Source organism: Cohnella hashimotonis (assembly GCF_030014955.1).
GTDB lineage: Bacteria > Bacillota > Bacilli > Paenibacillales > Paenibacillaceae > Cohnella > Cohnella hashimotonis.
In genome coordinates, this window is record NZ_JAGRPV010000001.1 from 7,837,501 (window position 1) to 8,068,186 (window position 230,686).

Here is a 230,686-nt window from a genome sequence, read left to right on the forward strand (position 1 = left end):
GCATTTCACCGCTACACGTGGAATTCCGCTCTCCTCTTCTGCACTCAAGTCTCCCAGTTTCCAGTGCATCACGGGGTTGAGCCCCGCACTTAGACACCAGACTTAAAAGACCGCCTGCGCGCGCTTTACGCCCAATAATTCCGGACAACGCTTGCCCCCTACGTATTACCGCGGCTGCTGGCACGTAGTTAGCCGGGGCTTTCTTCTCAGGTACCGTCATCGAATGTGCAGTTAACACATCCTTATTCTTCCCTGGCAACAGAGCTTTACGACCCGAAAGCCTTCCTCACTCACGCGGCGTTGCTCCATCAGGCTTGCGCCCATTGTGGAAGATTCCCTACTGCTGCCTCCCGTAGGAGTCTGGGCCGTGTCTCAGTCCCAGTGTGGCCGTTCACCCTCTCAGGTCGGCTACGCATCGTCGCCTTGGTGAGCCGTTACCCCACCAACTAGCTAATGCGCCGCAGGCCCATCCCAAAGCCACAGCTTGCACCGTGTTTCTCAGCAAGATGATGCCATCTCGCTGCCTATCCGGTCTTAGCATTCGTTTCCGAATGTTATCCCGGTCTTCAGGGCAGGTTGCCTACGTGTTACTCACCCGTCCGCCGCTAACCTCTTCAGGAGCAAGCTCCATCAGAGATCCGCTCGACTTGCATGTATTAGGCACGCCGCCAGCGTTCGTCCTGAGCCAGGATCAAACTCTCCATAAAGGGTAGTTCGACTTGCTCATGATAAAGCTGGTATAACTTTTGCTTCCGCCCCGAAAGGCTTCAGCGTCCGTTTGTTTTAACGCTCGATGTTCAGTTTTCAAGGAGCAATCTTGTCTTCGCTCTCGGCCTCTTGCTCGGCGGCCTCTCAGCGGCGACTTGAATAATATATCACAGGCGCCTGGGCGATTGCAAGCATAATTTGAATAAATCTTTATCGGAATTTTGTGCCACTGTCTTTCCTTCAAACATCGCGATCCATAGGCTATGAATGACGCCTGTATAAATAGAAAGAGACCGGACGTCTCTCCTGTCCGATCTCTTCCCTTATCTAATGCCTTAGGATGAATATACCGCGGTGATAAAGAGATTGCGATCCTTGGCGAGGTTCACAATGTCACCGAAGATCGACACCATGGGCCGCGTCGGGTTCGCCCTGTCGGTGAACACGATCTCCCCGACACGATTGTCGTTCAACTGCACCAGCATGCCGTTGTAGAACTGCGTGTTGCGTTCAATAAAGCACTGGATCATCAAAGGATCCAGCTTCCCGAACGCTTCCTTCTGCAGCTGCTCGAGCACGATATACGGCGACTGGGCCGTACGGTACGCACGAGCGGACGTCATCGCATGGTACATGTCCGCAATCGCTATGATCTTCGCATACGGGTGAATTTTGTCCCCCGTCGCCTTCATCGGGTAGCCGCTGCCATCGATTCGCTCGTGATGCTGCAGCGCAGTCAGGATAATCCCCTGGTTAAGCGACGTGACGCCCTCGAGCAGCTTGTAGCCATAGACGGTATGCTGGCGCATCTCGGTCAGCTCGTCGGTCGTAAGACGTCCCGGCTTGCGCAGGATCGTAGAGTCGATACGCGTGTTTCCTATATCGTGCAGCAGCCCCGACAGCGCCACCGCTACCCAGTCCTTCTCCGGCAGCTTCATCCACTTGGCGAGCTGGTAGCCCGTGAGCGCCGTCAATACGCTGCCGCGGATCCAAGGCTCCGCAGCAGGATCGTAAGGCGGAACGAACGTGAGCACATGATATTCGTCGATATGATCGAGCAGATCCTTAAGTCCGCCGCGGATCTCGAAGATCGGCAGCTTCTGTCCCGGACCCATCATCTGAAACGTATGCTTCAGCAGCCTCTCCATCTTCAGAAAGTTCTGATGGAGCGAGGAGAGCGGCATCGATTTGTCTTCCTCCACCTCTAGCAGGTCGGACTGCTCGAGTCCCGCTCTCTTAATGTCCGCATCCGGGATGAGGTACGCCTGCAGAATCTCAAGATCGCGCGCGCTGAGCGTACGGCCCTCCGGAAACAGCATATTGCCGAATGACGTCTGCACTTCGCGCAGCAATAGATCTCCCGTCTGTACTTGCGATATCGGCAGCACAGCCACGACGTTTACCTCCCCTGAAATGCGTTCCTTATTCTGCGCCTTCCGCGCCTTCGGTATCGGAGCTTACTGCACCTTCGGTGTCGGCGCCTTCCGATTCTTCGGCATCTTCGTCTTCGTCTTCATTGCGAGGCGCCCTGGCGACCGTCGCCACCGCGTCCTCGTCCTTGATATTGATCAGCTTGACGCCTTGGGTGATCCGGCCCATCGTGTTGATCGTGGACATGCTCATCCGGATCAGCGTGCCGCCCGACGTCATGATCATCAAGTCTTCTTCGTCCTGGACGACCTTCAGGCTGACGATCGCGCCGTTCTTGTCGGTGACGTTCAGCGTCTTGATGCCCTTGCCGCCGCGCGTCTGCGTGCGGTACTCGCTCAGATGCGTCCGCTTGCCGTAGCCCTTGGAAGTGACGATGAGCACGGTCTGCTCCGGATCGACGATATCCATGTCGATGACCTCGTCGCCTTCATCCAGCTGAATCCCCTTCACGCCGGTCGAAGAACGCCCCATCGAGCGTACATCTTCTTCGGAGAAACGAATCGACATACCTTGTGCCGTGCCCATAACGACCTCTCGGCTGCCGTCGGTCAGCTTGACGCCGATCAGATCGTCGTCCTCGCGCAGCAAGATCGCGATCAGGCCGACCTTGCGGATGTTCGCATAATCGTCGAGCGGCGTCTTTTTCACGATACCGCACTTGGTCGCGAAGAACAGATATTGATTCGGCTCGAACGATTCGACCGGGATGACCGCGTTGATCGTCTCGCCCTGTTCGATCTGAATCAGGTTGATGATCGGCGTGCCCCGCGCAGTCCGGCTCAGATCCGGAATCTCGTATGCCTTGAGGCGGAATACGCGTCCCTTGTTCGTGAAGAACAAGAGGAACTGATGCGTATTGGAAACGAAGAGCCGCTCGATAAAGTCGTCGTCCTTCGTATCCATGCCCACGACCCCTCGGCCGCCGCGCCGCTGGCTGCGGTACGTGGTGACCGGCAGACGCTTGACGTAGCCCGAATGCGTCATTGAGATGATGACGTCCTCGCGCGGTATCAGATCTTCGTCGAGAATCTCCTCGTCGCTCGTCGTAATCTCCGTGCGGCGGTCGTCGCCGAACCTCTGCTTGATCTCTTCAAGTTCGTCGTGGATGATCTCAAGCACGAGTCCCTCATCGGCCAGAATCGCTTGGTACTCGGCGATCTTGACCATGAGCTCCTGATACTCCTGCTCGATCTTCTCCCGCTCGAGTCCGGTGAGACGCTGCAGGCGCATCTCGAGAATGGCTTGGGCTTGATCGTGCGACAGGCCGAAACGCGTCATCAGGCCTTCGCGTGCCTGCTCCGTCGTCTGCGAAGCGCGGATCAGCGCGATGACTTCGTCGAGATGGTCGAGCGCGATGCGCAAGCCCTCGAGAATGTGAGCGCGCGCCTGCGCCTTTTTCAGATCGTACTCGGTTCTGCGGCGTATGACTTCGATCTGGTGCTGTATATAGTAATGGAGCACGTCGCGAAGGTTAAGCACCTTCGGCTCCTTGTTCACGATCGCGAGCATGTTGATACCGAATGTCGACTGCATGGCCGTCTGCTTGTACAGATTGTTCAGGACGACGCTCGGATTGACGTCGCGGCGCAGCTCGATGACGATTCGCATGCCGTTGCGGTCGGATTCGTCGCGCAGATCGGTGATGCCCTCGATCCGCTTATCCCGCACAAGCTCTGCGATCTTTTCTACGAGACGTGCCTTGACGACCTGGTAAGGCAGCTCATGGACGATGATCCGGGCTTTGCCGCCGTTCTCCTCGATCTCGGCGCGGGCGCGCATCGTGACCGAACCGCGTCCCGTGCTGTAAGCCTGCCGGATGCCTTGGCGTCCAAGGATGAAGCCGGCGGTCGGGAAGTCGGGGCCGGTAATGTACTCCATGAGATCGAGCGCCGTCAGGTCCGGATTCTTGATCAGGGCCTGCGTCCCGTTGATGACCTCGGTTAAGTTGTGCGGCGGAATGTTGGTCGCCATGCCGACCGCGATACCCGTCGTTCCGTTGACCAGCAGGTTGGGGAACCGCGAAGGAAGTACGTCCGGTTCCTGCTCTTCTCCGTCATAGTTGGGAACGAAGTCGACTGTCTCTTTGTTGATGTCGCGCAGCATCTCCATTGCGATCTTGGACAGGCGCGATTCCGTGTAACGCATGGCTGCCGCCATGTCGCCGTCGATGGACCCGAAATTGCCGTGACCTTCAACCAACATATAGCGGAGCGAGAAATCCTGCGCCATCCGAACCATCGTCTGATAGATGGAGGAGTCGCCGTGCGGGTGATACTTACCCATGACGTCGCCGACGATACGCGCGGACTTCTTGAACGGCTTGTCCGGAGACATGCCGAGCTCCGACATCCCGTAAAGAATGCGGCGAAGTACCGGCTTGAGCCCGTCTCTGACGTCGGGCAGCGCGCGGCTGACGATGATGCTCATTGCGTAATCCATGAACGATTCCCGCATCTCCACGCCGATATCCCGGTCGCGGAGGGGGGAACGCTGTTCTTCGGCCATGCTGATCCTCCTTCAATATCCCTGCACTATTGTCAAATCGCCATGGTCACCCACGGCAGAAGCGTCATACTCTAAAAAAGGATGAATGAAAACATTATACCATATTGATGACGCGAAAGGTGACGTGAACGCCGATGCCGATCAGGCGGATCAGCAGCAAATGGGCGAAAACCGAAGCACTGCTGGCATCTGCGGAGCTGCGCGGTCTCGTGCCGAACACCAGGCCGTTCGAACGGGATACGGTCCGCGACATGCTGGGCGATTACGGCATGATCTACGTGAAGCCGGTGAACGGTACGTTCGGTAATGGCGTCATCCGTCTTGGCAGATCGGTTGATCCCGACGAAAGCTACACACTCCAGGCCGGCGAGAAGCAGCTTTCCTTTCCAAGCTTCGACGAGATGTACGACGCGCTGCTGAAGTTGAAGCGGCCTCGTCCCTACTTGTCCCAACAGGGAATCGAGCTGCTCAAGCAGGATGGCCGCCGATTCGATTTTCGCGTGATGGTCCAAGTGAATCCGGCGGGGCAGTGGGAGACGACAGGCATCATCGGCAGACTTGCCCATCCAAGAAAAATTGTAACCAACTACCACGCCGGCGGCACGCCGATGCCGATGGAGACGCTGATGAAGACGCATCTGGAAAAGGCGGGGCGAACGATCCGCGGCTTCCGGACGGAGCTGTCCAGGCTAGGGGTGAACGTCGCTTCGGCGCTCGGCAAGCGTTTTCCGGGACTGAAAGAGATCGGCATCGACATTGCGGTCGACACAGCGCTTAAGCCCTGGATTCTGGAGGTCAACACGCTGCCCGATCCTTATATCTTCATGCGGCTGCCCGATCGCACCGTATACCGCCGGATTCGCAAGTATGCCATAGCCTACGGACGATTCCGCCGCAGCGCCCGCGCTTCCGCGAAGTCCAAGCGTCGCAGCGCCGGCAGAAATTAAATGCGTTATAAAAAAGCACCCGCTGAACGCATCGCTGCGCCCGGCGGGTGCCGAAGCTTCACACGTCCAGATTCTTGACGTACCTGGCGTACTGATGGATAAAATCTCGACGCGGCTCTACGCTGTCTCCCATCAACGTATCGAAGATCAAGTCGGCTCGGATCGCATCCTCGATCCGTACTTGGAGCATCGTACGGCTGTCCGGATCCATCGTCGTATCCCATAGCTGATCGGCGTTCATCTCGCCGAGACCTTTGTACCGCTGCACGTTGACCTTGGCGCCTTCGCCGAATTCGGCGATGATCTCGTTGCGTTCAGCCTCGGACTGCGCATAGCGGACGACCTTGTTGCGTTCGATCTTGAAGAGCGGCGGCTGCGCGATGTAGACGAAGCCCTCCTCGATCAGGTTCCGCATGTAGCGATAGAAAAAGGTGAGCAGCAGCGTGCGGATGTGCGCGCCGTCGACGTCGGCGTCGGTCATGATGATGATCTTGTGATAACGCGCCTTGGCGATATCGAAGTCGTCTCCGATGCCGGTGCCGAGTGCCGTGATGATCGCCCGAATCTCCGCGTTGGACAGAATCTTGTCCAGACGTGCCTTCTCGACGTTCAGAATCTTGCCCCGCAGCGGCAGGATCGCCTGGAAGTGACGATCGCGGCCTTGCTTGGCCGATCCGCCTGCGGAGTCGCCTTCGACGATGTACAGCTCGCTGATCGAAGCGTCCTTGGACGAGCAGTCCGCCAGCTTGCCCGGCAGCGAGCTCACTTCGAGCGCACCCTTGCGGCGAGTCAGCTCACGTGCTTTGCGCGCGGCTTCGCGGGCTCGGGAAGCTTGGAGAGACTTGTCCACGACCTTGCGCGCGACGGCCGGATTTTCGCCCATGAACTCCAGCAGCTTGTCTGCGAAGAGCGACTCGACGATACCTCGCGCTTCGCTGTTGCCGAGCTTGGTCTTCGTCTGGCCTTCGAACTGCGGCTCGGGGATCTTGACCGAGATGATCGCGGTCAGTCCTTCGCGGCAGTCGTCGCCGGTGAGATTCGACTCGTTCTCCTTGACGAAACCCATCTTGCGCGCATAGTCGTTGACGATCCGGGTAAGCGCGCTCTTAAAGCCCGATTCGTGCGTGCCGCCCTCGTGGGTATTAATATTATTGGCAAACGAATAGATGTTCTCCGTATAGCCGTCGTTGTACTGCATGGCGATCTCGACCGCGATGCTTTCCTTGGTGCCCTCGACGTAGATCGGTTGCTCGTGCAGCGCCTCGCGCGTACGGTTGAGATACTGAACGAACTCCTTGATGCCGCCGTCGTACTTGAACGAATCGTGCATGCCCGACCGCTCGTCGGTGAGCGTCAGGTGAATGCCTTTGTTCAAGAAAGCGAGTTCGCGGATCCGTCCGACAAGCACGTCGTACTCGAACACCGTCGTCTCGGTGAAGATCTCCGAGTCGGGCTTGAAACGCGTCTGCGTGCCGGTATCCTCGGTCTCGCCGATGATCTTGATGTCGTATTGCGGCGCACCGCGGCGATACTCCTGCTGGTGAATCTTGCCGTCGCGCTTGACGGTAACGCTGACCCACTCGGATAGTGCATTCACGACGGATATGCCGACGCCGTGCAGGCCGCCGGACACCTTGTAGCCTTCGCCGCCGAACTTGCCGCCGGCGTGAAGAACGGTCATGACGACTTCGAGCGTCGATTTCTTCAGCTTGACGTTCTCGCCGACCGGGATGCCCCGGCCGTTGTCGATGACGGTTACGCTGTTGTCTTCATGTATAATGACGTCGACGCGGGTACAGTAGCCTGCGAGCGCTTCGTCGATACTGTTATCGACGACCTCCCAGACAAGGTGATGGAGACCCTTGCCGCTGGTCGACCCGATGTACATGCCGGGACGCTTGCGGACGGCCTCCAACCCTTCGAGTACCTGTATCTGACTCTCATCGTAAGTGTTCTGCTGAGAATTCACGGACAACTCTTCCACCGCCTTCTTAACGTTGACGCGCTGCTCCTACAAATCGACCAGATGATGCGCCCGCTTCTTGAGGGTAGAAGACGATATGGGCGAATAATACACTCTCTCCTCGGTGACGACGATTGACTTGGGATCCTCCTCGCCGATCGTCTCCACGATACGGTTTTTCCGGGCCTGCGCCACGAACTGCCTGGACAGCTTCGAGGACTGCTCGATCGAGATATCGAAGATCGCGACGAGCTGCGAAGTCCGGACGATTTTCTCCCCGCCCAGATGAATGTACATATTGAGCCCCTCCACATTCCCTGCCTTAGGGCAGCACGGTACCGCCGCGTACATGATAGATAGCGGCATCCTTGAGCCTGCTCATATTAACGCTCTCCAGGCCCGTCGTGGTAATAAAAGTCTGCACGCGGTTCTGGAACGTCTCGATGAGCTGGGTCTGCCGCTCCTGATCAAGTTCGGACAAGACGTCGTCGAGGAGAAGCAGCGGATACTCCCCGATCTCTTCGCGCATAAGCTCCAGCTCCGCCAGCTTGAGCGACAGCGCCGCCGTCCGCTGCTGGCCCTGCGAGCCGAATGTCTGCACGTCCCTGCCGTTAATGGCAAACGCCAAATCGTCCCGATGCGGACCGATGAGCGTCGTGCCGCGGCGGAATTCCTGTTCCTTGCCTTGTGTTAACTTTAACATAAATTGTTGCAATAAAGAAGATTGATCTTGGGGCGAGGTCCCTTCCTCCGCGGCAAGAGAGGGCTTGTAGGCGACGGTCAGCGATTCCTTGTCTCCGGTGATGCCGGCGTGGATCTTCTCCGCCCAGCCTTGCAGCTTATGAATAAAGTTTTGCCTTCTCTGCATCATTTTAACACCGGAGGAAGCTAATTGTTCGTTCCAAACGTCGAGCATCTCGGCGGAAGCCCTTGAGGCGTCCGTAGACTTAAGGTAATTGTTGCGCTGCTGGAGGATTCGCTGATACTGCAGGGAGTCGTGCAGGTAGGCCGGATGCACCTGGCCGATCTCCATATCCATGAACCGGCGTCTGATGCCGGGAGCGCCCTTGACGATGTCGAGGTCCTCGGGGGCGAACAGCACGACGTTGACCGTGCCGACGAACGCGCTTAGCTTGCGCTGCTCGAGACCGTTTATTTTCGCCTTTTTGCCTTGCGCGGAGAGCTGGAGCTCCAGCGTGATCTTGCCGAGCTTGCGTTCGATCTCTGCTTCAATGCGAGCCGAGGGCTCGTTCCAGCCGATCAGCTCGCGGTCCTTGGAAGTACGATGCGACTTGGTCAGGGCGAGCACGTGGATGGCTTCCAGCAGGTTCGTCTTGCCCTGCGCGTTGGGACCGATGATGATATTGACGCCTGCGGCCGTCGCAAGCGACAGTTCGCCGTAGTTGCGGTAGCCATGCAGTGCGATCTTGTTCAGCTGCATGCGGGACTTCCTCTCTGATCTGTCCGGCGGCGGCACTTGGGTTAAGCGTAAGCGGCCTGCCGGCGCAGACTACGACTTGGCGCGGACGGCGAAGCTTCCGCAGCCAGCCACTTCGATGACGTCGCCGGGTCGCAGCTTGCGTCCGCGGCGGTTTTCTTTTTCACCGTTCACGAGCACTTCGGTCTCCTGCAGGAAATGCTTCACTTCGCCGCCGGAGCCGATGCAATCGCCCAGCTTGAGCAGCTGCTGAAGCTGGATATATTCGGTCGAGATCTCGATTTCTTTCATGAGGCGCTCCTCAATTCGTCGTCCGGTAAGGGAGAATGAGATGCAGGCTGTTGTCGTGATCGCGCGGCTTGAAAATGATCGGGCTCATTGCGCCGTTGAAACCGATGTACAGCTGCTCGCTCTCTACGACCTTCAGTACGTCGAGCATGTATTTAGAGTTGAAGGCGATTCGCAGGGGCTCGCCGGTCAGATCCGTGGCGTCCAGATGCTCTTGTACGCGTCCGAGCTCGGAGGAGCTGGAGTTGATCTCGATGTTGCCGTCATCCGTTGTCAAGAGGCGGACGATGTTCGTTTTTTCTTCCCGCGAGAGCAGGTATGCGCGGTCGATCGCGTCGCTGAGCGATTTTGTGTTCAGGACGAGTTCTGTTTTGAACTGGCTCGGAATAATCTTGGAAGTGTCGGGATAAGCGCCGTCGAGCATCCGGGAAAAGAACAGCACTTCGCCGAGCTTGAACAGCACCTGATTGTCGGCGACGACGATGTCGACGAGGGTGTTCTGGTCGGGAATAATCTTCGACAGTTCGTTAAGCGTCTTGCCCGAGATGACGACGCCGCTGAATTTGAGCGCAGGATCGGTGTCGATGCTGGTCTTGCAGGTGGCCAACCGATGACGGTCGGTTGCTACAAACTTGAACACGCCTTCCTGGAGACTCCAAAGCACGCCGGTCAGAATCGGGGTCGATTCGTTCGTCGTAACGGCGAATACCGTCTGGCGAATCATGGACCGCAGCAAATCTCCGGGAATCGAAAAAACGCGGTCTTCTTCCAGTATTGGCAGAACGGGGAACTCCTCCGGATCGAGCCCGACGAGTTGGATCTCGGTTGCGCCGGAATGAATTAGCGTCTGGAAGCGTTCGCCGACTTCAAGATTTACTTCCTCGTGCGGCAGCTTCTTGACGATTTCGACGAAAAACTTGGCGGGCAGCACGACGCTCCCCGGACGTTCCACTTTTACGACCGTCTTGCTTGCGGATTCGAGTGGAATAAAGTGCTGAATGGAAATATCGGTATCGCTGGCAGTCAGCGTCACGCCGCGATCGCTCACATCTATTTTAATACCGCTCAAAATCGGTATCGTGCTGCGTGCGGATACCGCCTTGGATACGTTTTGAACCGCTTCGTTTAACTCCGTGCGCAATATCGTCAATTTCAACGGGATCACCTCGTATATTCGCCTTAATGGTATGGTCTTAAAAGATAGTCGTAGTAGTAGGGGCCCTGAATATGTGGATAAGCCCAAAAAAGCCGAAAACGACAACCTATCCACATGTGTACGAGTTGTGCATAGGTTTTTTCGTTATTCACGTTTTAATATCGTCTTTTTTGTCCACAGGTGGATATCGGGATTCTCGTCTACGACAGGTTTTTAATCTTTTCCGTCAGGTTGCCGACGATCTTGTACAGCTCGGCGTCGACCTTCAGCTGCTGCGTGATCTTCTCGTGGGCGTGGATAACCGTCGTGTGGTCTCTTCCGCCGAAGTTGTCCCCGATCTTGGGCAGCGAATAATCCGTCAGCTCGCGGGACAGATACATCGCGATCTGCCGCGGAAAGGCCACTGCCTTCGTACGCTTGCGCGCTTTGAAATCCTCGAGCTTAAGCCCATAGAATTCGCCTACGCGCTGCTGGATATCTTGAATGGTAATGAGGCGGTTGCGTCCGTTCGGCAAAATGTCCTTGAGCGCTTCGGCAGCCAGGTGCGTTGACACGTCCTGGTTCGTCAGCGACGAATAAGCGACGATTCGAATCAGGGCGCCCTCGAGCTCCCGGATGTTCGAATCGATCATGTTCGCAATATATACCATCGCTTCGTTGGGAATATCCAGGTTCTCCGCCTTCGCCTTCTTGCGGAGAATCGCGATGCGCGTCTCAAGATCGGGCGGCTGGATGTCCGTGATCAGTCCCCATTCGAAGCGCGAGCGCAGGCGCTCCTCGAGCGTCGGGATCTCCTTGGGCGTGCGGTCGCTGGAGATAATGATCTGCTTGCTCTCTTCGTGCAGCGCGTTAAAGGTATGGAAAAACTCCTCTTGCGTACCGTCCTTGCCGGCGAGGAACTGGATATCGTCGATAAGAAGCACGTCGATGTTGCGATACTTGTTGCGGAAGCTCTCGCCGCGGTTGTCCCGGATCGCATTGATGAACTCGTTCGTGAACTTCTCCGACGATATGTAGAGTACCTTCGAAGACGGATTGTGCTCCAAAATATAATGTCCGATCGCATGCATCAAGTGAGTCTTGCCTAGTCCTACGCCTCCATAGAGGAATAACGGATTGTATGCCTTGGCCGGCGCCTCCGCGACCGCAAGGGAAGCGGCATGCGCGAAGCGGTTGCCGGCGCCGATGACGAACGTATCGAAGGTGTACTTGGGATTGAGCAAATGTCCGATCGGTTCCTCGGGTCCCGCGTTCTTGACGACGGGCACGGCCGGGAACGGCGCGGGAGGCTCGGGCGACCGGAATTCCTCGATTGCGAACCTGACCTCCACCGGATGATCCAGATAGTCCGCCAACGTCGAAGAGACGAGCTTCTTGTACCTGTTCTCCAGCCATTCCGCCGCAAAGGTGGTGGGAGCGGTTACAACCACTGTCTCGTCATTAAGGAAGTTTGCTTTGGTGGCTTTGAACCACGTATCGTAACTCGGTTTGCTTAATTTTGTCTGGATGACCGACAAGACCTGTTGCCAGATCTCGTTCGTACGGCTGTCCACATGGAGTCACTCCTTTAACCCGTCAGGCGGACAAGAGGGAGGGCGGCGTGTCGAAGGATGTCCTTTGCAACAAGTTATCCACACAATTCCTCTTTATTCTTTATCGAGATGTCCATAAGAAGGGATTTTGTTCACAGATTTATACACAGGGTGTTAATAAAAAGAGGTTTAACAGCCGTTATCCACGTCGAATGGGTGAACTTATCATAGCAGATGAACCCGCTTAATTCAACGGAATTCGCCGTGTTATCCACAATTTCAATAACTTGTGGATGGATTCTGTGCACAACACAAGATATTGTTGATATTCTGTGCGAAGTTTCGACAAAATGGCGCATCAGTCTTTTTTCTCTCCCTTTTTATGCACATGTGAATATCTTCCGAAGTCGTCCAACTTCGATTTCATTGACTTCCATGCCCTCTTATGGTTTAATAAATGGACATATGAGTTCTTTTTGAGTTCGATGAATTCGTATGGGGATCGTGCAGACGAACTTCGAATTTGACCGCGAAACGTTGCATCGCCTTTCAATCGAACGGCAGTGCCGTTTACTCTATATTTAGGAGGTATCAAGAAGTGGGACCGACATTTAAGCCGAACGTAAACAAGCGCAAGAAGGTACACGGATTCCGCAGCCGGATGAGCTCGAAGAACGGACGCAAAGTTCTCGCCGCTCGCCGCCAAAAGGGCCGCAAAGTATTGTCCGCTTAAGGATAAAGACCACGTGAGGTGGTCTTTTTTCATGTATATGGGAATAACTGATGAACGGACTTGAGTCCATAATCCGGCGATGAGGGATGAGGATGGAAAGAAAACTGCGGCTCCGAAACAAGGAAGACTTCAGCCGTATCTATAGAAGCGGAAAATCGTTCGCGAACTCGCAGTTCGTCGTCTACTGGCGCCGCAAGCCGGATCCGGGGCTGTACCGGCTGGGCATTTCGGTGAGCAGCAAGCTTGGAGGCGCAGTCGTGCGCAACCGGATGCGGCGAATGATCAAGGAGATCGTGCGGCTTAACGGTTCGCGCATCGTCGAGGGCACCGACATGATCCTGATCGTGCGCAAGCCGGCGATCTCTCTTCCTTATATAGAGATGGAACGCAGCGTGCTTCACGTGCTCCGCAAAGCGGGTCTGACCAAGGGCTCCACGCCGCCGCCGGCGCAGGACCGGAGACCGTACAGGTCGGGTCCCGGCGGCGGCCGGCCGAAGACGCCGAACGGTGCCCCGCGCGCTTTCCATTGCCAATAATCTTATGGTATAGTTGACTTGTGTTTTGGGCTTTGAAAGAGACGGATCTGCCCCTCGGTTCCGGGACGGCGTATTCGTACGGATGCATGATCGGCGAGCCTTTTTTCGGGCATTCGCCTTTTCCGGAATCCCCGCAAAGTCCCGATAGTGCTTCAAAGTCACGGCTCCACCTTTGTGGGGTTATTTTAGAGGGGAGTTTTGAGGTTTGTTGTTGCGCAATCGCAAATTCTGGATGGTCTCCGGTCTCCTGGTTTCTTTAATGGTCTTCCTGTCCGGATGTACGCCGCCGACGACGCGGAAGACGACCGAAGATCTGGCCAATAGCCACGGCTGGTGGGACAGCAATGTCGTATATTGGTTCTCGCTTATGCTGGACAAGTTCGCCGAGTGGTTTAACGGCGAATACGGCCTCGCGATTCTCTTGCTCGTGATCATCGTTCGGACGATTATCCTGCCGCTCATGATCAAGCAGTACAAGAGCACGAAGGCGATGCAGAAGCTGCAGCCGCAGATGAAGGAGATCCGCGAGAAGTACAAGGACGACACCCGCAAGCAGCAAGAAGAGATGATGAAGCTCTACCAGGAGCATCAGGTCAATCCGCTCGCAGGCTGTTTCCCGCTGATCATTCAGATGCCGATTTTTATCGCGCTTTATCGTGCCATTACTGTCAATGCTAACGTTTATGAGCATACATTCCTGTGGCTTCAGCTCGGCAAGCCGGACAAGTTCTATATTCTCCCGGTTATCGCCGCATTGACCACATTCGTGCAATCGAAAATGATGCAGTCCCAGCAGCCGCAGCAGATGGGCGCGATGAAGGGTCTGATGTTGATCTTCCCCGTGCTGATCTTCGTCATGGCGCTTTCGTTCCCGGCGGCGCTTCCGCTTTACTGGATCTACAGTAATATCTACACCATCACGCAGAACTATTTCATGTATGGACGCAAAGCCGAGCCGCAAGGCAAAGGCAAGGAGGCCATCGCAGATGAAAAGGGTCGAAGCAACAGGAAAGTCGGTGGAGGAAGCGGTAAGAAAAAGCCTCGTCACTCTCGGGGCAAGTGAGGACCGCGTTAAAGTAACCGTGCTTGAGCAGCCCAGCAAGGGACTGTTCGGCTTGATCGGCGCCAAGGAAGCTCGCGTACAGGTGGAGCTGCTGCCCGACGGCGTCGATCACGCGGTCGCTTTTCTCCAGGAAGTAACCGATGCCATGCATTCGACTGTGGAGATCGAACGGGACGACGGCGCTGACGAAGTACTGATTAGCTTGTCCGGCGCTAATCTGGGTATGTTGATCGGACGCAGAGGCCAGACATTGGACGCGCTTCAGTATCTGACGAACATCGTCGCGAACCGGCATTCGGACCGTCATCTGCGCATCGTCCTCGATGCGGAGCAATTCCGAAAGAGGCGTAGAGAGACGCTTGAAGCCCTGTCCGACCGAATGGCGCTCCGCGCCGCGAAGACAAGGAAGGACATCGTGCTCGAGCCGATGAGCGCCTCCGAACGGAAGATCATCCATGCGAAACTTCAAGGCCATCCGCAAGTGCGCACCTACAGTCAAGGCGATGAACCGAACCGCTGCGTCGTCATTGCTATCAAGTGAATGAAAGTCCAACGCAATGGCTTGCAGATGCAAGCGGACCATTGCGTTTTTTGTTTATGGCAAGGGTTGGGGATTATATGAGTTTAGCGCTAAATGAGGGAACGATATGAATGAAGATACAATAGCGGCAATAGCGACGGCGCTTGGAGAGGGAAGCATCGCCGTCGTACGCGTGAGCGGCGCAGAGGCGATCGGCAAGGTAGCGCCGCTCTTCAAGTCGAAGGAGGACTTGAGAGAGGTTGAGTCGCATACCGTGCATTACGGGTGGATCAAGGATCCGGATAGCGGCAGCGTGATGGACGAAGTGCTCGTCACCGTGATGAAGGGTCCGCGCTCATTCACGGCGGAGGATGTCGTGGAGATCAGCACCCACGGAGGGATCGTTGCCGTCCAGTCGGTGCTGGAGCTGCTGCTGCGGAGCGGGATTCGCATGGCCGAGCCTGGCGAATTCACGAAGCGAGCCTTCTTAAACGGCAGGATCGACCTGGCGCAGGCGGAGGCGGTCATCGACCTGATCCGGTCCAAGTCCTCGAAGGCGTTTCAGGTGGCGCGCAAGCAGGCGGAGGGAGCGCTATCGAAGCGCCTCGTGCCGCTGAAGGAACAATTGATCGAGCTGCTCGCGCATGTCGAAGTCAACATCGATTACCCGGAGCACGATGTCGCAGAGGTAACTGGCGGTGTCATCAGAGACCACTGCGGTGCTGTGCTTCGGCAGGTGGAGACGCTGCTGAAGACCGCCGCGGAGGGGAAAATTCTGCGGGAAGGCATCGTGACGGCGATTGTTGGCCGCCCGAATGCGGGCAAGTCGTCGCTGTTGAACGCGCTGGTGAAGGAGAATCGGGCGATTGTGACCGATATTCCCGGTACGACGCGAGACATCGTGGAAGAGTCGGTCACGCTGTCAGGCATTCCGCTGCGGCTGCTCGACACGGCAGGCATCCGGGAAACGGAAGACGTCGTCGAGCGGATCGGCGTAGAACGCTCGCGGGGCGCCCTCGGCGATGCCGACCTGATTCTGCTCGTGCTAAGCCGCAGCGATGCGCTTCACGAGGAGGAGAGGCGTTTGCTGGAGGAGCTGAAGGACCGTCCGACAATCGTAATTCTGAACAAGTCGGATCTGGAGCTTCGTCTGGAGGAGGAGGAGGTTCGCTCCCTTTATCCAAGCGAGCGAATCGTTTCTCTGTCAGCGAAGGAAGGCTTGGGGATGGAGGCACTGGAGCGAGCCGTCTCCAAGCTGTTTATGAGCGGAGGCATCGAGTCGTCGGATGCCACGTATGTTAGCAACGTTCGGCATATATCGTTGCTGCATGCATCGGCGCGTTCTCTGCAGGATGCCATCGACGGCGCGGAGCAAGGGTTGCCTGTGGACTTGATCCAGATCGATATTGCCGCGGCGTGGGAGTCGCTAGGGGAGATTGTCGGCGACACCGCATCGGAGTCGCTGCTCGATCAGATATTTTCAAAATTTTGTTTAGGAAAATAAATATTTACAATATAAAAACAAAAGGAGTGTATCCACAGTGGGATATGTAGCAGGCGAGTACGACGTTATTGTCGTCGGCGCCGGGCATGCAGGCGTTGAAGCTGCGCTTGCGGCTGCGCGTATGGGCTGCGAGACGCTTTTGCTTACCATTAATCTTGATATGATCGCCTTTATGCCTTGCAATCCGTCTGTAGGCGGACCGGCCAAGGGACACGTCGTTCGCGAGATCGATGCGCTAGGCGGAGAGATGGGACGCAATATCGATAAGACTTTTATTCAGATGCGGATGCTGAATACCGGTAAAGGACCGGCTGTGCATGCGCTGCGTGCGCAAGCGGATAAATTTCTGTATCAACATGAGATGAAGGAGACGATTGAGCGGGAGGAGAAGCTGACGCTTCGCCAAGGAATGGCCGAAGAGCTGATCGTCGAAGATGGGATCTGCCGGGGCATCATTACGAAGACTGGTGCGGAGTACCATTCCAAGACGGTGGTCATTACGACGGGCACTTACTTGCGCGGCAAGGTTATCATGGGTGAGCTGATGTATGAGAGCGGTCCGAATAATCAGCAGCCGTCGGTGAAGCTGTCCGAATCGCTGCGGGAGAACGGATTGAAGCTCGTGCGATTCAAGACGGGGACGCCGCCGCGCGTTCACAAGGACACGATCGATTTCTCGAAGACGGAGATTCAACCGGGCGACGACAAGCCCAAGTATTTTTCTTACGAAACGGAATACTCCGAGCGGGCAGGCGAACAGCTGCCATGCTGGCTGACCTACACGTCCGAAGATACGCACAAGATCATTAACGATAACTTGCATCGCGCGCCGATGTTCTCCGGGGCGATCGAGGGGACAGGTCCGCGTTATTGTCCTTCAATCGAAGATAAAATCGTTCGCTTCGCGGATAAGCCCAAGCACCAGATCTTCCTGGAGCCTGAGGGTGCAAACACGAAGGAATATTACGTGCAGGGATTGTCGACGAGCATGCCTGAAGAGGTTCAACTGCAGATTCTGCGATCGATTCCTGGGCTGGAGCAAGTAGAGATGATGCGTACGGGCTATGCGATTGAGTACGATGCGGTTGTGCCGACACAGCTGTGGCCGTCCTTAGAGACAAAGGTTATATCCGGCCTGTTTACGGCAGGACAGATTAACGGCACGTCCGGTTACGAAGAGGCGGCAGGACAAGGCATCATGGCCGGTATCAACGCTGCACGCAAGGCCCAGGACAAGGAACCGGTCATTATCGATCGTTCCCAGGGATATATCGGCGTCATGATCGACGACTTGGTCACAAAAGGAACGAATGAGCCTTATCGTCTGCTCACGTCCCGCGCAGAATATCGCTTGCTTCTCCGTCACGACAACGCGGATCTGCGCCTGACCCCGCTGGGCAAGGAAATCGGCTTGATCTCCGACGCGCGGTTTGCTTTATTCGAAGAGAAGAAGCAGAAGGTAGAGGCGGAGCTCGCGAGACTAAAGGAGATCCGCATCCGACCGGACGAGGCTACGCAAGCACTATTGGCTACGATTGATTCGGCGCCGCTTCAAAACACTGTTGACGGAGTTACGCTGCTTCGCCGGCCAGAAGTCACCTATGCGCATATCGAGGGTTTTTCTCCGTCTCCCGCGATTTTGTCTGAGGATATGAAGGAGCAGGTTGAGATCCAGATCAAGTACACGGGATACATCGAAAAGCAGCTTGCGCAGGTTGAAAAGCTCGCCAAGATGGAAAAGAAGCGCATTCCCGACGATATCGACTATAGCGCGGTGCACGGACTGGCGACTGAAGCCAAGCAGAAGCTGCACCAGATTCGTCCGCTAAATATCGGGCAAGCATCGCGAATCTCCGGCGTCACGCCAGCCGACTTGTCCATTTTGCTCGTACACCTGGAGCATTATAATCGTGTGACGGCAGCCAGGAGCAGCTGATGGCGGACGAACTGCGGCATTGGTTCAGCGAGCGAGTTCAAGCCGACTTGGGGATCGAGCTGAGCGACACTCAACTCATCCAGTATGAGTCGTATTACCGCTTGCTTGTCGAGTGGAACGAGAAGATGAATTTGACGGGAATTACGGAACGAGAAGCCGTTTATGAGAAGCACTTCTACGATTCGTTGACCTTGGGCGTTTTGCCCGAGGCTGTATCGGCTACCAGTATGGCGGACATCGGAGCGGGCGCCGGCTTCCCGTCCATTCCTTTTAAAATCGCGTTTCCCCAACTGGAAGTCACGATTATCGACTCTCTCGCCAAGCGCATCCGTTTCTTACAGGCGGTAGTTGATGAGCTGCAGCTGAGTAATGTTACACTCGTACATGGCAGAGCGGAGGACATTGGTCGATTAAGCGAACACCGCGACCGGTATGACCTCGTCACAGCTCGGGCAGTAGCTCGGCTCGCGGGACTGAACGAGCTTTGCCTTCCCTTTGTTAAAATTGAAGGGCACTTCATAGCAATGAAGGGATCGGATCACACGGCTGAGCTCCAGGAGAGCGCCAGGAGCATACGTCTTCTCAATGCAAAACTTAGATATACGCGCGAGCTTAAATTACCGCTAGAGCAATCCGAGCGTCAGTTGATCGTAATCGGCAAGCTTGGAAAGACGCCAAAAGAATATCCTCGCAAGGCGGGAGTTCCTCTCAAGCAGCCACTTGTTTAATCCCATGTTCCACGTGAAACAAAATCGCCATATTTTCTTGTTTCACGTGGAACAAATCACCCTCTAAACACAGGAAACTCTTTTCAAGAGAAGGATTCAGGCGTACAATAGAGAATATAATATAGTACTGCAAAATCGTCGTGCCGCATATGCGCCTCGGAGGCGTGAAATGGCGGCGCTTTTTTCGTCACTCTGCACCTCCGGCATGGTTGAATCCTTGCCTTTTCTCCATGCAACGGTCACCTAGAAATGATTAGATCGAGCATGAGAATGTCCTGTCCGACGGCGGCTCCTGTCGAAAAATGTGTATAAACAAGTCGTTTTGAAGGCTGCATCAGGCTCTATTAATCTGCTATTGAGTTGCTAGGATTATGGCAGATTGCGTTTACCGGAACCTCATTACAGACGAACGTGGTGGGATGGAAGACATGAGAGAACCGTTATCTCGTTTGTTCGGATTGTCCGAACGGAGCGGCCAGGAAGAAGTTCGGCAGATTGCCGTAGTGGATATCGTCCCGAGCCCTTATCAACCCAGGTCCGTCTTTGATGACGACCGGATCGACGAGCTATGTCAGACGATCAAGACGCTTGGCATCATCCAGCCGATCGTAGTCCGTGTCCGGGATGGAAAATACGAGCTCATAGCGGGAGAACGCCGCTGGCGTGCGGTCACCAAGTTGGGCATGGAACACATCCCGGCGATCGTAAGAGAAATTAACGATTCCCAAGCCGCCTCGATGGCTTTGATCGAAAATCTTCAACGCGAAGGTCTGACTTCAATTGAGGAAGCCGTCGCTTACCAAAAACTGATCGATCTGCATCAGTTGACGCAAGAGAGTTTGGCGCAGCGTCTGGGCAAAAGCCAGTCGACGATCGCCAATAAGATTCGTCTGCTTCAGCTGGGAGAGAATGTTAAGCTGGCGCTGATGGAGCGCAAAATCACGGAACGCCATGCTCGTGCCATGCTGGCGCTGCCGAATGAAGAAGCGCAGGACAAGCTGCTTCAAGAAATCATCGACAAGGAACTGAATGTTAAGCAAACGGAAACTCGCGTCGCTTTTCTACTTGAGGCGAGCAAGCCTGCCAAATCGCGTCGCGTATCCTTTTCTAAGGACATTCGGCTTGCCATCAATACCATAAGACAATCTGTAGATATGGTCACAGGTTCTGGCATCCCGATTAAATCAAGCGAACGCGATATGGACGATCATATTGAAATTGTCATCAAGATACCAAAGAAAAACAACAGCAATCCAAGCTAGTTGGGATTCATGAAAATCCAGCAAGTTAGGCGGCTGACGATGAGGTGAACGGGTTGTCCAAAATTATTGCCATTGCCAATCAAAAGGGCGGTGTCGGCAAAACGACAACGGCTGTCAACCTAGGCGCCTGTCTGTCCACATTGGGACGTAAAGTGCTCATAGTGGACATCGACGCACAGGGCAATACGACAAGCGGTGTCGGCATAAATAAAGCCGATGTGGAATATTGCATCTATGATATCTTAATCAACGAGATCCACCCTAAACAGGCGATTGTGGATACGGCTCTGCCGAATCTGAAGCTCATTCCTGCGACGATTCAACTCGCAGGTGCCGAGATTGAGCTGGTGCCTACCATCTCCCGCGAAGTTCGCCTTAAGAAGGCGCTCGCTATGGTTCGCAATGAATTCGACTATATCCTGATCGACTGCCCGCCGTCATTGGGCATTCTGACGATCAACTCGCTTACAGCTTCCGATTCGGTCATCATTCCGATTCAATGCGAGTATTATGCGCTTGAAGGATTGAGTCAGCTGCTGAATACGATTCGCCTCGTACAGAAGCACCTGAACACCACACTTCAGATCGAAGGCGTACTGCTCACGATGTTCGATGCTCGTACGAATCTGGGCATCCAAGTTATCGAAGAAGTAAAAAAGTACTTTCAACAAAAAGTCTATCAGACGGTTATCCCGCGCAATGTTCGTCTCAGCGAGGCGCCATCGCACGGACAATCGATCATCACATACGATCCTAGATCCAAAGGGGCCGAGGTTTATCTCGAGCTGGCGAAGGAAGTGATTACGTATGAGCAAGCGGCTAGGTAAAGGGCTCGACGCCCTGATCACGTCTTTATCCATCAAGGAAGACGACAAGATCGTAGAGATTCCGTTGGCGCAACTCCGCGCGAATCCCTATCAACCGCGTAAGACGTTTGAAGAAGAAGCAATCAAAGAACTAGCCGAGTCGATTCGCGAGCACGGCGTCATTCAACCGATAATCGTTCGTACGGCTCTCCGCGGTTTTGAGATCATTGCTGGCGAACGTCGATTTAGAGCTTCGCAGCTCCTGGGCAATCCTACGATCCCTGCAGTCGTTCGTGCTTACAGCGATCAACAAGTGATGGAAATTGCACTTATCGAAAATGTACAGCGCGAGGATCTGAACGCGATTGAAGTTGCCATTGCCTATCAATCGATTATGAATCAATTTGCATTAACGCAAGAAGAACTCTCGCTCAAGGTCGGCAAGTCTCGTTCCCACATTGCCAACTTCCTTCGACTTCTCGCACTGCCGGATGAGATCAAAGATCATGTTTCACGTGGAACATTGTCGATGGGACACGCTAGAGCATTGGCGGGAATTAAGGAAGACGCCAAGCGCAAAGATCTGGCGAAGCAGACGCTGGCTAACAATTGGAGCGTCCGCGAGCTGGAGAACGCCGTGCAACAGATGGACGCGGTCGTGAAAGGCAAAACCGTCAAAGCAAAAGCTAAAAAGCGCGACCCATATATTGAGGAGATCGAAGAGACGCTGCGCGAACGGTTCCAGACGACGGTGCGAATCAAGCCGAACAAGGAAAAGGGACGCATCGAACTGGCCTATTTCAGCAAAGGGGATCTGGAACGCTTGCTAGAGATCCTGCAAGCAGTCAAAGCATAAGATCTGCCATCCACGATCGAAGGCTCGTGACGGAGCGGAGAATAAGACGGCTTCGCACTTGGAATGCCAAGAGCGAGGCCGTTTTTGTTCTTAGCGCCATCGCTGAATTGGAATGAACAGATCACCAAAAATAGAAGGTTAGACGAGGAGGCGCACAGATGAAAGAAAAGCCATTGATCTATCTGGACAATGCGGCGACCTCCTGGCCGAAGCCTCCCGGCGTACTGGAAGCCATGGAAAAGGCGATGCGCGAAGCCGCAGCAAATCCGGGCAGGGGCAGTCACGAGATGGCCGTGAAGGCAAGCAGGGTTCTCTTCGAAGGACGCAAGATGCTGGCACGTCTTTTCAAGATTGCGAACCCGAACGATATTGCCTTTATGCTCAATACGACACATGCACTCAATCAATCAATCCAAGGCTTGCTGAAGCCGGGGGATCACGTCGTAACGACGGCAATGGAGCACAACTCTGTCCGGCGCCCGCTTGAGGCATTGAAACGCAAGCTGGGTATTCATGTAACCTATGTATCGGTCGGCGCTGACGGTGTGTTGAATCCTAACGATGTCAGGCAAGCGATCACGCCGGCTACCAAGCTCGTGGCTGTCACACATAGCTCTAATCTTCTCGGAACGATAGCCCCCGTCGGCGACATCGGCGCCGTCACGCGAGCGGCCGGCGTACCGCTGCTTGTCGACGCGGCGCAAAGTGCGGGCGTGCTTGAGATCGATGTGGAAGCTATGAATATCGATCTGCTGGCCTTCCCGGGACATAAGGGACTCATGGGTCCACAGGGGACAGGAGGACTGTACATCCGACCTGAGCTGGATCTGGAACCCTTGATGCACGGAGGCACGGGGAGTCGCTCAGAATCGCCTGAGCAGCCTTCTACTAGGCCGGATAGATATGAGGCTGGCACGCCCAACACGGTCGGCATAGCAGGCCTTACGGAGGGCGTACGCTACGTCTTGGGAGAGACGGTGGAGCGGATACATGCCAAAGAGCTAAGTTTGACCCGGGAGCTTATGACAGGACTCTCGGTGATTCCAGGCGTGCGTATATTGGGTCCTGGTCCGGAGATTGAGCGAACGGCGATCGTCGCTTTTACGTTGGAGGGCGTCGATCCTTCCGAGATGGCATTCTTGTTGGACCGTCAGTTCGGCATCGCCGTCCGGTCCGGATTCCACTGCACGCCGCTCGGACATGAGAGCGCAGGGACAACGGAAACGGGAGCGGTAAGAGCCAGCCCGGGATATTTTACGGAGCATTCGGATATTGTATCGTTGGTAGAAGCCGTGCAAGAAATTGGACAAACGTTGCGGGCATAAGGACTGCAGAATGGCGGACGGTGGTTCTGCACCCGCGGGACCGACCCGATCCGGAGAGCGGAGGAGCAATCGAGCGTGAACGGGATGGACGAAGATGCAAGCTTGGCGGCGCTTGGCGGCGCCGGCATATTGATTATTATATTGTTGATCTGGGTCCTTATCTTAAGCATCAAACTGTCGAAGCTCGCACGGGCGCAACGGAGAATGATTGGCGAGACCGGCGTGCCGCAGCTCGAAGATGTTCTCATGAAGGTTCACGATCGAATGGCTGACGTGCAGGCCAAGCAAGCTGTGCAGGAAGCGACGATGGCGAATCAGGAAAAACGCCTGGCGACACTCAAGGGGCGCGTAGGCGTTCACCGTTTCAATGCATTCTCCGATCAAGGCGGAGAGATCAGCTTTGCGGTCGCGATCGTCAACGAAGAGCAGGATGGCGTCGTTCTGACGGGCATTCACAGCCGCGAGCAGACCTTCCTGTATGCGAAGCCGTTGTCCGGAGGAGAGTCGAGCTATCCTTTGACGCCGGAGGAGAAGGCCGCAATCAGTCAGGCAGCGCGTAAGGAATAGAGACTCCGCGAATATTGCGAATGGCGGTGGAGATGCAGCCGGCGATGATGTCGGCCATCTTCACGACCAGATTGAGTCTCGTATTTTGAAGAACGAAGTATTCCATAAATCCGCCAACGTTTACGATGCCCGTCATATGAATATCGCCGACCGGGGGCAAGTCCTTGTTCACGCCGGCGCCCGGACGTACGGGACCCGAAGCAAGATGGATACAGCCGACGCTCGCAACTTGTCCGAGACAGGCGTCGATGGCGATTACATAAGGCTGCTTGGAGTTGCGCATGATCTTGTACAGCGTCTCGCTCAAATTCATCGCGTGTACGGGTTCGTCAAGGGTCCCGTACAGATCGAACAAGCCCTGAGCATGTCTAGCGAGCGTCGTCCCTACGAGCGGGCCGAGCGCGTCGCCCGTGGACCTGTCGGTGCCGACGCAGACGACGACGATCTGCCGGTCGGAGGGAAGGTGAAGCAGCTCTCGCGTGAGCCGCTCGGACAGCCGCTGCATCACGGCAGGTTCGTTGTAGGGTATTTTCAAAGAGAGCGCGGTGGCTTCCGCCGCATAGCCGGCCCTTTTATCCCAAGCGCCATTCATTCGTCCGCTTCGCCTCCTCCGTGGAATAGTAGTAGTATATGGACGAGAGGGGCATTTTATACTTGTTCGGACAGCGTGCTAGCAACCGATGCAAGAAGAGGGAGAGGCCATGGATCCATTGTTGATCGCGTTCGACTCTACGCAGCAGGCACTTCGGGCCGAGATGCTGCTTGAATATGCGGAGGTAGAGATCGATATCCGGCCGACGCCGAAGGAGATCACGGCGGGTTGTGCGCTGTCGATCGAATTCCCCGGCGAGGCGCTGGAACAAGTCAAAGAAATCATCGCTGAAGAAAAGGTGGAGATCCGCGGCTTGTTCAGACCTTCAGGAAGCGGCTACGAACGAATCGACTAGAGAGGTGGAGAGAGGATGGCCGGATATCCACAAGCGTTTTTGCTGGAAGGTGCCGGGGAGACGATTGAAAAAAAGCTAACGCTTTGGCAGCAATTCGTAAACGATATATGGGATTCGCTAAGCGATACCCACATGTGGATGGGCGTGCTCAAGGTTGTTCTGCGGATTCTGGTTATCCTCATCGTCAGCCGGATTATTCGCATCGTAATTAATCGCCTTGTTGATAACTTTATGAATCCCAAAGCATCAAGGCGACTCAAGCTCAGAACTAGAAGGGTTCAGACAGTGGGCAAGCTGCTCAAAAACGCAGCGACCTATATTATTAATTTTATCGTTCTGCTGCTCGTGCTGAACGAATTCAATATTAATCTTGCGCCGCTGCTCGCGGGAGCGGGTGTGATCGGACTGGCGATCGGCTTTGGCGCCCAGAGCTTGGTGAAGGACGTAATTACGGGATTTTTCGTGATCCTCGAGGATCATTTCTCGGTCGGCGACGTGATCGAGGTTGGGGGCAAGTTCAAAGGGACGGTCGAAATGATCGGTCTGCGCGCGACGCGGATCCGCAGCTGGACCGGTGAGGTATACATCCTGCCGAACGGCAACATCTCGGATGTCACGAATTATTCGGTCAACAATGCGCTGGCCGTCGTGGACGTGTCCGTAGCGGCGACTGAGAACCTAGATCATATGGCGGAGATCGTCAAAAATGCTGCCGCAAAGTTCGAAGATACGAATATCGTAGGCAGGGCGGAGTTTCTCGGCATACAATCGGTAACCGCAAGCGACGTGATCCTGCGACTGACGGTGCTGTGCCGGCCCAATACACAGGCAACCGTATCCAGGCATCTGAATGCGGAGGTTAAGAAGGCATTCGAAGCCGCGGGCATTCCGCGTTATTATTCGATCGAGGCCATGGAGAGGGCGGGGAGTTAACGGATGGAAAGGAAGGAATTCGGACTCGGCGACATCGTGCAGATGAAGAAGCCGCATCCCTGCGGCGCCAACGAGATGGAGATCATCCGCATGGGCATGGACATCCGCATCAAGTGCGTCAAGTGCAAGCACAGCATCCTTCTGCCTCGGGCGAAGTTCGAGAAAAGCATGAAAAAAATGCTTCAGGCAGCGCCGCGTGAAGATACGGATGTACCCGAGAAAGAGACGGAATAAGTTTGTACAACTAGATCGGTAAATCAGCTCCAAATCAGACCGCAAAACAGGGTTGCAAGTTGTCCGAAGTTGTGATACGATATTCCTTGCTGCGGAGAGGTACCCAAGTGGTCCAAGGGGGTTGACTCGAAATCATCTAGGCGTCGCAAGGCGTGCGTGGGTTCGAATCCCACCCTCTCCGCCATACTTAACAGCTCAAGCGGTTTCCTTTCGGGAGCCGCTTTTTTGATGCATCAGAAAGCATAAGTTTGGCGACGATTATACGCGTACGCAGGCCCATTGGAAGGGCTGAGCTGGCGGACTACCCATTAAAAGGCGTTGCGCACGAATCAAGCTGCTGATGTCCGCAACCCTAAAGAGGATCATCAGCGCTAACGCCGCTGCGATAATAGGAAGAGACCCGAAATTCACCATCCGGGTCTCTTCTTATTCATACAGATTCATACAGCGCGGATCATCTTCTTCTCATCGGAATTACCTCGATCTTGCAAGCAGGGTCGATGGAGCGGGCGATCCGGGAGAGCGCGACGGCTTCGATTCGGAACACGGGATAGCCGAAAGTATCGCCGTGCGCCCATACACGTTTTAAGTTGAGCTGTGCCGAGATCGCCTCTTGAATATCCGCTGCCTGACAGCTGGTCACGCATGCCATACGGCTAAGGGACAATCCAAGCGGCGGGAATCGAGTGGCTTTGCTGGAAATATCCATCGCTTGTCCTCCTGATCGTGAAGAGATGGTAGGCTCTTAAATCGGGATTCTTAAGGATATGGCCATTACGCTAGGCTGCCTGGTTATCTGCCGATCGGTTCCACCTGAACAATTTCCCGAGCAGCTTGTGGATGTGCTTCGATTCCTTGGTGAGAAGCGGACCTAGAATAGCCAGGATGAGCACATAAAGGGCGGCAAAAGGCTGAAGAACGACGAGCAGTCCGCCGGCTTTCGCCATGTTAGCCATAATGATCGAAAATTCTCCGCGCGCAACGATCGTCAAGCCGACATTGGAGGATGCCTTGCTCGACAGGCCCGCGCTGCGGCCCGCCAGAAGGCCGGCGGCATAGTTGCCGATCAGCGTAACTACAACGGCGCCCAAGGACAGCCACAGCGCGTCTCCGAGCGTTAGCGGATCGATCGTTAAGCCGAAGCTGAAGAAGAATATCGCGCCAAAAAAATCGCGGAAGGGCAATATGAAATGCTCGATTCGCTTGATATGCTCGGTCTCCGCCAGTACCAGGCCGAACAGCAGCGCGCCGATCGCTTCTGCGACGTGGATCGTCTCGGAGAAGCCTGCGACGAGGAACAGTCCGCCGAACACGATCAGGCCGAACAATTCGTTGGACCGGACGTTCAGCGCCTTGTTCAGAAGCGGCACGCACTTTCGTCCGACGACCAGCATGAAGAGCATGAATGCGAAGGCGATGCCCGCCGAAGCGAGGACGCCCCAGACCGAGGAGGAATCGCTCAGGACGAGACCGGACAGGATGGAAATATAGACGGCGAGAAAAACGTCCTCAAACATAATGATGCCCAAGATGAGTTCGGTCTCTGCATTCGCCGTGCGTTTGAGATCGACGAGAACTTTGGCGACGATCGCGCTGGAAGAGATCGTGGTGATGCCTGCCATAACCAGCGTCTCGGCCAGAGGGAAGCCCGTCACGAAGCCATAACCCAAGCCAAGCGTGAAGTTGATCGCGATATAGATCGTGCCGCCGAACGCGATCGACTTGCCCGATTTGAGCAACCGGCCGACGGAAAACTCGAGGCCGAGATAGAAGAGGAGAAACAGCACGCCGATTCTCCCCATGAACTCGATGAGCGAAGCGCTCTCGATGAAGCGGAAGTCGAGATGCCAGAGCTTAAAAGAGTGGGGACCTACGGCCATGCCGATCAGGATGTAAAACGGAATGACGGAAAAACGCAGCTTGGCGGAGATGAGTCCAGCCAGGGCGATCAGGGCTACGGCCAAGCCGACTTCAAGCACGAGATGGTCCATATTAAGCCTCCCCGCCGGTCAGGATGCTTTTGAGCGCCTTCAGGTTTTCCCGCTCGCCGGCCGCGATAAGCATGGAGTCGGCTTTAAGCACGAAGTCCGGGCCTGGCGTAATGTGCTTGGAATGATCTCTCTCTACGATCGCGATGACCGTGGCGCCGGACCGCCGGCGAATCTCGAGGTCGCCGATCGAGACGCCTACGCAGGGGCTGCGGGGCTCTAGCTTGAACCACTCGATAACGAGGTCGTTCAGCGCGATCTCGATCGATTCGAGCATGCGAGGCTTATAGGTCATGCCGCCGACGATTGCAGCGATCGAACGGGCCTCTTCGTCGTCGAGCGTGATCATGGAGATGCTGTCTTCGGGGTCTTCATATTCGAAATGATAAAGCTCGCGACGTCCGTCGTCGTGAATGACGACAACGAGCCGGTCGCCGCTGCGGGTGAGGATTCGGTACTTTCGGCCGACGCCGGGCAGATCCGTCTCTCGGATATCCATGGACAACATCCTTTCTGCGTACAAAAATTCAATGCTATGAGGAACCGTCGCAAATGAACTGCCGAAAAATCGGCAGGCGCGGGATGGAGCGAAGAATCGTGAAAGAAAATGGAGAAAGCGCAGGTTGGCGGATCACAGGTAATGGCGGGTAGCAGAGATGGGCAGGCCACAGCGACTGGCAGGCCACAGCGACTGGCAGGCCACAGCGACAGGCAGGCCACAGCGACAGGCAGGTCTCAGAGATGGGTAGGTCTCAGAGATGAGCAGGTCTCAGATACGGGCAGGCCGCAAAGACGGGCAGATCAAAATACACGCGGCCTCGAATCGAAGCGCGAGCTATGCTGCCCGGAGGACGAACTAGGAGACGTACGTGGAGGAAAATTGAAGCGGACGCAGCAAGCGCCGGCGCAGCAGAACATGCACCGAAGCGATGTGCGCGCGGTGATGGGCAGGAAGACGGTAAGGCAATCTGGAGGTGCGGACGATAAGAGCGAACAAAAGGAACAAAAGAGGGGCACCCGGCCGCGGCTTGGCAGTGGCGGGATCAGGCGTACGGGTTTGCACATGCGTATGGAATTCGGTACCGCGAAGACCCGCAGCTGCGGATTCGCCGGCTGTGGACTCTAAGGTAGGGGTGGGCGTAGAGAAGATCATGAATACGGCTAGCAGCAGCCAAGCGATCAGATCGCCGGCAGAGCGCGTCGGATTCATTTTAGTCATCGGCAGCCCCCCTTTTAACAATAACTTAACCATAGTTTAGCACAGTTTAACCGTTGGTATCAAAACGAAAGCTTGAGGGGTTGTCCGCTGCCGTCTCCAAGACGATAAGCGCATAAATGACGAAAGACCCCTTGCGGGGTCCTCCGGGCGACGTTAATCGAAGCTGGACTTCCTGTCGTGCGTGACGTTGCCGGTTCATCCCGGCGCTTCGGCTACTTGAAGGTTCGCTAACGCGATAACGTGTATTGCAAGACCATGTCTGCGACACAACCCCTCGCTTCCTACTCCGTCTTCGACGTTCCTCCTGCGGGTTGTTGCCTGCAAAGGTTCAACGGAACCAACACCTCTCTGTTCGTCGCCGGTAATTAGAATGTCCGCCTTCGGGGTTCGATATACGCGCCGCTTTAAAATTGCTTCACCTTTTTCCACTTGCGGTTGTGATTCGTGGTCTCCGGGAACCGCTCGCCCTTCTCCAGCTTGACATGCTTCGGATCCTCGATGTTCATGTGAAAAGCGTCTTCGCCGACTTCCATGTAATGACCGTCGTTCGGCGCGCGGTCGCCCGGCTCGAACTGCGTTTGTTCACCCATCTGATGATCACCTCCAGGCCTTAGTGTTGCGGGAAAAACCTTGCGGTATGCGGGCGAATGTGATAAAGTATTCAGGTATGCGATAAAAAGGCATACTCCTTGCTCCTCAGCCGTGGACAGGTTCCGCGGTATCGAATTGGGGGGCCAAAGACCAAAAGGAGGTAACGAAGATGCGCAACTACGAGTTGATGTACATCATTCGTCCGGACGTGGACCAAGAGTCCGTTCAAGCTGTCACGGAGAAATTCCAGGGCATCATCGCGAACGGCGGCGAGCTCACGAAGCACGAGGTACAAGGCAAGAAGCGCCTCGCTTATGAGATCAACAAGCACCGCGACGGGACGTATGTGCTGGTTCACTTCACGGCCGAGCCGGCTGTGGTCACCGAACTGGAACGCGTACTCAAGATCACGGACGAAGTCATTCGTCACATCGTCGTACGCGATGTCGCTTAAGGCAGTCGCTTAAGTCAGCACAGCACGCAATACCCGGCGGTTAACGCCGTTCAAGTCGTCACTCGCAGGAGGGGACCGAAGATGTTGAACCGTGTTATTCTGATCGGACGCTTAACCAAAGATCCCGAGCTTCGCTACACGCCTGCAGGCGTGGCCGTAGCCCAATTTACGCTGGCTGTAGACCGCCCGTTCTCCCGCGATTCCGGCGGGGGCGAACGCGAACGCGAGGCGGACTTCATTCCTGTCGTCACTTGGCGCCAACTGGCGGAGACGTGCGCGAACTACCTTCGGAAGGGCCGTCTGGCCGCCGTCGAGGGGCGCATTCAAGTGCGCAACTACGAGAATAACGAAGGTCGCCGCGTCTATGTCACCGAAGTCATCGCAGACAACGTACGCTTCCTCGAATCGCCGAACCGCGAAGGCGGATCGCAAGGACGGGACGAGTACGGCGGAGGCGGTAACGGTGGTGGCGGCGGCAATAGCGGCGGAGGATACGGCGGTGGCGGCGGGTACGGCGGAGGCAACTCCGGCGGCGGCCGCAGCTCCGGCTCCAGAGGCGGCAACAACCAATCGGATCCATTCGCGGACGACGGCAAGCCGATCGATATATCGGACGATGATTTGCCATTCTAAGACAGGGAAGGACGGTACTATAAATGAGCGAACAACAAGCACCAGCCGCTCGTGAAGAGCGCACGTATACGCCCCGCGAGAACCGCGGACCGGGCGGAGGCGGCGATCGCGAACAACGCGAGCCCCGCAAGTTCCGTCGCGGACGCAACAAGCGCCGCAAAGTTTGCTACTTCACGGTTAACAAGATTACGCACGTCGACTACAAGGACCTGGACCTGCTCCGCAAGTTCATCTCCGAGCGCGGCAAGATCCTGCCTCGCCGTGTGACGGGCACGAAGGCCAAGTACCAACGCATGCTGACGGTTGCGATCAAGCGCTCCCGCCAAATGGCGCTGCTGCCTTACACCACCGACTGAGTCGGGTGACCGTATAGGCTGCGTTCAAGCCAGGGCTATGTCCTCCATAAGGGCATAGCCCTTTTTATATGCATTTTCCAGGATTAAGATAAAAATCCCCGACTTCTGCAATTGCAGCAGAATCGGGGATTTGCTTGTTTTGAGAGTAATTTACGCTGTATGGGTAAGGGCTTAATGACGTATACTGCTTATGTAAAAACGATGGTCGTACAATTATAGTTGTACGACATAGGGCCTAATTTTATACCAAAAAAAACAAAATCCTACAATACATTATAGGACAATAGACATAATCCGACAATATATATTGCAGCAAACCATAAAAAAGATTATTTCTCCTCGCTCGCCAATCCCGTTATGCTTTCCTCGACAAATTCGGTAGCTGATTTCTTAATTTGCTCGACCGTATGGAGATACCGCTGAGTCGTGTTGATATGCGTATGCCCCAAAGTCTCCTGTACTTGCTGAAGCGAAGCGCCGCCGAGCAGGGCGAGCGTCGCGCTTGTATGCCGGAGCCAATGCGGCGTAGGGGTTTTACCGTGCAGAACTGTCGAGGCAGCTTTAATAATACGTTCAATGTGCCTCGGAGACAGATTAAATAGCTTAGAAGACACGCCTTCCCCGTATATCCCGTCGGCACCCGATTTCATATATTCGGACAGGTGCTTCCATAGTTGGCTTGGCACCTTGATCTCTCTGCTTTTCCCGCCTTTTCCCGCGATAACTGTCAGCCATACCGTTGTTTCCGAGGGATTAAAGTGAAAGTGCGAATGCCGAATGGCCGCTAATTCGGAAATCCGCAGCCCGAGCGTAGCCAGGCAGAGACCGATTAAATAATTGCGGATGCTTTGAGCCCGAAGCGCGTTCAGAAGGATTTGGAGTTCTTCGAGCGTCAGAAAGTGGCGGGCGCTCGTTACTTTTACGGAAGGAAGCTTCACGGAAGTCGTTGGGTTTTTAAGAAAGACGCCGATATTGGGATCGCTTCCCCATTTGTAAAGCGATTTTAGCGGTGCAATAAGAGCAGCTACGCTTGCCGCCGATAACGGTTTTTTGGTGCGATTCAGCGTTCCTCGGGTCAAACCCAGCTTAAATAATTCAATATCCCTCCATGTAACCTTAGATAAAGAAGTTTCGCCTAAAAACTCCCGGAATTGTTGAATCGCCCTGCGGTAATTCCGCTGCGTATGGATCGATTTTTCAAAGAGAGACAAAAAAATATCAACAACAGCATGATCATCCATCGTTTGCACGCCACTCGATTCATCTTCGGTCAAGGTCGCTGAAGCGTATTCCAACATACATAGCCTTCCTTTCATGGGTCGTACAACTATAATTGTCCGACGTTTGTATCGTATCTGATAAACAAAAAGGGAGGAGAATTGAAGAACGAATATTCTTTTTTATTTCAACGGCTTTTTGCCGAAAAAATTTAAATTCGGAGGCCACATGCACAATACCGTCTTAATGCTGAACAAGCTAACGCCCGAACCCGGCATGACGATAAATTGGCTGGAAACCTTGAAGGACAAGCATATCGATACCTACAGGCATAGTTTAAGGGTGGCTTGGCTGGCGGAGAAACTGACATCGCTATTGCCGATCGCCGACAGGGACCGGCAGGAAATCGTGGGCGGGTGCCTGCTGCACGATATCGGCAAGCTGATGATCCCCAATGAAATCCTCGATTCAATGAAGCCTCTCACCAGCAAGGAGTGGGAGCTAATTAAAGAACACCCTCAGTTGGGGGCATATTTGCTTCGTCACGAAAATATCGGTCTGACGACGATGCATGTCATCCGTCACCATCACGAAAGATGGGATGGTACAGGCTACCCATCAAAGTTAAGAGGACAGCACATTCCCTATGGCGCCACTGTATGCAGCGTTCTGGATGCCTTCGATAGCATGGTCGTAGACCGGCCTTATCGTGAAGGCAAGCCGATCGAAGAAGCGATCTCGGAACTATTTGCCTATGCTGGAACGCAATTCAGCTTGCCTATCGTCGAATGTTTCGCATCGATTGCCGACCAGGTCCGCATCTTCTATGAGGCGCCTGTCCGAAGCCGGCCAGACGACCAGGGAGGAGCAGCACTGTAATGCAAAGCGCAAGAGAGCAGTACGTTGAATGCGGTCTGGCAGGACAGCGTTATGCCATTCGCATATCGGAGATCCAGGAGATTATCCGCATGCAGAATATAACGCCGATGCCGGACGCTCCTTATTATGTACAAGGCCTAACCAGCCTTCGGGGCAGTATTCTCCCGGTCATTTGCATAAGGAAGTTATTCGGCCTTCCCGAAAAAACGGAAGATAAGCTTACGAGAATCGTTGTCGTGCAGCAAGGGACGGCCGCGATCGGCATGATCGTGGATCAGGTGAGCAGCGTGCTGACCTTCGAGCACATTCAAAAAAACGAAGGATCCCTCAATCAGAAGCAATCCAGCCTAGTCGCGATAGGCAAGCATGTCGACGGCCTTGTCGGAATTATCAGCATGGAAAAAGTAATTGCGGGTCTCTACGCCTAATCAGAAGGCAACGCAGAATATAACGAGCATACGGGGTGCAGAGCATGAAATGGTTTTACGATTTGAAAACGAGCGCAAAGCTGATTGCTTCGTTTATCGTGATGGCAATGCTGATGGCGATCGTCGGTGTATACGGATTGAACGGGCTTGGAACGAGCAATGCCAACCTGAAGGATATGTATGACAATCAGCTTATGGCTGTTCAACAGCTATTGAAAGCTCAGTCGAATTTAAACGAAGTACGGTCGCAGGTGCGCAAGCTTTACATGACAAAAACCGAAACGGCGAAACAGACCGTGCGCGATAAAATAACCGATACGCAAAAGCTGGTACAAGACGGTTTGGACGCATTTCAAAAAACAAAATTGTCGGAAGCGTCCAGCAGCAAAGTCGGTCCCTTGCTGGACGGATGGGCACAATATCAAAAGTGGACGCAGAAGCTGTTGGATCTGGACCACGCCGGGGCGTACGACGAAATGATCGCGCTCATCGACGGCGATTATACAAACGCTGCCCAAGCCTTCATGGCCCAGCTGGCGGAGCTCGTCGATATCAACATAAAGGAAGCTGAAGCCGCGAGAAACAGCGGCGAGAAAAACTATAATTCGGTCAAGATCACGACGATCGTCATCATCGTGCTGGGCGTCTTGATCAGCATAGGTTTTGGCTATTGGATCGCCAGGATCATATCCGGCCCGATTGCGAAGGTCGTCGATCTGCTCAAACGCATGGCCGACGGCGATCTGAGAGATACGCTCGACATCCGCACGAAGGACGAAATAGGAATCCTGGCCGATGCCGCCAATACGACAGTGATCAAGCTCCGGGCGACCGTGCAGTCCATAGCGGACAGCGCACAGAATCTGTCGGCAGCCTCGCAAGAAATCTCGGCGAGTACGGAAGAGGTAGCCAGCGGCAGCATGAGTCAGGCGAATTCCGCCATATCGATCAGCGAGTTGTTCAAGGATCTCTCCTCCGCCATACATACGGTGGCAGGGAATACAGAAAAGGCGTACGAAATCTCTGATACGATGATGAAGAAAGCGCAGGACGGAGGAGAGATCATTCAAGCATCTGTCGACAGCATGAGCAAGGTCGAAGAAAGCATGGCGCGTCTCGAGGAAGATTCCAACCTGATCGGAGAAATTATCGAAGTCATCGACGATATCGCGGATCAGACGAATCTGCTCGCGTTGAATGCGGCGATCGAGGCAGCAAGAGCGGGAGAGCAAGGACGCGGCTTCGCGGTTGTCGCCGACGAGGTGCGGAAGCTGGCCGAGCGGAGCACGGAGGCGACCAAGCAAATCACGCAGATTATCAAAGGCATGCAGCAAAATACGAAAAGCAGCGTCGGCGCCGTGCAGGATTGCGCGGGGTATTCCAGAAGCACGGGCGAAGCGTTCGAAGGTATCAGCGGACTTGTAAACAAAACAAGTCATATGATGTCCGAGATCGCGGCCGCAAGCGAACAACAGTCTGCGCAGACGGCGAGCGTACTCGGCTCCGTAGAGAGCATCTCGAACGCAAGCCAGCAATCTGCCGCGGCCAGCGAAGAGACGGCCGCAGCAGCGCAATCGCTGGCTGTGCTGGCAGAGGATCTGCACCGCGCGGTTTCTATTTTCAAGACGGCCTGACGGATCGGTCCGCGACTCGTTCGCGGATTTTTTATGCGAGGATTCATGGCCGATACATCGGCTGGATCGATCTGGCGCGGCTGGCGTCAACGTCCTTGGAGTCACTTCAAACCGCATGGTATAATGGGGTGGATTCGAATCGCAACGCGCTAGAGGAGAGGAACAAATGAATATTGCGTTTTTCCTCCTGCCGAAGCAGGAGGTCGTATGCCTGCCTTCGAACGCCACGCTGCGTCAGACGCTCGAGCGGATGGAGCGCCATCGCTATACGGCCGTGCCTGTGCTCGGCGATGACGGGAAGTACGTCGGGACCGTTACGGAAGGCGATTTATTATGGTATCTCAAAAATCGCGAAGGGCTATCATTCGAGCAAACCGCTCGCATTCCATTATCTGAAGTGCCGCTGCGAACGACGAACAAGCCGGTACCGATCGATGCCAATATGGAAGATCTCATCTCGCTCGCCAAGGGCCAGAACTTTGTCCCCGTCGTGGACGACACCAGCGCGTTCATCGGCATCGTTCGTCGCAGCGATATCATTGACTATTGCGCCGGATCGCTGATTGGACACGGCACGGATGATAAAAAGGTAAAACGGGAAGCTTAAAGGTGGAAAAGGATGGCATCGCAAGCAGCGGGCGCCATTCGAAGCTACCTTGGAGGCATCCCGCATGAATAAAAAGAAACCATGGAAAGCGATCGGCTATTCGATCGCGGCCCTCGCGGCGGCTTCGATCGCTGTCGCGGCTGTAAAAGGAAGCGGCAGTCCGTTCGGGTATCCGGCACGGGAAGCCGCTTCTTTGAGTCGTTCGGAAAAAGCGGCACCGGCGGTCCAAAGCGTAGGGAGCAGCGCGCCAGTCGGGGCGATGCCGTCCCCCGTGCTGACCGAGCCTACCAAAGCGGAGCTGGCTCGCGTGTACGACACCGTTATCGTAGGCGGCAGGGTGATCAATCCGGAGACGGGGCTAGACCGCAGGGGCGTCAACGTCGCTGTCCAAGACGGCCGTATCGCGCTGGTAACGGACCATCCGGTCAAAGGGAGCCGGACCATCGACGCGCGCGGGCTCGTCGTCGCGCCGGGCTTTATCGACAATCTGTCCTATGACCCGAACCCGCTCGGCGTCTGGAACAAGATTGCCGACGGCGTCACGGCGAACATCGCCATGCATGGCGGCACGGATGCGCCGCGCAAATGGTATCCCTACTATGAACGCGCGGAGACGCCGCTCCACTACGGCGCTTCCTTTTTCTATACGAAGGCGCGCAACAAACAGGGCATCGGCCTGTATACGCCTGCGACCGCGGCACAGACCCGGCGCCTTGCGGCCGAGGCGGAGCAAGCGCTGCTGGACGGCGTGCTCGGCATCTCGTTCAGCCTGGAGTACGTGCCGGGCATCGGCGCGGACGAGGTGCTGCCGCTCATGCGGCTCGCTTACAAGTACAACGTGCCGGTTTATTTTCACGCCAGATACTCCGACATGACCGAGCCGGGCACGAATATCGATGCGATGAATGAGATCATTGACTACGCGCGGGAGACAGGCGCCTCGGTCCACATCGATCACATCAACAGCACGGGCGGCACGTTCTCCATGAAGCAGTCGCTCGACATGCTGGCGAAGGCTCGCGCGGAGGGGCTGGACATCACCGCTTGCACCTACCCCTACGACTACTGGGGGACGTATCTCAACTCGGCGCGGTTCGACGAGGGATGGCAGGAGCGCTTTAGAATCACCTACAAGGACCTGCAAATTGCCGGCACCTCAGAGCGGCTGACAGAGACGACATTCGGCACGTTTAAAAAGGAAGGGAAGCTTGCCGTCGCCTATGCCATCCCCGAGCAGGATATCGAGGATTCGCTAGCCGCGCCCTTCGTCATGATCGGCAGCGACGCCATTCTGGAGCCAGGCAACAACAATCATCCGCGGGCATCGGGCACGTTCGCCCGGACCGTCGGCTTGTACGTTCGCGAGCATCGCGTCATCTCGCTGATGGACGCCGTGGCGAAGATGTCCCTGATGCCGGCCCGGCGTCTCGAGCGGCAAGTCCCGGCGCTGCGGAAAAAAGGGCGGATCGCGCCTGGGATGGATGCGGATATCGTCATCTTCGACTACGGGAAAATCGGGGACCGGTCTACGGTCGAGCGGCCGGAGCTGCCCTCCGCAGGAATCCGCTACGTGCTGATCGGCGGCCGGATCGCGCTGGACGGCCAGGGACTGCACAAGAATGTGCGCGAGGGCGAGCCGATTCGAAGCGAATTTGTTCGCGTGCCGGCAAGGGGAGCGGGCGTAATCGAGCTGGCTTCGTCGTCGTCGCGGACTTCGGTGCCGGCGGTATCCTATCGCGGCAAGCCCTATGCTGACGTTCGCGTGCTGAAGTCGCTAGGCTACACGCTGAGCTGGGACGGGCGTTCGCATATGTTCGAGGCGGCTGCAAGCGACAGCCCGGACCGCGGCGGTATGGCGTTGGGCGGCGGTCAAGCCGTTCCGGCTGAAGGCGCCTCGTCCGCGGCCGCAGCCCGGACAGGGCCCGGTCCGGGCGAATTGATGCTGGAGCGCGGGCACCGGCTGGCTTGGCCGGGGGGAGAGGCCGAGCTGCTCTCGATCGGCAGCCGGGACTATGTGCCGCTGGCCGTGCTGAAGCGGCTGGGCATGGAGGTGCGCGAGAGCGGACAGCAGGCCTGGACCGCCGTCAGGCTGGAATAGCGCAGCGTCATGCGCATGCTTGGCCAGCCGCCTTCGCGGAGGCGGACGGCAACCGAAAAAGCTGCATCCGGCGACCGGCCCGGGGCAGCTTTTTGTTTTTCGGCGAAGGTCAAGAGCTGGGAAGGAAGCAATAATTGGCGGCCCGAAACCTTGCGCATGCCGCGTTAGACTAGCAAATGCCATTGTGGGAGCGGCGAGTTTATGTGCTATAATGTTGGATACAGCTTTAGCGCGATATTCGCATGCGGCAGCGGTCAGACAGGGATTTTTTCCGAGGAGGGACACGACTTGTCTTCAATCGATCAGAATCTGGATGTCGCCGGGAGAGCCCGGTCTATCGAATGGCTTAAGAGTGAGGTGCTGGACCAGGTATCCCGTCTGTTCAAGGCCATGTGGGAAGGCAGCACTGCGCGAATCACGGACAGTCTGTCCGGGCTCATCGCGAGCGCATACATCCTTGGCCGCCGGCTGGGCATTTCCTACCGCGACCTCGACAAGGCGGTCGAAGACAAGCTTAGCCGTCTGAAGCAGGAGGGACATCAGCTGGAGGATCAATACCGCGATCTCTCGGCACTGGAAGAACACATTCGCAAGAGGTGAAAACTCGTTGAACACGGCCTTGAAGTCGCTGGCCTGGAGTGCCGTGGCGCTGCTGATGCTGCTCAGCGTCGCTACCCCGTTGAGCGGTATAACGATATTTCTGTTGATGACGCCGATGGTCGTGCTCTATACGATGCTGCGACCCGTTTCGTTTGCCGTCCATATCGCCTGCGTCGCCGTTCTGGCCTTCCTCATCCTCGGCAGCTCCGGGGCGCTGGCGTTGACGTTCGGCTTTTTCTTTCTCGTGCCTTCGATCGTCATGGGGCATTTATACAAAAAGCGGGTCGCGGCAAAAACCGTCGTCACGGTGGGGTTCATCATCCTGCTCGCGCAGTTGGTGACCGAGCTCACGCTATTCTCGATTCAGTACGACATCGACTTCACTGCGCAGCTCGCATCCTTCCTGGACGAGCGCATCCAGGAGCTCCAGGCCAGCAACATGCTGACGGGAGACTGGACGGGCACGGCGCAGGCCTTCGGCGAGGCCGTCGTGCGTCTGCTGCCGATGCTGCTCATGCTGTGCTCGTTCCTGCTGGCGATCATCACGCACGGCATCTCGCGCAAGGTGCTCGCCTGGTCCGGCATCGTCGTGTCCGGGCTTACGCCGATGCGCAGCTGGATGCTGCCCAAGAGCACAGTGCTGCTGTACGTGATCGTATGGATCATTCAGTTCTCCATGCCGGCGGGCAGTTCCAACTTCTGGGCGGTGGCATCGGACAATGCCGTGCCCGTGCTGGACTTTTTGTTCCGCATCCAGGCGCTCGCGTTCTTCTTTTATCTGGCGCATCAGAAAAAGTGGTCGAATATCGTCCCTGTTCTGATCGCGATCCCGCTGTTTCTCATTCAACCGTTGTATTTGATCGGTCTGCTGGATACGGCGTTTCCGCTGCGCCGATATTTCGACAAGAAGTAGGGGAGCGAAGCCACTATGCCCAAATTTCTCGTTCAGCGGTGGCACGGCATGCACAATGTCTGGGCGCTCGCTCTCATCTTCCTGCTCACAGCCGCGCTTACATGGTTCTATTGGCCGCTGGGCATTATCGCCCTGGCGGCGGGAGGCGCCGTAGGCGTCTTCTCGCTGCTCGCCGAGCGGGCCTTTCGCAAGGAATGGAACGACTACGTGCTGACGCTGTCCTCCCGCATCCGGGGCGTCGGCACGGAGGTCGTCGGCGGATTGCCTTTCGGTATCATCCTTTATAACGAAGACCGCGAGGTCGAATGGCACAACGGCTTTATTTCTAAAATTGCGGATCGAACGTCCGCCGTCGGCACGCCGTTGCCAGAGCTGTTCCCAGGCATCCAGCAAGCCAAGGAAAAGGATAAGACGCTGGGCCGCTGGGAGACGACGCAGAACGGCCGCGTGTATGAGCTCTTGTTCCGTCCGACGGAGCGCATGCTGTTCGTCACGGACGTGACGGAGCACTGGACGCTCGCGAGGCGATACGAGGACGAGAAGCTCGCCATCGGCATCGTGATGATGGACAATCTCGAAGAGGTTGCCCAGGGTATGGACGAGCAGCAGCGGGCGCTCATGCTGTCCAAGGTGACCGGCGAGATCAACGAGTGGGCGCAGAAGTACGGATTGTTCTTGCGCCGGCTGTCGTCCGACAAGTACATGGTCATCGCGAACCAGGCGGCGCTTAAGCAGCTGGAGCAATCCAGGTTCGAGCTGCTCGACGAGGTGCGCGAGATTACGATGAACCTGAAGCTGCCGATGACGCTGTCGATCGGCTTCGCCTCGGGCGCGGACAATATCGCCGAGCTGGGCCAGCTGGCCCAGGGCAGCCTCGATATCGCGCTCGGCCGCGGGGGCGACCAGGCCGTGGTCAAATTCGGCCAGCGGCAGAGCTTCTACGGCGGCAAGAGCAACGCCGTAGAGAAGCGCACCCGCGTGCGCGCGCGCGTCATCTCGCATGCGTTGCGCGATCTCATGAAGGAGAGCGACCATATCATCATCATGGGCCATCGGATGCCCGATATGGACTCGATCGGCGCGGCCATCGGCGTGCTCAAGGCCGCGCAGCACGTCGGTAAGGAAGCCTTTATCGTACTCGAAGGCGTGAATCCTGCGATCCAGCGGATGATGCATATGCTCAAGGAAGACGAAAAGCTGATCCGCCGCTTCATCACGCCCGAGCAGGCGTCGCAGCTCACCGGCAAGCGCTCGCTGGCGGTCGTCGTCGACACGCACCGCGCGTCGATGGTCGCGGAGCCCAAGCTGCTCCAGCAGACGGATCGAATCGTCATCGTCGACCACCACAGGCGCAGCGAGGAGTTTATCGAGGACGCGGTGCTCGTCTACATGGAGCCTTATGCTTCCTCGACCTGCGAGCTGGTGACCGAGCTGCTCCAGTACATCCACGAGCGCGTCGTACTCGACGTGCGCGAGGCGACGGCGCTGCTCGCCGGCATTACGGTCGACACCAAGAGCTTCGCGATGCGAACGGGCTCGCGAACGTTCGAGGCGGCTTCGTTCCTCCGTCGCAACGGCGCCGATCCGGCGCTGATCCAAAAGATGCTCAAGGAAGATCTGGAAGAATACATCAAAAAAGCGGAGATCATCCGCAACGCGGAAACGTACTTCGACTATATCGCGATCGCGGTCGCCGATCCGGCGAAGCCGGTGCCGCAGCTCTTGATCGCGCAATCCGCCGATACGCTGCTCAATATGACGGGCATCAAGGCCTCGTTTGTTATCGCGCAGCGTCCGGACGGCACGATCGGCGTCAGCGCCAGATCGCTCGGGCAGATGAACGTGCAGGTGGTCATGGAGCGTCTGGGCGGCGGCGGCCATCTGACGAACGCGGCTTGCCAGGTGCAAGGCACTGTCCAGGAAGTCGCGGCCAAACTAAAGAAAGTGCTGAACGATATTAATGGGGAAGAGGGTCTTTTCGAATGAAAGTAATTTTCTTGCAGGATGTAAAGGGTCAAGGCAAGAAGGGTCAGGTCAAGGAAGTGTCTGAGGGCTATGCGCGCAATTTCCTGCTGCCCAAGGGTTATGTGCAGATCGCAACCGACGGCGCCAAGAAGACGCTCGATCAGATCCAGGCTTCCGTCGATAAGAAGAAGGCCCAGGAGAAGGAAGACGCGAAGGCGCTCGCGGTCAAGCTCGGCGAGATGACCGTCGTCATCAAGGCGAAGGCCGGCGAAGGCGGACGCCTGTTCGGCGCCATCACGAGCAAGCAAATCGCAGAAGCGCTGGAGAAGCAGAAGATCACGATCGACAAGCGCAAGATCGAGCTGGACGAACCGATCCGCACGCTCGGCGTCACCCAGGTGCCGCTCAAGCTGTACCCGGACGTCAAGGGTATGCTGAACGTGCAGGTCACGGAGGAGTGACGGCATGAGCGAACGGGGCGATCAACTGACGTTCGATCGCGTACCGCCCCAGAACCTCGAAGCGGAGCAGGCGGTACTCGGCGCGATTCTTCTCGAGTCCGAGGCGCTCATCACGGCGATGGAGCGGTTGAACACCGAGGACTTCTACAGCGTCGCGCATCAGCGGATTTTCGAGGCGATGGTCGACCTGAACGAAGACAATCAGCCGATGGACCTTATCACGATCACGGCGACCTTGCGCGACCGCGGCCAGCTGGAGGAAGTCGGCAGCGTCTCGTATCTGGCCAAGCTGGCGAGCGCCGTGCCGACTGCGGCCAACGTCGACTACTACGCGCAGATCGTCGAGGAGAAGGCGATGCTGCGCCGGCTCATCCGCACAGCGACGCAGATCGTCTCGAGCGGCTACGCTTCCGAGGACGACGTCGGCGCGCTGCTGAACGACGCCGAGGCGCGCATCATGGAGCTGTCCAATCGCCGAGCGGCGCACGGCTTTATAAGCATTCGCGACGTGCTCATGGACGTATTCGAGCGAGTCGAATTCCTGTTCAACCACAAGGGCGGCACCACGGGCATCCCGAGCGGATTCATCGATCTAGACAAGATGACGTCCGGCTTTCAGCGCAACGACCTGATCATCGTGGCCGCCCGTCCGTCGGTCGGCAAGACCGCCTTCGCGCTCAACATCGCCCAGAACGTAGCGGTGCGCGCGCAGGAGACGGTCGCGATCTTCAGTCTTGAAATGTCGGCCGCCCAGCTCGTCCAGCGGATGATCTGCGCCGAGTCCAATGTGGATGCGGGACGGATGCGGACCGGCTTCCTCGAAGGCGACGACTGGGAAAAGCTCTCGATGGCAATCGGCTCGTTGTCCGAGGCGCAAGTGTATATCGACGATACGCCGGGCATTACCGTAGCGGAGCTGCGGGCCAAGTGCCGGCGTCTTAAGAAGGAGAAGGGGCTCGGCATGATCCTGATCGACTATCTGCAGCTGATCCAGGGCCGCGGCAAAGCCGGGGAGAACCGGCAGCAGGAGGTCTCCGAGATCTCGCGTACGCTCAAGCAGATCGCGCGTGAGCTCGAGGTGCCGGTCATCGCGCTGTCCCAGCTGTCGCGGGGCGTCGAGCAGCGGCAGGACAAGCGTCCGATGATGTCCGACCTTCGGGAATCCGGATCGATCGAGCAGGATGCCGACATCGTGGCATTCCTGTACCGGGATGATTACTACAATCACGATACCGAGAAAAAGAACATCATCGAGATCATCATCGCCAAACAGCGTAACGGACCCGTGGGCACCGTAGAGCTCGTGTTCCTGAAGAACTTCAACAAGTTCGTCAGTCTGGACCGGGCGCACGGGGAAGCGATGGTCGGCAGCGCTTCCTGATGACGAAAATCCGAACATTTCCGAACGATCAAGAGGCCCCTCTCTAGATCGTTCGGTTTTTTTATTTGACTTGAACGCTTTAGCTTGCTAAACTAGACAATGCCGCGATAGCGGCCATTTGCCGTCCATCGGGGGAGAGGACTCTTCCCGGTGCGTTGTCGCGTGCGCTCGAAGTCGGCGCCCTCGACATCCTCGCATCCGTGCGGGCGGCATTAATCATGCCGGCTGGCCAAGCGCCAAGAGGCCGGATGGAGGGATTGCATTGTCTACAGTAGTTGTTGTAGGAACGCAGTGGGGAGACGAAGGCAAAGGCAAGATTACGGACTTCCTGGCGGAAAAGGCAGACGTCGTCGCCCGCTATCAGGGGGGCAACAATGCCGGACATACGATCCTCATTCAAAACAAAAAGTATAAGCTGACCATGATTCCTTCGGGCATTTTTAACGAAAACAAAGTATGCGTCATCGGCAACGGCATGGTTATCAACCCGGCCGCGCTGGTAGAAGAACTCCAATATATCCGCGATAACGGGTTCAGCACGGATAATCTGCGCATCAGCGATCGCGCGCATGTCATCATGCCGTACCACCTCGTGCTCGACGGACTCGAGGAAGACCGCAAGGCCGACAACAAGATCGGCACGACGCGCAAGGGCATCGGCCCTTGCTACATGGACAAGGCGGCTCGCAACGGCATTCGAATCGCCGACCTGATGGATGCCGAAGAGTTCACGGCTAAGACGCGCCGTCTCGTGGAAGAAAAGAACCAAGTTATCGAGCAAATGTACGGCGGAGACAAGCTGGACGCCGATGAGATCATCTCTACGTATCTGAAGCTCGCCGAAGAGCTGCGCCCGCTCGTGACCGACACGTCCGTCGTTCTGAACGACGCCATCGATTCCGGTCAGAAGGTGCTGTTCGAAGGCGCCCAAGGCGTCATGCTCGACATCGACCAAGGCACGTATCCGTTCGTAACGAGCTCGAATCCGTCAGCGGGCGGCGTCTGCATCGGTTCGGGTGTCGGTCCGTCCAAGATTCAGCAAGTCATCGGCGTGGCCAAGGCTTATACGACGCGCGTCGGCGACGGTCCGTTCCCGACCGAGCTGCATGATGATCTCGGCAACTGGATCCGCGACAAGGGCCACGAGTACGGCACCGTCACGGGCCGTCCGCGCCGCGTCGGCTGGTTCGACAGCGTCGTCGTCCGTCACGCCCGCCGCGTGAGCGGCATCACGGGCCTGTCGCTCAACTCGCTCGACGTGCTGAGCGGCCTTGAGACGGTGAAGATCTGCACCGCCTACAACTACCGCGGTCAGCTCATCGAGCACTATCCGGCCAACCTTAAGATGCTCGCCGAGTGCGAAGCCGTCTACGAGGAGCTCCCGGGCTGGAGCGAAGACATTACCGGCGCCAAGACGCTGGACGATCTGCCGGAGAATACCCGCCGCTACGTGCAGCGCGTCTCCGAGCTGACAGGCATCCCGATCGCGATCTTCTCCGTCGGCCGCAATCGCGAGCAGACGAATCAGGTTGTGGCGATCTACGGATAATCGGAAGCCAACGCATCCTGCAGAACCTCATATTTTCAAGCTCTCTTGCCCTCCTCACGGATCGGCGAGAGAGCTTTTTGTTTTCAGGAAAAACGTTTGCATGTATAATTCTGCGAATGTATAATGTGTACTAGTTAAGGTGGTACACTTGATGCGACAGGCATAAAGGGTTGTGCATGAAAGGCAGTGCACGAAAGGCAGCACACGAAAGGCAGCACACGAAAGGCAGCACACGAAAGGTAGCCACGAAAGTTAATGCACGAATGGTAGTACACGTCATGGTAGTAGACGTCATGGTAGTAGACGTCATGGTAGTAGACGTCATGGTAGTACACGTCATGGTAGTAGTCGTAAAAGGAGTTGACCCGCTTGCCCAATGATACGCATCGATGAGAGAAGTGCGACGCCCATCTACGAGCAGATTGTACAGAGCTTCAAAGCGTTGATTGCCAAGGGCGCGCTGGCGGAAGGCGATCGGATTCCCTCGGTACGGGAGCTGTCGGCAACGCTGCTCGTCAATCACAACACGGTGGCCAAGTCTTATCAAGAGCTCGAGCGCCAAGGCGTCATCGTATCGCTCCGCGGCAAAGGCGCTTTCGTGGCAAAGGCTGCCGAGGAGCCCGGGATGGAGCGGGAACGGCTGCTGCGACTGCGCGCCGAGCTGCGTCGCATCGCGGTCGAGGCACATCATCTCGGTGTCGGAAGCGACCGGCTGCAGGCATGGCTAATGGAAGACATGCGAGAATATGGGGGGGATCGAGATGCTGGAGGCGAGCCATCTACGCAAGAAGATTGACGGCAAACCGGTGCTGACAAACGTAAGCTTCGAGCTCGGGGAGGGCCGGGTGGCCGGCTTGATCGGACGAAACGGTGCGGGTAAAACGACGCTTCTCAAGGTGATGTCCGGCATTCTCGATCCCGATGGCGGCGAGGTGCTGTTCGAAGGCCGGTCCGTCCACCAGGAGCCGGAGGTCAAGCGCGAGATGGCGTTTATACCGGATACCCCGGAGGCGTGGTACGGCTATACGGGCTGGGGCGCCGCTTATATGTTCGGACAGATCTATCCGCGTTTCGATCACGCCTACTTCAAAGATACGATGAACCGGTTCGGTCTACCGCTCGACCGCAACATCCGCCGCTTCTCCAAAGGCATGCGAATGATGTTCAGCACGGCGCTGGGCTTGTCTACGCGCGCGAAGCTCGTGCTGCTGGACGAGCCGACCAACGGCATCGATCCGATCGCCAAAAAGCAGGTGCTCACCCTGCTGATGGAGGCGGCAGCGGACGGCATGTCGCTCATCGTCTCGTCGCATCTGCTGGAGGAGCTGGAGCGGATGACCGACAAGATTCTGCTTATGAGGTCGGGCAGCGTGGAGACGCATGACTCGGAGGGTGCCGCCGAAGGCATCGTTACGAAGCTGCAGGTCGTCTTTCAAGGCGAAGCGCCCGAAGCATGGCTGTCCTCCCCCGACGTGCGGGTACTCGACCATATCGGCCGCGTCTATACGCTATTGTTGAACGGCGCTCCCGGAAGTGCGGCAGTCGCCGAGCTTAAGGGAATGATGCCGTTGCTTATGGAGCCATTGCCCGTCCGGCTGGAGGATCTGTACGTGTGGAAGCTCGGAGGTGAGCTGGATGAGGGATAATGCCATTGCCTGGTTAAAGGGGATGCGTCCGCTCTTCGGCAGAGAATATGCGCAAGCGCGACTGTTTATTTTTGCGGTGCCGATCGTGCACTTCCTCACACTGGGATTGCCGAGAATGAACCGGTGGTTATGGGGCGGCTGGACGCGGGAATCCGTGAAGGCATATATGTTTAATTCCGCAGGCAATACATTCCATAGAATTTATGAAAGCGGCGTACACGAAATTGCCGGACGATATTGGCTGCTGCTGGCGGCTTTCGTGCTGGCGCTCGTCCAACTCGGCGTCGAGCGGCGAAACGGCTCGCAGGAGCTGTTATTTTCGTTGCCGTATACGCGAAGACAGATCTTTTTTGCCAAGTGGCTGCTCGGCGCTGCGTTGTTTGGAGGCTCGCTTCTGCTGAATACGGTAATTGACGCTATCGTGGTCGCAATCTCGTCCGCATCGGACTATTTGCGCATCGACTATTTCGTCGTTCAATTCGGCTATTCCTTGCTTGTCGTCCTGGCGGGGTATTCCTGCGCGCTCCTCATCGGAACGTTGACAGGCAGTGTCGCTTCCCAGACGATCCTGACTTGGGTGCTGGTCGCTCTTCCGATCGTGTTTGTCGAACTGCTCGATTTCTCGTTGCAGGCGCACGGCATCTACATGCCGCGGCAAGGTGTGTACGACGCCTACTCGTCGGTCAATGGGGGAGATCTTCTGCGGGCATGGTTCAACTTTTTCAATTATGCGTCCGCGCAGTACTCGGATATATCGTGGACCCATGCGCTGTCTTTGCTGGCAATCATCATCTTGAGCTTTGCAGGGGGCGTTCTCGCCTACAGTCGCAATCCGACGGAGAACAACGGCAAGCTGATGATCTTTAAAAGCGGCGAGACGGTACTGCGGTGGGGTTTCGTCCTCTGCGCGTCCATGGTAACGGGTTTGCTCGGCACAGAACTGTTCAGGCTTAACGCGGGCGATCGGCTCGGTTACGATATTGGTTTTGTGCTTGGCTGCGTGCTGAGCACACTTGGCATGCGCAAGCTGCTGCGCATGCGATTCAAATACTAGGCAGGCGCACGCAGTTATAGGGCTCAATAGCCGGTTTGCGCCGTTTGAAGGATATCCCCTTCGGTCAGGAAACGGGTCTCCGTTGCCGATCGAGGGGGAATTTTGCGTATGCGGGGTTTCGTCGATCCATGCAGTTGCCAGATTTAATTAGCCGGATTCCTGAACGAAGGGGATACCGTTAAAATGTGCAGAAAGGCACGTTCCTGACCGAAAGGGATAACGTTAAAACGCGGCGCACCGCCATCATTATTTGCCCCGGACGGAATGCCGCTCCCCCTGGTTGCCCATACTGATGCTATGAAACTTCATAGATTTGGAGGGCGCATCATGTGGAAATGGATCGGCTGGGCAGGTCAATTGATTGGAGCGGCGCTGCTCGTCAGCTTCCTGAGCATCTGGACGACCGGATATATCGTAACGAGCTACGTGCAGACCGCGCTGGCGGATTACGGCATTGAGCTGGATGAGCAGCCGTTCGCGATGAGCGGCGTGTGGGGCAAGCTGTGGGGGGCGGATGCGGGGACGAATTCGGCCCAAGGGAAAACGGAGGCGCAATCTGGAGGCGACGGGGACCACCAAGCAGTCGGCACGTCCAAGCCGGAAGATACGCCCGACCCCGAAGCGGAAACGGGCCAGAACGAAGCTGACGCATCCAACGCGAGCACGCCTGATACGGATGCTGCGTCGGGGGGTAACGCAGCAACGCCGGACGGCAACGCGGGCGGCGTGCCTTCGCCGGAGCCGGGACCGGAGCCGAGCGGCTCGGTGACGAACGGGGAGGCGGCGGCTTCACCCGGCGATACGGACGGGGGTAGCCTGCAAGAAGACGGGGCGGTACCCGTGTGGAACGGGGAAAACGGCTCGTCGGCGGTCTCCGGGCTCACGGATGAGGAGAAGCAGCAGATCTACTCCGTCGTCGTCAGCAAGCTGACAAGCGATCAGCTGGCTCAACTGACGGGGCTGATCCGCAACGGACTGACTACCGAGGAAGTGCCTCAGCTGGAGGCGCTGTTAAAGCCTATTTTGAGCGACAAAGAATATGCCACGATGCTGGAAGCGCTAAAGGTTCCTGAGGCGCAGTAGTCTTTCAGATGAGAGAATTCTAAGCCCCGTTTCATTGATAGCCCGAAGGACGCTATGCTACAGTGTTGAAGATGTCGCTTTTTGCGGCGGCAATCTATCTTACATAGCGATCAAGGAGTTATCTATGAATAACGGCAGCAGAAGCAAGCGAATAGCGGGAGCTTTCAAGGGAGCGGCCGTCTGGATCAGGCGCCGGGCGGGACGCAAGACCGCGATCGCCATATGCGCGGCGGTCGTCGCGGCAGGCGGAGGCACGGTACTCGTCAAGCAGCATATCGAGGCGCATACATTGTCCTATTCGGAAGTATGGATCGGCGGCGAGCACGTCGGGGACGTCGGCGACCGAAGCGTCATCGAGCGCAGCGTCGCCGAAAAGGCGGCCGAGCTGGCCCGGGCGGGTGGCGAGGTTTTGTACAAGCTCGATGACGGGCAGGTTACTTACAAGGAGGCCGAAGCCTACGGCAAAAAGCTGGACGACGCGGCAGTCGCGGCTCTGGTCGGGGGCGCGCTTAAGACGCATCCGACCGGCGTCAAGCTAATGGTCGACGGTAAGGCAATCGCAGTCGTACGGGACAAAGAGACCGCGGAGCGAGTGCTTGACCGGGTCAAGGCGCACTATGCGCCAGCCCCCGCAGAAGCAGCCTCGAAGAACGCAAAGAAGCCGGCCGCCAAGGAAGTGCAGTCGCTGTCCTTCAGCGCGCAGGCTTCGGCAACCGGCGATGAGCTGCCTGCAGCAGGCAGCGGACTAGCTGCCCCGTCGGGCAAGGGGGCAGCACAAGCGCCTGCTGCGGATGACAGCGCGGCGTTCGAGGAGACGGTAGCGGTCACGGAGCCGACCGAGGTCGATGCCAATAAGATTGAGGATGACGAAGCGCTCGTCAAACGGCTGATCGCGGGACATACCGTGCAGCGCGTCTATACGGTAAAAGCCGGCGATTGTATCGGCTGCATCGCGGACGAGCAGCGGGTGTCCGAGGATCTCATTTATCAGAACAATCCTTGGATCGATGAAGATAAGATCAAGATCGGCGATCGGCTGAACCTGACCGTACAGGAGCCTCTGCTAAACGTCCGGTCCGAGGAGACGGTGACGCAAACGGAGACGATCGAAGCGCAGCTCGAGATTCGCAAGACGGATGAACTCAAAGCGGGCATATCGAAGATCGTCAGGCCGGGCTCGGACGGCAAGCGCATCGTTACCTACAAGCTGCTAAGGCGCAACGGGCTCGTCATTGAAGAAGAGCAGGTATCGACCGAAGTCGTGACGCCGGCACTCTCCACCGTCATGCTAAAGGGGACGAAGGTGACGCCGAGCGAAGGCTCGGGCAAGTTCGCCTGGCCTGTATCCGGGCACAAGATTACCAGCTACTACGGCAAGCGATGGGGCAGACTGCACAAGGGTCTCGATCTGGTTGGCAGCAGCAGCGTCAAGACCGCCGACAACGGCGTCGTCGAGCTCGCGGACGACAGCATGAGCGGTTACGGCAACGCCATCATCATTAATCATAACAACGGGTACAAAACCCTATACGGTCATCTGAGCAAGATTAACGTCAAAGTCGGCCAGGTCGTGGAGCAAGGCGAAGCCATCGGCGTGATGGGCAACACGGGCCATTCCTTCGGGACGCATCTGCACTTCGAAATCTACTTGAACGGCAAGCTTAAGAACCCGGCAGATTATTTGTAAACATTTACCCCTGCAAACGCCCTTCGAAACGCGCTTTCGGAGGGCGTTCTCTGTTGGGCAGAAACCTGGGGTATGTTAAAATAAGGCTAATCATAGCCGCCGGACGATTGAGATCCGAGGAAGCGGGACAGGGATACGGAGGCCAGCGCATGCCGGGCAAAATTCTGGTCGTGGACGACGAGCGGCCGATCGCCGATATATTGAAGTTTAACCTGGAGAAAGAGGGCTACGAGGTCATCTGCGCCTTTGACGGCGGAGAGGCCGTGCAGCTCGCTTTCGAGCACGACCCGGACTTGATCCTCCTCGACCTGATGCTGCCCGTCAAGGACGGGATGGACGTCTGCCGCGAGGTTCGCAGCCGGCTGTCGACGCCGATCATTATGCTGACGGCCAAGGATACCGAGCTGGACAAGGTGCTGGGCCTCGAGCTCGGCGCGGACGACTACGTCACCAAGCCGTTCGGCACGCGGGAACTGCTTGCGCGCGTCAAGGCGCATCTGCGTCGCCAGCGCAAGCTGGACGAGCCCCGCGGGGGCACCGAGCAGGAGGCGGAGCCGGAGCGGCAGGGGCTCAAGCTGTTCAATCTTTTTATCGATACGGATATGTACGTCGTTTACAAGAACGGCCAGCCGCTGGACCTGACGCATCGCGAGTTCGAGCTCGTGCACTATCTGGCGCGCAACAGCGGCAAGGTCATGACGCGGGAGCATCTGCTGCAGGCCGTGTGGGGCTTCGAGTACTTCGGCGACGTGCGGACGGTGGACGTGACGATCCGGCGGCTCAGAGAGAAGCTCGAGGACGATCCGAGCAAGCCTGAGCTGATCATGACCCGCAGAGGCCTCGGCTATCTGATGCGCAGTCCCAAGATGGCGGGCGGGTACGGGGGATGAAGCTGTTCGCGCCGCTGCGCACGATTCAAGCGAAGCTGATCATGATGGTGCTCTTGCTCATCCTTATCGCGGTGCAGCTGATCGGCGTTTACTTCATCAGCACGATGAAGAAATCGCTCATCGACAGCTTCACATCGGATATCAACAGGCAGGCGCAGCTGCTCGCCGTGATGCTGGGCTCGGGCGAATTCGCCAAGCAGGACGGCGAGGGCAATCGCTCCGATGAAGCCATCGAGTCGCTCAATCAGCTGGTGGGCAGTCTCTTCAGCCAGAACGGCACGGAGACCCAGGTGCTTGACGCGAGCGGACGCGTGCTCTCGACCTCGCTAGAATCGCACCAGAGCTATATTGGACGCAAAAACACGTCGCTCCTCGTAAGCCGCTCGCTTCAAGGCATCAGCGACAACACCGGCGAGTTGATCGAAGAGGATCATATCCGCAAAAAGGTTATCGCCAAGCCGATTCTAAGCGGCGACAGGGTGATCGGCGCCGTTTACGTCGTCGCCTCGATGTCTGAACTGTACAACACAGTGGAACGAATCAACCGTATCTTCGTTTCCGGCATGCTGCTGGCGCTCGGATTAACGGCGGTGCTCGGCATTTTGCTGTCGGGCACGATTACTTCCCCGATCAAGGCGCTTACGCTGCAGGTTACGGCCGTAGCGGAGGGCCGCTTCGACGAGCGGGTGCCGATCCTGGGCAACGACGAGATCGGCCAGCTTAGCGCGGCGTTTAACGAGATGACCGAGCGGCTCAGCGAAGCGCTGTCCATTAACGAGGAAGAGAACGAGAAGCTCTCGTCCATCCTCTCCAATATGAACGACGGCGTGCTCGCCACGGACGAGATCGGGCGGGTCATCGTCGCCAATCGCCGCGCCCGGGCGATGCTCGGTCAAGACACGATCGAAGGGATGACGCTATCCGAGTGCCTGGCCATCGACAAGGCCGCCATCGCCGGCACGCTCGAAGGCAAGGAGTCGACCCGCCTCATCTCCCGCATGCAGGCGGTCAGCGAGGAAGAGCTTGTATTCCGCGCGTCGCTCACGCCGATCCGCCGCAGAGACAAGGGCGTGGTCGGCGTCATCGCCGTGCTTCACGACGTCACCGAGGCCGAGAAGCTCGACAATTCGCGGCGCGAGTTCGTCGCGAACGTCTCGCACGAGCTGCGCACGCCGCTCACGACGATCAAGAGCTACACCGAAGCGCTTGACGATGGCGCACTCGCCGAGCCGCCGCTCGCGGAGCGCTTCGTCGGCGTTATCTTCAGCGAGACGGAGCGCATGATCCGGCTCGTCAACGACCTGCTCCACCTGTCGCGCTTCGACTCCAAGCAGGCGCAGCTCCGGCGCCAGATGACCGACGTCGGCGAGATGATGGAGGATGTCGTCGACCGCTTTTCGCTGCAGCTGCGGCAGAAGGCGATTACGGTCAAGGTGGAGGTAGACCCAAACCTGGCCAAGGTATGGATCGATCGGGACGGCATCGATCAGGTACTCGACAACATCGTGTCCAATGCGATCAAGTATACGCTCGACGGGGGTTCTGTGCGCCTGACCGCGGGGCCCACTGAATCGGGACAGCTCTCGGTATCCGTACGCGACACGGGCATCGGAATCCCGAAGAAGGATCTGGCGCATATTTTCGACCGCTTCTACCGCGTGGACAAGGCGCGCTCGCGCAATATGGGCGGTACCGGGCTCGGCCTGTCGATTGCCCGGGAAATCGTCCGCGCCAACGGCGGCATCATTCTCCTCGATTCCGAGCCGGGAGTCGGCACGACCGTGACGGTCACGCTTCCGATGGTTCAGGAAGGGAGTGAGTACGCGTGATCGATAAAGCCAAATCCGTCGCGCTCGCGCTGCTCGTCGTTCTCAGTCTCGTGCAGAGCTATTTCCTTGCCTACAGCATGCCGAACCTGGAGACCCAGGTGAAGACCGAGCAGGATTATATCAAGACCGAAGAGCTCGGTCCCGAAGAGAAGGTCGAGAACCTTCTGTTCCCGGAGTCGCTCGTCATTCATATGGGACAGGACAAGCATACCGTTTTTTACCCGAACGACACCTTCTACGGGATGGTGCTGGACAAGCTGTCGAGTCGGGAGTTCAAAGGCTTCCAGCGGGCCGAAGCGAGCGCCATCGACTGGGAGCAGGTGCGCCGGCAGGACGAGGGCATCGAGATCCGCTTCGGGCGCGATATCCCCTTCCCGATGCTGCAGCGCGCGTTCAAAGGCATCGACGGCGAAGCGCTCCTCTCCGAGGGCGCGATCGACCGGATCTGGATCTTCGCGCGTCCGGACAGCGGGGAGGTGCGCAGCTTCTTTCTGAACGCCGACGGCACAGAGGTGTACGAGGCCGCCCAAGTCGATCTTACCGCACAGGACGTCGAACAGAGCGTCGGCTTCGGCCAATATTGGAAGCCGTTTAGCTACTGGGCCAACGGCGTCTACGTGCCGGATCAATCGCTTGCGCTGAGCCGTGTCGAGGTCAGCTTCACCAAGTACACGGCCGATCAAATGCAGCGCAATCTGTTCAACGACCCGACGACGACGAAAATGATCCAGGACAGCCAGGACGGCGCGCAGATTTACGCCGATACCAAGCGCGGACTCAAGGTCGAGCAGGCCGGCGGCTGGCTGTCCTTCAAGGACCCCGTCGCGCGGGCGGAGGGGCGGGACGATCCTGCAGAGAACATCACGTCGGCCGTTCAGTTCGTCAACTTGCACGGTGGCTGGAACGGCACGTTCAGCCTGGCGCAGGCACCGGGCTCCACCGAGGCGGACGATACCGATCCGTCGATCCGGTTTCAGCAATATTACGGCGACGTGCCGCTCCTCTCCGCAGGCGAGTTCAGGTTCGGCTACATGCAGCTCGCCGTGCAGCAGGGCGTGGTCAGCTCCTATGAACGGTCCCTGCTCGTACTGGGAGACAAGGTCGGAACCGCACAGCCGTACAACCTGGTTTCGGGCAACCAGCTGCTGGTCAAGATCCGCCAAGCGGCAGCAGGACAGCAGGTCGAGTCGCTCTTCCCGGCCTACCGCACGACATTGGCGCAGGATAAGCTGGTGTTGGAGCCGGTATGGGCGATACGCACGACAAGCGGCGAGGTGCGCTTCGCCGGGTGATCCATAATAGCTAAGAAATTTTCAGCGGAAGGGGGGGGCGAAGGTGGACTGGGGAAGAGCGAAGACCGTGCTCATCGTCGCTTTTTTTGCGCTAAACATCGTGCTCGGCTATCAGCTATGGCTCGAGTGGCGGGAGCGGATCGACTCGACGGTCGACTGGACCTCCCTGTCCGTCGAAGCCAGGCAGATCATGCAGGAGAAGAACATTCGCATCGAGGCCAAGATTCCGACGGATACGCCGAGCCTGCGGGATATAACGTACAAGCAGCAGGTGCCGTCGGGAACGGCCGTCGACAAGCGAATCGCGATAGAGCCGCCTCGAGAGACGCGCATCGTGTTTAATAATAAAGAGCTGCTGCAGGCGCTGGGGGATGTCATCCCCGAGCTTGCGAGATACCAGTTCGATTATTACGGCAGCGCGGGCGAAGGCGAATATGCGTTCAATCGGAAGGTCGAAGGCTTGCCTCTCTTCGACGCGAAGTTGATCCTCTATTACAGCGAGCAGAAAATTCAGGGCTACAGCCAGGATCTGATCGAGACGCTGCCATCCGAGGGCGGGCCGGACCAGAAGGTGCTGCCTGCAACCCAAGCGCTCACGAGCCTGATTCTTAAAAAATATTTGCCGGCAGGCGCCGCAGTTAAAGAAGTGCAGCTCGGCTACCACGGTCAAGGCATCTTCAACTCCGATACGCAGGTGGCTGCGCCCTCCTGGCGCGTCCTGCTCGAAGACGGAGGCGTATTCTACGTCAATGCGGCCAGCGGCGAGGTTTCTACGGACAAGGAGACCTCTCTCGAGCCGCTATCGGAACCTTAAGGTTCGCAGCGTGCCCGAAGTAATTAACGCTGAAGGGCTCTAATCTGATAGAATAAAATAGAGTGCGCGACTATAAAGATCCTTAGAGAGACATATAGCCTTGCCGGAGAGAAGAGAGAAGGGAAACATAGCTTATGGGACTTCGCTTCACGGTGCTGTCCAGCGGATCGACGGGCAACGCGACCGTCGTGTCCTCGAGCGCGGCGACAGTACTCATCGATGCCGGTCTAAGCGGCAAAAAAATCGAATCGCTTATGCAGGAGCGCGAGGTGTCGGGCAGCGAGCTGGACGCCATCTTCGTGACGCACGAGCATTCTGACCATATTAAAGGACTTGGCGCCTTTGCCCGCAAGTACAGCCTCCCCGTCTACGCTAACGAGAAGACGTGGGGCGCTATGAACAAGCACGTCGGCGAGCTGCCGGACGAACAGCGCAAGGTGCTGCCGACAGGCGGCGTCATGGAGCTGTTCGATCTGCGGATCGAGTCGTATGCCATCTCGCATGACGCTGAGGAGCCGGTGGGCTATTGCTTCCGGTCCGACGGTACAAAGCTTACGCTGGCGACGGATCTCGGATACGTCAGCGACAAGGTTATGAGTCAATTGCTGGAATCGGACGTTCTCGTGCTGGAGGCCAACCACGATATCAACATGCTTCGTATGGGGCGCTATCCTTGGAACATTAAGCGCCGTATCCTCGGCGACATGGGCCATCTGTCGAACGAAGCGGCCGGCGATACGTTATGCCGGCTCCTATCCGAAGGCCGCACCAAGCGCGTGTACCTCGCTCATTTGAGCCAGGAGCACAATTTGATGGATTTAGCGAAGCTGACGGTGAATACTGTATTAGAAGATAACGGCGTTTTCTATCAAAAGCACGAGTTTGCGCTTTGCGATACGTATGCGGACCGGCCGACGCCTTGGGATCTGGTGAAGGCATAGTTGGTCACAACAGATGGCGCTCCAGCTCTTCTTCCATCTCTTCCGACTTTAGCCGCAGTTCCTCTGCAGTCACAATGCCTTTATCGACCAGCACTTCGATCAATGTGGTGAGCGCCAGCAGTTGACGATAGCGGTCGTCCTTCAGGTCGGCGAGCTGCGCCGCGAAGTCTACGAACGACCAATGGGTAGACGTGGGTTTCAAGAACTTGTCCTCCTTGCATGACCATTTTGATTTTGTCGTCTGATTGCTTGCTATGGTTCTGTGAATCTATTACTATTTTAGTCAAATCGCTCACGATACATTCCATTTTTCTTGGTTTTTAATCGGTCGGCGAGGGAGGCGTCTCATGGGCTTTTTCAAAGACGATTTTTACTCTACCAAAGTTAAGCGGAGCAGCCGGGAGCCGTCGGGTTCCTGGAATCGGCCGAGCCGTTGGGGCCGTCAGAACTCCGCTTTGAAAATAGCGCTTGTCTCTTCGCTGGCCAGCTCCGTGCTGGTTGCATCCCTATTTTATCTGACCGTCGACCGTCCGAAAAGCGGTGCCGCAGCGCCGGCTCTATCGTCCAGCGTCTCCGCCGGATACGATACGAACGAGGCGATCATCTCCGCTGCCGCCAAGGTCGGTCCCGTCGTCGTGAGCGTCATCAACCAGACGCAGAGCGGCTCCGCCAAAAACGAGGCTTCGATCGCAGAAGGCACCAGCCTGGGCTCCGGCGTGATCTTCCTGAAGCAAAAAGGGAAGGCTTATATGATCACCAACGCCCACGTTATCGCCGATAGCGTAAAGCTACAGGTCGTCCTTTCGAACGGCACTAAGAAGACCGCGACTGTCGTGGGCAAAGATACGATTACCGATCTTGCCGTTCTGGAGACGGACGACAAGGGGATCAATCAAGTCGCCGATATTGGCGACTCGGGCAAGCTGCGCAAGGGCGAGACCGTCATTGCGGTGGGCAATCCGCTCGGATTCAGCGACTCGTTATCTAACGGCATTGTCTCCAATCTGAAGACGACGGTGCCGATCTCGCTCAACCAGGACGGAGTCTACGACTGGGAGGAAGAGGTTATCCAGATCTCGGCGCCGATCAATCCGGGCAACAGCGGCGGCGCGCTGGTCAACTTGAACGGCCAAGTTGTCGGCATCAACAGCATGAAGGTCGCGGATACCAGCGTGGAGGGCATCGGATTTTCCATCCCGATCGACGATGCCATGCCGATCGTCGATCAATTGATGGAGCACGGCAAGATAAAGCGACCGTATCTGGGCGTATATTCGATGGATCTGTCCATCTACCTGGACAATAAGGCCGATTCGGAGGACGAAGCGCCGTCCGACGATGGAGACGCCGAAGCCTCGCCGAATTCAAACGGAGACGACGACGATGTTCCGGCGGGCGATGAACTCGTCATACCGGACGGCGTGACGGACGGCGCCGTCGTCCTCGAAGCCGTGGGCCCGGCTAAGGCAGCGGGGCTTGCCTTTAACGACATTATCGTATCGCTCGACGGTCACCCGATTAGCAGCACCCTCGATTTGCGCAAATACTTGTATACGAAAACCCAAATCGGGGATACGCTAGATATAACTTACTATCGGGACGGGAAGAAGGGCGAGCTCAGCGTGAAGCTTGTCGAAAAGACCGAGAACGACGGCTAACCACATGAGCCGATCTCCGGCCAGAGGAAGGATATCTCATCATGTATTGCGTATGTAAAGAACACGTGGAGCTCGCGATCGACACCTTCGTCGACGAATACGAGGACGCGCCCGATCTCGTCAATTTGAAGGAGACCAAGTTCTCCGCCTGGGATCCGCCGCAGCACTGCGAATATTGCAAGGAGCCGGTTCACTTTCTTATCGTCTGAACAGCCGAGCTTCGCTGCTTCGAGAACGCAAGACGCCCTGTAAAGGGCGTTTCGGCGTTCTCTTTTTTATGCGGCAGAGTGGCGCCCATCGCGTGTCTGACTGGCTTATGAGATGAAATCAACGCTGTGACGCGTTTTAACGATATCCCCTTTAGTCAGGAACGGTAGCATATGCGATGCGTTTTAACGATATCCCCTTTAGTCAGAAACGATAGCATATGCGCCACATTTTAACGATATCCCCTTCGAACAGGAGGAGGTTTGGTTTTTCCGAAGCTTTTATTCCCGATAGAAAAAGGAAAAAAACAGTAGCCAAACCACCAACATACTGTTAAAATAAGAACAAATGTTCCCTTTGGAGTGAGTGCGATGGGCGGTAGCCGATATTCGATCGTAGACAGAATGCCGACTTATAGCGAGGAAGATTGCGAGGGCGCGCTCTTTATGGCGAAGTGGCCCGGAGGGTACAGATGTCCTCGCTGCTCGCATCCGCATTATTATCGCGTTGCCTCGAGGGGGCGCGGGCGGTTTGAATGCGTCTCCTGCAGACATCAGACCTCTCTTACAGCAGGGACGATACTCGAAGGTACGCGCACGCCGCTATGCAAATGGTTTCAGGCGATGTATCTGATGCAGATCGGTATCAGCGCCAAGCTGCTATCCGAGCTCATTCAGGTGACCTATAAGACCGCGTGGCTGATGAACCATAAGCTTCGCTACGCCATCGAGCAATGGGATGCCGAGCTCCCACTCGCAGGTAATTTACAATTGCTCGGCGAGTTCTACGGATACGAATTCCACCGTCATTTTAGCGGCATTAACGCGGCGCCAGAGCATAAGGCACAGTCTGTCATCGTCGGCGCTTCTATCAATGAACGAACGGATATGGTTAAGCAATTGAAGATCAAGCGTGTAGACGGCACGAGAGACGACCAGGACGACATAGGCGTAATCGAGCGTTTTTTGTTGCAGCATGCTATCGATTTGAAAGAGGAGTCCGGCGAGCTCAAGGTCTTTGACCGACGCAACCGCAAGGAACGCTCGGCGTTGCATGCAGCATGGACGGAGGCCGTCAGGTGGCTGGCACGGACATTCGGAGGGATCGGTCCGAAGCATCTGCAGGCATATCTGGATGAGTTTTGTTTTCGTCGCATGTTCCGAAGCGGTTCGATGGTGGAATTAATAGGCTTATGCGGCGCGACGGCTACGATCATTTATAGAGAACTGGTTGGAAAAAGGCTCGGCGTGTATCCGATTAAGTGGAGTGCTAAGCACGCGAAGTCCCGTCAGGTGACGCACCTTAAGCTCAAACATGCCTAGGTGAGGGCGCCTGTCATTGAATCCCTACAAGTACGATTACACGAATAGCATCTGTAAGCACGAAAAACATCCGTAAGCACGCACGGCATCTGTAAGCACGAATAGCAACTGTAAGCACGAACAAGATCCGTAAGACTCCCTGCAGCAAAGGACAACATATCTTGCAGTCCGTTTCCTGAGCGAAGGGGATATCGTTAAAACGGGCAAAAGATGGGGAGACCCCGACGTTCGGGCCCCTTATTAGACCTTTGTTTTGTCTCCCTGTTTGCCGTACGGCGCAGCGGCTTGATGAAGTGCGAGTATCAGCTTTTGAACCGTTTGAGCAGTTCGCGGCCCCACTTCCACAGGATATTGCCGGACAACAGGAATGCGACGAGCAGACCGCTGCAGGTGACGACTAGAGCGAGCCACTCGAAGGGCGAGTAACTGGACATCTTGCTCCATTTTATCGGGTTTTTAAGATCCTCGATGACTTGGTTCATGCCGTAGATCCCGCTGATGACGGTATAGATCGTGAGGATGTTCAGCAAATAACTGGAGCGACGCGAATTGGCGTTCTCCTGATACTTGAACAAGTCGTTCAGCGTCTGCTTGACGTCCTCGAATAGCTCGTCGTTGCCATACATACGGCGCAGCTGGAGGAAGATCTCCCGTCCTTGCGATTGGGAGACGACTTCTAGAAAGTTGTACTTGGCGGAGAAGGTAGTTATGTCGCGGATGAGCAGCTCCGTCTTCTCCGAGTCTCGCTCCATCTGGACGCGAGAATACGCGTTGGACAGCTTGAGCAGAACGATACGGTGAAAAAGGTTTAGCAGCAAGCCGTAGTAGTATTCGCCGTACATTTTGTTGACGATGGCGTCCGCCTTGCGCTCAGGCAGGCTGTTCAGGCAGCAGAAGCAGCTCTCGTCGGTCTGATAATAGGCGTAAGGCGCCCAGCGTTCGAGGCCTGTATCATGGCAGTATTGCTCTATGTAGGGCATATAGTAGGCGCTTATATAGGGATCGCCGTTGTCGTCGAGGCCGTCGAGCCTTGAGGCGCGGTAGCGGTCGAGGAGCGAGATGTCCGCATCCTCGGGAAAAGCATAGCTTGCCATGACATACATACGCTCGTCGATCAGGTAAGGCAGCTCCTCGAAGTAGGCGCCGTCCATCGGCGTGCGATCGAGATGCTCGACCATGTGGGGCACGATGGCCTGGAAAATGAAATCCTGGACCTCTTCGTAGCTTTTTCCCTCGTACACGACGTTTGCGGCACGGTCCTCGCTATGCGCGTCTTGAAGTGCGCGGAGACGATCGGCGAATTCAATGGCTTCGGTCAAGGTGGTGTTCTCTTTGGCTATTTGGACGCGAAGCGTAATGAAGCCGGTGTCGAACGGACAGAGCACGACGTCTACGGCATGCAGGACAAAAGGCGCATCGAAATAACGCGTCTGCAGCACGGCCGTCGTCCCCAACGCCTTGCTCATACGCTGGAAACTCTCTTCGTTGTCCTCCGACGGAAACAGGACATGGTTCGTAAAAGGCAGGTAATAACGTTCCATATCCCGATGCGACACATGATGCTTGGGACCGTAGAACGCCTTTTCCAGCTCCAGCGCGCTCAGCCGAAAGGCGGTAAAGCCTTCCCGCTCCAGTGTCGTTTTAACGTCTTTGTGGCAATCGGTCGTCAGGGAGAAGGGAAATAAAAATTGAAAGTTCGCCTCCCGGATCGGCTGATCCGTTGCGTCCCCGCGATGCAACGGCTGTACAGCGCCCATGCGTTCGTTTTTCATAAGGGGGAGACCGCCTGCCTTTCGTCACGCTCCATGATCTTCTTCGCTTCGAGTTCGGCGCCGAACGAGCGCTTGATTTGCCTCATGCTGCCATATACGTATAACACATCTCCCGCCTCCAGCGGCGTCTCCATACGGCGGTCGCGGATCGCAATGGTACCGCGCTTGATCAAAAGGATGTTAACGTCCGGCAACTCGTCGCACAGTTCCTTGATCGTTCGGCCGATAGCCGGGGACGCCTCGCCGATCGGAATGTCGATGAAGGCATCTTCTTTTTCCAAGTATAGCACTTCTTGAATCGCGAGCTCGTGTATCGCGAAGGATTGACGGAAGGCGCCGCTCAATCGCTTCTCCAGCAGCTTGCCGACTGCGGGCATGCGCAGCACGACATAGACGATAAACAGCGCGCCCGAAGCCATGGACAGTGGAAAGAGGTGGAAATCGGGCGCCAGGATGGCACTGACGCAGGAGATCATGACCGCCAGGGAGAAGGCGCCGAACAGGATCAAAAAGATGCCGATCCGTCGGCGGACGGGGTGCCCGAGGATCAACTCGGATTCCTTGGTCGTGAAGCCGGTGCCGGTCAGGAGCGAGATGACTTGAAAGCGCGCGATGGGATGCTCCAGTCCCGTCGATCGCATGAGGATGGCGGAAATCTCGATAACGAGAAACACGATCAGTATGTAGACGAGTATAAACCCCATAAGGGCGCCGCCTTTCGCTGAAATCCGCGAGAAAGCCGCCGCGGTGGTCTTTACTTCAGTTATACCCTTAACACCGGATGCTTCAAGCGTAGGGACAGGCGGCAGACCGTAATTTTCCAATCACCCATTGACAGCTTCCGCGGGCCGATGTTACAGTGTCAAATGTCAAACACATTTCACAATTGGAAGGGAGGATTGCGTTCGATGCGTACATTCATGATTGTGCCAGCTGCTGTCGTTGCTGCCTTTGCAAGCGAACGTAATCCGTTCAAGCCCGTTTAATCCAACGATGGATATCGAGGGCGCGCGATTACGTGATCCGTAATCGTGCGCCCTTTCTTGTCCGTCCCGGAACGAACGAATGTTCGAAAACCGGGAACGGATGCATAGAATAGGCGTATCGCTTACGGGCGGTGCGCCTTTTTGCATGCTTGGATGCAAGCGGGAACAGAAGAGAGGGAAAAAAATGCTTAGCGTACTTATCAAGTTAAAGTGGTTTTTCAGAGCGCATTGGAAGCGGTATACGATCGCGATCGTCTTGCTCGCGATCGCGGGCATCGTGGAGATCGTCCCTCCCAAGCTGCTCGGCAATACGATCGACGGCATCCAGCAGGGGACGATGACGCAAGGCGATTTCTATCAAGTCGTCTGGCTGTGGCTCGGGCTTACGGTCGTCAGCTACTGCATCAACTACGTGTGGATGTACCAGCTGTTCGGAGGCTCGATGATGCTGGAGCGGCTGCTCCGCACGAAGCTGATTCGTCACCTGCTGCGGATGACGCCGACGTTCTACGAACGCAACCGGACGGGCGACCTGATGGCGCGGGCGACGAACGATCTGTGGGCGATCTCGAACACGGCCGGCTTCGGCATTTTGACGCTGATCGATTCGTCCATCTTCATGGTGACCCTCCTTATCATGATGGCGGGACTGATCAGCTGGAAGCTGACGCTCGCAGCGATGCTTCCCTTGCCGCTCATCGCGCTGGCGATGAAGCATTTCGGGGGCAAGATTCACGACCGCTTCATGAAGGCGCAGGATTCGTTCGGCGAGCTGAACGACCAGGTGCTCGAATCGGTGACGGGCGTCCGCGTCATTCGCGCCTACGTGCAGGAAAAGGCTGACGAGGAGCGGTTTCACGCAAAGACGAACGAAGTGCTGGACCGCAACATCGCAGTCGCCCGTATCGATGCGCTATTTGAACCGACGAATAAGGTTCTGATCGGACTTAGTTATATTATCGGCGTATGCTACGGCGGATATCTGGTCTTCCGGAGCGAGATCACGCTCGGGGAGCTTGTGTCCTTCAACATCTTCCTCGGGATGCTGATCTGGCCGATGTTCGCCATCGGAGAGCTGATCAATATCATGCAGCGCGGCAATGCCTCGCTCGACCGGGTCAACGAGACGCTCGGTTACGTGCCGGACGTCCAGGACCCGCAGCAGCTCGCAGAGGTGAAGGCTCCCGACTCGCTCGCGTTCAAGGCTTTGACCTTCCGCTATCCGTCGTCTGCGGTAGACAATCTGATCGACGTCGGCTTCGAGTTAAAACGCGGTCAGACGCTCGGCATCGTCGGGCGTACCGGCAGCGGCAAGACGACGCTGCTCAAGCAGCTGCTGCGCGAGTATCCCCCGGGCAGCGGGGAAGTGTCGATCTCGGGTGTGCCGATCCAGGACATCGGCATCGATCGCCTGCTCTCCTGGGTCGGCTATGTGCCGCAGAACCCGATTCTGTTTTCCCGCACGATTCGCGAAAACATTTTGTTCGGTCTAGAAGAGGCAACGCCACAGCAGTTGCAGCATGCACTCGTCCGGGCTTCGTTCGCGAAGGACATTGCTTTCCTTCCCGACGGACTCGAGACGCTGGTCGGCGAGAAGGGCGTGGCGCTCTCCGGTGGACAGAAGCAGCGCGTGAGCATCGCGCGCGCGATGATCGCGGACCCGGAGATCCTCATGCTCGACGACGCGCTGTCCGCGGTAGATGCCAGAACGGAGGCCGAGATCATCGAGGGCATCCGCACGGAGCGAGCCGGCAAGACGACGCTCATCGCGACGCATCGGCTGTCCGCGGTCCAGCATGCGGACCTCATCCTCGTGCTGGACGAAGGCTACGTCGTCGAGCGAGGGACGCATGAGGAGCTGTTGGCACTCGGCGGCTGGTACAAGGAACAGTACGATCGGCAGCAGCTTGAAGCGATCGTCGAGGGGTAGGCGACGTCAATCGCGGACATGACTCGCGCAAAATAAACCGACAGCCTCTCCGGCAGCCTCTTACAAGCAAAGAGAAGAGAAAGAAATGAAGGTGACCATTCATGACAGGCAAGCGTTTATATCGCTACGCACTCCTATATAAAAAAACGATCATCTGGGCGCTGGTGATGCTCGCGCTGGCGGTGTGCGCCGAGCTGCTCGGGCCGCTGCTGGCCAAGCGGATGATCGATCAGAACATCTTGGGCATCGAAAAAACCTGGTACCAGGTCCAGGCGAAGCAGAACGACGCGGTCTCCTACCAGGGCAACTGGTATGTGAGAAACGACCATCTGCCGGCCGATGCGGACCGCAGCCCGGCATTGGCCAGGCGCGTGCTCCAGGAGAAACGCAGCTACTACTGGATCGACAGCGACCTGGCGTTCGACGGCGCCCGATCCGTCACGGACGGCGCGATGACCGTGACCGCCAAGGACGGTCGCACCGCGCAATATGCGGCCGCGAAGCTGACGAAGGCCGAATTGTACCGGTTCTACAAGCCGGAGGTGCCGATGCTGCTGCAGCTGGCTGCCGCTTACTTCGGCCTCCTGCTGCTCGCCGCGGCGTTCACCTACGGGCAGAAGCTGCTGCTGCAGACATCGGCGAACCGCATTGTACAGCGCATGCGCGAAGATATATTCGCGCACACGCATCGTTTGCCGGTGCACTACTTCGATAACCTGCCCGCAGGCAAGGTCGTCTCGCGCATTACGAACGATACCGAAGCCGTCCGTGAGCTGTTCGTAGCGGTGCTGGCCAACTTTTTCTCCGGTATCGTCTATATGACCGCGATCCTGGGGGCGCTGTTCCTGCTAGACACGAGTCTTGGGCTTATTGCGCTGCCGCTCATTCCGATGCTGGCGATCTGGATCGTCTTGTACCGCAGGTACGCGGGCAAGCTGAACAACGTCATTCGCGCCAAACTGAGCGATATCAACGGCATGATCAACGAATCGATCCAAGGGATGACGATCATTCAGGCATTCGGCAGGCAAAAGAAGATGGCCAAAGAATTCGACGAGCTTAACGAGGACTACTTCAATCACCAGACGAAGCTGGTCAGCTTGAACTCGATCACCTCTCACAACCTTGTGAACGTCGTGCGCAATCTGATCTTCCTGGCCGTCCTCTGGATGTTCTGGGGCGGATCCCTGAGCAGCGCGGTTACGGTTGGCGTGCTGTACGCATTTATCGACTACATGAACCGGATGTTCCAGCCGATCGTCGGCATCGTCAACCAGCTCTCTAATCTGGAGACGGCGCGGGTGTCCGCGTCACGCGTATTCGAGCTGCTGGACCAGCCGGGCATCCCGGTCGAGCAAGGAACAGCGCCTCGCAGCGGCGGCGACGTGCGCTTCGAGCATGTAACCTTCGCCTACAAGAAGGGCGAGAACGTGCTGAAGGACGTGAACTTCCACGCCCGCCAAGGCGAGACGGTCGCGCTGGTCGGCCATACGGGTTCCGGCAAAAGCTCGATCCTGAACCTGCTTTTCCGCTTCTATGATATCGAAGAAGGCAGCATCAAGGTGGACGGCGTCGACGTTCGAGACATTCCGAAGCAGCAGCTGCGTACCCATATGGGCATCGTGCTGCAGGATCCGTTCTTGTTCACGGGGACGATCGCTTCGAACGTAAGTCTTGGCAACCCCGCGATTACGCGGGAGCGGGTGGAGCAGGCGCTGCGCGACGTCGGCGCTTACGATATGTTCATGAGCCTGCCCGGCGGGCTCGACGAGCCCGTCATTGAAAAGGGTGCGACGTTGTCTGCGGGCCAGCGGCAGCTGATCTCATTCGCCCGGGCGTTGGCCTACGACCCGGCGATTCTGATCCTGGACGAAGCGACGGCCAGCATCGACACCGAGACTGAGGCTATCATTCAGTCAGCGCTGGACGTGCTCAAGAAAGGCAGAACGACGTTCGTCATCGCCCACCGGCTGTCCACGATCCGGCAGGCCGATCAGATTCTTGTGCTCGACCACGGCGTCATCGTCGAGCGCGGCGATCATGAGCGTCTAATGCGGCTGCAGGGTAAATACTATGCGATGTACCAGCTGCAGGGAGGCGCTGCGGTGGAATATACCGGCGCCCAGGAGACCGAAGCCGCGGCGAAATGAAGCAAGGAGAGAGACAAGATGACGACAATTCGTACGGAAAAGAAAGAGGATATCGATGCGGTCAGGCAGATTCATCTGGCCGCCTTCGGCGGACGGGAGGACGAGAGCCGGCTCGCGGATCGGATTCGCGAATCGGCCGGCTTCGTGCCAGAGCTGTCGCTCGTTGCTGAGACATCGGGCCGGATCGAAGGGCATATGTTGATCAGCAAAGCGGAGCTCGTGGACGGCCAAGACGTGGAGGACACGCTCGTGCTGGCGCCGATCGGCGTACTGCCTGAAGCACAAGGCCGCGGAATCGGGAGCGAGCTGATCAGGGAGGGCATCCGCAGGGCGGGGCAGCTGGGCTACAAGCTGATTTTTCTCATCGGCCATCCGTCCTACTACCCGCAATTCGGCTTCAAGCCTGCCGTGGACAGCGGGCTCGTTCTGATGCAGTTCGACGTGCCGGACGACGTGTTCATGGTGCTGGAACTGACGGAAGGGGAGCTGGTACGCCTCGCGGCGACGCGTAAGGAGAAATACGGGGAGCTGAAGTATCCCCAGACGTTTTTTGCCTAGCATTTTCCTGAGAATGACCCGGAATATGAAGCCTGACTCGCGCGGACGTGCTCGAATCCTTCCCCGAAGGGTACTATAGTAGCGGAAGTCTGGGCCCCAGTCCATTAGACAAGGACCCTGCGTTCCCTATAAACTAGACCATAGGAAATCGGAATCGGGAAAGGGAGTAGAGCGTACATATGTCATTCCTGGAAATTCTAAAAGGCATCATAATCGGCATCGTCGAAGGCGTCACGGAGTTCGCGCCCGTCTCCTCTACCGGTCATATGATCATCGTCGACGATTTGTGGCTCAAGACGGAGGACTTCCTCGGATCGGACGCGGCAGTCGCGTTCAAGGTCGTCATCCAGCTCGGCTCGATCTTGGCGGTCGTCGTACTGTTCTGGCGGCGGTTCATGGACCTGCTCGGTCTTAGAAAGCTCAAGGGCAAGGATGCGCGAATCGAAGCGGAGCACGAGGGCACGGGTGAATGGAGCGGTTCCGGCAGCGGACGGCTCAAGCTGATGCAGGTCATCGTCGGGCTCATCCCGGCGGGTATTCTTGGCTTCTTGTTCGACGATATGATCGAGAAGCACCTCTTCTCCACGGAAACGGTGCTCGTCGGCCTCGTGCTGGGCGCCATCCTCATGATCGGCGCGGACCGATTGGCGCCGAAGCAGCCGAAGGTGAACACGGTGGACCAGATTACATACAAGCAGGCGTTTACGATCGGCCTGATTCAGTGCTTCTCGCTGTGGCCGGGCTTCTCGCGGTCCGGCTCGACGATCTCCGGAGGCGTCTTGCTCGGTCTTAGCCACCGTGCGGCGGCGGACTTTACCTTTATCATGGCCGTGCCTATTATGGCCGGTGCGAGCCTTATCACGCTGCTTAAGAACTACCAGTACATTACGGCTGACATGCTGCCGTTTTACATTGCGGGCTTTGTCGCTGCGTTCCTGGTCGCGCTGGTGGCTATCCGGTTCTTCCTTAACCTGATCAACCGGATCAAGCTTGTGCCGTTCGCCATCTACCGCATCGTGCTGGCCGTCGTGCTGGCGCTGGTGATCTGGCTGTAACAATAGAATTCGGCTGTCCGGGCATTGTCCGGCGCAGCCGTTTTTTATTGCGCGGGGCGTTTGAACGATATCCCTTTCGATCAGGGAGACGTCAGTCCGGAAGAAGCTGGAGCTTGTGTTGTGTGGGCGGGGCGTTTGAACGATATCCCCTTCGATCAGGGAGACGTCCGTCCGGAAGAAGAGGGGCCAGACTCTGTTGTCGTATTTGAACGATATCCCCTTGAGACAGGGAGATTGGTGCATCCTGATTGAAGGGGATACCGTTTAAACGGGTAAAATAAGGACGAGGCGCCACTGAAATTAAGGCGAAGCCGAAATGCGGAAAAGGTCACGTAATGTGGTAGGATAGGAGTACGAATGCGCGGCAGCGGTCCGCGAATATAAATGAGGTGCTATTGTGGCAGAGTTTGGACCATTGGGTGTGGCGGCGCGCGCATCCGAATTATTGCATAGCTTGGGCATCAAGCAGCCGACGCCAGTACAGGCGCAGACGATCCCGGTTGCCTTGACGGGCAAGGACGTCATCAGCCAGGCGCAGACGGGTACGGGGAAAACGCTTGCGTTCGTGCTGCCCATGCTGGAGCGGATCAAGCTGGAGGTGCCGTATCTGCAAGGCTTGATCGTGACGCCGACGCGCGAGCTCGCGATCCAGATTACGGCGGAGATCAAGAAGCTGCTGCCCGCCTATGAAGGCGTGCGCGTGCTGGCGGTCTACGGCGGCCAAGACGTCGAGGCGCAGCTGCACAAGCTGGAAGGCAACATGCACATGATCGTGGCGACGCCGGGCCGGCTGCTCGATCATATGCGGCGCGAGACGGTCAGGCTGTCCAACGTACGCATGATGGTGCTCGACGAAGCGGACCAGATGCTGCATATGGGCTTCCTCGGCGAGGTCGAGGAGATTATGGCCAAGACGCCGAAGGACAGGCAGACGATGCTTTTCTCGGCGACGATGCCGGACAAGATCCGGAATCTGGCCGGCCGCTATCTGCGGGACCCGCAGGAAGTGACGGTCAAAGCGAAGCAGGTAACGGTCAAGGATACGGCGCAGCTCGTTATCGAGACGACCGACCGGGCCAAGCAAGCTGCGCTGGTGGCGATGATCGAGGAAACGCAGCCGTATCTCGGCATGGTCTTCTGTCGCACGAAGCGGCGCGCGAGCACGCTTAACGAAGCGCTGCAGGGGATGGGCTACAGCAGCGACGAGCTGCACGGGGACTTGTCGCAGGCCAAGCGGGAGCAGGTCATGCGAAAATTTCGCGAGGCGAAGCTGCAGATTCTGGTGGCGACGGACATCGCGGCGCGCGGGCTTGACGTCGAAGGCGTGACGCACGTGTACAACTACGACGTGCCGCAGGACGCGGAGAGCTACATCCACCGCATCGGCCGGACAGGCCGGGCAGGAGAGACGGGCATGGCGATTACGTTCGTGGCGCCCAAGGACCGCGGCGACCTCGGCGTGATCGAGGACGGCATCGGTATGTTCATCGAGCGGCGCAAAATCGGCGCGGCCGGCGGCAGCGTGGCGGCCGAAGGCTCGGCGGCGACGGTGAAGACGCGCACGCCGGGCGCATTCGGCAAGCGCGCGGGTGCCACGGGCGCCGGCGCGCGCGGCGGCGCGACGCGCGGTGCCGGAGGCGGACGGCGCGGCGAGAGCCGCGGAGACGATCGCGGCGCGCGTGGCGAAGGCCGCGCCGCGGTACGCGGCGGCGTCGTGCGCGGAGCGCGCGGCGATAGCGCTACGGCGCTTGGCGGGCGCAGCGCGGAGCGGGGCCTGCGCGGCAGCGCGGCGAACGCAGGCGCCGGCCGCGGCAAGGGCGTGCCTGCGCGCGGCGGACGCGACGCAGGTGCTGGCGGCGGCGCAGGCGAGGAGCGCGCCGCCAAGTGGTGGGAGCAGGGCGAATACTTCGCCCCGGCTCCCGAAGAGCGCGCGGCGGAGCCGCAGGCTCAGCGCCGCAGGCCGGGCGCGGGCGGCCCGGGCAACGGCCGCCGCGAAGCCGGTGCCGGCAGGCCGCAGGCGGCGCCGGGCCGCGGGCCGCGCAGCGGCGGCAGCAGCGCGGGCGAAGGCCGCTACGCCGGCGCATCGGCACTGGGCGGCCGGGCCGAGCGCGGCGTCAAGGCGTACGGTGCGCCGACCGAGCGGCCTAAGCGCGGCGGCGAACGCGCAGCAGCGGGCCGCGGCGAGCGCAGCTACGGCGCCGGCCCTAGCGGCGGAGCCGGCGGCTTTGCCCGCGGCAGCGAGCGGCCGTCCGGCGGACGCAGCGGCGGCAGGCCGCAGGCTGGCGGCTCGCGGGACGGCGGACGCAAGCCGTCCTCCGGCGGACGGGGCGGTTTCGGCGGCGCTCCCGGTGGCGGCGCGGGTCGTGGCAAAGCGCCTTCGCGCTCGCCTAAAGGCCGCAAATAAAACCAGAACCAACGGTCTGAACAGCCCTAATACGTCTCGCGTACCCCAAGTGCGCGAGGCGTTTTTATTTGCTTTTTTTCAAACGAAGCATGCCGATCCTATCGAACGATTGAAATACTCACAAATATAGTATGGAATCGCCGATATATGCCGTAGGACGCTTTTTGTCCGCGCTACCGGCGCTAGGAATATATTTTTCTACTTTTTCGCAAAAGGGGATAAACAGGATGAAGACGGAAATTTTGCAGCAGGTGACGATCGTAGATATGAATGAGGAATTGTTGACGCGCGTCGATTTCTCCCATGCGGTGGATGTGCCCGGATCGCTTGCGATCGGCTGGTCGGTCGTCACGTACCCGCTCGGCCTGAGAGAGTTCGAAGTCGTATACGACCGCCGGGAAGAACGTACGGTCAGCAGCAAGGTCGTCGATATCGAAGTGGATACGACGGGCGAGAAAAATGCGCTGCGCGCGTATTTGGAACCGATTACGCTGATCATCGGACAACATGACGTAGGCGCGGCAGAGTAGCGTGTAGACCGTGACGCGATGCTATTATTACTTTGGAGTAACTAGATGACTTGAAGGTGCGTACTGTTCACTTCTTCTCCTCTGCTGCACAATGGGTTCAACCGGAGCGAGGAGGAAGATGAGCATGAATCACAAGAATAAACACGCCCGCAAAACGGCCCTGGTGGTCGGCGCGAACGGCGTTATCGGACGAAATCTGATCGATTATCTGGCGACGCTGCCCGAATGGGACATCGTCGGCGTATCGAGGCGCGGAGGTGAAAATAACGATCGCATCCGATACGTGGCGGCGGATCTGTTGGACGAGGCGGATACCCGCGAAAAGCTGGGCGGACTTAAGGATATTACGCATATTTTTTATGCGGCTTATCAGGACCGTCCGACCTGGGCCGAGCTTGTCCAGCCGAATCTGGCGATGCTCGTCCATACGGTCGATGCCGTCGAGCCGATCGCGCCGGGTCTTCGGCATATCAGCCTGATGCAGGGTTACAAGGTCTACGGCGCGCACCTTGGACCATTCAAGACGCCCGCCCGCGAGACGGATGCCGGGCACATGCCGCCGGAGTTCAACGTCGACCAGCAGCAGTTTCTCGAGCGGCGGCAGCCTGGCTCTACGTGGACGTGGTCCGCGCTGCGGCCATCCGTCGTGGCCGGCTATGCGACCGGCAACCCGATGAACCTGGCGATGGTCATCGCGATCTATGCCGCCATATCCAAGGAGCTGGGGCTACCCCTTCGCTTTCCGGGCAAGCCGGGCGCGTACAACAGCCTGCTGGAGATGACCGACGCCGGTCTGCTCGCCAGGGCGACGGTATGGGCGGCGACCGATCCGCGCTGTGCGAACCAGGCTTTTAACATCGCGAACGGCGACCTGTTTCGCTGGAGCGAGTTATGGCCGAAAATTGCGGCAAACTTCGGGCTCGAGAGCGCGCCTCCGCTTCAGATGTCCCTTGAGACCGTAATGGCGGACAAGGCGCCGCTGTGGGACGGGATGGTCAAGAAATATGGCCTCGCGCCCAATAGCTACGATGAGGTTTCTTCCTGGCGGTTCGGGGATTTCGTCTTTTCGTGGGATTACGATTTCTTCGCCGACGGCACCAAGGCGCGCCGCTTCGGATTCCATGAATTCATCGATACTGAAGAGATGTTCATGGGGATCTTCGAGGACCTGCGCCTGCGCAAGGTCATCCCCTGATCGAGACGCAAGACAAAGCCGGCTCCGCCGTTATCGGCAGAGCCGGTTTTGTTCGTTCAATCGGCGTCCTGCGGCGGCTCGAACAACACGCGTCCACGTTCCCCGTAGGACCGTTCGATATGCGCGTCGCCCCATTTGCACATGAGGTGAAGTAATTCTCTCAAGCTCCGGCCGTAAGGCGTCAGCTCGTATTCAACCTTGGGCGGCATCTCGTTGTAGACGATGCGCGACACAACGCCGTCTGCCGCCAGCTCGGACAGCTGCTGCGATAAAACCTTTTGTGTAATCGAAGGGATAAGCCGCATCAATTCGCCATTGCGTCGCTTGCCGAAAGTAAGGTAGAAGAGGATGACCGGCTTCCACTTGCCGCCGATGACTTCGAGGGTCGCCTCGACGGCGGTGTTATAAACTCTTATGGGCTGCTCTTGCACCGCGATATCGCCTCCCTGGCTCTACACGTATCGTATCGCTTGAACGCCGCAGTCGCAACATAAGGTGCGCATCGCAGTATGAATCAAGGTAAGTGAGCTGCCGCAGCGACCGCGATCCAGATGACGTGATAGATCGCAACGGCGGCGTAAAGAGCGGTGGCGAACGTTGTTCCGAGGCGAACGATCGACCGATCGGGCGCACGATCACGATGGAGCAGAAACAGCAGGAGGAGCGGCAGGAGGGTCTTGTAGCCGTAGAAAAGGACGACATTGGATTCGTATAGCGCCTTTGCGATCGGATTCGCTTCCTGAATCAGCTGCAGCCGAATGCCGCAATCCGTGGCCAGCGCATCGAATACGGACAGAACCAAGAGCAGATACCGGTTCCGCACGCTGCTGCGGGCTATCAGCATCATACAGAGCGCCCCCCTTAGATACATATTGTATCATTTAGGCAGCTCGTATGCTACTTCATATCCGCGAAGATGCGCCGGACGCTCAGCCTTGATATGATGGAAGCGCAGGGACAAGGCAAGAACAGGCAACGGCGGAATCGCAAAGTACAGGAAGGAATGAGCGTATATGGCAGGCAGCGGGCGGAACCGCAGCGACGTTAAGCCCGGACTGACGGTGGATATCGTACTGAAGCAGGACCAGCGCACGGGCAAGCTGACTCGGGGTATCGTGAAGGATCTGTTGACGAACTCGGCCACGCACCCGCACGGCATTAAGGTGAGGCTGCAGGACGGCCAGGTCGGCAGAGTGCAGACGATTCTGAGCGAAGGCGAGTAACGGCAGAGGTCCGCTTCGCGCGTTTGAAGGATATCCCCTCCGTTCAGGGCGGCTGATTTCGCGTGTTTGAAGGGTATCCCCTTCGCTCAGGGCGGCTGATTTCGCGCGTTTGAAGGATATCCCCTTCGCTCAGGGCGGCTGATTTCGCGCGTTTGAAGGGTATCCCTTCCCCTTAGCTCAGGGCGGCTGATTTCGCGCGTTTGAAGGATATCCCCTTCGCTCAGGGCGGCTGATTTCGCGCGTATTTGAAGGATATCCCCTTCGCTCAGGAAGCTGATTCCTGATTGAAGGGGATACCGTTAAAACGTGCTGGAGATGCGTTGGCAGCTCGGGAGAAAACGAAGGACCGCGTCGGCGATTGATGCCGCCCGGTCCTTCGTCGTATCAGCCGAGCTTCAATCAGGCGGAGCTTCGATCAGGCCGACGCCTCGATCGGCGCCGCCGCTGCGCGCCAGACCGCGCCGACCTGCTCGGCATCCAGCACGTTGCCGAAGACGCTCGCGATGTTGGCGAGCGTGCCGGCATGCGCCTCGGGGCTTGAGCCGGCGCAGGCGTCGGACACGAGCGTGACGTTGTAATCGAGCATGAAGCCGTCCCGCGCCGTCGATTCCACGCACACGTTGGTGAGCACGCCGGTGAGGACGATCGATTTGCAGCCCATGGATCGCAGGACGAGATCCAGATTCGTGCCGATGAAGCCGCTGTAGCGGTGCTTCTCCACGACGGCGTCTCCAGGCTGCGGATACAGCTTGTAGTAGTCGGCGCCCCAGCTGCCCTTAACGACGATGGACATCTCGGTTCCGTGTTTGTTGGTCCAAGCTTCGGACTTGGTCGTGTCATCCAGCGTCATGTAGACGAATACGACGGGGACGCCGGCGGCGCGCGCATGGGCAATCAGACCGTCGATCTTGGGCACGCAGGCTTGGAAGGCGGCGATGTCGGCCAGTCCGCGCTTGGCGGAGGCACCGTCCTCGTGGCAGAAGTCGTTTTGCATATCGATTATAACAAGGGCGGTGTCTTGCGGTTGAAGATGAGCAGTCATCGTACATTCCTCCAATATGTTAGGTTTGGATCGGCTTATTCATTCTGGTATGAAATGAGGCTACTATCCGCCAAAAGTATGTTATAGAATATTACATAAAACGATACGGCCGGGAGGCGGGCAGGATGGACATGGATGGATTGCACTCTTTTATCGCCGTTGCCAGGGACAAGAGCATTTCCAAGGCCGCGCAGGCGCTGCACGTGACGCAACCGACGCTTAGCGCCCGCCTCCGCAAGCTGGAAGAGGGCCTCGGCGTAAAGCTGCTCGATCGCGGCTGGGACGGCATCCGCCTGACCAAGGAGGGCCGGTTCTTCCTGTCCTACTCCGTCGACCTGTTCCAGCAGATCGAGGAGGCGGCGGCCATCCTGAGTCAGGACGGCGGCGGCGGCATCCTCGAGCGTCCGCTCGAGGCGATCGCGAACGAGAAGCGCCTGCGGATCGGCATCGAGTCGTTTTACTACCCGGCTTTCCTGCCTCCCGTTATCGAAGGGATCCGTACCGTCGTTCCCGATGCGGAATGCCGATTCGCGAACAAGACGTCCGACCTTTTGACGGGCATGGTGGACTGCGAGAGCCTGGATTTTTGCGTAAACTTTAATTACGTCGGCGACTTGCATCCTTGCTCGCGGCTCGTGCACTACGACAAAGCGGTGCTGTTGTATCCGAAGGAAGGGTACCCGGATATCCGGACCGACCTCTCGAACGCGCAGCTGCTCGCGGACCGGCCGTTCATTCTCTTCGACAATTCGCCGCTGCGCCAGTACAGCGAGGTGACGGAGCGGGTATTTCACTACTTGCTCGGCCGGGTGCCTGAGCGATTCCACATCGTGAACGACTTCACCGTGATGGCCGACATGCTGCGCCGCGGATTCGGCTATACGTTCATGCCCCGCTCCAGCCTGCTTCATATGATGGACGCGCCGCTGCCCTTTCACGCGATCGAGATGGAAGCGGAGTTCCTGATCTCGCCCGTATTCATCACCTACGCGGAAAACCCATCCTCGCATCATCCGATCGAGCGGATCGCCAAGGCGGTTACCGAGCGGCTAAAGGCCGCCATAGACGTGGCATTCCAAGGCAAGCAGGCATACGGCTACAGACGGAAAGGGGACTGAAGCGGCCATGGATATGGAAGGTCTGCATTCGTTCGTCGCCGTCGCCAGGGAGAAGAGCATCTCGCGCGCGGCGCAGGCACTGCATGTGACGCAGCCGACGCTGAGCGCCCGGCTCAAGAAGCTTGAGCGCGATCTCGGCGTCAGTCTGCTGGAGCGAAGCTGGGACGGCATCCGGCTCACCAAGCACGGACGCTTTTTCCTGACGTACTCGATCGGCATGTTCGAGGAGCTGGAGGAAGCCGCGACCCTGCTGCGCAGACGCGAGGTGCGCGAGCCGGAGGGGCCGATCGACGCCATCACCAACGCGCTCCGGCTGCGCGTCGGAGTGGAATCGTTCTTTTTTCCCGCGTTCGTCGGACCGATCGTTCAAGGCATTCAAGCCGCCGATCCGGATACCGAGTGCAAGTTCGTCACGAAGACGTCGGACCTGCTGCTCAACCTGACGGATTGCGACAGTCTCGACCTATGCCTTCATTACGAGACGGGACCGCGGCCGAATCTGGCGTCCCGCCGGCTCGCGAGCGATCGGCTCGTGCTGCTCTATCCGAAGACGGGCTACCCGGATATTCTGCCGGACATGAGCAACGCGCACCTGCTCAAGGACGAGCGGTTCGTGCTGTTCGAGAGCGCGCCGCTGCTGTCGTTCCCTCATGTGACGAGCCAGGTGTTCCTTAAGCTGTTCGGGGATAGCCCCGACCGCTTCCATATCGTTCAGGATATCGAAGCGGCTATTGATATCGTAGTCAGCGGGTTCGGCTATACGTTCATGCCGGTTACGTCGATTTACCAGCTCCTCGGCGCGCCGCTGCCCTTCCGTGCGCTGCTTATGCCGGAGGCGTACCTCAGCCTGCCTATCTTGCTCAGCTGGCCTTCGTCTTCGTCTTCGCCGCTGCCGATCGCGCAGCTCGCGCCGATCATGCTGTCCGCCTTGCAGTCGTACGTCCGGCAGATCGATCCGGCTTACAGGCTGGCATGATCGAAGGCAATCGTCGGTCAGGATGTCCGGTAGCGCGATGCCCTGTACGTCGGCGGAAGAAGCGGCTCGATGCCCGTCAGATCCAGCCCTTTAATGCTGTCGATCGCAGAAGCGAAACGGGCGAACGCTTGCTTCGACTGCTCCGTCATTTCCGTGCCGCTCGCTTCCATGCCTGCTGGCACCGCTCCGTTTTTCGAATCCTCGTGATCTCCCATGTCAATCGCTCCTTATATTAGGTTGAATGTCGTTTGAAAAGTCTCGTGAAAATCACAGCGCCGGATGACGGGTGTGCCAATCGGTGTTCTGCTCGTAAACATGGCCGATGCCGAGTACGGTCGCTTCCTCGAAAGGACGGCCGATCAGCTGCATATTGACCGGCAGACCCGCGGGCGAGAAGCCGCAAGGCATCGACAGACTCGGCAGGCCGGTCAAATTGGTCGGCATCGTGAGCCGCGCAAGCTGCAGCGAGCCTTCGAAATCGCCCGCGCGCGGCGCCGTGATCGGCGTGGTCGGCGTGAGCAGCGCATCGACGCCGGACAAGGCGTCCAGATAATCCTGCACGACGAGATGCCGGGCGCGCTGCGCCTGCAGGTAGGCAGAGGCGGGCAGGTCCTTGCCGCTCTCAAGCATGAGGCGGACGTCCGGTCCGTAGTCCTGCGGTCGCGTCGCGATCCATTCCTCGTGAATGGCGGACAGCTCGCCCAGGCAGATCGCCATGGCGATGCCCTGCGCCCGATGGATCATCGGCAGCTTCACTTCGACGATCTCCGCGCCGAGCTCTCTGAACTTGGCCATGGCGGCGTGCAGGGCGGCTTCGACATCGGCGCTTATATTTTCATAGTAAAATTCGGTCGGAATGCCGAGCTTCACGCCCTTCAGGCTGTCGCCGTAGTCGCGCATGCCAGGCGCTGGCAGATCGACGGTGGATTCGTCCTTCGCATCAAAGCCCGACATGATGTCGAGGCAGATCGAGGCGTCCTTCACGCTGCGGGTGAGCGGGCCGGCGTGATCGAGCGACCATACCATCGGGAAAACGCCGTGCTTGCTGACGCGGCCGTAGGTCGGCTTGATCCCGACGACGCCGCAGCAGGCGGCGGGGATGCGGATCGAGCCGCCGGTATCGGAGCCGGTGCCCATGTAGGCGATGCCTGCGGCTACAGCCGCGCCGGAGCCGCCGCTCGAGCCGCCCGGAACGTGATCCGTATTCCAAGGATTCAGGCAAGGACCGAAGTGTGGGCTGCTCGTGGACGCGCCGCAGGCGAATTCATGCGTCTGCACTTTGCCGAGCAGCACGGAACCGGCCGCATGGAGCTTGGCGACCGTCGTCGCGTCGTGATCGGGGACGAAGTCGGCCAGAATCTTCGAGCTGCAGGTCGTTCGAATGCCCTTCGTGTAATAGAGATCCTTGTGCACGATCGGGATGCCGTGCAGCGGTCCGCGGTATGCGCCGCGCATGATCTCTTCTTCCGCCTGACGCGCCTGTGCCAGCGCCAGCTCGGCGGTCATCGTGACGAAGGCGTTCAGCTTCGGATTCAAGCCGGCCGCGCGCTCGATCGACGCTTCGGCAAGCTCTACCGGCGAGAGCTGACGGCTCTCGATCTGCTGCGCCAGCTCATGAATGGGGGCGTAGGACAGCGGCGGGTTGATCGTTTTCAATGCGGAAGCCTCCTTGGTGGGATCAAATAATAAAACGGCGGCGTCCGCTGTTCGCGATATAACGTTTTCGCGTATAGCGGGTTCGCGTATAACGCGTATACGTCACATTACGTGTAAAACCGAACATTCAGAGCGTCGCCGTCTTATTTGTCAGGTAATATAACACACAAATCCCCAAAAAGACGGTGGGGGAGGGTATAGAATGTTTCGATATCCTGTTTCGCGAAGGCTTATGTTAGTATTGGTGACACAAAGGCTTCCCCAATCCGAACGAGGAGGTTGACAACATGACGGAACTGCTGCAGATCGATCGTCTGGTGACGGAGTTCAAGATCGGAGGCAAGATGGTGCCTGCCGTAAGAGAGGTGTCGCTGCAGGTGCGCAAGGGACGGACCTTGGTCGTGCTTGGCGAGTCCGGCTCGGGCAAGAGCGTCATGCTTCGCTCCATACTAAATCTTAAGCCGACGGGCGCGAAGCTCGGCGGGGCGATCAAGCTTGAAGGCGAGGACCTGCTTCCGCTGACCGACAAGGAGATGGCGAAGGTTCGGGGCAACAAGATCTCGATGATCTTCCAGGACGCGCTGTCGGCGCTCGATCCGCTCTATCGGGTCGGCGACCAGATTATCGAGACGATCCGGGCGCATCGCAAGGTAAGCAAGGAGGAGGCGCGCAAGCGCACGGTAGAACTGCTCGGCAAGGTCGGCATTCCGGCGCCGGAGGAGCGGATGCGCGCCTTCCCGCACGAGATGAGCGGCGGCATGCGGCAGCGGGCGGTCATCGCGATGGCGCTCGCCTGTGACCCGGACCTGCTGCTGGCCGACGAGCCGACGACGGCGCTCGACGTGACGATCCAGGCGCAGATTCTGCGGCTGTTCAAGGACTTGCAGCGCGATCTCGGCATGTCGATCGTGCTCGTCACGCATGACATCGGCGTCGCGGCGGAGATGGCGGACGACATCGCGGTCATGTACGCGGGCAAGATCGTCGAGTACGGCCGAGCGCGCCAGATTCTGTCCGCGCCGTCGCATCCCTATACGGTCGGGTTGATCGAGGCGACGCCGAAGCGGGGACAGCGCGGCCAGCTGCCGGCCATTCCGGGCCAGCCGCCGCTCATCACGGCGATGCCGGAAGGCTGCGCATTCGCCGACCGCTGCCATCACGCGCAGGACGCCTGCCGGGCGTCACAGCCGTCGTTCACGACGTACGGCGAATCGCACGGCGCCGCCTGTCACCTGCTGCAAGGCGCGCAGCCGATCGCGCAGTAACGTCGGGTTGGAGCAGGGCAGTCGGCATCTATCGCAAGCTGCAGTCTCATTTCCGATTTCATTTTCCAATCCAAAAAGACAGAATAATCAGATAAAAAGAGGCGAACCGTCGCCAACCGGAGGGGTACGATGAGAACCATGCATAAGCCGAACGTCCTGACCCGCAAGCTGTGGAAGCCGCTTTTTGCCGCCATGACCGCCGCTATACTACTCATGCTCGCCGCCTGCGGAGGCAACGACAACGCTGGATCCGGAGGCGCCGTCTCCAGCGGCAGCGGCGGCTCCGCCAAGGCGCAGACGCTCATCATCGGGATGTCCGCCGCGAATCTGCCGGTGCCGGACACGTACCCGACCGAAGGCTACGAGGGCTTCCGCTTCGTCGGCTTCCAAATCTACGACGCGCTGGTCAACTGGGATTTGTCCAAGGGCGACGCGCCTGCGGCGCTGAAGCCGGGTCTCGCCGAATCGTGGGAGACGTCGGACAGCGACAACACGATGTGGACGTTTCACCTGCGTCAAGGCGTCACCTTCACCGACGGCACGCCCTTTAATGCCGACGCCGTCATCTTCGCTCTCGACAGGATTCATAACAAGGACAGCGAATTCTACGACGCCCAGCTCGCGGGCAACAGCGCCAGCGGCTTGCGCTACGTCGCCTCGTATGCCAAGGTCGACGATCATACGATCACGATCAAGACGACCGTTCCCTACAGCTTCCTCCCGTACGATCTGACCAACATCTTGATCGGCAGCCCGGAAGCGATCAAGACCAGCGGGAAGAATTTCGCCCCCCAACCGGTCGGCACCGGACCGTTCAAGTTCGTGAGCATGAAGCAGGGCCAGGAGATGGTGCTCGCCAAAAACGAAAGCTACTGGGGCGGCGCGCCGAAGCTCGACAAGATCGTGCTGCGCCCGATCAGCGACCCGTCCGCGCGTCTCGCGGCCATCCAGTCCGGCGAAGTGGACTGGGCCGAGGTGCCGCCGACCGAGTCGATCGAGCTGCTGAAGTCGGCCGGCTATCAGATCCTGACCAACCCCTATCCGCATATCTGGCCTTATGTACTGAACGTGCAGGACGGTCCCTGGAAAGACGTCCGCGTACGCCAGGCCGCCAACTACGCGATCGACCGCGAAGGCATGAGCACGGCGCTGCTCGGCGGCGCGGCCAAGCCGGCGACCCAGCCGATGTACGAAGGCCACGCCTGGTACAACGACGCGGCCGAGCCTTACAGCTACGATCCTGAGAAAGCGAAGCAGCTGCTTGCCGAAGCGGGCTATCCGAACGGTTTCCAGACGACGTTTATCGTGCCGACGAGCGGTTCGGGCAACATGTGGCCGATCCAGATGAACGAGTACGTGCAGAAGAATCTCAAAGCCGTCGGTATCGACGTGAAGATCGAATCGATCGAATGGCAGTCGCTGCTGACCTCCTACATCCAAGGCTTCCCGAAGGACAAGGAAGTGGGCGCCTACAACATCTCGCTGCCGACGATCTCGCCGTCCTTCTACGCCACCTTCTTCGCGACATCGGCCATCTTCCCGAACGGCATCAACATCGGCGGCTACTCGAACCCCGACTACGACGCGCTGCTCGACAAGGCTATGGCCGAGTTCGACAAGACGAAGCAGGACGAATACCTGAAGCAAGCGTCCAAAATTTTAGCCGACGACGCGCCTTGGATCTACGTTGTGCACGACCTCAATCTCCGCGCGCTGGCGCCCAAGGTGAAGGGCTTCGTGCAGCCGCAGTCCTGGTTCGCGGACCTGACGACAATCTCGATCGAATAAGCCGGGCAACGGCAACAACTTAACGGAAGCTCACGGAAGGAGCTGCATCTATGGCCTCATTCGTCTGGAAACGAATCCTGCTCATGATTCCGACGCTGCTCGGCGTATCGATCGTCGTGTTCCTGATGCTGAAAATCGTGCCGGGGGATCCGGTCAACGCGATCGTGCCGCCCGACGCCTCCGAGTCGGAGCGCGCGCTCGTACGGGCGCAGCTCGGACTCGACAAGCCGATGGCCGTCCAGTACGTGTACTGGCTCGGTAATGTCGTGCAGGGCGACCTCGGCGACTCGGTCGCGCGCCGCCTGCCGGTCACCGACATGCTGCTGCCCGCCTTCAAGAATACGCTGCTGCTGACGGCCGCCGCCGCGCTGGCTTCCTTTATCGTCGCGCTCATCGTCGGCGTCTACAGCGCGTACCGCCCGAAGTCGATGCTCGCCTCGCTGTTCAACGGACTGAGCCTCGCGAGCATCGGCTTGCCGAACTTCTGGGCCGCGCTCATCCTGATCGGCGTCTTCTCCGTCACGCTCGGCTGGCTGCCCTCTTCGGGCATGTCCAAGGTCGGCGGCGGCGGATTCGGGGATACGATCAACCACCTGATCCTCCCTGCGGCCGCCACGGCGCTTGCCAGCGTCGGGGTGCTGACCCGCATGGTCCGTTCGACCGTATCGGGCGTGCTTCAGCAGGACTACATCTTCGCGCTGAAGGCAAAGGGCGTCCGGCCGTTCACCATCCTGCGCCACGTGCTGCGCGGCGGCCTGCCGACGATCCTGAACGTGACCGGCCTCCAGTTCGGCGCGCTGCTCGCGAGCTCCGTACTCGTGGAGACGGTGTTCTCTTGGCCGGGCGTCGGGCAGGTCATCTATCAGGCGATCGGGCAGCGGGACTTCCCCGTCGTGCAGGCCGGCGTCCTGTTCATCGCCGTCGCCTTCGTCCTGCTGAACCTCATCGTCGACGCCGTGCATGCGGCGATGGATCCCAGAGTGCGGCAGGCTTAACGCCGAAACGCATCTTTAACGGGAGGAAGGCCGTCCTCGCCGCCGAAGCCATTCCCCACCCGAAGCCCCCACATCATCTTCCCAAGGAGGAGCGCCCATGTCGCTTCAAGCCACCGCGCCCGCGGACCCCAAGGCCCTCGCAGCATCCGCGGCAAGCCGAGAGCCCTCCCGGGCCGCCGTCGTCTTCGCCGCCTTCGCGAGGCGCAAGATCGCGCTGGCCGCGCTGTTCGTCCTGCTCGTCATCGTCTTCGCCTGCCTGCTCGCGCCCTGGGTCGCGCCCTACGACCCGAGCGCCGGCGAGGTCACCGACCGCCTGCAGAAGCTCGGCGCGCCGGGTCATATCCTCGGCACGGACGAACAGGGCCGCGACATCCTGTCCCGCGTCCTGTACGGCGGCCGCCTGAGCCTCTTGTCCGGCGTGCTGCCCGTGCTGCTCGCCAGCATCCTTGGCGGCGGCCTGGGCATCGCCGCCGGCTACTTCGGCGGCTGGACCAACACGATCATCATGCGGGCGCTGGACATCGTGTTTTCGTTTCCCGCCATCCTGCTCGCGATCGGCATCTCGGCCGCGCTCGGGCCGGGCATCACGAACATCATCATCTCGGCGACCGTCGTCTTCATCCCGCCGATCGCCCGCATCGCGGAGAGCGCGGTGAAGGAGGTGCGCAAGGAGGAGTTCATCGAGGCGGCCCGCTCCAGCGGCGCGAGCGCGCTGCTGATTATCCGGGCGCATATCCTGCGCAACATTTTCGCCAAAGTATTCGTCTTCGCCACCTCGCTCATCGGCGTCTGTCTCATGGTCGCCTCCGGCCTCAGCTTCCTCGGCCTCGGCGTGTCGCCGCCGACGCCCGAATGGGGCTTCATGCTCAACAACCTCAAGCAGCTCATCTTCATCAATCCGGCCGTCACCATCGTGCCCGGCGCGTTCATCTTCCTGACCTCGCTGTCGCTGAACCTGGTGTCCGACGCCTTGAGCGACGCGCTCGAACTCAAACGATAGGAGGCATCCGCCATGGCGATCCAACAAGCGAACGCCGTTACGGCGCTTCGGACGACGCTTCAGAGCGCCTTCGGCCGGGCCGACATCCTGGAGGTCAACGGCATCGGCAAAACATTTCCCATCCGCGACATGCTGGGCCGGCGCAAGGGCGGCGTATCCGCCGTCGACGGCGTCTCGTTCTCGCTGCCCAAGCAGGGGACGCTCGGCATCGTGGGCGAGTCCGGCTGCGGCAAATCCACGCTTGCGCGGCTGCTCATGCGGCTCATCGAGCCGGATCGCGGCGAGGTCAACTACGAGGGCACGAACGTGCTCTCGCTAAAAGGCAAGGCGATGAAGCAGGCCCGCACCAAGATGCAGATGGTGTTCCAAAATCCGTACTCATCGCTCGATCCGCAAATGTCCGTGCTGGACAACGTGGCGTTCCCGCTGCTGGCGAACGGCGCGACCAAGGCGCAGGCGCGAGAGCGCGCGCATCATTATCTCGACGCGGTCGGACTGTCCCGCACGCATGCGGACCGGCTGCCCGGCAGCCTCAGCGGCGGCCAGCGGCAGCGGGTCGCGATCGCCCGGGCGCTGATCCTCGAGCCCGAGATCGTCATCGCCGACGAGGCCGTGTCCGCGCTCGACAAATCCGTGCAGGCGCAAGTGCTCAACCTGTTCCAGGACCTGAAGCGCGAGCTGTCGCTGTCGCTGATCTTCATCTCCCACGACCTGCACGTGGTGGAGTATATGAGCGACGAAGTGATGGTCATGTACCTGGGCCGGGTGGTGGAAAAGGGGCCGACTGCGCGCATCTTCGGCGCCGCCGCGCATCCGTACACGAAGGCGCTGCTCGCCTCCGCGCCGTCGGTGGACATCGCGGAGCGGGCGACGGCGGACGGCCAGGCCGAGGCGGCGCTCAAGGGCGATCTGCCGAGCCCGCTTAATCCGCCGTCGGGCTGTCGCTTCCGCACGCGGTGCCCGCATGCGATGGCGCGCTGCGCCGAGGAGACGCCCGCGCTGCGGGAGCTGGCGCCGGGGCACACGGCGGCGTGTTTCCTGCTTGAAGGGGATACGGCGGCTGCTGCATTGGCACCAACCGTTTAACATTAAAAATAAGAGGAGAGATGGGAAAATGGCATACGAAAACATCGTGACAGTAGCGACGATCAACTTCAATGCGGAGTGGGGCAACAAGGCGGGCAACCTGGCCCGCATCAAGGAATACATGAAGGCGGCCGCCGAGCGCGGGGCGAAAATCATTCTGTTCCCCGAGATGGCGCTGACCGGCTACAACGTGGACAACGACGGCATCGCGATGCAGCAGCGGGACGCCGAGACCGTGCCAGGCCCGTCGTCCGAATCGCTCGCCGAGATCGCCAAGCTTTACGGCGTCTATGCGGTTGTCGGTCTGCCGGAGCGCGACGCTAAGTCGTCCATCCTTTACAACTCCGCGCTCGTTGTCGGTCCGGAAGGCATCGTCGGCTGCTACCGCAAGATTCATCCCGCCGGCAAGGAGTCGCTCTGGGCCAAGAAAGGCAGCGAGCCGCTGATGTTCGATACGCCGTGGGGGCCGGTCGGCGTCGGCATCTGCTACGACACGTACAGCTTCCCCGAGCTGTTCCGCTACTACGCGGCGCTGGGCTCTCGCCTGTATCTGAACCCGACGGCCGTGCACAACATCGACGGCTGGCAGGACTTCTACTACACGCTGCTCAAGGCGCGCGCGATCGAGAACGGGCAGTTCCTGGTCAGCTCCAACCTGGCGGGGCCGGACAAAGACATGCTGTTTCCCGGCGGCAGCTTGGTGACGGGACCGAAGGTGGCCGGCATCGGCTCGACGTACTACGCGGAGCCGATCGAGGATGAAGAAGCGCTGCTGCTGGCCACGATCGACCTGTCGATCTCGGACAAAGCGCGCAAGCTGCTGACGCTGTACAACGACAACCCGATCACGGGCGTGCCCGACTGGCGGCCGGATATATACGCGGATCTGCTGAAACGGCTGGAGGACAGCGAGAAGTGGGGTGTCAAGAAGGTGCCGGAGATCGTGGCGGCAGGGTGAGTTAGGCAAAATAGGGAGCGCTCGCGGGGATACATGCCCCGCGGCGCTCTTTTTGCTGAGCGGGGGGCGCTATGGAATCGTGCTCCGCATTTTATCCATGGTGTCCCGCCTCTTTCCCGATCCTCGCAAGCTTACTTGCAACTTTAATCAGCGCATTGCGTCCTTATAGTCGAGAGCGGGCGTCAAGCGCCGGAGTTGTTGGTTAAAACGTCTAAGGAGCCGTAGAGGTTGGAAAATACGAGAAGGAAAAGGAAACCAACGTCCGAGGAGGAGCAATCATGGCCATTTTCGCAAAAAGAAGTTGGCTGGCGTTAACGGCGGCATTTGCTGCATTCGCGGCCAGCGCGATATCGCCGGCAGCGGCAGCAACTGCAAATACGCAGGCCGCGAGCGAATCTACGCCGGTCTTAATCGTTGATCCGGCGCCGGACGTCGCGAGGCTCGATCTGGTCCGGCACGAGATGAAGATTCGGCTGGATGGCGCGGGCGCGACGATTGACGGAAAGGCAATTCAGGCAGCCAGGCCGATCTTGAAGGATGGCCGCGTCTACGTGGCGCTGCGCACGCTAAGTCAATCCGGTGCGGTCACGGCGATCTCCTGGGATCCGAAGAAGAAGCAGGTGCAAGTGACGGCGAACGCCAAGATCAACCCGGGCCTGACGGAGCTGAACTTCCGCATCGGCTCGGACCATGTCTACGACAGCGAAGGGAACGTGCTGCCGCCGGACTACTATACGACGCCCAAGCCGTTTCTTGCGAACGGCGTCGCCTATGTGCCGGTCAAGGCACTGTCCTGGCTCGGGCTGTCGGCGGCGACGGCGGACGGTCAGGTTGTATGGAAATGGAGCGAGAAGCAAGCGCAGATCATGCGCGGCTCCTGGGATACGAACGAAGCGGAAACGACGTTCACCGTACTCTACCGCAAGGAGCTGTACGCGCCGCAGCTGTTGGCATCGACCGGAGCGGGGTCCTGGTCGGGCGGCTCGGACGGCAGTCAGGTCCTTGCCAAGGATATCGAGATCGACGGCAATCTTTACAACCGCATTCGCTTTACCGCGAAGCTGCACCCGGGCATTAACCTACTGCATGCGGCTCCAGCCGGTTCCAGCGGCGCGGAGTTTAAGGTCGTCCGGCATGTCGACGATCCTAGCACCGTGCCGGTGAACCTCACGGAGGAGGCGCAGAGCTACCTGACAGTTGAGGCACCGATGTCGGGCTTTGTGGAGACGAAGGCGGGGGCACAGGTCGCCGTAGCCGGCAAGGTAAAAGATCCGCATAGCCTGGGCTTCGACAAGGTGACGGTCGTCATCCAGAAGTATGCGCCGCAAGGTACGGGATTTGCTCATCAGGTATACGAAACGGTAGGCAAACAGGAAATCGCGATCAAGAACGGCGCGTTCAGCGGGTCGATCACGCTCAAGGAAGCCGGCTCCTACTGGATCGCGATCCTGAGCCCCGCTAAAATCCCGTTTCCGGGGAGCGGGCTCGTCTCCATGCAGTGGGCCGATTTTTTCGTAGAAGCGAGTTGAGTTCGGGAAAAGCATCGCATGTCCCCATGCGGTGCTTTTTTATGCCTAAAATCGCTAGCTCGATCTTCGGTAGACTATAATAGAGCTATAAACGTCAATCGCACGCGTAACGGAGGACCGGCCGTGGATCACGTCGTTGGCTCGGAGTGGGAGGAATCCCGCTTTCTTTTATATACAGTCGACACTATACATTCGTTGTACAGTACCTCGAGCATAGAGGCATACAAAATGTACGAACGCCTGCCCGTGCTGATCGCAATCGCCGGCGGCGGCGGCGTTCTACGGACGGACGGCGGCAGCTACGAGCTTGCGGCGGGTAGCGTCGTTCTGCTGCCCGCGAACGCGGCGGCCGAGCTTGTCGCCGATCCCGCATTTCCGCTCCATGCGTACAAGCTGGCGATCGGTACCCGCGAGCCGGTGGGGGCGGCGCGCACGGGCGCGGCGGTGAGGAACAGCGAAGCCGTTTCGGGGACAGCGATTCAGTATTTTCCGTACGAGCCGGACATCGCGGCACAGGCGGAAGAGCTCTACGTCCACCGCTCGCCGGGGAGCGAGATCCGGCATATACGCAACCAGATTCTGCTTCACCAGATCATCCTCCGGCTGCTGGAGCGTCAAGAGGCCGCACATGCGGCGGGCGTGCAGCCCTCCATGGCGCGCAGCGTTGCCTATATGGAGACGCATTATAGCGATAAAATAACGCGCGAGCTGCTCGCTGAGATCGCCGGCGTCAGTGCCTCGCACTACTCGATGTTGTTCAAGCAGCGAACCGGATTCTCGCTCAGCGATTATTTGTCGCGCCTGCGCGTACATCGAGCCAAGGAGCTGCTGCTCGGAGGCACGGGCACGCTCAGAGAGATCGCGCAGAAGGTGGGCTACAAGGACGAATTCTACCTAAGCCGCCGCTTCAAGCAGCAGACGGGCGAGCCGCCTTCGGATTACGGACGCGAATCGTTCGGGCGCGTAGCCGTCTGGCTCACGCCGTATGCAGTGCATTTGCAGACGCTCGGATTGGATCCGGCTGTCCTCGTCTCGGACAGCGGCGAATACCTCAGCAAGACCGATCCGTTGGAACGAATAACAATGACGATCGTCGACGCAGCCTCGTCCGCCGAGGAGGTCAAAGCGGCGTTGCTGGCCAATCGTGTGGAGTTGGTCATTGCGGCGAGTCTGCATCTGCATCAGTGCGGACTGTCGCCGGATCATCTTCGGGTCGTAGCGCCGATCGCGGAGATTCCGTGGATGGAGTTCGGCTGGCAGGCGCATTTGCGGCTGATCGCCCGCTTCGTTCAGCAGAGCGACCGGGCGGAGCGATGGCTGGCTGATTTTGAAAAGGAAGAGCAGGCCGCCCGCGCAATCGTAAGTCAAAGCGCGTCGGCGGATGAGGTTATCACGATCTTGGTCATCAAGCCTGAGCATTTGTTCGTATACGGAGCACGCAACGCGGGATACGTCATTTATCAATCGCTCGGACTGCGGCCCCCTGCCAAGATCGCACGAGAGATCGGCAAGCTTGGCGATCAATTCCACTCCGTTCCGATTCGGACATCGGAGCTTGCCGACTATGCGGGCGATCGCATTCTCGTGATCGTATTTCCCGATGTGCGGGGCTCTACCGCGCATTCCGAAGCGGTATTCCGGTCGGCCGACTGGCAAGAGCTCGCCGCGGTCCAAGCAGGCCGCGTACATGCGCTCGACCATAGCGAATGGATTCCGTACAACCCGGTGTCCATTCGACTGCAGCTTCGGCGTGCGCTCGCATTGCTTTCAGACGAGCAATAGTACAAGCCGATTTCCCAACAAAAAGGCATGGCTCGGCATGAGGACGCTCCTTATAATGAGGCTATGGTGATGAGAATGATTTTCATAATCAAAGTCACTCATACATAGAAAAAGGGAGAGAGTCTTACATGCAAAAGCTTGCGGTTCCGTTCGTCCTCATCCTCGTGCTGTTTCTAAGCGCATGCGGCGACAGCTCCAAAAACAATCATGCATCCGGAAGCCCGTCCGCTTCCGCGCCTGCAGCCTCGCCCTCGGACGCTGCATCACCGTCGGCTTCTACGGCTTCGGACACCGGCACCTTTACATATCAATCCGAGAGCGGCCCCGTCGAAGTGCCGACGAATCCGCAGCGTGTCGTCGTGCTCACCCGCTTTTTGACCGGCAACGTGATGGCGCTGGGCGTGCCGCTTGTGGGCGTAGACGAGATGTCCAAGGAAAATCCGAATTTCAAGGACAAGCTGTCCGGTGCCGAGACGATCAGCGACGAGAACGTCGAGCAGATCATCGAACTCAATCCGGACCTGATCATTGGCGAAGCCGACAACAAGAATATCGATAAGCTCAAGCAAATCGCGCCTACGGTCATTTACACCTACGGTAAACTCGATTTCTTCAAGCAGCAAGTCGAGATCGGCAAGCTTCTGAACAAGGAAAAAGAAGCTCAAGTCTGGGCGGACGACTTCGACGCCCGCACCAAGCAGACCGGCGAAGAAATTAAGGCGAAGATCGGCGCGGACGCAACGGTATCGGTCATCGAAACGTTCAACAAGCAGCTCTATGTCTACGGCTACAACTTTGGACGCGGAACCGAGCTGCTCTACAACCAGTTCGGGCTTAAGATGCCGGAGAAGGTCCAGGAAGCGACCAAAGCCGACGGCTTCCTCGCGCTGTCCACGGAAGTGCTGAACGACTACTTCGGCGACTATGTGATCTTCAGTAAAAATGCCGATGAGGACAGCTCATTCCAAAATACCGAGACATACAAAAACACGAAGGCCGTGCAAAATCAACATGTGTTCGAAGCGGACGCCAAGACGTTCTACTTCAACGATCCGCTCAGCATGGAGTACCAGCTGGCATTTTTTAAAGAGCATTTTCTCGGTTGATTGGATGGCTGGCAGATGGATAAAAGGCGCAACCGTTTGAGCGGTTGCGTTTTTTATGTCGACTTGGCCGGTTCGGTTCGGCTGGAACGGGAGGTAGAGTGGAGCTGGCTGCGGAGGGCTGCGAGCGCCTCTGGCTCGTTTGAACGGTATCCCCTTCTCACAGGAAGCAGCGCTGGGGCTCGTTTGAACGGTATCCCCTTCGCACAGGAAGCAGCGCTGGGGCTCGTTTGAACGGTATCCCCTTCGCACAGGAAGCAGTGCCGGGGCTCGTTTGAACGGTATCCCCTTCGCACAGGAAGCAGCGCCGGGGCCCGTTTGAACGGTATCCCCTTCGCACAGGAAGGCCGCAACCGGTCCGGGTTCAAACCCGCGATTTGCAGGTAAGGGATTACATGCAAGGGTTAGGAGAACGATAGCTGCCGCGCTTCTTCGCAGCTGATCCGGCGCTTCAGGCCGGGAGAGGGGGCGCGCATGCTGATCATACACGCAAGGGAGCTGAGTGTCATGTCGCAGCACGAGCAGATGAATTTGAATCTGAATCTGGAGGAACCCGGTCGCGCAGCTGACACGGAGGTGTCCTCGGGAGATGTCGTTCTCTATGAGCTTCCAGCCTTCGAGGCCGTCGGGCTGAAGTGGGAAGGGACGTTCGCAGGGGCGAAAGCCGGCGAGATCCGGGATCTGCAGGAAGAGCTGAAAAGTCGGCTGAGCGAGATTCCGAAGCTGACGCAGCCCGATACGCTGCTTGGTCTTTCGTCCCATGTGCTCAAGGAGGGCTTTTTGCACTATGCCGCTGTGGAGGTGCCGGAAGAAGCCGCGGTACCGGGCGACATGGTTCGCATCCGAGTGCCTGCGCTCACCTGCGCCAAGTTCGAACACAAGAAGGGGCAGTCAATCGGCCTGTCCTACAGCCATGTCTACGCCTGGATCGAGAAACAAGGTTACCAGGCAGCCGGCGGGGAATTCACGCATATCGAGCTTTATCCGATGAACCAGGACACGCACGATCCGAATCCCGAATTTACAATTCTCATCCCGATATCTTGATGGCGGCGAATAGCTAGCGATCTAAGTCACCACTGCTATATGGCCACCTGCGAATCCGCCTAACCTCTAAACCGTTAACTGCGAATCCGCTAATCTCTCCTTTAATCCGTTAACTGCGAATCCGTCGCTTGCCAAATCCGCTACGTGCCAAATCCGTCACTTGCCAAATCCGCTAACCGCTTTTCCACTACCTGTCATCCGCTTCCGCACGTCTGTTCCCGCCGGAGCGCGCGTCTTGCGCGTCCGGCGTTTTTTCGCTGCCCGCCGGTTTTCTGGCGCTCAGCCTGCGCCTGCGCCCCCGACTACTTTCCTTGTTTCTGGATATCCTATCCTGTTAGAAGACCGCGGACCGGTGCGCGGCGGCGGAACGATTTTCGGCGGAGGTGAGCGCGATGGGGCTGCTGTCCCTGTTCGGCGGCAAACACAAGCGGAACGAAAGGCGGAGAAGCGGAAGTCCCGGAAGCCAAGCGCTGCCGGACGAGCCGTTTGCGACCGATCTGCGTTCGAATCTGGACAAGCTGAGCGGTCTTTTCCCCGATACGCTGGATCTGACCGTGCGTCGGCTTCATATCCGGGCAACCGGCCAGGATGCCGCATTGCTCTTTATCGATGGCTTGACCGACAAGATCGATATCAATACCAGTATTATAAGGCCGCTTTTGATGCAGACGGGAACGAGCGGAGAAATGCCGATCGAGATCGGGCGCATGGTTCGAATATACGGCTGGAACGATCTGACCGTCGCCGTATTGAAGGGAAGCAGCGTGCTCCTGGTCGAGGGCTCGGACGAGGCGATCGTCATGCGCACGGGCGGCTGGCCTCAGCGGGATCCGACGGACCCCAAGATGGAGACCTCGCTGCGGGGCGCGCAGATGGGCTTCGTCGAGACGATCGAACAGAATATCGCGATGATCCGCCGCTATCTGCCGAACCGGGAGTTGAAATTTAAAAACTTTACAGTCGGACGCAGGGGAAATACGCAAGTATCGATCGCTTACCTCGAGGACATCGCCAATCCGGACATTTTGCGTGAACTCGAGGACCGGATCGGGCGGCTCGATGTCGATCTCATCATCAACACGGGCGAGCTGGCCGAGCTGATCGAGGACAATCCGTACTCGCCTTTTCCCCAGCTGATGATTACCGAGCGTCCAGATGCGGCTGTCTCGCAGATCGCCCAAGGGCGATTCGTCGTGCTTGTGGACCGTTCCCCGACCGTGCTGATCGGGCCGTCTTCTTTTGTCACGTTCTTTCAAAATATCGACGATTACAGCACGCGCTGGTCCATCGCGACCTTTATCCGCATGCTCCGCTTCCTTGCGTTTTTTATATCGATTTCCCTGCCCGCCTTCTACATCGCGGTCACGTCGTTCAACTTCGAGCTCGTCCCGATCAAGCTCCTGATCACGATCGGCACGTACCGGGGCACCGTACCGTTCGCCCCGTTTATCGAGGCGGCCTTCATGGAGCTGACGCTCGAGATGATTCGCGAGGCCGGCGTCAGGCTGCCGTCGCCGATCGGACAGACTGTCGGCATCGTCGGGGGTATCGTGATCGGGCAGGCGGTTGTACAGGCCGGTCTCATCAGCAATATCATGGTCGTCGTCGTCGCGTTCACCGCCATCTCTTCGTTCATTTTGCCTAACCTGGATATGGTGGCCGCCGTCCGGATCATCCGCTTTTCGCTCATGGCGGCCGCCTCCATGTTCGGCATATTCGGGCTGCTGGTCGGCTTGATGATTCTCGTCGGCCACATGATTTCCCTCGAGACGCTCGGCACGCCTTTCAGCACGCCGTTCGCGCCGATGCGATTTTCCGACTGGCGGGATACCGTCGTGCGCAGCCCGCTCTGGAAGCTGACGCGCAGGCCGCTCGGCGCGCATCCGGTCCAGACCCGCAGGCAGGGAGACAATCGTCCGAAAGGAGACGGATGATGAAGAAGTACGCGTTCAACGAGATAACGACGATGCAGTTTATTTTTATTATAAGCGGGATTGCTATCAGCTTCGGGTTTATCGAAATTCCCCAGGTTCTCTACAAAGGTGCGGGGAACAGCGGGTGGATCACCTTGATTCTCGGTTCGTTGACGACGACGGCAGCGAATCTGGTCATCGTGCAGGTCATGAAGAAGATGCCCGACGGGACGATCCTCGACTTGCTCGCCAAGTATGCGGGCAAGTGGGTCGGCCGGGCGGCGGCGATCGTCTTGTCCGCGTACTTTCTCTACTTCGCATACATTGGTATCGTCTATTCGACGCGCGTCATCAAAGCCCGCATCTTGCAGGAAACGCCGGCCTATATGACGCTGATCATGCTCCTTATCCCCGCTTATGTGGTGGCGAGGGGCGGCATACGCATTGTCGGGCGTTATGCGGAGGTGTCGATGGGGCTGTCGCTGTGGATCCCGCTCGTCTTTATGGTCGTGTGGGGGCATACGCATTGGCTCTATTTACTGCCTGTGCTGCCCGAAGGATGGCGGCCGGTTCTGACCGCCGTGCCGGACACGTTTTTCTACTTTCTTGGCTTCGGCGCGACCGCCTTTCTCTACCCTTTTCTCAAAAACAAAGAAAAGGCGGTGCTCGGCGTTTGGTGCTCGCAGCTGATCACGCTGTTTGCCTACCTGTACATCACGCTGCTAAGCTTCGCTTTTTTCAGTCCGGGCGAGCTTCCAAAGATCAATCAGCTGTCGATTTATATGCTGAAAGCCGTCGAGCTCCCTTTTCTCGAACAGGTGGAGGGCTTGTTTATCGTGCTCTATCTGTTTATTTTCTCCATGTCCTGGATTCCGATCTACCTGCTCTCCTCTTTTTGCATGAGCTGGATGGCAGGGCGGGCGGATCACCGTTTTTTTTTGAGAATCCTGTTGGCCGGAACGGCCGTGTTCTCCTACTTTTACGTTCCAAGCTTCAACGTCACGTATGAGATGGGGGAATGGCTCGCAAAATTTGGCATGGCTATTGAATATGCGGCTCCCGTGCTGCTCCTGGGCTATCTGCTGCTATACGACGCGATTCGCAAACGGCGGAGGCTGCCTTGAAACGGATCGTGCGCACGCTGGGCTTATCTCTGCTGTCGCTCGGCCCGCTGACGGGCTGCTATGACCGCGTCGACTTGGAGGACGCTTCGCTGTCGCTCGTCGCGGGCGTCGACATCACGGAGGACCATCGAACGATGAGCTACACGTCGATCCCGGTGTTCAGCAAGGCCGAGAAAAAGAGTCAGGAGCTCAAAGTCGTCGCGAATACGCAGCGACAGGGACGTGGCAAACTGGATGCTTTTACGGTCGGCTCCTTCAACGGCAGGAAGATCAAGGTCATCGTCTTGTCGAAACGCTTCGTGCAGGAGACCCCCGACTGGTTCCGTTACATGGACATTTATTTCAGGGACGGAAGAAATCCGATCACGCCGAGGGTGGTCGTGTTCGACGGTACGCTCGATCAGCTGTTCTACTACCATTCGCCGAATCAGCCGATACTTCCCCTCATGCTGATGGGCATGATCAGGTCGGCTTCCGATAGATCGGAGTCGGTCGCGACGACGCTGCAGGAGCTGCACAGACAGATGAACGAGGAGGGTCAGACGTCCTTTCTGACTGAGATGTCGATCAAGCAGGACGCCATGATCGACGGGACGTCGCTGCTCGATCACAAGGGCCGGTATGTCGACATGCTCAGTATGCCGGAGACAGTGCTGCTGCGGATCTTGCAAAAAAATGCGGGCCAGTCCGTCGGCTTCGTCCTGCGCCTTCCGTCCAGTCTGACGGGATCGGCGGGAGAAACGGATTGGGTCAGCCTCGCGACGGAGCGGGTCAAGGTAAAGATTAAATCCATGTATGCGGGTGGCCGGTTCAGGTTCTCCGTGCACGTTCACTTTTCGGCGAGCGTTGTGGAGAAGCTGTCCTCGCTGGATCTCGACGACCATCAACGGGAGGCCGAGACAGCCTGCGCAGAGGAGCTGCGCGACAAGTTCGAGGCGCTGATCGCCAAGCTGCAGCGCAAGAAGGTTGACCCCGTAGGTTTCGGCATCTACGCCAGGGCCTATCAATACAAGCCATTCAAGCAGGTCAAGGAGAACTGGGGCGAGGCCTTCAGTCAGTCGGACGTGCAGGTCCGCGTCAGCGTCGCCTTCGCAGACGAAGGCTCCGTTAAATAAGGCTGCAATCAGCATATAAAAAGGGGAAAGCCGCTTCCCGACTTTTGTCGGAGAGAGCGGCTTTATCTATTGTAATCGGCTGTTTTGTGAACGAACCTCAGTCAGCCTTCAGTCGCCGATGATGCGGAGGCCGAGGTATCTGCGGCGGAGTCCGAGGCGTCAGCGTCCGTCCGTGCTTTGCCGCCCTTGCCGTGCGCGCCGTCGTGGCCGGTGAACGTACGGCTCACGACCTGGGCGGCATGATCGGCGAGCTTGGCCTTCTGGGCGTCGTATTCCGTCTGCGTGATCTTGCCGTCCGCGAGGCGCTGGTCGAGCGCCGTCGTGAGCAGTGAGACGACTTTGGCCGTGACGGTGTCGACGGCGACGCCTTTATCCGCAGCCAGATCCGAGAGCGACTTACCGGACTCGAGCTGCGTAGACAGCTCGTCCGTTGTCAGCCCGAGCAGAGACGCAATATCGGCGTTGTCCTTCAGATCGATGCCGCCGAAACCGCCGCGCCCGCCGCCATGTCCGCCATGCCCGCCTTTGCCGCCGCCCTTGCCGGAGAAGGTGTTGGTCAGCGCATCCGCGGCCCGCGCTGCGAGGGTCGCCTTCTGCTCGTCATACTGCGTCTGCGTGATCTTGCCGTCAGCCAGCCGGCTGTCCAGCCGCTTGGTCATGGCCGATACAATCAAATCCTGCACCTTCTGCGCGTCGACGCCCTGCGCGGCTGCGATATCGGACAAGGTCTTGCCGGCCGTCAACTGGGTCTTCAGCTGGTCTTCGGTCAGGTTCAGCAGCGCGGCCACGTCCGCGTTGTTCCAGTCGGCCCGGAAGCCGCCGCCTCTGTGTTGTCCTTCGCCTTTGGACGGCGTAGTTGAAGTGGCAGAGGTCGCGGCTTGGGTCTGTGCAGCCGCGCCGTTCGTCTTCGTCGTGGCGGCGAATGCGCTGCCGATGGAGACGGCGCTGCCGAATACGGCTACTGCGAGGGCAAGCGAGGTGACGGCGAGCTTCTTATGCTTCTTCGGATTCATCATGGTAGATCCTCCTAAGATTGATGTTATTGTCGTTCCTATAAACAGCATAGCCCGCTTGTCTGAATCTCCCGTGAACCCTCGCTGAACGCTTCCTGAGAATAAAAAATGAACCCCGCCGCTTCGCAGAAGCGCCGTGGGTCCATTTTGCCTTGAATTCGGGAGTGAGATCCCGGTGCTATGAGTTAGAAAAACCGCTCCAGCTCGTCCTTGATCGCCGCATTCGAGCCGCCGACCTGCTTCTGGTGCTGCGCCTTGCCGAAGAGCGCGCCGATCTGCTCCGGATACGTCTGCTCGATGCCGCGCAGGCGGATCGACTCGTCGAACTTGGCCGGGTGGGCCGTCGAGAGCGAGACCGTCACCTCGCCGTCTTCGGTCAGGCGATCGCTCGCCGCCACGCCGCAGGCCGTATGCGGGTCGAGGAGATAGTCGTACTTGGCGAAGTAGTCGCCGATCGTATCGAGGCACTCGTCGTTCTTGACGCCGTAGGCGGCGAAGTCGGCTTGTACTTGACCGATCCGGTCGGAAGGAATAATGATGCTGCCTTCGGTGGTGAACTGCCCCATGAGACGGGAGACTTCGACTGGATCCTCGCCGTAAAGGTAGTACAGATAGCGCTCGAAGTTGCTCGCCACCTGAATGTCCATCGACGGGCTGTGCGTTCCGCGGAATTCGCCTGGCTCGTATACGCCTTCTTTGACGAAACGCTCGAGGATATTGTTCTCGTTGGTGGCGAGGATGAGCTTGCCGATCGGCAGGCCCATGCGCTTGGCCAGATAGCCGGCGAAGATGTCGCCGAAGTTGCCCGTCGGGACGCTGAAGTTCATCCGCTCGGACTGCCCCTGCTGCGCGAGCTGGAGATACGCGTAAAAGTAATAGACGGTCTGCGCCAGAATGCGCGCGATGTTGATCGAGTTGATGGCGCGCAGATGGTACTTGTGCTTGAACGCGACGTCGGCGAACAGCTCCTTGATGATGCGCTGGCAATCGTCGAACGTGCCGTCCACGGCCAGATTCAGCACGTTGGCGTCGTCCACGGTCGTCATCTGCAGCTCTTGCACCTTGCTTACCTTGCCCGACGGGTGCAGGATGCAGATGCGGATGCCTTCTTTGCCGCGCACGCCCTCGATCGCGGATGCGCCCGTATCGCCGGAGGTCGCGCCGAGGATATGAATGATCGAGTTCGTCTGCTTGGATACGTAGGCGTACAGGTTGCCGAGGAACTGAAGGGCGATATCCTTAAAAGCGAAGGTCGGCCCGTGGAACAGCTCGAGCACGTACAGCCCGTTGTTGATGCGCCGCACCGGCGTCACGTCCGGGTCGCGGAACGTGCCGTAGCTGTCCTCGACCAACCGCTGCAGCTCGCCGCGGGGAATCTCGTCTCCGATATACAGCGTGAAGATCTCGAGCGCCAGCTCCGCGTAGGAGAGCTTGCCCCATGCCTGCAGCGTCGCGGCGTCCACTTGCGGCACAGCCTTGGGCACCAGGAGGCCGCCGTCGTCCGCCAGTCCCATCAGAATCGCGTCGATAAAGCCGAGGGGAGCCACCTGGCCCCGAGTGCTGATATATTTCATCTCGATCCCCTTATCCGTGTAAATGTTCTGTCTATTGTATCAAAAAAGCGAAGCCATGCCCACAATGCGTCGAACTTCGTCGCAAGATTCATCGTATTTATGATACGATCAAATATATTCTATCTTGCGCACCGCGGTTGTCCTTGCTGGGCGGGCGAACACGAGCTAACGGAGACAATCACCTATGGGAACTCCCTATTCGGCTATCTTAACGTTAATTATTACGGCAGGCGTCATCAACTTGCTTATGGGCATCTACGCGCTGTCCGGCCGCTCGAAGGTATCGATGGTCAAGACGTTCGTGGCCTTCAGCATGCTGTCGGCCGTCTACACGTTCGGTTCCGCGCTGGAGCTGTCCGCCGGCTCGCTCGAAGAGATCGTGTTATGGATCAAGGTCCAGTATCTCGGGCTGCCGTTCCTGGCGCCGCTCAACCTGCTCATGGTCATGTATTTCCTGGGCATGGAAAAATTTTTGAAACGGCCGCTGCGCATCGGCTTCTTCATTATCCCCGTCATTACCCTGGCGCTCGTCATGACCAACGAGCTGCATCATTTATATTACCGGGACATCGTGCTACGTCCCGACACGCTCACGCCCAAGGCAGACCTGGTTGCAGGTCCCTGGTATCTCATCGCAGGCGCTTATACCTTCGGCTGCATGATCGGCGGCGTCGCGCTGCTGATCGTCCAGTGGCGCCGCAAGCGAACTTACCGGTTCCAGCTCGTGACGCTGCTGATCGGCCTGCTCCTCCCGCTCATCGGCGACTTCTTCTATCTCGGCGGATTGACGCCCGACGGCGTAGACCCGATTCCCGTCATCATGACGCTTACGTCCGCGTTCTACATGTGGGCGCTCGCTTCCCGCGGTTTGTTCCACGTCGTGCCGATCGCCCGGGACAATCTGTTCGAGAGCATGCGCGACGGCGTCCTCGTGCTCGACATGGAGGACCGTCTGGTGGATTACAACGCGGCGGCCGCGGGCATCCTGCCGGAGCTGAGCGCTACTGAGATCGGCAATCGGCTGGACCGGCTCCTGGCGCTGCATACGGACGCCGGCTTGCTCGCTTCCGACACGGGCAGGGAGGGAAAGGCGAGAGTGTCCGACGGGTCGGACATCCGTGAGATCCCGTGGGCGGTCGAAGACCGCGCGTACCATTATCAGGTGCGGACGTCGGTCGTGCGCAATCCGGGCGGACAGGTCGCGGGCAAGCTCATCGTTCTGATCGACATCACGCAGCGGGTCCAGCTGCAGGAGCAGCTAAGGCAGATGGCTTATTACGATAATTTGACCGGCGTCTATAATCGCGCGCGCTTCATGAACCTGGGCACCGCCATGCTGGAAGAGGCGGACGCGGCCGGCGAGCCGTTAGCGATCGTGCTGTTCGACATCGACCATTTCAAGCGCATCAACGATACGTACGGTCACGACGTCGGCGACCAGGCGCTGCTCCATATCGCGGACGTCTGCCGGCGCGCGCTGCGCCCCGACGATCTGTTGGCCCGCTACGGCGGCGAGGAGTTCGCGATCGCGATGCCCGGCCTGACCGGGGCGAGAGCCGAGTCTGCGGCTCACCGCATCCGGCGGGAGCTGTCGGCGCAAGCCCTGGAGGTGCCGGGCGGCCAGCTACGGATGACGGCGAGCTTCGGCATCGCGTCGACGACGAGGGGCGCGAACCGGTCGGAGGCTGACGCATCGGCCTGGGGCGCAGATCGGGCGGGAGCTGACGCATCGGCCGGTGCTGCAGCCGAATCGAGGCTGCAGCGGCTGCTGAAGCAGGCGGACCTGGCACTGTATGAGGCCAAGAATGACGGGCGGGATGCGGTGCGTGTGGCTCGGGGCGAGGAAGCGGGCTGATCGAGCGGATGTAGGTCAACGTCTTGGGAGGGCATGTACCAAGTACGGGCCGATCAGAGCTGTTCAGCTAAGCGGCGAGTGAGCGGGCGGGGGACATGCAGAAGCCAACAGGACGAAGCAGGCTTTCTCCGCTTCGTCCTGTTGGCCCACACTAAAGAATCTGCCCGATACGTGGCTGGAAGTTCGGATCCTGCGGATCGTAGAACACCATCTCGCGTTCGAAATTGCTGCCGTACTTTTCGAGCTTGTCGATATCCAGGTCGATGCCGAAGCCGGGACGGCCGGATGGCGCGAGTTTGCCCTGCTTGAATACCAGTGGATCGCGAAGCAAGTCGCCGGTCATGAAGTTCAGATGCGTGTCGTTGGCGAACGGGAAGTTCCTCGAAGAAGCGACCATGTGTACGTTGCCGAGCGTCCCGATCCCCGTCTCCGCCCAGCTTCCGGTGACGCACCAGATGCCGGCCTGGTTGGCCAAGTCCACGATCTGCCTGGCCTTGAGGATGCCGCCCGCCTCGGAGGGGTAAACGAGGAAGCAGGCACAGGCCCGTTTATCGATGAGACGTAAAGCATCCTCGAACGTCGCGCAGCCTTCGTCCGCGATGATCGGCACGTCGACGGCGCGGGCGACGGCGGCCATGCCGTCCACATCGTCGTAACGCGTCGGCTGCTCCACCATTTGCAGATCGTACTTTTCCATGCTGCGGATCGCCTTGATCGCCGTCGGGACGCTCCAGTTCTGATTGGCGTCGATCCGGATCTTCATGGCAGGTCCGACCGCTTCGCGCACGGCCTTCACGCGCTGCGTATCCAGGTCGATGTCGCGGCCCACCTTAAGCTTCAATTCGGAATAACCGGCAGCGGCAAACCGGCGCGCTTCTTCGGCGTTGTTCTCCGGCTTGTCGATGAAAATATAACCCGAGAAAGCCACTTCCTGCTTCACCTTGCCGCCGAGCAGGTTGTATACCGGCGTATCCAGGATCTTGCCGCGCAGATCGAGCAGCGCCATCTCGATGCCGGCCATGCCGTAGTAGCCGATCTGCCTCCAGTTGACGCTGTATTCCTCCAAGCGATGCAGAATGGACTCCAGCTCCATCGGATCGCGGCCGATGAGGAACGGGGCGAATTCCTTGTCCACGACGGTTTGGATGACGGGAATCGTCGGTCCGACCGATTCGCCGATGCCGATCAGGCCTTCGTCCGTCTCGATCTGCACGATCAGCGAAGGCGCGCTGTACCGCGTCCCGCCCGACCACTTTTCGCCTTTGTGAAACGGGATTTTGATCGCTTTCGTTTTGACGGCTGTAATCTTCATATCCGCGCCTCCTCGCATAAGTCGGTTACGATTACTTTAACGGCTGCGTTCGCCGGATCGCGGGCAAAGGCCAAGGCCTCGTCCAATCGGCCGAACGCGAAACGCCGGGTGATCAGGGGATTAACCTGAACCGTGCCGCCGGCCAGCATCTCGATCACGCGAGGCCACACATGCGGCGCATTGGTGGAGCCCAGCAACGTGAGTTCCTTCAACACGACGGTTGACATATCCGCAAGAATCTTGTTCCCAGGCAGTCCGAAGACCAACAACTGTCCGCCCGGCTTCAGCAGCTCGATACCGGTCTGCAAGGACCGCTCTGTCCCCGCCGCGTCGATGACGATATCCTGGGTGCTCGCAAGCGACGATATGTCCGCGCCATCCGAGCCCGCGTTCACGCAAAGATCCGCGCCAAGCGTCCGCCCCAGCTGCAGACGATGCTCCTGCATGCCAATGAGCGTAACCCGCCTGGCCCCTGCCGCCTTCAGCAGCTGCACATAATAGAGCCCGGTCGGGCCGTCGCCCACGACCGTCGCTTTTATGCCCAGCCGGATCGACAGCTTGTCGATGCCGCCCAGACAGCAATGCAGCGTCTCCGCTTGCGAGGCCGCCTCAAGGCTGACACAGTCGGGGATCTTGTACAGATTGGCTGCGGGAACAGTCAAATACTGCTGCCAGCCGCCCGGGTAATGCAGGCCGATCTCGCCGGCATCAGGGCAGCGGTGCTTGTTGCCTGTCCGGCATTGGCGGCAATGCCCGCAGCCGATCAGCGGATCGACGCATACCCGGTCTCCGACGGACCGCCCGCGGGTATGCTCGCCGAGCCGCACGACGGTGCCGGCCAGCTCATGCCCCAGCGGCAGCGGAGGCGGGCCGAATCGTGCCTGCCCGTTCATGATGTGCAGGTCCGTGCCGCAGATCCCGATCGCCTCGATCCGGATCTCGGCCTGACCGGCAAGCGGCGGCTCGCGGCGAACCTGCCGCGACTGGACCTCGTTCACGCCGCCTGTCCATTCCCATATCGTTTTAAGCTGTTCGATGAATATCCCTCCTGCCTGATGAAGATGACCGACTGCCGGCCTCAGGCGGTGCCTCCCAGTCAGTCAGCCACCGCCGCCGATCGCTGGCCATAAGTTGTCCGTCTGCAGGCCGGATTGGCCGGCCGATTGCCGTTCAATTCGGCAGCAGATGCGCGCCGCCCATGACAGGATAGAGCGGAAGACTGCGAAACGCCTCCGCATAAGGCACGCCGATCGCCTTGCCCCGGATGCCGGAAGGCGCGGTCAGCATCTCCGCGTAATCGCCGTCATACATGTGCCGCAGCCATTCGTCCTGGCTCCTGTGGCAGCGGATCATTTTGCTTTTCAGCGCCATCACATCCGATACATCGACATAAACTTCGGGCTCGAACCCGATGCCGCCGATATGATCCATGAAAAAGACGTGCGGAATCTTCGTCATAGGCGGATGGACCGTCTCGATGAGCGGCACGGTGACGGGAATGCGGCAGTCGACCGCGATCTCGCCGCTGATTCGATGATCGGGATGGTAATCGCCGGCGCCGTGGACGATCATGAAGTCCGGGTTCGCCTTGCGGATGGCATCGATGAAGGCGAGCCGCGTCGCGCGGTCGTGGAACAGGAACTCGTCGTCGTAGTCCATCCAGATGAGATCCGCGCCGATTAATGAAGCGGAGGCTTCGGCCTCTTGCCTGCGGATGGCGGCAATCTCTTCCCGGCCCAGCGTCGGCGATCCGACATTGCCGTTTGTCGCAACCATAATCGTCACATGATCGCCTCTGGCCGCGCATTTGATCAATGTGCCGGCACATAATCCTTCTACATCGTCGGGGTGGGCCCCGATCGCCAGTACCCTCATTTTGCAGCCCTCCACCTCTCGCATTTCGCTTCTCGCATCTAGCAGCACGGCCGTCGACAAAGCCGATTTAACCATGCCCGTTTTAAGCCTGTAAACAAGGAAACGGGCAGGAGACCAAAGAGGATAAGGAGCATCAAGAAAAGTAGAAATAAGCTCGTATTTTCGGGAATAACCGTTTCCTATAATAGGAGACGCAGCATCCGAAGAACGTCAATTGTAAGCGCTATACCACCCATTTTGAGGAGGCGTGATTGATGTCGGAAGAGGATCGTAGCAACAAAGGAAAGATTGGAACGAGACAGGCTATGCCGGAGGAAAACGGCGGGACCCTCTCCAGAAGAAAGCTGCTGGCCTCGCTGGGCTTCGCGGGAGCGGCTGTCGTCGCGGGCAGCTTGATTCCGAGCGGCGCATTTGCAGCGGAGAAGAAGGAGGGCGCCTCCAAATCCGGCAGCGTGGCGGCCTGCGATCCGGACGAGCTCTGCGGCAGAGTCACGGCCATCGAGACCGACCTTGACGGGCAGGTGCAGCTGGTCGACTATGGCGCCAACGGCAGCGTCGCGGCCGACACGGCGGCATTGGCCTCGCTTGCCGCGTATGTCAACGCGTTTCCCAACGGCACGCAGCCGCTCGGCATCGTCGACGGCATTCCGGTTCGCGTCGGCATCAACCGCGCATCTGCGCCGCTGAAGTACACGTTCAGCGCGGGAGCCGCCTTCACGCGCCCCGTGGAGCTCGTCGGCAGCGTCTCCAAAGTATTGAATTATACAGGCTCCGGCGTCTTCCTGAGCATGGGCACGGATGACGGACGCACGAGCGGCAATCTGTTCAACGACGATCATTATCTGCTGGAGGGTCTTCACTTCACCGGCGGAAAAAACATGTCGGCAGGCATCAGCTTCGCCCCGTTTTTCGGCCTGATGGCCAGAATAAGGAACTGCATCTTTAACCAGTTCGGCAACCCGAACAGCTGGGCGATCGAGTTCCAGGCGCAAAACTGGTGGCCGGAAATCGCGGGCTGCCGCTGGGAAGCGCTGGACGACCAGGCGAAAAATTTCGTGAAGGCGATCGATGACGGCCGCAGCGGCGCATACCGCGGCTCCGGCAATTCGCGGCTTAGCTTCGTCGATAACAAGTGCAAATGGCACGGCCTGCTGATCGGCGGCACCGGCATTTACACGAATGCGGTCAAGACGTTGATCAGCCGCTGCGACTTCGAAAACGCGGCCGTCGGCGTGCAGCTCGGCTCCCCCTCGATGAAAACGGAGATCGAAAATTGCTACTTCGAGCAGCCGCTTGGAGGAACCTCGATTCGACTGGGCGATCAAACGCCGCAGCCCAATAACAATATCCACTTGATCAGCATCAAGGACATCTACGTAAACCTGCACGGCACCGGCAAATTTCTGGACACGGCGAACGCCAGCGTCGTCACCGCAGGCACGCAGATCGACGGCGTGACCCTCTTGCTCGGCGCGGAGCAGAGCCCGGTGCTTAACCTGAACGACCAGCCGGGCCAATATGTCCGGGTGCGCAATCTTGTGGCGTCCTATCAGCCGCTCGTGCCGGTGACCGCGAACCCCATTCACGTCATCGACGTCGACGGCGTGCACAACAGGACGGTCGTAAACGGTGCGCTCGCCGTCTCCCAGACGGGCGACAGCTATACGATTCCGGCCAATACGCTCAAGCGGCTCGCCGACATGTGGTATGCCAAGACCGACTTCGGCTCTTGTACGGCTTCGCGGGTGCTGCTGAGCAATGCCGACTTCATGCGGACCCGCAAATCGCAATATGCGCTGCGATTCACGCCAGGCGGGTCGGGCACCTATAAATCCGTGTATTTCATGGTGCCGGGCTTAAGCGAGATGGCCGGACATGTGTGCACGGTGCAGCTGTTCGCCCGCGCCGCCTCCGCCGCGAACCTGCGGGTCGTCGCCCAGGCTGCCTATTCGGCCACGGCGATCGTGCCCGCTGAGATCAAAGCGGAGAACGTATCGCTCACGACAAGCTTCAAGGAGTTCACGTTCCCGTTCTGGCTCGGCAACCATGCGAGCTTGAACAAGGATTCGTGGTTCATGCTCGAGCTGAGAATGCCGGATGCGCCGGCCTGGTACGAATTTACCGGCGTGCGGATCAATCACGGAGACTTCGGCCTTTGCGCGAGCAACGATTACCTCCCTGCGGGAGATACGCTCGAGGCGGTCCGGCACTATTTCGAGCGCAAGGCCGTCGCGCTGACCACGACAGGAACGACTACGCTTACGGTGGATATGGCGCCCAAAGCGAAAGCGCTCGGATCGGCCGTCATGACTTTTACGACCCCCGTTAGAAGCGCGCTCTCCGGCACGGAGGTGCAGGGCGGAGCGAAGTTCAACTTCGGCAGCTCCATTACGACGCTCGACGCCGTCGTGGATTTCGATACGCAAGCTTTTCAATTTTAGCCAAGACTAAGGAGGAGAATGATTATGCATCCGACTTCCATCACCGGCTTTGTCCTGATTCTTATCGTAGCGCTGCTGTTGTTCGGCCCGAGCAAGCTGCCCGAGTTGGGCAAGGCGTTCGGCCGCACGCTCCGGGAATTCAAAAACGGCGCAAAGGAATTGATGCCGGATAAGGAGCCCACGCTCCGGGAAGTGCTGTCGGACGACGACGTTCGGATGACGGCGGACGCGAGCCGACAGATCCAGGTTCCTAAGTAAGCCCCGGCATGCGAGCGGGAGAGGGAGCAACTATGAACAACGCGGCTATGAAGATCGAGGATACCAAGATCGACGACATGAAAAAAGCGGACATGAAGCTCTCTTTGCATCTGGCGGAGCTTCGCAAACGGTTGTTCCTGATCCTTCTCGTGCTGGCGGCAACGATGGCCGGCGGGCTGTGGATCGCGACCGATCTGTTGAATTATTTGCGGACGCTGGGACCTGCAGCGGGGATCATGTGGCATGCTTTTTCACCGTGGGACAGCATCCGGGTCTATATGCAGGCTGCGTTTCTCTGTTCGGTCGGGGTGTCGATGCCGTTCATCCTTTATCAGCTGTGGGCGTTCGTACGCCCCGGCCTTCGCCGGGAAGAGAGGTCGGCCGCGCTGCGGTATATTCCGCTGGCGACGCTGCTGTTCGCGGCAGGCGTGGCATTCGCCTACTTTGTCGTATTCCGGTCGGCCTTCCGCTTTTCCGCTACGTTAAACGAACGGATGGAGATGACGGAGACCTACGGTACGGCGCAGTATTTTTCGTTCATGTTCAGCATTCTGCTGCCGGTCTCCCTGATTTTCGAGCTTCCTGCCGTCCTGATGTTCCTCACCAAGCTGCGTCTGATTCGGCCGGTCTTCCTTCGGAAGTACCGCCGGCACGCATACCTCGGCCTGATCGCCGTCTCCACCTTTATCGCGCCACCGGACTTTGTGTCCAATCTCCTGATCGCGGCTCCGCTCCTCCTGTTGTTCGAGCTGAGCGTCATGCTCTCTTCCTTCATCCACCGAAGGCAGGTGCTGCTCGATCGGGCGTCGGAATCCGCGACCGGAGATCCGGGGAGTCCGCAACCGCAAATGCAGACAGGCTGATCGGCGCCAATCCGGGTCTGTCCGTCGGAAGGATCGTCTTCCGGCGGCAGATCCTTATTTGGTAAACTTGGAGGACAATCCGCGGCCGCCGGCGCGAGAGGAGAAGACGCATGCAGCTATTCGCGCGTTTGGGCAATCTGTCCATTTTCCCCAAGCTGATTCTTACGTTTATCGCGATCATTCTGCCCATGTTCGGTCTCAGCATCGGCTTGAACGAGCTCGGCAAGCGGGAGGTCAAACAGCAGCTCTCCAATACGATGAACGCGCAGATCCATTATTACTTTCTTTCCCTTGAAAAAGAAATCCAGCAGATTATTCGGACGCAGATGGAGATGGTCAACGATCCGGACCTGCAGAAGCTGGTCGGGCTGGGATCGATCTTGTCGGAGTACGAGAAATCGGTGTTGATCGGCAATCTGGACAACAAGCTGAGAAGCTACAGGGAATCGAGCGTCTATATCAAGGATATCAGCCTGTACGTGAATTCGGTAGCGCACGTGGTGACGACGGCCAATACGGCCGCCCACCCCGTCACGAAGGAATCGATGGATGAAGTCTACCAGGCAATGTTCACCCACGGCTTTCCGTTGATCTACGCGAAAGACCGCCTGTACGTGAACGTGAACGAACCGGTCGCCCCGGGCTCGGGGAAGGCCGTCCCCTACATGCTCCAGGTCGAATTGTCCGTGGACGCCATAACAATGACGCTGAACAGCTTCAACCCCAACGGAGAGACCGTGCTGTTCAATAACGCGTGGTCGATCGGCAGCGAGAAGGATCCGGGGCTATTCGCGCAAATCAAGCAGCGGGTCATGCCTGACGAAAAAAACGCAAGCGGGCAGTCAAGTCTGCGGGTGGACAAGAAAACCTACCTCACCTTCTACGAAAAGTCCCTGGCGCTTGACGCCGCGCTTTTATTTTATATGCCGGAAAACCGGGTGCTGGGTACGCTGAAAACGTATCAGACCTGGTCCTGGCTGCTCGTGGCCAGCTCGCTGGTTATCGTCATCGTGTTTTCGTACGGCATCTATATGCTTATTCATCGCCCTCTGAGGCGATTGGTCAAGCAGTTTAAAAGCGTTGAGGCCGGCAACTTTAACGTCTCCTCTTCCCATAAGAACCAGGATGAATTCGGTTATCTGTTCCGTCAATTCAATAAGATGGTCCAAAACCTGAAGGTGCTGATCGACGATCTCTACGTTCAGAAAATCCGGCTGCAGCATTCGGAGCTGAAGCAGCTGCAGGCGCAGATCAACCCGCATTTCCTCTATAACAGCTTCTTCACCCTGCACCGGCTGATCTTGAATTACGATAACGATTCCGCTGCCGTCGTATCCAAAAACCTGGGCGAGTACTTCCAATATATCACGCGAAACGCGCAGGACGAGGTCAGCCTTGAATCCGAAATCAAGCATGCGCGCTCCTATGTAGAGATTCAGAACGTTCGGTTCTCTAATCGCATCGAGACCGAGTTCGGCAGCCTGCCGGCGCATCTGCACGATATCCGGGTTCCCAGGCTGATCGTGCAGCCGATTATCGAAAACGTCTATCAGCACGGACTCGGCGATAAGGTGCTGGAGGGCAGGGTGCGCGTCGGCTTCGAGGAAGCGGACGGGAAACTGCGGATCGGCGTAGAGGACAACGGCCCCGGCCTTGGGCCGGCGGAAGTGGACCTGCTGCGCAGCCGGATGGATCAAGCGGACCCCGGCGGGGAGAGCACCGGGTTGATCAACGTACACCGGCGGCTGCAGCTGAAGTTCGGCGCCGAGTACGGCGTCTCGATCGCGCGAAGCGAACTCGGCGGCCTGTTCGCGAGCATCATCATCCCGATAGAAAGAAGGGATCAACCATGATCAGACTGCTGATCGTCGACGATGAGCCGATCATCGTCAACAGCATGTACCAATTATTCCGAGAGGCCGTTCATCTGGATATCGAAATCTATCGGGCCTATACGGTCTACGAGGCGTTGGATATTCTCCAGCAGCACCGGATCGATCTCGTACTGTCCGACATCCGCATGCCGGGCTTAAGCGGGATCGAGCTTCAGAAGACGATCATTGAAAAATGGCCGAAGTGCCAAATCATATTTCTGACGGGATACGACGAGTTCGAATACGCCAAGCAAGCGATTCGCAACGGCGGAGTCGCCGATTATTTGCTGAAGCACGAAGACGACGATATCATCCTGCAATCGGTCGAGAAGGCCGTCGCGTCCATCGAGAAGCAGGCGCTGACCGACAGCTATGCCCTGCAATCGCAGGAGAAGCTGCGAATGGCGCTCTCCGCGGTGCAGAAAAACGTCCTGTTCGATCTGATCTACGGCAAGCCCGCACCGGAGCTGCTGGCCCGGAAGTTCGCGCAGTTGGAAATGCCGCTGCGGGCGGACCGGCCCGTGTACCTGTCGGTCGGGCGGGTGGACGCCTGGGCGTACCCGGACAACGAAACGGACCGGGAGCTGCTCGCTTTTGCCGTACAAAATGTCGTGGACGAATTTTTAAGCGCGGCCGGCATCTGCGTGTCGGTCGCTTTCGGGCATCATCAGTTTCTCTGGCTGATGCAGCCGGAGGCGCGCGCGGAAGAATCCCCCTCCGAGGCCGCGGAAGCGGAGCCGGCCTGGAAGCTGCTGATGGCCAAAGTCCGGGGCTTGCTCGAGGATGCGCAGACGGCATGCAAGCAGGTGCTGAAGGTTTCCGTGTCGTTTGCCATGAGCGACGAGCCGGCGGACTGGGAGGACTTCGGAACGCGGTTCAACTATTTGAAAGTATTGCTCGGTCATGGGGGAGACGGCAAGCGCGAGCTGTTGATTCAGGAAGGCAATAAGCTGGGCGGTCTCGAGATCGATCGCAATCGCCGGTATTTTGCCGAGTCCCAACAGCTGAGGAAGCAGCTCGGACAACTGGAGGATTACCTCGAGAGCGGACAGGAGGAGGCGTTCATGGCGCTTTACGAGCCGATCATGAACGGAGAAGCCCCCTCCCGCAGTCATACCGACCGGCTCGAGCTCTTTTATTCCGTTTCCCTGTATTTGCTGTCGTACGCGAACCGTACGGGGCTGCTGCATGTCCTGTCGTCCAGGATGAATATCGGCAAGATGACGCAGTACGACGCCCACGATACGTGGGACAGCGTGGTCGATTACTTCGCCGACTTCGCCCGTCTTCTATTCGCGAACAGGCAGAGCAGCCCCGAGATGTACGCGCAGCGTACGATTCAGAGCATACACCAGTACGTTCAGAGTCATCTGGATCAGGAATTGACGCTGACGAATCTGGCGGCGCACGTCAATCACAGTCCGGCCTATCTGTCGAGACTGTACAAGAAAGAAACCGGCGTTACGCTGTTCAACTACATTACGGAATGCCGGATGGCGAAGGCCAAAGAAATGCTCGCCGGCACCGCCATGAAAATACACAAAATCGCGACCGCCGTCGGCTACGAATCGCCCCCGCAGTTCACCCGTTCATTCAAAAAGTGGTTCAAAATCACGCCGCAGGAGTACCGCGACGCCCATCAACAGCTCGACGCGGACAAGAGATAACAGGAGTCAAGGAAAGTAAAAGGATGCCTGTATTTTATGTCGTAAACGCTCCCTATAATGGGGGTTAGCAATAGCAGCAAGTATACAAAAATAGAAAAAACGGAGGGTTTCAATGAAAACGAAAGCGAGGAAAAGCATCAGTTCGATCGCGTTGGCCAGCCTTGTTCTTACGATGGTTACGGCATGCAGCGGCAACGGAAATGCAGGCAAGTCCGATGCGTCTGCCAGCCCTTCGCCGGCTTCCGGATCGTCTCCGGCGAGCGGCAGCGCGCAGCCTGTGGAGAAGGCCGATCCGTTCGGCAAGATCGATCCGCCGATCGAGGTTACCGCGGTACGCGCCGCCGCGCCGCTGAAGTTCGAGAACGGAGAGACGATCGAAAACAACGGTTGGACGAAGCTCTACGAGAACGAACTGGGGATCAAGATCAAATACCAGTGGATCTCCGACCAGTTCGAGCAGAAGATGAACGTCACGATGGTGTCGGGCAATCTCCCCGATCTGATGCCGCTGACCGGCGGGCAGTTCAAGCGGCTGGCCGAATCGGGCCAGCTGGCCGATCTGACGGAAGCGCTCGACAAATACGGCTCGGATACCGTCAAGGAAATCTACAAGAAAGATGGCGGGCTCGGCTTGCAGTCCGCGACCTACGACGGCAAACTGCTGGCGCTGCCTTGGCTTGGAAGCTACACCGATACTGCGCCGCTGCTGTGGATCCGCACCGATTGGTTGAAAAAGCTGAACCTGCCCGAGCCGAAGAGCATGGACGACGTGCTGAAAATCGCGGACGCGTTCGTCAACCAGGACCCGGACGGCAACGGCAAGAAAGACACGTACGGCCTGGCGGCGAACAAGGACCTGCTCACCGACCTGTTCGGTCTCGACGGCTTCTTTAACAGCTATCATGCGTATCCAAAAATTTGGATCAAGGACGCCTCCGGCAACATCGCGTACGGCAGCATCCAGCCGGAAATGAAAACGGCGCTGGCCAAACTGCAAGAGCTTTATAAGTCGGGGATCATTGACCGCGAGTTTGCCGTCAACAACACGGATAAAGTCGGCGAGGCGGCCAACGCGGGAAAATTGGGACTGACCTACTCCGTCCACTGGCTGCCGCTGTATTTGCAAGCCGGCAAAAACCAGGATCCCAATATGGAATGGAAGCCCTACCGGCTCCAGTCGATCGACGATCAGCCTGCGCAGCCGAGGGCCATCTATGCGATCAACACGTATTACGCCGTACGCAAAGGCATGGCGCATCCGGAGGCGATCGTGAAGCTGATGAACGCCGCCATGCGCATATGGCCGGAGGACAAGTATCCGGTGTCCGAGATCCAGGTGAACGGCGACGTGGAGAAGTGGAAGTACAGATTCGTCCACAACCAGAACCCGACGCAAAACCTGGACGCTTACAAGAGAGTCAACGAAGCCATCGAAAAAAACGACGAATCGGTGCTGGATCCCAATACGGGAGAGCCCAACGTATACAAAAACGTGAAGGCCTATCTCGGCGGCGATATGAACGGCTGGGGCTATAACGGCGTGTTCGGCTCGGAGGGCTCGCAATCGATCTACGCGCAGTACGAGAAAGAGAATGCCTATAAAATATCCGAATTTATGGGTTCCTCCACGCCGGCCATGACGGAAAAGGGCGTAACGCTCGACAAGCTTGAGCTCGATACCTACACCAAGATCATTATGGGAGAGGCGTCCGTCGATACGTTCGACGAATTCGTAGCCAATTGGAAGAAGCTCGGCGGCGACGAGGTTACGAAGGAAGTGGCGGCTTCGGTCAACAAATAAGCCGCGGTCGTTCAAAATCCTGCAAATGAAGCCGGGAGACGGTGGCCCAAGCGGCCCTTTCTCCCGCGCTTGCTTCAACCGACAGACAGGAGGTTCGTTGGTATGAACTTAAGGAAACGGCTGCGCGAGCTTCCCTTGCACGTCATGCTGCTGCCGGGTGTCGTTATCTTATTCGTCTACAGCTATATCCCCATGGTCGGAATCACGATTGCCTTCCAGAAGTTCGATCCGATCAAGGGCTTGTTCGGGTCCGAATGGACGGGAACGGACAACTTTCGATATGTGATACAGATGCCGGACATTGTGCAGGTACTGTGGAATACGGTGTTCATCGCCTCCATGAAAATCGCGGCCGGACTGATCGTCCCGATCATCGTCGCGCTGCTCCTCAATGAGCTGAAGAACCAGCTAGTCAAACGAGGCGTTCAAACGCTGATTTACCTGCCGCACTTTCTGTCCTGGGTCATCCTCGGCGGCATTCTGATCGACATTTTATCTCCTTCGCAGGGCATTGTCGCGCAATTGTTCAAAGCGATGGGCCTTGATCCGATTTTTTTCCTGGGCTCCAATCAGTGGTTCCCGTTCGTCATCGTCCTGTCGGATATTTGGAAGGAGTTCGGCTTCGGCACGATCGTGTTCTTGGCCGCGATCACGGGGATCAATCCCTCGCTGTACGAAGCGGCCATCATGGACGGCGCGTCGCATTGGCGCCAGACCTGGCATGTCACGCTGCCCGGCATGATGCCAATCATCGTGCTAATGGCGACATTAAGCCTCGGTAATGTCCTGAATGCCGGGTTCGACCAGATCTTTAACCTCTACGGACCCGTCGTCTACGAGAGCGGCGATATCCTCGATACTTTAATTTATCGGATGGGCCTGATCGACGCGCAGTTCGGCGTAGCGACCGCCATCGGGCTGCTGAAGTCGGTCGTCTCCACGATCCTCATTTCCGTTTCCTACTACATGGCGTACCGCATCGCCAATTACCGTATTTTCTGAGAAGGGAGTCGGACGCCTTGTATCGTCGGCTTTCGTTCGGGCGAAGGGCTTTCTTGACGGGAAACTATATCTTTCTTGTCGGCCTCTCCGTCCTTTGTCTGCTGCCGCTCATCCATGTGCTGGCCATTTCGTTCAGCTCCAGCTCTGCCGCGGCGGCCGGCCTGGTCAAGCTGTGGCCCGTCGATTTTACGCTCTCCTCTTACCGCTACATTTTGAAAAAACCGGAGTTCTTCGCCTCCTTCGGCGTCACGCTGGAACGGGTGGCGCTGGGGCTCAGCGTCAACATCGCGCTTTCGATTTTATGCGCTTATCCGTTGTCCAAGGAAATCAAGGACTTCAAGTACCGTACGGTCTATGCCTGGTACTTCATCTTTACAATTCTGTTCGGCGGCGGGCTTATTCCCTGGTACATGACGATTAATAAAACCGGGCTGATCGATTCGATCTGGGCGCTTGTCATTCCCGGGGCGGTACCGGTGTTCAACGTCATCCTGCTGCTCAACTTCTTCCGCGGCTTACCGAAGGAAATCGAGGAATCCGCTTTTATCGACGGCGCCGGTCACTGGCGGGTGCTGTGGACGATGTACGTTCCGTTGTCCATGCCTTCGCTGGCGACGATCTCCTTGTTCACGGTCGTCGGCCATTGGAACGCCTGGTTCGACGGGCTCATCCTGATGAACTTTCCGGAAAATTATCCGTTGTCGACGTATTTGCAGCTGATGGTCATCAACAGCAATCCGATGAAGCTGGACATGGCCAACATGAAGGATTTCGCCGAGATTTCCGACCGGACGACGCGCGCGTCGCAGATTTTCCTGGGCGCCTTGCCGATTTTGCTGGTGTACCCGTTTTTGCAAAAATATTTCGTGAAAGGCATCGTCCTGGGAAGCGTGAAGGGATGATGTCCAGGTGGGGGAGCTTGGCATGACACGAGTTGCGGTGATCGGTTACGGTCTTCAAATCAAGCGGCTGCTGGGCATTATGAAGCAGCAGGACGACAGCTGCGCGGTCGCGGCAATCGCGGATCCTCGCAGCGAGACGATCCGCGGCGAGATGATCGCGGAGGGGGCCGACGTCTCGGGCATCCGGTTCTATGCGGATGCGGACGAGATGCTGGACCACGGCCCCTACGATGGCGTCTGTATCGGCACCCGGTGCTCCTTGCACACGGAGATGGCGGTCAAGGTGCTGGCCAAAGGATGGCCGTTGTACGTGGAAAAGCCGATCTCGACGACGATGGCGGATCTGATCCGGCTGCGGGACGCGTACGAACGCTCGGCCAGGCCGCCTGTCGTGGTGTCTTTTCCGCTGCGGGTAACGCCGCATGTGCAGCTGGTCAAGTCGATCATCGATTCGGGCAAGATCGGCACGGTCGAGCATGTGCAGGCCGTAAACAACGTCGCGTACGGAGGCGTGTATTTCCACTATTGGTACAGGGACGAGCGGGAAACGCAGGGCTTGTTTTTGCAGAAGGCCACGCATGACCTGGACTATATCAGCTACGTATTGGGCGCCAATCCCCGGCAGGTTTGCGCGATGACCTCCAAGCGGATTTTCACCGGCAGCAAGCCTGCCGGACTGATGTGCAAAGATTGCGAGGACCAGGACACCTGCCAGGAAAGCCCGCAAAACCTGCGCAAAGCCGGAGAAGTGCCGATCGGCGATTACTGCTGCTTCGCGGTGGACACGGGCAACGAGGACTCGGGCAGCGTGATCATCCAATACGAGAGCGGCATGCACGTCAATTACTCGCAAAATTTCTTCGTTCGGAAAAAGGCAGGCGCAAGAGGCGCACGATTCATGGGCTATAAAGGCACGGTCGAATTCGACTGGCACAGCAGCGACGTCAAGGTCTACATGCATCATACGCCCGTCGTCGAAACGCACAGCATCGATCTGGCGGCGTTCTCCGGCGGCCACGGCGGCGGCGACGACGTGCTGATCGGCAATTTCATCGACATTATGAAGGGCAGAACGGCGGTCTCGATCTCCCCGATCGAAGCGGGACTGCTGAGCGCGTTGACCTGCCTGAAGGCGAAGGCGTCCGCGGAAACGGGAACCTTCCAGGCCGTAAGCTGGCCGGACAGATAAATAGATGGATAGATAGGAGGGGAAGGATCATATGGCGATTTTCAAGATAGAAGGCGGGCAGTTTCGGTTGGATGACAAGCCGCTGCGGATCTTGTCCGGCTCCATCCATTACTTCCGCGTGGTGCCCGAGTACTGGGAGGACCGGCTGCGAAAGCTGAAGGCGTGCGGGCTTAATACGGTGGAAACCTATGTAGCCTGGAACGTTCACGAACCGGAGGAAGGAAGGTTCGAGTTTGCCGGCATTGCGGACCTGGTTCGTTTTATCGAGCTTGCGGGTTCGCTGGACCTGCATGTTATGATCCGGCCGAGCCCCTATATTTGCGCGGAATGGGATTTCGGCGGGCTGCCGGCCTGGCTGCTGGCCGATCCCGCCATGCGGCTGCGTTGCTATCATCAGCCGTATCTCGATAAAGTGGACCGCTACTACGATCGGCTGATCCCGCTGCTGAAGCCGCTGCTGTGCACGAACGGCGGACCGATTATCGCGATACAGATCGAAAACGAGTACGGCAGCTACGGCGACGATACGGCGTACTTGCAGTATCTGGAGCGGGCGCTGTCGGAGAGAGGCGTGGACGTTCCGCTGTTCACCTCGGACGGTCCCGTCGATTTCCTGCTGCAGGGCGGCATGGTGCCGGGCGTGCTGGAGACGGTCAATTTCGGCGAGAAGCCCCGGGAAGCGTTCGAGATCCTGCGACAGTACCAGCAGGATCAGCCGCTCATGTGCACGGAGTTCTGGGACGGGCACTTCGACCATTGGGGAGAAAAGCACCATCGGCGGGACGCGAGGGAGATCGCGGAGCTGCTGGACGAGATGCTGAGCCTTGGCGCATCGGTCAATCTGTACATGTTTCACGGCGGCACGAACTTCGGCTTTTACAATGGGGCGAACATCATGGACGACGTCTATCTGCCGGACGTGACCAGCTACGATTATGACGCGCCGTTGAACGAAGCGGGCGAACCGACCGAGAAGTATTACGCGATTCGGGAGACGATCGCCAAGTATACGCAGGCGGAGCCGCCTGCATTGCCTGAGCCGATCCGCAAGCAGGCCTACGGCGAGGTGACGATGACGGAGCAGGTGTCGTTGTTCGATTCGCTGGCGCGATTGTCGACGCCGCAGTCGCGGACGTGTCCGGAGCCGATGGAGTCGCTGGGACAGGACTATGGCTTCATCCTCTATACGGCGCGCCTCTCCGGACCCCGGGAAGAAAACGAGCTGGTCCTTCAAGAGGTTCGCGACCGTGCGCTCGTCTTTTTCGACGGCGCGTATCTCGGGGTCATCGAGCGGGCCGACGGGGAAAAGCGAATTCGGCTCTCGGTTCCGGCAGGCGGGGGAGAGCTGCGCATTCTCGTAGAGAATATGGGCAGAACGAACTTCGGTCCGTACTTGTCGGATCGGAAAGGGATCACGGAGGGCGTCCGGTTCGGCAACCAGTATATTTACGGCTGGACCATTCACACGCTTCCGCTGCGTGACTTAAGCGGTCTGGCCTACGGCGGAGAGGTACGGAAGCAGGAGAGTCCTTCCTTTTACAGAGGCGCTTTTGAGGTCGAAGAACCGGCCGATACATTCCTGGCATTGAAAGGCTGGAGCAAAGGCGTCGCCTACGTGAACGGCTTCAATCTCGGACGGTACTGGCATATCGGTCCGCAGCAGACGCTGTATGTCCCCGCGCCGCTGCTCCGCAAAGGCAAGAACGAGCTGGTCCTGTTCGAGCTGCACGGCGCCGATGCGCCTGTCGCGCGTCTGACGGACGAAGCGATGCTAGGGTGACGGGGATGAAGCTGCACTATTCATTGGACGCAGCGATCGTGCTGGAGGCCGACCGGGGACCGGCAACGCTTGGCATGCTGAAGGATGCGGGCGTGAACACGGTCTGGCTGTACGGCTTTTTCTTCGGAAAGCTCTGGTCTCCTGTCGAGGAGATGGCGAAGGCGGCGGACCTGCTGCGGGCATACGGGTTTGAGGTGGGCGTGATCCAGCTGCCCGTCGGGCATCCGGGGAACGGGCTGAACCCCGATGACGAGTCGCTCGATCTGCGCCTGCCCGCGCATTGGTCCTACCGGCTGGACCAGGAGGGGCGGCCCGTCTATTATTGCGCGGCGATCGAGGACGCCATGATCGCGGATAATGTCCGGTCGATCCGGGAATTGAAAGCGGCGGGCTTCACGCAATTTTTCATGGACGACGATCTGCGATCGGGGTTATGGGGAGAGCGCATGAGCGGATGCTTCAGCGATCGGGCGATCGCCGGGTTCAACGCGGCTTATGCGCGGAACGTCGATCGGGCTGCGCTCGCGAGGGCGATGGACGACGCCGGCGAACAGCGGCTGGTCAAGGAATGGCTGGACTATCAATGCGAACGACTGACCGGCTTTATGGCGTCCATGGCCGCGGAGGAGGTTCGGGTCGGCCTGATGGTCATGCATCTGGGCGACGAGCGCCACGGCATCGACGTGGCGGCTGTCAAGAAGAGGATCCCGGACTGCCTGTTTCGCGTCGGGGAGTTTCACTTCGACGACCGCACCTTCGGCACGCCGGCGGGCAAGGCGAGCGAGTGGTTCAGTATGAGCTATCAGCTGGCTGCGATGGGCAGGGAGCACGCATTCAGCGAGACGACGGTTTTCCCCGCCAAGGCGCTAAGTCCGGCCAACCTGATTTTCAAAGCGAAGCTGGCGCTGATCGCCGGCATTCCCAATGTGCTGCTCATGAGCGGAACGTGGCTGATCACGGAAGAATACTGGCGGCTTCTCGCATCGGCGCTGCCGGAGCTGCACGCGCTGGAGGAACGCTGTTCGAGCGCGGAGCCGGCCTGCCCGATTCATGTGGCGTACGGCACCAAAGGGCATGCGGAGGCAGCGCGACCGTACACCCTTCCGATCCTCGCCGGACTGCCTGTGCGGCCGCTGCGTGCCGGCTCCGAGGAAGTTGAGGCGTTCGGGGGCGCGGATTGCCTGCTGTTCGTCGGCGATTACGAAGTGACGCCCGAGTGGGAGCGCCGGTTCGTTCAGTATAGAAAGGTGCTGATGGATCGCGCCGCCTGGCGACGGAACCGGGAAAAGGTCGAGGCGCTGGACAGCTGCAAGGTCGAGCTGCTGGATTATGCGGCCGGGGATCGGCCGGAGACAGCCGAGATTGAAGCGCTGCGCGCCAAGCTGCTGGCAGGCGGAGCGGCCGCTTATCCGATGCTGACAGCGGGCAGCGATATTTTGCTCGTCTGGCATCGGGAGGCGGCGCGGGTGCTGCTGGTCAATTTGACGGAAAAGCCGAATGCAGGGACGCTGGCGTATAAGGGGAAAGCGCGCGAGATTGCTTTGACGCCTTTGGAGATCATGGAGCTGTCCCTTATGAATACCGATGAAATCAGCTGACGAGTGGTATCTCTCGGTCAGCTTGGGAAGGTGAGGGCATGGCAAAGCTGCAGGCGGTCCACCTGAGATGCGAATATATGCGAAATCCGGTCGGGCTCGGCGCCGCGGCGCCGCGGCTCAGCTGGCGGCTCGCGTCGGACGGCTTCCATGTGATGCAGCGCGCATATCGAATTCAAGTATCCGGCGGGCTGGCGGGATTCGACGAAAAAGAGCTGGTCTGGGATACGGGCCGGGTGGATTCGGATCGCTCCGTGCTCGTCGATTACGGCGGCTTCCCGCTTCAGGCTCGCGGGCGCTATCGATTTCGCGTGAAGGTGTGGGACGCGGCCGGCCGCGAATCGGATTGGAGCGAGGCGGCGTCATGGGAAATGGGGCTGTTGTCTCCTGCCGACTGGTCCGCGTCGTGGATTACGCCGGACGACTCGAAGATTGATCCGCAGGCGGAGGAGATCTTCCTGCTGCGCAAGAGCTTCCGGGTACGCAGCGGCATCAGGCGGGCGACGGTTTACGTTACGGCGCTCGGACTTTACGAATTGGAGCTGAACGGCCGGCGCGTCGGCGACTGGCAGTTTACGCCCGGCTTCACGAGCTACCGCAACCGGCTGCAGGCGCAGGCCTTCGACGTGACGGAGCCGCTTCGCGCAGGCGAGCGCCACGCGATCGGCGCCATGCTCGCGGACGGCTGGTACAAGGGCAATCTGGCCTGGGAAAATCACCGGAACATTTTCGGAGACCGACGGGCGCTGCTGCTGCAGCTTCATGTCGATTATGAAGACGGAACGGCGGAGCGCATCGTAAGCGACGGCTCGTGGCGGGCGGCGACCGGACCGATTCTCATGTCCGAGCTGTACCATGGCGAGACGTACGACGCCCGTCTGGAGAAGACGGACTGGACGACGGCGGAATACGACGATGGAGGATGGGCGGCGGCAGTCGAGCTGCATCATCCGAAGGATATGCTGGTCATGCAGGAGAACGAGCCGGTCCGCGTCACGGAGCGGCTCAAGCCGATCGCGCTGCTGCGTACGCCGGCCGGCGAGACCGTCATCGACATGGGACAAAACATGGTCGGACGCATGCAGATGCGCCTGGACTTGCCGGAGGGAACGTCGATTGCGCTGCGGCATGCGGAGGTGTTGGACCGGGACGGCAACTTCTACGTTGGCAATCTTCGCCGTGCGCAGCAGAAGGTCAGTTATGTCTGCAAGGGCGGCGGGGAAACGTACGAGCCTTATTTTACGTTTCAGGGATTCCGCTATGTGAAAGTAGAAGGCTGGCCGGAAGACGTGCCGCTCGAGCTTGAACGCTTCGCCGGTCACGTCATCCACTCAGACATGGCACGGACGGGCACGTTCGAATGCTCGCATCCGCTCCTGAACCGGTTGCAGCAGAACATCGTGTGGGGGCAGCGCGGCAACTTCCTGGACATTCCGACGGATTGCCCGCAGCGGGACGAGCGGATCGGCTGGACCGGCGACGCGCAAGCGTTTATTCGGACGGCAGCGTTTAACTACTGCGTGGCGCCGTTTTTCTCCAAGTGGCTGCGCGATCTGAAGGCGGACCAGCGCGCCGATGGCGGAGTGCCGTTCGTCGTTCCGCATGTGCTGGGCGATGATGCCTATTCTTCCTCCGCATGGGGGGATGCGGCTGTCATATGTCCCTGGACGATTTATTTGTGCTATGGAGATACGCGCGTGCTGGAGGAGCAGTACGACAGCATGAAGGCGTGGGTCGAGTATATGCGGGCGCAAGGGGAAGATGAAGGTTTGTGGAATACCGGCTTTCATTACGGCGATTGGCTCGGCCTCGACGCGAAGGAAGGGAGCTACGTCGGGGCCACGCCGAAGGATCTGATCGCGACCTGCTTCTACGCTTATTCCACCGGCCTGTTCGTGAAGACTGCGCGGGCGCTGGGCCGCATGGAGGACGCGGAGGTCTACGGCGAGCTCTACCGGCGCATTGTCGCCGCCTTCGAGCGCGAATTCGTGACGCCGAGCGGACGGCTTGCCGCCCATACGCAGACCGCGCATGTACTGCCGCTCGCCTTCGGGCTCGTGGAAGGGCCGGTGCGCGCAAGGCTGGCGCGTACGCTGGCCGAGTACGTGGCCGAGCAGGAATTCCATCTGACGACGGGCTTCGTCGGCACGCCTTATTTATGCCAAGCGTTATCCGCGAACGGATACCATGCGCATGCTGTCAAGCTCGTGCAGCAGGAGGATTACCCGTCTTGGCTGTATTCAATCCACCGCGGCGCGACGACCATCTGGGAGCACTGGGACGGGATCAAGCCGGACGGCAGCTTCTGGAGCGACGACATGAACTCCTTCAACCATTATGCGTACGGCTCCGTCGGCGAGTGGCTGTACCGGTATGTCGCGGGGCTCGACGCGGACGAGGCGCAGCCGGGCTATAGGCGCATCGTTATAAGGCCGCGTCCGGACTCGGGACTGACCTATGCGAAGGCTTCTTATGAATCGGCTTACGGGATGGTCGCGAGCGGTTGGCGGTTGGCGGAGGACGAAGCCGTGACGTATGAGATTCAGCTGCCGGCGAATACGACGGCAGAGGCGCGGCTGCCGGTAGGAGCTGCGGAGCATGCGACGATTAACGGCGTCGCTGCAGGGCAGGCCGAAGGCGTGCTGTCTGTCAGGGAAGGGGATGGCGAGCTGACGCTTGAACTTGGCTCGGGCGCGTATACAGTCGTCGTTTCAAAGCTATAATGGAATATAATGGTGGAGCGCCGTTCGTCCATCATGCTATAATCTTCGCAAAGAGAAGCGGAGGGATCGCATTTGATGCGCAGCGGCAATCCAACTTTGAACGACAAGACTTTTGAAAGGCAGGGCCAGCGTTACGGACGGGATACGATGACGATCGACGGCACGGTGAACAAGGCGTTCATCATGCTTGTCCTGCTCATGGCGGGAGCGTTCGTCGCCTGGAACAACTACTTCGCCGGCGGCGACATCATTCCGTTCGCGATCGGCGGAGCGATCCTCGGATTCGTGCTGGCGCTGATCATCAGCTTCGTGCCGAAGACGGCGCCGTACCTTGCGCCCGTATATGCTGTAGCTGAGGGTGTTTTCCTAGGCGCAATATCGGCGAATTACGAATCGTACTACGACGGCATCACGCTGCAGGCCGCGCTGCTCACGATGGGTATCTTCATCGCGCTGCTGCTTGCTTACAAGACGCGGCTGATCAGGGCGACCGAGAACTTCAAGCTCGGCATTTTTGCGGCGACGGCGGGCATCGCGCTCGTGTACCTGCTTAGCTGGGTGCTGGGCATGTTCGGCGTGACGGTGCCTTACCTGCACGACAGCACCCCGATCGGCATCGGCATCTCCGTCTTCATTGTCATCATCGCGGCGCTCAATCTCGTGCTGGACTTCGACTTCATCGAGAACGGGGCTCAACAAGGCGCGCCCAAGTACATGGAATGGTACGGCGCGTTCGGTCTGCTGGTGACGTTGGTGTGGCTGTATCTGGAGATTATCCGGCTGCTGGCGAAGATTCGGAGCCGGGACTAGATTGCCCTTGCGCTCGAGTTTATGGGAAGGAAACGAATATGCAGGACATGACGAAAGCCCGCGCCGATGGCGCGGGCCTTTTGATGTCGAGGGTGACGGCGAGTTCGAGAATCTGTCGTGGCGGGCGTAATGGACGGGTGGAAATAGCTGTTATCGAATGCAGGTATGGTTGAAGGGGGCGGTAGGGGCAATCGACTGGAAGAAGGGGGTTGAAGGGGGAGAGGCGCTTTCGACTGGAAGAAGGGCGGGATGGGCGAGGGGCGCTGTTGTCTGGAAGAAGGGGGCGGTATGGGCGAGGGGCGCTGTTGTCTGGAGAAAGGAGGCGGTATGGGCGAGGGGCGCTGTTGTCTGGAGGAAGGAGGCGGTATGGGCGAGAGGCGCTATTGTCTGGAATAAGGTGGAGGTAGGAGCGAGAGGCGCTGTTGTCTGGCGTGCAGGGCGGTTAGGGGGAGATGCGTATGAACGTGCGTGTGGTGGAGTCCGGTCAAAAGTATGGGATAAGTGTTAAAAGGCAGCTAATTTGCTTGTACAAGTCTATACACAGACGATAAGTGTCAAAGAGCAGTTAATTCGTCCAGAATCGCAAGATCGCTGCTTGCGAGGCGAAAATAAATGCGTTTTGACACTTAATTTTGCTAAACGGCCTGCCATTGCTCAAGTAACTGCCTTTTAACACTTATTCCTCGGGCCGCCTATTCCTATGATCAACGGAGGATCTCACTACCCGCGCGACCCGCGCTCCGGCACCTCAAAGGAGACGGTCGTGCCTTGACCCGGCTGGCTGACGATGTGAAGCCCTTCGCCGTAAAGCCGCTTCAGCCGCCGGTTCGTATTGAACAGGCCGACGCCGCGGCGACCCGTGGCGGGCTGGGTCAGCGCCAGCCTCGCCTGTTCTTCGGTCATGCCGACGCCGTCGTCGCCGACCTCGATCCGGACCCCGCCGTCGGCGCGCAGGATGCGGATGCGCACCGTGCCGCCTTCGCTCTGGCGGAGCACGCCGTGCTTGACCGCGTTCTCGACGAGCGGCTGGATCGATAGGGGCGGAACGAACGGCTCCATGCCGGGTTCCGTTTCCCAGACGACCTGCAGCCTGCCGGGGAAACGCTCGCGCTCGATGAACAGATAAGCCTCGGTCAGCCCGATCTCATGGGACAGCACGACCAGCTCCTCGGTATTCAGCGAATCGAAGCTCATACGGAGAAACGAGGCAAAGGCATGGCCCAGCCCGCGCATGCGGTCGGGATCGGTCTCGCCAAGCGCGACGATCGAGTTGAGCGTATTGACGACGAAGTGCGGCTGGATCTGGGCCTGCAAATACGCGGCCTCCATGCGCAGACGCTCGCTTGCAGACCGCTTGAGCGCGACGAGCGCGCGAATGCGGTAGCGCAGCTCCGGGGCGTCCACCGGCTTGGCGACGTAGTCGCTTGCGCCGGCCTGGAACCCCGCGTAAATATCCGCAGGCTGACTGCGCGCGGTCAGGAGCAGGATCGGCAGCTCCGAGGCATCGTAGCGCGCTCTGACCGTCCGGGTCAGCTCGTAGCCGGACATGCGCGGCATCATCACGTCGGCGATGATCAGGTCCCACCGCCGGTCGCCCAGCATAGTGAGGGCCTCTTGCGCCGATCGCGCGTACGAGATGTCGTAGGGCTCACTCGAGAGGATGCCGGCGAGCACGCTCAGGTTCACCGGGTCGTCGTCGACCGCGAGGATGCGCGCACGCTCCTCCGGCGCCTCGAGCGCTGCGGCTTCGGTTGCGGCGGAGCCATGCGCATGCGGCCCGGGCCGACCGGCGGCGAACGCGGCGGAAGCCGGCTCGCCCGCCGATCCTGCAACAGCGCCCGGCTCGCGCGCAGCCCCATCCGCCGCAGGCTCGCCCGCAGTCTCTGCCGCCGCAGCCAGCTCGCCCCCAGCTCTCGCAGCAGCAGCCGGCTCGCCCGCAGTCTCGGCCTCCGCCGCCAATCCACCTGAAGCATTCGCAGCAGCAGCCAGCTCGCCTACATTTCCCGCAGCAGCCGGCTCGTCCGCCGCTCTCGTTGTGGCAGCCAACTCACCGCTGGCCTCCGCCGCCACTACCGCCACTCCTGCCTCCGCCGCCGGCAGATCAAACCTAAACACCGAGCCCGCGCCCGGCGCGGAGCGCACCGTTAGCGTGCCCCCTTGCATCTCCGCGAGCTGCCGGGAGATGCTGAGGCCGAGCCCGATGCCGTCGCCATGGTCGCCGGGACCTTGCTCGTAGCGCCGGAAGATGCGGTCCTGCGTCTCCTCGTTCATGCCGATGCCTGTATCGGACACCGAGACGAGGATGCGTCCGTCCCGGAGCTCGGCGGCGACGGAGACGTCGCCTTCATCTGTGAACTTCACGGCATTGTGCAGCAGGTTGTACAGGATCTGCACCACGCGCTGCTCATCCGCGAGGACGGCCGGCAGCGTCTCGGGGATGTCCGATTGCAGCCGGACGGTCTTGCTCTCAGCCAGGAAGCTGAGCATGTCCAGCACGCCCGGCACGATCGACTGGATGCGCATCGGCGCGATCCGCAGCTTAACCCCGCCGTCCTGCAGCCGGGCGACGTCGAGCAGATCGCCCAGCAGACGGGACATACGCCGGCTGACGCCGACGAGCAGGTCCATGTCCTTCAGCGAGCCGTCGCTAAGTCTGCCTCGCTCCCTGGCCATCACGTTTTCGGCGATATTCATAATGCCGTGCAGCGGCGTGCGCAGCTCGTGCGACGTGTTGGCAAGGAACTCGTCCTTCAGCTTGTCGGCCTTCCGCAGCCGCTCGTTCAGCATCGCGTTCTCGCGGGCGTTGCGGAAGTAGACCTGGAACCAGTAAGCGGAGAAGCCGATAATCGCCGCGATGACGTCGATCGGATAGTACATCGGCGTGATGCCTAATTCCGCGTTGAATACGCCCCCCACGACGCTGGACAGCACGGCCGAGCCGGATACCATCAGGAACACGGAGCCTTCGTCGCTGCGCTTGCGGACGAACATCCGGACGATGAGCCAGGCCAGCCTGACGAACGGCAGCAGATAGAAAACGCTGAATATGAAATAATGGCGTGAAGCGTAAACCCATGCGGCCGGTGCGATCATAACGAACGCCGTATAGGCGTACAGCGCGGCAGCGAAGATCCGGGAGCCCGCCTTCCAGGGCGGCTCCGGGAGGAATCGCTTGTATAGCTGGAGGATCAGATAAGACAGCCACATATAAGAGAGCAGCCGGATCTTCAGTCCCCATGCGAAGTCGATAGGCAGCCAGAGCAGAAGTAGGTTGTCGTGATCCGAGACAATGGTCAGGCCGGCGGCGAGCGTGAGCAGGCTGAAGAGCAGAAAGGTCCGGTCGCTCCGGTTGAGCACATACAGCGTGAAGGCATAGAAGCCGTGGAGCATCAACACGACGAAGGTGATCATCTGGAAGCCGATCGAATACCACCTGGCGAAGTCGATCGACGACTGCGAGCCGAACAGCACGGAGCGGGAGAAGCCTCCCTGGAAGGGCTGGTCGAAGTTGGATACCTGCACGAGCAGGTCGATCTCCGTCGCGCCGTCTCCGTCGTACGTCGATGTGTAGGAGATGCTCGAGGGCGCATAGGTCTCTTTGGTCGTGCCCACCCGGCCGATCGTCCCCTCCGAGAAGCCGTTCATGGACACGACGGATGCGGACTGAACGCGGTTGAGCCACGCCGTGACCGGCTTCCGGAGCGGATCGGTCAGAATGCGCAGCCGGTAAGTGCCATAGCCGTAGGAGGGCGCGCCTTCGTGAGCGTCCAAAGCGTTACGCCAGTCTCCGGGCACGCGAACAGGGCGGGACGCGTACGTCTCCGCCCTGGCTTCTTCCTCGGAGAGGAAGCGGGAAGGATAGAACAGCCATTCGCCGTCCAGCGCGAACGGGCGCGAGGCTTCCAGATCGACGCCGCGCAGATCGAGCACGCCGTCTTCGATGACGGGATGCGAGATCGGGAAAAAGAGATGGGTCCAGGACCATCTGAGGCCCAGAAGGACGGCGAAGAAAAGCGCGGCGACGGCGATATATTGGCGAGTGGATAGCGGTTTTCGTGTCATAACGTGCAAGATTCGACAAAGCCCCGCGAATCTCCTAGCGGCTGGCTTATTTTTTTGTTTCCAGCGGGAGCGTCACCGTGAACGTCGTCCGATCGCCGGGCGCGCTCTTGGCGGAGATCCGCCCGCGATGCTGCTCGACGATCGACTTGGCGATGGCGAGGCCGAGGCCGTAGCCGCCCTGCTTGCGCGAACGCGAGGCATCGGCGCGGTAGAAGCGGTCGAATATGCGGTCCACGTGCTCCGCGGGAATGCCCGCGCCGGTGTTTGAGACCGCAAGCTGGATCTGCTGATGCTGCTTGCGCAGCGTCAGCGCAATCTCGCCCCCCGGCTCATTGTACTTGACCGCGTTGTCCAGCAGGATCATGACGACTTGCTTGAGCTGCTCGGCGCTGCCGACGGCGGTCAGGCCGGGCTCGATGTCGTAAGCGAGCGCAAGATCCTGCTCGAAGATGACGGCCTCCATCGTCAGGAGCACGCCCTCCACGGCATCGCTGACGTCGAACGGCACGAAGATCGTCCGCGCGCGGGCATCCTCCATTTCGGTCAGATACAGCAGGTCGTTGGTCAGCGTCTTCATGCGCTCGGTCTCCGACTTGATATGGTGCAGCCACTTCGCCTGCGAGGCGATCGTATCGCCCTCGTTCGCGAGCAGCACGTCGGCGTTGGTGTTGATGACGGCGAGCGGCGTCTTCAGCTCATGGGAGGCGTCGGCGATGAACCGCTTCTGCTTGTCGAAGGCGTCGCGGACCGGCGCGATCGAGCGTCCCGCGAAATAACGGCTCGTGGCGTAGATGACGGCCAGCATGACGAGCGCGACCGCGGAGAAGGTGTACACGAGATTCGTGAGGATCTTCTGCTGGGCAGTCACATCCATATAGGAGACCGTGTAGCCCGACGGGCCGGGAGACACGCTGTACGCCCACCGCGTATCGCTTAGCGTGAAGCGTCCGCTGTCCACGGGCTTGGCCTTGGCTTTCTTCAAGGCAGCGGCATAGAATTCGTCGTCCATGTCGTACCGGGAATCCGTAGAGACGAGGCTCCATGCGTCGTCCGTCCGCAGTGCGAACGAGACAGAGCGCTCCGCAAACGGACCCATTCCGCCGTCGTCCATCTGCTGCGGAGGCCGGTTGCCGTCTTGCCCCTGCCGCGGCTTGCCGCCGTTTATACCGTCGCCCTTGTGGTAAAAGTCCGCCACGCGGTGCAGCTCCATGTTGATATCCCGGTTCGTATTCTGATACGTGATGACGTAGATGGACGTAAATGCGACCAGCATGATGATCGTGATGATGACCATGTTCATAAGAAGGAACCGATTGCGCAGCCGATTGAACATCAGTCCGCCGCCTCCAGTACGTACCCGACGCCCCGTATCGTGCTTATGCGCGCCGACGCGTTCAGAAAGGTCAGTTTTTTCCGCAAAAAGGAGATGTAGACCTCAACATTGTTGTGCTCCGCGTCCGAATCGAAGCCCCACAGCTTCTCGATGATCTGCTCCTTGCTCGTCACCGCCTGCCGGCGCGCGATCAGCAGCTCCAGCAGCTCGCTTTCCTTTAAGATCAGCTTGAGCTCCTTGCCCTTGCACGACAGCTTGAGCGTCGACGTGTTGAGCTCGAGGTCGCCGAACCGCAGCCCGTCGTCCGGGATGACGGCCTCGCCCTTGCGTCGCAGCGCCGCCCGGATCCGCGCCAGCAGCTCGCCCGTAACGAACGGCTTGGCGATATAGTCGTCGGCCCCGTAGTCGAGCCCCGCGATCTTGTCGTCAGTCTCTCCCTTTGCGGTGAGCATGATGACGGGCGTCTGCACGCCTTGTTCGCGGAGCGTCCGCAGCACCTCGATGCCGTCCATTTCAGGAAGCATGATATCGAGCAGCAGCAGGTCGTATATGCCGCTTAGCGCGTTGTCCAGCCCCGACTGCCCGTCGTGCGCGATGTCTACGGAATAGCGGTTTTTGCGAAGAATCTGCGAGAGCGCCTCCGCCAGATGCACCTCGTCTTCTACGATGAGTATCCTCATGGTCGTCCGAACCCCTTCGTCTATCGTCTTGCCCTTAATTGTAGGGAGAAAACCTTTAATCAACCTTAATCGTACCACTGCGGGGCGCCGGACAAGAAGTTTTTACACTGCGTTTACAATTTAAGATTCGTTAAAGGTTCCGCAACTAAGCTTGAGTCATGGAAGGGCGAGGCAGTCGCCGACAAGGAAGGGAGCGCGGGCGCATGGCGATCGAAGTTTTCAACCGCTACGAAAACAAATATCTGATGGACACGAAAGCCTTCTACGGCATCTACAACCGCCTGACGGAATACATGGACCTCGACGCGTACAACAAGAACGACAAGTTTTACTCGATCAGCAACCTTTATTACGATACCCCGCAGCACACGTTGATCCGCACGAGCCTCTCGAAGCCGAAGTACCGGGAAAAGCTGCGGATCCGGGCTTACGGCGTGCCGGAGCCGGACGCGAAGGTGTACCTGGAGCTGAAAAAGAAGGTGTTCGGCCTCGTGAACAAGCGCCGGACGTCGCTGAGGCTCGGCGAAGCGTACGAATTCGTCCGGACGGGCCGGCCGCCGGCCTTCCGCGAGGGGATGAACAAGCAGGTGATCGCGGAGATCGAGTATTTCCTGTCGCGGTACGAGCTGGTGCCGATGACGTATCTGGCGTACGACCGGATCGCGATGTTCGCGAAGGACGGCAGGGATCTGCGGATTACGTTCGATACGAACATCCGGTCGCGGCGGCACGATCTGGCGCTGGAAGCCGGCGACTACGGCGAGCAGCTGATGGAGAAGGGCCAGTGGCTGATGGAAGTGAAGGCGGAGAAGACGGTGCCGGTGTGGCTGTCGAAGCTGCTGTCGGAGCTGTCGATGTACCGGACGGGCTTCAGCAAGTACGGAAACGAATATAAGAAATCGATCCGCTATGCGGGCAAGGTACCGGAGCTGTACGCAGCGGGCGCTGGCGGGATGGATGCCGACACGATGGAACGGACGCAAATGGAAAGGGAGAGAATTTTGCTATGATCGACTCGATCTTCACGACGGTTGCCGCCGACACGGAGCTGACCTTGACGCATGCGCTGCTCACCTTCGGGATCGCCATCCTGCTGGGCGGCGTCATCAGCTTTACTTATATGAAAACGCAGGTCGCTTACTCCCCGAGCTTCACGCTCACGATGATGGTCCTGCCCACGATCGTCGCGATCATCATCCTTCTGATCGGCAGCAACATCGCCCGGGCATTCAGCCTGGCGGGCGCCTTCTCGATCATCCGGTTCCGAAGCGCGCCGGGGGATTCGAAGGATATCTCCTACGTGCTGTTCTCGATGGCGGCGGGCCTGGCCTGCGGCGTCGGCGCATACGGCTACGCGGCGCTGTTCACGGTGTGCCTGTGCATCCTGATGTTCGTGCTCAAGGCAGCGAACTTCGGCACGAACAAGGCGCAGACCAAGCTGCTGAAGGTCACGATTCCCGAGAATCTGGGCTATGAGGAAGCGTTCGATGAAATTTTCCGGAAGTTCGGCGTCGGCTACGAGTTGAAAAAGGTACGAACGACGGAGCTCGGCAGTCTGTATGAGCTCGTGTATGCGGTCCAGATCGGGCCGCAGACCAGTCAGAAGGAGCTGCTGGACGCAGTTCGTACACGCAATGGCAATCTGGATATCACGCTGACGATGAACCCGGTCGTGCAGGAGTATTGATTGGTTCGATTGAGGCGCAAGACGATATGCATCACCATCATAACCGAGAAGAGGGAATCCTATGAAGCATTCGCATCAAGCAAAAGCAATCGCCATCGCGCTGTTCGCCGCCATGCTGGCAGCAGGCTGCAGCGCCAAGTCGTCGGATGCGGCCGGCGCCGCGTCCGCGAGCACGGTCCAGACGGCAGCCGCATCGTCCGCATCGTCCGCGTCGTCGGGGACGGGGATCACGCTGGCCAGCGTGAACCTGGACGACAAAGTGACGTTTGATGAAGCCGACACGACGGCGACGTGGACGGCGGACGGGGCGACGACGATCGCGCTGGACGGCGGCGCGGCGACCGTGGCCGGATCGGGCGCGACGGCCCAGGGCGGCGCGGTGAAGATCACGGCCGCGGGCACGTACGTGCTGAGCGGTACGCTTGACGACGGGCAGATCGTCGTCGAGGCGGGAGACAGCGATGTCGTGCGTCTGGTGCTGAACGGCGCGGATATTACGAACAAGAACGGCACGGCTATTTATGTGAAGTCGGCCGACAAGACGGTCGTGACGCTTGCGGAAGATACGGAGAATACGGTCACCGACGGCACGACCTACGCGGATACTTCCGAGGAAGCGCCGACGGCCGCGCTGTTCAGCAAGGACGACCTGACGATCAACGGCACAGGCAAGCTGACCGTCGCTGGCAACGTAAACGACGGCATTACCGCCAAAGACGATCTGAAAATCGTGAGCGGCACGATCGCGGTCAAGTCGGCGGACGACGGACTGATCGGAAAGGACCTTGTCGCGATCAAGGACGGCGACATCACGATCGACGCGGGCGGCGACGGCATCAAGTCGACCAATGATAAGGACGCGGACAAGGGCTTCGTGGCGATCGCGAACGGCACGTTCAAGATCACGTCCGCGAACGACGGGATTCAGGCGGAGACGGCGCTGCTGGTGGCGGACGGCACGTTCGACATCGTGTCGGGCGGCGGCGCGGCGAATTCGATGAAGACGCATGCGGAGGACGGGCCGGGCGGGTTTGGCGGCGGTGGCTTCGGCGGCGGTCCGGGCAACTGGCAAGGTGGAGACGGTCAGATGCCGCAGCCTCCGGCGGACGGACAGATGCCTGCGGACGGACAGCAGCCGCCGGCGCCGCCGACGGACGGACAAGGACCGGGCTCTAGCGGCGTGACCGATCCGGCGCAAACGCCGCCTGCAGGCGGCGCGACGGCTTCGGCGACGGCCTCGGGAGATACGGGTTCGGCTACGGGAAGTACAGATTCGGCTACGACGGCTCCGGGCTCGACCGATCTGAGCGGGAACGATGCGGACGAGACGGCAGCGACGGCGACGGAAGAGGCGGAATCGACGAGCGCCAAGGGCTTGAAGGCGGGCGGCGATCTGGCCATCGCAGGCGGCACGTTCGCCATCGATGCTGGGGACGATGCGATTCACAGCAATGCCAACATCGGCATCTCGGGCGGCACGTTCAGCCTGTCGACCGGCGATGACGGGATTCACGGCGACACGACGCTCACCATCGCAGGCGGCAAGGTCGACATTACGAAGAGCTACGAAGGCATCGAGAGCGCGAGCATCACGATCGCAGGCGGCGAGACGCACGTCACGTCCAGCGACGACGGCGTGAACGGATCCGCGGGCACAGGCGAAGCGCTGCTCACGATCTCCGGCGGCTACATCTACGTGGATGCGGGCGGCGACGGTCTCGACTCCAACGGCTCGGTCGTCATGACCGGCGGTACGGCGATCGTCAACGGTCCGACGAACGCGGGCAACGGTCCGCTGGACTATGACGGCACGTTCGAGCAATCCGGCGGCACGCTGATCGCGGCCGGCGCAGCGGGCATGGCGCAAGCGCCGTCCGAGGACTCGTCCCAGGTATCGCTGCTCATGACGTTCCCGGGCACGCTTGAAGCGGGCACGCTGGTCACGCTGACGGATAGCGCCGGAAATGCGGTCGCGACCTTCGCGCCGGTCAAGTCGTTCCAGACGCTCGTTTACTCCTCTCCAGAGCTGAAGTCCGGCGAGAGCTACACGATCTCGACGGGCGGCACGTCCGGCGGCACGCCGAAGGACGGCCTCTACACCGGCGGCGGCACGGCCGGCACGACCAAGGTCGTCACGTTCGAGCTCGGCGACAAGACGACCTATGTCAATGAGTCCGGCATCACGACCGGAGGCGGCGAAATGGGCGGCATGGGCGGCGGTCGCGGCGGCTTCGGCGGCGGCCGGGGCATGGGCGGTCAAGGCAGGGACGGTGCAAGCGGGACGAACGGTTCGACTAGCGGCTCGAACAGCACGAGTGGCACGAGCGGCACCGGCGGCACCGGCGGAAGCGGCACGAACAGCACCGGAAGCGGGACGAACAGCACCGGAAGCGGCACGACCAACTCGACGAGCGGCGGCTCCGCCGGCGCCAGCACCTAAAATTTGAAGTAAAGCCGAAATAGCCAAAAGGTACGGAGCAGAGGAATTACCTGCTTCGTACCTTTTGCGTTTTTTGAGACCATTTAGCCTGCGCTCCGGTAATGGCGCGTTCGCAACCCGAATCCGCACGCGGTCGTTATCGCGCGTTGCACCTCGGCTGCCGCTATCCGTTCCACGTGGAACTACCGGCAAGGGCGCGCTCTTACAGCCGCGCATTCACTCGCTGGGTACGCCACACATGTGATGCTCCGGATAGCGCAAAATTGTACGCCTGTTGATTATCAAAAAAATGGTAGCAAAAAGACCGCTCATTCCTGTAAAGTGTTTGTACCCCTACAAACCTTACGGAGGGTGAGACGGTCTCATGAACCATCGTACAATGTTAGCCCCTATTCTTCAATCCTTTATTCCTACTGAAGAGATTCAACCTTTGTTACAGCAAGTAGGTTATGTCGATACAGCAAGGAAATTTACAGTCTACGAGCTCTTTATTTTTCTTGCTCAAGCGGCGCTTGGGCAGTGGGATGGCTATCGAGACGGAGAAAAGCGAATGGTCGCCTGTGGGCTGCGCCAAGCAGATCACTCTACGATCTCCAAAAAAGCGAAAGAGGTTCCGTTCAGCGTCTTTAAGCAACTGCTTCATCTGTTGATTCGTAAATGCAATCGCTCCACGCGCAGGCGTCTTCGGCTTCCGAAAGAGCCGCTGGCAGTCGATTCCACGACCATTTCCGCCGGTCACAATCGGCTGCCTTGGGCGCCATCGGCCAAAGGAGAGAAGTGCGGCATTAAGCTGCACGTATCTTTGTTGACAGAGACCAGCGAACTCCATCGTGTAACGGAATCGACGGGGAAACAGCACGATTCGACCCTGTGCAGCATGGTAACAGACCCAAATTTCATTCTGGTTGCGGATCGTGCATACGGAAAGCATAAGCAGTTTGATGCCTACATGGAGCAAGAGCAGCGGCAGTATTTTGTCATCCGGGTGAGACACAACACGTTCCTGCATGAGCCTGTTTTTCGCGATCGAAAACGTCCCTACGAACATACGATTGAGCAAGATTTGACCTGCCAACTCGGAACAAAAGCGCGCTTGACCCGCCATCGATTTCGGGTCGTAAAGCTGAAGGATCCCCAAGGCAACCCGGTTGTTCTCGTGACCAACTTGCACCGTCCCTCGGCGGAGAAAATTGCAGAAATCTACCGACAACGGTGGCAAGTGGAAGTGTTTTTTCGATGGATTAAACAGCATTTGAATGTGCCCAAACTATTCGGAAGGACACCGAATGCCGTTTACGGACAATTATATACCGCATTGATCGTGTACGTGCTGCTTCAGTACGTGTATGTGCAGGGAAATAGCCAGGTTCACCCCAGTGCACGGTTGTGTTTTGCTGCGTTTGACCGACTGATGAGTTTAGCTGCCTTGCCTCCCGAATGGGTGGTTTATTTGGCTCACCATTTAAAACTACCATAACCTAGATACTGGTAAATCAACAGGCGTACAAAATTGAGCTATTCCTGCCCACCGCGCACATACTCGCTGGGTCGCCACACATATGGTACTCATCATAGCGCAAAACTGAGCTGTTCCCGCCCGCCGCACACTCACTCGATCATGCTCCACACATGCGATGCTCCGAATAGCACAAAATTGAGTTATTCCCGCCAGCCGCACACTCACTCGCTCGTCCGCCACACACATGGTACTCAGAATAGCGCAAAACTGAGCTATTCCCGCCCGCCGCACACTCACTCGCTCGTCCGCCACACACATGGTACTCAGAAAGCGCAAAATTGAGCTACTTCCCGCCAGCCGCACACTCACTCGCTGGGTCGCCATACATGTGATGCTCAGAATAGCGCAAAATTGAGTTATTCTCGTCAGCCGCGCACATACTCGCTGGGTCGCCACACACGCGATGCTCAGGATAGCGCAAATCTGAGCTAATCCCGTCAGCCACACACTCACTCGCTGGGTCGCCACACATGCGATGCTTAGAATAGCGCAAAATTGAGTTATTCTCGTCAGCCGCACACATACTCGCTGGGTCGCCACACACGCGATGCTCAGGATAGCGCAAAATTGAGCTAGTCCCGCCAGCCGCACACTCACTCGCTCGTCCGCCGCGCACTTCACCCGCCCGCCACTCACGAGGCCCCTGCACGATGGGCAAGCCCATCGCCGTAAAAGCAAAAGAGCCGCGCCGTCGTCTCATGACTTGGGGGCAGCTCCGTTTGCTTATTGCAATCATTTAGTGGATATCGTGCTTTTTAAAGTTGCCGCCCTTGACCTCGGCCACGTCGTATACCATGACGAATGCGCTCGGGTCGATTTCGTAGATGATTTCTTTCATCTTGCTTTCTTCGAGCCGGTTGATGACGCAGGTGATTTCTTTAAACTGCTCGTTGGAATACCCGCCCTCTACGATATTGTAGGTGGCGCCGCGCCCCAAACGATCGCGAATGGTCTCAACCATGGTTTCGGGGTATTTGGAAATGATCTTGAACGTCTTTGCTCCGCTTAAACCTTCTTCGACGATATGTATGACCTTGGAGGCAATATAGTAGGCGATGCCCGACATAATCGCGCCTTGCAGGCCGAATACGGTCGAGACGACGATAAACACGAACGCGTTCAGGAACAGAATCAGATCGCTCGTACCGAACGGCAGCTTGCGGGACAGCAGGACGGCCAGCATGTCGATCCCGTCGAGCGCGCCGCCGTTCCGCAACGCGAGACCCATGCCGAAGCCGATGATGATGCCGCCGACGACGGTTACCAGCAGCGTATCGCCTTCAAGTATCGGCTTGATGTGATGCATCGCGATTGTGCCGATGGCGAGCGACGCAATGCCGAGTACGGAGTTGATCGCAAAGCTTTTACCGATCTGCTTGTAGCCGAGGAAGATAAACGGGATATTCAAAACGGCGATCAACAGGCCCAGCGGCAGCCCGATCAGCTCCGAGCCCACGATGCTTAGACCGGTGACGCCACCGTCGGATACGTTGTTCGGAATTAGTACCGCTTCAAGGCCATAAGCCGTTATAAACGCGCCGATTATTACGGCAAGCGCGCGCAGCACCTTTTTGACTAGGACAGACTGTTTGTTTCCGCTCTTCAATAGGACGACCTCGTTTCCGGAATTTTCTGCATCGTTTTATTTTATCGGATTATGCGGCAAATTTCGAACCAGGGCACGAACGCGTATGGCCGTCGGAGCGAATAGGCGGGAAAAACATGACGTTTATGTGGTGCGCATTACAGAATCGCGCCGGCATATCGAGTAAGATGAAGTCATAGGATTTCCAACGGGAGGGGTCATTAAAATGAACAAGAAGACGGTGTTGAAAGCAGCGGGGTTGTTCGTGGCGGGTTTGGCGGGTGGAATCGGGATTATGCTGAGCAACGACGCTTATAAGGCGGTCAATGATGCGCTCGGCAATTCGACGAGCAATGCGCTCGCGCTCTCGCAGCAGAAGCTGACAGCGCAGCAGGCGCAGATCGGACAGATCGCCAAGGACGCGGAAGCGTTGAAGCAGCAAGCGGCCGCTTCCGGAAAGGAAGCCGAGGCGACCCAACAATCGGACCAACAGCTTCAGCAGCAGATCCAGCAGCAAATCCAACAAATGATTCAGCAAATCCAACAGATGCTCCAGCAAATGCAGCAGTCTCAAACCGAAACCATGAAGGCGCTGACCAAGGTCTAATCGCCGGCGCCTTCCGTCTCAGACCGGTCCACCTTGTGCCTCACGTATGCGGAGGGCAGGGTGCCGGTTATTTTTTTGAACACCTTGTTAAAGTAGGATTGCTCGCAAAAACCAAGGTAATCCGAAATCTCCCCGATGTTCATCTGCGAGGTGAGCAGCAGGTCGCAGGCGGACGCGATCCGGATCTGCTGCATATAGTCCGTCAGCGTGCGGCCCGTCGATTGGCGGTAAAGCGCGCTGACGTAGTTCGGCGTCTTGCCGACGTGCGCGGCGAGCTCGCCGACCGTGATCGTCCTGCGGTAATGTAGCAGCATATACGCTTCAAGCCGGTAGACAAGCCCTGAGGCCGCGCCCTGCGAGGCGGCGGATTCGGAGGCCTCCGCGAACAACGCGAGCAGCTCCAGCAGCGCGGCATGGCAAAGCGCCGGCCGGCAGGGCGACTGCCGCAACCAGTACTGGACGAGCGCGGCGAACCGGTTGCGCACGTAATCGTAGTTATGCGGCTTCGCGGCTCTCGCTTCCGGCGCAGTCAACAGCGGCAGTCCCTCGCCTTCTCCTGCGTAGTGAAAATGCGCGACATACATCTCGTGCGCCTCTTCGGGCGAATTGACCGCGCTGCGCTCGAGGCCCTTCGGCATGAACAGCATATCCCCGCGACTCAGTTTGAAAATCCCCTGCTCCGTCTCGAATACCGCGCGCCCCTCCGTCACCAGCACCGCGATCTGGTTGTTCGTCCGCGACCGCGGCACCTGCCACCCCGGCTCGCAATGCTCGTAATAAATCGCCACCGGCTCGATCATCGCCTTTTTTCCCCCTTTTTCGCGCCCACCACGGCTTCCTCCCTCTCTCGACACGCACTTTTAGTATAGCAGCAATCGTAATATTACTCTAAGTTTATATTTAATTTTCGGTGCAAATTCAATGGATGAATTAATTATAAATGTAATTATTTAGATGTAAAAAAATTGAAACTGGCTTGTGCGGATCGATTTGTGATCAACGAGGTGAAATCAAGCTGGCGTCAGGCGTTCGTGTCCGTGTTTACACTTGTTGATACCTATAATGCACTGATTTTCTCTTGTTGGAAGTCTGGAAGTTTAGAAAAAGAAAATCGGAAATGGCATGTTGATACCGTCTTGTAAGCGCTACCTTTTTGGCGAGTGGCATGCTGAAGATCTGCTTCATCACCATTAAGAGTAGAGTCAAGCGTCATTTCTAGGTGATAAATCAAGCGTCAAACCCCGCACGTTTTATTAGACGCCATTCAGAAATTATCGTAGAAAAACTCAAAAATGAGTTGGTTACTTCATTGTTCCTTTTCGCTCGAGTCTCTACGATTAAGAAAAGAGATTTTCAAGACGAAGAGGAGGCAACATCAAATGTTAAAAAATTTCCAGCGGGCCCGCGCGCGTGTCGGCGTCATGACGGTGGGGCACGAACCGTATTGGGAACAGTTTCCTGGTCTGAGAGAAGAGCTCGCCGGTTACGGGCAGGAATTCGAAAACCGGCTGCGCGAGATGGACGTCGAGGTCGTCAGCGCAGGGTTTGTCGACACGGTGGACAAGGCGTTCGCGGCGACCGAGTATTTAAAGAAGCAGGACGTCGATATGCTGTTCAGCTTTTTGAGTACGTATGTCACGTCTTCGACGGCGGCGACGCCGATCATCGGCTTGTCGGTGCCGACCGTGCTCGTCGCCTTGCAGCCGAGGCAGCGTCTGGATTACACCAATACGACCACCTACATGCAGCTGGCCAACGACAACATCTGCTCGCTGCCGGAGATCGCGGGCGTGCTCGTGCGAGCGGGGCGGCCGGCGGCCGGCATGATCGTCGGCACGTTGTACGACGACCCCACGGCCACGGCGGAGCTGATGTCGTGGTGCCGCGCAGCGAATGCGCGGCGCGCGTTCAAGTACGCGCGGATCGGCTATCTCGGCCATACGTATGAAGGCATGTACGACATGAACTCCGACCCGACCGCCTTCACGGCGTCGTTCGGCGCGCACGTGCAGATGCTTGAGATGTGCGACCTGGCCAAGGCCGTGAACGGAGCCACCCAACAAGAGATCGATGCCAAGCTCGAGGAGATTCATAGCGTGTTTACCGTGTCCGATCCGTTCATCGATCCGATCACGCGGCCGATCAAGCCCGAGGATCTGGCCTGGTCCGCCAAAGTCGCGGTCGGTCTCGATAAGCTCGTGGACGAGTTCGGCTTGACCGGCCTTGCCTACTATTACAAGGGAATCGACGACAATGAGTATGAGCGCATCGGCTCGAACATGGTGCTGGGCAACTCCCTCCTGACGGGCAAGGGCATCCCGCTTGCGGGCGAAGCCGATCTCAAGACATGCGCGGCCATGCTCATCATGGACCGGCTCGATGCGGGCGGTTCCTTTGCCGAGCTGCACCCGTGCGACTTCAAGGACGATATCGTGCTCGTCGGCCATGACGGCCCGCACAACATCAAGATTGCGGACGACCGCCCGGTCATCCGGGGGCTGGAGCTGTTCCACGGCAAACGCGGCTCCGGCATCGGCGTCGAGTTCAGCATTCAGGCCGGACCGGTCACGCTGCTCAGCATCGGACAGACGGCGCAGGGCCGCTACAAGATGATCGTCGCCGAGGGCGAGTCGATCAAGGGGCCGATCCCGCAGACCGGCAACACCAACACCCGCTGCAGCTTCGGCCGTCCGGTCGCGACGTTCGTCGAGCAGTGGTGCAGCGCGGGCCCGACTCATCACTTCGCGTTGGGGGTTGGCAACAAGGCGGCGGAGATCAAGCGTACCGCGGGTATGCTGGGGATCGAGGTCCAGGTAATCTAAGCGATAGCATAAGCAAAGCAGGCTTTGCGCCGGGAGCGGTGCAGGGCCTGTTTTTTGTTGAGCTGCCGTTGTTCGGCTTTGCTAGTGAAGCTTGTCCGGGGCGGGGGGTTGATCTTGCGGGTTAACGCAGCTTTTTCATATTAGAGATCATCAGGCTGCCGTTTTCGATTACAGGCGCCGCGGCGCCTTTTAATATCCTTTCCGCCAAATTCCACTTGAGCGTCAACCATCGTTTTTGGAACATCATCTGCACGGATACCAGTCTTGCCGCAGAAAAAACTTGTATACGGGAAGGGAAAGAGGAGAGTGGGGCGATAGGTGGGAAATGAAGTCTGCTACCCCATGGAAGAAAAGGTAACCTGATTTATAAAAAACTATTTACAAGGCATAGCGCAATGCTTATGATGAGAGAGAAATGAAACATTATTACTTATTTTTAATTGAAAAATGAAATTCAATTACTAAAAGGGGGATCCGGCACGCCGAGAGACAAACAGAAGAAATCAACGACAGCAGGGACAGGCAGCGTGGGAACGGCCATTCATCCATTCGGGAGGCATTCGAAGCCATGAAGAAATCTTTGTTCTATACCCTAATGTTGATTGTGTTAGCAATGGTTACGGCATGTGGAAATAATAGCGGCGGAAATGGAAACTCGGCTTCCTCTGCCGCATCTTCGGCGTCCTCTTCCGGTACGGCAGAAGAATCGCCGTCCGCCCAAGCCGACGCTTCCGGCGAATCGGTCAAGCTGACGATCGGAAGCTGGAGAACGGAAGATAAAGCGGCTTACGACAAGATTGCTGCACAATTCCACGAACAGAATCCGAACATTACCGTGGAATTCTCGCCGACCAAGAATACCGAGTACAACACGGTGCTCAATACGCAGCTCATGACGGGAGAAGGTCCCGACATCATTCACCTGCGGCCTTACGTAGCGGGCAAGCAGGTCGCGGATTCGAACTTCCTCGTGCCGCTGGACGGGACGGCCGGCCTCGATCAGTTGCCGTCGGATCTCTTGATAGCGGCGACCGGGTCCGACGGCAAGGTGTACGGAGCTCCGATTCTGAAGAACGCGGCACTCGTTCTGTACAACAAGAAGCTGTTCGACAAGCTGGGTCTCGCGGAGCCGAAGACGTGGGATGAACTGCTGAAGACGGCGGATACGCTTAAGCAGAACAAGATCGTGCCGTTCGCCTTCGGTTCGAAGGAAGGCTGGATCCTTTCCTTGACCCACGGAGCGATCGGGCCGGTCGCTTACGGCGGCAACGGCTTCGTTAAGAAAATCACGACGGGACAGACGGACTTCACGTCCAAAGAGTTCACGGACTCCGTTCAATTGCTTAAAGATTTGGAGCCTTACTATCCGGACAACTACGAGGGAATCGGAATGGACGACATGCGCAATATGTTCGTCACCGAGCAGGCGGGCATGATGATCATGGGAGATTGGGAGATCGCGGTCATGCGCAAGATGAATCCCGACCTGCAGCTGGACGCCTTCCCGGTTCCGACGAAGGACGGCAAGGCGAGCGTATCGACGTGGGTAGACGGATCCTTCGCCATCAACAAAAATTCCAAGCATCAGGACGCGGCCAAGAAGTTCATCGAATTCGCGCTTACCGAAGCGTTCGGAACGACCTTGTCGAACGAGCTTGTCCGCCAAAGCACGATTCCGACGGTACAGCCGGGCGACGAGCTGATCAAGAAAATCGCCGGCTACGCGAACGATGCGAATATTGCGACTCCGTACATGTTCAATGTATACTTCGCAGCAGGCAACCCTTCTTCCAAGACGACGTTCGAGACGGACGTTCAAGGCTTCCTGCTCGGCAAGCTGAAGGTTGAAGACGTAGGCGCAGACGTGCAGAAGAGCGTAAACACCTGGTTTAAGCCGCTGAGCCAATAACGACCAAGAAGTTGCGGGCGCCGTCCGCCGAGCCGGTGTGCAAAGCGGACGAACCCCGGGGGTTCCGTAAACCTAAGGAGGAATTGGAATGAAAGGCGCTTTGATCAGCCTTGAAGCCGCGCTGGATACGTTGAGCAGTATGGAGAGGCAGGCAGCCAAGTATATTCTGGAGCATCCTTCGGAGGTCGTGAACCTGTCGGTGCAGCAGCTGGCTCTTCTCGCCGATGTGAGCGTAGCCACGATCGTCCGGTTGTCGCGCTCACTTAAGTTCAAGGGCTATACGGACTTGAAGCTGAGAATTTCCGCCGATCTGTCGGCGGCTGAGGATGGCATTGCCGAATACCAGCCGTTCAAGGTCGGTCATTCCATGAAGGAACTCATGGAGAGCGTGACCAACAACAATATCAAATCGATCAACGACACGATGGACGTCATCGACGTGGAGGCGGTAAGCCTCGCGGTCGAGAGCTTGAACGCGGCGAGAAAGATCGCGGTGTTCGGGGTCGGCGCCTCCTCCATTATCGCGGAGGACTTCAGGCTGAAGGTGAACCGAATCAACAAGTGGTGCGAATCCGCCAGCAGCGGAGATATGCAGGCGGTCGTCTCCGCGAATCTGGACGAACGGGACGTGGCGATCGGCATCTCTTATTCCGGCCACAATCAGGACGTGCTGCACGCGCTGTCGCTCGCCAAAGAGAATGGCGCCAAGATCATCTCGCTTACCCACTTCGGGATTAGCCCGATCGCCGAATTGTCGGATATCCAGCTGTTTACGAGTTCGCTGGAGCAGAATTTCCGCCAGGGAGCCATGGCTTCGCGTATCGCGCAGCTTAACGTGATCGACATGCTGTATGTCGGCCTGGTCGTCCAAAATTACGATACGAGCACAGCATCCATCGAACGAACGCGCAACGCGGTCCGCCGGTGATGAACCCATACGGAGGCCCAATACCCGATGAGCCATAACTCAGTGAACGACAGCGTCGCAGGTTCCGGCGGCAGGTGGCAGAGGGCCGTCATCCATCTTTTTCCCCTGCCGGCACTTCTGATTTATACCGTCATTATCGTCTACTCCATGCTTGCGGCGTTCGGCTACAGCTTCTTCTCCTGGAAGGGACTGAGCCGGGACGCGTTCGTCGGCTTCGACAACTTTGTCACGCTCTTTACCGAAGAACCATATAACGATACGTTCTGGAGAGCGCTCGGGCACAACGCCTATTACTTCGCGCTTGAAATGGTCGTGCAGAACGGGATCGCGTTCCTTCTGGCTTATATCATTTATACGAAGGTACGGGGAGCCGAATGGTTCAAGTCCGCGATCTTCCTTCCGCGGCTGCTCTCGGTCATCGTCATCGGCTTCCTCTGGAAGCTGATCCTGAATCCGAATACCGGCGTGCTTAACACCTTCCTCAAGACAATCGGGCTGAATAGCTGGGCCAGGTCCTGGCTTGGAGATCCCGATACCGCGCTCACTTCCATCATCATGGTCAACAACTGGTTCGGCGTCGGTTTCTCGCTGCTCATCCTGCTGGCAGGGCTCCAATCCATTCCTTCCGAGATCGTAGAAGCCGCGCGGCTGGACGGCGTGAAGGGCTTCAAGTTCCTGCGCACGATCATCGCGCCGCTCATCGTGCCGTCGATCGTCATTGTCACCGTGTTCAGCTTCATCCACGCTTTCGAAGCCTTTGAGCTCGTCTATGCGATGCAAGGCTCGCAAGGAGAACCCTACATGTCTACGGACACGCTCGCTACCTACTTCTATCGCAATGCCTTCGGAGGCACCTCCGGCGGAGATTCGGTCTCGATCGGCCTGGGATCGGCGCTCGCGGTCATCATGTTCGCGATTATTAGCATCATTTCCGCCGTATTTATGAACGTCACTCGAAAACATCAAGTCGACCTATAAGAACGGGGCGATCCTGCTTGGAAACGAAGACATCTACCCGAACGCTCCAATATGCGATCATCGCTTTATTCTCCATGACGGGAATCGCGCCGATCGCGCTGATGCTGCTGTCCTCCTTGAAGTCGAATATCGAGATTATAAAAAATCCGCTGTCTTTGCCTACCGGCTTCGACCTGTCTTCGTACCGGGAGCTGTTCCGGCAACTGCCGTACGGACATTACTTCTTCAACAGCGTCCTGGTGACGGTCGTCTCCGTGCTCGCGATTCTGACGTTCGGCGCGCTTGCTTCCTATTATATGGCTCGCTATTCGTTCCGTTGGAATCAGTGGATGTACATGTACTTCCTGGCGGGGATGATGATCCCGATCAAGCTAGGGGTCGTGCCGCTGTTCATGCTGATGCGCAATCTTCATCTCATCAACACGCCTTGGTCGCTGATCCTGATCTACACGGCGGTGGGCATCCCGCTCGCGATCCTCATTCTGACCGGCTTCTTCCGCACGATGCCTACCGAGATCGAGGAAGCGGCCCGTATCGACGGTTCCTCCGAACTCGGCATTTTGTTCCGGGTGCTCGTGCCGCTGATGAGACCGGCCCTCAGCACGGTGATGATCATCCAATTCATCAACATCTGGAACGACTTCTTCTTCCCGCTGCTGTTCGCCCAGGACGAATCGGCGAAGACGCTGCAGATCGGCATGATGTCGCTATTCGGAGAATTCTCCACGGACTGGAGCGTCCTGTTCGCAGGCCTTACCGTTGCATCGTTGCCCATGATGATCTTGTTCCTGTTCGCTTCGAGACAATTCATGGAAGGGCTGACGGCAGGTGCGGTTAAATAAGGTTTCCGGAAGAGGACTGTTCGTCGGCATCGACGGAGGCGGAAGCAAGACCGCGTGCCTGGTGGGCGATGCGGAAGGGCGCATCCTGGCATACGGAGAAGGCGAATCCGCCAACGTGAAGTCGCGGCCGCGGGATCAAGTCGAGGGGACGCTCCTCTCGCTGATCCGCGATACGCTAAACCGGGCGGGCGGCTCCCTCGTCAACGTATCCAGCGTCATTCTCGGGCTGGCCGGCGGGCACCGGCCGAGCGATAAGCAGCGGATGATCGGTTTCCTAAGGCCGCATCTGCCGCCGGAAGCCATGATTCGCGTATATAACGACGCCGAGACGGCGCTCGCCGCCGGGACTTGGGGGCAAGCCGGCATCGTATTGATCGCGGGCACCGGCTCGATCGCCCACGGATTCGTGCCGGAAAGAGAGTACGGCATCCGGGTCGGCGGCTGGGGGTATCTGCTCGGGGATGAAGGAAGCGGCTACGACATCGGGAGAAAAGCTTTGATGGCCGTCGTGCGTAATGCGGACGGCATCGCAGAGGCCCCGGAGCTAAGCGAAGCGGTACTCGGACACCTGAAGATCGGCGACCCTCAGCAGTTGATCGATTTGTTCTATGAGGAAGCGAATGCGCGCAAGCGAATTGCCAAGCTCGCCGAGCTCGTCGTCGAGCTGGCCGCATCGGGCAACGCGCCGGCGAAGGGGATCGTGCGCGAGGCGATCCAGGATTTGCTGCGGCTGGCTGCCGCGGCGCGGAGCAAGGTCGCGGCCGGCATCGGGGATGAAGGGAGCGAGCTCCCGCTCATGCTGGCCGGCGGCTTGTTCGGCAACGCCTACTTCGCCGCTCAGTTCATGACGGCCATGGGATCGGAGACATTTGGCGGTTCGGTTAGCGTGCTCAAGCATCCTCCGGTCATCGGCGCTTACGTCATCGGCCTGATCCGCTCGGGCATAGAAATCAACGAATTGAAAATCCAATCCATATTGCGCAGTTGGGAAGAGACACAAAGGGAGATATGAGGATGGGAGAAGCAGTGAAAAGTCCGATTACCGAACAATCCAATCAGAACAGCGCGATGCTCGACCAATTGTCCGTCGGAGAAATCGTGCGGTTGATGAATAAAGAAGATCACACCGTTGCCCAGAGCGTCCATCGGGAGCTTCCCTTCATCGAGCGGGCCATCGAAGCGATCCTGGAACGAATGCAGGGAGGGGGCAGGCTGTTCTATATCGGGGCCGGGACGAGCGGCAGGCTGGGGACGCTTGACGCTTCCGAGTGTCCGCCGACATTCGGCGTCAACAGCGAATTGGTGAACGCGATCATCGCCGGCGGTCCCGAGGCGCTCGTTCAGGCGATCGAGAATGCCGAGGACGATGCGGAAGCGGGAAAAAGGGACATCGCGGAGAGGGTCACGGCCAAGGATGCGGTTGTCGGCTTGGCGACCAGCGGCACTACCCCCTACGTGCTGGGAGCGATCGAGGAAGCGAAGCGGATCGGCGCGGTGACGGCGGCGATCGCGTGCAACCAGGGAACGCCGCTCGGCGCGTTGGCGGATTATCCGATCGAGATCCTGGTCGGACCGGAGGTCATCTCCGGATCGACCCGTCTGAAGGCCGGCACGAGTCAGAAAATGGTGCTCAACATGATCTCGTCCGCGATCATGATCCGCTTGGGCAAAGTATACGGCAATCTGATGGTCAACGTGCAGGCGAGCAACGAGAAGCTGCGGCGGCGCGTCGTTCGCATCGTCATGGAGGCGACCGGCGCGGACGAAGCGACGGCCCGGCTCTACAGCGAACAAGCCGGAGGAGATGCCCGCATCGCCATTCTGATGCTGAAGTTCGGCCTGCCCAGAGAGGACGTCGAAGCAGCGCTCCAGCGGGCGAACGCGCATTTTCGGAGGGCGATGGATCTGTTGGAGGGCGTTCAGGGTAGGTAGACAAGGACCTCCAGGTTTATGCGGAGATATGATAACTTGAATAAACGAAAATAACCCGTCCCGGCATGCGTCCGGGAAGCGGGTTATTTTTTGATTCAATCGGAGGCACTCCTGCCGAAGAAATTGTTCAGGAATTCAGTGGTGGGTACCGGCTTTGAACATCGACTACACGGAAAGCATTCTTTAGACAGGTAAAAATTGTATACTGGGGACAGGAATCTAGTTTCATAGACGGAGGAAACTTCAATGGGCGCCTTTTTCAATAGAAGTTTAATAGAAGCGGATATCGCATCTTTGCAAAATGCGATGGAGGCCGGGACGTTAACGTCGGAGGCCTGCGTGCGCTGGTATCTGGAACGGATCGAGCGGTTTAATCCGAAGCTGAGAGCGGTGCTCGAGGTCAATCCGGACGCGATCGCGATCGCGGCGGCGCTCGACGCGGAACGGCGCGAATCCGGATCGCGTGGGCCGCTGCACGGCATCCCGATCCTGCTCAAGGACAATATCGATACGGGCGACCGCATGCATACGAGTGCCGGGTCTATCGCGCTTGCCGAACACTTCGCGCCGGGGGATTCGGCCGTAGCGGCGCAACTGAGAGCAGCGGGTGCAGTGTTTCTCGGCAAGGCCAATATGACGGAGTGGGCGAACTTTATGTCAGGCACAATGTGGGCGGGCTACAGCTCGAGAGGGGGACTGACGCTTAATCCGTACAGTCCGGGCGAGTTTTTTGTAGGCGGCTCAAGCTCGGGCTCGGGCGCCGCGACGGCTGCCAATCTGTGCGCCGCCGCTATCGGCACGGAAACGTCGGGCTCGATCATTAGCCCTGCCTCGCAAAACAATCTCGTGGGCTTCAAGCCGACGATCGGACTCGTCAGCCGCACGGGAATCATCCCGATTACGCATAGCCAGGATTCGGCCGGTCCGATGACCCGCACGGTCAGGGATGCAGCAATCTTGCTCGGCGCGATGACGGCGGTGGATCCGGCGGCTGCGGCGATGGGAGAGAGCGGGCGAGTGGCGTATTCGGACTACACGCCGTTTTTGGATGCGGACGGCTTGCGCGGGGCGCGGATCGGGATTGCCCGGTACTATTATCAAGGACTGGACGAGGCGCGGGCCGAGATTATCGAGCGGGCGATCGAATTGTGCAAGACGCTCGGCGCGATCGTCATCGATCCGGTATCCTTGCCTTGCGAAGACGCGAAGTGGGATTGGAGCGTGATGCCTTTCGAATTCAAGAAGGGACTGAACGATTACCTCGCCAAAGCCGGCCCCGGCGCTTACGTCCGGTCGCTGGACGAACTCATCACCTATAATGAAGCGAATCGCGACGCCGCGTTAAAATACGGGCAGGACACGCTCATCTGGTCGAATCGGACAAGCGGCTCGTTGAACGAGCCTGAATATGTGGAGAGCTTGCGCCTGAACCGCGAGCTGGCCCGGGATCAGGGTATCGACCATGCGATTCGCGAGCATCGGCTCGATGCGCTGCTGTTTCTCGGCAACGAGGAGGGGCTCGACCTGTCCGCGCGCGCGGGCTATCCGGCGCTCACGGTGCCTGGCGGGTACGCGGAGACGGGGGTTATTGCGGAAGGCGGCTATACGACCAAAGGGCCGCAGGGCATCACATTCGTAGGAACCGCCTACAGCGAACCCGTGCTGCTCCGCTTGGCCTACGCCTACGAACAAGCGAGCAAATATCGTTTTGCGCCGCCAGACCCAGTCTAATTTCACAGTAAACATCTCAGTTGATCGGATAAGCCGGACAAGATAGAATCGGAGACAGCGAGCGAAACGGGGGAACGGTTCATGAAGACGAACGAAAAGCTGCGGACCTGCGCGTTGTCCGAGATTGCGCACACGAAGGTGCATGGACGCACGACGGGGCGTCTCGATCCGCTGACGTTGTTCTGGACGGGGAGCGGCGTCGAGTGGAACGTGAAGGCGGGCGAGCTGTGGATCGAAGTCGAGGCGGACTACGATCGCAACGAACCCTGGATCAGCGTCATCGTGAACGGCGCCTGGGTGAGCAGGCAGATGGTCACGGCGGGCAGGCAGTGGCTGTGCGTGCTCAGAGTGATGAACGAAGATACCGTTAAAAACGTGCGGATCGTTAAGGACACGCAGGCGATGAGCGGCGACCCGGGCTGCCTGCTGCAGATCCGGTCGGTCCGGTGCGACGGCGACTTCTTGCCGGTGGCGGACAAGCCGCGCAAGATCGAGTTCGTCGGCGACAGCATTACGTCGGGGGAAGGCGCGATCGGCGCGACCTGCGAGCAGGACTGGATCCCGATGTGGTTCAGCGCCATCGACAACTATGCCGCGATGACGGCCGAAGCGCTGGACGCGGAGTACCGGATCTTGTCGCAGAGCGGCTGGGGCGTGGTGACGGGCTGGGACAACAATCCCCGCGCGAACCTGCCTGCCTATTACGAGCAGGTATGCGGATTGCTTGCGGGCGAGCAGAACGGCGAGCTGGGCGCGCGGGATGCGAACGACTTCGCCGCCTGGCAGCCGGATGTGGTGGTCGTCAACCTGGGGACCAACGATGACGGCGCGTTCCACTATCAGGAATGGCGGGACCCGCAGACGGGCGAGACGTACGAGCAGCGGCTAAATGCGGACGGCACGATGAACGCAGACGACGTGGCGGTCTTCGAGCGGGCGGTGGCACAGTTTGTCGGCAAGCTGCGGCGCTGCAATCGGGATGCGCACATCGTATGGGCGTACGGCATGCTCGGCACGGCGATGCTGCCCGCGATCGAGAGGGCGGTCGGTGCGTATCGAGCGCAGTCGGGGGACGAGAAAGTGACGGTCGTTTCGCTGCCGGGGATGACGGAAGATACCGCCGGCGCGCGGAATCATCCCGGCAAGTCGGCGCATGCGCAGGCTGCCGCGGTGCTGGTCGGGGCGATCCGGCCACTGCTTGATTAAATTCGAGAGGGGCATTCGATCATGCTGGCAGTTATCCAATCGATCGAGAACGGCGATGCTTATGAGGCTCGGTTTGAGCGTATATTGGGACACTCGGTCGCGTCCGTCTGGGCGATGCTGACCGAGAATGAGCAGCTTGCGAAATGGTTTCCCGAGCTGAGCGTGGACGACCTGCGCGTCGGCGGCGTTTTCAAGTTCGACATGGGCGGCGGCAATGCGGAGACGATGGAGATTCTCGCGCTCGAGCCGCTCGCGGTGCTCGCGTATACGTGGGCGGAGGATCGCGTCCGCTTCGAGCTCGCCGAGACGCCGGAGGGCTGCCGGCTGACGCTGATCGAGCGCATCGCGCGGATCACCGATCACACGCCGCGGGACCTTGCGGGCTGGCATGTGTGCCTCGACGTCATCGCCGCACTGCTGGACGGCAGGACGGTGGAGTCGCGCAAGGCGTTGTGGGAGAAGGAATACGAAGCGTATAAGGGATTGATCGAGCGGGTGCGTGCGGGGGCGGGCGACTAAGCCCGAAGCCGTCGCTGGAAGCGAAGGCCGTCTCCCGGTTCCGCGACAGGGGTCTCTAGGCGTGCTGCTGGCTGCCGCCCTGCCCGTACGATGACGAAGCGGTCGACTTCGCGCTGTCTTGCGGTTCATCGTGATGGTCTGCAACGCACTGAGGCCGGCTATGCGGCGGAAGATACGACAAGCTTGAGCAAATAATGAATGGCGGCCGCGAGGCCGCCATTTGTTTTGACCGATAGACCCGATAAATCGCTCGGGGTCACTTCGCAGCGTCGATCGACGCCTTCAGGACATCGCGCACGGAAAGCGGCGAGCGGCCTAGCAGTTGGCCCAGCGTCGGATCGATGTCCGCGAATTCGCCTTCCCGGCTGGCACGGAAGATGCCGAGCAGCATATGGGCTTGCGCTTCGGGAACGCCGTGTGAAATGAGCGTGTCTCGATACGCATCGTCGGATACGACCACGCGCCGAACGGGACGGCCGGTCAGTTCCGAAGCGATCGCAGCAATGCCGGCGAGGTCGATCGCCTCGGTCGCGGTAAGGCCTGGCGACAGACCGTCAAGACGCTGCTCGGCCAAGGCGATGGCGGCTGCCTCGGCGAGATCGGGGTGCGCGGTCCAGGAGACCGGGCCGTCTTCGGGGGCGGCCAGTTCACCGGTCGAGAGGGCATTGCCGAGCAGCATCAGCGCCGATGCGGTGTAGAAGCCGTTGCGCAGCGATGTGTAGGCGACACCGGATGTCTGAAGCGCCTCTTCGGTAGCGGCATGATCGATCATTGGCGCAAAATGCGAGGACGGGGACGAGCCCATATGGCTCGTATAAAGAATTCGGCTCGCGCCGGCCTTCTTGGCCGCGTCGATCGCCGTACGATGAAGCTGAACGCTAGCTTCGCCGAAGCGATCCGAGGAGACGATCAGCACTTGGGTCGCGCCTTCAAAGGCGTAGGCGAGACTGTCGGCGTCGTTGAAGTCCCCCTTTCGGACGCGTACGCCCTTCGCTTGAAGATGCTGCGCCTTCTGCGGATCGCGCACGCTGACGCCGAGCTGCTCAGCCGGGATATGCGCCAGAAGTCTTTCCACCGTCATGCTTCCGAGTTTACCGGTTGCTCCCGTTACGATAATCATGTTGAATCACCTTTCTTTATCGATATGCTAGACTGTACAGTGTTAAGGTAAACGGAACGCGGCACCCGAACAACCAGCATTCGGCGGATTACGTTGCGTAGCCGACACGGCGGTCGATATGTCGGTTTGAAACGCCGGAAGGGACGAGATCAAATATGCCAGTTAACCTGGACGATCCCCGCGTGAAGCGGACGCGTCAGCTGATGCTGCAATCCTTCATGGATCTGGTCGAGCAGAAGAAAAATATTTACTCCATATCGGTACGAGACATTGCGGCCCACGCGACGGTCAATCGGGCCACATTTTATGCGCACTTCGAAGATAAATACGCATTTCTGACATGCTGGATGAGCGACAAGTTTCGCAAGGTTGCGGAGATGCGCCTGCCCGCTTATGCGCTGACGGGAATGGACGACTTGCAGACGTTGATTCATGTCACGTTTGAATTCATGGCCCGACTGCGTCAATATACATCGCCTGGCGACGTCCAATTCGAACCGATGTTCGAGATCGCGATTCAAAAGGAAATCGAAAGTTTGCTGCTTCGATGGCTGTGCGAAAGAGAGGGCTCGCAGGCACCTGTCGCGGAGGGGATGATCAAGACGACAGCGGAAGTGATTAGCTGGGGGATATTCGGATCGGCCATGCAGTGGAGCCGCCACCCCGAACAACGTACGTCCGAGGCGATGACGCGGGACGTGCTGGCCGTGGCTACGGCGGTATTGGCGCCAATAAGCTGACTCAGCGCGTAGACGCTGTCGCGCCCCCAGGCCGGAGCGTCTTGTCGGCCGCGAAGACGGACGTCGGCGGAACTGAGTTGGCCGACGTAGTATAATGATTGAGGTAAATTAAAAGCCGCTGCTGAGTGAGCAAAGCGGGCTTCTTAAGTGTCGGACTTTTTACTGACCGGTTAGTATGAACGTTGCAGGAGGCGTAAACATTGAAGCTGACGGTACTGGGCGGGGGGAGCGAGGTTGGCGCCTCTTCGATTCATGTGGAGATGAACGGCACGAGGCTGCTGATCGATGCGGGGATGCGGATGCACCAGGACGATCCGATGCCCTCACTGGGCCTGTTGGAGGAGCTTGGCGGCATCGACGGCATATTGGTGACGCACGCGCATGCCGATCATATCGGGGCCTTGCCGGTCGTGCGGGCGATGCACCCGAATGTGCCGATCTATGCCACTCCGCCGACGATCGATCTGATGCGCATTATGATGCAGGATTCCTATCGCTTGTTAGAGTCCAGATGCAAGCAGGAGCAGCGGCTGATGCCCTATACGGAGCAGCAGATGCAGGATTTGCTCGCGTCTCTGCTCGCATTCCCGGCTTCGGGCAAATTGCGGATCGGCAATCTGACCGTGGAGGCGTGGCGCGCGGGGCATATTCTCGGGGCGGTCATGTTCGGGCTAACCGGCGGCGACGAGCGATTGCTCGTTACCGGCGACATCTCGTTCCAGGCGGGGCGCACGATTCAGGGCGTGAAGCTGCCATACGGCTTCCAGCCTCACACGGTCGTCATGGAATCGACTTACGGGAACCGCGTACATACGGATCGGCAAATGGAAGAGAAGCGGTTGGTCGAAAGTGTGGCTGAAGTCATTGCCGGCGGAGGATTCGCATTAATTCCGGCATTCGCGCTCGGGCGTTCGCAGGAAATCCTGCTTCTGCTGCAGGATTATATGGAGCGAGGACTGATCCCGTCGTTCCCGATCTATGTGGACGGGATGGTGACGTCTATTTGTCGCATCTATCGCGACTATCCGCAATATCTCAAAGGGCCTGTCGCGCACCGCATTCGCCAGCATAACGATGTGTTTCTGACCGAGGGCCGCTGCGTGGCGGTCAAGGACACGAAGCAGCGCGAGATGCTTTTGCAGGGCAAGCCGGGTTGCATCGTCGCTTCATCCGGCATGCTGGTCGGAGGGGCGAGCCAGTGGTATGCGGAGCGCCTTATCGGCGGGGAGAAGAATGCGATCTTCATCACCGGTTATCAGGATGAGGAGAGTCCGGGGCGCAAGCTGCTGGCGCTCGCGGAAGCGACGGGAGACAGAACGCTGGAACTGAACGGCGTCGTTCATCCGGTTCGCTGCCGCTTCGACAAGTTCGGTTTGTCCGCACATGCGGATGCGATGGAGATGACCCGATTTATCCAGCAATTGCAGCCGGCGCATACGCTTCTTGTTCACGGCGACGACGACGCGCGCTTCCAGTTGTCCCAGCGGATCGACCCCGCTTTCGGGCCGTTGCTTGTGGAAAACGGGCACAGCTACGAATGGTCCGCTGCGCCGCCTCGTCCGGGCGGCAGCGAGCGCGCGGCCCTCCGCGGGCATCGGCAATCCGGCCTGGAGGACTATGTCGGCGAGCTGCTGTTGTTGCGGGATGAAGACGATAAACTCTATCCCGCTATATGCATCGGCATCCATAGCAAGATGCGTACGTTGACTTGCCAGACGATCCGCAAGAAGGCCATCGTGAAGGCGGGAACGTCGTCGGTGGCGGAGACGCTGGGCAAGTGGGGCGGAGCGGTCGACGAGCTGGAGGAGACGCTCCCGGCCGTAATGGCGTATTCGCGGCCGCGGCTGCGGGAGCTGCACTGGGAGCGGCTGCAGGCTCCGGCGCAAGCGACGTTGCCGGAGGTGTGCGCGGCGATCGGGGCGGATTCGATCGGGCACAAGCTTGCCGCGGCGCTTGCGCTGCTGGCCTTGCCTGATTCGCATATACATCGCGTGCGGCAGGGCGAACGGGACTGGGTGCTCTATGCGTTGGACGAACCGGCAATCGCGGCGTTAAGCAATCTGTCGCTGCCCGTCCAAAGCATTCGCATGGACCCGGCTACCGCGTTGAATACAGTGCGTGAGCGGATGAGCGGGCATCCGCGGTTTCTCCGATGCGGCACGGAAGGGATAGACGGCGCCCATCCCGCGATCGTGGTCGCCTTCGATTATCCCGATGCGGTCGGAGCGGACGAGCGTGAGCGCATCGCCGGGGAGCTGCGGGAGCTGACAGGCTGGACCGTGCGCTTCTCCGATTCGGTGCGGCAGGATCAGATGGCACAGTTGGCGAGGACGCTCCTTGGCGCCGGCCTCGTAGGGAACCCGTCGATTCATTTGCAGACGAAACAGCTTGTCGTGCAATGTGCGGAACCGCCGGATTGGGCGGACATTCGGACGAAGTTCAATCGGGAAACGGGATATGAGCTGGTGCTAAGCGGACAAGCCGGGACAAACGGCGCGTCTGCAGGTTTCGCATCCGCCGCCGGCGGCACGGAGGATATCGCGCTTCCCGGCCCCGGCAGCTTCCCGATGGAGGCGAATCAGGCGCAGCAGGAGGTTAAGCGCTGGGCCGAGGAGAACAACCTGACCATCTACAAAGCGAGCCTTCACCAGACAGCCTCCGGCAGGCTGATGGAGCTTCATTTTATTACACCGCAAGTTGCCGTTCGTTACAGAGCGCGGATGGCGGAGCTTGCCGACCGGATCGGGCTGCCGATCTCCTATGCGCGCAATCCGAAGCAGAACGAAGTGCTGGCGGTCGTTATGCAGCGGGTTCCCCCGGCTTGGGGCGTCAAGAAGACGCCGTCCATTCGTATGGACAAGGGGGAGGTTACCGTGAAGACGGCGAACGCCGCTGCAATCGAAGCGGAAGAGAAGGCAGCCGTGATCGCCGACATTAAGCAATTGACGGGGTATGAACTGATCGTCGATTGATTTATTGAAAAATGAAAGCCCCGCCCTTCCTTGATGGACAGGCCGGGAGCCTCTGTGAGGAAGGGCTTAATCGGCCCTTCCTTTCGCTTTTAATTCGCAAGTGTCGGAACCAACCAGCGCGTCGTCAGATCGTCGTCGAGCGTCTTTTCCGGACCGTTGCCTTCCTCATAGGTGCTGGCGGTCACGCTGACCGGACGAATGCGCAGATCGTTCAGCGGGTCGGTCGTCTCGTCGTCCCACTCGCCGCTGCAGCCCCCCTTGTTGAGCTCGCAGATGTCGGCGCTGTTCGTGGATACTTTTACATCATCGTACCAAATGTAGGAGTCGTTCGCCGGCGCGAAGGAAGCGGTCGCTCCCCCGGCAAAAGAAGAGAAGTACGCTTTGTCCACCTTGTCGGCGTTGGTCACGAAGCGCAGGCCGGTGATTTTAGTCGCGGATTGGCCGTTGTACCAGATCTCGATCTCGCCGTCGGGATTGGCCTGGCCGTTGGTCACGGTGTTCACCTTGAGCCGCTGCACGATATTGACCCATTGCTCCTTGGGATAGTAGACGTCCGAACCGTTGTGCTGAAGCACGGCGTAGTCGCCGTACTCGCCTTCATGTCCCATCGAGTAATAGTAGATGGCGGCCTGGCCGCCCTTGCGCCAGATGAGGCGGGAGCTGAAGCCGTTCTCGCCCGTGCACACCTCGCCGCCGGAGCAGGCGCCGCCGCCCGCCAGGCCGATGCCGACTTTGCCGGCATATTCCGTCGTGCCCCAGCTGAAATCTTGGCTAAACCTCACCCAGTAGGAGAGGTAGTACTCGTCCGCAGACGGCAGCTGAAACGGCGACTGATAGCCCGAATCCTCGGGTCCGATCTTGCCTTGCGGATAGAGAACCTTGAGCGACTTGCCGCCGCTGTGGCTTGTGGCAGCGTCGACCTGGCTCCTGCCGTCGCCGAGAAGCCAGGGCGCGTTCCAGCCGGCGGATGCCCAGTCTGTCAGACCGTAGGGCTGGTCTGCGGTGCCGGTGTCGAACGAGTTTTGCATGTTTTGGTTGTTTTCATTTATTGAGAAAGCTGGGGGCAGGCGGATTGTTTATTATTTGGATTGTTTGCGATTTGACGGAAAGAGGGGTGGTGTGGGGGCTAGGGGGGCTTGTGAAAGAGAAGCGGGACAGGCAGAACACCGGCGGAATAATGACGGGATAGGCTGGGAATAGCGGAGGATGGGATGCCGGCTTACTTATGCGGCGTGATCCTTTGCTTCCTTTGCGGCCGATGGGATAAGCTGTAGGTAATAGAACGAGGATCGGAAGATCGGAAGGACGGTTGAACCATCATGATGCAAATTCAGATCGTGTGTGTAGGCAAGCTGAAGGAGAAGTACTGGTCGGACGGCGTGGCCGAATATTCGAAAAGGCTGGGCGCCTACGCCAGGCTCGACATCCGCGAGCTGCCGGACGAGAAAACGCCGGACGCCATGAGTCCGGCCGAAGAAGAGCAAGTCCGCGTCCGCGAAGGCGAGCGCATCCTCGCCGCGCTCAAGCCCGACGCGCACGTCGTCGCGCTCGCCATCGACGGCGACGCCTGGTCCAGCGAGCAGCTCGCTTCGCACCTGGACCGCCAAGCCGTCTACGGCGGCGGTATCGTCGCCTTCGTCATCGGTGGCTCGCTCGGTCTCTCGCCCGCCGTTTTGGCCCGCGCCGACAAGAAACTGAGCTTCGGGCGTATGACCTACCCGCACCAGCTCATGCGCGTGCTGCTGCTGGAGCAGGTGTATCGGGCGTTTAAGATTAATCGGGGGGAACCGTATCATAAGTAGGGCGAAAAATTGTGCTGTGAGTATGGCGAGTAGCGTGGGTGAGTGTGGATTAGGTTTTTTTGCTTTGGAAAAGAAGAATTATTCCTATATATTTCCATTCTACGGTATCATAAGTTAGTCGCAAATTATTTCAAAATTAGGAAGGGGTTTTATTGATGAAAAAAAAGGAGCTATTTAATCCACTGAAGGATTTTAATTATAATGCACTAAAAGATTCGGAATTCAGAGAAGATTCAGTTCGCGAAGAAATAATATATCCAATAATTAAGTCACTAGGATATAGTTCATATGGGAATAGCAAAATAATCAGGAGTCGAAAACTTTTACATCCTTTTGTCTCCATTGGAAGTCAACAAAAACAGATTAATATTATACCTGATTACGTTATGGAAGTAGATGGACGACCATGTTGGATAATGGAAGCAAAAGCACCTGATAAGAATATACTTAATTCAAAGTACATTGAACAGGCTTACTCTTATGCTATGCATAGTGAAATTAAAGCGTTATATTATGCCTTGTGTAATGGCAATGAATTTGTGCTTTTTCATGTAAGTGAGTATAAACCACTATTACATTTTGATATTAAACTACTCCCATCTTATTGGGAAGAATTGATGAACTATTTATCGCCCCAATGTGTTATTTTAAACAACAAACAAAAACTGTTTAAGGATTTCGGTTTACATATAAAGCGATTAGGTTTTGAAACCTTCAACAAACTATTTTTTCTTGAAGTTCCAATACCATTTATTGCAAAACCGGCTAGGCCCCCTAAAACTGGAGTCATACCCTACAATGATTCCAATTTCATAGCGCAGCTCGTTATTTCAAGCGATTACACCGATCTGTAAAAGGCTGAAGCATCGTCCAATGTCTTAACCCACGCTGCGAACGCTGTTGGAGCCATGTTTTTTAGGCTGCCGTGCATCTTACGGTTGTTATAAAAATCCATGAATTGGTCGAGCGCTTCATAAGCTTCCTCCAGCGTCATGAATGTACGATTGCTAAACAAACAACGCTCAAGGATGCTGTGGAAAGACTCGATGTAGGCATTCATATTCGGTGTCCGCGGCGGAATCCGTTCATGGACCATCTCCCAGCACTCGCACATGTCTTGAAACAGCTTGCTGACGAACTGGGGGCCGTTGTCCGTGCGGATGATAGGCAGTGCTTCACCCGGCTGAAGGCGCTGCTGCAGCGCGATCCCCAGGGTCTGCACCGCGTGCTTGGCCTCGCAAACAGGGCCGCGGTATTGCCCTACGACGACGCGGTCGAACACGTCGATGATGCTGAGTACGAAAAAGAAACGCTCCTGACCCAAGGCATAGCCATATTTGATATCCATTTGCCAAAGTTGATTCGATGCGGTGATGGTGTGATTTCTCGGCAATCGCCGAGGATGCGTCTGTAGGCGTTGCCGCTTTTTTTGAAGAATGCCGAGTGCCTTGCACATGCGATAAGCCTTTTTCTTGTTCAGCTTCACCCCGTACTGCTTGCGAATACAGCGCGCTAACAGCTTATAGCCATAGACGTGCTCTTCGCCCTCCAGCAGTAGCAACAGCCATTCCTGGATTTGCTCGTCGCAGACTTTCTCGCCCGATTCGTTGTAGGCGTATCCGGGCACAGGGCGTCCCCTGCGGACCGGCTCGACGCGTTCTGCGTCAGGCTGAGCGGCACGCTTACGCCGCTCATAATAGGTGGACTCATTCAACTCGAGAATGCGCAGAACCCGTGCTACAGGCTCCCCCCGTTTAATAAATGGTTCTGCTACTTCGAATTTTTCGGATAAACGGGGGTTGTTTTTTTTAGCAGTTCACGCAGAATTTCAATTTCGAGTTCTTTTTCACCAAGCGCTTTAACCGCTCTGTCATACCGCTGCTCGACTTCCTGCAACCGCTGGATTTCTTGCAAATGCTCGTCTGCCGAGGGAATGTCCTCCGGTGGAATAAAGTCACGATGCTCGCGTATCCACAAACGAATGGTTTCGGGGTGAATGTCGTACATGCGAGCAAGCACCCCCACCTTAACCCCAGCCAATGCTTCCTTAACAATTCTAAGCCGTGTTTCTTCCTTTAACCTTTTTCCCATCCCGCTCATCTCCCTTATCCCTAGTTTAAATCATTGTAGGGGGGGACTCCAATTCGATTAGGGGGCCTAGGAGAAACTAGAAAATGATCTGTATTCATCTGCGACCAATATAAAACAAGATGAAGATATATATTGTGTTTCTTTTGACTTTAGCCATGATGTGTTTTCTCAGTTGCAAAATAAGATTCCCGATCAGGCGTATAATTTACTGCAAAAACCTTTAGATGGCGCAGTAGTGAACATTAGATTCGCTGACATGCATTTTTACGTGAATGTAAAGTGTAATTTAGGAACGAAAATGCAAGAAAATAAAGACGAGATATTCCTTCCACTAGTAGTTAATGGCTTCATATAAATCTCCACTTATTTGGCAGGTTCAAAGAGGACAATAACTTCCAATAACATATTCATCTCTCGGTCTGGATAGAAGTAAGGAGTGGCTTCGAAATTGCAATAAGCAGCAGCTCCGCTACCGAAACCAACTTGTAGACCTAAAGTTACATTCGACTGAAACGGCTGTGTTTTATACAGGCGAGGATGGAAGACTATGGTGATGTAGAATGAGGATAGTAAAGGGAGGGGTTTGACCATGAGTAGTCTATATATTCTTAATACAGATGAAAGTAAAATTAAGGAAGAATAAATTGGAAGAATAATGGGTCAGCTAGGAAATAATTTGTATAAAAGTACCGGGTTATGGTTAGGAAATGTTGCATACACACATGAACAGGCTATAGAGGCAATGCTTAAATCGGGTATGATAATTGGAGAACCTTTACTTGAAGAAGTATTATGGAAATTCATGACCGAAGATGAGAAGAAGCATAAGATTTTGGAGTATGTCTCCAGAATCGATGCTGTTGGAAATACTCTTTTCATAATAGATGTTTATTTTTTTCCTAAAGAAGGTAGGTATGATCGTCAATACTTTGAGTTGATTAATTATGTATTAAGTAATTCTAATGCAAAGACTGTGAAAACAGTCACGTATTCCAGTTACAATGAGGCATTATACAGTGAGCTTAAATCTAATCTTACCTCATTAGGGATTGCGCTATCGGTTGCTACTACAGATGATTTCCACGATAGGTTTTGGATTTCATCGGAGGCTAAGAAAGGATTTATCCTTGGAACCTCCTTAAATGGGCTTGGAAAGAAAATATGCCTTATAGATTTCCTAAAGGAAGATGATGTGATTGAACTCTTAGATAATCACCAATTATTGAGATGTTTACAGAGTTAACTTGCTCATATTTTCATCAAGTTATTAATCTGCTCCACCAAGCCAGTACAAAGTAGAACGTCCCTCACAGGCGTTCTTCTTTTATGTCAACGCATGTTCTTCCACTGCCTCCCTTGCCAACTGCCGGGCATATGCTTCACCCAATCCCATCGAATCATAATAGGCTTTCGTCACATCTCCATGTGCTGGATTACAGCATCATGCTGACCCACCGGAATGAAATCAAGGATAGCCATTGTGATGGCCTGTTCGCGTGCTGCTTCCCTGAGCTTGATTTCCTTCAGGCCATCAAAGTGTCGAAGCCCTCTGACAGTAGCCGAAAGAACTGTATTTTAGCGAGCTGAATTACCCCAAAAATCATGTTAAGTACCCACAATAATTGTATGTAACTGGAAATCGGAGAAACGGTTGACATGGAGCCTCTATGGGCAAGATTCACTGCGAAGGGCGAAGCCACGGCTTCGCAGTGAATCTTGCCGCCACTCCATGTAAACCGTGTCTACTTTACTGGAAAAACTATCCATTGAGCGTGACGATTTTTTCGGGGTAATTTTTCCGAGGATTAAACACAAAGAACTCGGCAATGTGGTCGGTCAGCGCTGCGGCTGTTTCATCCCGGCCCAGATCCTTGTTGTCCTGCCACGTGCTAATTGATCGCAAGTACATCCCTCCTTAGAAATTAAAGCCTCCAACTTGGTTAAAGCCTGGCGATTCAAAAAATAAAATCTATTGTGGATCTTTTTGTTACGTATATGTACTTTAATCTAGGAGTAGGGATATACTAAAAGCATATATGTGGGATTGAGGTGTCATAAAATGGAGCAGCGAGGAAACTCTTATCAACTTGATTTGTTCTCCTTGGAAGATATGGAAATAGAGGAATTGAGTAATATTAATGATGTGAGCATGGATGAACAAGAAGATGAGTCAGATCTTAATATCAGTCGTCTTGAAAATTTGTCTCAGGTAGTAGTAACTGGGACGGATTGGACAACAGAAACCATTCTTAATCAACTAAAAAAAGGTAACATTATACTGGATCCTAAATACCAACGGAGAGACGCTTGGTCTATCAAGCATAAAAGCCGGTTTATCGAATCTTTATTCCTTGGAATGCCTATACCTCAGATAATGTTAGCAGAACTTAAAAATGCTAGAGGAAAATACCTCGTGATAGACGGTAAGCAGCGACTTTTAAGCCTACGTCAATTTGCAGCAGGAACAGACGAACAAGAAGGATTTGCTCAATTGAAACTAAGAGGCTTAGAGCTGAAAAGTGAGTTTAATGGCCTATCGTATGTAGATATTGAGGAACAAGGGTTGTATCCTGAAGAGATTGCGGCTTTTCAAAATCAGACGATCCGTACTGTTGTAGTGAAAAATTGGACAGATGAGGAATTCTTGTATCTACTGTTTCTCAGGCTTAATACTGGAAGCGTCAAGCTTTCACCTCAAGAGTTAAGACAGGCTCTTCATCCAGGTGGTTTTGTAGATTTTGCAGATGATTTCACTTCTAGAAGTGAATTGCTGAAGAATGTTCTTAAGTTAAAAAAACCGGATTTTAGGATGAGAGATGTCGAAATTTTCATTCGTTACTTTGCTTTCAAGTTCTTTCTTACGGATTACGCAGGAGACATGAAGAAGTTTTTGGATGTAACATGCGAAAGGCTAAATGAAATTTGGAAGAGAAAGAGTTCCATTATTGAGGATGAGGCTTTAGCTTTTGAAAAAGCAATTGAAACCACACGAGATATTTTTGGAGCAGAAGTTGCTTTTAAAAAGTGGAAAAATGGGAAGTTTGAATCTAAATTTAATCGCACTGTGTTTGACATAATGTTGTATTATTTCTCAGATAATGCTTTAGCAGAAAAGGCACTACAGAAAAAGAACGAAATAGTAAGATCATTCGTAGATGTTTGTGAGAATGATTCCGAGTTTTTGACGTCATTAGAAACAACAACAAAAACGATTCATGCTACATGGAAGAGGTATGAAACTTGGGCGCGGATTTTGCAAGGAGTACTTGAGACCCCTATACGCATACCTAAACTTGAAGAAAATCGAATAGTGTTTTAGAGGTACTATAAAATGACCACCTCGAATAGATTTAACGAATTTAAGTTAAGATATGAGGAACTAAAGACTCGGTTTATTCCTGAACTGTCCGAAGATCTAGATTATTCGGATGAACAACTAGATGATTTAAGAGCTTTTCGTGTGTTGTGCCACTCAGAAATTGAAGCGTACTTAGAGGATAGGGCGAGAGAAACGTCTTCTCAAGCATTGAGGAAATTTCAAGAGACCGGTAATGCAAATAAAGTGTTGCTTTGCTTGTTGGCCTTCTCAGATACCCAGTGGGAAGGCCCGCCATCCTCAATACAAAATTTGCAAAATAGTGTTCTTTATACAATTAGGTCGAGAATTCAAAAAGCGGTAAAAATCTTTAATTCCAAGATCACGGACAACCACGGGATTAGAGAAAAAAACTTATTACAAATTCTATGCCCCATTGGAATACAATTTGACGAACTTGATAATACATGGGTAAATTCCATGGATAGTTACGGTAAAAAGCGTGGGGAAGTTGCCCATACATCATTTAGAACCCAGCAAGTCATTGATCCAGCAACCGAAATCAGTACGACCGATTACTTAGTAGACGAGCTTAAAAAGGTAGATTTTCTGTTAAACTCATTAAATTCTTAAGGCACCTCTCAGGAGGTGCCTCTTTTTTAAGCTTGCCGGGCGGAGAACCGTACCATAAATAACTTCTAGTTACCCCATAGCAGGTTTAGAAGGCGCTTTGCGGGGAATGGGTCAGAAGGACCACGCTTGTCGTCGACGCAGAACGGATGTTTTTAAGAGCGCAACTTAATGTATAAAATTGGGTTGCTTATTATATGTAGCCTCAAGAATAATGTTTATTAATAAATGGTGCTAATCAAATTGAGAGACTCTTTATATTTATGGGTATATTTGGTATGTTTAATCTAGCGAAAATATGATTTTGAGGCGATAGTCAAAATTGGGATGAGTCTTAACAACATGTTTGGTCTCCTCTAATCGACCTTTAATAGATATGTGGAGGGGTAAGAGTGCGAAAAAAGGTTAGAATTGAAATTCCTTCGGATATTTCTGCGAAAGTAATGTTTCTATCAGATCGGACCTGCTGTGTTTGTAGATTTGGAAGAAAACCTGTGCAAATTCATCACATCGACGAAGACCCAGCAAATAATAGTCCAGAAAATTTAGCGGTTCTATGCTTGGATTGTCATAACGATACAATGATCAAAGGCGGATTTGGGAGGAAACTAAATGCCGATCAGGTTATTTTATATAGGAATGACTGGTTACAAACAATTGAAAAGAGACGGACTAATACCCAATTAGAGGTTGTGCAAGAACAGGCAATGAGAAATGATTCTAACTTTATTGAGTATATAACCTCTGTAGTTGAAATATACCGTGAGGGAGGGCAATTTGAATTATTGGTGGGCTTATATGACTCCCTTGGAAACTATGAGCTAAGAGATAAATATATAGAAATTGCACTTGCCGAAGATTCATCCGATCAAACCATCTGTTTTTTAAGAGGCATGCAAGGTAGAGCGGATCTAATTCCTAAGGAAGTAGTAGAACGCGAAACAGCCCGCTATACCAAAAACAAAGACTACAGTCAAAGAGCAAGATTTTATCTTAATTTAGGTATGGATGTTGCAGCTACGAAAGATTATGTTCAGAGTGTTTTGGAAGCTTTAGAAGGTGACAACCCATTTTCAGCAGCCTTCTACTTAAAGGAACTTGTGAAAGAAAATTTAATTAATAGGTTATTTGAGGAGGCCTTAAGAAAATTCACGGAGAGGGACGATCTATGGTGGCAAATAAGAGCACTACAGGAACTAGGGTGGGATTCAGAACTAAATGATCTGCTAATTAGAAATGCTAAGTTTATTGAGAATTCCGGGAACACTATGTTGCAAATTCATCTTGCACAAGCTAGAGGTGATGAAGAAAAACATTTACAACTGCGTAAAGAATTTGCGAGAGGTATACGCAAAGTGGTAGTTGGAGAAGTAGACGATGATGTAGTTGAAACGGACTAACGTAATTATATGATAGGGGTTGCTCTTTGACGTATGGTCATGAGCAGCCTCTTTTTTGAAACTTACCGATACTGGCAGCGCGGTGAATCATATCATAAGTGAGGTCGAAAATATTGTATTTTGGTAATTAGAAGCTTCTCAGGAAACATTTTTTTAGGACTTTGGATTCATTTTATGATAAAAATAAAGCCAAATACGACCATCTTTTCCAAAGCCGTGATATGATGTAGAAATAGAGGATCGAGTGAAGAGTATAGTGGGAGGGAACGTTCTTGCGTGCACCTGATCTGTCTGAAGAGCAAGTACGAGAAATTTGTCCCAGTTGTAGTGATGTTAAATTCGTAGGTAAGGGAGGACAAAAAACGGTTTTCTCATGTCTAATAGATGGGATAAAGTACGCTATCAAGTTCCTAGACCTTACAAATATAGATAATCAGCCACCGCAACCGATTATGGATAGTATCCACGATACCACATCTCCTCTTGAGGATATTCGAGAGGATGTTTTGGCTAGAGCCAAAAGGGAAATTGACATCATGGATAGATGCGAGACCCCCACTTTGGTTAAGCTAGGCCCTGTCGGAATGACATTTGTAGAATATGATAACAAAAAACTTCTTTATTTTACAGAAGAATTAATCGATGGTGATGATCTACATACGATTATTAGAAGAGATAGACAAATATCGCTTCGTGAAAGTATACAACTTGGCATAGATATCGCCACGGCCATACAGAATCTTTGGAATATCAATATGGTTCACCGTGATGTAAAACCCAAGAATATTATGAGACGCGGAAATGGAACTTATGTGTTGTTAGATACCGGACTTGCGTTTGATCTTACAGATGAGTCGCTTACGGCGGCCTTTGTAACAGTAGGTACGCCCATTTACATGTCTCCCGAACAACTTAAAAATGTAAGAAGAGGGATTGATTTTCGTTCTGATCTATTTCTCTTAGGAATAGTCCTATATGAAGCAGTGACAGGACAACATCCCTTTTTCACTAGAGGAATAAACTCAATGCAATTAGTTGCTAATATAATTTCGAACGTAGTTGAGAAACCCATAAACTTACGTCCAGAGTTACCATCAAGCTTAAATAGCATAATTATGCGATTACTAGCTAAGGAGCCTCACTTACGTTATAAAACTTGCGATTCCCTCATAGAAAAACTCGTTCAGGTAAGGGAGGTTCTGAGATGAGATTGTATGTGCAACAAGGATACGGTAAGGGAACTAAGATTCAACAAGCATTAACCAATGGCGCCGTTGATGGAGTGGTTTTAAGTCCGAGGGATGATACCGAGGATAATTTGCGATTATTCCGAAATGATTTATATAACAATTATCCCGCAGCTGAAGTTTTTATAGATCCACAATTTTATTATACGATGTATATCGACGGAACGACTAAAAATTTATCTGATTACGCGTATTATCCTGGACAATTAAACATGTCATCACTTCGTTCAATACGTGACATTCAAACGTTTGCAAAAGACACAATTGACTTCCAAATTTCTATGGGAGTTGATTACATTTTATCACCAACACTACTTATTAACAGTTTTAGTGATAGACAAACCCAAATTTGCTTAAGCTTGGCGGAAGAAACCAATGCAATACTCAAGTCGAGAGACATAAAAACTCCTCTTTTGGTATCGTTAATATTTACAGAGTCTGCACTTAATGAAACTGATCGAGTTAATGAATTTTTAAATGAAATATCTGTCCTGGAAGTTGAAGGATTTTATTTAACCGTAGCTCGGAGCAACAAAGATTACAATCAAAACTTCGACACAGACCACGGACTATCAAATTTATTGTACTTTATTTATTCATTATCTGAAATCAACGAATTTAAAGTAGTTGTTGGTTATTCTGATATCATTGGGCTTCTTTATTTGGGTGTGGGCGCATATGGGATAGGTACTGGCTGGCATAACAGTTCAAGAAAGTTTACGATACAACAGCGGATCCTTCCTTCTACGGGCGGAAGATTACCACGGGAGAGGTACACTTCGGTACCCCTTTTAAATTCCATCCTAGTATCGGAACTTGATTCAATTGATGCGAATGTACCACAAAATTTGTTTCAAAGTATTCTATCGCGTACGGTTGAGGACAGAATTATCCTGGCAGGCTCGAATCCTTCTGATGGATGGAGTAGAGCGCTGTCTCACCAGCAACACTGGTCTGCTATTAAAAAGGCTACAATTGATATCTTTCAACGTGATGACGATATAACAACTCGACTCGATTACTTGGAGCAGGCCATTTCGAACGCGCAATCTCTATACACAATGTTGGATAGATATGCCGTTCAATTTGAAAAGGCATCTTCCAGATCACACTTGGACACATGGCAGTCCGCCTTACAAATCTTTAGAAGCCATACGAACGTTTGAATTTAATTCCATAATAGTTTTGCCTATACCGACTAAGTGGAATGCTTTTTTCCTCGGTCGGTTTTTTCTTGGCTTTAAAATCATTTTGTATTCATTCTCCGAAACAGAGATTAAACCTATACCATTAATTTTAAAATGTTCTAGGTTTTCGAGAGCAGGCTTAATATACCTAGCAGGCATAACGACTGAAGAGTAATGTGCAAAACCTAAGTAGTTAATTGCTTGATATAATGCTCTTTTCCAGTTATGGAGTTTCCCTTCATATGCGTGGAATCGAATTTGTGGAAGGAGCACTTGTGGATGAATTGTAAACCTATCCTGGTTATCTTGTTGTACAAGGCCGCACTCAGAAAGCTCTTTAAGATGTTTGCGAACAGTGGATTCAGATAATCCAGAAAGCGAAACAATTGTATTAAGTTTCTGTTTTTTCTTCGGATAAAGCACAGATAAGATTTGTGCTGGCCCAAGTCGACTTAAAACTTCTTCTGATCCTCTAGGGAGACTCCAATGAGAAGTAAAGAATGCCTCAACTACATCAGCGCGTCCTTGCCAACAGTCCATTTCGCGAAGTATCAAGGTTGGTTTCGTAGAAGAATTTTGTATCAGAAAATCCTCAAAAGAATTAATCAATGTACTCTCTTTAGATTCAAAAGTATCAATAGGGTCAGCATAGCTTAAAGACATACATCTTCTCCTTTCTTCGGCTATGGTTCCCAATTAGGAGCAATAATTATACTGGATTGGCCCAAAAAAAAGCAGGTTCCTTCTGCATCCATAGGAACCGTGCTCGTTGAAAACAATAATTTATATCTCTAATATTATCATACAGGTTCAAAAATCTCGATAATTTTCTCTGATTTCCACGTAAAGGAAATACTCTGCTACAGTCATTGATTCAACCTTTCTCGGCCTACACACTCACCACAAACCGCTCTATGCCTCCAGAGGACCCAACGCCCTCTGAAGCGCAAGAAACCCTTCTTGCCGAAGCAGAAGGGTTAAGGACGAAAAGTAGGATTCTGTTTTAGCATCGAAGCTGAGCTCCACGGCTTCGATTTTTTTGTCTTTGGACACGACGATCTTGCTGACTACAAGATGCATTAAGGTCTTCCGCTGTACAAAGGTGGAGGCGTCCATTAGCTGGTCGAATTGTTGGATGATGCAGGTTGACAGCCGACACGCGCCGCCTCACCTCGCGCGGGGAGCTGCGCGTGCGCAGGAGTTCGATGGAAACTGGCTCTGCGTTGTCATTGGTCATTTCAAGTTCGAGGCGAGATTGTTCGTTGTGATAGCGATCCAGCTCAGCCCGTATCTCCAGAAGGCGTCCACTGAGAGTGCTCTTATCGATTCCGTCTTGTTGTTTATCCGCAAATAAAACCGTCAAGACGTTATCTCCATCTTTAATATAATGGTATACCCGTAGCACAATTCGTAACCAACTCATCACGTCTGCTCAAAACCTCATTGATCATGTTGGCTCCAAGCTTAAACCCACGGATAAAGGCGGCTTCCACATGCAAGCTGTTCAGGCTCACACAAAGATCGGAATACTCTTCAAGCTCACGAAACATCTCGTCGCTCAGTTCTTTTCTCCATTTTTCCGTCATTGTGCCGATTTGTTTGCTTAATGACCAATATTCAGAGTTAGAAGGTACAATTGTCGCATCGGGATGAAGCTGACCACGATACAGGGCTTCCAGAATTGAATCCATGTTCGTCCTCCCATGATTGTAATCGCATCGCTTGAATGAGATTCCTGCACATGGTAGGATATTTGTGCAGTCTGCTCACGTAGCGATTGCGGGATAGGAAGTGGCTCTGTTCTTCGTCGGACGCGCCGCTTCCTTCTTTATTTCTGGAGCTCGTCATACACCATCTCAATCCCTTTGCGAACGATGTCTGAACGTGTCGTGTTTAGCTTCTCGGCGGAAGCATCGAGCTTGCTCATTATGTCCTGATCAATACGTATCTTGATCGTTTCGCTTTTGGGATTGTCAGATGGAGGACGCCCCATCTTCTTGGAGGACATCGCTTCACCCCACTTTTTGTCCCAACAAAAATATATTATTGTTCCCACGCAAAGTCAATCTGTTTCTCCACCATCAAATGGTAATTTTTATACCTTTAGCTATACCCGCTTGTCAGGAGCTTTACCCTGAGTTCTATTCTATTGACATGGATGCTCCACGTGAAACATAATCTCATGTTCAGCGGCATTTATTGCTTTGCTACCGAAACAACGAGTTCAATGGAGACACTGTACGATTTTGTGGTTAGTCAAGATCGAGGCAGGATTGTTTGATGTGGCAGCAGTTCAGCCCAGTTTATATGAAACTGAAACACTTTAGGAACTGAATATTCTAGGAAGATCGTTGAATTTAAAATTAAATTTGTCATACGAATGCCACCTATATGTAAGGTGCAGGTTTTACCAAGCTGTTACCGGATAGACAGATGGTACTTCAGTTACTTTGCTCTTTATATTCACTGCCAATGTAAATATGCTGCAAGAACCGGGGTAGCACAATACGCCCGGGTTCTTTTTATGTTGAGGTAATTGAATATCGATTAATAAATCCTATGCAAAGACTAGCTCCAGCAATATATGAATGGCTTATTCAGATATATCCTTAGATAATTCTAAGTTTCTATAGATAGATGACATCTAGTCTACAGCAGATGTATTTTTAGCTGCGAGAATTATTTAATAAAAGCTCAAATTTCGACATATTTTTCAAATTTTAAATCTTATGATGAATTATCATGGCTGGGATGGAAGGGGGCATCGGATCAAATCCCTCCCATGAATCAAACGATAAAAGGGGAACGGTATATTCATGAAGTATATTTGGAAATCTTACATTTCGGTTTTGCTCATTATTTCTTTGACCATTACAGCTCTAAGCAATGTTGCAGGTGCGGCGAGCAACTCGACACGTGAGGTAAAAGCGTCTGATGAATCATCAGTTGAAAAATCCGTTTACTCGATCAACGCTAGTATTTCGCCGGATATAACGGCCAAAGTTAAGGAACTTAAGAAAACGGTTAAGAGAGAAGCCAAAGAACTGCAATCCGAAAATAGTAAGCATTACGAATTAAATGATGGTTCTTTTATTGCAGAGATTTCTCCTGGTTCACCTTATTATCAGGATAATGAGGGAGAGTGGCATAATGCTGTTACAAAATTAACGGATGAAGCAAACATATATAAAACAAATGTAAAGATATCAAAAGCATTTAAAAATTCAATCAATTTCGAGAAATCGGATTTTATTACTAAGAAGAGTTCTAATTATAGGCCCTTACAAGTCTCTTACGATGCAGTTATTCCGAAGGTGTATAGCGATGGGTATATTGTAAGGAAAAATAATTCCACAGTGAAGCTTATTCCTCTAAATACTACTTCTGTCACGGGGTCAATTTACAATGATAGCAGCATTCAGTATACCGATGTTTGGAAAAATACCAATGTTACTCTTACTGTTTTAAACAATGCAATAAAAGAAGATATTATCTTAAAAAATGCAGATTCACCGACTGTTTTTTCCTTCGAAATTCAAGGCTTAGATGAAACTTTGAAAACTGAGGATCTTGAGATTCAATCTCCATGGTTAATTGACCAGAACGGGGTCATCAAAAATGTTGAACAAAAGTTTAGAAAGGAAGGAAACAAGAAGATACTGGATATATTTTTCGATCCAACAGACTTAAAGTTTCCAGTTACAATAGATCCTACAGTCCTTACTTATACAAATAACGGAATTGACAATAACATTTTCTTTTCGGGCGGGGAATTCACTCCATCTGGTAATACGGGTTATTCTGGTACAGGATACTTCCAACTTTATAGATATTACGATGGACTGAATCGATTGAACTACGGGACAGGATCGATTGATTTTTATGCATATCCCTTTCCGACTAATGGAACAAAAGTGCAGTTTGCTACCTTGATAATGAAATACTATGGGAATGGAATTGCACAAACGATAGATATGAATTATGGATTTAATCCTTACCCTTATGATGCAGTATTTGGCTCAATGCCATCTACTACTGTACAAGGAACAGAAGGTTTTTTATCCATTGATATCACAAATCCTATTAAAGCATGGTTTTCCTCTTATCAAGCTTACAATATGAATAGCAATATCAGATTTAATTTCAGCACAAATTCATTAAATTCCTCTTATAGTTATTATAATTGGACCCCCGATTATGCAAAAATTATCATAGGTTACAACGTCTACGCCCCCGGCACCGCCGCCATTACTTCACCTCAGAACGGCACCATTGTCGACTCAAACTACAACATCACCTGGAATGCCGCAATCGATCAGGACGATCCACAGTCCAGCTTGAAGTACAATATCCAACTCTCCACCAACGGGGGATCGACCTGGAGCGATATCGTTCCGTTAACCGCCGCGGGCGCATCCTCTTACACATATAACTTTAGCTCAATCGCCAATACGACGAACGCAATCATTCGTATTCGACCGTTTGACGGAATCGACTATGGCTCGTGGGTACAATCCCCGACATTTACGATCAAACACAACACCGTACCGAATGCGCCAACCGCACTAAACCCTGGCAGCACCAATTCAGCAACCCCTACGTTAGTGGGCACCACAACACCTGCACTAAACTGGACTTTCTCCGATCCGGATGTCGGCGATACGCAGGGGCAGTATGAGGTCTTAATTTACAATGGAACTACGTTAATTCGCGACAGCGGATGGGTGAGCTCCAGCGTTGCTTCTTACACGGTACCTACTAGTACGCTAAGCAGAAACGGGACATACAATTGGCAAGTCCGCACCAAAGATAATAAAGGAGCCATCTCTGCGCTATCGGCGAAGTATTACATCAAAGTCAATAACGTCCCGACTGTCAACGTTACCTCCTATACGAACGGTCAACAAGTAACGGACAATGTCTTAACCTTCACCTGGACCTATAGCGATGCGGACGGACAGGCACAGAGCAACTATCAAATCCAGGGCTCGCAGGATAATTGGACGACGGTAGCCTACAACTCAGGTGCGCTTAGCGGAAATGCTACGTCTTTTACGACGCCTCCCTTGGCGAGCGGCAACTGGAGCTTTAGAATAACCGCCAAAGACGGTCTGGAATGGTCGGCTGCGGCTACGCGTAGCTTAGTACTGCCAAACGCGTATGAACCGAACGAAACGACGGCTCAGGCATACCCCATCAACTATGCACAGAACTACACTTCTTTAATTTCCACAGCTACGGACGTCGACTTCTACAAGTATACTGCGACAGCGGCCGGCATCGAAAAGTTTAAACTCACCGTACCGACGGGGCTAAACTATGATGTCTACGTCTATGACGCTTCTATGAATTTGATCGCGGCCGGCATCAGAGGCACGGGACTGGCTGAAGAGATCATCTATAACGTGAATGCAGGCGCTACTTACTATATTAAGATCATTGGTGTCGGAGGCAGCTACAATGCATCTGCCAACTACGGCTTCTCCTTGAACCGGCAAGCGGCGCAGTATACGACGACGTACCAATACGACGCTAACGGCAATATTACCGGCAAGACCGTGACGATCACAAACTGAGGAGGATTTTGCGTTGAAAAGCTGGTGGGGCAGGATCACTGCCATATTCATAGCGTTAACTCTAATTGCAGGAATTTATCCGGAAGCTGCTGGATTCGCAGCTACGCCTTCGTCCACGGGATCAATCGACGTCTCCGAGACACCGATCGAACCGGCTCCTTATTCGATTAATAAGTCAGCTTCGGCGAAAAGTAAAATAACAAGCGAGCTGGGAAACAAAAGCTATGCGATTAGCGCTGCAGCGAGCACGGTCGTTCCTGATTACAGCTTCGTTAAAACCAAGCCGGACGAAGCTCCCTTTGCGATTAACCTGGGACAGGAGAGCATCTCTACGCTCTCAGGCAGCCTGTCACAGAGCGTAGCCGATCTCTCCCTACCCGGACGGAACGGGTTGGGGTTCACGCTTGTGCGAAAATATGATAGCGATGCGTCTCAGCTTAATCAAATGTCGATGTCGTACGGCTACAATGTGACTTTGCCGCCAGCCGAAGAAAAGAGATTTCCGATCGGCAAGGGCTGGACCTGGGATATTTCGTTTATCGAAACGGTCGAATCGACCAAATACCTGCATCTGGCCGGTTCAGGTGTCTTTAAGCTCGGTTCTGACTTTTCATTGCTGGGTTATCCATGGAAAGACTTGACCTTCGCCACGGATACAACCGTGACGGTATCAGGCTCAACGTCTGCCTATGTCCTCCGGTCGATTCAAAAAGTCAATCAATACTTTAATGCAGACGGACGTCTGATTCAGATCTCGGACGCTTACAACAATAAGGTGCAGTTTGCTTATAGTTCCGATGCGACATATGGGACGGTGCTCACAAGCATTACGGATGCGATCGGCAATAGCATCTCGATTACCTATTCCGCAACGCAAGTGACTTTAACCAAGGGAACACGGCAAGTGGTCTATTATAAGACGACTCAAAACGGAAAGGAGCTCCTGACCCAAGTCGTTGATGTCGCTGGACGCGCTACCACGTACGATTATGATCTGAAGAATGCCATGTTCACCTTGTATGACCAGGCTTACCCTGCGAGCAATCCGTATGCCCTCCTCACAGGGATTAGCTATCCCACGGGAGCAAAGACGATCTTCGAGTACATGCCACCGATTGTGCGCAAAATCGGAGATTATAATGCTACTAACGAGGTTTATCGCATCAAATCCCGTAAGGACCAATTTATCCAGTGGGATAACAGCGTAAAAACAGTCAATGTCACCAACGTCTCGTATCCGAGTGGAGATGTTGGATCGGCTTACAATGCAGACCTGACCTTTACGGTAGCTTTGAACGACGGTCTCGCTGAAACGACCTTTACCAATGAGAAGGACTACATTGACGAGAACAAGCCGCCGGTCTTTTACAATACAAAGATTATGTCGGTATCGAACTATGGCGGGAAAACATATACAAATGCCACTGACTACACGTACGAACGATACCGCAACTGGCCAGTCCCCATTCAGACCAAGACGACCAAAAGTGAATCGGGTTCGGCGGGAAGTTTCATCGTCGAGACGAGCAATGTTTATGACGATTACGGCAACGTCCTGAGTGCCACGGACCCTAACGGCATACAGACAACGTACACCTATGACACGACTTCCCACTTGCTGGTCGGCGTATCTCAACCGATCAGCGCGACGCAAACGCAGTACACCGAATATGTGCGAAACGCCACATATGGCTCAATTACTGCAACGCGTGTCCGGAACGGAAATGCGACTGGGCCCGTGTTGCAAGAGACGCTCAACAACACGTTTGATACCTATGGCAATGTGACGCAGCTCAAGGTACTTCGCGAAGCAGGGCAGTATTCGATCGTGAATATCGGGTACGACACGGCCGCTCCTTATCTGGGTGCTTATCCGACCAGTACCAGCGTGACTGTCAAAGACGCAGATAACGTCGAAACGACGATTACTGCCGGCTATACGTATAACGCGGCTGACGGTACATTATCTAGCTATACGGACGGCAACAGCAAAGTGACAACGTATCAGTACGACGCGCTAGGACGGGCGTTTGCTGCCGTTAAGCCGGACAACGGCAACATTAAGATTCAGTACTACGATTACAGTAACGAGATTCAGCAAACGGATGAGGCAGGCGTCAAAGTTTATACACGTTGGGATCCAGTCGGCAGAAAGATCGAAGAGGGCTTTATCGTTAATGGCAATTATAAGCCGAAAGCCAGATACGATTATGATGCGAACGGTCGACTCTTATCCTCCGAAGATGCGTTGGGGAATGATACCTTTTACGGTTACGACCAGTGGAGTCGGCAGAATAAAGTGACCTCTCCTCCGACGATCGCTTATGACGCGCAGGGTAACATCACGCCTGTCTCATCGGCGATTACGACCATGATCTATGACGATCTGAGTAACAAGGCCAAGAGTACAGATGCAGAAGGTTACTCTATTGAGGAAACCTATGATAAATTGGGACGTTTACTGACCAAGAAGGAGGCAAAGACAACAGGGGCGCCACTCGTATCACTGGCCACCTTTGCTTACGATTATGTCGGTAACCTCACGTCTGGATCTGATAACCTGACAACGACGAATACGACTTCTTACGCGTATGACATAGTTGGACATCTTACGAGCGTGACGAACGCCAAGAGTGAGACCACTTCGTATCAGTACGATGCGCTCGGCAATCTGAAGCTGATTACGTATCCGGATACCAAGACCTTGGCCAAGACATACGATGAGATCGGCCGCTTGATTAAGTCGACGGATGCCAATAGTAAGATCGAGAAGTTTTATTACGACAAGAACAGCAACTTGACCCGAACATTCGATCGTAAATCGGTATGGACCAAGAACACTTACAACGACCGGAACTTCCTGACCAAGCGTGAGATAACGGATAGCGCAGGAACGCCCATTGTTGGGGAGGAAGTAATCGAATTCAGCTACGACAAAGCCGGGAAGCGTACGACGATGTCGGATTCGACGGGGCAGACTAATCCGACAAGCTATAGTTATTCGGCGGATAGTTCCTTAACCAGTGTTACATTCCCGGACGGGCGTAAGATTCAATACGACTACGATGCCATCGGCAATCGGATTGCCATGACGGACCCATTTGGATATAACACTTATTACAAGTATGATGCTAAAAACCGTCTGTCCGCGGTCGCGTCATCTCTCGACTTTACGAATGATACGGAAGAGAAATACAACTATTTTCAAAATGATCTGACGAAGCAGAAGTTTCAGAAAAACGGTCTCGTTTCTACCTTCGCGTATGATGGTATGCAGATCGGCTCATTAATTGAGAAAAAGGCCGATGGTACGATCGTCAATCAATTCGGATATACCTATGATAACAACGGGAATCAAAAGACTAAAACGGAAAATGGTACGGGAAGCACGTTTGGCTACGATCCGCTGAACCGAATTCAAGATTCGAGTCAATACGGTGAAACCTTTACCTATGACAGCAGAGGCAACCGTACGGGCATGACCTCCAGCAATTTGTTTGACAGTCCGGGAACCACTAATGTCTATGACAAATGGAATCGCCTGACCTCTGTTACGACGCCAACAGGAACAGTGACGTACAAGTATAATGGCGACGGGCTGCTTTGGGAACGAACCGAAAACGGGCAGACAACACGTTACTATTGGGACGGTGACCAGGTAGCTGCGGAAGCTACGGTTAGCGGTGGAGTGGCTACGTTTAAAGCACGCTACATTCGTGGCCAGGGGCTTATCGCACGACAAGATGAGCAGGCGAAGGCTTACTATCTGCAAAATGGGCACGGCGATGTTGTCGAGCTGAGGGACAGCACCGGCAATACGCGCCTAAACAGTTATGCTTACGACCTGTTTGGAAATATTACATCACAGGACGAGACTGTGGCTCAACCTTTCAAATACTCCGGCGAGATGACGGACAATACAACAAAGCTACAGTATCTGCGGGCACGTTGGTACGATCCGAGCTTGGGAAGGTTTATCAATGAGGATACGTATGAGGGGCAGATTGATAATCCGCTGAGCTTAAATCTTTATACGTACGTGTATAACAATCCGCTTGTGTATACCGATTCCAGTGGGAATACGCCTGAATGGATTCAAAACTTATTTGCTAAAGCTAAGTTGACGGCAATATTGAGTAAACAATATCCAGTAAGGTATGCTGTTGCTGGACCCGAAAGAGATAGAAGACTATATCGATCTTTTTCAGCTATTGCTGGTAATAAGAGCTTTATCAATAAAACTGGAGAACGTTACGGAGTGCCGAGTGAGTTAATCGGCGGAATTATTCTAAAGGAGGTCATGACCCAATCTATACCTGACACGGTTGCTATTGCCGATAAACAATTAAGAGGCGTTAATCATTCCACTGGAATCGGTGCGGCATTTCCGACTATTGCCATGGCAGCGTGGCAAGCTGTGGATCCTAACAGAACTATTCCGACAGATTCATTAGAAATGATGAAACTTTTAAGTTCAAACGATAAATTCGCCATTGAAACAATTGCGGTTGTCCTCGTCTTTTATGCACGGGAAGTTTATAAAGATCAAAATTTAAACACAAGCAGTTTGACCCTTGAGCAATGGAAAGCTGTGGTTGGTCGTTATAATGCTACGAGTTCTGATAAGCAAAAGGCTTACTCTGACAAAGTCTATGAGTACTTAAATGGTATAAGAGAACTTTTGGATTAGGGGGGCGTATGAAAAAAATACTTTTTGTTATGTACTTTCTGACGGTTTTTTTGTTTATGGTCTCTTGTCAGAAGAGCGACACTGTCTATAATCAGTACTTACCATCCAATACAGATCCATACTCAGCTAAGGCGTTAGCCCAAATTTCCTCTCCTTATGTTGAAAAGTACTGGAATAGCAATAAGTTTCATCTCGGTCATATTCATATGAAGCTTAATAGCGAAATGAGAGGGATGATCTATGCGGAATTTGCCGACAGCATGAATGGTTCTCCAAAAGTAGTTGAAGTATCAATAGATACTATAAATATGAAAGTCGTTAAACTATCTTATCTAGGTAAAGGTAGTAAAATTGATCCAGGGGCAATATCCATAAATGATTGGAAGGTGGATAGTCAAGAGGCCATCATGCTAGCCAAAGACAGCATTTTTAAGGAATTTGATATTTCAACAATTGATTCGATTGATGTGACTACAAATAACAATAGCATTTCCTATAATGATTCATGGAATATTGTTATTACCAGTGATACGAAGAGGTATTTTGCATACGTCGATAGCCTCTCGAAGGAAACTAAGGTTGGCCAAGTCAGAGAGCTACGATGAAAATATTTTTACAAATTTTACAGATAGCAAGCAGAAGTTTCTTGAAACTTAAGTTGTCATCTCCAACATTAATTCAGTAACTGCCTATTCTTTAATTGGCGGCCCTATGGCCGCCCTTTTTTGTTCCTAGAGACCCTTTAAGGCGTTATGGCACCCTACCATAGGTTGTTCTTTTTGATCCGACAAGGTCAGCGAGGAATCTATTTTTAAGAAAAACTGTCAGCAGAATTTGCTATACCCTGGGAGAAGTTATTGATGCAGTTTATGAATACACTTCTAGCAAAACAGGGAGAGAAGTAGAAAATGGCTAAATATGATTCTCTATTTATGGCGTCAGGTGGTCTTGATTCTACTGTTATGGCGTATTGGCTGAAACAGCAAGGGAAGCGCGTACTTCCTTTGTTTATTGACTACGGCCAGCATTTTAAGCAAGAAGAATATAAGACTTTGCTGAAAGTTATTCCTCAAGATTATAAAGATTCAATTCGAGTTATAAGAATCGGAGATGTATACCAATCCTCTAATTCACGCATGATTAAAGAACCTAATCTATGGGAAGATGATTTTACTGCGGATGATCTATACTTACCCTATAGGAATCTGCTTTTTTTATCGGTCGCTGCTTCAGTTGCACAATCTGAGAATATTTCTGACGTATATTCAGCATTTATTAATTCTAATCATGCAAAAGAAATTGATTGTTCTAAAGATTTCTTTGACAGGTTAGGGACAATGCTTAAGGATTATGGAACAATTAAAATAAACATGCCGTTCCGCGACTATTCAAAGACAGAAGTGGCGGAGTTAGGAATTAAATTAGGAGTTCCAATTGCAACGACCTTTTCCTGTCAAGCAAACAGCAAGGTTCATTGTGGTGTCTGTCCTAATTGTGTTGATAGACTAGCTGTTTTAAATAGCTTATAAACTAATTATACTTTTGCCATTATTATTGAGTAATATGCGGAGGAACATACAAATGAAGAATGCTCGCCAAGAATTGAGATAGCCTGCCTGCGAATCTAGTAGGCAGGCTTAAGTTTATTAATTGTGAATGATTTGTTCATGGTGCTGATTTTCATTCATCGGTGGAATTTGTTGGTTACTAAGGGAAAGAGTTATTTGATCTATCTTCCTCTCCTTAGTCACCGTAATCTCCTTTATCAGGGCATGCACAAGTTGCTTACGCCTTTCATGGCTTATATTCCCGAAAATGGTATTAAACTTGACTAACAAGTCCCTAACGGCTTGAAGGCAAGGCGATTCTTGTTCAAGTCGCAGATGGAGATGTATCCGCTGGCGATTTTTTCTTGGCGTTAGTTGAAAATAGACTTGGACAATTAGAATTGAAAGTGAAGCGATATTGGGCTTACAAAGTATCTTAGACGGCAATAGACGAAGACGATTTACCAAGCCTATTAGCGGTGCTAAGATCGCCTGAGTTTTCGATTGCCCAGCACTATTGTAAGAAAAGCTATAAGAAGAATCGACTTTTTGTAATACGGTCCTTCAGGTAGCTTCAATCAATAACGTCTTATCCCATGCTGATGGACCACCTTATAGCGAAATTCAAGACGATGCTTAGTAGGAAGGGGCTTTTCCGGACAAAGGAAAAGCCCCTTCTGCCATAGTATCAGCAGATGGGGCTAAGCTTAAAAAATGCTTCTCGGTCTCCTCGTTGAAGGTTAGCTCGACGTTGCCGACGCGCTTCCACTTGGCGTCCGGCAGCGTCGTAGTTGTAATCGGCCCGGTGCCCTCCAGATCATAATCCAGCTCGCCGAGCTCGTTAGACACCAGTGGTATTTATGAGTTTATTATCTCATCACGCATCTTGCATATTAATAAGTCCTCATCCATTGAGATAGGATATAAATCACCGTCTTCAAATAGATTCTTAGTTGCTCCGTCATAACTATCAGCATATTCAATAACGAAGGACTCTAATGAGTTAAGAAAAGTTAATTTGAGATATTTTCCCTCAGATTCATATACTTCGAAATTATTAATTTTTCTTTTTTTATAATTTAAATCCGAAAGTAGCGCTATAATTTTATCTTTGATTGAGTCCATAACGCACCTCTAAGATTTATTTTATAAGATTTCCTTTCATGTCAAATCTCTGTGTTCCGTTGCTTCCTGAAGAGATTTTATAATATGGAACGTCCCCATGATAACTACTCCCTGGATGATATTGCAATATTCTATCACCACCCCAATTAACTTTAAATCCTCCACCTTCTTCAAAAGGCACTCCTGTATAGTTTCGACTCTTATTTAGTGGTGTAGGATTATACCCATTATCTTTTAGGTACTTATAAAGCTGTTTAGGCTTTATTCCTTTCAACTTACTAGGGTCGTTCAAAATATCATCTAGTCCATTTAGATTCTTCAGAGTATTTCCCGCACCCTTAGCACCAAAAAACTTCTTTGAAGCATTCCATGCTTTAGACACGGCGGTTTTAGTCGCACTATATGCGGAAGGAATCTTTGAAATCCCCTCGGTTACAAATCCACCGCAGATCGGATCATAAGCACAGCCAATGAACGCGTCCGATATGCCCGATTGATCCCAATCCAAATGCACAGCATGAGGAGGATACCACTTTCCCTTATATTCCCCGGCATTATAAATATACCTTCCATAGTTAAAAGCATTATTATCATTTATATACCGATTCGAATCGTCACTACATTGGCCAGGATGTGAATAATACTTACCATTAACTGTAGCGGAGCACCAATACCCCGTCGGGTCCACATTCACCAGCGGATTGTTCTGCACATACACATACGCATTCAAGCTCTGCGGGCTATTTACCCGACCCTCGTACGTATCCTCTGAAATAAACCGCCCCAGACCCGGATCATACCAACGCGCACGCAGGTATTGCAGCGTCGTCAGCTCATCCCAATACTCGCCGGCGTAGCCGAACGGGTTGTCGATGGTCTCACTCGAGACAAGCGGATTGCCCCAGATGTCATAGCTGTATTCATTCAGCAAGGTGCCGTTCGCTTGGCGAAGAGCTGTGACGTCGCCATGACCGTTGTGCAGGTAGTAAGCTTTATTACCCGCAGCATTCTCACGGTACAGCAGCTGAGCGCCGCGCACGTAGCGAGCCTTAAATGTAACGGTGCTGCCGGAGACCGTACCTTCGGCGATAATGTTCGCACCGTCATAGTAGTAGCGGGTCGTCGTGCTCACGCCGCCCACAGACTGGGTGCGCTCGGTCATCAGGCCGTCGCCGTTGTACTTGTAGCTGACGGTGTCGCCGTTGCGCGTAACTGTGCTGAGCTGCTCGGCATCGTCGTAGGTGTAGTCGATGGTGTCGGTGGTCGGGTTCTGAATGCTGGACTCCAGCGTCAGACGGTTGCCCTTGGCGTCGTAAGTGTAGGTCTCGCTGCCTTCGGAGTTGGTCAGAATCTGATTCAGGCCGTCGTACGTAAAAGTCCCGGTCGTCGTGCCGTCGTCGCGGGTGAGAATGTTGCCGTTGTTGTCATAGGTGTAGTCGTAATCCTGGCTGAACCCTGTGCCGGATTGCGCAAGCTTCGTCAGACGGCCGTAACCGTCATGCGTATACGTCTCGAGCAGGCTGCCGCCCGCCAGCTTCAACTGGTACAGCTGCGAAGACTTCTTGTAGCTAGGATCGGTTGTCGTCAGATTGTCGCGATAGACGTACTCACCCTGCGTGGCACCGTCAACGGTTACTTTTTTAATCTGATCGTCTTGATTGAACTCGTAGTTGATGACTTTGCCGAAAGGATCGGTGATGGAGCTTACTTGGCCGTTGTCGTAATAACTGTACTGAATAAACTTGCCGTCCGGATAGATGACCTTCTCCAGCTGATTGTCCAGCCGGTAAAAGTACTGCGTTGTTCCTGTCTCGTCGGTCATTGACTTGCGAAGGCCGTTTTTGTAATACGTGTAGCTGCCGTTCTCTGCACCGCTCGCCCAGCTCTTCAGACGATTGAGCTCGTCATACGTGTTGGTGACAGTCGTTCCCTTGCGCGTCGTACCGCCGGTCAGGTTGCTGTTGTCATCATAGGTGTACAACTCGGTGCCTTGAACGGAGTCTTTCTTGGACAAACGACGTCCCAGCTCATCGTAGTTATAGACAATGGACGACAAGTCCGGAAACACTTTCTCGGTCAAGCTGCCCAGCTGATTGTACTTGTAGGAGGTCGTTGTCGGTGCCGTTGGATCGGCAGCCTGCGTCACGCCGCCAAGCAGATGGCGTCCGTTTGCCTTGAAGCTGCTGATGCCGCCCATCGCATCGGTTGTCTGCGACTTGAATGGGTCGCCGCCGATTTCATACGAAGTGCTCGTCGTCAGCGGGCTTGTGCCGATGTCGCCTTGAATTTGCGTGCCGGTTGTACGACCGATTGCATCCGTCGTCTGTGTCACGGCAGCACCGTAATCGCTGGTCGTCGTCGATTGATGCAGCAGGTCGTTGAAGGCTTGGCCCAGGATGCGCCCCTCGCCCGACGTCGTAGATACTTGGCGTCCGGCAGCATCGTAGCTATAGTCGGTCCGGTGCCCGGCACCATCAACATTATAGGCCAATTCGCCAAGCTCATTGTAAAAGTTGGTCAGCAAGTCGTAGAACACGCGCGAGTTGTTGTTATTGATTTTCTCCATCTGAACCTTGTACAAGCGGCCCAGGCCGTCATAAATCTCAGTCGTCTTCTTGCCTTCCTCGTCGGTCGAGACGAGCGTCGCTTGCTGCTGGTTCGTGTTGTAGGAGAAATCGTACGTACGCGTTCCCGCCGCCGTTTCTCCCGTAACCTTCTTGTTCGTAATCTGCGTCAGACGGCCGACAGGGTCGTAGGCATAGGATTCTTCGCTGCCCGCAGGCGCACCGGCGGCAACGGCGTTGCCGTCATAATGCTTGGTCACACGTCCGGTCGGGAGGTCGTAAACGTAGCGTTCCTCCAGCGTCTTCGTGCCGGTGCTGCTCGTTACGTACTGCTTGATGCTGGTCGGGTATGCGTTCTTGTACGCTGCATCGTAGCCGATATCCGTGCGCTGGCTTTTGCCGGCCTCGAGCGTCTGCGTCACGCGGGTGACATTGCCGTAGCTGTCGTACAAGTAGTTCCACTGAAGGCTAGCCGGCTGGCCGGTATCGTCCTTGTAGTTTTGCGTCGTTGCGTTAATCTGGGGCTTGGCGCTGTCGATCGTATGGACGATGTCATCGGTCAGAATGCCGGAGACCGTCGTCTGTTCGCGTTTGGCGAGTCCTCGATATTGCGTGTCGTACGTGTAGGTACTGACATGGCCGACCGCATTGGTCGCGGTGAGTACATTGCCATAATTATCGTAGGTGTACGAAGTCGTCTCCGTACCGGATGCAGCAGGCGTCTGCGTGTAGTCGTGGCTCGTCTGCGTGACCGTCGTCGGCAGTTCCTTCGTCGTATCATAGGCGTAGCCTGTCTCGCTCTTGTATTCGCCGGTCTTCTCGAGCGTCGTATTCGTGACGAGATGCTGTCCGTTGAGCGAGGTCGTCAGCGATATTTTCTCGATGGGTGTGACATTGGAGGCTGCGTTTGGATTCGTGATCATCGTGCGCTTGGTTGAATAGGCGGTTTGCGCAGGATCCGTGAAGTCGGCATTGTTCGTGTAATCAAAGGTCGTCAGGTTCATCTTGTCGTACTTGATCTGATCATAGCGGGAAGCGACACGGTAGTAACCGATGCTGCCGTTGCTGCCCAGGTGCTTGGTGGCCGGTGTGTACGTGTACCGGCTGCTCGATCCGGTAGGATACGTAATCTGTGTTAGATTGGCATATAGTGTGTCCTCTGCCGAAGGGCCCGAGGTTGTGTCATAATCGAACTCGGCGTTGCCTTTATCGTAAGCGTAGCTCGTCGTCTCGCCGAGCTCGTTCTCGGCGGAAGTGAGATTGCGCTTCTTGCCCTCGTTGCTGATCAGCGTCTTGCGGTATACGAATTGCTTGCCGGATGCGTAGTTAACGGTGACCGAGTTCGAAGTATATGCGAACGTAATCTCCCGATTTAGCGTATCGATAATCTTGCTGATGAGGGGAGATGCCGCGCCTTCGAGGATCGGCTGGTTGGCATACTGCACGAGAATGACGTTGCCGTAGGCATCCTTGGTGCCGATCCAGTTGCCTGCGCTGTTGAAGTACACGCTCGTACCGAGCGTATCCGTCATTTTGTAGGCGGCCGTAGCGGACACCGACGTGCCTGCGGCATTGTTCGTCGTCAGCGTCTCGGTCGACGGTGCGAACGTCAGGTCCTGAAGCGGGTGATCGACAAAGCCGTTGCCGCCTGCCGCTACTTCGTAGACGGTGCCGTCGGACAGATGCGCGAGCAGCTTCGTGCCGCGAATCTCCAAGGACGGAAACGCAAAGGACCAGCCCACACCCAGATTCCAAGTGCGCTCTTCGTAGGACGTTGCCTCTCTCTGATTGTCATAGTCGAAGCCTGCAGAGGAGCTCTCAGCGACGGCCTTCGGCGTCCAGACCAGGGCCGCGTTGCTCTGATAAATCCGGCTGACGGTGACGTCGAGTCCGTTGCGGCCGGGCAGCGTAAAGTCGGTGACGCCGTACTTGAGCGCGCCGGATACGTCGGAGATTTGCTCTCCCTCGGCGACGCCGGACGATGGCGAATTGGCGGCCATCTCGTAGAGGGCCTTCGGCGTTTCGATGCCGTTAAGGATGGCGGAGTTGTCGACGCTGTCGCTGGCATACGCGCGCGGGGGGATCGGTACGACAGCCAAGCTGGCTGCCAGTAGCAGATTAAGAATAAGGGACAGGCGGTTTTTCTTCTTCACGCGTATGTTCTCCTCACTTTTTCGGTCATGATAGATGTCTCAATAAGCAGGTCGAGAGATTCAGGGAGGCGTTACTCGGCCGGCTCGGTCTCCTCCGTCAATGCCGACGAATTCACGATCAGTTCCCGTTTTGTCAGATTGCCGTGGGCATCGTACGTGAAGTGGATGCGATCGCCGTTCGGGAGCACGATGTCCTGCAGACGGTTTTGGGCGTCATAGACGTATTGGAACAATTGCAGCGTGTTAAGGTTAAAAAGGGAATTTTTCTTCAACAAACTTTCGGGCGTGTCGTAACGGATGTGCAGCTGCGGTCGTGCCGACAAATCGGCGGCTTGCGAGGAGGCCAGCGTCAACAGGTCGTTGCTGTCGGAAGCGAGCGCAAGGCCGTAATTCGGTTGAGTTCCGCTTACCCATTCGGAAGCGAGCGCCTTAATCGGCAGTTTGAGCGATTTGACCCCGGTGACCGCAGCATTGCCGTAAGGCGCGCCATCTCCGTCGAGGGCAGCCAGTGCTTCCGGTGCGTCGGCACCGGTCGGATCTGCGGCGCTCCAAGCCGAGTCATGGCGAAGCACGGACACTTGCGCTTGCGCTGCTTGAGCGGCAGGGGTCACAAGGACGGATAAGTACGCATCTTGCACGGTTATATTTGCGGGCAAGGCCGCCAAATTGAACTGAAGGTGCGCGTAAATGTTATTTTCCTGCGCGCGGCCTACCTTAAGCAGGGGAGCGCCGTCGGCATCCCTGTCTGCATATACGGCCCCTGCTACCGACAACTCCTGGCCGGCAGCCTCTTCAGCATCGTCATGGATCTGCACCGCATGCTGGATCGCGACGGGATACGTCAATCCGGCCAAGTCCGGCTTCAGATCGAGATAGTCATGGCCATTCGCTTGGCGAAGCGATTGAGCGACCGGGCGGGTCTGGCCTACGGCATCCCGCAGCCAGGCTTCGGGCAGGCGGAGATCGCCTGCGGTCAGGTCCGCCGATAGGCCGCCTGTCACTTCGAAGGCAAACGAAGCGGGGGCGTCTGCGGATTGCAGCGTCAGCGTTTCTTGGACGGCGTTATCGGTTAAAGCTAGAGTAGCTTCGGTATTTGTCCACGGAGAAGCGTAGACGACGCGACGATTCGAGGCGATTGAGCCCGTAGCAGCGTTAGCGTCTACCGGCAATAGAGCAAGAGAAGATTCGCCGAATCCGATTTGATAGCCTTGGGCGTAATCGGCGGGAAGCTCAGCTTGATAGGGCGTACCGGCGCTATGATAGCCTGCGTCGCCCGCGGTGAGCAGCGACGGTTTGATTTCCTGCCATTTGCCGCTAGCATCGCGGTATTGGACTGGTTTGGCAAAAAGTACAGCTTCGTAGCTGCCGTCCGAGTAGAGATAGGTCTGGCTTGTCGTCGTCCGGCTGTCAGTCACTTCTTTGACGATGGTCGCAGGTTTAGCCGGATGGACCCCACCGGTCTTGATGGCAGCGAACGACGACACCGGCAGCAGGGATAGTCCCAGCGCCGTGAGCAGAATGAGAGACCCTGTGCGATAGTGCTTTGACATTTCCAGCGATTCCTCCGATTCTATGAATGTAGAATTAGGCCGTTTGACGCAGTGAACGTTTACCTCTCTACTCCTTTCTACCAATGAGTATGGCGATTGTAGTTCGAACGCAGTATGTAGGATGGGAAATATCGCCTATCCCTCTTAACCCATAATTCACCAGTTAAAACACTTGTGATTTAAAAAGTGTTTATTTTCTATTTGAGAGCACTAAATATAGTTAATTTCAAAACGAAAAAGAACGCTTACGATGCGCTCTTCTTTTGATGTTAGAACCGTTAGTGTCATTTGCAAGCTGGCGTTTAAAATCCGCAGTACGCTACAGGAGAAGCGAGCATTTTGTCGAATTGTAGCCTATAGTAACGTTAAATGTGGAGGACTCCCCATGATCGTGCGCACGAAGCTCTATATCCCCCATATGCGTCACGAGGTGGTGGCTAGACCGAGGCTGACTCGTAAGCTCAATGAGGGAATGCAAGTCAAACTGACGCATATCTCCGCGCAAGCCGGCTATGGCAAAACAACCGCGTTAGGCCAATGGGCGAAACAAGGCGACGCGCTTGTCGCCTGGCTTTCACTGGATGCGAGGGATAACGATTATATTCAATTTTGGAACGGCGTTACGGCTTCTATTCAGGAGGTAGTCCCAGGCTTTGGAGAGGAGATCTGCTCGTTCCTTGAAAAGGGGCTTGGGGCGTCCCGGGCGTATGCGGTGCCTTCGCTGCTGAACGATCTGGATCGGATAACGAACGAGCTGGCGGTCGTTCTTGATGACTATCACTTCATCGAGAGCGCTTTTATTCATGATTCTTTGGCTTATCTGCTTGAACATCTGCCCTCCCACGTTCATCTCTATATCGCGAGCCGCAACGAGTTGGCGATACCGACCGCCAGACTTAGGGCCAAGGGCGAGTTCAATCTCATCACGATGAAGGACATGCGCTTCCTGCTGGACGAAGGGCATGTCTTCTTCCGGAACATGACCGATTTAGGGTTAACTTCAGAGCAAGTGGCGGAGCTGCTTCACCAGACCGAGGGCTGGATCAGCGGGCTGGAGCTGGCGGCGATCTCTCTGAGGAACAGCGATAATATCGCTGAATCCATCCGTCAATTCAACGGGCGACAGCATCATATATCGGATTATTTGCTGGAAGAAGTCTTCCGTCATCTAACGGAAGATATGCGATCCTTTCTCCTGGCAACGTCTATTCTAAGCCGAATGAATGATTCCCTTTGTCAAGCTGTAGCCGGGCGGCCGGATAGCCAACGCTATCTGGAGAGATTAGAGCAGTTGAACTTGTTCATCATCCCCCTCGACGACCAGAGAAGCTGGTATCGGTATCATCATTTGTTCTCGGACTTTCTGCAGCGCATGGGGGCGAGGACGGATACGAACGATTGGGTGCAAGCGCATGGGAATGCAGCTTGCTGGTTGGAGCGCAATGGACTGGATGAGGATGCTATGGAGCACTACCTGGCAGGACATCACTATGCGGATGCCGTTCGATTAATCGAGAAGAATCTGGATGCGCTGGTGCAGTCCGAGAGTATTGCGTTTATCAGATGGATGAGGGCGATCCCGGAGTCCTTTTTTGCCGAGAAGCCCCTGGTCGAATTGTTCTATATCACGGTGCTATCGGGCATAGGGGATCATGAAGCGGCTTCGCTTCGGATCGGACAGGCCAGGGCTCGGTTCCAAGCGCTGAAGGATAAGCTGAATGAGCCGGAATGGAAGCAGGCGATGGGCAATATTTACTTTTTCAGCGCGGTCGACGCTTTTCTGATAAAGGACTTGGTCAAAACCTCCGAATACTATGAGCGATGTGAGCGTTATATGCCGGAGGGGAGCGTCTTCCAAACGATGTGGCGCTACCAATATGTCGGCTATGACCCCTTTACGGATTTTTTGGCGCATATCAATGATCTGCATGCAGCCGAGGTGTTCTTATCCCGGTGGGTCGACGCGTTGGGAAACAAGACGCAGTATCCGCTTGCGGGCACCTTCCTCGCGGCTTACAGCCGATTGCTGTACGAGTGGGATCGGCTGGAGGAGGCGGAGCGGTATGCCAATCTGGCGCTTGGACGGAGAGATGTCAGGCCCTACGTACGGATCTTCATCCAGGTCGCCACCAGCGCTTCGTGGATTCAACAGGCCCTGGGCCTCCCGGACCGGGCGTCCGAACTGCTGGAGGACTTGAAGTCGCAGCTTGACGCTCCCGAATATCGATTATTCATATTGAAGATCGAAGCCGAGCAAGCTTGTCTGGCGCTGCGTCAAGGCGCTGTCGAGGAGGCGCTTGCATGGCTGCAAGGCTGCGGTTTGTCCCATACGGACGAGGTCGCGCTGCTGCAGGTTCAAGTTTATATGGCCTATGCCAAGGTGCTCTCGGCCGGCGGACAATGGGAGGAAGCGCTGGACCTGTTGGACCGGCTCGATGCGCTGCTGCGCAGGGAGGATCGTCTCCGGGACCGAATCAAGGTGCTCATCATGCAAAGCGTGACCTTGCAGCGCATGAGCCGGGCGGCGGAGGCGCTGGCCAAGCTGGAGACCGTACTGCGGCTGGCCGAGCCCGAAGGCTATATCCGGAGCTTCGTCGACGAGGGCGAGGAGATGGAGCTGCTGCTGTCCGCTTATGGGAAGACAAGGCCGGCGGTATTCGTTCGAGATACGGCAGGAGATGTCTGGGCGTATGCCAAGCGGCTGCTCCAAGTGATGCAGTCCGCGCCGGAACCGATGAGAAGCGTGCTGACCGAGCAGGAAACGAAGGTCCTGCAGCTGATCGCGGACGGTCTGCCGAATAAGGAGATCGCGCTTCGCCTGAATATTACGGGGGAGACCGTCAAGACGCATATCAAAAGCGTGTACAGAAAGCTTGAGGTAAACAATCGCGTACGAGCAGTTCAGCGTGCCAGAGAATTAAGCATATTGGGCTGAAATCCTTCTCCCGCGCATCCCCCGGACGGGGGATTTTTTTTTGTACCATATCGTTTTATAGTAGGTTGAAGTTTCAAGAATCGACAAGAAGTCACCAGAATAAGCAGTCACCAGAATAAAGAAGTGGAGTGAATGACAAGTTGCTGAAGAAGGGCGCTATCCTTTTATTACTGGCGTTGATGGTGTGGTCCTCATTTTCGTTTGCGTCGCCGGCTTCGGCCGATACGGGTTCCATTGACACGAGCAAGATGTTTAAGTGTGCCGATGAGCTTGACTATTGCAAGTTTCCCGGGACGCAGGTTGTCTATTTTGGCGCGAACGGAGCCTATAATTCTGCTACGTTTACCTCAGGTGTGTTATGTATGATCGATTATCTCCATGTCAGCGATCCCATCAATGGCGTAAAGAAAGCGTGTTACGTCGCCAAAGGTAATGTGGAGTATTACAGCACTGGCGCTGCAACCGGGAGTGCGCCAACCGATAGTAATTCATATGAAGTGGGGGCAACTGTTACGGTTCTGGACCAAGGGGGGCTGGAGAGACCGGGTTTTATCTTCGCGGGCTGGAATACGATGTGGGATGGAACGGGGACTCTCTATCCTGCAGGCACTACCTTCACGATGGGGAATGCCAACATAAGGTTGTATGACTGGTGGAAGTGGGGAGAGCCTGCAGCGTCCGTGTATAGTGGAACGGGAACAGCGAATGATCCGTTTCAGATTGCAACTCCCCTGCAATTAGATAAGCTCAGAAACTACTTCTTGGAGAGTGGCTTGTATTTCAAGCTCACGGCCGATCTGGACCTGAGCGATTATCAGTCAGGAGCAGGCTGGGAGCCCATTGGGGGAGAAAATACGCCATTTAGGGGGAATCTGGATGGCAATGGACACAAGATCACGAACCTCTTTATGGATCGGTCAGCCGGTTTTACAGGGCTATTTGGCTTTATTAACAACGAAAATGCCAGCGTGACCAATCTGAAACTAGTGGATGTGAATATTAAAGGATCTAACTACGTTGGTGGTTTGGCAGGTTGGAATAGCGGAACGATGAGCAACATCTATGTTACGGGAAGTATAACAGGCGTTATGAATACAGGCGGTTTGGCAGGTGGAAGTGGAGGAGCAATTACCAACAGTTATGTTGCAGGAAGTATAACAGGAAGCTATACTACCGGCGGCTTCGTAGGCCAAAATTATGGTCCGATTGACCAAAGCTATCATACGGGAAGTATAACAGGAACCGATAGTGTCGGCGGCTTGGTCGGCGAAAATAACGCTCCAATCAGCAACAGCTATCATACGGGAAGTATAACAGGGACCAATACTGTCGGCGGCTTGGTCGGTGATAATTATGCTCCGATTGACAAGAGCTATGCCGCGGGAAGTGTAACAGGAAGCAGTGCAGCAGGCGGTTTGGTCGGTAATAATTATGCTACGGTTAGCGATAGCTTCTATGACTCGGAAACAACGAACCAATCGGATACAGGTAAGGGCATTGGCTTATCGACTTTAGATATGAGGAAGCAAAGTACCTATGCGGGCTGGGATTTTACAAGCATATGGGGGATAAACGCGTCAGGCAATAACGGATATCCTTATCTGCGTGCGATACAAAAGTTTGTGACTTACGATGGTAACGGCAGCGATAGCGGGGTCACACCGGCAGATAGCAGCTCGTATGAGCAGGGTGTCACGGCATCGGTGTATGGCAACACAGGTAACTTGGCGAGGACGGGCTACACGTTCGCGGGCTGGAACACGCAAGCGGACGGCAGCGGTACGGATTACGCCGCGGGCGCTTCGTTCACGATGGGGACGGCGGATGTGACGCTGTACGCCAAGTGGACGAAGAATCCTACGTACACTGTGAGCTATGATGCCAACGGAGCTACGTCCGGAAGCGTGCCGGCGGACAGCGGTTTGTACGAGCAGAACGCTGCGGTGTCGTTGTCCGGCAACGTCAGCGGCTTGGCCAAGACAGGCTACACGTTCGCGGGCTGGAACACGCAAGCGGACGGCAGCGGGACGGACTATGCCGCAGGCGCTTCGTTCACGATGGGGACGGCGGATGTGACGCTGTACGCCAAGTGGACGAAGAACCCTGTGCCGGCGTACGCCGTGAGCTATGATGCCAACGGAGCTACATCCGGAAGCGCGCCTTCGGACAGCGGTTCGTATAAGCAGGGCGACACGGTGACGGTGCCGGGCAACACGGGCAGCTTGGCCAAGGCGGGCTACACGTTCGCGGGCTGGAATACGCAAGCGGACGGCAGAGGCACGAATTATGCCGCGGGCGCTTCGTTCACGATGGGGACAGTGGATGTGACGCTGTACGCGAAGTGGCTGCCGGCGAGTACATCCAGTGACAGCGACACGGGATCAACGGGACCGACAGGGTCGACGGCTTCCGGCAATAACGTCGTCCCGGCGGACGGTACGCTCACGCTTCCCGTCGGCAAGTCAGGCGAGGTTAGCCTGGGGAACCGGGTCAAGGTCGTGATCCCCGCCGATGCCTCCGGCAAAGAGCTGAAAATTACGATCCAGCAAGTGACGGACACACAGAACCTGCTCACAAGCCATGACGTGCTGGCCACCCCGATCTATGAAATTCTGAAAAGCTTCACGGAAAACTTCGAGAAGGATATCACGCTGATCTTCACGTTTGATCCGCAAGTGTTAAAAGGCAATCAAATCCCTGCCGTATTCTTCTATGACGAAGCAAAGAAGACCTGGGTCAAAGTCGGAGGCATGGTTAACGGGAATACCATTACCGTCAAGGTGAATCACTTCACGAAGTTTGCGGTCTTCGGCGTAGGCGAAGGAGCAGACCCAACGGACGGCGCGACGCCGTCGATCAGCCTTAGCGACATCTCGGGACACTGGGCGGAGACGAATATCAAGCAAGCGGTCGGCATGCATATCGTCGGCGGCTATCCGGACGGGTCGTTCAAGCCGAATGGCGCGGTGACGCGCGCGGAATTCGCGGTCATGCTGGTGAATGCGTTGAAGCCGCAGCAAGAGGGAACGGCGCTCGCATTCGCCGATCAGGAGCAGATCGGCGCCTGGGCGCAGCGTGCTATCGCGCAAGCCGTGCAGGCCAGCATCATTCATGGATACGAGGACGGCACCTTCCTTCCGAATGCGAAGATTACGCGTGCCGAGATGGCGGTCATGATCTCTAGCGCGCTGGGACAGTCCGTCCAAGCGACGGCAACCGGCTTCGCGGATGACAAGGATATTCCGGCATGGGCCAAAGGAGCGATCGTGGCCCTGAGCCAGTTGGGCATAATCGAAGGCAAGGGCGCGAACCGGTATGCGCCGGGGAACCCTGCTACGAGAGCAGAGGCCGTGACAGTGCTGCTGAACATGCTGGCGCAAGCGAGCAAGTGAAAGAATTCGTGAAAAAGAATTCGACACTGATCCCTGAAGGATTTTCTATGCCGCAAATGTTTGAATTAGCTTTCAGAGGGTCACGCGATGCAAGGGAAGCGCTGGAGGGCAGCGGGTTCAGCCATACGAGCAAAGGCAGTGGTCGTGAGAGAGTTTCCTGGTTATGGGAAGCTGACTATAAGCTGGTTTTGACGCCGGTGATGTCTGCGGAGCCCATATCCTTGACTAATGAAGAACTCTGGATCAGGAACGCCAAGATGATCCGGCGATAGTGGTAAGACATATCAAGGCATCCACTCGGGTGCCTTTCATTTTCGCTTTATAGATGATACGGTGAACCGTATCACAACGGCGAAAATACCAATGCTTTATTATATGAAAAGTAAATTATTGATGATGGGAGAGTTGTTAAAGTTATTTATTACCCGCTTTATCGGCGGTTCGGCGCGGGCGTCGAGCCGACTACGCCGTAGCGGTACAGCACCTTGCGGCCGACCCAGCCGACGATGCGGTCGGTTATGAAGCCCATCAGGCCGAGGCTGATCAGGCCGACGAAGATCCAGTCCGTCCGGAAGAACAGCCGCGAGTTCCAGATGAGGAAGCCGACGCCTTCGTTCGCAGCCATCATCTCCGCGCCGATGATGGCCATGTAGGAGGTGCCCATCGCGAGGCGGATGCCAGTGAACATGTAAGGCGTCGTGGCCGGAATGACGACGTGCAGCAGAATTTGCCATTCAGAAGCGCCCATGCTGCGGGCGGAGCGGACCTTGTCCTCCTCCAGCGACAGCACCCCTACCAGCGTGTTGATCATGACGATGAACAGCGTCGCGTACATGATGAGCGCGACCTTCGACTGCTCGCCGATGCCGAACCAGACCAGGAACAGGGTGATAAAGGCGATGGGCGGAATGAAGCGGATAAAATTCAGGAACGGCTCGGCGAACACGCGGATGACGGCCACGCGGCCGATGATCAGCCCGAGGGGAATCGCGACCAGACTACCGAGCGACCAGCCGGCGATGACGCGGTAGAAGCTGATGCCGATGTCCTTCAGCAGCGTGCCGTCGCTCAGCAGCTCCCGCGCCCCGCCCCAGGTCTCGACCGGCCCCGGAATGATGTCCGGTCCGTAGATCCAGGCGCCGAGCTGCCAGACGGCAAGCGCGATAACCCAGAGCAGCGGGATCGTAATCCATTTGTTGTTCAATATTTTCACGGATACCCCCCTCCTTCGAGCCCGGAATCGAAGTGCGACTGAATCCGCCGATTCAGAGAGAGAAACTCGGCGGACGCCGCATCGCGCGGATAGGGCAGCGGCACGTCATAGATGTCCGCGATGCGCGAATCAGGTCCGGAGGACATGACACCGATGCGTTCGCCGAGCAGAATCGCTTCCTGGATGTCGTGCGTAACGAAAATGACGGTCTTGTTCGTCTCCCGCCAGATCTGGCTGAGCTCCTTCTGCATCGTGCGCCGCGTCATCGCGTCGAGCGCCCCGAACGGCTCATCCATCAACAGAATCGCCGGATCGTTCGCCAGCACCCGCGCCAGCTGCACGCGCTGCTTCATGCCGCCCGACAGCTCGCGGGGAAATTTGTTCTCGTGGCCGAACAAGCTGACCATGCGGATGAACCGGTCGGAGATCCTCCGGCGCTCGTCCTTCGGCGTCTTCTTCATCTTCAGCCCAAACTCCACGTTCTGGCGCACGGTCAGCCAGGGAAACAGCGAGGAGTCGGCCTGCTGGAAGACGACGGCTCGATCCTGCCCGGGTTTGCGAACTTCGACGTCCCCAACCCGCAGATCACCTCCGGTCTTGGAGACGAAGCCGGCGATGATGTTCAGCAGCGTCGACTTGCCGCAGCCGCTGGGGCCGAGGAGCACGAAGAACTCTCCGCCCCTGACGACCAGGTCGACGTCCTTGATGATGTAGTGCACGGCGCCGCCGGAAGACCCCGGCTTATTCGCCGCGTAGCTCTTGCTCAAGCGCTCGATCGTGATGGTATTGGAAGATGACAGGTTCGCTAAGGACATGACGTTCCCTCCATTATTGGCCGTAGGTGACACGGTCCGGCACGGCCTGTTTTACGCTGTCCAGGTCCAGCTTCGAGGCCAGGTCAAAATCCTTCTCAATGATGCCGTTATCGACCATGTACTGCTTCTGGCCCGACAGACTCTCGAACGATTCCTGCGAGAACCCGATCGCCCAGTTGACCGTCGACAGATCGCGCAGTGTTGCGTCCTTCGGCTGCTTCACTTCCGCAAACATAATGTCGGCCGTCTCCTCCGGATTCGCCGTGATGTACTGCGAGGCCTCTTCCACCGCGCGCAGGAAGTTGGCCACGCCCGCCGGATGCTCCTCGAGCAGGCTGTTCGGCGCGATGACGTCGCCGCCGATGCGCACCGGCGTCTGGGACATATCGGTCAGCTCGTGCGCGCTTTCGATGGTCTGAAACTTGGCGATCAGCGCCGCGCCTGTCACCCAAGTCGCGTCGATCTGCCCTTTCTGCAGCGCGATATACGCTTCGTCCAGCCCGCCTTGCCCGATCTGCTTGGTGTCCTGCACCGCGATGCCGTTGGCCTTCAAATATTCGTCCCACAGATAAGGCAGGAACGTTCCGCGCAGCGTGCTCAGCTTCTTGCCCTTCAGGTCGGCCCCCTGCTGAATGTCGTCCTGGGCGAACAGCTTCCACTGGGCCGCCGCCGCGTCGGTGTTCGTGCCCGTCGCCGCGATGATGGAATAGTCTCCTTTGCTCACCGCGTTCAGAATCGGGAAGTCGGCCCCCCACGCTAGGTCGGTCTGCTTGATGAAAAGCGAGTTGATGCCTTCCGCCGGCGTGGCGAACGTGACGATGTCCGCGTCAATGCCGTATTTTTCGAAAAAGCCTTTGTTCTTCGCGACTCGGAACACCGGATTGCTCACGATGTCGGCAATCTTGACCTTAATCGGATCGTTCGCCGCCGGCGCAGGCGAAGAAGCTTCGGCCGTCTGCGCAGCGTCCGACGAGTCGGCGCTCGGGGAGGCGGAGCCGGACGGCGACGAACTATTGTTGTTGTCCCCGCAAGCGGTCAGGATAACGGCGAACAACGCGACGGCTGTCAGCATTCCGAATACGGAACGCGTTTGTCTGACGATCCTGATTCTATTGATGATGGTCCTCATTATGTTTTCTCCTCCGGTTTCCGTTTATCGAATGCATCAGTCCTCAGATACCGGTCTCTCGCCGATGCTGGGCACGCAGAACGCCCCGTCCTCGAAGGAGATTGTTCCGGATATCTCGACGACCGACACCGCGCCTCTCGCCGCCGCGCCCGGCACGCGATAATCGGCGACGTCGATCGGCACGATGGCTTCCTCGAGCGGCTTCTCGAGCTGTGGAATCCATTCGTACGGCACGCGGTAAGCGCGATAGACCATGTTCGAGTTTCGGTTGTTCTTGTAGGGCGAGATGTACTCCCACACCAGCTCGTGTGCCGCCGTAACCTCGAAGATCCGTCCGTCCGCCCCTTCGGTAATCAGCGTGTTGCCGTTCGGCAGCCGCTGCGCCGAGCTGATATACGGACTATAGAAGCGATAGGAATCGAGCGGCGCCAGATAACCGGCCTCAGTCGGCGTATACTGCCACTCGATCTCCAGCGTCACCGGGTTGATCTCCAGCACGCGCGAATGATCGCGCACAGCGTTCTTCAGGCCGTCCGGAGACGCCGGATTCGGCAGCCCGTAGCCGCCCCAGCCGCCATTGTCGAACACGAGCAGATTACCTCCGCCGGGCAGCCCGCGCGGAATGATGTGCGCGTGATGCTGGCCGACGATCCAGCCGAGATGCTTAACTTCGGGCTTCGAGAAGTCCGGGCCCAGCTGCCAGACAATCTTGCCGGTCTTGCGGTCGGTAATGGCGATAATGTTCGATTCGCGGGCGTCCCAGATGACGTTGTCCGGATGAAAGCGTTCGTCGCCGGCATCGTAAAACTTGTTCGGACCGACCCACGAGGCGGAATTGATGTGCATCCAGTCGCCGCCGGTATTGCCGCCGAAGTGGCGGCTGTTCGGGTCGCGGAACAGGGCCTCCTTGGCGTCCTCGTCGAAGCCCAGCTCTTCGAAATGATCGCTCGCCGCCCACTCCCAGACAATGTTGCCTTCCCAGTCCACTTCGATAATTACGTCGTCCAGCAGCAGCTTATCCGAGATCTCGGGCTTCGTCACGTTGCGATGAACGAGCACCAGCGTGCGGCCGCCCAACGTCTTCGGCTCCTGTCCCGGCACATAGTAGCCGACCGGGTTCCCCTCTCGCTGATAATCGTGGTGAGCGCGTGCCATCCACTGCGGCTCGTAGCCGGGGTCCTCGATGAACTCGAAGCGGCTGAAGCCCCAGACGACGTTGCCGTCCCAATCCAGCTGCACGAGATCGATCTCGTCCTGGAAGCCGTATTTCGGGTCCCGCTCCTTGGTGCTGCCCGTCACATAGCCGCCCGGCAAAATCTTGTTCGGAAAGCCGCGCAGTCCCTTCCACAGACGAACCTCCTTGCCGCTCATATCAATCAGCAGCGCGCCGAGTTCGGCCGCTTGGAAGATCGTATAACCACTCCAGGCTTTTTCTGGCAAGTATACCGTCGCTCCGGTAGGGTAAATCGTAGGATGTCCCATGATCGATCAATCTCTCCTTAAATTTAGTAGTTTAAGAAACGGTTGTTCGGCGGGGAGTTATCCGGCCGTTTGCCGGGCTTCTCCATCGCTTGCTCCGCATTTTCCTTGACAAGCTCCATCACGGTTTCCGAGAAATGCTCCAGCCGGTCGGCCATATTCCGGAAAACCTCCTTCTGCGTCTCCAGCTCCCGCCCGGTAAAATCTCCGAACAGGAGCGTGATACATCGCTGGCCCACATTCCGGTTCCGCGCGAGCATCGCGCGTCCTTCCGAAGTAATGTCGAGCAGCACGGTGCGGCGATCTTCTTCCATCCGCCGGCGCCGCGCAAAGCCCTTATTTTCCAGCTTGTCGCACAGCGTCGTGATTGCTCCGGAGGTCAGGTCAAGCTCCTCCGCCAGATCCCCGAGCTTCTGCTCGCCATCGCGGTTCACCTTCTGCAGGATCAGCATACCGGGCAGCGCCACCCCTTCGACCGACACCTTGTCGCGTTCCTTCACAAACTTTCGAACCATTCGCCGGAACAGCCAGTCGATCTCCTCTAAACGTTCCCATTCGTCATCCGTCATACTTTTTTTGTCGCACCCTCCTTCAGAGCATCAAAAAAAGACCGCAACTGTCCCCGGGATCGGGAATCGCTGTGGCCTTTGGTTGGTCCAATCGGCTTATGAAATTGCTTTAACACTAAAATAATGAGTGCTAAAAGGTTTATGAGACGATATTAAACCCATAAATCTTAGATGTCAAGTCGGGATTTTTTGAAAGTTAATGGAATTGTGTTTCAAATGTGGGCGCGGCGAATCGTAACCACAACTGCATTCTATCTCTTCTTATTACAACTTCAGACCTAACCAAGTCTGCCAAAGTGGAGGCAGGGACTTGAGACTAAAACCAATAGAAAGAACGCAGGATGGCGTTCTGGCAAAATGTGACTATCTGGGTTAAAAGACGCTCATCAATGATTGAATACCCTGCTTTTACATGGTAATATTTTCACAAAACTAGGATTTGAGTTCTATTCCTGGAAAATGACTAGGGGGCAGCGTTCCGTGCGAAGAATCGTGTTAGCGGCATTGTCGATTTTAACCGTTTTAAGTTTGTTTTATTTTCCTATGCGCTCAGAGGCGGCGGATGTTTCCCCACGCATTGTGGACGTTCAAATGGATACCCTCCTGATGGATGACGGTACGATCTGGCTTAAACGACCGTGGGCAGCATCGGGTTATCAGAAGGTGAACGTCGGCGCCTCGGCGATTTTTAGTGCTAAACGTGCTTCTGGCGAGTCCTACGACTACGGAATTTCCAGCAAAGGCGAACTGATTTTATGGAACAACGGGTCTCTTCCTACAGTGGATCCAACGCAAAACGGCATCAAACTGGTAACGGGGCAGTACTATTTAAAAAATGACGGCACGGTATGGAGTCTACAAAGCGGTAAGCAAATCGAAAGTCTAACCGACATCTCCTTGCTTGCAACGGGCTTTCAATCAATGGCTTATGTGACGAATAGCGGAGAGATTCACCATTCCTACCTTAAAAACGTGGCAGACAAAGTCGCCGATTCCTCTTCGATCGTGGCGTTGAAATTGATAAGCGATCATTCACTTGCATATATGGACAATACGGGGAAAGTCGTTTTCGTCGATTTGAACAAGTCTGACTACAACAATGGGGATGTGAAGTTCTTCCCTCAAGTCGTTACGTCCGACGCAGCCTATATTGAAAGCGCCGGTGAGGATAAACTTCTAGTCACCAAAAAAGACGGAACGGCATGGTTGGGTGAACCTACTTGGAGTGGTACGACTAAGAGTTATCAATTAGTTAAGCAAATAGCAGGCATCACAAATGCCGTAAAGGTTGCACTGTACGAGGGTTCGCTCGCAGACAAGCCTCGCGACGACAAGAATAAGTCTATGGTATCCTCGGCAGGCGGTCGGAAATGGCTGGTTCTTCAGAAGGATGGAAGCTGGAACATCTATGGCGAGGGAAGTGTGGCGTCTATCGAACCGCCAGCGGTGTCGGGACTTACGCTCGCGGCCTCCAACGCCAAACCGGCGGTAGGAAACACGATTCAATTTAAAATCGTACAAACGTACAACAACGGCTATAAGGAAACTTTGTCAGGCAAGGAAGCCTCTCTGCAGGTCGACAAGCCCTATCTGCTGCAGGAACAGAATGACGGCAGTTATAAGGTGTTAGGGGTTGGCGACTCGAAGATAACCGCAACGGCGGCGGGGAATAGCAAAACGATTACGGTAACGGCCAATCTAGGCGCTAATCTGACTGGAGCGGTGAATGCCAACGGAATTGTCATGTTGCCTATTAAAAGTGTATTTAAGTCGTTGGGTGGCACAGTTACGTATGATTCGGCAAACAAACGTTATAATGTCGAATTGGGTTTAACTGCTATACGCTTAACGGTTGGGCGGAATACGGCGACCGTGAATGGAAAAGAGGTCGCGCTGAGTAGCGCCGTTAGCTTAAATAAGGGAGAAGCGGTTTTCCCAGCGGACTTCCTCAAGAAGAATCTCGGCGCGGTGACGCTATGGGATTCAAAACTTAAAGTGATGAAGGTGTCCATCGGCGCAGGGACGCTGGTTGTCGAATCGGCCGATACGCCCCAGATTAAAAAGAAGGTCGCGCAGGGTAATCTTGCCGGACTAATCGGTAAATCGTATTGGGTCAATAATTATAACAACTGGGAACGTTTCTCCAAGGTAACGATCACTGATATCCTGCCGGTAGGCGGAGATAACTTTGAGATCGTATTTGCCACCGTTAAAGGCAAGACGTTAAAGTCGGAAGTGACTTCGAGAGGTTTCGTGACGCTCATTTTAGGCGATCCGTACACCTTCCTATCGTATGATCCTTTTAAGAAATATAATTGGTCTTCATCCACTTGGAATACGATTAAAGCATCCAAAATAGCAATAGGCATGAGCAAGACGCAGGTGGATTTATCCTGGGGCAAGCCCTCCTCCGCCTCTCAGGCGGCCGGCAACGAAATTACCGTTGATGTGTGGAGGTACGGTTACCAATATGTAGTCTTCACCAACGGACTCGTGACGCAAATCTATTCGTAGTATAAGTGTAAATGCGATGCACAAATGAATTTATAACAACAGTGGCGGCCTCCAAGGCCGCCCTTGTTTTCAACAGATAGAACCGTTGAGGAGAACCGTAGATGTTTCGTCATAAGGAGTGGCCGAAGTGAGTATAAAAGACAAACCCGAAGCTAGATATGGCCTTTGGCAAGCTTATCAAAGGCGGTGTGCAGTTTGTTTAGAAGAGTTATTCAATTACTCCGACTTAGAAATTGACCACATTATTTCTGAAAAAACATTTAAAGATCATCAAAAAACAACAGATGTTATAAAAAAGTTTAACTTGCCCACCACTTTCGATTTTAATCATTTAGAAAATTTAAGACCTGCTCATCGCAAATGCAACAACGAAAAGCGGGATACGGAGCTGCCGGATGAGATTGTCGCGCGTTTATTAAGGCGTGCACAAAAAAAATTAAAAGATGTGAGAAAACATATCAGGAAATTTGAAGAAGAAGCCCAGTATGCGCTCAGCATAGAAGCCATCCGAAAGCAATTAGCTGAGGGAAAGATTACAGCTGAGGAGTATACGGACCGCATCAATAATTATGTAGCCGATTTTGGTGTAGACGAAAAAAGTCATACGTTTGATAAAAAATACTTAGAATATAGAAATAGAACAGTTATGCTGGAAGGGATTCTTCCTGCATTAGGAGAAAGCAGAGGTTCGTGTTTATTTACATTTAATAGCTTTTACATCAGGGGAACCACCATTAATTTAGGACATAAAGATATCCTAAGTGAATTATATCCTGGGAATAACACTCCAATAGATTTTGAAATGCGACGGTATGTTGTGGCAAAACTCGATGAAAACAATTATATGGTTCAATTAGGGAATTCAAGATTTAATCTAAGCGATGAAGAATTGGGCAATCTTTGTGCCGTTATTGATAAATTTATTGTTGAATATATTGAGGCTATTCGCTTGACAGAAGAGATCTTGGATTGTAGAGAATTTATTCCCAACCATTATCATCCGGATGAATATCATTTAATTAAGGTCAGTATGGATGTATGGAGAAAAATTCTTAAGTTTTCCAGAGAGTACGATTATGGAAAGGGCGATTCCGATTGGCATATCTTCGATGCCACTGGAAATAATATATTAAAAATTTATATGAAGAAAGCAAATGAAGACCATAACGAAGGATTTAAATGTATCATTCACAGCTTCATAGAAGATCACTATAGCTGGACGCCGTCAGATAAGGTTTGGTTATTGTGGAATAAATCGGGCTTATCAAAGAAATATGGACCAAGAGACTATTGGACTGTGAGTAACGCCTACGCATGGTTAACGAAAAAGTTATTACCCAGAGTAATGCAAGAGGATAACGCTGCACAAACGAAAGGTTTTTTTAAAAAGATACAGCTTAATCATATAGATGTTACTGATTATTACAGTGATGGAGAAGTGCGATATTTTAATTTGAATTATATTATAAACGCATCCCAGCTTATAACTCTAGTAAATGAATTGCAATTGTTTTATTCAAAAAATGAATATGTGTGTATGAACAAAAGTGAACTCATCAAGCTTTATAAGGGGATATTAAAAAGCATCAATTCATGCAAAAAGCCGCAATACCATTATATATGTTCAAAACTCGGAATTGATCAAACTGAGAGTAAAGAGGATATTCGAAGCTTCATAAATCATAAAATTGAACACTATACTCATTTAAGCGGAAACAGCGAGGGGTTAGTAAAAATTTATTCTCATCAGATCGATGATCTTTTCAGAGTTCTATACGCTAATCTGCAAGATATGGAATTTGAATTGGACATAAGAGAGATCAAAGATTATTTAGTTTTAATGGATTGGTTTATACAGGATTTTAATACAACTAGATTAGTAGAATGTTATAAATAAAAAGAAGCCGCTAAGCACTTGGGATTGTTCTTAGCTGCTTCTTTTCGCGCTTTTTCCCCTTACCCCTTGGTCGACGCCCCTAAAGGGCTATACCACCGGCACTTCTTTCACGTGGCCGATTTCACGCAATAGGTCCAGCATGGCCTCGATCCGGTGATGGTCGGCAGGATTCCAGCGAATTCAACGCAACAAACTTCGGCCAGAATTTTAAGACTTTGGAGATGGTTCGAGTAGCGGCTGAAGGGAGGCCTAGATGCTGCCAGCCTCCGAAGTGTCATACGTGGGCCGTTGACTTGAACTCCTTATAACCACGCTGCCTCAAGGCTGCATTATCATCCGTCCGACGGGGCGAACTTCCCCGCGTCCGGCTCGAATGCCGCTCCACTCGCCGGGTCGAGCTCCACGTGGGTGGTTCCGCGATCGTCGGTCAGCACGATCATTCGCGACCCGACGAGGGGAACACGATCGGCGCTGGTGCGCATGTGTGCGGAGACGACACGAGGAGCGCCTTGGGCGATATAATTTACCTCAACCGTGAACATCGGAGAATTATGGAGCCAACTGTTCGTAAAATTTACGGCGGTCAACGTCCCGGTGCATGACAAACCCTCCAAGCGGAGTCGCTCGATGTCCGCCTGACGCAGCCGGGCGTGGGCGATAGCGCCGGGCAGCCGCAGGAGCGTGATGGCGGCCCACAGGGCGAAGCTAGCTCCGACTACAGCGCCGAGCTCTAGCGGGATCGTCGGCGATGTCGCTATGGCCTCGAGGTCAAAGTGGCGCGACGGGTCGCTTGTCAGCGTCCAGAGCAGGAGGATGCCCGCAGCTGCTGCGAGTCCTCCTGCTACCGATAGCGTCGCAAACAGTCCAGCCACCCTGGCCTGTCCAAATTGCTCAACCGATCGCGAGTACACGCCGCCGGACGCACCGATCGCCACGAACAGCAGCAAAACGGTGACGCCCACTGTGACCGGATGACCGAGGAACAGGTTGATTGCCGGTGTGGGTGCCATGCCGAGCAGTGCGCCGAACGGCACGGAGCCTGTCAGCGACCACAGTGCACCGGCTGTGAGCAGCCACGGCATGAGCGGAGCCGCGCGTCCGACGCGACGTCCCGGCAGGAGCATCGTCATCCGTCCGCTCTTATCCGTGGTGGAGAACAGTGGCAGCGACATCCCTTCACCCCCAAACTTCTTATCTATATTTTACCACTATAAGATTGTCTGCTGAAATACCCCCCAAGTCGACTTGCATTGTTCGGCCTTTCGAACACGATATTGCAGCAAGGGTTACCCCGCAGCGCCTCTATTTGCGGAGGCTCCCTTTTTCCTGCGGATAAAGAGCCGATCGATGAAAAAGGCGATGAGCAAGGACAGGACGCCGAGCATAACCGGTATGCCAAACGCTTCAAAAGAGAAGGATCTGCCCTCCAGCTTCAGGTGGTCGGTGGCGCGATATTCAAGCCTCTTGGCGGCAAACTTCGCTGTCCGGATATCCTCCTGCCCGGCCAAATCCTCGAATGCCGGATCCATTGCGAACCGATCCGCCGCGTCGCGGTGCAGGAACAACAGTTTCGCGCTGCTGCCGCTGTTCTTCCATTGGTTGATGTCATCGGCGGCTGCAGACTCGGCATCGGCGCCGACAACGATCATTTTCGACAGCTTCGGCACGTCTTTGATCTGATAACGCGCGACCAGGTTCAGGCCGTGCTTCGTTACGATCGGTTCGTTCGCGCTGGAGACGGTCAACGTCGTTGTCGTACCGGAAGCGGCGTACGTATCGAATGCGGCGGACAAATCCAGTTCATCGGCGCCGTTATATAGCAGCACGCCCGCCTTTACTTTGTTCCATTGAAAAGCGTTATTCAGCACGTACGTTATATCGCTCAGCCCGGCAACGAACGGTTTCATTTGCGGGTTTGTCACATAATCGTAGGAGGGATAGTTGATCTCTCCCGCCACTTTCTTCGCGGCCGCCTCGCCCAACTGCTGGGAGATGACGTATAGCACAGCGTCGATCCCCGAAGTCAGACCGGCAGAAGATACGAGATTGCCTTGCGGGACGTAGCGCCGATCCTTCACCCACTGGATTTCCGGATATTTCTTCATGAGCCGGTTGATGTCTCCCCAGTGCGTCGCTGCCGATTTGCCGTTGAGCAAGCCGGTATCCGCCAGGTTTTCAGCTCCATTGCAAATGGAGATCAATGTCGTCTTGGCGCCCGAGTGCTTCCGAATCCATTCACGGACGGGCGCATATTTTTTCTCGTTCAACATCGGCATAAACGGAATGACGATAATGTCCGGGCTTTTACCGAGCATCGCATCCATCTCGTCAAATGAATAATGCGGGACGACATCGAGTCCGCCAGTTAGCGATTTAATCTCGCGATTGGGGGCAACGCCGTATACATTGTAAGCTTCGGTCATCGCAAACATCTCGTACGGGACGAGAAAATCGAACACTTCCGTCACTTCGTTCGCCAGCAGCACGGCCACTGTCGGTTTGTTTGCGTCATATTTCGGTACCTTTACATCCGTCAGCAAAGGGGCGGCTTTATCGTATTCCGACATTCCGGCATTCATGGTATTGACGTACCCGATGGCGCCTGTCCCTCCTACGACGACGACAAAAACGATGAGATAAATAATGATGCGCAGTAAAGTTTTCACATGATCCGTTCCTTCCACAGCTGGATTGCTTACTCGTAAAATATAACGAAACATGATAAACATAACCTCTGTCTGTGGTTCGGTAGAGGGGCCCTCCTAAAGTTTGAGCGGCCACTCCTGAGGAGACAACTCTTCTCGTCCTGGCGGAATCGCTAATGTTTGAACGAAAAGGGCATCCCAAAAGGATGCCCTAAAACTTGCCGTTACTGCCAGCGCGGTGAACCGAATCGTAAGTGACGGCCCTATGGCCGCCAGATTTTGCGATTTCACACATTAATATGGACTACACGTTGCCAACCAGATTATGGCTTAACCCTCAAGCAGCGTCATTTGTTCTTCCATGTATCGCGTGCCTTGGGCAGCGTTCTTAGGACTCACATTTTCGATGCGCAGAAGGTCTTCTTTCGAGAGGACAATATCCACGGCAGCGGCGTTTTCCTCCAAATACTTGATTCGCTTCGTGCCTGGAATCGGCAGCGATCCATTGGCGATCGTCCAGGCGATGGCCAATTGAGACGGAGAACAGTTTTTCTCTATCGCGATCTCCTTGATCTTATCAACGATCTCTACGTTCTTGCGGAAGTTCTCTCCCTGGAACCGAGGCATCCATCTGCGAAGATCGTCGGCAGCCAAATCCGCGAATGTACGAAGTTCGCCGGAGATAAAGCCTCTGCTGAGCGGACTATATGCAACATGCGTGATCCCCAGTTCTCTTGCAACCGGAAGAATCTCATCTTCGATGTCCCGGCTCCATAACGAATATTCGCTCTCCAACGCGGAAATCGGATGCACGGCATGGGCCCGGCGAAGGGTGGAAGCAGAAGCTTCGGACAGACCCAATGCCCGGACTTTACCCTCTTTGACCAGATCGGCCATTGCCCCGACCGTCTCTTCGATCGGAACTTGAGGATCGACCCGATGCTGATAATACAGGTCGATGTAATCTGTCTTTAAGCGGCGCAGGCTGGCTTCCACTGCCTTTTTCACATAATCGGGACGGCCGCTGAGGCTCTCGTAATTGGGGGTGTAAGCGAACTTGGTCGCAATAACGGCTTGCTCGCGACGTCCCTGGATTGCTTTTCCAAGCAGCTCTTCGTTGTGACCGTTCCCGTAAACGTCGGCTGTATCGAACATCGTGACGCCTAGATCCAAAGCGCGTTGGATCGTCTTCATCGAAAGTTCGTCGTTCGTCTCGCCATACATGCCCGGAGACATGCCCATGATGCCAAGACCGATCGCAGATAACGTAATGTCGCTATTGCCCAAAACTCTTTGTTTCATGCGTGCATCCCTCATTCTCGTTTCGTTGGTTGGTCGTGTCGGTCTTCCATTTGATTCAGCAATCTGCTCTCGGACGGAAGCCTTCCTTCCTCAATTTCTTCGTAGATGGCAAGCTTGTTATTGACGGCATCAAGGGCTTCGGCCAGTTCGTTCTGACGTCGGAATAATTCTTCTTTGTACTGGTTTAAGATCGCTTTTCTCTGCGGAATTGTGGCATCGCCGTCCAACGCGAGGTTTACCATCTGCTTCAACAAGGAAATTTTCATACCAGTGGCTCTGAAACACGTCATTAATCGGATCCAGTCCAGGTGATCCTGCTCGAACAGACGATTGCCGTGCCGATCTCGCTTAATGTAAGGAAGCAGCCCCTCCTTCTCATAAAACCGAATGGTATGCGCCGGGCAACCAAGCCGTTCCGATGCCTCTTTGATCGTATATGACATATGGACACTCTCCCCTTTATTTGAAAGGACGGCCAGGTCTATTTAAGCTTAAGGCTTAAAGGACACTTTAAGGCAAGCGTAATTTTAATACAATCGCTTGTTGCATAAAGTCGACGCATTGCCGGCCAGCACTGTATAAATTGAATTTTTTGTTTTTCCCAACATTATTCGTATAATCGACAAATTCTCCTATATATTTCCGCTGCTATGGTATCATAGGTGGAAGAATACCTGTCAAGAGAATATTCAATAGCGTATATCAAGAGGAATTGGGGAGGTTCGAGATGTTTCAGTCCAAACGATTGTACCACTTTGTTATTTTTCTTATCTTGTCTGGTTTAATTCCAATTCCTGCCGCAGTGGGGGCAGAATCGTCTTCCTCTGTTGTGATTGCCCAGATTGCCGCCTCTCGACTGCATGCCTTAGTCTTGACGGAGAGCGGCGAAGTGTACGGTTGGGGCTCGAATGCAAATGGGGCCCTTGGAGACGGCACTGATGAAGCAAGAACGGAAGATTTGACGAAGGCCCAAGGGTTACCTGCAATTAAAGCGGTTAGTACCGGGTATCTTTCGTCATATGCTTTGACCAAAGAAGGCGAGTTGTATGCTTGGGGGCGCAATTATTATGGTCAGCTAGGCGGGGGCGCGAGCTGGGGAATTACGCTTCCCAGAAAGATTGAAGGGCTTCCTAAATTAGTTCAAATTGAGGGTGGAAACGAGTTTGCTGTAGCGCTAGCAGCCTCAGGGGAAGTATACACCTTCGGTGTCAATTCTGTAGGGCAGCTAGGTGATGGAACAACCGTTGAACGCAGCAATCCCGCAAAAGTACCTGGGCTTCCTTTCATCAAGGAGATATCCGTCGGAATGCATCATACATTGGTGTTATCCGAATCGGGAGAAGTCTATGCCTGGGGTAGTAATAATTCCGGACAGCTTGGAGATGAAACAACAATAAACAGAACATCTCCTGTTCGAATAACAGGCTTACCCAAGATAAAGGCTCTATCTGCAGGGGTCTATCACACGCTCGCGCTAGCCGATAATGGCGATGTTTATGGTTGGGGTTCGAATGAATATGGACAACTAGGCCAAGTTAGCACAGACAACGTAATGACTCCTAACTTAATCGATACATTTCCCAAATCGCGAGCAATAGCTGCCAGTGCAAGCGACTCTTCTGTAATTACGACTACAGGTGAAGTTTATGTATTAGGAACCGTTCAAACTGAAAATTCGCCTTCAAGTAATGCGCCACGGAAGATGGAAGCAGTGTCCGGTGCAGAGACAATTGCCAGCGGGAGCGACTATACATTATGTGTTTTGAATTCCGGGGAAGTATACGGATGGGGCAGCAACGAGTATGGACAGCTCTTGCTAGGGCCGTCCAACAAATCAATGCCAGTAAAGTTATCGGAGATGAGTCATGTCAGTCAAATTTCTGCCGGCTATCATAATACGGGAGTTGTTTCAAGTTCGGGCGAGCTATACGCCTGGGGTATGAACAATTATGGCCAGCTAGGAGATGGAACGACGGAGGATCGGGGTAAGCCAGTATTGATTTCTAATCTTCCGCCTTTAAAAAAAGTTGAAAAAGGCTCCGATTATACTTTAGCAGTCTCGGTGGATGGAATCGTTTACGGATGGGGGAGCAATTACTATGGAACAATCGGGGATGGAACAACGATAAATAAAACAACGCCCACCTGGGTTAAAGGCCTTAGCAACGTCAAAGATGTTGCCACTGCTTATTTTACATCGGCAGCCTTGACGGAAAACGGTGAAGTTTACACTTGGGGGCTAGGATATCAGCAATCGCCAGAAATTCTAAATGGCCTTCCGCCTATTTCGAATATTACGGCGGGTGATGATGGCACTGTTATGGCCGTGTCTGAGGATGGAGAAGTTTTTATGTGGGGGTGGATATCTGCCCTGGGGGGACTTAAATCTGTTCCAATAAAAGTAGATGGACTAGCGTCCATTAAAAATGCCGCAGTGGGAGCAAATGCTACATATGCTGTTTCAGTTAGCGGTGAAGTGTATGCTTGGGGTTCAAACGACCGGGGACAGCTTGGGGACGGCACGTATGAATCAAATTCTACCCCCACCCTTATTCAAGGGTTGTCGGGGATCATCTCCGTGTCCGCGGGAAGAGGGGGGTATGTCCATGCCGTGACCCAAGTCGGTGAAGTATACGAATGGGGAAGCAACAGCAACAGCGATCCGATTTCGATCCGCAAGCTTCCTTTTAATGAGAAGATATCTAGTATCTCCTCTAAATTTTCTCATACGATTGCTCTGTCAACAAGCGGAAACCTTTATGTGTGGGGCACCAACGATTATGGCGAAATAGGGGACGGCACAAGATATTCAAAGGTTCCGACAAACCTCACAAGCAAAATTAAAAACAGTATCTTGGCTTTACCGGATAACGAACCGCCGTATTGGCCCGGCAACAGTACTCTTCAGGTTAGCGAGGTTGGGAGTACGGAGGCGACTCTTGCTTGGACTCCGGCTGTGGATAACAAAGAAGTGAGCGGCTACGCGTTATTTTCTATCGTCGGGATCACGTTGTCTGAAGTTGCAGTTGTAGATCACGGGGTTACAAAATATAAATTAACGAATCTTACCCCGGATACGCAGTATACATTCATGCTTAAAGCAAAAGATGTCACTTCAAACTGGAGCGATTACAGCCCGGAAATAAACTTCCGGACACGCCCGAGAGGCGAAGATCCAGGAAGCGGCACTCCAGGAAGCGGCACTCCGGGAGGCGTCACTCCTAGTGGTGATATGCCCGAGGAGTCATCCGATCTGCCATGGGACATAAGCACCTCAGTCATGCCGAATGGAAAACAATCCATCCAAATTCAACTCAAAGATAATGGTTTTGAAGAGCTCATGAAGAACGACGAATTCAAGAGCTCGAAAATCTTTCAGATCACATCGAGCGATCCGGCGGACCGGTATGAAGTGACCTTGCCGATTAAGTTCCTTTCCGGCATGTCGTCTCTTGAAGCCTCTTCATTGCTTCGGATCTCGACGCCAGATGGATGGTGGCAGCTTCCAGTATCGACTTTATTGAAGGGGCAGAACGTAACAGCATCCGACCCTGTCGTTATTTCCATTGAGCATGCAGGCACGGAATATGAAGAGACCTTGCAGCAACAATTGGCGGGTAGCGGAGTGCGGCCGCTTGGCAAGTTGTTGGATTTCTCGGTAACGGTTAGCAACCAGCCCGTTAACCAGTTCTCGGAGTACGCAGAACATGGACTAGTCGTTGAGACCAAGCAGATTCCACTAAATCAACTGGCGGGATTGACATATGACCCCGTAGCAAAAAGATTCGTTCCCGTGCCAATTAAGACTGAATGGAATGACGGAGTTCTCCACGTTTCTTTGTATAAAAAAGGGAACTCGGTTTATACAGTGGTAATGACTGAAAAGGCATCATATCAGGATGTTGCGGTGAACAGCATGTATAAGGCAAGCATCGAGGCCTTATCCAATCGTTTGGTTCTTAAAGGGTTTGGCGATGGAACGTTCAAACCGGAAAAATCAATTACTCGTGCGGAATTTGCCGCCATATTAAACAGATCGCTGGGTGTTTTGCCGGGCAGCGATCAATCAACAAGTCAATTTAAGGACGTCAAGAAGGGCGCTTGGTATGAGAAAGATATCGATTCGGCCGTATTTGCGGGATTAATTACGGGATACTCCCCTACTTCCTTTAAACCCGATCAGACGATAACACATCAAGAGATGATCGTGATGCTTGTAAGGGCTTATGGGTATGTGCATGCCGACTCTGTAAATGCAACAGGTATCGCAACTCCTGCAGCCTTAAAACTGCCGGAGTGGTTTATCCCGGCCTATCAGAAAGCCATTCAGGAAGGTATCCTTCTTTCGGGCGGGGATCCCTTTAAATTCCAGCCGGCTCAAACGGCAACCCGACAAGAAAGCGCGTATCTGTTGCACCGTCTGCTTGAAATTTTAGTGTTCATCTAAATGTTATAGGCTGATTTAGTGAATTTTCAAAATTTAAGCGGCTTGCGAAAAACCAAACTTAGTTAAAAAGTCATAATACCTTTGAATCCTTTAAGGGCGGCCACTAGGCCGCCATTTGTTTTCGCCGATACATCCGTTAAGGGGAGCCGTATCACAAATAAGGGCAAGCTTTAAATATGCTCCCCTTTAAGTAGACAGGTTTAAAAAATAAACCGGCTACTTGCAGAGGAGCATATCCGTTCGTGGATGTCGAAATCTTTTGGTGTACTTTAAATTTGTTTTGCTACATCATCTGCATCAGTGGAGTAAGCCAGCTCTTTCTGTGCTTCCAGAGCGGCCAGTCTGTCCAGCAGGGCTGCCCGGATTTGCTCATAGGCGTCACTGCCCAACGCCATACGTATCGGCCCCTCTCCCTGATCGACACGGTGGATAATCTGCTGCGCCATCTTATCCGGATCGCCGACTACCATTTTGTTGAACATGCTCATATCTACACCGGGCAGTTCCCCCTTCATCAGGCTAACGAATTGGCCTGCCTCCGTATTCCGGTATTCGTCCATCCGCTCGCCGATCACGGCGTTGCTTAAAATGAAATTCGTTCGGATCCCGCCGGGCTCCACCATCGTGGTCTTAATATTGAACGGAGCGACTTCCTTAGCCAGCGCTTCAAAGGCCCCTTCGACCGCCCATTTCGAAGAACAATACAGCCCCATACCCGGAATCGAATAATGACCCGCCATACTCGAGATCTGTACAATGTGGCCGCTGCCCTGCTTGCGGAAAAAGGGCAGGACTGCACGCGCTGCACGCAGGGAGCCAAGCACATTGGTCATGAACTGATGCTCAATTTGCCTGTCGCTTGCTTCTTCCACTGCGCCATACAATCCATAGGCTGCATTATTGACAAACACATCGATCGTGCCCAGTTCTGAAAATGCGCGTTCCACGACTTCGGCAATTTGCTGAGGGTTGGTCAGATCTAAATTAGCCTGCCATAGTTGGGAGCCATACTGTGCCTGCAGATCATCCAGCACACCTGGCTTGCGTACCGTTGCGGCTACACGGTCCCCCCTATCCAGCAACCGGCGAGTTATACGTGAAGCCAAGCCTCCTGATGCTCCTGTGATGAACCATGTTTGCATGCTAAAACCCTCCAATCGTTGTCTTGCACTGAATCATACAAGCAACTGGAGGGAGCTAGCCACAGCACGTCTATTCTATTAACGGGAGTAACAGTTTACGGGAGATGCCTGTCCTGCTCCAGTACACGCAATAATCTCTCCTCCGTGCCAGAACCGGGAACCGGAACAAAGAAGCACCAGTGCAGCCCTGGGTCATTATCGATGACAGCTGCGGAATGGAGCGCGAACTCCATCTCCTGTGCGTCAGGAAGACGAAATAATGCGGTGGCTACGCGCTTTTGCTTGACTTCATATAGCTCCCAGAAATGCACGAACTCCTCGCTTTCCCGTCTCAAGCGTTCGAACCGTTCCATATATAACGGGTTGTCCTTGTAATGGTCGAAGCTTGCCCGCATAACCGCTACGGAGTAACGGGCAGCACCTTCCCAATTCAGCAGTCTTGTACGGTAATCCGGCTTTAAAAACATAATCTCGATCATATTCCGTTCATTGTCCGGCAGACTGCCGAAATCGGCTATGATCAGTTCTGCTGCCCGATTCCAGACGATCACATCCGTACCTTCGTCCGTGATAAAAGAAGGATAATAAAGTTGATCTACGATTTTCTGCAAAACTCCCGCATCCGGCCCTCCGTTATTCGGCACTGTCACGACACTCGCCGCGTCAACATTGGCCAGATCGAACAGATGCTTCTGCTCATCTTCGTCAAGCTGAAGCGCTTTGCCGATACTTAGCAGTACCTCCGGCGAAGGATTCACCTCCTTGCCTTGCTCCAACCAGGAATAGTAAGTCACGCTTATATGGGCAAGATAAGAGACTTCTTCTCTTCGAAGTCCCGGCGTGCGTCTTCGTCCGGGCAGCGGCTGGATCCCTGCCTCTGAAGGCTGCAAGCGTTCTCTGCGCGATTTTATGAACTCGCCCAATGCGGACGAGGAACGGTTTGTTTTCAAGCAGCTCACCTCTAATTACTTATATGGAACAATACGTATCGTAATTAAACAAATGGACCCCAAGCACTTCGTACACGATCATTATAATCTCTGTAAAGGTATAGTCGCCATAAAAGAGAACCATAACGATTGCAGTTGCTGTTACTTCCTTTAATAGGATAGACATGCTGGGGCCTACCCCTCCTTTACAATTTCCAATCCCAATGCTATTATCCAAACATGACGTTAACGTCATATTATATCTTGGAAAGAGTGATCCATCATGAACCGCATGCGCATTGGCGATTTGACAGAACGAGCCGGGGTAACCCAGCGCACGGTTCGCTATTACGAGAGCATTGGATTGCTTCCATCTGGCGAGCGCGAAGGCAATGGTCATCATTACTACACGGAAGAAACGGTTGCTCGCCTGCAAAAGATCGATCAGTTGAAGAAGGTTGGCCTAAGTTTGGAGGAAATTCGGGACGTAATCGAGCTTTACTTTACGGATACGAGCGGGGTGCTGCCGAAACGGAAAGTCCTCGGCATACTGCGCCAGCATTTGGCCGACACGGACCAGAAGCTTGATGCGCTCGGACAGTTCCGCAGCGATTTGCAGTCGAATATAGAACGTTTCGAGCGGTGGCTCGAGGTCAATGACAGCGATTAATTTTTTTTGCCCTAAACATGACGTTGACGTCATGTTTAGCATTCTAAGGAGGTTGAATTCATGAGAGAGAACATTGGATTTATCGGTCTCGGACTGCTTGGTATGCCAGTCGCCGCCAATCTGCTCCAAGCAGGATATGCGCTCACCGTATACAACCGCACCCCAGAAAAAGCGGAGCCACTCGTGGCTCAAGGTGCGCTGCAGGCGGTCCGTCCGGCTGACGCCGTGACAACCGGTGGCATCGTCGTCACCTTGGTGTGGGACGATGAAGCATTGGAAGACGTCGTCAAAAGCGAAGATTTCTTAGAACGCCTGGGCGTAGGCGGGATACATGTATCAATGAGTACGGTATCGCCGGACACGGGCAGGAAGCTATCGGATCTGCATGCGCGGCATGGTTCCGTCTATGTTGAGGCGCCTATCTTTGGACGGCCGGAGGCAGCCGCTGCCAGGCAATTGTGGATTCCTATAGCGGGTCCGCAGGAAGCAAAGGAGCGGGTGCGGCCGCTGCTGGAAGCGATGGGAGCTAAAGGGATCTTTGACTTTGGCGAGGAAGCCGGTTCGGCTTTACTCGTCAAACTGATCGGTAACTTCCTGATCGTCTCCGCGGCACGCTCACTGGAAGAAGCGCTAGGCATAGCTGAGCGCGGCGGAGTCGATCCCCAAGCAGCGGTCAATATGCTTACCAGCACACTGTTTACCGCGCCCATCTATCAAAGCTATGGCAAAATGATAGCCGAGAAGTCATCCATACCCGAAAGTAAAATTCCACAGAAAGATGTCGGCCTCTTGCTGTCGGCGGCGCAAAAAGCACAAGTTCCAGCTCCGCTTTCCAGCCTGCTGCTTGATATGCTGGAGAACGGAGATCGGAGCCGAACATAAGGCTACGGTCGATGCTATTCGTACGCTTGTATAAGCAGTCTGCCTGGTTGCGATTATAAGTGACATTCGGCTCGCAATTCAACATTTCACCGTAGACCTTTTCCTGGTGCCTGAAACGGATAAAAAAGTCGAGAAGCCCTCTCAATCGTTGGCTTGGAGGATCTGTCCAGTTTTGTTACGATTCTCCCCTGCGTCGCGACGTTCAGAACGAGCCTCCAAATCAAACACGATATCATCACTTCCTATCCCGTTATGGTGCATCGCCTTGACAAGCGGAGACCTCTCCATTTAATATCAAATGGAGAGGTCTCCGCTTGCGTGGGCGCGTTCTCCGGCAGCGACCTTGAGATTATTCTCCGGTCCCGCCAGATCGAAACGCTAATTCTTAGCGGAATTGCTACAAGCGGTGTCGTGCTGTCGACGTTGCGGGAAGCGGCGGACCTACGAAGCGCAGAAAGCGAACTGGGTTGACCCCATCTGTCAATATCTTGATCAAGAAGATTACGCTGTCTGCTATTACGGGAAGAGTATTTGGTTTTACCATGTCGGCGGGGTATTTAGGCGTATTTGGAGGCTCCCTCTTAGGCGGGCAGGTGGCAGCCTTGCTAGGCAGCAAATCGTATTTATAGTTACAGGAGCGTTGCTGCTGCTGAATCCGGCGTGGGTGTATTTTAAAGTGTTTAAGAAGCTTTCTTATAACTGAAGGAGTACGTTGCATATGCAGATTAAATGGTATGGCCATTCTTCTTTTCTGCTGACTTCGGATGCCGGAACGAGGATTCTCATCGATCCCTACTTTAAGTTTCTTGGCTATCGCATGCCGGTTCCGGTTAATTCGGATATCGTCGTGGTTACGCATAATCATGGCGATCACAATAAAGTTAACGCCGCATCGGGTGATTACTTGCTGGTGAACGAGCCGAAAGAATACAGTCGCGGCGATGTGAGCATGAGTGGGTTCAAGACTTTCCACGATAAGGTGAACGGTAAGAAAAGAGGGCCCAATATTGTTTTCCGCTTCCGGATGGATGGACTGACGATCTGCCATTGCGGGGATCTGGGGCATCTGCTTACAGAAGAACAAGTCAAAGAAATCGGCAAAGTGGACGTGCTTATCGTGCCCGTAGGAGGAAGGGCGACGCTCGCTGGGGCGGAAGCCGCTCAAGTGATGCGTCAATTGCATGCGACCGTAGCGATTCCGATGCATTATAGCACGAAGGCTGTGGGGATTCTCGGAAGGATTTTCTTCGCTAAGGTGGACAAATTCCTCGAGGCTGCCGGGACACGGACGACAGATGTAAAGACGTTGAACGTGTCCAAGGAAAGCCTTGCCCAATATGCTGGCGTCGTTACTATGCAGTATGAATAGAAGCGTAAGAGAGGAGGGCGCCCGGTCGGGTGCCCTTCGATTTCGCTCTATAGATGGTACGGTGAACCCTGACGTTTGCCGAATCCAATCAAAGTTGTGCCTAATCCTCTCACGTCGCCTTTTCAGGCGGATCAATATCAATTAAGTTTAGAGTTACATATCGTTGTTGGGGAGGATCATATGTCGGATCAATTCTCTCGCTTGCAAAAAGAACTTGCCGAGCTGGTTAATCGCCATACCGACAAAGACGGATATTGGCCGACGATCATTCCGCAGCTGGGATTCTCTCGTTATTCCGCTTCTCATTACTCCACATTGTCTGGGCCACCTTACGGGCTTTACAACCCTTCCATCGGCATCGTCGTTCAAGGCACAAAAAACGTTTTTCTGGGTAATGAGCGCTTCACTTATGGCCCATCGAAATACGTTGTTGCCTCCATGGAATGGCCAGTTGTCATGGAATCGCCCGATGCATCTCCCGAAGTTCCCAATTTATTCTGCAGGATTGAGTTTACTCCTGGATCTATTTTAGAACTATTAAGCGCCGACGAGCTAAAGAAGATCTCCCGGGGTGCAGCTAAACGCGGAATGAACGTAGCCGAGTTGGATACGGCTATATTGGATGCTATAGTCAGGCTTGTTCGCCTGCTGGATAAGCCGACAGACATTCCGATCCTCTCCCAGCTGTATATGAAAGAAATCCTGTACCGAACATTGCATGGCGAGCATGGTGACTCCTTCATACGAATCGTAACGGACGGAGGGACAACCAACCATATCAAGAACGCCGTCCAATATATATTGCAGCACTTTCAGGATTCTTTCCGCGTTGAGGAGCTGGCTGATATTGCCAATATGAGTGTCCCATCGTTTTTTAGACATTTTAAAGAGATCACTTCCGCTACCCCGATTCAATTCCAGAAGCAGCTGAGACTTCAGGAGGCCCGGCGGCTCATCCTTTCTGAATCAACGGATATTGCAGAAGCCGCTTTTCGGGTCGGTTATGAGAGTCCCACGCAATTTAGTCGTGAGTATTCCCGGATGTTCGGCGTTCCGCCTAGAGAAGACATGAAGCTGTTCAGGAGGCGAGCTTGATAGCATTAGGCAGCATATTGATCTGATCGTGATAACGGCTGGCTGAACATCTTCTTTAAACTAAGAATAGCTCAACAAGCTATCTATTCTTAGGAGGCATGCAGGATGAAAATGATTAAGCTTGGTCACTCAGGTCTTGAGGTTTCACCCATCTGCATAGGCGGTATGGGCTTTGGAGATCCCGCAACCGGCTATCCTTCCTGGTCGATCGGCGAGGAAGAGAGCCGCTCTGTAATTAAGCATGCAATCGAGGCCGGAATCAACTTCTTTGACACCGCTAATATGTATTCGCAAGGGAACAGCGAGGAGATCATCGGCAAGGCGATTAAAGATTTCGCTAAACGCGAGAATATCGTCATAGCTACAAAGCTCGGCGCCCCAATGCGCGCTGGACCCAACTCGTTCGGTCTCTCGCGGAAGACCATTATGACGGAGATCGATCAAAGCTTAAAACGTCTTGGCACGGATTACATCGATCTTTACCAAATTCATCGCGCGGATCCCTTTACGCCATGGGAAGAAACGCTGGAAGCACTTCATGATCTTGTGAAGATGGGTAAAGTGCGTTATTTGGGTGCCTCGACAATGAGGACCTGGCAGTTCGCCAAAGCCCTTCACATTCAAAAAGCGAACGGTTGGACACGCTTCATATCCATGCAGCACAATTACAATTTGGTTGCTCGCGAGGAAGAAAACGAAATGATCCCACTCTGTGCCGACGAGGGTATTCAAACCATCGTCTACAGCCCACTTTCGCGTGGACTCCTGGCCCGTCCGTGGGGTGAAGGCACTATGCGCACGAAAGCCGAATCCGGCGCTGCAAAATACTTCGAGGCAACTGCCGCAGCCGACCGGAAAATTGTGGATAACATTGGTATGATCGCAGAAGAACGAGGGGTCAGCCGTGCGGAAATCTCTCTGTCGTGGTTGTTCCGCAAGCCGGTAGTGGCGGCGCCCATTGTGGGAGCGATCAAAACCGGTCACATTGACGATGCAATTAAAGCGCTCGCGATCAAGTTGACCGATGCTGAGGTTGAAAGGTTGGAGGATGCGTACACCCCTCGTATTGATGTGAACGTTAAAAACTCCGATCCGGAAGCGATTGTCAAAATGGCAGCAACCGTTGGGAAAAACATTGCGGTTCCGATTGCTTCTAAGTGATTTTCTGCAACAAAGAATTCTCTTGGCGGCCACAGGGCCGCCTTTTTGTTTTCGTTCAAAGCACCTTGGATTCTCGATCAATCCGATCTGGCCGCCAAGTTATTTTTTTGAGTTCATTGTTCTCTATCACTGAGCGAGGATAACCTCCGCTAGCTACCTGGATCATGGCTTTACCTAACTGTTCCGATGTAATGACAATGTGTAACTTCTTCAGTAACGGATAAAAAGGCTTCATCGCATCGTAAAAAATCTGGTAGAGCTTTGTTTTGGATTTCACACCGTGGGATGGAAGGATGGCACCCGGACGGAACATATAAGCAGCCTGAAAAGGAAGACGCAATAAATCATTTTCTGTCTTACCCTTCACTCTTGCCCACATCGAGCGCCCTTTTTCAGAACTATCCGTCCCACTTCCAGAGACATAAATAAAGGTCATCTGAGGGTTCAACCTTGCTAATGTTTGTGCTACGGAAAGCGTCATATCATACGTAATTTTTCTGTACTCCTCTTCCTTCATTCCCACGGAGGAAACGCCAAGACAGAAAAAGCAGGCATCATATCCTGTTAATTCTGGTTCAACAGTAGATAAATCAGCGACTTCTTGAAGTATAATCTGCCTTAATTTTTGATGCTGTTGATTCGTCCGAGTACGACCGATCGTCATGATTCCTTGAACCTTGTCTTCGAGCAAACATTCACGCAGCACACTTTTACCAACCATACCGGTGGCACCAAATATAATGGCCTTTATAACCGCTCACTCCGATCCTTGTTTGTGATCGTGATGCTTATTGCGAAAAGCGCTTCATAATAAACTGATTCAAAATGGCTCTATAGCTACGTGGAAAATGGCGCCCAATCAATGTAAGCATCCGGTCCGGAAATGAATGAAAGTAACGCCATTTAGGTCGCTTATCCGTCGCTGCTTTATAGAAGACTTTTGCCAAATCGGCTGGTGTTGCAGCCATATTGGCAAAACGTCCGGATTGTTGCCGACTAGTTAAGCCTTCAAGCGCATCAACCATCTTTTTATAAGGAGAAAGGGGTGCCAGATTTCCCTTGATTTTTTCAAGTGTCACTTTTGCCCATTCCGTGCGTGTGCCGCCAGGTTGAACAATCACGCTCCGAATACCGAAATTACGCAGTTCCAAATCTAAGGTATCGCTCCATTGTTGAAGTGCAGCTTTTGAAGCATAGTACCAAGCGCCGAGTGGCGTATACTGGTCCCCGCCAGTGGAGGAGATATTGATGATGCGCCCTGATTTTCGTTTCCGCATGATCGGAATAACCATATTCGCAAGTTCGGCAGCAGCGAAAAGATTAACATCTAATTGAGCTCGTGCCTTTTCCATCGGGATTTCCTCAGTTGGACCATATTCGCCGTAACCTGCATTGTTGATAAGTACATCGATTTGTTCTTGTTCTTTTATAACTGTATCAACGAGGTTTTGATCACAGGTCCGCATACAACCTTCGCCATGGACATGCGCCTATAGCACTGCTATAATGGGCGTATGAACACATACGACAAGATTTTGGCGGCTGCCCTTAAGGTACTCGAAGAGGAGGGCGGCGCCCAATTTTCGACGCGTGCCGTCACGGCGATCGCGCAGGTTACCGCTCCTACGCTCTACCACCATTTCGGCAATGCCGATGGACTTCTGAGCGCGGCTATCGTGGAAGCGTTCAAGCAGCTGCTTGAAAGCAAGATTGCCGCTGCCGAGTCCGCCATTCCAGAGATGGCTCTGTGTCAAGGATGGGATGACTATGTCCGCTTCGCAGCGGCCCGTCCCCGGATCTATGCGGCGATGATGGGGCGGTTGCTCGAGGGCGCTCATATCGAGGCGGCAGATCAATCGCACCAAGCACTGGTGCAAAATGTCCAGAGGATCGCTGCCGAAGGCAAACTGGCCGTGTCAGCCCAGGCTGCGGCAGATTTGGTCTGGGCTTCCGCCAATACGGCCGCTTGGCTGTACGTGACGGCCCAGATTCGTAAGGCGCCCCCACCCGAGCCCGACGTCATTGATCTCATTCGGGAAAGCGTCATGCAGATCATTTTGATCCAAAGGCCGGACGCCAATTCAAAATGAAGGTCCACAAATCGTGGCACATATGAGAAATCGCCTATCCAAACCGGATGGCGATTTTTTCATTTTCGCAGGAATTCGATGATCTCACTCGCTCACGCTACGGCCACGGCCAAATAAAACTATAGCACTGCTATAGACAGCTCTGTATAGCGGTGCTATAATACCCGTATAGCAGCGCTATACAGTGATCCATATGTTATCCAAACTCAGGAGGGGTACGATGTCATTCAACAATCAAGAACTGGTTGTCGTAACGGGTACGTCCAGCGGCATCGGCAGGGCTACCGCGGAACGGCTCGCCGCTGACGGATTTCACGTTTTAGCCGGGGTTCGCCGCCAGGAGGATGCCGACAAGATTAGACGCCATAATATCGAGCCGGTGATCGTCGATATTACCAATCTCGATACCCTGAAGGCGCTGGCCGAACGAGTGAAGCAAGATCCGCTTGGTCGCTCTTTGCGGGCCGCGGTCAACAATGCCGGCATCGCGGTTAATGCACCGCTTGAGATGGTTCCGCTCGATGAATTTCGCCGCCAGATCGAAGTCAGCGTAATCGGACAAGTCGCGGTGATTCAGGCGCTGACCCCGGCCTTGCTGAACAGCGGCGGGCGCGTGGTCAATATCGGTTCGCTTGGCGGCAAGATCTCCATGCCTGGATTCGGCATTTATTCGGCTGCAAAGTATGCGATGGAAGCGATCAATGACAGTCTTCGCCGGGAGATGTCCTCGTTCGGATTGAAGGTCATCATGATCACGCCGGGCGGTGTCAGCACGGGGCTGTCGGAGCAAGGGATTACGACGGCGGAGCGGCTGGCCAAGTTGATGACGCCGGATCAGCACAAGCGCCATGATCGTCTTTTCGATGCTGTGAAGGCTCAGGCTGAGACGTGGGCAACGGACGGCATCCGCCCCGAGAAAGTCGCAGCAGTGGTGTCACGAGCCATCCACGCAATTAAACCACGCACTCGCTATACGGCCGGTCGCGATTCGGCGCTGCTGACCCGACTGGTCCGTATTCTCCCGGACAAACTCCTCGATCGGATGCTTCGCAGCCAGATGAAGCTGCAGTAACGGATTTTTTGCGAATGCCTCATTACAAAACGGGAGAATGGATCATGTCACAACAACAGTTTGAACATGCCATTATCGTAGGTGGCTATTTAGGCAGATCGGTTGGTTCATCAAGATGTTATCCATACGAGGAGGAATTCGCATGAACGATACAAAGAACCGTTACGTTACTGTACTTTGGGAGGCGAGAGCCAAGGCAGGGAGGGAAGCCGAGATGAAGGCATTCATGGCGGCCGCTGTCACCCCGTCGCGCAACGACGCTGGCAACATTGACTACGAGGCTCACGAGGTAGTAGGCCAGCCGGGCACATTCATCATCTACGAACGCTGGGAAAACCGGGACGCGCTCGATCGGCACCTGAACGCGCCCCGCATGCAGGAACTGGTACCCCAGCTCTTAGAATTGATGGAGGGATCCATTGAGGAAGGGATTCGACTCCTGCAGCGGTTTCGCCCGGCGCAGTAAGAAAGCCGGATACTGAAATGCCTAACGGTACGCCTATTGCGTAAAAATAAGGAGAGGGTAAACATGGATCTTAAATTAGCTAACAAAGTAGCTGTCGTTACCGGAGCAAGTAAAGGAATTGGACTCGCTATCGTTCGAAAGTTTATCGAGGAAGGGGCAAGTGTGGTCGCGGTAAGCCGGACATTAACGGAGGAATTGGCTGATCTTGTTGAAAACCAATCAGTCAAACATCTGCCTATTGATGTCAGTATGGAACGCAATACCGTTGAACTTTCTGAAAAACTCGGTGGCGTGTTCGGCAGAGTCGACATTTTAATCAATAGTGTCGGGGCGGTTGACAAGAGGAGGGGAGAAGGCTTCTTGGCTACGCCAAATGAGGAATGGGAACAGCTTTATGATTTAAACCTGTTTAGCGTTGTTCGTATTACGCAAGCGGCATTACTGCATATCCTCAAGAACAATGAGGGTGCCATTGTAAATATCTCTTCCGTAAATGCACAGATGCCCGAATTGTTATTGCCTATTTACGGCACAACCAAAGCGGCACTTAATAATTTGACGAAAATGCTGGCTGGCGAGTTTGGACCTCGTCGTATTAGAGTAAACTCGATCTCGCCTGGGCCGGTAGTAACGCCTTTGTGGCAAGACCCTGAAAACGGAATGGCCAAAACAATCAGTTCAATGGCAGCGATGGATTCCGAAAAAGTGTTTGAAGAGCTGCCTAAAATGGCTGGTATAACATTGGGGAAATTTGCAGAAGCCGAAGATATTGCGAACCTTGCCGTGTTCCTTGCTTCGGAGCGAGCTTCAATGATTACCGGAACGGATTATGTGATTGATGGAAATATGATTAAAACGATTTAAGCCGAAATAGTTCGATATAAAAATGGAAAGCCCCCTAGTAACTGGGGGCTTTATGCAACAGGTCCCTCTGCAGCCTCTATAGCTGCTTTCAATTGTTCAAACCACGCCAAGTTAACCAGGTGATGGGAACGGGAATTTTCGTTCATGCGGCGGTAGTAATCGATTGTGCCGGGGAGTTCCTGTGTGCTGGACAGGTACTCATCAAGAAGGGAGATTCGGGTTCTCGTCTGGTCGATTTGCGATTGGATCAGCTCCAGCAGTTTGTTTTTATCGTATTCATCGGCAAAGAGAAGCGCCCCATAAAATTGCAGGTTCACATATTCCGACTTGGTGCCGTATTCGACCATTAACTTTTCGAATTCAGCCATTCCCGAGCCGGTGACTTGATAGCTCCGAACTTCGCGCCCGCTGTTGGAAGGATTCTGCTGAATCTGTTCAATCCAGCCTTTTTCCTCAAGCTGCTGCAGATTGTAATAAAACGAGCCCTTCGTGAAGCTTACAATGTATTTGTAATGCCGTTTTTCCATGAGGGCCAGTAGTTCATAGCCGTGAGCGCCGTGGTTTTGAATAAGCAAGCCAAGGATGAGTAAGGGGATCAAGGCTGCATAACCCTCCCGATCTTCACCTCGTATTCCGCGTACGTGAGCTTACCCGAAGCCAAATCCATGCTATGAAGGTAAACTTGTTCTGTTTTCGAATAATCGCGCACCGCTTTCAGCGACCGCTCCTCCCCCGAGATGGGCTCCAGGACATGACACCTTTTCGAAAAGGCTTCGAAATAGCGGTAGCCGAACTTGCGTTGCGAAACCGCGTCTAAATGGATGCCATCAGGATTCGCGGTCAATTCTGCCGCTGTTGCAAAATAACAATTTGGCTGCTCGTTAGCGAAGAGCTGCAACTGTTCATCGACCTGTCGATATTCTGTCGCATGCTGTCCAAAACCGGTCTTCCCAAGGAAATCGCCAAGTCCGCCAATGATCAACGGCACCGCCTCAAGATTCAATTCGTTTCTTAGCGTCTCGATGATAAAGGTTAATTTCCCGTAATACGTTTCATGCAGCGAACGATAACTGTCGCTCTCGCCCTGGTGCCAGAGGATTCCGCAGATTTGACTGGACCGCAAGGCGAAGCGAGCCTCGGACAAAGCATGCTGAAACAGGATGCCTTCCGGATGCCAGTCGTTCAAGGAACTGCCGCCTTCCGCACAAGGAATCAACCCGATTTCCTCATCGGGATTGGCCCTCGACCAGGCATCGGCGAAAGACGCCGCCAGGCTGATACCGGCAACCGGACGGTCATAATTAATCGGCTCGGTCATCATCTGCCACTGCCCATTGCGCAGCATTTTGATTTTCTCATTATAGATAGGGTCGACCTCATGCATAAATCCACGGCCTGCCATATTTGACTGACCCAACATTAAAAATGATTTTATCATGTAACCTTCACTCCTCTCCTAACTGTTATGGTCTAATTAGACTAAAATTATTATATAGTCTAATTTAGACTACTGTCCATGAAGAGGGCTAGGTACAGAAAAACTTTGCGGAGAGTCTGGATTTATCAAAGCTCTATGTTAGACTCCAAAAACGCAAGATACTTTGGGTCGTCTTCTATAAAAATCTCAATGCCGGCGCCCATGTAAAAAAGCACTTGAAGGCCTTATCATAATTCTTCATACGATAATGGACATCCCCAATAGCGACATATATCCAGGTAGCGGCCTCCCATTCTCGATGATTTTCAGGCAATAAGCGGAGGGCGGCCAAATAGTTTTGCTTGGCGGCCTCAAGATTGCCTGTCTTCGCTAAATCATCGCCTTGCTCACATAGTGCCCTGATTGAGGAATAAGTGGAATCTGAGCGCCCTCCAAACCCATGGGCGACCGGAATCGTGTGGTGCGCTCAGATGTGGGAGCCGCCTCCGTCGGATTCATGTAATATACATGGAGCTTATTGAATTTTTGTGTCATTAAATATCACAAAATAATCCACTATTTTCATATAATATCGATAAAAGTTATGAATATTCTAAAGTTTCATTGACTATCAAAGGTTATATTGTTATATTCCCTTACATACAGAGGAGGGAATAATACATAATGAGTAAATTAAAACGTCTGCGTAAAGGTAAAAAGCAAGTGATAGCTGCTTCAATCGCGTTATCCGTTATCGCAACGGGCGTGTATCCGTTTCAATCCGCAGATGCCTTAACGCGGGTTACCTCGGAGAGCGGCACGGTATGGGAGATTCACGATGCTTTTGCCCCTAGCTTAGACACGGGAAGCTTACGTACGGTCGGTACGACGCAAGTACAAGGCTTCGGCAATATCTTTGTTAAAGTGTCATCGCCCTCAGCTTCGCTCATGAATGGTCAGATGATGCGCGGGTTTAACTTGTCCTATGACGGCGTTAATAAATTTGTTTCCACGCAATCTGTAAATCTGGGAAATATATTGATCACCCGCGAGGTTTACGTTGATACCAAAAATAACAGAACGAGATTCTTTGATACTTTCACGAATACAAATAACGTGGCCGTGAAGGTTGATGTCTCTTTCGGTGGCTCATTAGGTTATGGTACGACAACAAATGCCGCAGTCGTAAAGGCAACCTCTTCGCACGATCTCCAGGTCACGACGGATGATTCATGGGTTGTTGTCGACAGCACCGCTAGAAATAATAAGCCGCTAGGTATCGCAGTCGGATCTCCGGATCCATTCGATAATGGATTAACCGGATTAGGCGACCAGCAAAAGGATCCATTTACGACGCCGTTAGCCGAATCCGGAAATGAAGCGAATTTCTATGGATTTATTAATACCTTACATATTGAGCCGGGCCAGTCGAAGTCTCTCGTCAATTATGTGCAAGTCGGAGAAACCGGTGAAGAAGGGTTAAATAATCTGGTTGCTACGCTGGATGGACTTAACGGTCAGCTGGATGTAGCCGGATTAAGCAACGCGCAAATTCGTTCGATTAGCAACTGGGATATTTCCGGCATCGAGGGACTTGATACGGGAGATCAGCTGAATATTCCAAATGCGCCTGCAGCCAATCAATTCGTAACTTCATCCCCCTATGACGTTACCAATAAATCGATTGCAGAAATGCAGCAGGATATGATCAATGGCAGGGCCACTTCCGTACAAATTACGCAAGCCTATCTGGATCGAATTAAGGCATACGATATGGGTCAATTAGGATTTCATGCTTTCCTGCATGTATCGGAGACCGCACTTAGCCAAGCACAAGCGGCTGACATTGCTCGCGCACAAGGTGCAAAAGGCGACTTGCTGGGAATTCCAATTGCGATAAAAGATATTTATGATACGAAGGATATGCCGACGACAGGCGGCAGCAAAGCGCTCGAGGGCTGGCAGCCTGAATCCGATGCCTTCCAAGTCAATAAGCTGCGGGAAGCCGGAGCCGTCATTATCGGTAAGGTAAACACATCCGAGTTTGCGAATAGCGGCAGCTTTAGCGAGAGTGGCTGGCAGCAAACATGGAACGCGCTGTACCCATCCAAAACATCGTTTGGCTCGAGCGGCGGGTCCGCAGTATCGGTTGCGGCTGATTTTGCGGCAGCGGCAATGGGATCGCAAACAGGGGTATCTCTCTATGCGCCGACTACAGGCGCCAGCCTGAAGAGCTTCCGCGGTACGGACGGGATGGCAAGCACGACGGGCGTGATTCCGCTCACTTGGGGACAAGATTATGCAGGTCCGATTGCTAAAACGGTAACGGATCTGGCTATTATGTTGAATGCGACAACGGGTACGGATCCAAAGGATATTTTCACAGTGACTGCCGATGCAGATAACAAACGTCCAGTCGACTGGAAGGAATCTTTAGACGTTAATGCCCTGCAAGGAAAGAAAATCGGATATATTCCTTCGTCCTTTGTATCTACCTATGCTGACGATGATACTGGACAAGCCGTCATGGATAAGTTCTCGCAGCTTCAAGCAGCCGGCGCGACCATGGTTGAGATGTCGGCATTACCGGCAGCGCCTACTCGTCCTTCGGGTATTAACGGATCTACGGAGGGTTGGGCACGTTATATTGAGCTTCATAAAGATTTCCCTTACATCGATGGAGCAAGCGTATTAGCTTCGGATAAGGTGCTTATCTATAATAAAAGAGATTATACGGCACCTACCCGTATGACAGAACAGGCTGTACAAGATTACATTAAGTATCGAACGGACTATAAGGAAGTTATTAAAGGCTGGATGGACGCGAACGGTGTCGATGCCGTCGTTTACGCAGGTTTTATTAGCGACGTATATAACAATGATGCAGCCGCCTCCCAATTAAGCTCCGACCGCGGCACGGGCGTATTGACGTCTAATGTCGGTCTGCCTACGGTAGTTGTTCCCGTAGGGACGAACGATAGCGGATATTCGATCTCTATGCAGCTTGTAGGCAGAGCATGGGATGATGCAAAGGTTCTAGGCATGGGCTATGCGCTTGAACAACAAACGAAAGCCAGATTGCTCTCCTCGTTTGTACCGGCGCTTCCATACGTTTCAAGCAATCCGGGTCCAATCATTGATAACGGACCAACGCCCCCGGTTAAAGAAGAGCCTGTGACGCCTCCGGAAACAACGACGCCTCCGGAAGAGCCGGAAGTTGTCCGTTTCACGGATGTAACGAATCATTGGGCTAAAGCAAGCATTGACGTTCTTATTGCTAAGGGCTTACTAACGGGTTATGCCGACGGAACATTCCGTCCAAACTCGGGATTGACGCGTGCCGAAGCGATTAAGGTCATTGCCTCTTACATGGGACTTGAAGGGAAAGAAAGTACCTTTGCGGACGTATCTTCGACGCATTGGGCGAATAAGTTTATCGGCGCGACTGCCGAAGCGGGCTTGATGACCGGATACAGCGACGGAACATTCCGTCCGGACGAGAAGATGAGTCGCAGCGAGTTAGCGGCACTCATTGCCAGAGCCTTTAAGTTAACGGGTGCCGGTCAAACGTCATTCAAAGATGTTAAAGGCAATGCATGGTCGTATGAATACATTGATGCGCTCGCATCCAATAAGATTATTACAGGCTACACAGACAATATGTTCAAGCCTGAACAAGGAATTACCAGAGCGGAGTTTGCGACAATCATTGCCAGATTGATAGAAACAAAGGCATAAAAGCGACAAAAAAGAGATTTAGAATCGTTGATTCTAAATCTCTTTTTGTTATGCGCCTCGATTGCGCCCCTGCGACAATTTACAACCTCGATAACCTCTTCGCAAGCCGTTCAAGGATTTGTTTTTGTTCTTTCCGCCAGCTTCGCAATCGACTCCATGTCTTGATCGGTTAATAGCGTGAGGAAATATTTTTGTATGGCCTTAGCGACGATGGGACGGGCTTCATCCAATGCCGTTTGTCCGGCAGGCGTGATGATGACTTGGACACCGCGATCCGTATCGATTGGTTTCCTCGTCACAAGCCCGCGCTTTTCCATCCGCGTCAGATGATGCGACAATCGACTCTTATCCCAGTCCATCGAGTCGGCTAATTCCTGTTGACGAAGAGTCCCGTTCCCCGAGAGGACCAGCCGATCCAGTACGCCGTAATCGCCCTCCGATAGCCCTGTTTGCTCGGACAGCTCTTTGATCACGCGACCAAATATGCGCTGAAATGAGCCCTTCCATAAATGCCATATTCGCATTTCCGCTTCGTTTAACTCGTATTTGTCCATAGAAAGATCATAGCATGGTTGACGTGTCAACTTCAATGTGCTACCTTTATTTTAGTTGACATGTCAACCTAGGCTTTAGGTGGCTTATTCTGCTCAGCAATGCGAAAAGGAGTGTGTTTCGATGCAAGAGATGCAACAGAAACCAAAGGAAGATCGTCCGGTAAGCAAGCCGTTCACAGAAGCTGCCGACATTCCCGTCAGCGATCCCACCCCTGTCATGACCTTCAGTCCTGTCGAGCTGTCGACGCCAGACCGTATGGTGAATTTGCAGATTAAGGTCTCTGTGCCCTCGAAGGGAGACGACCTGCCCGTCATTCTCTTGTCCCATGGCCACGGGCCTTCGAACTTCATCTCGTCCCTGCACGGCTACGGCCCCCTCGCGCACTTCTGGGCGGCTCACGGTTTTGTCGTGATCCAGCCCACTCACTTGGACGCGAAGATGCTGGGCCTGCGTGAGTCCGACAACCCGGAGGCACCGTTGTATTGGCGTTCCCGAGCCGAGGATATGCGCTGCATCCTCGATCATCTGGACCAGATCGAGGATACGGTTCCAGGACTCGGCGGGCGCCTTGACCGGAGCCGAATCGCCGCTGTCGGTCATTCTTTGGGCGGACATACGGTAGGCCTGTTGTGTGGTCAGAAGGTTACGGATCCGATCGACGGTACGGAAGTATATCTGGCCGATCCCCGGATCAAGGCGGGGGTACTGATGGCTGCGCCAGGCAAAGGTGAGGACCTCGCCGCGTTTGCGACCGAGCGCTACCCCGTCTTGGGAACAACAAACTTCGCCACAATGACAACGCCGGCCCTCGTGATCGTCGGCGAAAACGACTGGAACCCTGCGTTCTCCGATCGAAAGGATTGGCGCGCCGATGCGTACTTCCAGAGTCCCGGACCCAAAAGCTTGTTAACTTTGTTCGGAGCGGAGCACGGACTAGGCGGGATCGCCGCCTTCGACGCAAAGGAAACGACGGACGAAAACCCTGAGCGCGTGGCTGCGCTGCGGGCGCTCGTCTGGTCCTATCTCCGCACCGCGCTCTACCCTGAAGACTCCGCCTGGCCTACCGCGTGTGCCGCGTTAACGAATACGGCTAATCCGGTAGGGATGATCCATTGCAAATAAACGCTTCAAGCACGATGCGTGCAATGTCGCGCGACAGCAGAGGCTGAGAAGTTCGATCAAAATAGGGCCACCCAATGGGGTGGCCCTAAATTCTGCCGTTAATTGTTGTTCGCGATCCAGTCGGCGATATCTGCAATCACTTGCGGATCCACGCTGCCCGGAATCTTATATTCGGCTGCGGTGCCTTCCCCGCTGCCGCTATAATTTACGAAAAAGTGGTTTAATCCGGGGTATAGCTTCAAAACTGCGTTTGGCTTATCTTTCAAGGCTTCCTGCCAGATCACATAATCTTTGTCGGCATATACCTGGAAGTCGTCGCTTCCCTGCAGCACCATGATCGACTTATTCGATGCGGCTACCAGCTCTCCGGTATCGTGGATGTCCATATCGCGGAGATAATAAGCCGGCACGCCGAAGACGGATTGGCCGAGCGCTTCCTCTTCCGGCATGCGCTTGATGCTTGCTGCCTTGCGCAGCTCGTCAGCTAACCATGCCGCGTTCGCTGCCTTGGCCGGATCGCTGTCGTCCATCGCATCGACAGCGGCTTTATTCTGATCGTGGATGAGCGCCCATAGGGAGCGAGTCGTGCCTGCCATGATGACTAAGCCGGCGAAATCTCCGCCTTCCGCATCGATTCTGGGAGCCATCATGCCGCCAAGACTGTGCCCGATCACATAGACTTGGGAGGCGTTTATGCGCTTGTCTTTCTTGAGCAGCCGAGAGGCTGCGATCGCATCGTCGATCGTTTCTTCCTTGACTGTGAATTTCGCCAGCATCTCGGGGGTGAAGCTGCTCGCATACGCCAACGTTCTTTTCTCGTAACGAAGAACGGCGATGCCCTGCTCCGCCAGTCCCCACGCGATATCGCGAAATGGCTTGTAGCCGCCTACCGTTTCGTCCCGATCGCTTGGACCTGAGCCATGGACTAGAACCGCTGCCGGCAGAGGACCGTCGGCCCCTCTAGGCATCGTTAAAGTCCCCTTCAGCGGATAGGCCGTTCCCTCGCCGATCACGACCTCCTCCTCTACTAATTGAGACGGCAGCTCTTTCTCGATTGGCGGGGCGGAGCTTGCAATGACTGCCTCGTTAAGGTTGGCATTGTATGACGTATACAGACCGAGCACCGACTGGAAGAAGGCAAGCGGAACATATGCGCGACCCTGCTTCAGCACCGCATTCTTTCCGAACGAGAGCGGACCTTTTCCATTGACGGCGGCGCTGTTGCCTCCGATTTTAAACGTAATTGTAGCGGTGGGTACGAGGAGCTCAATTTCCTTTTCGGCTGCCCGGTATACGGTTTTCATTCCTAAAGCGTCGGCCGCAGCACGCACAGGAATCATCACTTCATTGTGATCCAGGTAGGGCTGCGCATCCGTAAAGGAGATGGCTTTACCTTCAAGAAGCACCTTGATGGCGTTAGCGGATGCATCGACCGAGAATGTCGTCAGAGGAACGATAAGCGCAACGAACAGTAAGAGCGTCTTTTTCATGAACGAACCGCCTTTCCATTGAATGAATTTATTAGGATTGAGCTTTGCGCATGTAGAGCATATAAGAATAGGCGAAGGGAACCAAGGAGCTGACCAAGACACACGTAATTAAGACGGGCATGATCCATGCTGAAGCGATAATCCACGCACTGATAAACATGACGATACCCGCGATAAACCACAATCTCGCCGATAAACGATGAGTCAGCTTCCAATTATGCTCATCCATCAGCGCCCAGGGTGTTTTTATGCCAAAAAAGAAGTTGCTGCGGAGCTGTCCCATTCGATTCCCGATCACAATCCACAGCAGCCCCAGGCCGCCCAACACCAAGTGAAGAGTGGGTACGTTGTAATCTAAGTTTACAAAAATAACGACAAGCAGGATGGCTTGGAGGAACAGGCTGACGGCCCAACGCGTCAAGTAATAATAATCATTGAAAAATCTATAATTTTGACGGCGTGGATCGATGGTTCTCAGGAGAGACAGTACGGCAGGCAATGCCACCGTGATAATGCCGTTGAATAGCCAGAAGAACGGCTTCGACATGGAGCCGTCTTGCTCCCCTTGACCATTGAAGTGAGTGCCTACCTCTGCGGGAAGATCATCGTTAAAGAGGATGAACATAACGACAAAGATCAAGGCATTGATGCCCAGCAGCAACCAATCCTTGCCGGACCACGCAAGCTTCTCTTGCGTGTACTCATGTTTATTCATTAGGAAGAACCTCCTTTGGATCCGATCATGCCGAGAAACCAGCCCATGGCCTCCTGCATGACGGACAAATTGATGGAATAAATCATATTCTGGCCTTGCCGCTCATCCTGAACGAGACGGGCTTGCTTCAAAATGCCGAGGTGATGAGAGATGCTGGGCTTGGATATATCAAAATGACTGGCAATTTCCCCCGCGCTAAGATCCTTATCTTTAAGCAATTGGAGGATTTTTCTCCGAGTCGGATCGGACAACGCTTTGAAGGTGTCGTTCATGAAATGGCATAACATCCTTTCGTCGATTAAAAAATTCGATATTTAGATAAACTTCTAATCAACTTATATTTAGATGATAAGCTAAATCTTGAATAGATTCAAGCAAAAAACGCGCGAACCATTGTGGTTTTGCGCGTTTTATCTTGCCGAAATACGGCGTCAGGACGGAATGTTCATTGCCGTCTCTATGTTTTTCAGATCGAGCTGGACCTGCTCTGGCATATGATAGGGGTGATACAGGCCCCGCTCCATCATGTAGTTTGTTATCTTTTCATGGCAGTCGATCGCTTCGTCGAGCTGTTTTATCAACATTTGCTTGATTTCGGGGGTGGCGCATTCGGTTACGGCCATGGCGTAGTTTCTGACGCCGCTCTTGGCGTTCATCAGAAAATCCATCGCGATCACGTCGTCCGTCAGCGTATGAAGCCCTGTCATATGTTCTATTATTGGGTTCATGCTTTACCTCCTATATAGTCGCTTTAGACAGCACTCCGCCGAGCGCTTGAAGCTGCTGCTCCGATATCTGCACGTCTTGCTGCAAAATTTGCTTAAGCTCCGGGTCGGTTACCAGTGCTTGCATGGTTTTGGATTTGGTCATGCAAACGGTTTTGAACGCCGCCATTTCATGAACCTCCAGCATCTCATGCAAAGCGTAATTGGAGTTCATTCGAATTGTCCTCCCTGTATTTGCCCATATTCAGGGCTTCAAGATGACTTTAATGCAATTGTCCGTTTTCGTATCGAACTTCTCATAGCCTTGCTTGGCTTCGCTAAGCGGAATGACGTGCGTAACAATGTCTCCGGGGTCTACTTTGCCCGACGTAACCAGCTCGTACATATACGGCATGTAGTGAATGACCGGGGCTTGCCCGGAACGGATATTCACGTTGCGCTGCATGATGTCGCCGAGCGGGAATCCGTTATAGCGTCCGCCGTATACGCCGGTGACCTGGATGGTCCCGCCTTTGCGGACAGCCTGAGACGCAATGACAAACGCGCTCATGGTGCCGCCTTGCAGCTTCAAACCGCTGGCCAGATATTCAAGATCGCTCATCTTGCCGTCCATGCCTACCGCATCGATCACGACATCGGCGCCGCCCTTGGTCATTTCCTTGAGATGGTTGCCGATATTCTGATCCTGTTCGAAGTTGACGATCTCCACATGGTTCGTTCGCTTCGCATGCTGCAAGCGATAGTCGACATAATCGACGGCAATGACCCGCTTTGCGCCTTTAAGCCAGCAGAATTTCTGGGCGAGAAGTCCGACCGGGCCGCAGCCGAGCACGATGACCGTATCTCCAGTCTTGACGCTGGCGTTATCGACGCTCCAGAATGCCGTCGTCATGGCATCGGCGATCAAGCTAAGCTTTTCGTCGGGTTGTTCGCAGTTTTCGGGAATCTTGAAGTGGGTAAAATTCGCAAACGGTACGCGTAAGTACTCGGCCTGCCCGCCAGGATATCCGCCGGTCGTCCCGGAGTAGCCGAAATAGGCGCCCATATCCCCGTGTTCGTTCGAATTGTCGCATTGGCTTTCCAGCTGATTTTTGCAAAAAAAGCATTCTCCGCATGCAATGTTGAACGGGATGATCACGCGGTCGCCTTTCTTTACCTTGGTCACGCCAGGGCCTACTTCTTCTACGATCCCCATCGGTTCATGCCCG

At 55.3% G+C, this 230,686-nt stretch carries 191 protein-coding genes, 1 tRNA gene, 1 rRNA gene and 3 pseudogenes (2 of these 196 running past the window's edge); 129 read left to right on the forward strand and 67 right to left on the reverse strand.

Translation table 11 applies throughout. From position 1 onward, the window contains the following. The 3 genes from KB449_RS31240 to gyrA form a co-directional block, all read right to left on the reverse strand. A 16S ribosomal RNA gene (locus KB449_RS31240) occupies positions 1 to 707 on the reverse strand (it extends 846 nt beyond the left edge of the window). Between the two features lie 336 nt (positions 708 to 1,043). Continuing rightward, positions 1,044 to 2,102: an HD-GYP domain-containing protein gene (locus KB449_RS31245; protein ID WP_282912080.1), complete on the reverse strand. Its 1,059-nt coding sequence runs from the start codon at positions 2,100 to 2,102 to the stop codon at positions 1,044 to 1,046. Positions 2,103 to 2,130: 28 nt separating this feature from the next. Then, positions 2,131 to 4,644 (reverse strand): DNA gyrase subunit A, encoded by a 2,514-nt coding sequence (gyrA, locus tag KB449_RS31250; protein WP_282912081.1) that lies wholly within the window; start codon positions 4,642 to 4,644, stop codon positions 2,131 to 2,133. Positions 4,645 to 4,778: 134 nt separating this feature from the next. On the opposite strand from gyrA, the gene KB449_RS31255 reads away from it, so the two are divergent. After that, a complete protein-coding gene (locus tag KB449_RS31255) occupies positions 4,779 to 5,591 on the forward strand; it encodes a YheC/YheD family protein (protein ID WP_282912082.1) in 813 nt (270 codons plus the stop codon). Between the two features lie 58 nt (positions 5,592 to 5,649). On the opposite strand, the gene gyrB is transcribed toward KB449_RS31255, so the two are convergent. From gyrB to dnaA, 6 genes are all read right to left on the reverse strand, one after another. Continuing rightward, the gene (gyrB, locus tag KB449_RS31260; protein ID WP_282912951.1) at positions 5,650 to 7,560 is read right to left on the reverse strand and encodes a DNA topoisomerase (ATP-hydrolyzing) subunit B; all 1,911 of its coding nucleotides are present in this window, start codon (positions 7,558 to 7,560) and stop codon (positions 5,650 to 5,652) included. Positions 7,561 to 7,602: 42 nt separating this feature from the next. Further along, a complete protein-coding gene (gene remB / locus KB449_RS31265) occupies positions 7,603 to 7,851 on the reverse strand; it encodes an extracellular matrix regulator RemB (RefSeq protein ID WP_090116868.1) in 249 nt (82 codons plus the stop codon). A 25-nt stretch (positions 7,852 to 7,876) separates the two neighbouring features. Beyond that, positions 7,877 to 8,995, reverse strand: coding sequence for a DNA replication/repair protein RecF (gene recF, locus KB449_RS31270; protein WP_282912083.1), 1,119 nt, complete (start codon positions 8,993 to 8,995; stop codon positions 7,877 to 7,879). Between the two features lie 69 nt (positions 8,996 to 9,064). Further along, complete coding sequence (yaaA, locus tag KB449_RS31275) at positions 9,065 to 9,283, reverse strand: S4 domain-containing protein YaaA (protein ID WP_282912084.1); 219 nt, start codon at positions 9,281 to 9,283, stop codon at positions 9,065 to 9,067. Positions 9,284 to 9,293: 10 nt separating this feature from the next. Then, positions 9,294 to 10,436 carry a DNA polymerase III subunit beta gene (dnaN, locus tag KB449_RS31280; RefSeq protein ID WP_282912085.1) on the reverse strand — a complete coding sequence of 381 codons (1,143 nt, stop codon included), beginning with the start codon at positions 10,434 to 10,436 and terminating at the stop codon, positions 9,294 to 9,296. 200 nt (positions 10,437 to 10,636) lie between these two features. Then, positions 10,637 to 11,989, reverse strand: a complete 1,353-nt coding sequence (dnaA, locus tag KB449_RS31285; protein WP_282912086.1) for a chromosomal replication initiator protein DnaA — start codon at positions 11,987 to 11,989, stop codon at positions 10,637 to 10,639. Positions 11,990 to 12,566: 577 nt separating this feature from the next. On the opposite strand from dnaA, the gene rpmH reads away from it, so the two are divergent. The 12 genes from rpmH (at position 12,567) to KB449_RS31345 (ending at position 23,804) form a co-directional block, all read left to right on the forward strand. Continuing rightward, positions 12,567 to 12,701 carry a 50S ribosomal protein L34 gene (gene rpmH, locus KB449_RS31290; RefSeq protein ID WP_090116863.1) on the forward strand — a complete coding sequence of 45 codons (135 nt, stop codon included), beginning with the start codon at positions 12,567 to 12,569 and terminating at the stop codon, positions 12,699 to 12,701. 92 nt (positions 12,702 to 12,793) lie between these two features. Next, positions 12,794 to 13,237: a ribonuclease P protein component gene (gene rnpA, locus KB449_RS31295; RefSeq protein ID WP_350356254.1), complete on the forward strand. Its 444-nt coding sequence runs from the start codon at positions 12,794 to 12,796 to the stop codon at positions 13,235 to 13,237. A gap of 232 nt (positions 13,238 to 13,469) precedes the next feature. Next, the gene (locus KB449_RS31300; protein ID WP_434082570.1) at positions 13,470 to 14,300 is read left to right on the forward strand and encodes a YidC/Oxa1 family membrane protein insertase; all 831 of its coding nucleotides are present in this window, start codon (positions 13,470 to 13,472) and stop codon (positions 14,298 to 14,300) included. Then, positions 14,224 to 14,841, forward strand: a complete 618-nt coding sequence (gene jag / locus KB449_RS31305; RefSeq protein WP_282912087.1) for an RNA-binding cell elongation regulator Jag/EloR — start codon at positions 14,224 to 14,226, stop codon at positions 14,839 to 14,841. The genes KB449_RS31300 and jag overlap by 77 nt, the downstream gene beginning before the upstream one ends. A gap of 106 nt (positions 14,842 to 14,947) precedes the next feature. Beyond that, positions 14,948 to 16,324, forward strand: a complete 1,377-nt coding sequence (gene mnmE, locus KB449_RS31310) for a tRNA uridine-5-carboxymethylaminomethyl(34) synthesis GTPase MnmE (protein WP_282912088.1) — start codon at positions 14,948 to 14,950, stop codon at positions 16,322 to 16,324. A 37-nt stretch (positions 16,325 to 16,361) separates the two neighbouring features. After that, on the forward strand, positions 16,362 to 18,260 hold the full coding sequence (gene mnmG / locus KB449_RS31315; RefSeq protein WP_282912089.1) for a tRNA uridine-5-carboxymethylaminomethyl(34) synthesis enzyme MnmG: 1,899 nt from the start codon (positions 16,362 to 16,364) through the stop codon (positions 18,258 to 18,260). Continuing rightward, positions 18,260 to 18,988 carry a 16S rRNA (guanine(527)-N(7))-methyltransferase RsmG gene (gene rsmG, locus KB449_RS31320; protein ID WP_282912090.1) on the forward strand — a complete coding sequence of 243 codons (729 nt, stop codon included), beginning with the start codon at positions 18,260 to 18,262 and terminating at the stop codon, positions 18,986 to 18,988. The genes mnmG and rsmG overlap by 1 nt, the downstream gene beginning before the upstream one ends. A 428-nt stretch (positions 18,989 to 19,416) precedes the next feature. Then, positions 19,417 to 20,250: a nucleoid occlusion protein gene (gene noc / locus KB449_RS31325; RefSeq protein WP_282912091.1), complete on the forward strand. Its 834-nt coding sequence runs from the start codon at positions 19,417 to 19,419 to the stop codon at positions 20,248 to 20,250. A gap of 53 nt (positions 20,251 to 20,303) precedes the next feature. Beyond that, positions 20,304 to 21,077, forward strand: a complete 774-nt coding sequence (locus KB449_RS31330) for a ParA family protein (RefSeq protein WP_282912092.1) — start codon at positions 20,304 to 20,306, stop codon at positions 21,075 to 21,077. Beyond that, positions 21,058 to 21,912 carry a ParB/RepB/Spo0J family partition protein gene (locus KB449_RS31335; RefSeq protein ID WP_282912093.1) on the forward strand — a complete coding sequence of 285 codons (855 nt, stop codon included), beginning with the start codon at positions 21,058 to 21,060 and terminating at the stop codon, positions 21,910 to 21,912. The genes KB449_RS31330 and KB449_RS31335 overlap by 20 nt, the downstream gene beginning before the upstream one ends. Before the next feature lie 158 nt (positions 21,913 to 22,070). After that, positions 22,071 to 23,237, forward strand: a complete 1,167-nt coding sequence (locus tag KB449_RS31340; protein ID WP_282912094.1) for an aminotransferase class V-fold PLP-dependent enzyme — start codon at positions 22,071 to 22,073, stop codon at positions 23,235 to 23,237. Between the two features lie 84 nt (positions 23,238 to 23,321). Further along, positions 23,322 to 23,804: a DUF4446 family protein gene (locus KB449_RS31345; protein WP_282912953.1), complete on the forward strand. Its 483-nt coding sequence runs from the start codon at positions 23,322 to 23,324 to the stop codon at positions 23,802 to 23,804. On the opposite strand, the gene yyaC is transcribed toward KB449_RS31345, so the two are convergent. Continuing rightward, the gene (yyaC, locus tag KB449_RS31350) at positions 23,779 to 24,396 is read right to left on the reverse strand and encodes a spore protease YyaC (protein WP_434082535.1); all 618 of its coding nucleotides are present in this window, start codon (positions 24,394 to 24,396) and stop codon (positions 23,779 to 23,781) included. The genes KB449_RS31345 and yyaC overlap by 26 nt on opposite strands. A 109-nt stretch (positions 24,397 to 24,505) precedes the next feature. Here yyaC and KB449_RS31355 point away from each other — a divergent pair, with 109 nt between their 5' ends. The 4 genes from KB449_RS31355 to KB449_RS31370 all read left to right on the forward strand — a co-directional run bounded on the left by KB449_RS31355 (position 24,506) and on the right by KB449_RS31370 (position 26,102). Next, the gene (locus KB449_RS31355) at positions 24,506 to 24,751 is read left to right on the forward strand and encodes a putative Se/S carrier protein (RefSeq protein ID WP_282912095.1); all 246 of its coding nucleotides are present in this window, start codon (positions 24,506 to 24,508) and stop codon (positions 24,749 to 24,751) included. Positions 24,752 to 24,766: 15 nt separating this feature from the next. After that, positions 24,767 to 25,684, forward strand: coding sequence for a mechanosensitive ion channel family protein (locus KB449_RS31360; RefSeq protein ID WP_282912096.1), 918 nt, complete (start codon positions 24,767 to 24,769; stop codon positions 25,682 to 25,684). A 3-nt stretch (positions 25,685 to 25,687) separates the two neighbouring features. Next, the gene (locus KB449_RS31365; protein WP_282912097.1) at positions 25,688 to 25,918 is read left to right on the forward strand and encodes a DUF951 domain-containing protein; all 231 of its coding nucleotides are present in this window, start codon (positions 25,688 to 25,690) and stop codon (positions 25,916 to 25,918) included. Between the two features lie 93 nt (positions 25,919 to 26,011). Continuing rightward, positions 26,012 to 26,102, forward strand: a tRNA-Ser gene (locus KB449_RS31370). A gap of 270 nt (positions 26,103 to 26,372) precedes the next feature. On the opposite strand, the gene KB449_RS31375 is transcribed toward KB449_RS31370, so the two are convergent. The 5 genes from KB449_RS31375 to KB449_RS31395 all read right to left on the reverse strand — a co-directional run bounded on the left by KB449_RS31375 (position 26,373) and on the right by KB449_RS31395 (position 29,715). Beyond that, a complete protein-coding gene (locus tag KB449_RS31375) occupies positions 26,373 to 26,627 on the reverse strand; it encodes a hypothetical protein (RefSeq protein WP_282912098.1) in 255 nt (84 codons plus the stop codon). Between the two features lie 70 nt (positions 26,628 to 26,697). Continuing rightward, positions 26,698 to 27,909, reverse strand: a complete 1,212-nt coding sequence (locus tag KB449_RS31380) for a cation:proton antiporter (protein WP_282912099.1) — start codon at positions 27,907 to 27,909, stop codon at positions 26,698 to 26,700. A gap of 1 nt (position 27,910) precedes the next feature. Continuing rightward, positions 27,911 to 28,405, reverse strand: coding sequence for a cation:proton antiporter regulatory subunit (locus KB449_RS31385; RefSeq protein ID WP_282912100.1), 495 nt, complete (start codon positions 28,403 to 28,405; stop codon positions 27,911 to 27,913). A 357-nt stretch (positions 28,406 to 28,762) separates the two neighbouring features. Further along, positions 28,763 to 29,125 (reverse strand): hypothetical protein, encoded by a 363-nt coding sequence (locus KB449_RS31390; protein ID WP_282912101.1) that lies wholly within the window; start codon positions 29,123 to 29,125, stop codon positions 28,763 to 28,765. A 404-nt stretch (positions 29,126 to 29,529) separates the two neighbouring features. Continuing rightward, a complete protein-coding gene (locus KB449_RS31395; protein ID WP_282912102.1) occupies positions 29,530 to 29,715 on the reverse strand; it encodes a YjzC family protein in 186 nt (61 codons plus the stop codon). A 170-nt stretch (positions 29,716 to 29,885) separates the two neighbouring features. Here KB449_RS31395 and rpsF point away from each other — a divergent pair, with 170 nt between their 5' ends. The 3 genes from rpsF to rpsR all read left to right on the forward strand — a co-directional run bounded on the left by rpsF (position 29,886) and on the right by rpsR (position 31,159). Next, positions 29,886 to 30,170, forward strand: a complete 285-nt coding sequence (gene rpsF / locus KB449_RS31400; RefSeq protein ID WP_271751162.1) for a 30S ribosomal protein S6 — start codon at positions 29,886 to 29,888, stop codon at positions 30,168 to 30,170. Positions 30,171 to 30,251: 81 nt separating this feature from the next. After that, a complete protein-coding gene (gene ssb / locus KB449_RS31405; protein WP_282912103.1) occupies positions 30,252 to 30,803 on the forward strand; it encodes a single-stranded DNA-binding protein in 552 nt (183 codons plus the stop codon). A 23-nt stretch (positions 30,804 to 30,826) separates the two neighbouring features. Beyond that, positions 30,827 to 31,159 carry a 30S ribosomal protein S18 gene (gene rpsR / locus KB449_RS31410; protein ID WP_217596509.1) on the forward strand — a complete coding sequence of 111 codons (333 nt, stop codon included), beginning with the start codon at positions 30,827 to 30,829 and terminating at the stop codon, positions 31,157 to 31,159. 329 nt (positions 31,160 to 31,488) lie between these two features. Here the strand turns inward: rpsR and KB449_RS31415 are convergent, their stop codons facing one another. Further along, positions 31,489 to 32,457 carry a tyrosine-type recombinase/integrase gene (locus tag KB449_RS31415; RefSeq protein WP_282912104.1) on the reverse strand — a complete coding sequence of 323 codons (969 nt, stop codon included), beginning with the start codon at positions 32,455 to 32,457 and terminating at the stop codon, positions 31,489 to 31,491. A 148-nt stretch (positions 32,458 to 32,605) separates the two neighbouring features. Here KB449_RS31415 and KB449_RS31420 point away from each other — a divergent pair, with 148 nt between their 5' ends. From KB449_RS31420 to KB449_RS31520, 21 genes are all read left to right on the forward strand, one after another. After that, positions 32,606 to 33,256, forward strand: a complete 651-nt coding sequence (locus KB449_RS31420; RefSeq protein WP_282912105.1) for an HD-GYP domain-containing protein — start codon at positions 32,606 to 32,608, stop codon at positions 33,254 to 33,256. Next, positions 33,256 to 33,684 carry a chemotaxis protein CheW gene (locus KB449_RS31425; RefSeq protein WP_282912106.1) on the forward strand — a complete coding sequence of 143 codons (429 nt, stop codon included), beginning with the start codon at positions 33,256 to 33,258 and terminating at the stop codon, positions 33,682 to 33,684. Before KB449_RS31420 ends, KB449_RS31425 begins: the two co-directional genes overlap by 1 nt. Positions 33,685 to 33,728: 44 nt before the next feature. Beyond that, a complete protein-coding gene (locus KB449_RS31430) occupies positions 33,729 to 35,318 on the forward strand; it encodes a methyl-accepting chemotaxis protein (RefSeq protein WP_282912107.1) in 1,590 nt (529 codons plus the stop codon). Between the two features lie 166 nt (positions 35,319 to 35,484). Next, the gene (locus KB449_RS31435; protein WP_282912108.1) at positions 35,485 to 35,925 is read left to right on the forward strand and encodes a CBS domain-containing protein; all 441 of its coding nucleotides are present in this window, start codon (positions 35,485 to 35,487) and stop codon (positions 35,923 to 35,925) included. A 64-nt stretch (positions 35,926 to 35,989) separates the two neighbouring features. Continuing rightward, positions 35,990 to 38,023, forward strand: coding sequence for an amidohydrolase family protein (locus KB449_RS31440; RefSeq protein WP_282912109.1), 2,034 nt, complete (start codon positions 35,990 to 35,992; stop codon positions 38,021 to 38,023). 297 nt (positions 38,024 to 38,320) lie between these two features. After that, positions 38,321 to 38,623, forward strand: coding sequence for a MazG-like family protein (locus KB449_RS31445; protein WP_177244283.1), 303 nt, complete (start codon positions 38,321 to 38,323; stop codon positions 38,621 to 38,623). Positions 38,624 to 38,630: 7 nt separating this feature from the next. Next, positions 38,631 to 39,536: a DUF2232 domain-containing protein gene (locus KB449_RS31450; RefSeq protein WP_282912110.1), complete on the forward strand. Its 906-nt coding sequence runs from the start codon at positions 38,631 to 38,633 to the stop codon at positions 39,534 to 39,536. Between the two features lie 15 nt (positions 39,537 to 39,551). Next, positions 39,552 to 41,522: a DHH family phosphoesterase gene (locus KB449_RS31455; RefSeq protein WP_282912111.1), complete on the forward strand. Its 1,971-nt coding sequence runs from the start codon at positions 39,552 to 39,554 to the stop codon at positions 41,520 to 41,522. After that, complete coding sequence (gene rplI, locus KB449_RS31460; RefSeq protein WP_282912112.1) at positions 41,519 to 41,962, forward strand: 50S ribosomal protein L9; 444 nt, start codon at positions 41,519 to 41,521, stop codon at positions 41,960 to 41,962. Before KB449_RS31455 ends, rplI begins: the two co-directional genes overlap by 4 nt. Positions 41,963 to 41,966: 4 nt before the next feature. After that, on the forward strand, positions 41,967 to 43,343 hold the full coding sequence (gene dnaB, locus KB449_RS31465; protein WP_090116839.1) for a replicative DNA helicase: 1,377 nt from the start codon (positions 41,967 to 41,969) through the stop codon (positions 43,341 to 43,343). A 262-nt stretch (positions 43,344 to 43,605) separates the two neighbouring features. Further along, entirely contained in the window at positions 43,606 to 44,892 is a 1,287-nt protein-coding gene (locus tag KB449_RS31470) for an adenylosuccinate synthase (RefSeq protein ID WP_282912113.1), read from the forward strand. A gap of 376 nt (positions 44,893 to 45,268) precedes the next feature. Next, on the forward strand, positions 45,269 to 45,688 hold the full coding sequence (locus tag KB449_RS31475; RefSeq protein WP_282912114.1) for a GntR family transcriptional regulator: 420 nt from the start codon (positions 45,269 to 45,271) through the stop codon (positions 45,686 to 45,688). Beyond that, positions 45,654 to 46,538 carry an ABC transporter ATP-binding protein gene (locus tag KB449_RS31480; protein ID WP_282912115.1) on the forward strand — a complete coding sequence of 295 codons (885 nt, stop codon included), beginning with the start codon at positions 45,654 to 45,656 and terminating at the stop codon, positions 46,536 to 46,538. Before KB449_RS31475 ends, KB449_RS31480 begins: the two co-directional genes overlap by 35 nt. Continuing rightward, a complete protein-coding gene (locus KB449_RS31485) occupies positions 46,528 to 47,592 on the forward strand; it encodes an ABC transporter permease subunit (RefSeq protein ID WP_282912116.1) in 1,065 nt (354 codons plus the stop codon). Before KB449_RS31480 ends, KB449_RS31485 begins: the two co-directional genes overlap by 11 nt. Before the next feature lie 327 nt (positions 47,593 to 47,919). Then, positions 47,920 to 48,675, forward strand: coding sequence for a hypothetical protein (locus KB449_RS31490; RefSeq protein ID WP_282912117.1), 756 nt, complete (start codon positions 47,920 to 47,922; stop codon positions 48,673 to 48,675). 124 nt (positions 48,676 to 48,799) lie between these two features. Beyond that, a complete protein-coding gene (locus tag KB449_RS31495) occupies positions 48,800 to 50,362 on the forward strand; it encodes a peptidoglycan DD-metalloendopeptidase family protein (protein WP_282912118.1) in 1,563 nt (520 codons plus the stop codon). Positions 50,363 to 50,511: 149 nt separating this feature from the next. Further along, the gene (gene yycF / locus KB449_RS31500) at positions 50,512 to 51,252 is read left to right on the forward strand and encodes a response regulator YycF (RefSeq protein ID WP_282912119.1); all 741 of its coding nucleotides are present in this window, start codon (positions 50,512 to 50,514) and stop codon (positions 51,250 to 51,252) included. Further along, on the forward strand, positions 51,249 to 53,081 hold the full coding sequence (locus KB449_RS31505; protein WP_282912120.1) for an ATP-binding protein: 1,833 nt from the start codon (positions 51,249 to 51,251) through the stop codon (positions 53,079 to 53,081). The genes yycF and KB449_RS31505 overlap by 4 nt, the downstream gene beginning before the upstream one ends. After that, positions 53,078 to 54,373, forward strand: coding sequence for a two-component system activity regulator YycH (gene yycH / locus KB449_RS31510; RefSeq protein ID WP_282912121.1), 1,296 nt, complete (start codon positions 53,078 to 53,080; stop codon positions 54,371 to 54,373). Before KB449_RS31505 ends, yycH begins: the two co-directional genes overlap by 4 nt. Before the next feature lie 43 nt (positions 54,374 to 54,416). Next, on the forward strand, positions 54,417 to 55,187 hold the full coding sequence (gene yycI / locus KB449_RS31515) for a two-component system regulatory protein YycI (RefSeq protein WP_282912122.1): 771 nt from the start codon (positions 54,417 to 54,419) through the stop codon (positions 55,185 to 55,187). 134 nt (positions 55,188 to 55,321) lie between these two features. Further along, positions 55,322 to 56,128 carry an MBL fold metallo-hydrolase gene (locus KB449_RS31520; protein WP_282912123.1) on the forward strand — a complete coding sequence of 269 codons (807 nt, stop codon included), beginning with the start codon at positions 55,322 to 55,324 and terminating at the stop codon, positions 56,126 to 56,128. 4 nt (positions 56,129 to 56,132) lie between these two features. Here KB449_RS31520 and KB449_RS31525 read toward each other — a convergent pair whose 3' ends face one another. After that, positions 56,133 to 56,330, reverse strand: a complete 198-nt coding sequence (locus KB449_RS31525; RefSeq protein WP_282912124.1) for a hypothetical protein — start codon at positions 56,328 to 56,330, stop codon at positions 56,133 to 56,135. Positions 56,331 to 56,475: 145 nt separating this feature from the next. Between KB449_RS31525 and KB449_RS31530 the strand changes: the two genes are divergently transcribed. The 4 genes and pseudogenes from KB449_RS31530 (at position 56,476) to KB449_RS31540 (ending at position 59,315) form a co-directional block, all read left to right on the forward strand. Continuing rightward, a complete protein-coding gene (locus KB449_RS31530) occupies positions 56,476 to 57,786 on the forward strand; it encodes a S1C family serine protease (protein WP_282912125.1) in 1,311 nt (436 codons plus the stop codon). Positions 57,787 to 57,827: 41 nt separating this feature from the next. Further along, positions 57,828 to 57,995 (forward strand): CxxH/CxxC protein, encoded by a 168-nt coding sequence (locus tag KB449_RS31535; protein ID WP_282912126.1) that lies wholly within the window; start codon positions 57,828 to 57,830, stop codon positions 57,993 to 57,995. A 402-nt stretch (positions 57,996 to 58,397) separates the two neighbouring features. Next, positions 58,398 to 58,538: pseudogene (locus KB449_RS36655) on the forward strand (transposase); the annotation flags it as partial. Positions 58,539 to 58,625: 87 nt separating this feature from the next. Then, positions 58,626 to 59,315 carry a hypothetical protein gene (locus KB449_RS31540; protein WP_282912127.1) on the forward strand — a complete coding sequence of 230 codons (690 nt, stop codon included), beginning with the start codon at positions 58,626 to 58,628 and terminating at the stop codon, positions 59,313 to 59,315. A gap of 302 nt (positions 59,316 to 59,617) precedes the next feature. Here KB449_RS31540 and KB449_RS31545 read toward each other — a convergent pair whose 3' ends face one another. Continuing rightward, positions 59,618 to 61,087, reverse strand: coding sequence for a magnesium transporter CorA family protein (locus KB449_RS31545; protein WP_282912128.1), 1,470 nt, complete (start codon positions 61,085 to 61,087; stop codon positions 59,618 to 59,620). Next, entirely contained in the window at positions 61,084 to 61,791 is a 708-nt protein-coding gene (locus tag KB449_RS31550; RefSeq protein WP_282912129.1) for a TrkA C-terminal domain-containing protein, read from the reverse strand. Before KB449_RS31550 ends, KB449_RS31545 begins: the two co-directional genes overlap by 4 nt. A 466-nt stretch (positions 61,792 to 62,257) precedes the next feature. Here KB449_RS31550 and KB449_RS31555 point away from each other — a divergent pair, with 466 nt between their 5' ends. From KB449_RS31555 to KB449_RS31585, 7 genes are all read left to right on the forward strand, one after another. Next, positions 62,258 to 64,003 carry an ABC transporter ATP-binding protein gene (locus KB449_RS31555; protein WP_282912130.1) on the forward strand — a complete coding sequence of 582 codons (1,746 nt, stop codon included), beginning with the start codon at positions 62,258 to 62,260 and terminating at the stop codon, positions 64,001 to 64,003. 101 nt (positions 64,004 to 64,104) lie between these two features. After that, complete coding sequence (locus tag KB449_RS31560) at positions 64,105 to 66,153, forward strand: ABC transporter ATP-binding protein (RefSeq protein ID WP_282912131.1); 2,049 nt, start codon at positions 64,105 to 64,107, stop codon at positions 66,151 to 66,153. Between the two features lie 18 nt (positions 66,154 to 66,171). Further along, positions 66,172 to 66,711 (forward strand): GNAT family N-acetyltransferase, encoded by a 540-nt coding sequence (locus tag KB449_RS31565; protein ID WP_282912132.1) that lies wholly within the window; start codon positions 66,172 to 66,174, stop codon positions 66,709 to 66,711. A 179-nt stretch (positions 66,712 to 66,890) separates the two neighbouring features. After that, positions 66,891 to 67,766, forward strand: a complete 876-nt coding sequence (locus tag KB449_RS31570; RefSeq protein WP_282912133.1) for an undecaprenyl-diphosphate phosphatase — start codon at positions 66,891 to 66,893, stop codon at positions 67,764 to 67,766. A 397-nt stretch (positions 67,767 to 68,163) separates the two neighbouring features. Further along, positions 68,164 to 70,170: a DEAD/DEAH box helicase gene (locus KB449_RS31575; protein WP_282912134.1), complete on the forward strand. Its 2,007-nt coding sequence runs from the start codon at positions 68,164 to 68,166 to the stop codon at positions 70,168 to 70,170. A 227-nt stretch (positions 70,171 to 70,397) separates the two neighbouring features. Beyond that, positions 70,398 to 70,700, forward strand: coding sequence for a hypothetical protein (locus KB449_RS31580; RefSeq protein WP_282912135.1), 303 nt, complete (start codon positions 70,398 to 70,400; stop codon positions 70,698 to 70,700). Positions 70,701 to 70,824: 124 nt separating this feature from the next. Further along, entirely contained in the window at positions 70,825 to 71,895 is a 1,071-nt protein-coding gene (locus tag KB449_RS31585) for an SDR family oxidoreductase (protein WP_434082536.1), read from the forward strand. A gap of 56 nt (positions 71,896 to 71,951) precedes the next feature. On the opposite strand, the gene KB449_RS31590 is transcribed toward KB449_RS31585, so the two are convergent. Further along, on the reverse strand, positions 71,952 to 72,326 hold the full coding sequence (locus tag KB449_RS31590; RefSeq protein ID WP_282912137.1) for a winged helix-turn-helix transcriptional regulator: 375 nt from the start codon (positions 72,324 to 72,326) through the stop codon (positions 71,952 to 71,954). 83 nt (positions 72,327 to 72,409) lie between these two features. Further along, the gene (locus KB449_RS31595) at positions 72,410 to 72,742 is read right to left on the reverse strand and encodes a DUF5658 family protein (RefSeq protein ID WP_282912138.1); all 333 of its coding nucleotides are present in this window, start codon (positions 72,740 to 72,742) and stop codon (positions 72,410 to 72,412) included. 166 nt (positions 72,743 to 72,908) lie between these two features. Between KB449_RS31595 and KB449_RS31600 the strand changes: the two genes are divergently transcribed. Next, positions 72,909 to 73,118, forward strand: a complete 210-nt coding sequence (locus KB449_RS31600) for a YwbE family protein (RefSeq protein WP_282912139.1) — start codon at positions 72,909 to 72,911, stop codon at positions 73,116 to 73,118. A gap of 415 nt (positions 73,119 to 73,533) precedes the next feature. On the opposite strand, the gene KB449_RS31605 is transcribed toward KB449_RS31600, so the two are convergent. After that, positions 73,534 to 74,160, reverse strand: coding sequence for a cysteine hydrolase family protein (locus KB449_RS31605; RefSeq protein ID WP_282912140.1), 627 nt, complete (start codon positions 74,158 to 74,160; stop codon positions 73,534 to 73,536). 125 nt (positions 74,161 to 74,285) lie between these two features. On the opposite strand from KB449_RS31605, the gene KB449_RS31610 reads away from it, so the two are divergent. Both KB449_RS31610 and KB449_RS31615 read left to right on the forward strand, forming a co-directional pair. Continuing rightward, the gene (locus KB449_RS31610; RefSeq protein WP_282912141.1) at positions 74,286 to 75,278 is read left to right on the forward strand and encodes a LysR family transcriptional regulator; all 993 of its coding nucleotides are present in this window, start codon (positions 74,286 to 74,288) and stop codon (positions 75,276 to 75,278) included. A gap of 7 nt (positions 75,279 to 75,285) precedes the next feature. Beyond that, positions 75,286 to 76,254 carry a LysR family transcriptional regulator gene (locus KB449_RS31615; protein ID WP_282912142.1) on the forward strand — a complete coding sequence of 323 codons (969 nt, stop codon included), beginning with the start codon at positions 75,286 to 75,288 and terminating at the stop codon, positions 76,252 to 76,254. A gap of 17 nt (positions 76,255 to 76,271) precedes the next feature. Here KB449_RS31615 and KB449_RS31620 read toward each other — a convergent pair whose 3' ends face one another. Both KB449_RS31620 and KB449_RS31625 read right to left on the reverse strand, forming a co-directional pair. After that, on the reverse strand, positions 76,272 to 76,469 hold the full coding sequence (locus KB449_RS31620; protein WP_282912143.1) for a hypothetical protein: 198 nt from the start codon (positions 76,467 to 76,469) through the stop codon (positions 76,272 to 76,274). A 52-nt stretch (positions 76,470 to 76,521) separates the two neighbouring features. After that, a complete protein-coding gene (locus tag KB449_RS31625; RefSeq protein ID WP_282912144.1) occupies positions 76,522 to 77,910 on the reverse strand; it encodes an amidase in 1,389 nt (462 codons plus the stop codon). Positions 77,911 to 78,197: 287 nt separating this feature from the next. On the opposite strand from KB449_RS31625, the gene KB449_RS31630 reads away from it, so the two are divergent. The 13 genes from KB449_RS31630 (at position 78,198) to KB449_RS31690 (ending at position 94,615) form a co-directional block, all read left to right on the forward strand. After that, complete coding sequence (locus tag KB449_RS31630; RefSeq protein WP_282912145.1) at positions 78,198 to 79,175, forward strand: ABC transporter ATP-binding protein; 978 nt, start codon at positions 78,198 to 78,200, stop codon at positions 79,173 to 79,175. Positions 79,176 to 79,304: 129 nt separating this feature from the next. Continuing rightward, positions 79,305 to 80,963, forward strand: a complete 1,659-nt coding sequence (locus KB449_RS31635; RefSeq protein WP_282912146.1) for an ABC transporter substrate-binding protein — start codon at positions 79,305 to 79,307, stop codon at positions 80,961 to 80,963. 50 nt (positions 80,964 to 81,013) lie between these two features. After that, positions 81,014 to 81,958 carry an ABC transporter permease gene (locus KB449_RS31640; protein ID WP_282912147.1) on the forward strand — a complete coding sequence of 315 codons (945 nt, stop codon included), beginning with the start codon at positions 81,014 to 81,016 and terminating at the stop codon, positions 81,956 to 81,958. 97 nt (positions 81,959 to 82,055) lie between these two features. Beyond that, positions 82,056 to 82,958, forward strand: a complete 903-nt coding sequence (locus KB449_RS31645) for an ABC transporter permease (protein WP_282912148.1) — start codon at positions 82,056 to 82,058, stop codon at positions 82,956 to 82,958. A 12-nt stretch (positions 82,959 to 82,970) separates the two neighbouring features. Next, positions 82,971 to 84,044, forward strand: a complete 1,074-nt coding sequence (locus KB449_RS31650; RefSeq protein WP_282912149.1) for an ABC transporter ATP-binding protein — start codon at positions 82,971 to 82,973, stop codon at positions 84,042 to 84,044. Positions 84,045 to 84,072: 28 nt separating this feature from the next. Next, complete coding sequence (locus tag KB449_RS31655; protein ID WP_282912150.1) at positions 84,073 to 85,002, forward strand: carbon-nitrogen hydrolase family protein; 930 nt, start codon at positions 84,073 to 84,075, stop codon at positions 85,000 to 85,002. Positions 85,003 to 85,280: 278 nt separating this feature from the next. Then, positions 85,281 to 86,531, forward strand: coding sequence for a stalk domain-containing protein (locus KB449_RS31660; protein WP_282912151.1), 1,251 nt, complete (start codon positions 85,281 to 85,283; stop codon positions 86,529 to 86,531). 228 nt (positions 86,532 to 86,759) lie between these two features. Continuing rightward, the gene (locus KB449_RS31665) at positions 86,760 to 88,313 is read left to right on the forward strand and encodes a helix-turn-helix domain-containing protein (protein WP_282912152.1); all 1,554 of its coding nucleotides are present in this window, start codon (positions 86,760 to 86,762) and stop codon (positions 88,311 to 88,313) included. A gap of 128 nt (positions 88,314 to 88,441) precedes the next feature. Continuing rightward, positions 88,442 to 89,419: an iron-hydroxamate ABC transporter substrate-binding protein gene (locus tag KB449_RS31670; protein WP_282912153.1), complete on the forward strand. Its 978-nt coding sequence runs from the start codon at positions 88,442 to 88,444 to the stop codon at positions 89,417 to 89,419. Between the two features lie 471 nt (positions 89,420 to 89,890). Beyond that, a complete protein-coding gene (locus tag KB449_RS31675) occupies positions 89,891 to 90,463 on the forward strand; it encodes a GyrI-like domain-containing protein (protein ID WP_282912154.1) in 573 nt (190 codons plus the stop codon). Positions 90,464 to 90,855: 392 nt separating this feature from the next. Further along, the gene (locus KB449_RS31680; RefSeq protein ID WP_282912155.1) at positions 90,856 to 92,397 is read left to right on the forward strand and encodes a spore germination protein; all 1,542 of its coding nucleotides are present in this window, start codon (positions 90,856 to 90,858) and stop codon (positions 92,395 to 92,397) included. Then, a complete protein-coding gene (locus KB449_RS31685) occupies positions 92,397 to 93,500 on the forward strand; it encodes a GerAB/ArcD/ProY family transporter (protein ID WP_282912156.1) in 1,104 nt (367 codons plus the stop codon). Before KB449_RS31680 ends, KB449_RS31685 begins: the two co-directional genes overlap by 1 nt. After that, positions 93,497 to 94,615, forward strand: a complete 1,119-nt coding sequence (locus KB449_RS31690; protein WP_282912157.1) for a Ger(x)C family spore germination protein — start codon at positions 93,497 to 93,499, stop codon at positions 94,613 to 94,615. Before KB449_RS31685 ends, KB449_RS31690 begins: the two co-directional genes overlap by 4 nt. 101 nt (positions 94,616 to 94,716) lie before the next feature. Here KB449_RS31690 and KB449_RS31695 read toward each other — a convergent pair whose 3' ends face one another. Together KB449_RS31695 and thrC are read right to left on the reverse strand one after the other, a co-directional pair. Further along, positions 94,717 to 95,631: an SHOCT domain-containing protein gene (locus KB449_RS31695; RefSeq protein WP_282912158.1), complete on the reverse strand. Its 915-nt coding sequence runs from the start codon at positions 95,629 to 95,631 to the stop codon at positions 94,717 to 94,719. A gap of 182 nt (positions 95,632 to 95,813) precedes the next feature. After that, positions 95,814 to 97,202: a threonine synthase gene (thrC, locus tag KB449_RS31700; protein ID WP_282912159.1), complete on the reverse strand. Its 1,389-nt coding sequence runs from the start codon at positions 97,200 to 97,202 to the stop codon at positions 95,814 to 95,816. Between the two features lie 184 nt (positions 97,203 to 97,386). On the opposite strand from thrC, the gene KB449_RS31705 reads away from it, so the two are divergent. Then, positions 97,387 to 99,057, forward strand: a complete 1,671-nt coding sequence (locus KB449_RS31705; protein WP_282912160.1) for a histidine kinase N-terminal 7TM domain-containing diguanylate cyclase — start codon at positions 97,387 to 97,389, stop codon at positions 99,055 to 99,057. A gap of 151 nt (positions 99,058 to 99,208) precedes the next feature. Here the strand turns inward: KB449_RS31705 and KB449_RS31710 are convergent, their stop codons facing one another. From KB449_RS31710 to KB449_RS31720, 3 genes are all read right to left on the reverse strand, one after another. Next, positions 99,209 to 100,369 carry a mandelate racemase/muconate lactonizing enzyme family protein gene (locus tag KB449_RS31710; RefSeq protein WP_282912161.1) on the reverse strand — a complete coding sequence of 387 codons (1,161 nt, stop codon included), beginning with the start codon at positions 100,367 to 100,369 and terminating at the stop codon, positions 99,209 to 99,211. Continuing rightward, positions 100,366 to 101,367 carry a zinc-dependent alcohol dehydrogenase gene (locus KB449_RS31715; RefSeq protein ID WP_282912162.1) on the reverse strand — a complete coding sequence of 334 codons (1,002 nt, stop codon included), beginning with the start codon at positions 101,365 to 101,367 and terminating at the stop codon, positions 100,366 to 100,368. The genes KB449_RS31710 and KB449_RS31715 overlap by 4 nt, the downstream gene beginning before the upstream one ends. A gap of 172 nt (positions 101,368 to 101,539) precedes the next feature. After that, complete coding sequence (locus KB449_RS31720) at positions 101,540 to 102,244, reverse strand: PIG-L deacetylase family protein (protein ID WP_282912163.1); 705 nt, start codon at positions 102,242 to 102,244, stop codon at positions 101,540 to 101,542. Between the two features lie 254 nt (positions 102,245 to 102,498). On the opposite strand from KB449_RS31720, the gene KB449_RS31725 reads away from it, so the two are divergent. From KB449_RS31725 to KB449_RS31785, 13 genes are all read left to right on the forward strand, one after another. After that, entirely contained in the window at positions 102,499 to 104,685 is a 2,187-nt protein-coding gene (locus KB449_RS31725) for a hypothetical protein (RefSeq protein WP_282912164.1), read from the forward strand. 24 nt (positions 104,686 to 104,709) lie between these two features. Beyond that, positions 104,710 to 104,943, forward strand: a complete 234-nt coding sequence (tatA, locus tag KB449_RS31730; protein WP_282912165.1) for a twin-arginine translocase TatA/TatE family subunit — start codon at positions 104,710 to 104,712, stop codon at positions 104,941 to 104,943. A gap of 32 nt (positions 104,944 to 104,975) precedes the next feature. After that, positions 104,976 to 105,806 (forward strand): twin-arginine translocase subunit TatC, encoded by an 831-nt coding sequence (gene tatC / locus KB449_RS31735; protein WP_350356255.1) that lies wholly within the window; start codon positions 104,976 to 104,978, stop codon positions 105,804 to 105,806. A 110-nt stretch (positions 105,807 to 105,916) separates the two neighbouring features. Then, positions 105,917 to 107,659, forward strand: a complete 1,743-nt coding sequence (locus tag KB449_RS31740; RefSeq protein WP_282912166.1) for a sensor histidine kinase — start codon at positions 105,917 to 105,919, stop codon at positions 107,657 to 107,659. Further along, positions 107,656 to 109,347, forward strand: a complete 1,692-nt coding sequence (locus tag KB449_RS31745; RefSeq protein ID WP_282912167.1) for a response regulator transcription factor — start codon at positions 107,656 to 107,658, stop codon at positions 109,345 to 109,347. Before KB449_RS31740 ends, KB449_RS31745 begins: the two co-directional genes overlap by 4 nt. Before the next feature lie 112 nt (positions 109,348 to 109,459). Further along, positions 109,460 to 111,148, forward strand: a complete 1,689-nt coding sequence (locus KB449_RS31750) for an extracellular solute-binding protein (protein ID WP_282912168.1) — start codon at positions 109,460 to 109,462, stop codon at positions 111,146 to 111,148. Between the two features lie 102 nt (positions 111,149 to 111,250). Further along, entirely contained in the window at positions 111,251 to 112,150 is a 900-nt protein-coding gene (locus tag KB449_RS31755; protein ID WP_282912169.1) for an ABC transporter permease, read from the forward strand. Positions 112,151 to 112,167: 17 nt separating this feature from the next. Beyond that, positions 112,168 to 113,052, forward strand: a complete 885-nt coding sequence (locus tag KB449_RS31760; protein ID WP_434082537.1) for a carbohydrate ABC transporter permease — start codon at positions 112,168 to 112,170, stop codon at positions 113,050 to 113,052. Positions 113,053 to 113,074: 22 nt separating this feature from the next. Beyond that, positions 113,075 to 114,241 carry a Gfo/Idh/MocA family protein gene (locus tag KB449_RS31765; RefSeq protein WP_282912171.1) on the forward strand — a complete coding sequence of 389 codons (1,167 nt, stop codon included), beginning with the start codon at positions 113,075 to 113,077 and terminating at the stop codon, positions 114,239 to 114,241. Between the two features lie 31 nt (positions 114,242 to 114,272). Further along, complete coding sequence (locus KB449_RS31770; RefSeq protein WP_282912172.1) at positions 114,273 to 116,021, forward strand: glycoside hydrolase family 35 protein; 1,749 nt, start codon at positions 114,273 to 114,275, stop codon at positions 116,019 to 116,021. A 5-nt stretch (positions 116,022 to 116,026) separates the two neighbouring features. Further along, positions 116,027 to 117,619 (forward strand): hypothetical protein, encoded by a 1,593-nt coding sequence (locus tag KB449_RS31775; protein ID WP_282912173.1) that lies wholly within the window; start codon positions 116,027 to 116,029, stop codon positions 117,617 to 117,619. A gap of 38 nt (positions 117,620 to 117,657) precedes the next feature. After that, positions 117,658 to 120,339 carry an alpha-L-rhamnosidase gene (locus tag KB449_RS31780; RefSeq protein WP_282912174.1) on the forward strand — a complete coding sequence of 894 codons (2,682 nt, stop codon included), beginning with the start codon at positions 117,658 to 117,660 and terminating at the stop codon, positions 120,337 to 120,339. Between the two features lie 75 nt (positions 120,340 to 120,414). After that, positions 120,415 to 121,149, forward strand: a complete 735-nt coding sequence (locus KB449_RS31785) for a Bax inhibitor-1/YccA family protein (RefSeq protein WP_282912175.1) — start codon at positions 120,415 to 120,417, stop codon at positions 121,147 to 121,149. Positions 121,150 to 121,869: 720 nt separating this feature from the next. Here the strand turns inward: KB449_RS31785 and KB449_RS31790 are convergent. The 3 genes from KB449_RS31790 to KB449_RS31800 are packed head-to-tail and all read right to left on the reverse strand — an operon-like array spanning position 121,870 to position 127,224. Continuing rightward, complete coding sequence (locus KB449_RS31790) at positions 121,870 to 125,211, reverse strand: ATP-binding protein (RefSeq protein ID WP_282912176.1); 3,342 nt, start codon at positions 125,209 to 125,211, stop codon at positions 121,870 to 121,872. 46 nt (positions 125,212 to 125,257) lie between these two features. Beyond that, positions 125,258 to 126,544 carry a sensor histidine kinase gene (locus tag KB449_RS31795; protein WP_282912177.1) on the reverse strand — a complete coding sequence of 429 codons (1,287 nt, stop codon included), beginning with the start codon at positions 126,542 to 126,544 and terminating at the stop codon, positions 125,258 to 125,260. After that, positions 126,544 to 127,224: a response regulator transcription factor gene (locus KB449_RS31800; protein ID WP_282912178.1), complete on the reverse strand. Its 681-nt coding sequence runs from the start codon at positions 127,222 to 127,224 to the stop codon at positions 126,544 to 126,546. Before KB449_RS31800 ends, KB449_RS31795 begins: the two co-directional genes overlap by 1 nt. Before the next feature lie 203 nt (positions 127,225 to 127,427). Here KB449_RS31800 and KB449_RS31805 point away from each other — a divergent pair, with 203 nt between their 5' ends. From KB449_RS31805 to KB449_RS31820, 4 genes are all read left to right on the forward strand, one after another. Next, positions 127,428 to 128,234, forward strand: coding sequence for a polyphosphate polymerase domain-containing protein (locus tag KB449_RS31805; RefSeq protein ID WP_282912179.1), 807 nt, complete (start codon positions 127,428 to 127,430; stop codon positions 128,232 to 128,234). Continuing rightward, positions 128,231 to 128,911 (forward strand): DUF4956 domain-containing protein, encoded by a 681-nt coding sequence (locus KB449_RS31810; RefSeq protein ID WP_282912180.1) that lies wholly within the window; start codon positions 128,231 to 128,233, stop codon positions 128,909 to 128,911. The genes KB449_RS31805 and KB449_RS31810 overlap by 4 nt, the downstream gene beginning before the upstream one ends. A gap of 61 nt (positions 128,912 to 128,972) precedes the next feature. Beyond that, entirely contained in the window at positions 128,973 to 131,351 is a 2,379-nt protein-coding gene (locus KB449_RS31815) for a carbohydrate-binding domain-containing protein (protein WP_282912181.1), read from the forward strand. A gap of 364 nt (positions 131,352 to 131,715) precedes the next feature. Then, the gene (locus tag KB449_RS31820; RefSeq protein ID WP_282909431.1) at positions 131,716 to 132,828 is read left to right on the forward strand and encodes an IS4 family transposase; all 1,113 of its coding nucleotides are present in this window, start codon (positions 131,716 to 131,718) and stop codon (positions 132,826 to 132,828) included. Between the two features lie 778 nt (positions 132,829 to 133,606). Here the strand turns inward: KB449_RS31820 and KB449_RS31825 are convergent. Then, on the reverse strand, positions 133,607 to 134,476 hold the full coding sequence (locus tag KB449_RS31825; RefSeq protein ID WP_282912182.1) for a YitT family protein: 870 nt from the start codon (positions 134,474 to 134,476) through the stop codon (positions 133,607 to 133,609). Between the two features lie 205 nt (positions 134,477 to 134,681). Here KB449_RS31825 and KB449_RS31830 point away from each other — a divergent pair, with 205 nt between their 5' ends. After that, positions 134,682 to 135,062: a hypothetical protein gene (locus KB449_RS31830; protein WP_282912183.1), complete on the forward strand. Its 381-nt coding sequence runs from the start codon at positions 134,682 to 134,684 to the stop codon at positions 135,060 to 135,062. On the opposite strand, the gene KB449_RS31835 is transcribed toward KB449_RS31830, so the two are convergent. Then, a complete protein-coding gene (locus KB449_RS31835) occupies positions 135,059 to 135,862 on the reverse strand; it encodes a helix-turn-helix domain-containing protein (RefSeq protein ID WP_282912184.1) in 804 nt (267 codons plus the stop codon). The genes KB449_RS31830 and KB449_RS31835 overlap by 4 nt on opposite strands. A gap of 579 nt (positions 135,863 to 136,441) precedes the next feature. Here KB449_RS31835 and KB449_RS31840 point away from each other — a divergent pair. The 10 genes from KB449_RS31840 to KB449_RS31885 all read left to right on the forward strand — a co-directional run bounded on the left by KB449_RS31840 (position 136,442) and on the right by KB449_RS31885 (position 147,929). Further along, entirely contained in the window at positions 136,442 to 137,884 is a 1,443-nt protein-coding gene (locus tag KB449_RS31840) for an L-fucose/L-arabinose isomerase family protein (RefSeq protein ID WP_282912185.1), read from the forward strand. A 568-nt stretch (positions 137,885 to 138,452) separates the two neighbouring features. Then, positions 138,453 to 139,793 (forward strand): ABC transporter substrate-binding protein, encoded by a 1,341-nt coding sequence (locus KB449_RS31845; protein WP_282912186.1) that lies wholly within the window; start codon positions 138,453 to 138,455, stop codon positions 139,791 to 139,793. Positions 139,794 to 139,881: 88 nt separating this feature from the next. Continuing rightward, the gene (locus KB449_RS31850; protein WP_282912187.1) at positions 139,882 to 140,721 is read left to right on the forward strand and encodes a MurR/RpiR family transcriptional regulator; all 840 of its coding nucleotides are present in this window, start codon (positions 139,882 to 139,884) and stop codon (positions 140,719 to 140,721) included. Between the two features lie 27 nt (positions 140,722 to 140,748). Then, entirely contained in the window at positions 140,749 to 141,699 is a 951-nt protein-coding gene (locus KB449_RS31855; RefSeq protein WP_282912188.1) for a carbohydrate ABC transporter permease, read from the forward strand. A gap of 17 nt (positions 141,700 to 141,716) precedes the next feature. Beyond that, complete coding sequence (locus KB449_RS31860) at positions 141,717 to 142,541, forward strand: carbohydrate ABC transporter permease (protein WP_434082538.1); 825 nt, start codon at positions 141,717 to 141,719, stop codon at positions 142,539 to 142,541. Then, positions 142,528 to 143,553 (forward strand): N-acetylglucosamine kinase, encoded by a 1,026-nt coding sequence (locus tag KB449_RS31865; RefSeq protein WP_282912189.1) that lies wholly within the window; start codon positions 142,528 to 142,530, stop codon positions 143,551 to 143,553. Before KB449_RS31860 ends, KB449_RS31865 begins: the two co-directional genes overlap by 14 nt. Positions 143,554 to 143,555: 2 nt before the next feature. Then, complete coding sequence (gene murQ, locus KB449_RS31870; protein WP_282912190.1) at positions 143,556 to 144,473, forward strand: N-acetylmuramic acid 6-phosphate etherase; 918 nt, start codon at positions 143,556 to 143,558, stop codon at positions 144,471 to 144,473. Positions 144,474 to 144,719: 246 nt separating this feature from the next. Then, a complete protein-coding gene (locus KB449_RS31875) occupies positions 144,720 to 146,204 on the forward strand; it encodes an amidase family protein (protein WP_282912191.1) in 1,485 nt (494 codons plus the stop codon). Between the two features lie 81 nt (positions 146,205 to 146,285). Beyond that, the gene (locus KB449_RS31880; protein ID WP_282912192.1) at positions 146,286 to 147,410 is read left to right on the forward strand and encodes an SGNH/GDSL hydrolase family protein; all 1,125 of its coding nucleotides are present in this window, start codon (positions 146,286 to 146,288) and stop codon (positions 147,408 to 147,410) included. A gap of 21 nt (positions 147,411 to 147,431) precedes the next feature. Continuing rightward, the gene (locus tag KB449_RS31885) at positions 147,432 to 147,929 is read left to right on the forward strand and encodes an SRPBCC family protein (RefSeq protein WP_282912193.1); all 498 of its coding nucleotides are present in this window, start codon (positions 147,432 to 147,434) and stop codon (positions 147,927 to 147,929) included. A 256-nt stretch (positions 147,930 to 148,185) separates the two neighbouring features. On the opposite strand, the gene KB449_RS31890 is transcribed toward KB449_RS31885, so the two are convergent. Then, positions 148,186 to 149,049 carry an NAD(P)H-binding protein gene (locus tag KB449_RS31890; protein WP_282912194.1) on the reverse strand — a complete coding sequence of 288 codons (864 nt, stop codon included), beginning with the start codon at positions 149,047 to 149,049 and terminating at the stop codon, positions 148,186 to 148,188. A gap of 155 nt (positions 149,050 to 149,204) precedes the next feature. Here KB449_RS31890 and KB449_RS31895 point away from each other — a divergent pair, with 155 nt between their 5' ends. Both KB449_RS31895 and KB449_RS31900 read left to right on the forward strand, forming a co-directional pair. Next, complete coding sequence (locus KB449_RS31895; protein ID WP_282912195.1) at positions 149,205 to 149,789, forward strand: TetR/AcrR family transcriptional regulator; 585 nt, start codon at positions 149,205 to 149,207, stop codon at positions 149,787 to 149,789. Between the two features lie 200 nt (positions 149,790 to 149,989). Next, positions 149,990 to 152,761: an MBL fold metallo-hydrolase gene (locus tag KB449_RS31900; protein WP_282912196.1), complete on the forward strand. Its 2,772-nt coding sequence runs from the start codon at positions 149,990 to 149,992 to the stop codon at positions 152,759 to 152,761. An 89-nt stretch (positions 152,762 to 152,850) separates the two neighbouring features. Here KB449_RS31900 and KB449_RS31905 read toward each other — a convergent pair whose 3' ends face one another. Continuing rightward, on the reverse strand, positions 152,851 to 153,789 hold the full coding sequence (locus KB449_RS31905) for a polysaccharide lyase (RefSeq protein ID WP_282912197.1): 939 nt from the start codon (positions 153,787 to 153,789) through the stop codon (positions 152,851 to 152,853). A gap of 294 nt (positions 153,790 to 154,083) precedes the next feature. Between KB449_RS31905 and rlmH the strand changes: the two genes are divergently transcribed. Continuing rightward, on the forward strand, positions 154,084 to 154,563 hold the full coding sequence (gene rlmH, locus KB449_RS31910; protein ID WP_282912957.1) for a 23S rRNA (pseudouridine(1915)-N(3))-methyltransferase RlmH: 480 nt from the start codon (positions 154,084 to 154,086) through the stop codon (positions 154,561 to 154,563). 155 nt (positions 154,564 to 154,718) lie between these two features. After that, positions 154,719 to 155,417, forward strand: coding sequence for a type I restriction enzyme HsdR N-terminal domain-containing protein (locus tag KB449_RS31915; RefSeq protein ID WP_282912198.1), 699 nt, complete (start codon positions 154,719 to 154,721; stop codon positions 155,415 to 155,417). Here KB449_RS31915 and KB449_RS31920 read toward each other — a convergent pair. After that, a complete protein-coding gene (locus tag KB449_RS31920; protein WP_282912734.1) occupies positions 155,402 to 156,322 on the reverse strand; it encodes an IS3 family transposase in 921 nt (306 codons plus the stop codon). The two genes, KB449_RS31915 and KB449_RS31920, sit on opposite strands and share 16 nt — an antisense overlap. 11 nt (positions 156,323 to 156,333) lie before the next feature. After that, entirely contained in the window at positions 156,334 to 156,654 is a 321-nt protein-coding gene (locus tag KB449_RS31925; protein ID WP_282906615.1) for a transposase, read from the reverse strand. Between the two features lie 655 nt (positions 156,655 to 157,309). Between KB449_RS31925 and KB449_RS31930 the strand changes: the two genes are divergently transcribed. Next, positions 157,310 to 157,897, forward strand: coding sequence for a hypothetical protein (locus KB449_RS31930; RefSeq protein ID WP_282912199.1), 588 nt, complete (start codon positions 157,310 to 157,312; stop codon positions 157,895 to 157,897). A gap of 516 nt (positions 157,898 to 158,413) precedes the next feature. Here KB449_RS31930 and KB449_RS31935 read toward each other — a convergent pair. Beyond that, positions 158,414 to 158,557 (reverse strand): hypothetical protein, encoded by a 144-nt coding sequence (locus tag KB449_RS31935; protein WP_282912200.1) that lies wholly within the window; start codon positions 158,555 to 158,557, stop codon positions 158,414 to 158,416. Positions 158,558 to 158,713: 156 nt separating this feature from the next. On the opposite strand from KB449_RS31935, the gene KB449_RS31940 reads away from it, so the two are divergent. The 5 genes from KB449_RS31940 (at position 158,714) to KB449_RS31960 (ending at position 164,413) form a co-directional block, all read left to right on the forward strand. Beyond that, positions 158,714 to 159,973: a DUF262 domain-containing protein gene (locus KB449_RS31940; protein ID WP_282912201.1), complete on the forward strand. Its 1,260-nt coding sequence runs from the start codon at positions 158,714 to 158,716 to the stop codon at positions 159,971 to 159,973. A gap of 12 nt (positions 159,974 to 159,985) precedes the next feature. Next, positions 159,986 to 160,603 (forward strand): HEPN domain-containing protein, encoded by a 618-nt coding sequence (locus KB449_RS31945; protein ID WP_282912202.1) that lies wholly within the window; start codon positions 159,986 to 159,988, stop codon positions 160,601 to 160,603. A 389-nt stretch (positions 160,604 to 160,992) separates the two neighbouring features. Further along, a complete protein-coding gene (locus tag KB449_RS31950; RefSeq protein WP_282912203.1) occupies positions 160,993 to 162,000 on the forward strand; it encodes an HNH endonuclease signature motif containing protein in 1,008 nt (335 codons plus the stop codon). A gap of 272 nt (positions 162,001 to 162,272) precedes the next feature. Beyond that, positions 162,273 to 163,208 (forward strand): serine/threonine protein kinase, encoded by a 936-nt coding sequence (locus tag KB449_RS31955; protein WP_282912204.1) that lies wholly within the window; start codon positions 162,273 to 162,275, stop codon positions 163,206 to 163,208. After that, positions 163,205 to 164,413 (forward strand): hypothetical protein, encoded by a 1,209-nt coding sequence (locus tag KB449_RS31960; RefSeq protein WP_282912205.1) that lies wholly within the window; start codon positions 163,205 to 163,207, stop codon positions 164,411 to 164,413. Before KB449_RS31955 ends, KB449_RS31960 begins: the two co-directional genes overlap by 4 nt. Here the strand turns inward: KB449_RS31960 and KB449_RS31965 are convergent. Both KB449_RS31965 and KB449_RS31970 read right to left on the reverse strand, forming a co-directional pair. Continuing rightward, entirely contained in the window at positions 164,381 to 165,097 is a 717-nt protein-coding gene (locus KB449_RS31965; RefSeq protein ID WP_282912206.1) for a helix-turn-helix domain-containing protein, read from the reverse strand. The two genes, KB449_RS31960 and KB449_RS31965, sit on opposite strands and share 33 nt — an antisense overlap. Before the next feature lie 716 nt (positions 165,098 to 165,813). Further along, the gene (locus KB449_RS31970) at positions 165,814 to 166,125 is read right to left on the reverse strand and encodes a DUF6809 family protein (RefSeq protein WP_282912207.1); all 312 of its coding nucleotides are present in this window, start codon (positions 166,123 to 166,125) and stop codon (positions 165,814 to 165,816) included. 1,125 nt (positions 166,126 to 167,250) lie between these two features. Here KB449_RS31970 and KB449_RS31980 point away from each other — a divergent pair. The 4 genes from KB449_RS31980 to KB449_RS31995 all read left to right on the forward strand — a co-directional run bounded on the left by KB449_RS31980 (position 167,251) and on the right by KB449_RS31995 (position 176,229). Beyond that, the gene (locus KB449_RS31980; RefSeq protein ID WP_282912208.1) at positions 167,251 to 170,010 is read left to right on the forward strand and encodes a glycoside hydrolase family 78 protein; all 2,760 of its coding nucleotides are present in this window, start codon (positions 167,251 to 167,253) and stop codon (positions 170,008 to 170,010) included. 13 nt (positions 170,011 to 170,023) lie between these two features. Beyond that, complete coding sequence (locus tag KB449_RS31985) at positions 170,024 to 174,700, forward strand: RHS repeat domain-containing protein (RefSeq protein WP_282912209.1); 4,677 nt, start codon at positions 170,024 to 170,026, stop codon at positions 174,698 to 174,700. A gap of 8 nt (positions 174,701 to 174,708) precedes the next feature. Next, positions 174,709 to 175,305: a hypothetical protein gene (locus KB449_RS31990; protein ID WP_282912210.1), complete on the forward strand. Its 597-nt coding sequence runs from the start codon at positions 174,709 to 174,711 to the stop codon at positions 175,303 to 175,305. 303 nt (positions 175,306 to 175,608) lie between these two features. Then, the gene (locus KB449_RS31995; RefSeq protein WP_282912211.1) at positions 175,609 to 176,229 is read left to right on the forward strand and encodes a 7-cyano-7-deazaguanine synthase; all 621 of its coding nucleotides are present in this window, start codon (positions 175,609 to 175,611) and stop codon (positions 176,227 to 176,229) included. An 876-nt stretch (positions 176,230 to 177,105) separates the two neighbouring features. On the opposite strand, the gene KB449_RS32000 is transcribed toward KB449_RS31995, so the two are convergent. From KB449_RS32000 to KB449_RS32010, 3 genes are all read right to left on the reverse strand, one after another. Then, positions 177,106 to 177,372, reverse strand: a complete 267-nt coding sequence (locus tag KB449_RS32000) for a hypothetical protein (RefSeq protein WP_282912212.1) — start codon at positions 177,370 to 177,372, stop codon at positions 177,106 to 177,108. A 16-nt stretch (positions 177,373 to 177,388) separates the two neighbouring features. Next, positions 177,389 to 182,089: an RHS repeat domain-containing protein gene (locus tag KB449_RS36660; RefSeq protein WP_282912213.1), complete on the reverse strand. Its 4,701-nt coding sequence runs from the start codon at positions 182,087 to 182,089 to the stop codon at positions 177,389 to 177,391. 71 nt (positions 182,090 to 182,160) lie between these two features. Next, positions 182,161 to 183,639, reverse strand: coding sequence for a DNRLRE domain-containing protein (locus KB449_RS32010; protein ID WP_282912214.1), 1,479 nt, complete (start codon positions 183,637 to 183,639; stop codon positions 182,161 to 182,163). A gap of 385 nt (positions 183,640 to 184,024) precedes the next feature. Here KB449_RS32010 and KB449_RS32015 point away from each other — a divergent pair, with 385 nt between their 5' ends. From KB449_RS32015 to KB449_RS32025, 3 genes are all read left to right on the forward strand, one after another. Further along, entirely contained in the window at positions 184,025 to 186,574 is a 2,550-nt protein-coding gene (locus KB449_RS32015) for a winged helix-turn-helix domain-containing protein (RefSeq protein ID WP_282912215.1), read from the forward strand. A gap of 362 nt (positions 186,575 to 186,936) precedes the next feature. After that, positions 186,937 to 189,966, forward strand: a complete 3,030-nt coding sequence (locus KB449_RS36665; protein WP_350356257.1) for an InlB B-repeat-containing protein — start codon at positions 186,937 to 186,939, stop codon at positions 189,964 to 189,966. Beyond that, positions 189,963 to 190,238 carry a hypothetical protein gene (locus tag KB449_RS32025; protein ID WP_282912217.1) on the forward strand — a complete coding sequence of 92 codons (276 nt, stop codon included), beginning with the start codon at positions 189,963 to 189,965 and terminating at the stop codon, positions 190,236 to 190,238. The genes KB449_RS36665 and KB449_RS32025 overlap by 4 nt, the downstream gene beginning before the upstream one ends. A 158-nt stretch (positions 190,239 to 190,396) precedes the next feature. Here the strand turns inward: KB449_RS32025 and KB449_RS32030 are convergent, their stop codons facing one another. Genes KB449_RS32030 through KB449_RS32050 form a run of 5 tightly spaced genes read right to left on the reverse strand, consistent with a single transcriptional unit; the run spans position 190,397 to position 195,171 of the window. Then, complete coding sequence (locus KB449_RS32030) at positions 190,397 to 191,179, reverse strand: ABC transporter permease (protein ID WP_282912218.1); 783 nt, start codon at positions 191,177 to 191,179, stop codon at positions 190,397 to 190,399. Continuing rightward, a complete protein-coding gene (locus KB449_RS32035; protein WP_282912219.1) occupies positions 191,176 to 191,994 on the reverse strand; it encodes an ABC transporter ATP-binding protein in 819 nt (272 codons plus the stop codon). Before KB449_RS32035 ends, KB449_RS32030 begins: the two co-directional genes overlap by 4 nt. Positions 191,995 to 192,007: 13 nt before the next feature. After that, on the reverse strand, positions 192,008 to 193,123 hold the full coding sequence (locus KB449_RS32040) for an ABC transporter substrate-binding protein (protein ID WP_282912220.1): 1,116 nt from the start codon (positions 193,121 to 193,123) through the stop codon (positions 192,008 to 192,010). 36 nt (positions 193,124 to 193,159) lie between these two features. Then, positions 193,160 to 194,605 carry an aryl-sulfate sulfotransferase gene (locus KB449_RS32045; RefSeq protein ID WP_282912221.1) on the reverse strand — a complete coding sequence of 482 codons (1,446 nt, stop codon included), beginning with the start codon at positions 194,603 to 194,605 and terminating at the stop codon, positions 193,160 to 193,162. A gap of 23 nt (positions 194,606 to 194,628) precedes the next feature. Next, positions 194,629 to 195,171 carry a MarR family winged helix-turn-helix transcriptional regulator gene (locus KB449_RS32050; protein WP_282912222.1) on the reverse strand — a complete coding sequence of 181 codons (543 nt, stop codon included), beginning with the start codon at positions 195,169 to 195,171 and terminating at the stop codon, positions 194,629 to 194,631. 480 nt (positions 195,172 to 195,651) lie between these two features. Here KB449_RS32050 and KB449_RS36670 point away from each other — a divergent pair, with 480 nt between their 5' ends. Both KB449_RS36670 and KB449_RS32060 read left to right on the forward strand, forming a co-directional pair. Further along, a complete protein-coding gene (locus KB449_RS36670; RefSeq protein ID WP_282912223.1) occupies positions 195,652 to 197,685 on the forward strand; it encodes a copper amine oxidase N-terminal domain-containing protein in 2,034 nt (677 codons plus the stop codon). Between the two features lie 127 nt (positions 197,686 to 197,812). Beyond that, positions 197,813 to 199,582, forward strand: a complete 1,770-nt coding sequence (locus tag KB449_RS32060) for an HNH endonuclease (protein WP_282912224.1) — start codon at positions 197,813 to 197,815, stop codon at positions 199,580 to 199,582. A gap of 332 nt (positions 199,583 to 199,914) precedes the next feature. On the opposite strand, the gene KB449_RS32065 is transcribed toward KB449_RS32060, so the two are convergent. From KB449_RS32065 to KB449_RS32080, 4 genes are all read right to left on the reverse strand, one after another. Continuing rightward, a complete protein-coding gene (locus KB449_RS32065; protein ID WP_282912225.1) occupies positions 199,915 to 200,754 on the reverse strand; it encodes a hypothetical protein in 840 nt (279 codons plus the stop codon). Between the two features lie 114 nt (positions 200,755 to 200,868). Beyond that, the gene (locus KB449_RS32070) at positions 200,869 to 202,248 is read right to left on the reverse strand and encodes a DJ-1/PfpI family protein (RefSeq protein ID WP_282912226.1); all 1,380 of its coding nucleotides are present in this window, start codon (positions 202,246 to 202,248) and stop codon (positions 200,869 to 200,871) included. Between the two features lie 309 nt (positions 202,249 to 202,557). Continuing rightward, positions 202,558 to 203,529 carry an aldo/keto reductase gene (locus tag KB449_RS32075; RefSeq protein WP_282912227.1) on the reverse strand — a complete coding sequence of 324 codons (972 nt, stop codon included), beginning with the start codon at positions 203,527 to 203,529 and terminating at the stop codon, positions 202,558 to 202,560. Positions 203,530 to 203,540: 11 nt separating this feature from the next. Further along, positions 203,541 to 203,972 (reverse strand): MerR family transcriptional regulator, encoded by a 432-nt coding sequence (locus KB449_RS32080; RefSeq protein ID WP_282912228.1) that lies wholly within the window; start codon positions 203,970 to 203,972, stop codon positions 203,541 to 203,543. 284 nt (positions 203,973 to 204,256) lie between these two features. Between KB449_RS32080 and KB449_RS32085 the strand changes: the two genes are divergently transcribed. Further along, on the forward strand, positions 204,257 to 207,976 hold the full coding sequence (locus KB449_RS32085) for an RCC1 domain-containing protein (RefSeq protein ID WP_282912229.1): 3,720 nt from the start codon (positions 204,257 to 204,259) through the stop codon (positions 207,974 to 207,976). A 269-nt stretch (positions 207,977 to 208,245) separates the two neighbouring features. On the opposite strand, the gene KB449_RS32090 is transcribed toward KB449_RS32085, so the two are convergent. Both KB449_RS32090 and KB449_RS32095 read right to left on the reverse strand, forming a co-directional pair. After that, complete coding sequence (locus KB449_RS32090; RefSeq protein WP_282912230.1) at positions 208,246 to 209,118, reverse strand: SDR family oxidoreductase; 873 nt, start codon at positions 209,116 to 209,118, stop codon at positions 208,246 to 208,248. Between the two features lie 95 nt (positions 209,119 to 209,213). Beyond that, entirely contained in the window at positions 209,214 to 210,077 is an 864-nt protein-coding gene (locus KB449_RS32095) for a helix-turn-helix transcriptional regulator (protein ID WP_282912231.1), read from the reverse strand. A 253-nt stretch (positions 210,078 to 210,330) separates the two neighbouring features. Here KB449_RS32095 and KB449_RS32100 point away from each other — a divergent pair, with 253 nt between their 5' ends. The 6 genes and pseudogenes from KB449_RS32100 (at position 210,331) to KB449_RS32125 (ending at position 215,224) form a co-directional block, all read left to right on the forward strand. Next, the gene (locus tag KB449_RS32100; protein ID WP_282912232.1) at positions 210,331 to 210,717 is read left to right on the forward strand and encodes a MerR family transcriptional regulator; all 387 of its coding nucleotides are present in this window, start codon (positions 210,331 to 210,333) and stop codon (positions 210,715 to 210,717) included. A 60-nt stretch (positions 210,718 to 210,777) separates the two neighbouring features. Next, positions 210,778 to 211,599, forward strand: a complete 822-nt coding sequence (locus KB449_RS32105) for an NAD(P)-dependent oxidoreductase (RefSeq protein ID WP_282912233.1) — start codon at positions 210,778 to 210,780, stop codon at positions 211,597 to 211,599. 318 nt (positions 211,600 to 211,917) lie between these two features. After that, positions 211,918 to 212,040, forward strand: a pseudogene (locus KB449_RS32110) (cysteine hydrolase family protein); the annotation flags it as partial. A gap of 277 nt (positions 212,041 to 212,317) precedes the next feature. Further along, on the forward strand, positions 212,318 to 212,968 hold the full coding sequence (locus tag KB449_RS32115; RefSeq protein ID WP_282912234.1) for an MBL fold metallo-hydrolase: 651 nt from the start codon (positions 212,318 to 212,320) through the stop codon (positions 212,966 to 212,968). 180 nt (positions 212,969 to 213,148) lie between these two features. Then, positions 213,149 to 214,063 carry an AraC family transcriptional regulator gene (locus tag KB449_RS32120; protein ID WP_282912235.1) on the forward strand — a complete coding sequence of 305 codons (915 nt, stop codon included), beginning with the start codon at positions 213,149 to 213,151 and terminating at the stop codon, positions 214,061 to 214,063. A gap of 105 nt (positions 214,064 to 214,168) precedes the next feature. Further along, on the forward strand, positions 214,169 to 215,224 hold the full coding sequence (locus KB449_RS32125) for an aldo/keto reductase (RefSeq protein WP_282912236.1): 1,056 nt from the start codon (positions 214,169 to 214,171) through the stop codon (positions 215,222 to 215,224). 55 nt (positions 215,225 to 215,279) lie between these two features. Here KB449_RS32125 and KB449_RS32130 read toward each other — a convergent pair whose 3' ends face one another. Beyond that, a complete protein-coding gene (locus tag KB449_RS32130) occupies positions 215,280 to 215,975 on the reverse strand; it encodes an NAD-dependent epimerase/dehydratase family protein (protein ID WP_282912959.1) in 696 nt (231 codons plus the stop codon). Positions 215,976 to 216,012: 37 nt separating this feature from the next. Continuing rightward, entirely contained in the window at positions 216,013 to 216,690 is a 678-nt protein-coding gene (locus KB449_RS32135) for an SDR family NAD(P)-dependent oxidoreductase (protein WP_282912237.1), read from the reverse strand. A gap of 48 nt (positions 216,691 to 216,738) precedes the next feature. On the opposite strand from KB449_RS32135, the gene KB449_RS32140 reads away from it, so the two are divergent. The 4 genes from KB449_RS32140 to KB449_RS32155 all read left to right on the forward strand — a co-directional run bounded on the left by KB449_RS32140 (position 216,739) and on the right by KB449_RS32155 (position 219,716). Continuing rightward, positions 216,739 to 217,314, forward strand: a complete 576-nt coding sequence (locus tag KB449_RS32140) for a TetR/AcrR family transcriptional regulator (RefSeq protein ID WP_282912238.1) — start codon at positions 216,739 to 216,741, stop codon at positions 217,312 to 217,314. 220 nt (positions 217,315 to 217,534) lie between these two features. Next, positions 217,535 to 218,386 (forward strand): SDR family NAD(P)-dependent oxidoreductase, encoded by an 852-nt coding sequence (locus KB449_RS32145; RefSeq protein WP_282912239.1) that lies wholly within the window; start codon positions 217,535 to 217,537, stop codon positions 218,384 to 218,386. Positions 218,387 to 218,528: 142 nt separating this feature from the next. Continuing rightward, a complete protein-coding gene (locus KB449_RS32150; protein ID WP_282912240.1) occupies positions 218,529 to 218,852 on the forward strand; it encodes a putative quinol monooxygenase in 324 nt (107 codons plus the stop codon). Between the two features lie 63 nt (positions 218,853 to 218,915). Then, on the forward strand, positions 218,916 to 219,716 hold the full coding sequence (locus KB449_RS32155; RefSeq protein WP_282912241.1) for an SDR family NAD(P)-dependent oxidoreductase: 801 nt from the start codon (positions 218,916 to 218,918) through the stop codon (positions 219,714 to 219,716). 50 nt (positions 219,717 to 219,766) lie between these two features. On the opposite strand, the gene KB449_RS32160 is transcribed toward KB449_RS32155, so the two are convergent. The 3 genes and pseudogenes from KB449_RS32160 to KB449_RS36675 all read right to left on the reverse strand — a co-directional run bounded on the left by KB449_RS32160 (position 219,767) and on the right by KB449_RS36675 (position 221,608). Beyond that, the gene (locus KB449_RS32160) at positions 219,767 to 220,315 is read right to left on the reverse strand and encodes a PadR family transcriptional regulator (RefSeq protein WP_282912242.1); all 549 of its coding nucleotides are present in this window, start codon (positions 220,313 to 220,315) and stop codon (positions 219,767 to 219,769) included. Continuing rightward, positions 220,312 to 221,154, reverse strand: coding sequence for a sialate O-acetylesterase (locus tag KB449_RS32165; protein ID WP_282912243.1), 843 nt, complete (start codon positions 221,152 to 221,154; stop codon positions 220,312 to 220,314). The genes KB449_RS32160 and KB449_RS32165 overlap by 4 nt, the downstream gene beginning before the upstream one ends. A 125-nt stretch (positions 221,155 to 221,279) precedes the next feature. Further along, a pseudogene (locus tag KB449_RS36675) lies at positions 221,280 to 221,608 on the reverse strand (tetratricopeptide repeat protein). A gap of 209 nt (positions 221,609 to 221,817) precedes the next feature. Between KB449_RS36675 and KB449_RS32170 the strand changes: the two are divergent. After that, entirely contained in the window at positions 221,818 to 224,871 is a 3,054-nt protein-coding gene (locus tag KB449_RS32170; protein WP_282912244.1) for an amidase family protein, read from the forward strand. A gap of 110 nt (positions 224,872 to 224,981) precedes the next feature. Here KB449_RS32170 and KB449_RS32175 read toward each other — a convergent pair whose 3' ends face one another. Beyond that, the gene (locus KB449_RS32175; RefSeq protein ID WP_282912245.1) at positions 224,982 to 225,425 is read right to left on the reverse strand and encodes a MarR family winged helix-turn-helix transcriptional regulator; all 444 of its coding nucleotides are present in this window, start codon (positions 225,423 to 225,425) and stop codon (positions 224,982 to 224,984) included. Between the two features lie 121 nt (positions 225,426 to 225,546). Here KB449_RS32175 and KB449_RS32180 point away from each other — a divergent pair, with 121 nt between their 5' ends. After that, on the forward strand, positions 225,547 to 226,548 hold the full coding sequence (locus KB449_RS32180; protein ID WP_282912246.1) for an alpha/beta hydrolase family protein: 1,002 nt from the start codon (positions 225,547 to 225,549) through the stop codon (positions 226,546 to 226,548). Between the two features lie 98 nt (positions 226,549 to 226,646). Here KB449_RS32180 and KB449_RS32185 read toward each other — a convergent pair whose 3' ends face one another. From KB449_RS32185 to KB449_RS32210, 6 genes are all read right to left on the reverse strand, one after another. Continuing rightward, positions 226,647 to 228,038, reverse strand: coding sequence for an alpha/beta hydrolase family protein (locus KB449_RS32185; RefSeq protein ID WP_282912247.1), 1,392 nt, complete (start codon positions 228,036 to 228,038; stop codon positions 226,647 to 226,649). A 31-nt stretch (positions 228,039 to 228,069) separates the two neighbouring features. After that, positions 228,070 to 228,753: an SdpI family protein gene (locus KB449_RS32190; protein WP_282912248.1), complete on the reverse strand. Its 684-nt coding sequence runs from the start codon at positions 228,751 to 228,753 to the stop codon at positions 228,070 to 228,072. Beyond that, a complete protein-coding gene (locus KB449_RS32195) occupies positions 228,753 to 229,025 on the reverse strand; it encodes an autorepressor SdpR family transcription factor (protein ID WP_282912249.1) in 273 nt (90 codons plus the stop codon). Before KB449_RS32195 ends, KB449_RS32190 begins: the two co-directional genes overlap by 1 nt. A 159-nt stretch (positions 229,026 to 229,184) precedes the next feature. Next, positions 229,185 to 229,481: a spore coat protein gene (locus tag KB449_RS32200; protein WP_282912250.1), complete on the reverse strand. Its 297-nt coding sequence runs from the start codon at positions 229,479 to 229,481 to the stop codon at positions 229,185 to 229,187. A gap of 10 nt (positions 229,482 to 229,491) precedes the next feature. Further along, entirely contained in the window at positions 229,492 to 229,692 is a 201-nt protein-coding gene (locus KB449_RS32205; protein ID WP_282912251.1) for a hypothetical protein, read from the reverse strand. A 30-nt stretch (positions 229,693 to 229,722) separates the two neighbouring features. Beyond that, on the reverse strand, positions 229,723 to 230,686 hold the 3' portion of the coding sequence (locus KB449_RS32210) for a zinc-dependent alcohol dehydrogenase (RefSeq protein WP_282912252.1). Its footprint extends 173 nt past the window's final position; 964 of the gene's 1,137 nt are visible here — the last part of the coding sequence; the start codon falls outside the window, past its right edge — the gene reads right to left on this strand; the stop codon is at positions 229,723 to 229,725.

Coding starts and splice junctions, on each gene's coding strand:
- KB449_RS31850 (WP_282912187.1), top strand. CDS start 139,882: ATGAAAGGCGCTTTGATCAGCCTTGAAGCCGCGCTGGATACGTTGAGC.
- KB449_RS31780 (WP_282912174.1), top strand. CDS start 117,658: ATGGCAAAGCTGCAGGCGGTCCACCTGAGATGCGAATATATGCGAAAT.
- KB449_RS31885 (WP_282912193.1), top strand. CDS start 147,432: ATGCTGGCAGTTATCCAATCGATCGAGAACGGCGATGCTTATGAGGCT.
- KB449_RS31660 (WP_282912151.1), top strand. CDS start 85,281: ATGGCCATTTTCGCAAAAAGAAGTTGGCTGGCGTTAACGGCGGCATTT.
- KB449_RS31875 (WP_282912191.1), top strand. CDS start 144,720: ATGGGCGCCTTTTTCAATAGAAGTTTAATAGAAGCGGATATCGCATCT.
- KB449_RS31905 (WP_282912197.1), bottom strand. CDS start 153,789: ATGCAAAACTCGTTCGACACCGGCACCGCAGACCAGCCCTACGGTCTG.
- yaaA (WP_282912084.1), bottom strand. CDS start 9,283: ATGAAAGAAATCGAGATCTCGACCGAATATATCCAGCTTCAGCAGCTG.
- KB449_RS31725 (WP_282912164.1), top strand. CDS start 102,499: ATGTCGGAAGAGGATCGTAGCAACAAAGGAAAGATTGGAACGAGACAG.
- KB449_RS32115 (WP_282912234.1), top strand. CDS start 212,318: ATGCAGATTAAATGGTATGGCCATTCTTCTTTTCTGCTGACTTCGGAT.
- KB449_RS31895 (WP_282912195.1), top strand. CDS start 149,205: ATGCCAGTTAACCTGGACGATCCCCGCGTGAAGCGGACGCGTCAGCTG.
- KB449_RS31595 (WP_282912138.1), bottom strand. CDS start 72,742: ATGATGCTGATAGCCCGCAGCAGCGTGCGGAACCGGTATCTGCTCTTG.
- KB449_RS31620 (WP_282912143.1), bottom strand. CDS start 76,469: ATGGGAGATCACGAGGATTCGAAAAACGGAGCGGTGCCAGCAGGCATG.
- KB449_RS31640 (WP_282912147.1), top strand. CDS start 81,014: ATGGCCTCATTCGTCTGGAAACGAATCCTGCTCATGATTCCGACGCTG.
- KB449_RS32075 (WP_282912227.1), bottom strand. CDS start 203,529: ATGAAACAAAGAGTTTTGGGCAATAGCGACATTACGTTATCTGCGATC.
- KB449_RS31540 (WP_282912127.1), top strand. CDS start 58,626: ATGCAGATCGGTATCAGCGCCAAGCTGCTATCCGAGCTCATTCAGGTG.
- KB449_RS31770 (WP_282912172.1), top strand. CDS start 114,273: ATGGCGATTTTCAAGATAGAAGGCGGGCAGTTTCGGTTGGATGACAAG.
- KB449_RS32035 (WP_282912219.1), bottom strand. CDS start 191,994: ATGTCCTTAGCGAACCTGTCATCTTCCAATACCATCACGATCGAGCGC.
- KB449_RS32100 (WP_282912232.1), top strand. CDS start 210,331: ATGAACCGCATGCGCATTGGCGATTTGACAGAACGAGCCGGGGTAACC.
- KB449_RS31650 (WP_282912149.1), top strand. CDS start 82,971: ATGGCGATCCAACAAGCGAACGCCGTTACGGCGCTTCGGACGACGCTT.
- KB449_RS31560 (WP_282912131.1), top strand. CDS start 64,105: ATGACAGGCAAGCGTTTATATCGCTACGCACTCCTATATAAAAAAACG.
- KB449_RS32180 (WP_282912246.1), top strand. CDS start 225,547: ATGCAAGAGATGCAACAGAAACCAAAGGAAGATCGTCCGGTAAGCAAG.
- KB449_RS31345 (WP_282912953.1), top strand. CDS start 23,322: ATGGACGAAGATGCAAGCTTGGCGGCGCTTGGCGGCGCCGGCATATTG.
- KB449_RS31775 (WP_282912173.1), top strand. CDS start 116,027: ATGAAGCTGCACTATTCATTGGACGCAGCGATCGTGCTGGAGGCCGAC.
- KB449_RS31815 (WP_282912181.1), top strand. CDS start 128,973: ATGAAGCATTCGCATCAAGCAAAAGCAATCGCCATCGCGCTGTTCGCC.
- KB449_RS31965 (WP_282912206.1), bottom strand. CDS start 165,097: ATGTCTTTAAGCTATGCTGACCCTATTGATACTTTTGAATCTAAAGAG.
- KB449_RS31495 (WP_282912118.1), top strand. CDS start 48,800: ATGAATAACGGCAGCAGAAGCAAGCGAATAGCGGGAGCTTTCAAGGGA.
- KB449_RS32140 (WP_282912238.1), top strand. CDS start 216,739: ATGAACACATACGACAAGATTTTGGCGGCTGCCCTTAAGGTACTCGAA.
- KB449_RS32045 (WP_282912221.1), bottom strand. CDS start 194,605: ATGGGACATCCTACGATTTACCCTACCGGAGCGACGGTATACTTGCCA.
- KB449_RS31740 (WP_282912166.1), top strand. CDS start 105,917: ATGCAGCTATTCGCGCGTTTGGGCAATCTGTCCATTTTCCCCAAGCTG.
- KB449_RS32185 (WP_282912247.1), bottom strand. CDS start 228,038: ATGAAAAAGACGCTCTTACTGTTCGTTGCGCTTATCGTTCCTCTGACG.
- ssb (WP_282912103.1), top strand. CDS start 30,252: ATGTTGAACCGTGTTATTCTGATCGGACGCTTAACCAAAGATCCCGAG.
- KB449_RS31835 (WP_282912184.1), bottom strand. CDS start 135,862: ATGATCGAGCCGGTGGCGATTTATTACGAGCATTGCGAGCCGGGGTGG.
- KB449_RS31785 (WP_282912175.1), top strand. CDS start 120,415: ATGCGCAGCGGCAATCCAACTTTGAACGACAAGACTTTTGAAAGGCAG.
- KB449_RS31415 (WP_282912104.1), bottom strand. CDS start 32,457: ATGTTGGAATACGCTTCAGCGACCTTGACCGAAGATGAATCGAGTGGC.
- KB449_RS31800 (WP_282912178.1), bottom strand. CDS start 127,224: ATGAGGATACTCATCGTAGAAGACGAGGTGCATCTGGCGGAGGCGCTC.
- KB449_RS31765 (WP_282912171.1), top strand. CDS start 113,075: ATGACACGAGTTGCGGTGATCGGTTACGGTCTTCAAATCAAGCGGCTG.
- KB449_RS32085 (WP_282912229.1), top strand. CDS start 204,257: ATGTTTCAGTCCAAACGATTGTACCACTTTGTTATTTTTCTTATCTTG.
- KB449_RS31490 (WP_282912117.1), top strand. CDS start 47,920: ATGTGGAAATGGATCGGCTGGGCAGGTCAATTGATTGGAGCGGCGCTG.
- KB449_RS31300 (WP_434082570.1), top strand. CDS start 13,470: ATGGTCTCCGGTCTCCTGGTTTCTTTAATGGTCTTCCTGTCCGGATGT.
- KB449_RS32120 (WP_282912235.1), top strand. CDS start 213,149: ATGTCGGATCAATTCTCTCGCTTGCAAAAAGAACTTGCCGAGCTGGTT.
- KB449_RS31385 (WP_282912100.1), bottom strand. CDS start 28,405: ATGGATATCCGAGAGACGGATCTGCCCGGCGTCGGCCGAAAGTACCGA.
- KB449_RS31840 (WP_282912185.1), top strand. CDS start 136,442: ATGTTAAAAAATTTCCAGCGGGCCCGCGCGCGTGTCGGCGTCATGACG.
- KB449_RS31915 (WP_282912198.1), top strand. CDS start 154,719: ATGAAAAAAAAGGAGCTATTTAATCCACTGAAGGATTTTAATTATAAT.
- KB449_RS31340 (WP_282912094.1), top strand. CDS start 22,071: ATGAAAGAAAAGCCATTGATCTATCTGGACAATGCGGCGACCTCCTGG.
- KB449_RS31380 (WP_282912099.1), bottom strand. CDS start 27,909: ATGGACCATCTCGTGCTTGAAGTCGGCTTGGCCGTAGCCCTGATCGCC.
- KB449_RS31710 (WP_282912161.1), bottom strand. CDS start 100,369: ATGAAGATTACAGCCGTCAAAACGAAAGCGATCAAAATCCCGTTTCAC.
- KB449_RS31615 (WP_282912142.1), top strand. CDS start 75,286: ATGGATATGGAAGGTCTGCATTCGTTCGTCGCCGTCGCCAGGGAGAAG.
- KB449_RS32175 (WP_282912245.1), bottom strand. CDS start 225,425: ATGGACAAATACGAGTTAAACGAAGCGGAAATGCGAATATGGCATTTA.
- KB449_RS31425 (WP_282912106.1), top strand. CDS start 33,256: ATGCAAAGCGCAAGAGAGCAGTACGTTGAATGCGGTCTGGCAGGACAG.
- KB449_RS31810 (WP_282912180.1), top strand. CDS start 128,231: ATGATCGACTCGATCTTCACGACGGTTGCCGCCGACACGGAGCTGACC.
- rplI (WP_282912112.1), top strand. CDS start 41,519: ATGAAAGTAATTTTCTTGCAGGATGTAAAGGGTCAAGGCAAGAAGGGT.
- KB449_RS31545 (WP_282912128.1), bottom strand. CDS start 61,087: ATGAAAAACGAACGCATGGGCGCTGTACAGCCGTTGCATCGCGGGGAC.
- KB449_RS32135 (WP_282912237.1), bottom strand. CDS start 216,690: ATGCGGACCTGTGATCAAAACCTCGTTGATACAGTTATAAAAGAACAA.
- KB449_RS31880 (WP_282912192.1), top strand. CDS start 146,286: ATGAAGACGAACGAAAAGCTGCGGACCTGCGCGTTGTCCGAGATTGCG.
- KB449_RS31420 (WP_282912105.1), top strand. CDS start 32,606: ATGCACAATACCGTCTTAATGCTGAACAAGCTAACGCCCGAACCCGGC.
- KB449_RS32145 (WP_282912239.1), top strand. CDS start 217,535: ATGTCATTCAACAATCAAGAACTGGTTGTCGTAACGGGTACGTCCAGC.
- KB449_RS32040 (WP_282912220.1), bottom strand. CDS start 193,123: ATGAGGACCATCATCAATAGAATCAGGATCGTCAGACAAACGCGTTCC.
- yyaC (WP_434082535.1), bottom strand. CDS start 24,396: ATGAATGGCGCTTGGGATAAAAGGGCCGGCTATGCGGCGGAAGCCACC.
- yycF (WP_282912119.1), top strand. CDS start 50,512: ATGCCGGGCAAAATTCTGGTCGTGGACGACGAGCGGCCGATCGCCGAT.
- rnpA (WP_350356254.1), top strand. CDS start 12,794: ATGGAAAGAAAACTGCGGCTCCGAAACAAGGAAGACTTCAGCCGTATC.
- gyrA (WP_282912081.1), bottom strand. CDS start 4,644: ATGGCCGAAGAACAGCGTTCCCCCCTCCGCGACCGGGATATCGGCGTG.
- KB449_RS31930 (WP_282912199.1), top strand. CDS start 157,310: ATGGGTCAGCTAGGAAATAATTTGTATAAAAGTACCGGGTTATGGTTA.
- noc (WP_282912091.1), top strand. CDS start 19,417: ATGAGAGAACCGTTATCTCGTTTGTTCGGATTGTCCGAACGGAGCGGC.
- KB449_RS36665 (WP_350356257.1), top strand. CDS start 186,937: ATGATCGATTATCTCCATGTCAGCGATCCCATCAATGGCGTAAAGAAA.
- KB449_RS31685 (WP_282912156.1), top strand. CDS start 92,397: ATGAAGAAGTACGCGTTCAACGAGATAACGACGATGCAGTTTATTTTT.
- KB449_RS31255 (WP_282912082.1), top strand. CDS start 4,779: ATGCCGATCAGGCGGATCAGCAGCAAATGGGCGAAAACCGAAGCACTG.
- KB449_RS31680 (WP_282912155.1), top strand. CDS start 90,856: ATGGGGCTGCTGTCCCTGTTCGGCGGCAAACACAAGCGGAACGAAAGG.
- KB449_RS31845 (WP_282912186.1), top strand. CDS start 138,453: ATGAAGAAATCTTTGTTCTATACCCTAATGTTGATTGTGTTAGCAATG.
- KB449_RS31655 (WP_282912150.1), top strand. CDS start 84,073: ATGGCATACGAAAACATCGTGACAGTAGCGACGATCAACTTCAATGCG.
- KB449_RS31435 (WP_282912108.1), top strand. CDS start 35,485: ATGAATATTGCGTTTTTCCTCCTGCCGAAGCAGGAGGTCGTATGCCTG.
- KB449_RS31960 (WP_282912205.1), top strand. CDS start 163,205: ATGAGATTGTATGTGCAACAAGGATACGGTAAGGGAACTAAGATTCAA.
- KB449_RS32050 (WP_282912222.1), bottom strand. CDS start 195,171: ATGACGGATGACGAATGGGAACGTTTAGAGGAGATCGACTGGCTGTTC.
- KB449_RS31805 (WP_282912179.1), top strand. CDS start 127,428: ATGGCGATCGAAGTTTTCAACCGCTACGAAAACAAATATCTGATGGAC.
- tatA (WP_282912165.1), top strand. CDS start 104,710: ATGCATCCGACTTCCATCACCGGCTTTGTCCTGATTCTTATCGTAGCG.
- KB449_RS31605 (WP_282912140.1), bottom strand. CDS start 74,160: ATGACTGCTCATCTTCAACCGCAAGACACCGCCCTTGTTATAATCGAT.
- dnaB (WP_090116839.1), top strand. CDS start 41,967: ATGAGCGAACGGGGCGATCAACTGACGTTCGATCGCGTACCGCCCCAG.
- rpsR (WP_217596509.1), top strand. CDS start 30,827: ATGAGCGAACAACAAGCACCAGCCGCTCGTGAAGAGCGCACGTATACG.
- KB449_RS31335 (WP_282912093.1), top strand. CDS start 21,058: ATGAGCAAGCGGCTAGGTAAAGGGCTCGACGCCCTGATCACGTCTTTA.
- KB449_RS31795 (WP_282912177.1), bottom strand. CDS start 126,544: ATGTTCAATCGGCTGCGCAATCGGTTCCTTCTTATGAACATGGTCATC.
- KB449_RS31750 (WP_282912168.1), top strand. CDS start 109,460: ATGAAAACGAAAGCGAGGAAAAGCATCAGTTCGATCGCGTTGGCCAGC.
- KB449_RS32000 (WP_282912212.1), bottom strand. CDS start 177,372: ATGGACTCAATCAAAGATAAAATTATAGCGCTACTTTCGGATTTAAAT.
- KB449_RS31830 (WP_282912183.1), top strand. CDS start 134,682: ATGAACAAGAAGACGGTGTTGAAAGCAGCGGGGTTGTTCGTGGCGGGT.
- KB449_RS31355 (WP_282912095.1), top strand. CDS start 24,506: ATGGATCCATTGTTGATCGCGTTCGACTCTACGCAGCAGGCACTTCGG.
- jag (WP_282912087.1), top strand. CDS start 14,224: ATGAAAAGGGTCGAAGCAACAGGAAAGTCGGTGGAGGAAGCGGTAAGA.
- KB449_RS32150 (WP_282912240.1), top strand. CDS start 218,529: ATGAACGATACAAAGAACCGTTACGTTACTGTACTTTGGGAGGCGAGA.
- KB449_RS31675 (WP_282912154.1), top strand. CDS start 89,891: ATGCTGATCATACACGCAAGGGAGCTGAGTGTCATGTCGCAGCACGAG.
- KB449_RS31980 (WP_282912208.1), top strand. CDS start 167,251: ATGAAGTATATTTGGAAATCTTACATTTCGGTTTTGCTCATTATTTCT.
- KB449_RS32010 (WP_282912214.1), bottom strand. CDS start 183,639: ATGTCAAAGCACTATCGCACAGGGTCTCTCATTCTGCTCACGGCGCTG.
- mnmE (WP_282912088.1), top strand. CDS start 14,948: ATGAATGAAGATACAATAGCGGCAATAGCGACGGCGCTTGGAGAGGGA.
- KB449_RS31530 (WP_282912125.1), top strand. CDS start 56,476: ATGGGCTTTTTCAAAGACGATTTTTACTCTACCAAAGTTAAGCGGAGC.
- KB449_RS31390 (WP_282912101.1), bottom strand. CDS start 29,125: ATGACTAAAATGAATCCGACGCGCTCTGCCGGCGATCTGATCGCTTGG.
- KB449_RS31360 (WP_282912096.1), top strand. CDS start 24,767: ATGGCCGGATATCCACAAGCGTTTTTGCTGGAAGGTGCCGGGGAGACG.
- KB449_RS32200 (WP_282912250.1), bottom strand. CDS start 229,481: ATGAACCCAATAATAGAACATATGACAGGGCTTCATACGCTGACGGAC.
- KB449_RS32205 (WP_282912251.1), bottom strand. CDS start 229,692: ATGAACTCCAATTACGCTTTGCATGAGATGCTGGAGGTTCATGAAATG.
- KB449_RS31600 (WP_282912139.1), top strand. CDS start 72,909: ATGGCAGGCAGCGGGCGGAACCGCAGCGACGTTAAGCCCGGACTGACG.
- KB449_RS31430 (WP_282912107.1), top strand. CDS start 33,729: ATGAAATGGTTTTACGATTTGAAAACGAGCGCAAAGCTGATTGCTTCG.
- KB449_RS32125 (WP_282912236.1), top strand. CDS start 214,169: ATGAAAATGATTAAGCTTGGTCACTCAGGTCTTGAGGTTTCACCCATC.
- KB449_RS31485 (WP_282912116.1), top strand. CDS start 46,528: ATGAGGGATAATGCCATTGCCTGGTTAAAGGGGATGCGTCCGCTCTTC.
- KB449_RS31395 (WP_282912102.1), bottom strand. CDS start 29,715: ATGGGTGAACAAACGCAGTTCGAGCCGGGCGACCGCGCGCCGAACGAC.
- KB449_RS32065 (WP_282912225.1), bottom strand. CDS start 200,754: ATGTCGCTGCCACTGTTCTCCACCACGGATAAGAGCGGACGGATGACG.
- KB449_RS31455 (WP_282912111.1), top strand. CDS start 39,552: ATGCCCAAATTTCTCGTTCAGCGGTGGCACGGCATGCACAATGTCTGG.
- KB449_RS31440 (WP_282912109.1), top strand. CDS start 35,990: ATGAATAAAAAGAAACCATGGAAAGCGATCGGCTATTCGATCGCGGCC.
- KB449_RS31820 (WP_282909431.1), top strand. CDS start 131,716: ATGAACCATCGTACAATGTTAGCCCCTATTCTTCAATCCTTTATTCCT.
- rsmG (WP_282912090.1), top strand. CDS start 18,260: ATGGCGGACGAACTGCGGCATTGGTTCAGCGAGCGAGTTCAAGCCGAC.
- KB449_RS32170 (WP_282912244.1), top strand. CDS start 221,818: ATGAGTAAATTAAAACGTCTGCGTAAAGGTAAAAAGCAAGTGATAGCT.
- KB449_RS31630 (WP_282912145.1), top strand. CDS start 78,198: ATGACGGAACTGCTGCAGATCGATCGTCTGGTGACGGAGTTCAAGATC.
- KB449_RS32195 (WP_282912249.1), bottom strand. CDS start 229,025: ATGAACGACACCTTCAAAGCGTTGTCCGATCCGACTCGGAGAAAAATC.
- KB449_RS32165 (WP_282912243.1), bottom strand. CDS start 221,154: ATGATAAAATCATTTTTAATGTTGGGTCAGTCAAATATGGCAGGCCGT.
- KB449_RS31635 (WP_282912146.1), top strand. CDS start 79,305: ATGAGAACCATGCATAAGCCGAACGTCCTGACCCGCAAGCTGTGGAAG.
- KB449_RS31940 (WP_282912201.1), top strand. CDS start 158,714: ATGGAGCAGCGAGGAAACTCTTATCAACTTGATTTGTTCTCCTTGGAA.
- KB449_RS31365 (WP_282912097.1), top strand. CDS start 25,688: ATGGAAAGGAAGGAATTCGGACTCGGCGACATCGTGCAGATGAAGAAG.
- KB449_RS32015 (WP_282912215.1), top strand. CDS start 184,025: ATGATCGTGCGCACGAAGCTCTATATCCCCCATATGCGTCACGAGGTG.
- murQ (WP_282912190.1), top strand. CDS start 143,556: ATGGGAGAAGCAGTGAAAAGTCCGATTACCGAACAATCCAATCAGAAC.
- KB449_RS31925 (WP_282906615.1), bottom strand. CDS start 156,654: ATGGGAAAAAGGTTAAAGGAAGAAACACGGCTTAGAATTGTTAAGGAA.
- KB449_RS31990 (WP_282912210.1), top strand. CDS start 174,709: ATGAAAAAAATACTTTTTGTTATGTACTTTCTGACGGTTTTTTTGTTT.
- KB449_RS31755 (WP_282912169.1), top strand. CDS start 111,251: ATGAACTTAAGGAAACGGCTGCGCGAGCTTCCCTTGCACGTCATGCTG.
- thrC (WP_282912159.1), bottom strand. CDS start 97,202: ATGAAATATATCAGCACTCGGGGCCAGGTGGCTCCCCTCGGCTTTATC.
- KB449_RS31535 (WP_282912126.1), top strand. CDS start 57,828: ATGTATTGCGTATGTAAAGAACACGTGGAGCTCGCGATCGACACCTTC.
- KB449_RS31375 (WP_282912098.1), bottom strand. CDS start 26,627: ATGGATATTTCCAGCAAAGCCACTCGATTCCCGCCGCTTGGATTGTCC.
- KB449_RS31550 (WP_282912129.1), bottom strand. CDS start 61,791: ATGGGGTTTATACTCGTCTACATACTGATCGTGTTTCTCGTTATCGAG.
- KB449_RS31970 (WP_282912207.1), bottom strand. CDS start 166,125: ATGGATTCAATTCTGGAAGCCCTGTATCGTGGTCAGCTTCATCCCGAT.
- KB449_RS31505 (WP_282912120.1), top strand. CDS start 51,249: ATGAAGCTGTTCGCGCCGCTGCGCACGATTCAAGCGAAGCTGATCATG.
- KB449_RS31665 (WP_282912152.1), top strand. CDS start 86,760: ATGTACGAACGCCTGCCCGTGCTGATCGCAATCGCCGGCGGCGGCGGC.
- remB (WP_090116868.1), bottom strand. CDS start 7,851: ATGTACATTCATCTGGGCGGGGAGAAAATCGTCCGGACTTCGCAGCTC.
- rpsF (WP_271751162.1), top strand. CDS start 29,886: ATGCGCAACTACGAGTTGATGTACATCATTCGTCCGGACGTGGACCAA.
- KB449_RS32080 (WP_282912228.1), bottom strand. CDS start 203,972: ATGTCATATACGATCAAAGAGGCATCGGAACGGCTTGGTTGCCCGGCG.
- KB449_RS32105 (WP_282912233.1), top strand. CDS start 210,778: ATGAGAGAGAACATTGGATTTATCGGTCTCGGACTGCTTGGTATGCCA.
- KB449_RS32190 (WP_282912248.1), bottom strand. CDS start 228,753: ATGAATAAACATGAGTACACGCAAGAGAAGCTTGCGTGGTCCGGCAAG.
- KB449_RS31585 (WP_434082536.1), top strand. CDS start 70,825: ATGAATCACAAGAATAAACACGCCCGCAAAACGGCCCTGGTGGTCGGC.
- KB449_RS31670 (WP_282912153.1), top strand. CDS start 88,442: ATGCAAAAGCTTGCGGTTCCGTTCGTCCTCATCCTCGTGCTGTTTCTA.
- KB449_RS31695 (WP_282912158.1), bottom strand. CDS start 95,631: ATGATGAATCCGAAGAAGCATAAGAAGCTCGCCGTCACCTCGCTTGCC.
- KB449_RS31855 (WP_282912188.1), top strand. CDS start 140,749: ATGAGCCATAACTCAGTGAACGACAGCGTCGCAGGTTCCGGCGGCAGG.
- KB449_RS31890 (WP_282912194.1), bottom strand. CDS start 149,049: ATGATTATCGTAACGGGAGCAACCGGTAAACTCGGAAGCATGACGGTG.
- KB449_RS31570 (WP_282912133.1), top strand. CDS start 66,891: ATGTCATTCCTGGAAATTCTAAAAGGCATCATAATCGGCATCGTCGAA.
- tatC (WP_350356255.1), top strand. CDS start 104,976: ATGAACAACGCGGCTATGAAGATCGAGGATACCAAGATCGACGACATG.
- KB449_RS31480 (WP_282912115.1), top strand. CDS start 45,654: ATGCTGGAGGCGAGCCATCTACGCAAGAAGATTGACGGCAAACCGGTG.
- recF (WP_282912083.1), bottom strand. CDS start 8,995: ATGCAGCTGAACAAGATCGCACTGCATGGCTACCGCAACTACGGCGAA.
- KB449_RS31705 (WP_282912160.1), top strand. CDS start 97,387: ATGGGAACTCCCTATTCGGCTATCTTAACGTTAATTATTACGGCAGGC.
- KB449_RS31790 (WP_282912176.1), bottom strand. CDS start 125,211: ATGACACGAAAACCGCTATCCACTCGCCAATATATCGCCGTCGCCGCG.
- KB449_RS31520 (WP_282912123.1), top strand. CDS start 55,322: ATGGGACTTCGCTTCACGGTGCTGTCCAGCGGATCGACGGGCAACGCG.
- KB449_RS31555 (WP_282912130.1), top strand. CDS start 62,258: ATGCTTAGCGTACTTATCAAGTTAAAGTGGTTTTTCAGAGCGCATTGG.
- KB449_RS31610 (WP_282912141.1), top strand. CDS start 74,286: ATGGACATGGATGGATTGCACTCTTTTATCGCCGTTGCCAGGGACAAG.
- KB449_RS31745 (WP_282912167.1), top strand. CDS start 107,656: ATGATCAGACTGCTGATCGTCGACGATGAGCCGATCATCGTCAACAGC.
- KB449_RS31995 (WP_282912211.1), top strand. CDS start 175,609: ATGGCTAAATATGATTCTCTATTTATGGCGTCAGGTGGTCTTGATTCT.
- KB449_RS32090 (WP_282912230.1), bottom strand. CDS start 209,118: ATGCAAACATGGTTCATCACAGGAGCATCAGGAGGCTTGGCTTCACGT.
- KB449_RS31580 (WP_282912135.1), top strand. CDS start 70,398: ATGAAGACGGAAATTTTGCAGCAGGTGACGATCGTAGATATGAATGAG.
- rlmH (WP_282912957.1), top strand. CDS start 154,084: ATGCAAATTCAGATCGTGTGTGTAGGCAAGCTGAAGGAGAAGTACTGG.
- KB449_RS31565 (WP_282912132.1), top strand. CDS start 66,172: ATGACGACAATTCGTACGGAAAAGAAAGAGGATATCGATGCGGTCAGG.
- KB449_RS31945 (WP_282912202.1), top strand. CDS start 159,986: ATGACCACCTCGAATAGATTTAACGAATTTAAGTTAAGATATGAGGAA.
- KB449_RS32155 (WP_282912241.1), top strand. CDS start 218,916: ATGGATCTTAAATTAGCTAACAAAGTAGCTGTCGTTACCGGAGCAAGT.
- KB449_RS31475 (WP_282912114.1), top strand. CDS start 45,269: ATGATACGCATCGATGAGAGAAGTGCGACGCCCATCTACGAGCAGATT.
- KB449_RS31720 (WP_282912163.1), bottom strand. CDS start 102,244: ATGAGGGTACTGGCGATCGGGGCCCACCCCGACGATGTAGAAGGATTA.
- KB449_RS31645 (WP_282912148.1), top strand. CDS start 82,056: ATGTCGCTTCAAGCCACCGCGCCCGCGGACCCCAAGGCCCTCGCAGCA.